The 230,686-nt window shown below is 64.7% G+C and carries 201 protein-coding genes (1 of these 201 cut by a window edge); 99 read left to right on the top strand and 102 right to left on the bottom strand.

What is annotated here, in order from left to right; all coding sequences use genetic code 11:
- The 8 genes from BO1_RS49720 to BO1_RS04960 all read left to right on the top strand — a co-directional run.
- Positions 1-12, top strand: the 3' portion of a protein-coding gene (locus BO1_RS49720) for a polysaccharide deacetylase family protein (protein WP_407669901.1). 960 nt of this gene lie to the left of the window's left edge; only the last 12 of its 972 coding nucleotides appear in the window; its start codon lies beyond the left edge, outside the window; its stop codon occupies positions 10-12.
- A 76-nt stretch (positions 13-88) separates the two neighbouring features.
- Complete coding sequence (locus BO1_RS04990; protein WP_028216618.1) at positions 89-1,312, top strand: beta-ketoacyl-[acyl-carrier-protein] synthase family protein; 1,224 nt, start codon at positions 89-91, stop codon at positions 1,310-1,312.
- A gap of 7 nt (positions 1,313-1,319) precedes the next feature.
- A complete protein-coding gene (locus BO1_RS04985) occupies positions 1,320-2,162 on the top strand; it encodes a beta-ketoacyl synthase chain length factor (RefSeq protein WP_028216617.1) in 843 nt (280 codons plus the stop codon).
- Positions 2,159-2,752, top strand: coding sequence for a hotdog family protein (locus BO1_RS49715; RefSeq protein ID WP_245643712.1), 594 nt, complete (start codon positions 2,159-2,161; stop codon positions 2,750-2,752). The genes BO1_RS04985 and BO1_RS49715 overlap by 4 nt, the downstream gene beginning before the upstream one ends.
- Positions 2,749-3,045 carry a hypothetical protein gene (locus tag BO1_RS04975; protein ID WP_028216616.1) on the top strand — a complete coding sequence of 99 codons (297 nt, stop codon included), beginning with the start codon at positions 2,749-2,751 and terminating at the stop codon, positions 3,043-3,045. Before BO1_RS49715 ends, BO1_RS04975 begins: the two co-directional genes overlap by 4 nt.
- 290 nt (positions 3,046-3,335) lie before the next feature.
- Entirely contained in the window at positions 3,336-3,938 is a 603-nt protein-coding gene (locus tag BO1_RS04970; protein ID WP_028216615.1) for a DUF2760 domain-containing protein, read from the top strand.
- Positions 3,935-5,788 carry an Hsp70 family protein gene (locus tag BO1_RS04965; protein ID WP_028216614.1) on the top strand — a complete coding sequence of 618 codons (1,854 nt, stop codon included), beginning with the start codon at positions 3,935-3,937 and terminating at the stop codon, positions 5,786-5,788. The genes BO1_RS04970 and BO1_RS04965 overlap by 4 nt, the downstream gene beginning before the upstream one ends.
- A 26-nt stretch (positions 5,789-5,814) precedes the next feature.
- On the top strand, positions 5,815-8,649 hold the full coding sequence (locus BO1_RS04960; RefSeq protein ID WP_028216613.1) for an Hsp70 family protein: 2,835 nt from the start codon (positions 5,815-5,817) through the stop codon (positions 8,647-8,649).
- A gap of 176 nt (positions 8,650-8,825) precedes the next feature.
- Here the strand turns inward: BO1_RS04960 and argG are convergent, their stop codons facing one another.
- Entirely contained in the window at positions 8,826-10,160 is a 1,335-nt protein-coding gene (gene argG, locus BO1_RS04955; protein ID WP_028216612.1) for an argininosuccinate synthase, read from the bottom strand.
- Positions 10,161-10,415: 255 nt separating this feature from the next.
- A complete protein-coding gene (locus BO1_RS04950) occupies positions 10,416-11,810 on the bottom strand; it encodes an MFS transporter (RefSeq protein WP_028216611.1) in 1,395 nt (464 codons plus the stop codon).
- A 503-nt stretch (positions 11,811-12,313) separates the two neighbouring features.
- On the opposite strand from BO1_RS04950, the gene BO1_RS49710 reads away from it, so the two are divergent.
- Positions 12,314-12,787 (top strand): hypothetical protein, encoded by a 474-nt coding sequence (locus tag BO1_RS49710; RefSeq protein WP_245643711.1) that lies wholly within the window; start codon positions 12,314-12,316, stop codon positions 12,785-12,787.
- A 21-nt stretch (positions 12,788-12,808) separates the two neighbouring features.
- On the opposite strand, the gene BO1_RS04940 is transcribed toward BO1_RS49710, so the two are convergent.
- Positions 12,809-13,618 (bottom strand): NAD(P)H-dependent oxidoreductase, encoded by an 810-nt coding sequence (locus BO1_RS04940; protein WP_028216610.1) that lies wholly within the window; start codon positions 13,616-13,618, stop codon positions 12,809-12,811.
- A 99-nt stretch (positions 13,619-13,717) separates the two neighbouring features.
- Here BO1_RS04940 and BO1_RS04935 point away from each other — a divergent pair, with 99 nt between their 5' ends.
- A complete protein-coding gene (locus BO1_RS04935) occupies positions 13,718-14,611 on the top strand; it encodes a LysR family transcriptional regulator (protein WP_028216609.1) in 894 nt (297 codons plus the stop codon).
- 45 nt (positions 14,612-14,656) lie between these two features.
- Here BO1_RS04935 and BO1_RS60125 read toward each other — a convergent pair whose 3' ends face one another.
- From BO1_RS60125 to BO1_RS04890, 9 genes are all read right to left on the bottom strand, one after another.
- Complete coding sequence (locus tag BO1_RS60125) at positions 14,657-15,112, bottom strand: PGDYG domain-containing protein (protein WP_028216608.1); 456 nt, start codon at positions 15,110-15,112, stop codon at positions 14,657-14,659.
- Entirely contained in the window at positions 15,109-17,082 is a 1,974-nt protein-coding gene (locus BO1_RS60120) for a hypothetical protein (RefSeq protein ID WP_028216607.1), read from the bottom strand. The genes BO1_RS60125 and BO1_RS60120 overlap by 4 nt, the downstream gene beginning before the upstream one ends.
- 99 nt (positions 17,083-17,181) lie before the next feature.
- Complete coding sequence (locus BO1_RS49705; RefSeq protein WP_043283792.1) at positions 17,182-17,880, bottom strand: S1 family peptidase; 699 nt, start codon at positions 17,878-17,880, stop codon at positions 17,182-17,184.
- 23 nt (positions 17,881-17,903) lie between these two features.
- A complete protein-coding gene (locus BO1_RS60115; protein ID WP_052409356.1) occupies positions 17,904-18,308 on the bottom strand; it encodes an RT0821/Lpp0805 family surface protein in 405 nt (134 codons plus the stop codon).
- A gap of 124 nt (positions 18,309-18,432) precedes the next feature.
- Positions 18,433-19,836, bottom strand: coding sequence for a toll/interleukin-1 receptor domain-containing protein (locus BO1_RS04910; RefSeq protein ID WP_028216605.1), 1,404 nt, complete (start codon positions 19,834-19,836; stop codon positions 18,433-18,435).
- Between the two features lie 803 nt (positions 19,837-20,639).
- Positions 20,640-21,044: a carboxymuconolactone decarboxylase family protein gene (locus BO1_RS49695; RefSeq protein ID WP_084687762.1), complete on the bottom strand. Its 405-nt coding sequence runs from the start codon at positions 21,042-21,044 to the stop codon at positions 20,640-20,642.
- Entirely contained in the window at positions 21,028-21,639 is a 612-nt protein-coding gene (locus BO1_RS57085; RefSeq protein WP_218002788.1) for a MerR family transcriptional regulator, read from the bottom strand. Before BO1_RS57085 ends, BO1_RS49695 begins: the two co-directional genes overlap by 17 nt.
- A 43-nt stretch (positions 21,640-21,682) precedes the next feature.
- Positions 21,683-23,146, bottom strand: a complete 1,464-nt coding sequence (locus tag BO1_RS04895; RefSeq protein WP_084687761.1) for an NAD(P)/FAD-dependent oxidoreductase — start codon at positions 23,144-23,146, stop codon at positions 21,683-21,685.
- Entirely contained in the window at positions 23,143-23,490 is a 348-nt protein-coding gene (locus tag BO1_RS04890; protein ID WP_028216602.1) for a cupin domain-containing protein, read from the bottom strand. The genes BO1_RS04895 and BO1_RS04890 overlap by 4 nt, the downstream gene beginning before the upstream one ends.
- A gap of 268 nt (positions 23,491-23,758) precedes the next feature.
- Between BO1_RS04890 and BO1_RS49690 the strand changes: the two genes are divergently transcribed.
- The 4 genes from BO1_RS49690 to BO1_RS04870 all read left to right on the top strand — a co-directional run bounded on the left by BO1_RS49690 (position 23,759) and on the right by BO1_RS04870 (position 29,140).
- On the top strand, positions 23,759-24,679 hold the full coding sequence (locus tag BO1_RS49690) for a helix-turn-helix transcriptional regulator (protein WP_043283786.1): 921 nt from the start codon (positions 23,759-23,761) through the stop codon (positions 24,677-24,679).
- A 125-nt stretch (positions 24,680-24,804) separates the two neighbouring features.
- Positions 24,805-26,526, top strand: coding sequence for an amidohydrolase (locus tag BO1_RS04880; protein WP_028216601.1), 1,722 nt, complete (start codon positions 24,805-24,807; stop codon positions 26,524-26,526).
- 111 nt (positions 26,527-26,637) lie between these two features.
- Entirely contained in the window at positions 26,638-27,828 is a 1,191-nt protein-coding gene (locus BO1_RS04875) for a serine hydrolase domain-containing protein (RefSeq protein ID WP_043283784.1), read from the top strand.
- A 178-nt stretch (positions 27,829-28,006) separates the two neighbouring features.
- Positions 28,007-29,140: a polyamine ABC transporter substrate-binding protein gene (locus tag BO1_RS04870; protein ID WP_043283782.1), complete on the top strand. Its 1,134-nt coding sequence runs from the start codon at positions 28,007-28,009 to the stop codon at positions 29,138-29,140.
- Positions 29,141-29,219: 79 nt separating this feature from the next.
- Here BO1_RS04870 and BO1_RS49685 read toward each other — a convergent pair whose 3' ends face one another.
- The 7 genes from BO1_RS49685 to BO1_RS04835 all read right to left on the bottom strand — a co-directional run bounded on the left by BO1_RS49685 (position 29,220) and on the right by BO1_RS04835 (position 39,293).
- Positions 29,220-30,128 (bottom strand): SWIM zinc finger family protein, encoded by a 909-nt coding sequence (locus tag BO1_RS49685; protein WP_043283818.1) that lies wholly within the window; start codon positions 30,126-30,128, stop codon positions 29,220-29,222.
- An 18-nt stretch (positions 30,129-30,146) separates the two neighbouring features.
- Positions 30,147-32,825: a DEAD/DEAH box helicase gene (locus BO1_RS04860; protein WP_028216598.1), complete on the bottom strand. Its 2,679-nt coding sequence runs from the start codon at positions 32,823-32,825 to the stop codon at positions 30,147-30,149.
- A gap of 451 nt (positions 32,826-33,276) precedes the next feature.
- Complete coding sequence (locus tag BO1_RS04855) at positions 33,277-34,845, bottom strand: DUF3138 family protein (protein WP_028216597.1); 1,569 nt, start codon at positions 34,843-34,845, stop codon at positions 33,277-33,279.
- Positions 34,846-34,900: 55 nt separating this feature from the next.
- Positions 34,901-35,809, bottom strand: coding sequence for an ABC transporter permease subunit (locus BO1_RS04850; RefSeq protein WP_028216596.1), 909 nt, complete (start codon positions 35,807-35,809; stop codon positions 34,901-34,903).
- Positions 35,806-36,780: an ABC transporter permease subunit gene (locus BO1_RS04845; RefSeq protein ID WP_028216595.1), complete on the bottom strand. Its 975-nt coding sequence runs from the start codon at positions 36,778-36,780 to the stop codon at positions 35,806-35,808. Before BO1_RS04845 ends, BO1_RS04850 begins: the two co-directional genes overlap by 4 nt.
- Positions 36,777-37,937, bottom strand: coding sequence for an ABC transporter ATP-binding protein (locus BO1_RS04840; RefSeq protein WP_028216594.1), 1,161 nt, complete (start codon positions 37,935-37,937; stop codon positions 36,777-36,779). The genes BO1_RS04845 and BO1_RS04840 overlap by 4 nt, the downstream gene beginning before the upstream one ends.
- Positions 37,938-38,372: 435 nt before the next feature.
- Positions 38,373-39,293, bottom strand: a complete 921-nt coding sequence (locus BO1_RS04835; RefSeq protein ID WP_028216593.1) for a LysR family transcriptional regulator — start codon at positions 39,291-39,293, stop codon at positions 38,373-38,375.
- 214 nt (positions 39,294-39,507) lie between these two features.
- Here BO1_RS04835 and BO1_RS04830 point away from each other — a divergent pair, with 214 nt between their 5' ends.
- Together BO1_RS04830 and BO1_RS49680 are read left to right on the top strand one after the other, a co-directional pair.
- Positions 39,508-40,593 (top strand): C45 family autoproteolytic acyltransferase/hydolase, encoded by a 1,086-nt coding sequence (locus BO1_RS04830; protein ID WP_028216592.1) that lies wholly within the window; start codon positions 39,508-39,510, stop codon positions 40,591-40,593.
- 62 nt (positions 40,594-40,655) lie between these two features.
- Positions 40,656-41,993: an MFS transporter gene (locus BO1_RS49680; RefSeq protein ID WP_043283780.1), complete on the top strand. Its 1,338-nt coding sequence runs from the start codon at positions 40,656-40,658 to the stop codon at positions 41,991-41,993.
- A 76-nt stretch (positions 41,994-42,069) separates the two neighbouring features.
- Here the strand turns inward: BO1_RS49680 and BO1_RS04820 are convergent, their stop codons facing one another.
- Positions 42,070-42,705, bottom strand: coding sequence for a histidine phosphatase family protein (locus BO1_RS04820; RefSeq protein ID WP_156992126.1), 636 nt, complete (start codon positions 42,703-42,705; stop codon positions 42,070-42,072).
- Positions 42,706-42,977: 272 nt separating this feature from the next.
- On the opposite strand from BO1_RS04820, the gene BO1_RS04810 reads away from it, so the two are divergent.
- From BO1_RS04810 to BO1_RS04800, 3 genes are all read left to right on the top strand, one after another.
- Positions 42,978-43,751 (top strand): hypothetical protein, encoded by a 774-nt coding sequence (locus BO1_RS04810; RefSeq protein WP_052409355.1) that lies wholly within the window; start codon positions 42,978-42,980, stop codon positions 43,749-43,751.
- Positions 43,752-43,783: 32 nt separating this feature from the next.
- The gene (chrA, locus tag BO1_RS04805; RefSeq protein ID WP_028216589.1) at positions 43,784-45,013 is read left to right on the top strand and encodes a chromate efflux transporter; all 1,230 of its coding nucleotides are present in this window, start codon (positions 43,784-43,786) and stop codon (positions 45,011-45,013) included.
- A gap of 240 nt (positions 45,014-45,253) precedes the next feature.
- Positions 45,254-46,402, top strand: a complete 1,149-nt coding sequence (locus BO1_RS04800) for a branched-chain amino acid ABC transporter substrate-binding protein (protein WP_028216588.1) — start codon at positions 45,254-45,256, stop codon at positions 46,400-46,402.
- A 100-nt stretch (positions 46,403-46,502) separates the two neighbouring features.
- On the opposite strand, the gene BO1_RS49675 is transcribed toward BO1_RS04800, so the two are convergent.
- Complete coding sequence (locus BO1_RS49675; RefSeq protein WP_043283814.1) at positions 46,503-46,706, bottom strand: hypothetical protein; 204 nt, start codon at positions 46,704-46,706, stop codon at positions 46,503-46,505.
- A gap of 488 nt (positions 46,707-47,194) precedes the next feature.
- Here BO1_RS49675 and BO1_RS49670 point away from each other — a divergent pair, with 488 nt between their 5' ends.
- Positions 47,195-48,865, top strand: a complete 1,671-nt coding sequence (locus BO1_RS49670) for a phospholipase C (protein ID WP_043283778.1) — start codon at positions 47,195-47,197, stop codon at positions 48,863-48,865.
- A 135-nt stretch (positions 48,866-49,000) separates the two neighbouring features.
- On the opposite strand, the gene BO1_RS04780 is transcribed toward BO1_RS49670, so the two are convergent.
- Positions 49,001-49,459, bottom strand: a complete 459-nt coding sequence (locus tag BO1_RS04780; RefSeq protein WP_028216587.1) for a hypothetical protein — start codon at positions 49,457-49,459, stop codon at positions 49,001-49,003.
- 83 nt (positions 49,460-49,542) lie between these two features.
- On the bottom strand, positions 49,543-50,988 hold the full coding sequence (locus BO1_RS04775; protein WP_028216586.1) for a DEAD/DEAH box helicase: 1,446 nt from the start codon (positions 50,986-50,988) through the stop codon (positions 49,543-49,545).
- A gap of 262 nt (positions 50,989-51,250) precedes the next feature.
- On the opposite strand from BO1_RS04775, the gene BO1_RS04770 reads away from it, so the two are divergent.
- Together BO1_RS04770 and BO1_RS04765 are read left to right on the top strand one after the other, a co-directional pair.
- Complete coding sequence (locus BO1_RS04770) at positions 51,251-51,568, top strand: DUF4148 domain-containing protein (protein ID WP_028216585.1); 318 nt, start codon at positions 51,251-51,253, stop codon at positions 51,566-51,568.
- A gap of 325 nt (positions 51,569-51,893) precedes the next feature.
- The gene (locus tag BO1_RS04765) at positions 51,894-52,154 is read left to right on the top strand and encodes a hypothetical protein (RefSeq protein WP_028216584.1); all 261 of its coding nucleotides are present in this window, start codon (positions 51,894-51,896) and stop codon (positions 52,152-52,154) included.
- Between the two features lie 77 nt (positions 52,155-52,231).
- Here BO1_RS04765 and shc read toward each other — a convergent pair whose 3' ends face one another.
- Entirely contained in the window at positions 52,232-54,307 is a 2,076-nt protein-coding gene (gene shc / locus BO1_RS04760; RefSeq protein ID WP_028216583.1) for a squalene--hopene cyclase, read from the bottom strand.
- A gap of 52 nt (positions 54,308-54,359) precedes the next feature.
- Between shc and BO1_RS49665 the strand changes: the two genes are divergently transcribed.
- Positions 54,360-55,121, top strand: coding sequence for a TetR/AcrR family transcriptional regulator (locus BO1_RS49665; RefSeq protein ID WP_028216582.1), 762 nt, complete (start codon positions 54,360-54,362; stop codon positions 55,119-55,121).
- A gap of 340 nt (positions 55,122-55,461) precedes the next feature.
- Here the strand turns inward: BO1_RS49665 and BO1_RS04750 are convergent, their stop codons facing one another.
- Entirely contained in the window at positions 55,462-57,018 is a 1,557-nt protein-coding gene (locus BO1_RS04750) for a long-chain-fatty-acid--CoA ligase (protein WP_028216581.1), read from the bottom strand.
- A 157-nt stretch (positions 57,019-57,175) separates the two neighbouring features.
- On the opposite strand from BO1_RS04750, the gene BO1_RS04745 reads away from it, so the two are divergent.
- Positions 57,176-58,189, top strand: coding sequence for an AraC family transcriptional regulator (locus BO1_RS04745; protein ID WP_028216580.1), 1,014 nt, complete (start codon positions 57,176-57,178; stop codon positions 58,187-58,189).
- A 43-nt stretch (positions 58,190-58,232) separates the two neighbouring features.
- On the opposite strand, the gene BO1_RS04740 is transcribed toward BO1_RS04745, so the two are convergent.
- Positions 58,233-58,844 (bottom strand): LysE family translocator, encoded by a 612-nt coding sequence (locus BO1_RS04740; RefSeq protein WP_028216579.1) that lies wholly within the window; start codon positions 58,842-58,844, stop codon positions 58,233-58,235.
- 267 nt (positions 58,845-59,111) lie between these two features.
- Here BO1_RS04740 and BO1_RS04735 point away from each other — a divergent pair, with 267 nt between their 5' ends.
- From BO1_RS04735 to BO1_RS04720, 4 genes are read left to right on the top strand one after another with little or no spacing between them, the layout of a single operon-like run.
- Positions 59,112-59,885 (top strand): DUF3348 domain-containing protein, encoded by a 774-nt coding sequence (locus BO1_RS04735; protein WP_028216578.1) that lies wholly within the window; start codon positions 59,112-59,114, stop codon positions 59,883-59,885.
- 20 nt (positions 59,886-59,905) lie between these two features.
- On the top strand, positions 59,906-62,911 hold the full coding sequence (locus BO1_RS04730) for a DUF802 domain-containing protein (RefSeq protein WP_028216577.1): 3,006 nt from the start codon (positions 59,906-59,908) through the stop codon (positions 62,909-62,911).
- Entirely contained in the window at positions 62,908-63,573 is a 666-nt protein-coding gene (locus BO1_RS04725) for an OmpA family protein (RefSeq protein ID WP_028216576.1), read from the top strand. The genes BO1_RS04730 and BO1_RS04725 overlap by 4 nt, the downstream gene beginning before the upstream one ends.
- Positions 63,566-64,360 (top strand): DUF2894 domain-containing protein, encoded by a 795-nt coding sequence (locus BO1_RS04720; protein ID WP_407669899.1) that lies wholly within the window; start codon positions 63,566-63,568, stop codon positions 64,358-64,360. The genes BO1_RS04725 and BO1_RS04720 overlap by 8 nt, the downstream gene beginning before the upstream one ends.
- 88 nt (positions 64,361-64,448) lie before the next feature.
- Here BO1_RS04720 and BO1_RS56195 read toward each other — a convergent pair whose 3' ends face one another.
- The 5 genes from BO1_RS56195 to BO1_RS04700 form a co-directional block, all read right to left on the bottom strand.
- On the bottom strand, positions 64,449-66,584 hold the full coding sequence (locus tag BO1_RS56195) for a putative bifunctional diguanylate cyclase/phosphodiesterase (RefSeq protein ID WP_407669902.1): 2,136 nt from the start codon (positions 66,582-66,584) through the stop codon (positions 64,449-64,451).
- A gap of 622 nt (positions 66,585-67,206) precedes the next feature.
- The gene (locus tag BO1_RS58825; RefSeq protein ID WP_156992122.1) at positions 67,207-67,587 is read right to left on the bottom strand and encodes a hypothetical protein; all 381 of its coding nucleotides are present in this window, start codon (positions 67,585-67,587) and stop codon (positions 67,207-67,209) included.
- 272 nt (positions 67,588-67,859) lie between these two features.
- On the bottom strand, positions 67,860-71,150 hold the full coding sequence (locus tag BO1_RS04710; protein ID WP_028216574.1) for an efflux RND transporter permease subunit: 3,291 nt from the start codon (positions 71,148-71,150) through the stop codon (positions 67,860-67,862).
- 323 nt (positions 71,151-71,473) lie between these two features.
- Positions 71,474-72,784, bottom strand: a complete 1,311-nt coding sequence (locus BO1_RS04705; protein WP_028216573.1) for an MFS transporter — start codon at positions 72,782-72,784, stop codon at positions 71,474-71,476.
- Positions 72,785-72,935: 151 nt separating this feature from the next.
- The gene (locus BO1_RS04700) at positions 72,936-74,018 is read right to left on the bottom strand and encodes a tartrate dehydrogenase (RefSeq protein ID WP_028216572.1); all 1,083 of its coding nucleotides are present in this window, start codon (positions 74,016-74,018) and stop codon (positions 72,936-72,938) included.
- A gap of 114 nt (positions 74,019-74,132) precedes the next feature.
- On the opposite strand from BO1_RS04700, the gene BO1_RS04695 reads away from it, so the two are divergent.
- The gene (locus BO1_RS04695) at positions 74,133-75,050 is read left to right on the top strand and encodes a LysR substrate-binding domain-containing protein (RefSeq protein WP_028216571.1); all 918 of its coding nucleotides are present in this window, start codon (positions 74,133-74,135) and stop codon (positions 75,048-75,050) included.
- Between the two features lie 160 nt (positions 75,051-75,210).
- On the top strand, positions 75,211-76,413 hold the full coding sequence (locus BO1_RS04690) for a linear amide C-N hydrolase (protein WP_245643709.1): 1,203 nt from the start codon (positions 75,211-75,213) through the stop codon (positions 76,411-76,413).
- Here the strand turns inward: BO1_RS04690 and BO1_RS04685 are convergent.
- The 9 genes from BO1_RS04685 to BO1_RS04645 form a co-directional block, all read right to left on the bottom strand.
- Positions 76,401-77,381, bottom strand: coding sequence for an AraC family transcriptional regulator (locus tag BO1_RS04685; RefSeq protein WP_028216569.1), 981 nt, complete (start codon positions 77,379-77,381; stop codon positions 76,401-76,403). The genes BO1_RS04690 and BO1_RS04685 overlap by 13 nt on opposite strands.
- A 54-nt stretch (positions 77,382-77,435) precedes the next feature.
- Positions 77,436-78,509 (bottom strand): porin, encoded by a 1,074-nt coding sequence (locus BO1_RS04680; RefSeq protein WP_028216568.1) that lies wholly within the window; start codon positions 78,507-78,509, stop codon positions 77,436-77,438.
- Positions 78,510-78,583: 74 nt separating this feature from the next.
- Entirely contained in the window at positions 78,584-78,925 is a 342-nt protein-coding gene (locus tag BO1_RS04675; protein WP_028216567.1) for a c-type cytochrome, read from the bottom strand.
- 38 nt (positions 78,926-78,963) lie between these two features.
- Entirely contained in the window at positions 78,964-81,243 is a 2,280-nt protein-coding gene (locus tag BO1_RS49655) for a xanthine dehydrogenase family protein molybdopterin-binding subunit (RefSeq protein WP_043283809.1), read from the bottom strand.
- Positions 81,244-81,247: 4 nt separating this feature from the next.
- Positions 81,248-81,691: a (2Fe-2S)-binding protein gene (locus BO1_RS04665; protein WP_028216566.1), complete on the bottom strand. Its 444-nt coding sequence runs from the start codon at positions 81,689-81,691 to the stop codon at positions 81,248-81,250.
- A gap of 312 nt (positions 81,692-82,003) precedes the next feature.
- Positions 82,004-82,945 carry a LysR family transcriptional regulator gene (locus BO1_RS49650; protein WP_043283776.1) on the bottom strand — a complete coding sequence of 314 codons (942 nt, stop codon included), beginning with the start codon at positions 82,943-82,945 and terminating at the stop codon, positions 82,004-82,006.
- Between the two features lie 115 nt (positions 82,946-83,060).
- Positions 83,061-84,170, bottom strand: coding sequence for an NAD(P)H-dependent flavin oxidoreductase (locus tag BO1_RS04655; RefSeq protein ID WP_028216565.1), 1,110 nt, complete (start codon positions 84,168-84,170; stop codon positions 83,061-83,063).
- 49 nt (positions 84,171-84,219) lie between these two features.
- Entirely contained in the window at positions 84,220-85,491 is a 1,272-nt protein-coding gene (locus tag BO1_RS04650; RefSeq protein WP_028216564.1) for an MFS transporter, read from the bottom strand.
- 127 nt (positions 85,492-85,618) lie between these two features.
- Positions 85,619-86,545: a LysR family transcriptional regulator gene (locus tag BO1_RS04645; protein ID WP_028216563.1), complete on the bottom strand. Its 927-nt coding sequence runs from the start codon at positions 86,543-86,545 to the stop codon at positions 85,619-85,621.
- A 274-nt stretch (positions 86,546-86,819) separates the two neighbouring features.
- Between BO1_RS04645 and BO1_RS04640 the strand changes: the two genes are divergently transcribed.
- A complete protein-coding gene (locus BO1_RS04640; protein ID WP_028216562.1) occupies positions 86,820-87,527 on the top strand; it encodes an SDR family NAD(P)-dependent oxidoreductase in 708 nt (235 codons plus the stop codon).
- 190 nt (positions 87,528-87,717) lie between these two features.
- On the opposite strand, the gene BO1_RS04635 is transcribed toward BO1_RS04640, so the two are convergent.
- Positions 87,718-88,947, bottom strand: a complete 1,230-nt coding sequence (locus BO1_RS04635; RefSeq protein ID WP_043283773.1) for an MFS transporter — start codon at positions 88,945-88,947, stop codon at positions 87,718-87,720.
- A 144-nt stretch (positions 88,948-89,091) separates the two neighbouring features.
- On the opposite strand from BO1_RS04635, the gene BO1_RS04630 reads away from it, so the two are divergent.
- Positions 89,092-89,991, top strand: a complete 900-nt coding sequence (locus BO1_RS04630) for a LysR family transcriptional regulator (protein ID WP_028216560.1) — start codon at positions 89,092-89,094, stop codon at positions 89,989-89,991.
- A gap of 25 nt (positions 89,992-90,016) precedes the next feature.
- Here the strand turns inward: BO1_RS04630 and BO1_RS04625 are convergent, their stop codons facing one another.
- The 5 genes from BO1_RS04625 to BO1_RS04605 all read right to left on the bottom strand — a co-directional run bounded on the left by BO1_RS04625 (position 90,017) and on the right by BO1_RS04605 (position 96,307).
- On the bottom strand, positions 90,017-91,540 hold the full coding sequence (locus BO1_RS04625) for an efflux transporter outer membrane subunit (RefSeq protein WP_028216559.1): 1,524 nt from the start codon (positions 91,538-91,540) through the stop codon (positions 90,017-90,019).
- Positions 91,537-92,631: an HlyD family secretion protein gene (locus tag BO1_RS04620; RefSeq protein ID WP_043283771.1), complete on the bottom strand. Its 1,095-nt coding sequence runs from the start codon at positions 92,629-92,631 to the stop codon at positions 91,537-91,539. Before BO1_RS04620 ends, BO1_RS04625 begins: the two co-directional genes overlap by 4 nt.
- A gap of 11 nt (positions 92,632-92,642) precedes the next feature.
- Positions 92,643-94,268: an MFS transporter gene (locus BO1_RS04615; protein WP_028216557.1), complete on the bottom strand. Its 1,626-nt coding sequence runs from the start codon at positions 94,266-94,268 to the stop codon at positions 92,643-92,645.
- 493 nt (positions 94,269-94,761) lie between these two features.
- Entirely contained in the window at positions 94,762-95,331 is a 570-nt protein-coding gene (gene mug / locus BO1_RS04610) for a G/U mismatch-specific DNA glycosylase (protein WP_043283769.1), read from the bottom strand.
- Between the two features lie 10 nt (positions 95,332-95,341).
- Positions 95,342-96,307 carry a GlxA family transcriptional regulator gene (locus tag BO1_RS04605; RefSeq protein WP_028216555.1) on the bottom strand — a complete coding sequence of 322 codons (966 nt, stop codon included), beginning with the start codon at positions 96,305-96,307 and terminating at the stop codon, positions 95,342-95,344.
- 444 nt (positions 96,308-96,751) lie between these two features.
- On the opposite strand from BO1_RS04605, the gene BO1_RS04600 reads away from it, so the two are divergent.
- The 4 genes from BO1_RS04600 (at position 96,752) to BO1_RS04585 (ending at position 100,996) form a co-directional block, all read left to right on the top strand.
- A complete protein-coding gene (locus tag BO1_RS04600; protein ID WP_043283767.1) occupies positions 96,752-99,655 on the top strand; it encodes a 2-oxoglutarate dehydrogenase E1 component in 2,904 nt (967 codons plus the stop codon).
- A 6-nt stretch (positions 99,656-99,661) separates the two neighbouring features.
- Positions 99,662-100,273, top strand: a complete 612-nt coding sequence (locus BO1_RS49645) for a GlxA family transcriptional regulator (RefSeq protein WP_043283765.1) — start codon at positions 99,662-99,664, stop codon at positions 100,271-100,273.
- On the top strand, positions 100,270-100,569 hold the full coding sequence (locus BO1_RS04590) for an ArsR/SmtB family transcription factor (protein ID WP_028216553.1): 300 nt from the start codon (positions 100,270-100,272) through the stop codon (positions 100,567-100,569). Before BO1_RS49645 ends, BO1_RS04590 begins: the two co-directional genes overlap by 4 nt.
- 196 nt (positions 100,570-100,765) lie before the next feature.
- Positions 100,766-100,996 carry a tautomerase family protein gene (locus BO1_RS04585; protein WP_028216552.1) on the top strand — a complete coding sequence of 77 codons (231 nt, stop codon included), beginning with the start codon at positions 100,766-100,768 and terminating at the stop codon, positions 100,994-100,996.
- Positions 100,997-101,000: 4 nt separating this feature from the next.
- Here the strand turns inward: BO1_RS04585 and BO1_RS49640 are convergent, their stop codons facing one another.
- Complete coding sequence (locus BO1_RS49640; protein ID WP_043283763.1) at positions 101,001-102,023, bottom strand: AraC family transcriptional regulator; 1,023 nt, start codon at positions 102,021-102,023, stop codon at positions 101,001-101,003.
- Positions 102,024-102,166: 143 nt separating this feature from the next.
- On the opposite strand from BO1_RS49640, the gene BO1_RS04575 reads away from it, so the two are divergent.
- The 4 genes from BO1_RS04575 to phaZ all read left to right on the top strand — a co-directional run bounded on the left by BO1_RS04575 (position 102,167) and on the right by phaZ (position 107,550).
- Complete coding sequence (locus BO1_RS04575; RefSeq protein WP_028216551.1) at positions 102,167-103,852, top strand: acyl-CoA synthetase; 1,686 nt, start codon at positions 102,167-102,169, stop codon at positions 103,850-103,852.
- Between the two features lie 13 nt (positions 103,853-103,865).
- Positions 103,866-104,633 (top strand): 3-hydroxyacyl-CoA dehydrogenase, encoded by a 768-nt coding sequence (locus BO1_RS04570; RefSeq protein ID WP_028216550.1) that lies wholly within the window; start codon positions 103,866-103,868, stop codon positions 104,631-104,633.
- A gap of 56 nt (positions 104,634-104,689) precedes the next feature.
- Positions 104,690-105,877: an acetyl-CoA C-acyltransferase gene (locus BO1_RS04565; protein WP_028216549.1), complete on the top strand. Its 1,188-nt coding sequence runs from the start codon at positions 104,690-104,692 to the stop codon at positions 105,875-105,877.
- Positions 105,878-106,239: 362 nt separating this feature from the next.
- A complete protein-coding gene (phaZ, locus tag BO1_RS49630; RefSeq protein WP_043283760.1) occupies positions 106,240-107,550 on the top strand; it encodes a polyhydroxyalkanoate depolymerase in 1,311 nt (436 codons plus the stop codon).
- A gap of 42 nt (positions 107,551-107,592) precedes the next feature.
- Here the strand turns inward: phaZ and BO1_RS04555 are convergent, their stop codons facing one another.
- The 7 genes from BO1_RS04555 to BO1_RS49615 form a co-directional block, all read right to left on the bottom strand.
- Positions 107,593-107,892 (bottom strand): GYD domain-containing protein, encoded by a 300-nt coding sequence (locus tag BO1_RS04555; RefSeq protein WP_028216548.1) that lies wholly within the window; start codon positions 107,890-107,892, stop codon positions 107,593-107,595.
- Positions 107,893-108,074: 182 nt separating this feature from the next.
- On the bottom strand, positions 108,075-108,458 hold the full coding sequence (locus tag BO1_RS04550; RefSeq protein ID WP_028216547.1) for a hypothetical protein: 384 nt from the start codon (positions 108,456-108,458) through the stop codon (positions 108,075-108,077).
- Between the two features lie 65 nt (positions 108,459-108,523).
- Positions 108,524-109,813, bottom strand: coding sequence for an MFS transporter (locus BO1_RS49625; RefSeq protein ID WP_043283758.1), 1,290 nt, complete (start codon positions 109,811-109,813; stop codon positions 108,524-108,526).
- A gap of 60 nt (positions 109,814-109,873) precedes the next feature.
- Entirely contained in the window at positions 109,874-110,971 is a 1,098-nt protein-coding gene (locus BO1_RS49620; protein ID WP_052409352.1) for an alginate lyase family protein, read from the bottom strand.
- A gap of 64 nt (positions 110,972-111,035) precedes the next feature.
- On the bottom strand, positions 111,036-111,878 hold the full coding sequence (locus BO1_RS04535) for an NAD-dependent epimerase/dehydratase family protein (RefSeq protein ID WP_043283757.1): 843 nt from the start codon (positions 111,876-111,878) through the stop codon (positions 111,036-111,038).
- A complete protein-coding gene (locus BO1_RS04530; RefSeq protein WP_028216545.1) occupies positions 111,875-112,663 on the bottom strand; it encodes an HpcH/HpaI aldolase family protein in 789 nt (262 codons plus the stop codon). The genes BO1_RS04535 and BO1_RS04530 overlap by 4 nt, the downstream gene beginning before the upstream one ends.
- Positions 112,664-112,729: 66 nt before the next feature.
- Positions 112,730-113,482, bottom strand: coding sequence for an SDR family NAD(P)-dependent oxidoreductase (locus BO1_RS49615; RefSeq protein WP_043283755.1), 753 nt, complete (start codon positions 113,480-113,482; stop codon positions 112,730-112,732).
- A gap of 266 nt (positions 113,483-113,748) precedes the next feature.
- Here BO1_RS49615 and BO1_RS04520 point away from each other — a divergent pair, with 266 nt between their 5' ends.
- The 9 genes from BO1_RS04520 to BO1_RS49600 all read left to right on the top strand — a co-directional run bounded on the left by BO1_RS04520 (position 113,749) and on the right by BO1_RS49600 (position 125,577).
- Positions 113,749-114,660 (top strand): aldose epimerase family protein, encoded by a 912-nt coding sequence (locus tag BO1_RS04520; RefSeq protein WP_028216544.1) that lies wholly within the window; start codon positions 113,749-113,751, stop codon positions 114,658-114,660.
- A 415-nt stretch (positions 114,661-115,075) separates the two neighbouring features.
- Positions 115,076-116,272 carry a porin gene (locus BO1_RS04515; protein ID WP_028216543.1) on the top strand — a complete coding sequence of 399 codons (1,197 nt, stop codon included), beginning with the start codon at positions 115,076-115,078 and terminating at the stop codon, positions 116,270-116,272.
- 108 nt (positions 116,273-116,380) lie between these two features.
- The gene (locus tag BO1_RS49610) at positions 116,381-117,223 is read left to right on the top strand and encodes a sugar phosphate isomerase/epimerase family protein (protein ID WP_043283754.1); all 843 of its coding nucleotides are present in this window, start codon (positions 116,381-116,383) and stop codon (positions 117,221-117,223) included.
- 247 nt (positions 117,224-117,470) lie between these two features.
- Positions 117,471-119,168 (top strand): sodium:solute symporter family transporter, encoded by a 1,698-nt coding sequence (locus BO1_RS49605; RefSeq protein WP_281179145.1) that lies wholly within the window; start codon positions 117,471-117,473, stop codon positions 119,166-119,168.
- Between the two features lie 67 nt (positions 119,169-119,235).
- Positions 119,236-120,642 (top strand): glucuronate isomerase, encoded by a 1,407-nt coding sequence (gene uxaC, locus BO1_RS04500; RefSeq protein WP_028216542.1) that lies wholly within the window; start codon positions 119,236-119,238, stop codon positions 120,640-120,642.
- 7 nt (positions 120,643-120,649) lie between these two features.
- Positions 120,650-122,047 carry an MFS transporter gene (locus BO1_RS04495; RefSeq protein WP_028216541.1) on the top strand — a complete coding sequence of 466 codons (1,398 nt, stop codon included), beginning with the start codon at positions 120,650-120,652 and terminating at the stop codon, positions 122,045-122,047.
- A 117-nt stretch (positions 122,048-122,164) separates the two neighbouring features.
- On the top strand, positions 122,165-123,043 hold the full coding sequence (locus BO1_RS04490) for a 2-hydroxy-3-oxopropionate reductase (RefSeq protein ID WP_028216540.1): 879 nt from the start codon (positions 122,165-122,167) through the stop codon (positions 123,041-123,043).
- 42 nt (positions 123,044-123,085) lie between these two features.
- Complete coding sequence (locus BO1_RS04485) at positions 123,086-124,363, top strand: enolase C-terminal domain-like protein (protein WP_028216539.1); 1,278 nt, start codon at positions 123,086-123,088, stop codon at positions 124,361-124,363.
- A 140-nt stretch (positions 124,364-124,503) separates the two neighbouring features.
- Positions 124,504-125,577, top strand: coding sequence for a LacI family DNA-binding transcriptional regulator (locus BO1_RS49600; RefSeq protein ID WP_084687760.1), 1,074 nt, complete (start codon positions 124,504-124,506; stop codon positions 125,575-125,577).
- A gap of 112 nt (positions 125,578-125,689) precedes the next feature.
- On the opposite strand, the gene BO1_RS04475 is transcribed toward BO1_RS49600, so the two are convergent.
- From BO1_RS04475 to BO1_RS04460, 4 genes are all read right to left on the bottom strand, one after another.
- Positions 125,690-127,132, bottom strand: coding sequence for an MFS transporter (locus BO1_RS04475; protein ID WP_028216538.1), 1,443 nt, complete (start codon positions 127,130-127,132; stop codon positions 125,690-125,692).
- 108 nt (positions 127,133-127,240) lie between these two features.
- Positions 127,241-128,083, bottom strand: coding sequence for a sugar phosphate isomerase/epimerase family protein (locus tag BO1_RS04470; protein WP_028216537.1), 843 nt, complete (start codon positions 128,081-128,083; stop codon positions 127,241-127,243).
- The gene (locus BO1_RS04465; RefSeq protein WP_028216536.1) at positions 128,083-129,246 is read right to left on the bottom strand and encodes a dihydrodipicolinate synthase family protein; all 1,164 of its coding nucleotides are present in this window, start codon (positions 129,244-129,246) and stop codon (positions 128,083-128,085) included. Before BO1_RS04465 ends, BO1_RS04470 begins: the two co-directional genes overlap by 1 nt.
- A gap of 2 nt (positions 129,247-129,248) precedes the next feature.
- Positions 129,249-130,400: a Gfo/Idh/MocA family protein gene (locus BO1_RS04460; protein WP_028216535.1), complete on the bottom strand. Its 1,152-nt coding sequence runs from the start codon at positions 130,398-130,400 to the stop codon at positions 129,249-129,251.
- A gap of 450 nt (positions 130,401-130,850) precedes the next feature.
- Between BO1_RS04460 and BO1_RS04455 the strand changes: the two genes are divergently transcribed.
- Positions 130,851-131,507 (top strand): TetR/AcrR family transcriptional regulator, encoded by a 657-nt coding sequence (locus BO1_RS04455; RefSeq protein WP_043283804.1) that lies wholly within the window; start codon positions 130,851-130,853, stop codon positions 131,505-131,507.
- On the opposite strand, the gene BO1_RS58820 is transcribed toward BO1_RS04455, so the two are convergent.
- Positions 131,504-131,650: a hypothetical protein gene (locus tag BO1_RS58820; RefSeq protein WP_156992118.1), complete on the bottom strand. Its 147-nt coding sequence runs from the start codon at positions 131,648-131,650 to the stop codon at positions 131,504-131,506. The two genes, BO1_RS04455 and BO1_RS58820, sit on opposite strands and share 4 nt — an antisense overlap.
- Positions 131,651-131,715: 65 nt before the next feature.
- Between BO1_RS58820 and BO1_RS04450 the strand changes: the two genes are divergently transcribed.
- Positions 131,716-132,045: a DUF4148 domain-containing protein gene (locus BO1_RS04450; RefSeq protein WP_052409358.1), complete on the top strand. Its 330-nt coding sequence runs from the start codon at positions 131,716-131,718 to the stop codon at positions 132,043-132,045.
- An 85-nt stretch (positions 132,046-132,130) separates the two neighbouring features.
- On the opposite strand, the gene BO1_RS04445 is transcribed toward BO1_RS04450, so the two are convergent.
- Complete coding sequence (locus tag BO1_RS04445; protein ID WP_028216532.1) at positions 132,131-133,045, bottom strand: helix-turn-helix transcriptional regulator; 915 nt, start codon at positions 133,043-133,045, stop codon at positions 132,131-132,133.
- A gap of 21 nt (positions 133,046-133,066) precedes the next feature.
- Here BO1_RS04445 and BO1_RS58815 point away from each other — a divergent pair, with 21 nt between their 5' ends.
- Positions 133,067-133,327: a hypothetical protein gene (locus BO1_RS58815; protein ID WP_156992116.1), complete on the top strand. Its 261-nt coding sequence runs from the start codon at positions 133,067-133,069 to the stop codon at positions 133,325-133,327.
- Between the two features lie 214 nt (positions 133,328-133,541).
- A complete protein-coding gene (locus tag BO1_RS04440; RefSeq protein WP_028216531.1) occupies positions 133,542-134,390 on the top strand; it encodes an ureidoglycolate lyase in 849 nt (282 codons plus the stop codon).
- Positions 134,391-134,538: 148 nt separating this feature from the next.
- Here the strand turns inward: BO1_RS04440 and BO1_RS04435 are convergent, their stop codons facing one another.
- The 3 genes from BO1_RS04435 to BO1_RS49590 are packed head-to-tail and all read right to left on the bottom strand — an operon-like array spanning position 134,539 to position 137,852.
- Entirely contained in the window at positions 134,539-135,528 is a 990-nt protein-coding gene (locus BO1_RS04435) for an NAD(P)H-dependent flavin oxidoreductase (protein WP_028216530.1), read from the bottom strand.
- 9 nt (positions 135,529-135,537) lie between these two features.
- Complete coding sequence (locus BO1_RS49595) at positions 135,538-136,194, bottom strand: 2-hydroxychromene-2-carboxylate isomerase (protein ID WP_052409351.1); 657 nt, start codon at positions 136,192-136,194, stop codon at positions 135,538-135,540.
- Between the two features lie 26 nt (positions 136,195-136,220).
- Entirely contained in the window at positions 136,221-137,852 is a 1,632-nt protein-coding gene (locus tag BO1_RS49590) for an AMP-binding protein (protein ID WP_043283750.1), read from the bottom strand.
- 399 nt (positions 137,853-138,251) lie between these two features.
- Between BO1_RS49590 and BO1_RS04420 the strand changes: the two genes are divergently transcribed.
- Complete coding sequence (locus tag BO1_RS04420; RefSeq protein ID WP_156992114.1) at positions 138,252-138,833, top strand: TetR/AcrR family transcriptional regulator; 582 nt, start codon at positions 138,252-138,254, stop codon at positions 138,831-138,833.
- Between the two features lie 109 nt (positions 138,834-138,942).
- Here the strand turns inward: BO1_RS04420 and BO1_RS04415 are convergent, their stop codons facing one another.
- The 5 genes from BO1_RS04415 to BO1_RS04395 all read right to left on the bottom strand — a co-directional run bounded on the left by BO1_RS04415 (position 138,943) and on the right by BO1_RS04395 (position 143,838).
- Positions 138,943-140,985, bottom strand: coding sequence for a family 2A encapsulin nanocompartment cargo protein cysteine desulfurase (locus BO1_RS04415; RefSeq protein WP_028216528.1), 2,043 nt, complete (start codon positions 140,983-140,985; stop codon positions 138,943-138,945).
- The gene (locus BO1_RS04410) at positions 140,960-141,892 is read right to left on the bottom strand and encodes a family 2A encapsulin nanocompartment shell protein (RefSeq protein WP_028216527.1); all 933 of its coding nucleotides are present in this window, start codon (positions 141,890-141,892) and stop codon (positions 140,960-140,962) included. Before BO1_RS04410 ends, BO1_RS04415 begins: the two co-directional genes overlap by 26 nt.
- Positions 141,893-142,077: 185 nt before the next feature.
- A complete protein-coding gene (locus BO1_RS49585) occupies positions 142,078-142,341 on the bottom strand; it encodes a helix-turn-helix domain-containing protein (RefSeq protein WP_043283748.1) in 264 nt (87 codons plus the stop codon).
- Positions 142,338-143,312: a serine O-acetyltransferase EpsC gene (gene epsC, locus BO1_RS04400; RefSeq protein WP_028216526.1), complete on the bottom strand. Its 975-nt coding sequence runs from the start codon at positions 143,310-143,312 to the stop codon at positions 142,338-142,340. Before epsC ends, BO1_RS49585 begins: the two co-directional genes overlap by 4 nt.
- Positions 143,313-143,370: 58 nt before the next feature.
- Positions 143,371-143,838: a rhodanese-like domain-containing protein gene (locus tag BO1_RS04395; protein WP_028216525.1), complete on the bottom strand. Its 468-nt coding sequence runs from the start codon at positions 143,836-143,838 to the stop codon at positions 143,371-143,373.
- Between the two features lie 335 nt (positions 143,839-144,173).
- Here BO1_RS04395 and BO1_RS04385 point away from each other — a divergent pair, with 335 nt between their 5' ends.
- From BO1_RS04385 to BO1_RS04375, 3 genes are read left to right on the top strand one after another with little or no spacing between them, the layout of a single operon-like run.
- Entirely contained in the window at positions 144,174-144,953 is a 780-nt protein-coding gene (locus tag BO1_RS04385; protein ID WP_028216524.1) for an amino acid ABC transporter substrate-binding protein, read from the top strand.
- A gap of 13 nt (positions 144,954-144,966) precedes the next feature.
- Positions 144,967-145,644, top strand: a complete 678-nt coding sequence (locus BO1_RS04380; RefSeq protein WP_028216523.1) for an amino acid ABC transporter permease — start codon at positions 144,967-144,969, stop codon at positions 145,642-145,644.
- Positions 145,644-146,402, top strand: a complete 759-nt coding sequence (locus tag BO1_RS04375; RefSeq protein WP_028216522.1) for an amino acid ABC transporter ATP-binding protein — start codon at positions 145,644-145,646, stop codon at positions 146,400-146,402. Before BO1_RS04380 ends, BO1_RS04375 begins: the two co-directional genes overlap by 1 nt.
- A 107-nt stretch (positions 146,403-146,509) precedes the next feature.
- On the opposite strand, the gene BO1_RS04370 is transcribed toward BO1_RS04375, so the two are convergent.
- The 4 genes from BO1_RS04370 to BO1_RS49580 form a co-directional block, all read right to left on the bottom strand.
- On the bottom strand, positions 146,510-147,802 hold the full coding sequence (locus BO1_RS04370) for a TRAP transporter large permease (protein WP_028216521.1): 1,293 nt from the start codon (positions 147,800-147,802) through the stop codon (positions 146,510-146,512).
- Entirely contained in the window at positions 147,799-148,359 is a 561-nt protein-coding gene (locus BO1_RS04365) for a TRAP transporter small permease (protein WP_028216520.1), read from the bottom strand. Before BO1_RS04365 ends, BO1_RS04370 begins: the two co-directional genes overlap by 4 nt.
- Complete coding sequence (gene dctP / locus BO1_RS57080) at positions 148,356-149,372, bottom strand: TRAP transporter substrate-binding protein DctP (protein ID WP_156992112.1); 1,017 nt, start codon at positions 149,370-149,372, stop codon at positions 148,356-148,358. The genes BO1_RS04365 and dctP overlap by 4 nt, the downstream gene beginning before the upstream one ends.
- An 82-nt stretch (positions 149,373-149,454) precedes the next feature.
- Positions 149,455-151,035, bottom strand: a complete 1,581-nt coding sequence (locus tag BO1_RS49580) for an alkaline phosphatase family protein (protein WP_043283746.1) — start codon at positions 151,033-151,035, stop codon at positions 149,455-149,457.
- Between the two features lie 101 nt (positions 151,036-151,136).
- Here BO1_RS49580 and BO1_RS56870 point away from each other — a divergent pair, with 101 nt between their 5' ends.
- Positions 151,137-151,946, top strand: a complete 810-nt coding sequence (locus BO1_RS56870) for an IclR family transcriptional regulator domain-containing protein (RefSeq protein WP_028216518.1) — start codon at positions 151,137-151,139, stop codon at positions 151,944-151,946.
- Between the two features lie 85 nt (positions 151,947-152,031).
- Here BO1_RS56870 and BO1_RS04345 read toward each other — a convergent pair whose 3' ends face one another.
- On the bottom strand, positions 152,032-152,931 hold the full coding sequence (locus BO1_RS04345) for a DMT family transporter (protein WP_028216517.1): 900 nt from the start codon (positions 152,929-152,931) through the stop codon (positions 152,032-152,034).
- Positions 152,932-153,103: 172 nt separating this feature from the next.
- Between BO1_RS04345 and BO1_RS49575 the strand changes: the two genes are divergently transcribed.
- Positions 153,104-154,042 carry a helix-turn-helix domain-containing protein gene (locus tag BO1_RS49575; protein ID WP_084687759.1) on the top strand — a complete coding sequence of 313 codons (939 nt, stop codon included), beginning with the start codon at positions 153,104-153,106 and terminating at the stop codon, positions 154,040-154,042.
- 19 nt (positions 154,043-154,061) lie between these two features.
- Here BO1_RS49575 and BO1_RS04335 read toward each other — a convergent pair whose 3' ends face one another.
- Together BO1_RS04335 and BO1_RS04330 are read right to left on the bottom strand one after the other, a co-directional pair.
- Positions 154,062-154,970 carry a SphA family protein gene (locus BO1_RS04335; protein WP_028216516.1) on the bottom strand — a complete coding sequence of 303 codons (909 nt, stop codon included), beginning with the start codon at positions 154,968-154,970 and terminating at the stop codon, positions 154,062-154,064.
- 328 nt (positions 154,971-155,298) lie between these two features.
- Positions 155,299-156,222, bottom strand: coding sequence for a LysR family transcriptional regulator (locus BO1_RS04330; protein WP_028216515.1), 924 nt, complete (start codon positions 156,220-156,222; stop codon positions 155,299-155,301).
- Positions 156,223-156,340: 118 nt separating this feature from the next.
- On the opposite strand from BO1_RS04330, the gene BO1_RS04325 reads away from it, so the two are divergent.
- The 6 genes from BO1_RS04325 to BO1_RS57075 all read left to right on the top strand — a co-directional run bounded on the left by BO1_RS04325 (position 156,341) and on the right by BO1_RS57075 (position 164,438).
- Entirely contained in the window at positions 156,341-157,225 is an 885-nt protein-coding gene (locus BO1_RS04325) for an intradiol ring-cleavage dioxygenase (RefSeq protein WP_028216514.1), read from the top strand.
- Between the two features lie 72 nt (positions 157,226-157,297).
- Positions 157,298-158,359 carry a maleylacetate reductase gene (locus BO1_RS04320; protein WP_028216513.1) on the top strand — a complete coding sequence of 354 codons (1,062 nt, stop codon included), beginning with the start codon at positions 157,298-157,300 and terminating at the stop codon, positions 158,357-158,359.
- A 79-nt stretch (positions 158,360-158,438) separates the two neighbouring features.
- On the top strand, positions 158,439-160,100 hold the full coding sequence (gene mhpA, locus BO1_RS04315; RefSeq protein ID WP_028216512.1) for a bifunctional 3-(3-hydroxy-phenyl)propionate/3-hydroxycinnamic acid hydroxylase MhpA: 1,662 nt from the start codon (positions 158,439-158,441) through the stop codon (positions 160,098-160,100).
- A gap of 14 nt (positions 160,101-160,114) precedes the next feature.
- The gene (locus BO1_RS04310) at positions 160,115-161,194 is read left to right on the top strand and encodes an alpha/beta hydrolase family protein (RefSeq protein ID WP_028216511.1); all 1,080 of its coding nucleotides are present in this window, start codon (positions 160,115-160,117) and stop codon (positions 161,192-161,194) included.
- A gap of 240 nt (positions 161,195-161,434) precedes the next feature.
- Complete coding sequence (locus BO1_RS04305) at positions 161,435-162,649, top strand: mechanosensitive ion channel family protein (protein ID WP_028216510.1); 1,215 nt, start codon at positions 161,435-161,437, stop codon at positions 162,647-162,649.
- 148 nt (positions 162,650-162,797) lie between these two features.
- Positions 162,798-164,438: an alpha/beta hydrolase gene (locus BO1_RS57075; protein WP_052409350.1), complete on the top strand. Its 1,641-nt coding sequence runs from the start codon at positions 162,798-162,800 to the stop codon at positions 164,436-164,438.
- Positions 164,439-164,450: 12 nt separating this feature from the next.
- Here the strand turns inward: BO1_RS57075 and BO1_RS04290 are convergent, their stop codons facing one another.
- Positions 164,451-165,230, bottom strand: coding sequence for a DUF169 domain-containing protein (locus tag BO1_RS04290; protein WP_218002786.1), 780 nt, complete (start codon positions 165,228-165,230; stop codon positions 164,451-164,453).
- 36 nt (positions 165,231-165,266) lie between these two features.
- The gene (locus BO1_RS04285; protein WP_028216508.1) at positions 165,267-166,319 is read right to left on the bottom strand and encodes an AraC family transcriptional regulator; all 1,053 of its coding nucleotides are present in this window, start codon (positions 166,317-166,319) and stop codon (positions 165,267-165,269) included.
- A gap of 199 nt (positions 166,320-166,518) precedes the next feature.
- Between BO1_RS04285 and BO1_RS04280 the strand changes: the two genes are divergently transcribed.
- The 4 genes from BO1_RS04280 to BO1_RS04265 are packed head-to-tail and all read left to right on the top strand — an operon-like array spanning position 166,519 to position 172,220.
- Positions 166,519-168,210 carry a GMC family oxidoreductase gene (locus BO1_RS04280; RefSeq protein ID WP_028216507.1) on the top strand — a complete coding sequence of 564 codons (1,692 nt, stop codon included), beginning with the start codon at positions 166,519-166,521 and terminating at the stop codon, positions 168,208-168,210.
- Entirely contained in the window at positions 168,197-170,734 is a 2,538-nt protein-coding gene (locus BO1_RS49565; protein WP_084687758.1) for a flavin-containing monooxygenase, read from the top strand. The genes BO1_RS04280 and BO1_RS49565 overlap by 14 nt, the downstream gene beginning before the upstream one ends.
- A complete protein-coding gene (locus BO1_RS49560) occupies positions 170,731-171,723 on the top strand; it encodes an alpha/beta hydrolase (protein WP_043283744.1) in 993 nt (330 codons plus the stop codon). Before BO1_RS49565 ends, BO1_RS49560 begins: the two co-directional genes overlap by 4 nt.
- Before the next feature lie 29 nt (positions 171,724-171,752).
- Positions 171,753-172,220, top strand: a complete 468-nt coding sequence (locus tag BO1_RS04265; RefSeq protein WP_028216506.1) for a YaiI/YqxD family protein — start codon at positions 171,753-171,755, stop codon at positions 172,218-172,220.
- A gap of 19 nt (positions 172,221-172,239) precedes the next feature.
- On the opposite strand, the gene infA is transcribed toward BO1_RS04265, so the two are convergent.
- The 7 genes from infA to BO1_RS04230 all read right to left on the bottom strand — a co-directional run bounded on the left by infA (position 172,240) and on the right by BO1_RS04230 (position 179,013).
- Positions 172,240-172,506, bottom strand: coding sequence for a translation initiation factor IF-1 (gene infA, locus BO1_RS04260; protein WP_028216505.1), 267 nt, complete (start codon positions 172,504-172,506; stop codon positions 172,240-172,242).
- Between the two features lie 448 nt (positions 172,507-172,954).
- Complete coding sequence (locus BO1_RS04255; protein ID WP_028216504.1) at positions 172,955-173,158, bottom strand: cold-shock protein; 204 nt, start codon at positions 173,156-173,158, stop codon at positions 172,955-172,957.
- Between the two features lie 296 nt (positions 173,159-173,454).
- On the bottom strand, positions 173,455-174,063 hold the full coding sequence (locus BO1_RS60945; RefSeq protein WP_245643705.1) for a hypothetical protein: 609 nt from the start codon (positions 174,061-174,063) through the stop codon (positions 173,455-173,457).
- Between the two features lie 282 nt (positions 174,064-174,345).
- Positions 174,346-175,077: an ABC transporter ATP-binding protein gene (locus BO1_RS04245; RefSeq protein ID WP_028216503.1), complete on the bottom strand. Its 732-nt coding sequence runs from the start codon at positions 175,075-175,077 to the stop codon at positions 174,346-174,348.
- Positions 175,065-176,891 (bottom strand): branched-chain amino acid ABC transporter ATP-binding protein/permease, encoded by a 1,827-nt coding sequence (locus BO1_RS04240; protein WP_052409348.1) that lies wholly within the window; start codon positions 176,889-176,891, stop codon positions 175,065-175,067. The genes BO1_RS04245 and BO1_RS04240 overlap by 13 nt, the downstream gene beginning before the upstream one ends.
- A 3-nt stretch (positions 176,892-176,894) precedes the next feature.
- Positions 176,895-177,794 (bottom strand): branched-chain amino acid ABC transporter permease, encoded by a 900-nt coding sequence (locus tag BO1_RS04235; RefSeq protein WP_028216501.1) that lies wholly within the window; start codon positions 177,792-177,794, stop codon positions 176,895-176,897.
- Between the two features lie 25 nt (positions 177,795-177,819).
- Positions 177,820-179,013 carry a branched-chain amino acid ABC transporter substrate-binding protein gene (locus BO1_RS04230; RefSeq protein WP_028216500.1) on the bottom strand — a complete coding sequence of 398 codons (1,194 nt, stop codon included), beginning with the start codon at positions 179,011-179,013 and terminating at the stop codon, positions 177,820-177,822.
- Positions 179,014-179,321: 308 nt separating this feature from the next.
- Between BO1_RS04230 and BO1_RS04225 the strand changes: the two genes are divergently transcribed.
- The 4 genes from BO1_RS04225 to BO1_RS04210 all read left to right on the top strand — a co-directional run bounded on the left by BO1_RS04225 (position 179,322) and on the right by BO1_RS04210 (position 183,000).
- On the top strand, positions 179,322-180,566 hold the full coding sequence (locus tag BO1_RS04225) for a D-amino acid dehydrogenase (protein ID WP_028216499.1): 1,245 nt from the start codon (positions 179,322-179,324) through the stop codon (positions 180,564-180,566).
- Positions 180,563-181,339: a maleate cis-trans isomerase family protein gene (locus BO1_RS04220; protein ID WP_028216498.1), complete on the top strand. Its 777-nt coding sequence runs from the start codon at positions 180,563-180,565 to the stop codon at positions 181,337-181,339. The genes BO1_RS04225 and BO1_RS04220 overlap by 4 nt, the downstream gene beginning before the upstream one ends.
- A 54-nt stretch (positions 181,340-181,393) precedes the next feature.
- Entirely contained in the window at positions 181,394-182,254 is an 861-nt protein-coding gene (locus BO1_RS04215; RefSeq protein ID WP_028216497.1) for an urea carboxylase-associated family protein, read from the top strand.
- A 194-nt stretch (positions 182,255-182,448) separates the two neighbouring features.
- Complete coding sequence (locus BO1_RS04210) at positions 182,449-183,000, top strand: SLOG cluster 4 domain-containing protein (RefSeq protein WP_043283741.1); 552 nt, start codon at positions 182,449-182,451, stop codon at positions 182,998-183,000.
- A gap of 86 nt (positions 183,001-183,086) precedes the next feature.
- Here the strand turns inward: BO1_RS04210 and BO1_RS04205 are convergent, their stop codons facing one another.
- Positions 183,087-184,310, bottom strand: a complete 1,224-nt coding sequence (locus BO1_RS04205; protein WP_028216495.1) for a Zn-dependent hydrolase — start codon at positions 184,308-184,310, stop codon at positions 183,087-183,089.
- A 138-nt stretch (positions 184,311-184,448) separates the two neighbouring features.
- Here BO1_RS04205 and BO1_RS04200 point away from each other — a divergent pair, with 138 nt between their 5' ends.
- Entirely contained in the window at positions 184,449-185,369 is a 921-nt protein-coding gene (locus BO1_RS04200; RefSeq protein WP_028216494.1) for a LysR family transcriptional regulator, read from the top strand.
- A 70-nt stretch (positions 185,370-185,439) separates the two neighbouring features.
- Complete coding sequence (locus BO1_RS49545) at positions 185,440-185,697, top strand: hypothetical protein (protein ID WP_043283739.1); 258 nt, start codon at positions 185,440-185,442, stop codon at positions 185,695-185,697.
- A 168-nt stretch (positions 185,698-185,865) separates the two neighbouring features.
- Here the strand turns inward: BO1_RS49545 and BO1_RS04190 are convergent, their stop codons facing one another.
- Positions 185,866-186,606, bottom strand: a complete 741-nt coding sequence (locus BO1_RS04190) for a 3-ketoacyl-ACP reductase (protein WP_028216493.1) — start codon at positions 186,604-186,606, stop codon at positions 185,866-185,868.
- A gap of 1,073 nt (positions 186,607-187,679) precedes the next feature.
- Between BO1_RS04190 and BO1_RS04185 the strand changes: the two genes are divergently transcribed.
- Together BO1_RS04185 and BO1_RS04180 are read left to right on the top strand one after the other, a co-directional pair.
- On the top strand, positions 187,680-188,465 hold the full coding sequence (locus BO1_RS04185) for an ABC transporter substrate-binding protein (protein WP_028216492.1): 786 nt from the start codon (positions 187,680-187,682) through the stop codon (positions 188,463-188,465).
- A gap of 23 nt (positions 188,466-188,488) precedes the next feature.
- Positions 188,489-189,340, top strand: a complete 852-nt coding sequence (locus tag BO1_RS04180) for a phytanoyl-CoA dioxygenase family protein (protein WP_028216491.1) — start codon at positions 188,489-188,491, stop codon at positions 189,338-189,340.
- A gap of 76 nt (positions 189,341-189,416) precedes the next feature.
- Here the strand turns inward: BO1_RS04180 and hutC are convergent, their stop codons facing one another.
- A complete protein-coding gene (gene hutC, locus BO1_RS04175) occupies positions 189,417-190,154 on the bottom strand; it encodes a histidine utilization repressor (RefSeq protein WP_028216490.1) in 738 nt (245 codons plus the stop codon).
- A gap of 152 nt (positions 190,155-190,306) precedes the next feature.
- On the bottom strand, positions 190,307-191,038 hold the full coding sequence (locus BO1_RS04170) for an oxygen-binding di-iron domain-containing protein (protein ID WP_028216489.1): 732 nt from the start codon (positions 191,036-191,038) through the stop codon (positions 190,307-190,309).
- 187 nt (positions 191,039-191,225) lie between these two features.
- Between BO1_RS04170 and BO1_RS04165 the strand changes: the two genes are divergently transcribed.
- From BO1_RS04165 to BO1_RS04150, 4 genes are all read left to right on the top strand, one after another.
- Positions 191,226-191,795, top strand: a complete 570-nt coding sequence (locus tag BO1_RS04165) for an RNA polymerase sigma factor (protein ID WP_028216488.1) — start codon at positions 191,226-191,228, stop codon at positions 191,793-191,795.
- 16 nt (positions 191,796-191,811) lie between these two features.
- The gene (locus BO1_RS04160; RefSeq protein ID WP_028216487.1) at positions 191,812-192,126 is read left to right on the top strand and encodes a hypothetical protein; all 315 of its coding nucleotides are present in this window, start codon (positions 191,812-191,814) and stop codon (positions 192,124-192,126) included.
- A gap of 52 nt (positions 192,127-192,178) precedes the next feature.
- The gene (locus tag BO1_RS04155) at positions 192,179-192,430 is read left to right on the top strand and encodes a hypothetical protein (protein ID WP_028216486.1); all 252 of its coding nucleotides are present in this window, start codon (positions 192,179-192,181) and stop codon (positions 192,428-192,430) included.
- Positions 192,431-192,497: 67 nt separating this feature from the next.
- Positions 192,498-194,309 carry an ABC transporter transmembrane domain-containing protein gene (locus tag BO1_RS04150; protein WP_028216485.1) on the top strand — a complete coding sequence of 604 codons (1,812 nt, stop codon included), beginning with the start codon at positions 192,498-192,500 and terminating at the stop codon, positions 194,307-194,309.
- A 75-nt stretch (positions 194,310-194,384) separates the two neighbouring features.
- Here BO1_RS04150 and BO1_RS04145 read toward each other — a convergent pair whose 3' ends face one another.
- From BO1_RS04145 to BO1_RS58810, 3 genes are read right to left on the bottom strand one after another with little or no spacing between them, the layout of a single operon-like run.
- A complete protein-coding gene (locus tag BO1_RS04145; protein ID WP_028216484.1) occupies positions 194,385-195,257 on the bottom strand; it encodes a nucleotidyl transferase AbiEii/AbiGii toxin family protein in 873 nt (290 codons plus the stop codon).
- Positions 195,245-196,324: a type IV toxin-antitoxin system AbiEi family antitoxin gene (locus BO1_RS04140; RefSeq protein ID WP_028216483.1), complete on the bottom strand. Its 1,080-nt coding sequence runs from the start codon at positions 196,322-196,324 to the stop codon at positions 195,245-195,247. Before BO1_RS04140 ends, BO1_RS04145 begins: the two co-directional genes overlap by 13 nt.
- Positions 196,293-196,451 (bottom strand): hypothetical protein, encoded by a 159-nt coding sequence (locus tag BO1_RS58810; RefSeq protein ID WP_156992110.1) that lies wholly within the window; start codon positions 196,449-196,451, stop codon positions 196,293-196,295. Before BO1_RS58810 ends, BO1_RS04140 begins: the two co-directional genes overlap by 32 nt.
- Before the next feature lie 54 nt (positions 196,452-196,505).
- Between BO1_RS58810 and BO1_RS04135 the strand changes: the two genes are divergently transcribed.
- On the top strand, positions 196,506-196,943 hold the full coding sequence (locus BO1_RS04135) for a cupin domain-containing protein (protein WP_028216482.1): 438 nt from the start codon (positions 196,506-196,508) through the stop codon (positions 196,941-196,943).
- A gap of 70 nt (positions 196,944-197,013) precedes the next feature.
- Here BO1_RS04135 and BO1_RS04130 read toward each other — a convergent pair whose 3' ends face one another.
- A complete protein-coding gene (locus BO1_RS04130; RefSeq protein ID WP_028216481.1) occupies positions 197,014-198,363 on the bottom strand; it encodes a polyhydroxyalkanoate depolymerase in 1,350 nt (449 codons plus the stop codon).
- 327 nt (positions 198,364-198,690) lie between these two features.
- Between BO1_RS04130 and BO1_RS04125 the strand changes: the two genes are divergently transcribed.
- Together BO1_RS04125 and BO1_RS04120 are read left to right on the top strand one after the other, a co-directional pair.
- Positions 198,691-199,350: a glutathione S-transferase family protein gene (locus BO1_RS04125; protein ID WP_028216480.1), complete on the top strand. Its 660-nt coding sequence runs from the start codon at positions 198,691-198,693 to the stop codon at positions 199,348-199,350.
- 187 nt (positions 199,351-199,537) lie between these two features.
- Positions 199,538-201,010, top strand: a complete 1,473-nt coding sequence (locus BO1_RS04120) for a circularly permuted type 2 ATP-grasp protein (protein WP_028216479.1) — start codon at positions 199,538-199,540, stop codon at positions 201,008-201,010.
- A 13-nt stretch (positions 201,011-201,023) separates the two neighbouring features.
- Here the strand turns inward: BO1_RS04120 and BO1_RS04115 are convergent, their stop codons facing one another.
- Positions 201,024-202,097, bottom strand: a complete 1,074-nt coding sequence (locus BO1_RS04115; RefSeq protein ID WP_028216478.1) for a zinc-binding metallopeptidase family protein — start codon at positions 202,095-202,097, stop codon at positions 201,024-201,026.
- A gap of 236 nt (positions 202,098-202,333) precedes the next feature.
- Here BO1_RS04115 and BO1_RS04110 point away from each other — a divergent pair, with 236 nt between their 5' ends.
- From BO1_RS04110 to BO1_RS04095, 4 genes are all read left to right on the top strand, one after another.
- Positions 202,334-205,837 carry a transglutaminase family protein gene (locus tag BO1_RS04110; protein ID WP_028216477.1) on the top strand — a complete coding sequence of 1,168 codons (3,504 nt, stop codon included), beginning with the start codon at positions 202,334-202,336 and terminating at the stop codon, positions 205,835-205,837.
- A gap of 77 nt (positions 205,838-205,914) precedes the next feature.
- Entirely contained in the window at positions 205,915-208,548 is a 2,634-nt protein-coding gene (locus tag BO1_RS04105; RefSeq protein WP_028216476.1) for a circularly permuted type 2 ATP-grasp protein, read from the top strand.
- Positions 208,545-209,438, top strand: coding sequence for a transglutaminase family protein (locus BO1_RS04100; protein WP_028216475.1), 894 nt, complete (start codon positions 208,545-208,547; stop codon positions 209,436-209,438). Before BO1_RS04105 ends, BO1_RS04100 begins: the two co-directional genes overlap by 4 nt.
- A complete protein-coding gene (locus BO1_RS04095; protein ID WP_245643704.1) occupies positions 209,428-210,471 on the top strand; it encodes an alpha/beta hydrolase family protein in 1,044 nt (347 codons plus the stop codon). The genes BO1_RS04100 and BO1_RS04095 overlap by 11 nt, the downstream gene beginning before the upstream one ends.
- A gap of 74 nt (positions 210,472-210,545) precedes the next feature.
- Here BO1_RS04095 and BO1_RS04090 read toward each other — a convergent pair whose 3' ends face one another.
- Together BO1_RS04090 and BO1_RS04085 are read right to left on the bottom strand one after the other, a co-directional pair.
- Positions 210,546-211,265 (bottom strand): DUF1223 domain-containing protein, encoded by a 720-nt coding sequence (locus tag BO1_RS04090; RefSeq protein ID WP_028216473.1) that lies wholly within the window; start codon positions 211,263-211,265, stop codon positions 210,546-210,548.
- A gap of 175 nt (positions 211,266-211,440) precedes the next feature.
- The gene (locus BO1_RS04085; protein WP_156992108.1) at positions 211,441-213,615 is read right to left on the bottom strand and encodes a carboxypeptidase-like regulatory domain-containing protein; all 2,175 of its coding nucleotides are present in this window, start codon (positions 213,613-213,615) and stop codon (positions 211,441-211,443) included.
- Between the two features lie 164 nt (positions 213,616-213,779).
- Between BO1_RS04085 and BO1_RS04080 the strand changes: the two genes are divergently transcribed.
- Positions 213,780-214,943 (top strand): helix-turn-helix transcriptional regulator, encoded by a 1,164-nt coding sequence (locus BO1_RS04080; RefSeq protein WP_028216471.1) that lies wholly within the window; start codon positions 213,780-213,782, stop codon positions 214,941-214,943.
- A gap of 30 nt (positions 214,944-214,973) precedes the next feature.
- Here BO1_RS04080 and BO1_RS04075 read toward each other — a convergent pair whose 3' ends face one another.
- The gene (locus tag BO1_RS04075) at positions 214,974-216,512 is read right to left on the bottom strand and encodes an amino acid permease (RefSeq protein ID WP_043283733.1); all 1,539 of its coding nucleotides are present in this window, start codon (positions 216,510-216,512) and stop codon (positions 214,974-214,976) included.
- A gap of 68 nt (positions 216,513-216,580) precedes the next feature.
- A complete protein-coding gene (locus tag BO1_RS04070; protein WP_043283732.1) occupies positions 216,581-217,360 on the bottom strand; it encodes an SDR family NAD(P)-dependent oxidoreductase in 780 nt (259 codons plus the stop codon).
- A 237-nt stretch (positions 217,361-217,597) separates the two neighbouring features.
- On the opposite strand from BO1_RS04070, the gene BO1_RS04065 reads away from it, so the two are divergent.
- Positions 217,598-218,581, top strand: a complete 984-nt coding sequence (locus BO1_RS04065; RefSeq protein WP_028216468.1) for a helix-turn-helix domain-containing protein — start codon at positions 217,598-217,600, stop codon at positions 218,579-218,581.
- 48 nt (positions 218,582-218,629) lie between these two features.
- Here BO1_RS04065 and BO1_RS04060 read toward each other — a convergent pair whose 3' ends face one another.
- Complete coding sequence (locus BO1_RS04060; protein ID WP_043283729.1) at positions 218,630-219,520, bottom strand: LysR substrate-binding domain-containing protein; 891 nt, start codon at positions 219,518-219,520, stop codon at positions 218,630-218,632.
- Positions 219,521-219,622: 102 nt separating this feature from the next.
- Here BO1_RS04060 and BO1_RS04055 point away from each other — a divergent pair, with 102 nt between their 5' ends.
- From BO1_RS04055 to BO1_RS04030, 6 genes are all read left to right on the top strand, one after another.
- Positions 219,623-220,213: a LysE family translocator gene (locus tag BO1_RS04055; protein ID WP_028216466.1), complete on the top strand. Its 591-nt coding sequence runs from the start codon at positions 219,623-219,625 to the stop codon at positions 220,211-220,213.
- Between the two features lie 2 nt (positions 220,214-220,215).
- Positions 220,216-220,599, top strand: a complete 384-nt coding sequence (locus BO1_RS04050; RefSeq protein WP_028216465.1) for a cupin domain-containing protein — start codon at positions 220,216-220,218, stop codon at positions 220,597-220,599.
- 170 nt (positions 220,600-220,769) lie between these two features.
- Entirely contained in the window at positions 220,770-221,675 is a 906-nt protein-coding gene (locus tag BO1_RS04045; RefSeq protein ID WP_028216464.1) for a LysR family transcriptional regulator, read from the top strand.
- Between the two features lie 118 nt (positions 221,676-221,793).
- Positions 221,794-222,471 (top strand): HAD-IA family hydrolase, encoded by a 678-nt coding sequence (locus tag BO1_RS04040; protein WP_028216463.1) that lies wholly within the window; start codon positions 221,794-221,796, stop codon positions 222,469-222,471.
- Positions 222,472-222,475: 4 nt separating this feature from the next.
- Positions 222,476-223,612 carry a DSD1 family PLP-dependent enzyme gene (locus BO1_RS04035; RefSeq protein WP_028216462.1) on the top strand — a complete coding sequence of 379 codons (1,137 nt, stop codon included), beginning with the start codon at positions 222,476-222,478 and terminating at the stop codon, positions 223,610-223,612.
- Positions 223,602-224,006, top strand: coding sequence for a RidA family protein (locus tag BO1_RS04030; RefSeq protein ID WP_028216461.1), 405 nt, complete (start codon positions 223,602-223,604; stop codon positions 224,004-224,006). Before BO1_RS04035 ends, BO1_RS04030 begins: the two co-directional genes overlap by 11 nt.
- Before the next feature lie 58 nt (positions 224,007-224,064).
- On the opposite strand, the gene BO1_RS04025 is transcribed toward BO1_RS04030, so the two are convergent.
- On the bottom strand, positions 224,065-225,726 hold the full coding sequence (locus BO1_RS04025) for an NRAMP family divalent metal transporter (protein ID WP_028216460.1): 1,662 nt from the start codon (positions 225,724-225,726) through the stop codon (positions 224,065-224,067).
- A gap of 102 nt (positions 225,727-225,828) precedes the next feature.
- Positions 225,829-225,978: a hypothetical protein gene (locus BO1_RS60105; protein ID WP_167338310.1), complete on the bottom strand. Its 150-nt coding sequence runs from the start codon at positions 225,976-225,978 to the stop codon at positions 225,829-225,831.
- A gap of 297 nt (positions 225,979-226,275) precedes the next feature.
- Here BO1_RS60105 and BO1_RS58805 point away from each other — a divergent pair, with 297 nt between their 5' ends.
- Positions 226,276-226,539, top strand: coding sequence for a hypothetical protein (locus BO1_RS58805; RefSeq protein WP_156992106.1), 264 nt, complete (start codon positions 226,276-226,278; stop codon positions 226,537-226,539).
- A gap of 209 nt (positions 226,540-226,748) precedes the next feature.
- Positions 226,749-226,937, top strand: a complete 189-nt coding sequence (locus BO1_RS04015; RefSeq protein ID WP_028216459.1) for a hypothetical protein — start codon at positions 226,749-226,751, stop codon at positions 226,935-226,937.
- A 52-nt stretch (positions 226,938-226,989) separates the two neighbouring features.
- Here BO1_RS04015 and BO1_RS04010 read toward each other — a convergent pair whose 3' ends face one another.
- Both BO1_RS04010 and BO1_RS04005 read right to left on the bottom strand, forming a co-directional pair.
- On the bottom strand, positions 226,990-227,994 hold the full coding sequence (locus tag BO1_RS04010; protein WP_052409347.1) for an AraC family transcriptional regulator: 1,005 nt from the start codon (positions 227,992-227,994) through the stop codon (positions 226,990-226,992).
- Between the two features lie 94 nt (positions 227,995-228,088).
- Positions 228,089-229,045: a LysR family transcriptional regulator gene (locus tag BO1_RS04005; RefSeq protein ID WP_028216457.1), complete on the bottom strand. Its 957-nt coding sequence runs from the start codon at positions 229,043-229,045 to the stop codon at positions 228,089-228,091.
- 101 nt (positions 229,046-229,146) lie between these two features.
- Between BO1_RS04005 and BO1_RS04000 the strand changes: the two genes are divergently transcribed.
- Entirely contained in the window at positions 229,147-230,568 is a 1,422-nt protein-coding gene (locus BO1_RS04000; RefSeq protein ID WP_028216456.1) for an aldehyde dehydrogenase family protein, read from the top strand.
- The last annotated feature ends 118 nt before the right edge of the window (positions 230,569-230,686 follow it).

The following is a 230,686-nucleotide window of genomic DNA, read 5'->3' as shown; positions in this document are numbered from 1 at the left end:
GATAAAATTTGATGAGGATCAATGCTCCGCGAGGCCCACGTTTGAGTTGCCCGCGCGGCGCGCACTTCAGTCACCGGATTCGACCTTCGTGAAACCTCTACTGCTCTCGCACTACACCGCCACCAGCTGCCTCGGGCGCGGGCTCGACGCGACGCTCGACGCGCTGCGCCGCCAGCGCGGCGGCCTCGCGCCGTGCGATTTCGAGCGCGCGGAGCTCGACACCTGGATCGGCGCGGTAGAGGGCGTCGAAGCCGAGCCCATGCGCGCCGATCTAGCCGATTACGCGTGCCGCAACAACCGTCTCGCGCAGCTCGGCCTCACGCAGGACGGCTTCGCCGCGCACGTCGAGCGGACCATCGCGCGGCATGGCGCGGACCGCGTGGGCGTGTTCGTCGGCACGAGCACGAGCGGCATCCTCGAAACCGAGGACGCCTACCGCCGGCGCGACCCGCAGACCGGCGCGCTGCCCGCGGGGTTCCATTACGCGGAAACCCACAACCCCTACTCCGTGGCCTCGTTCGTGCGCGCGTACTTCGCGCTGCGCGGCCCGGCCATGGCGATCTCCTCGGCGTGCTCGTCGGGCGCGAAGGTGTTCGGCTCCGCGCGCCGCATGATCGAGGCGGGGCTCATCGACGCCGCGGTCGTGGGCGGCGTCGATTCGCTGTGCCTCACGACGCTGTACGGCTTCAATTCGCTCGAACTGCTCTCGCGCAAGCCGTGCCGGCCGTTCGACGTGGCGCGCGACGGCATCTCGATCGGCGAGGCGGCGGCGTTCGCGCTCGTCGAGCGCTTGCCCGAGGCGCGCGAGACGGTCGATGAAAACGCCGTGCTGCTGCTCGGCGTGGGCGAATCGAGCGACGCGCATCACATGTCCTCGCCGCATCCCGAAGGGCTCGGCGCGCGCGCCGCCATCGAGCAGGCGCTCGCGATGGCGGGCATCGCGCCGGCCGGGATCGGCTACATCAACCTGCACGGCACCGCGACGCCGAGCAACGACGCCGCCGAGAGCCTCGCGGTGCGCGCCTTCTTCGAGGGCACGCCGTGCAGCTCGACCAAGGGCGCGACCGGCCACACGCTGGGCGCGGCGGGCGCGCTGGAGGCCGTGGTGTCCGCGCTCGCGCTGCGCCACCGCTTCGTGCCCGCGGGCGTGAACACGACGCAGCCCGATCCGGCGCTGGGCCTCGATTACGTGCTGCAAAGCCGCGATGCCGACTTGCACACCGTCCTCAGCAATTCGTTCGGCTTCGGCGGCACGAATTGCAGCCTGATTTTTGGCCGCGCGGACCCCGCGCTGCGCGAGCCGCGAGCGTGAACCCGCCATGAAATTGCGAGCCTCCATCGAAAGCATCGGCCTGATCGGGCCCGGCCTCGCCGGCTGGCCGCAGGCCGCCGAGGTCCTCGCGGGCCGCGCGCCGTGGACGCACGCGCGCACCGAGCTGCCGCCCGCTGCGGGCCTGCCGAACGCCGAGCGGCGCCGCGCCGCGCCGGTCGTGAAAACCGCGCTGGCCGTGGGCCACGCAGCCGTGGCCGCGAGCGGCCGCGACGGCGCGACGCTCGCCACCGTGTTCGCCGCGTCGGGCGGCGATGGCCAGAACTGCCACGCGATCTGCGAAATGCTCGCGGGCGACGACCGCCAGATCTCGCCCACGCGCTTTCACAACTCGGTGCACAACGCGGCGGCCGGCTATTGGAGCATCGCGTCGCGCTCGCGCGCCACGTCGAACGTGCTCTGCGCGCACGACGGCAGCTTCGCCGCGGGCCTGCTGGAGAGCCTGTGCCAGATCGCCGTGGATGGCGTGCCGAGCCTGCTGATCGCCTACGAGACCGACTATCCCGAGCCACTGCACACGGTGCGGCCGATCGCCGACGCGTTCGGCGTGGCGCTCGTGCTCGCGCCGGCAAGCGATGACGATGCCAACGCGCACGTGCCAGCAAACGCGCTGGCGTGCATCGAAGTGAAGCTCACCGACGCGCCGGTCACGACGCTCGCCTCCCCCGAGCTCGAAGCCCTGCGCGCCGGCAATCCCGCTGCGCGCGGACTGCCGCTGCTCGAAGCGATTGCGGCGGGGCGCGCGGCGAGCGTGGTGATCGACTATCTGCCCGAGACGCGCGTGCGCATCGACGTGACGCCAGCGGGCACGCACGCGGAGCGCTCGCGATGACGCAAGACGTTTTGCACGGCGCGCCGCCCGTGGCGTCACCCGACACGACGGCCGCGACGCCCTCGACACCCTCGGCGCCCCATGCCGCGCCGCTCGGGCGCGCGTGGATCGCCGCGCATATTCCGCACAGCGGCGCGATGTGCCTGCTCGACAGCGTGGACGCATGGGACGACACGCGCATCCGCTGCACGGCGAACAGCCACCGCGACGCTCATAATCCGTTGCGTTCGCAGGGCCGGCTGGCCTCGGTCTGCGGGATCGAGTACGCGGCACAGGCGATGGCCGTGCATGGCGCGCTCACCGGCATGCGCGACGGCGTGCCGGACCAGCCGCAAGCGGGCCGGCCGCGCGTGGGCTATCTCGCGAGCGTGCGCGGCGTCGAAGCGCACGTGGCGCGCCTCGATACGTTCGAGGCGCCGCTCACCGTGGAAGCCGAGCGCATGAGCGGCGACGGCAACACCGTCCTCTACGGCTTCACGCTTCGCTGCGGCGACGCGGTGCTGCTGACCGGGCGCGCCGCCGTGATGCTCGACGCGTCCGGCGCGCTCGCCAGGGCGACCGATAACAGTCTCAAGGGAGAACGAACATGAAAAAAACACGACAAATCGTGCTGGCCGCGCTGCTGCTCGGCATGATGAGCTCGGCCGCCTACGCCGACCTCCACGAAGTGAAAGAGGACATCAAGCGCGACTCGAAAGAGGCCGCGGTAAAAACCGGCCACGCCGCGCGCGACTTCGGCCACGCCACCGCGCATGCGGCGAAGACGGTCGGCCACGGCATCGCGAACGCCTCGCGCGAGGGCTGGGACGCCACCAAGCGCACCACGAAGCGCGTGTTCCACAAGGACGAAAGCAGCCGGGAAGCGGGAAAGACCGAGACGTGATGCCGTGACGGCACGCCTGACGCCCCGCCAGCGGCCTTCAAACCCGCCTCAAACCCGCTAATTCCCTCCCCCGAACGGCCAATTTTCCCGTCTTGCGCCCGCGACAAGGCAAAATACGGGTTTTGAGCCCGCGCCGGGCTCATGTTTTTCCTGCCGGCTGCCGCTCGCGGGGGCTCGAACGCGCTCCCCGCCGTCACACGCTGGACGTCCCCATGACGTACCGTAAGCGCCTCGACGCGAGGCCGGCTGGACCGCTCGCCCAGGCGAGCGAGCCCACTGGAGCTGTTTTGATGACCGAAACCAAGATTTCCTTCGCAGGCAGGCTCGCGCTTGCCTTCGGATCGTTCTTCGCGATCCTCGGCAACGCCGAGCTGGCCGCCGGCGTGCGCCGCCTGCGCAACGGCGAAACCATCGCACCCGCTGCCGCGCCGCGCACTCCTGCTCCGGCCGCCGCGCCCGTCGCCAAGCCCGCGCCCGCAGCCGCACCGGCCCCCGCGCCCGCCATCGAAGAAGCCAGCCCGCAGTCGGCGCTGCAACTGCTGGGCCTGCTCCAGCGCAACGCCCGCTTCGTCGATTTCGTCGAGGAAGACATCGCCAACTACGGCGACGCCGACATCGGCGCGGCCGCGCGCCTCGTGCACGAGGGCTGCCGCGCGACGCTGCGCGAGCACTTCACGATCCGCCCGGTGCGCACGGAGGCCGAAGGCAGCCGCGTGACCATCGCCGAAGGCTTCGACGCCACCGCCATCCGCCTGACCGGCAACGTGGTCGGCGCGGCGCCGTACAACGGCACGATCAGCCACCGCGGCTGGCGCGTCGACGACGTCAAACTACCCAAGCTCGTGAAATCGCACGACGCCAAGGTCCTCGCACCGGCAGAGGTGGAACTGTGAGCGAACCGCGTTATTCCATCGGCGTCGACCTCGGCACGACGCATTGCGCCCTGTCCTGGGTGGACCTCGCCGGCAGTGACGGCGAAAAAGCCACCCAGGGCGTGCTCCCCGTCACGCAATTGACCGCGCCCGGCGCGATCGAGTCGCCCGAGCTGCTGCCGTCGTTCCTCTACCTGCCCAACGCGGGCGAGCTGACGCCGGGCGACCTCACGCTGCCCTGGACCGCCACGCGCGGCTACGCCGTGGGCGAAATGGCGCGCAGCCGCGGCGCCGGCACGCCCATCCGCCTCGTGTCGAGCGCGAAGAGCTGGCTGTGCCATCCCGGTGTGGACCGCCGCGCCGCGATCCTGCCCAACGACGCGCCGCCCGAAGTCGCGCGCGTCTCGCCGCTCGAAAGCTCGATCCGCTACCTCACGCACCTGCGCGAGGCATGGGATCACACGCACCCCGACGCGCCGTTCGCCGATCAGGACGTAACTGTCACAATCCCGGCCTCGTTCGATCCGGCCGCGCGCGAGCTCACCGCCGAAGCCGCGCAGGCCGCCGGCTACACGCGCATGACGCTGCTGGAGGAACCCCAGGCCGCGCTCTATAGCTGGATCCAGAAGAGCGGTGGCGCATGGCGCAAGGAAGTCAAGGTCGGCGACATCATCCTCGTGGTGGATGTGGGCGGCGGCACGACCGACCTCTCGCTGATCGCGGTGGTCGAGCGCGAAGGCAACCTCGAGCTGCACCGCGTGGCCGTGGGCGAGCACATCCTGCTCGGCGGCGACAACATGGATCTCGCGCTCGCCCACGTGGTCGCGCGCAAGCTCGCGGCGCAGGGCACCCAGGCCGATCCGTGGCAGCTGCGCGCGCTCACCTATGCGTGCCGCTCGGCCAAGGAGACGCTGCTCTCCGACCCGAGCGTGGAGACCGTGCCGCTCGTCGTGCCGAGCCGCGGCTCGAAGCTGATCGGCGGCTCGATCCGCACCGAACTCACGCGCGCCGAACTCACGCAGATCATCCTCGAAGGCTTCTTCCCGCCAGTGGATGCGGCGGCGCGGCCCGTCACGCGCGCCCGCGCCGGCCTCACGCAGCTCGGCCTGCCCTACGCGCAGGACGCCGGCGTGACGCGCCACCTCGCGGCGTTCCTCGGCCGCCAGGTGGGCGCGCTCGCGGAACTCGAAGGCCTCGGCGCGCCCGTGGCGAGCGCCCAGGGCGCGAGCTTCCTGCATCCCACGGCAGTGCTGTTCAACGGCGGCGTGTTCAAGTCGTCGCTGCTTTCGGAGCGCGTGCTCGAGATCCTCAATGGCTGGCTCGCGGCCGAAGGCGCGCCGGCCGCACGCCTGCTGGGCGGCGCGGACCTCGACCTCGCGGTCGCGCGCGGCGCGGCGTACTACGGCTATGTGAAGCGCGGCAAGGGCGTGCGCATCCGCGGAGGCACGGCGCGCGCGTACTACGTGGCGATCGAATCGGCCATGCCCGCGGTGCCGGGCCTCGAGCCGCCGGTCTCGGCGCTCTGCGTCGCGCCCTTCGGCATGGAGGAAGGCACGGACGCGGCGCTGCCGCCGCAGGAGTTCGGCCTCGTGGTGGGCGAGCCGGTGCACTTCCGCTTCTTCGGCTCCTCGGTGCGCCGCCAGGACCAGGTGGGCACGTTGCTCGACTACTGGTCGGCGGAAGAGCTTCAGGAACTCGAAGAGATCCAGGCCACGCTGCCAAGCGAAGGCCGCACGCCTGGCGAAGTCGTGCCGGTCAAGCTGCACGCGCGCGTGACCGAAGCCGGGACGCTCGAGCTCGAGGCCGTGCCGAGCGGCAGCAACGAGCGCTGGAAGGTCGAATTCGACGTGCGCGGCGGCGCTAGCGCCTGAAGCGGCCCAACCGTCTCTTGAGCACGATGAAGCGATACGTCGTAGGCATAGACCTCGGAACGAGCAACACCGTCGTTGCCTACGCCGAAGCGGGCGCGGACGAGATCCGCGTCTTCGATATCGAGCAGCTCACCGCGCCCGGCGAGGTGAGCGCGCAGCCGCTCCTGCCCTCGTCGCGCTATCACCCGGCGCCGGGCGAGCTCGCGCCCGGCGCCGTGCAACTGCCCTGGCCCGCGGCCGCGGCGCCGGAAGGCGCGGCAGAAGCGGTTGCGCCTGTCGTCGGCCGCCTCGCACGCACGCTCGGCGCCCAGGTGCCGGGCCGGCTCGTCGCCAGTGCGAAGAGCTGGCTTTCGCATGCCTCGGTGGACCGGCTCGCGCCCATCCTGCCGTGGGGCGCGCCCGACGAAGTCGGCAAGGTCTCACCGGTGGACGCGAGCGCGAGCTATCTCGCGCACGTGCGCGCCGCGTGGAACCATCGCTTCCCGCACGCGCCGCTCGAAGAACAGGACGTAGTGCTCACCGTGCCCGCCTCGTTCGACGACGGCGCGCGCGCACTGACGCTCGAAGCGGCGCGGCGCGCGCGGCTGCCCACGCTGCGCCTGCTCGAAGAGCCGCAGGCCGCGTTCTACGACTGGCTGTTCCACCATCGCGGGACGCTGCAGGCCGAGCTCGCGCAGACGCGCCTCGTGCTCGTCTGCGACGTGGGCGGCGGCACCACCGACCTCACGCTCATCAAGGTGCAGGTCGAGAACGGCGAGCCGCAGCTGAGCCGCATCGGCGTGGGCAACCACCTGATGCTGGGCGGCGACAACATGGACCTCGCGCTCGCGCATCTGGCCGAAAGCCGGCTCGCGGGCGACAACGCGCGTCTCTCCGCCGCGAGCCTCTCGCAGCTCGTCGAGCGCTGCCGCGTCGCGAAGGAGCAATTGCTCGGCGACGCCGCGCCCGATGCGGTCGGCGTGACGCTGCTCGGCGCGGGCTCACGGCTGATCGGCGGCGCGCGCACGACCCAGCTCACGCGCGACGAGGCCGAGCGCATCGTCGTGGACGGCTTCTTTCCCGCAGGCGGCCCCGACGAACTGCCGCGCCGCTCGCGCGCGGCGATCGTCGAATTCGGCCTGCCCTATGCCGCCGACGCGGCGGTGACACGCCATATCGCGGCGTTCCTGCATCGCTTCGCCGCGCAGTCGCGCGAGGCGCTGGGCGTGGCGGACAGCGGGGCAACGCCTTTGCCCGTGCCCGACACGCTGCTGCTCAACGGCGGCGTGTTCCGCGCGCAAGCGCTGGCCGGCCGACTGCACGAGACGCTGAGCACGTGGCGCGAAGCGCCCCTCACCGTGCTGCAAAACGACCAACCCGACGTGGCGGTCGCGCGCGGCGCGGTCGCCTACGCGCTGGCGCGCTCGGGACGCGCGCCGCGCATCGGCGGCGGCTCGCCGCGCAGCTACTTCCTCGTGCTCGACGAGGAGACCGGCAAAAGCGCGGACGACGATGCAAGAACGCGCGGCGTCTGCCTGCTGCCGCGCGGCACCGAGGAAGGCCACGAAGTGCGCCTCGACGACCGCGTGTTCGCGTTGCGTCTCGGCCATCCCGTGCAATTCCACCTGGTCTCGACGGTCGCCGATACGGCGTGGCGGCCTGGCGAGATCGCCGAGATTTCGTCGGCGGACTTCGTGCGGCTGCCGCCGCTGTCCACCGTGGTGCAGCGCCAGAATGCCCAGGGCGTACAAGGTGCTCAGGGTGCTCGCGCGGAACAGGAACGGCCGGTGAAGCTCACGGCACAACTGACCGAAGTGGGCACACTGGAAGTCGGCTGCATCGCCACCGACGACGACGCGCAACGCTGGCTGCTCGAATTCCAGCTGCGCCGCGACGAAGCCTCAGGCACCGAGGCGAGCCAGGGCGCGCGCCACGCCGGGCTCGACGAGGCCATCGCCCTGATCGACCGCGTGTTCGGCCCGAAGTCGGCCAAGGTCGACCCCAAGGAAGTCAAGCGCCTGCGCGCGCAGCTCGAACACGGCCTCGGGCCGCGCCAGAACTGGGACGGCCCGCTGCTGCGCGAGCTGTTCGGCGCGCTGTGGGAGCGTGCGGGACGGCGCCGCCGCTCGCCCGATCACGAGCGCCTGTGGCTGAACCTCGCGGGCTTCTGCGTGCGGCCCGGCTTCGGCTATCCGCTCGACGAGTGGCGCGTCGAGCAGCTCTGGACCCTCTTCGACGACGGCATCCAGCACGTCAACGAAGGCCAGGTGTGGTCCGAGTGGTGGACGCTGTGGCGGCGCACGGCGGGCGGTCTCGACGACGCCGCGCAGGAGCAGGTGCTGGAAGCGATGCGCTGGCTCGAAGAAGCGGCGAGCTCGAAGAAGCACAAGCTGCCCTTCGATCCCGCGAAGCTCGGACATCAGGACATGGTGCGCCTCTACGCTTCGCTCGAACGGATCTCGGCCGAACGCAAGATCGAGATCGGCGAGCAGCTTTTGACGCGCCTGCAAAAGCCCGCGGAGAATCATCAGAGCTGGTGGGCCGTGGGCCGCATCGGCGCGCGCCTGCCCTTTTACGGCAGCGCGCACGGCGTCGTGGCGCCCGAGGTGGCCACACGCTGGCTCGACGCCATCCTCGCGCTCGACTGGAAGAAGGTCGAGCCGGCCATGTTCGCCGCCGCGCAGATCGCGCGCATGACCGGCGACCGCTCGCGCGATCTGGAGCCCGCCGTGCGGGAGACGGTCCTGCGGCGGCTCGAAGGCGCGAACGCTCCGCAGACGTGGATCGAGATGGTGCGCGAAGTCGTGACGCTCGATAGCGCCGATACGGGCCGCGTGTTCGGCGAGGCGCTGCCGGCGGGCTTGAAGCTGATGGCTGGCTGAACGCCCCACGCGCCCCACGCAAACGCCGTTCATGGCGATCGGCTGGACCGCGCGGAACGGCGCCGGATACAAAAATCCCCGCGCACCAGGCCGTTCATGGCGAACGGACGGTAACGCGGGGATGTTCGACTCGCGGATCGCGACGGCGCCAGGCGCCGTGCAGTCCATCAGCCGATTTACTCCTTGTCGCCCTTGATCTGCGGCAGCGCCGACGCCTCGCCCGGCGTGAGCAGGCCGACTTGCGCATAGACGCGCAGCTTGTCGCGCGTGTCGGTGATGTCGAGATTGCGCATCGTCAGCTGGCCGATACGGTCGCGCGGCGAGAACGTCGAAGCCACCTTCTCCATCGAGAGGCGTTCCGGCTGGTACGTCAGGTTCGGCGACTTCGTGCTCAGGATCGAGTAGTCGTTGCCGCGGCGCAGCTCGAGCGTCACTTCGCCCGTGATCGCGCGCGCGACCCAGCGCTGGGCCGTTTCGCGCAGCATGATCGCCTGCGGGTCGAACCAGCGGCCCTGGTACAGCAGACGGCCGAGGCGGCGGCCATTTTCGCGGTACTGCTCGATGGTGTCTTCGTTGTGGATGCCGGTGACGAGGCGCTCATAGGCGATGTACAGCAGCGCGAGGCCCGGGGCTTCGTAGATGCCGCGGCTCTTCGCCTCGATGATGCGGTTCTCGATCTGGTCGCTCATGCCCAGACCGTGGCGGCCGCCGATGCGGTTCGCCTCGAGCAGCAGCTCGACTGCGTCCGTGAAGGTCTTGCCGTTCAGCGCGACCGGCTGGCCTTCCTCGAAGCGGATCGTGACTTCCTCGCGCTCGACCTTGACGTCGTCGCGCCAGAACGCCACACCCATGATCGGGTTGACGATCTTGATGCCCGACTCGAGGCTTTCCAGATCCTTCGCCTCGTGCGTGGCGCCGAGCAGGTTCGAGTCCGTCGAGTAGGCCTTTTCCGCCGACATCTTGTACGCGAAGCCCGACTGGCGCATGAACTCCGACATTTCCGAGCGGCCACCGAGTTCGTCGATGAACAGCTGGTCGAGCCACGGCTTGTAGATCTTCAGATCCGGATTGACGAGCAGGCCGTAGCGGTAGAAGCGCTCGATGTCGTTGCCCTTGTAGGTCGAGCCGTCGCCCCAGATGTTGACGCCGTCTTCCTTCATCGCGGCGACGAGCATCGTGCCCGTCACGGCGCGCCCGAGCGGCGTGGTGTTGAAGTAGGTGACGCCACCCGTGGAGACATGGAACGCGCTGCTTTGCAGCGCCGCGATGCCTTCGGCCACGAGCTGCGCGCGGCAGTCGATCAGGCGGGCGCCTTCGGCGCCGTATTCCGTCGCGCGGCGCGGGATCGAATCGTAGTCGTCTTCGTCGGGCTGGCCGAGATTGGCGGTGTACGCGTACGGCACGGCGCCCTTCTTGCGCATCCAGTGCAGCGCGGCGCTGGTGTCGAGGCCGCCCGAGAACGCAATACCTACTTTTTGACCAACCGGAACACTTTCAAGAATCGTACTCATCGACAAAACCCGTTGAATGGAGGACATAGACCAGGCGCATAGTTTACCCGATGCGCAGGGGCTGGCCCCCTGGGTCCGACAGAAATCGTGTTGGGAAGCCGCTTTTTGAGCGTGTTTTGGGCAAATCAGGCCCGGCCTGGGTTGGCCCGGCGGCCGCCATCGCGCCCCAAATCCACGCGCTCGCAGCGCCTCCACACAAAACGGACGCCCCGGCCGGTCCCGAAGCGTCCGCAAACCTCAGCGGCCCCTTCCCGCTCAATTCCCCGCACTCACCTCCACGGTCTGCACGGCCGCATGCGCCACGGCGCCCTCCTGCGGCAGCGCCCAGCCGAGCCAGCGCGCACGATGCGCGAGCACCAGCATGAACGCCAGCGCCGCGAGCGCGCCGAACGTCGCAAAGCCCATCTGATAGCTGCCCGTGCTTTCTCGCGCGATGCCCATGATCACCGGCAGATAGAATCCGCCGATGCCGCCCGCCGCGCCCACGATGCCCGACATCAGGCCCGTGCGGCCGTGCCAGCGGCGCGGCACGAGCTGGAACGTCGCGCCGTTGCCGAGACCGAAGCACACATAGGTGAGCGCGAGCAGTGCGATGCCGGCGCCGAGCGGCGGCATCCACGCGGCGAACGCGAAATCGCACAGCGAGATGGCCGCGAGCAGCAGCACGAGCGCGCGCACGCCCGAGATACGGTCGGCGATCAGCCCGCCGATGGGGCGCACCATCGCGCCAGTGAGCGCGAGCAGCGACATGATCACGCCGGCCTCGAGCCTGGGCACCTGATAGAGCGAGACGAGCAGCGTGCTCACATACGACGACATGCCCACGAAGCCACCGAACGTGATGCTGTACACGAGCATGATGACCCAGGTGTCGCCTTCGGCGAGCACGCCGCGATAGTGGCGCGGCAGCACGGCGATCGCGAGCAGCGCGCCCATCACGGGCAGCAGCAGCACGCCGGTCTTGCCGGCGCCGAACACGCCCGCATGCACGGCGAGCACGAGCGCGATCAGACCCGCGAGCGTGACGAAGAACGCGCGCAGCGCCTGCGCCGCGCTGCCCGACTTCTGGCCGAGATCGCGGGCCCAGAAGCACACGGCCGTGGCGGCGAGACCGAGCAGCGGCAGCGCCGCGCCCGTGGCATGCATCCAGCCGTGGCTGTTGGCGAGCCCGGGAAACAGGAAGCCGTCGAGCACCGCGCCGATATTGCCGGCGGCAGCGAGCCCGAGCACGAGGCCCTGCACCTTCGGCGGATAGTTGCTGCCCGCCATCGGCAGCGCCACCGCGAAGCTCGCGCCGCCCACGCCCAGCAGCACGCCGAGCACGAGCAGCAGCGTATAGGACGGCGCACCCGGCATCAGCAGCAGCACGAGCGCGGGAATCGCCGAAAGCGCGATGCCCATCAGCGCGACCTTGCGGCCATCGCAGGCCTGGTAGAGGTTGCCGAGCGTCACGCGCAGAATGGCTGCGCCCAGCACCGGCACCGCGACGAGCAGGCCGAGCTCGGCCGGCGTCATCTTGATGTCCTTCTGGATGAACGGCGCGAGCGGGCCGAACATCACCCACACCGTGAAGCCGGTGTCGAAATACAGGAAACACGCGACCAGCGCGCGCCAGTTGCCACTCTTTAGCGAACTCAAAAGTCCTTTCACGAGGCTCTCTCCAGGTAATGAGTCTCGGCACGCCAACGGCGCCCCGGTTCCGTTATTTCGTAGTCCGATTCAAATGCGCAAATAAAAAAGCGTCCCGAAGCGCATCCGCATGAAGCTGTTCCGCTCCATGGGATGCCGCCTCGGGACGCCGTTGCCCCGCCTTGTTCGTCGCCATCGTCCCGCGCCTGCGTGACGAGCTGAAATCGCTGAGGCCGTCATTGGCCTCGCAGCTTATTTAGCAATACGTATGCCAGCGGCGGAGGAAAGTGAAATGTGATCGCCGCAGCGGCTTCTGCGACGGGCCGCCCACAGGCGGCAGCGTTTTCGTGACGGAGCATCCGGGACGCGCATCGAGTCACGCAACCCACCGTTGATGTGCGGTTCATGAAAGTTGCTGGTGCACTGCAGCGTAGCTGCGCACCAGAGCCGGGCGCGGGTGCCGCCCGCGCGGCGATCTATTATTGAATCGAGCGAAGTGCTCTGCCTCGTACTGGAGGCGCATCATGAGACCCGCTGGATGGATCTTGCTGGGCACGCTGGCCTTCGTCGCGTTCGCCGTGTGGTCGGAAAGCGTTGCAGCGAACACCGTGAGGCCCGCTGCGGCCTCGTCCTCGACTGCCACCCCGGTCGCGCAAGCGGCAGCCACGCCGATAATCGCCATCGTTTCCGGCACGTGGGGTGCCAATTGCGGTGCGCCACACGGCAATGCGACACGCGATCTCGCGCGGCACTGCAATGGCTTGCTCACCTGCGGGTACGTGCTCGGCGCGCACGCGCCGGGCTCCCCATCGACTCCCGCGTCGAAGGCGCCGCCCCCCGGGCGCACGATGACGTCCTTCGCGACGTGCCGTGTGGACTATCGCGCGCAATGGCGATGCGGCAACCACGAGTTTCACGACGCATCGCTCAGCGCAGGCGCGTCGCCCGGTGACACGCTCGTGCTGAGCTGCGCGCGCGAAAACGGGCCGGGGCACTGAAGCCCCCGCCCTCCACCACCATCACGCGTCCGATAGCGCCCCGGCCGTTACCGCCGGCTCGATATGCGCGGCAAAGCCGGTGCTGCCCGGCGCGATCTCGTCGCGCAACGTGAGCGCCGGAATCTCGTACGCCCCCGCATTCTGCGGACGAAACGCAATCGGCGCGGTGCTCCATAGCGTATCGAGCCGTTCGCCCAATGCCTCGCGCGTGGCCGCGAAGCGTGCTTCGTCCATGCGCCCGGTGCGATACACGAGGAACGGCGGCAGCACATCGAAGCCCGGGTAGTAGAGCACGCCGTGCTGGATCGGAAACAGGATGTCGTCGATCGGCCCATTGACGCCGCGCGCACTGTAATGCGACTCCCAGCCGCCCGTCGTCACGACCAGCATCGCGCGCTTGCCCGCGAGCGTGCCTTCGCCGTAGCGACTGCCCCAGCGCCGGTCGGAATGCTCGCCCACGCCATACCCAAACCCATAGGCATAGACGCGCTCTATCCAGCCCTTGAGGATCGCGGGCATGGAGAACCACCAGAGCGGAAACTGCAGGATGACCGCGTCGGCCCACCGCAGCTTGTCCTGCTCGCGCTCGATGTCCGCGGTTTGTGTGCCGCTCTCGAAAGCGTGCTTCGATTCGAGTGACGGATTGAACGGCGCGGCGGCGTCGCGTCCGGGCGCATCCTGCGCGTCCAGGACCGCCTTCCAGTTCATTGCGTAGAGGTCCGAAACCTGCACCGTATGGCCGGCCTGCGTGAGACGGTCGTGCGCGAAATCCTTGAGCGCCCCGTTGAGCGAGCGCGGCTCGGGATGGGCGTAGACGATGAGTACATTCATGCTGAAGCTCCGTGGGTTGAATCGATCGGGTGAATGGCTCTCAGCATAGGGATCCGTCTGCTATATTTGAAATGAATATCGGCAATAACAGGTATTACGATGCTTAATCTACGCCGCCTCGATCTCAATCTGCTGGTCACGCTCGACGTCCTGCTCGCCGAGCTCAACGTCACGCGCGCCGCCGTGCGCCTGAACTTCTCGCAGCCGGCGGTGAGCGTGCATCTGGCGAAGCTGCGTGAGCTGCTAGGCGACCCGCTCCTGCTGCCGGGCCCACGCGGCATGCGGCCTACGACGCGCGCGCAGGCGCTGCGCGAGCCCTTGCGCGAAGCGCTCGAAGCGTTGGAGCGCGCGGTGGCCCCGGCCAGCCCCTTCGATCCGGCCGCCGCGCAGCACACCTGGCGCATTGCCGCCACCGACTATGGCGAATCGACCGTCGTCCTGCCCATGCTGCGCGCCCTGCGCGCGGCGGCGCCGCATACGCGCCTGGCGATTGTCGAGCTCGTCCCGCCGCGCATCGCCAAAGCGACGGAACAAGGCGAGATCGACCTCGCGTTCCACATCACCAGCGACGCGCCCGAGGGCCTGCGCCAGCGCGTGCTGTTCAAGGAGCGGTATGTGCTCGCGGGGCGTACGGGCCATCCGCGGCTCAAGCGCCGCCCCAACGTGAAGCAGTTCTGCGAGCTCGAGCACGTGATCGTCTCGCCGGACGGCGGCGGCTTTCGCGGCGTGACCGACGAGACGCTCGCCGAGGCCGGGCTCGCGCGCCGCGTCGTGCTCTCCGTGCCGCATTTCCTTTTCGTGATGTCGGCGCTCGCGCAGTCCGACCTCGTGGCGATGCTGCCGTGGCGGCTCGTGCGCGACAACCCCGCGCTCAAGGTGGTCGACGCGCCGGTCGAGGTCCCGGGTTATGAGGTGTGCATGCTGTGGCACGAGCGCGTGCATCGCGACCCGGCTCACCAGTGGCTGCGCGAGCAGATTGCTGCGGTGGCCTGAGCAAACCGGCGCGCTTTCGCGCCGGCGAACACCCCCCGGTCCGCTTCACACCTGGCTGCCCGCAGCGCCGGTTGGCCCCGCATCGTCAACGGTTTCGTAGCTCTGCGCGAACACATCGGCATCGACAATCCCGTATCGGCCATCGCCATATTGCAGCAGCCAGTCGCCTGGCTGTCCTTCGAGCACATCGCCTTCGCCGCCGACCTGCACGCGCATCGCGGCTTTCAGGCGCAGCGCGTGCGCCATGGCGGGGCGCTTCCGGTATCGCCCGTCGCTCACACGTTCGTACGTTTGCTCAAAGCGGTCGCGGCTGATCGGCCACTGCTCTCCGAGCGCGCCGGTGACGATGGCGTCGCCCGCCCGATAGCGCACCGATCCTTCCAGCGTCGCACATGTTCCATCCTCGTCCGCAAAACGCACCGCAACGAGCACGGGGCGCGTCATCACGCGCAACGCATCGGGGTCGCGCGACAAGTCCGGTATTGACGACGGTTTGCTCACGCTGGAATCTCCGCGACCTGGTAACTGATCAGTTCTCGCCACCGGATGTTTTCTTGCGAGAGCAGCGACGCGACTTCTATCGCGTCGGTTCGCAGGCGTTCCATCGAGATCCAGTCGGCAGGCGCGATACTTTCCTTCGCGCCCACCACGACCGACTCCAGCACGGCAAGGCGTGCATACACGCTCGACGACTGCATGGCGACACGTCCAATCTCGAGCTTCGTCATCACGCCGTGCAACGCTGCCGCCAGCGCCGGGCATGACGCACTGATGAGCTCGAGCACGTGCGATTGGTCACCCTTCAAAATGAGTCTGAACGCCGTAGAAACGGCGGCAGCAATGAACAATATCGTCGCCGACTCGTGCATCACCTCGTGCAATCGCGTCGCGTCTTCGTAAGTGCGCTCGTGAAACTCGATTTGACCGTTGACTTCTCGATGCAAATCGGCAGCCAACTGGCGGCGGTCCGCCGATGCGAGTTCGTAACCGCAGTATGACGCCGGCAATCCGTCTGCACCAAGCGCTCGCTGCAGCAGCCAGAGTTCGGCATTGCGAAGCTGGTGCCCTCGATGCGACGAGGTCACGTGCCAGAACAAGGGCTCATGAAACGGTTGCGGAATCGCCAGGAAAGGCCGCAACATCCGCAGGCATCGAATCTGCTCCGCCACGAACCGGTGACCATGCCAGAGCCGGTGCCAACCGTTATGACGAGCCCGCCAAAGAACGAACATGATTGAAATAACAAGAGCGATTTCGACAATCGGCCCATTCGATTCCCCCCTGGAAAACAACATTCCCCATACGGAAGCGACAACCGCGGCAGCTGAAAAGCCGTATAGCTGCCAGATGCCGCTGCGATGCTTGCCTGCCGCGCAGGTTGCGCGCGCATCGCTCCATTCGAAACGCTCCTGGAGACCATCGAGCGCTGCCGGCTCGCTTTTGCCGGGCGCTTCGTCTGCGTGACCATCGCCGAGCACATCCTGCACGCGGACGGCATCCGCGCCGAACACCAGTTTGAGCAAGCTGTCGACCAGCGCGTGGCCATCCATGCGAAAGAGCGCCGACATGCATTCGTTGCTGAAGCCCGTGCGCGCCTCGAAAAATGCAGGGCCGCGCCGCTCGCTCGCATACCGGGCCAACATTTTCGTTTCGCGGTTGCGGCGAACCAGCGAATGATCGAGCGGATTCAGACGTCGGCGTAGCGACTCGATCAGAACACCGTTCTCCAGGTCCCAAGGTTTGAAGAGACTTCGCAGCAGTTCACCCTTCGGATCGGGCTGGTGCAGTTCATACAGGCAGAACGCGGAAACGAGATCGTCCGCAATCGTGTGCACGGCGCCCGCCATGTCGATCCACAATATCGGCAGGCCCGCCTCGACGGCTCGCCGAATCAGGCGCACGACACCGCCAGCGGTGCCGCGCGGGCCGCCCCCGTCCCAAACCGCAATCAGTACGTCTGCGTAACTCAGCGCCAACTCGTCGCGCATTGCGTAAGGTTCATCATCCGTCTGAAGTTTGCCTTGCGGACATCCCAGCGCGACCGAGCGCTGCGCGTACCGTTCGCCGCCCGCTTGCAAATAGTCGGGCACCACGAGGTCAACGGGGAGTCCCAGGCGCGCGGCCTCGGCGATGGCGTATTCGTCGACACCGTCCGCCTGACCTGTGACGAGGCGTATGGTTGGGCGACCGGGGCAATAGAGCCCCCCCGGAAAGAGTGCGTCGGCAGCATCCGGGGGCTGTTCGCGAATGTCGGAAAACTGGCGGAGCACGCGATCCAGCGAGCGAAATGCGGGCCCCTTCCCGAGGTCGTAGCCTGGATGCTGCTTGAGCCGATCCCAACGATGCCCAGCGACGAACAACGAGATCGCGCGCGGTAGACGGGGAAACCTTGTCCGATCATTCGGGAGGTTGTCGACCTGATGCCTGGGCGCCTGCGTCAGGTCTTGCTGCTCCGCTTCCAGAGTGTCCATGGCTTCCTCGCCTGCAAGACATCACGCTACTGTGGGTCACGACGCCTGAAGCGCATTCGCGGCCAGCCACAGAGACGCGCGTCAAAAGCAACGCATCCGCTATTTGACGCATTGAACCAACGCGGCAATCCCCTGAAGTTCCTTGTCTGGATCTTCGTTACTGGCACGCGCCATCGGCGTCTGCGAATTACGCAGCGCCCCGGCGAGAAATCGCGCCAGTTCGCTTGCACACACAGCGACGCCCATGCCCGGCCTCTTCACATAGCGTCCGATAACCATGCCGACGAGCGTGCCGCGTTCGTCGATCACCGGGCCGCCACTGTTTCCTTGATACAGCCTCGCCCGCAACACCAGAAGCCGACGTCCCTGCGAGCGCACTGTGCCGACCGCGCGAGCGCGCGTGATGACAGGATCGAGCGGCGTGGACGGCGTGAGCGCGAAGCCGATCGTGAAGACAGACGCCCCACTGGAAACGGGGCCGCCCCCGAGAACGGCAACCCGGCTGACGCTGCGATGTGTCGCGAGCAGCGCCACATCCAGACGCTCGTCTATCGACTCGAGTGAAGCAGCAATGCCCGAGGCGGCATCTGTCGGCCAGACTTCAATGCGCTCGCACCCGCGCACGACGTGGGCGCTCGTGAGCAACTCACCCGCATACGTGACAAAGAACCCCGTACCGCTACGCAACCAGGCGTCCGTACCCTCGCCCCTGCCAGGCGGAACCGAGGCCTCACCGTCTGACCAACACAAACCCGCCGCGACGGCCATGCAGAGCAATGCCGCGTAACCGCGCTTCATCACCGGCCCCTACGACAATGAACTCATTGTTCCGCCAACTGCCACTCGCCATTCGAATTGCGGCATGCACGCGCGTTTTGTTCATACGTTTTCCCTTCCTTCACGTATGTCTCGGTGAATTGCCGGCAAGTCTGCGCGCTCGCTGACGCGCTGTAGCCGTTGAGCGGCTTGATGCTGCCTGAATTACCCGTCTTCGCGTTGTGCCAATGTCGGGTCTGGTTGTTCTTTGAAGTCTGCAGCGCCTGTTGAAGCGCTTGCTCGCGCGCCTCGCGATCGCGCTCATCCATTTCATGACCGATCACGCCACCCAGCAGACCACCGATCAGACCGCCGGCCACAATCCCACCGGCGCTCCCGTGACTGAAAAGTCCGCCGAGCGTCGCACCCGTGCCGGCACCGATCAGTGAGCCCGCCGTCGCCTTGTTCATTCCGCTCGATCCGTCCTGTGCGCACCCGGCCAGGACAGAACCGGCCAATGCGGCACAAGCCAATGCCGACAGAGATGGATTCATTTCATTTCTCCCTCGATTCCCGATTGAATCCCCCGGCTGTCTATTGCGCCCAAATGCCGACGCGTGCTTGCCTTGCCTCCTCTTCGTCCGCTGTGTACGGATCCGAAGCGCCAGGTCTAGCCCGGGCCCAGCCAAGACGAACCGCGTGCGCGGCGATGTCTTTTCCATTTGCAAAGCACTGGTAGGCATCGCCGTGGGCAAAGCACTGAATCACGTTTCCTTCGCTTTCCAGATAGTGCTGCATCGCCTTTGCAGGGCGGCCGCTCATCCCGCGAATGCCGTACAGGTTCACGATCCTGCCGGATACCACCAGTCCTGCCGAATCGAGAATCTGATCCACGCTTCCTTGCAGGTCGGGCCCATGCGATTGAGGAGGAGCGACGCCGTCTCCTTGCGCAGTCGCCGGTGGCGCCGGTGGCGCCGGGGGCGCTTGGGGCGCTGGCGGCGTCGCTACGGGTATCGAAGCGGGAATCGAAGCGGCAATCGCCGACGGAGGCGGCCTTGGGCTTTCCTGACGAAGGAACACCGTCGCCAATGTGCCCGCAACGACGACCAGCCCTCCCGCTGATGCCGCCAGCACGCCAATTCGCTGCTTGCGCACCGGTGCGCCCGCCGGTTGGCCAGCCGGACTCAATGCCGACGCGATACCGGGCTGAGTGGCGGGGACTGTGGCGGCGGCCGCCGCTGCCGCGCTTGGGGCGATCGCATCAACCGGACCCGGCTGACTCGCTGCCTCGGCAGCCGCTCGCTGCCGGCGAGCGTCCTCGGCCGCCCTTTCTGCCGCTTCCCGCTGACGCGCCTCTTCCGCCGCCTTTGCTTGCGCCTCCCGCTTGCGTGCCTCCTCGGCCGCCTTTGCTTGCGCTTCGCGCTGGCGTGCTTCCTCGGCTGCTGCTCTTTGCTGTTCCCGACTGGCCTCCTCGGCTATGTGTTCGGCCTTCGACACCGCGACCGCCACCTTGAGAATGTTCTCTGCCAATCCATCGACCCATGTTCCGATCTCGGGCGAGCGCGGATCCGCGTGACGCAATGTCCGAAAATCGATCCATTGATGCCGGCGCAACGCTTCGAGTTCCAGCCCAAACACGGTTTCGTCGGCATCGATTTGATCGACACCCACGTAGAGAATCGGAAAGATCAGATCATCGCGGCCCAGATGATTCATGCGGCCGCGAAAAGAATGGAACTCCGCAAAGCAATGCTGACTTTTCAGGTATCGCGGAGTGACAATCGGTATGAAGAAAACGGTCTGGCTAATCGTTCTTTCAATCGATGCGGCCCAGTCCGCTCCCGGCGGAATGGCCTGGATGTCCTGCCAGATCGTGATATCGGCACCATACTGTAGCGCAATGGCTTTTCCCACGATCGAGCGAAGCTGGCTCAACTGCCCATCGCTGTGTGCGTCGTCGCTGCGAGCATAGCTCCAGAAACCCACCGGGCCAGACATCTGTGGATGCTCCGATGACGTACGGCGGACGCTTTCTTACCCAGGGATAAGTCGAATCAGATCAGCCGCAACTTGTTGTCAACTAAAACGACTTCGTATGCCTGACCGATTGCTTGCAGCTCGGCAGCCGCGTTGCAGAACACGCATTTGCAAGCTCGTATGCGTCAACGCCGGACGAATACCGCACCATAACCTGCCACAGCAATTTTGAAGATAGATTACAGGAGCGGAGGATGCTTTAAGTATTTTTCCGTACGTCTCATGCTTCTCGGGCGTGCGATTGCACCGGTTTGCGACCTCGCGAGAATCCGTCTGTTGATTGCGGCACGATATGGGGTGCCGCGCAACGACTAACAGAGGGGTAGCCATCGCTGTCTTCGAGTTCAGAATTGAACGACTTGCTGCATTGCCTTTTTAAACCCGTTATAGCCTGAATCGTTAGCGTCCGCCCCAACCACGTAGATCTCCACGCGATTGTTCAACCTTCGCCCCTCTGGCGTAATTTACGGCCCAATGGGATTGTGGTCGTTTTTCCCGCGGACGCGCTTGCGTTTAGCAACTCCAACCACGGTCGAAAACGCCGTGCGCAGCCAGGAGTTTGAAAACCTCTTTCGGCGAAGCGCAATTTAATTAGCCATCGAGAATTATTCTATTTTATTTAGTCGAATAGTACAGCAAGGAATCCGACTCTCGCGCCAGCTACAGCTGGCGCCCCAGATGGCCAATCTCTCAAGAATCACTTCGAGGTCTGCAAGTACGACGAGCAGGCGGCACGCCGCAAAGGCGCACCCAGGCGGTGCCGCTCAAGCCGCGCTCATCGCTTCGTCAGGCGCGCACGCCACCGGCTGCGCACCGTCCCCAGCACCCGCACGCCGCGCCTCGAACACCTCGCGCGCCGAAAACAAGCCATTCAGCGCCGCAGGAAAGCCCGCATAAACGGCCATCTGCATGATGGTCTCGACGATCTCCTCCTCGCTCAAGCCCACGTTCAGCCCGGCGGCGACGTGCACCTTGAGCTGCGGCTGCGCATGGCCGAGCGCCGTGAGCGCCGCAATGGCCGCGATCTCGCGCGAGCGCAGGTCGAGCCCAGGCCGCGCGTAGATATCGCCAAACGGAAACTCCAGCAAATAGCGGGCGAAGTCGGGCGCAATGTCCGCGAGCGCTGCGACGACGTGCTCGCCCGCGCTGCCGTCAATCGCCGCGAGCATGCGCTGGCCGCGCGCGAGCCGGCTTTCCTGTGCCGCGCCGTGCGCGAGCGCTTCGCTCTGTGGGTTGACCGGATTCTGCCGATTCGTGTGGTTCTGCATGTGTCTTGCCTCGCGAAGATGAGGGGGCGGTCGAATAGCCTTCGATCTTGGCGTCGAGAGCGAGAAGACACGATTGAAGCTCGGCAATATGCGCACGCACGGCTTCGCGGTGCGCCACCAGCAGCTCGCAGCGTTCGCCTTCGGTGGCGGCGCCTTGCGCGCGCAGCTGTGCGTAGCGCAACATGCCCTGGATCGGCATGCCGGTTTTCTTCAGGCGGCCGAGAAACGCGAGCCAGTCGAGAATCGACCGGTCGTAGGCACGCTGTCCGGACGCGTCGCGCAGCGCGAACGGAATCAGCCCGATGCGCTCGTAATAACGGATCGTATGGACGGAGAGCCCCGTCACGCTTGCCAGATCGCCAATCTTCATGTGCTTTCCCTCAACGACATGCACGATGGTGGGACTTCGAGTGCACTCCAGGTCAAGAGAAATTATCGCCTGGTTGGTCTTTTCGGTAATCGCGCGTGACGGCTCAGTCCAGTTGCGGATCGCCAAAGCGTGGATCGGCGAAGGCGGCCGGGCAAGGCCGCCGCTGTGGTCACATCGGAAAACCCATCGACTTGAGGCCGTTGATCCACGCGCGCTTCCAGCCGCCCTGGGCATCGGCGCCGTCGAAGGCGTGGAACGTGATCTTTGCGCCTATCCAACGAAACGGCTCGGGCGGGATATAGATCGGGCTTTGATTCGCGATGTCGAGCCCGCGCTCGGGGCTGTCGCGATCGAACAGGATGTTCAGGCCCATGAACGCGCCGAAGCGGCTCGCCGCCACGCCGAAGCCCGTATAGCCCGCAACGAACACGCCCTTGCCGCCGAGGTAGCGCCTGGCGAACACCGAGCCGCGCGAGCAATAGTCGATCGGGCCGCCCCACGCGTGCGAAAAACGCACGTCGGACAATTGCGGGAAGGTCTTGTAGAACGCCTGCGCGAGCCGATAGTACGTCTCGCGCTTCTCGTCCTGCGGCGGGTTCGAATCGCCGTCGAAGTGATAGCTCACGAGCCCGCCGAAAATGATGTTGTTCTTCTTGGTGAGGCGGAAGTAGTTGAGCTGGGTGCGCGTGTCGTAAATGCCCTGGCGGTTCTTCCAGCCAATGCGCGCGAGCTGCGCTTCGGTGAGCGGCTCGGTGGCGAGCACGTGGTCGCGCACCTGCATCACCCGGCGATTGATGTCGCGAATGCCGACTTTCGCCGTGCCGCTGCCGAACAGCACGCGCGGCGCGCGCACGCTACCCTTCGGTGTGCTCACGAAGACCGTGTCGCCTTCGTCCTTCACGCTCACGAGGGGCGTATGTTCGTAGAGCCGCACGCCCAGCGAGAGCGCCGCGCGCTTGAGCCCCCATGCGAGCTTGGCCGGATGCACGATGCCGCTGCGGTTGCGCGACCAGAGCGCGCCCGCGAACAGCGGCGAATTCAACTGCTCGCGTGTGGCCTGCTCGCCCAGCAGCACCACGTCGTGGCCGTGGCTGCGGTGGAGATCGCAATCGGCGCGCAGATGGGCGAGATGGTCCGGGTCGACGGCCACGGTCATTTCGCCATTCCATTCGATGTCCGCATCAATGCCATAGCGCTTGAGCGTGGCCTCGAAACCGTCCAGGTTGCGCTGACCGAACTGTTCCAGCTGGTCGATATCGTTCGGAAACACGCGCACCGCGTTGGGCAGGCCATGCATCACCGAAGTCGAGATGATGCCGCCCGCGCGCCCGGACGCGCCATGCGCCACGCGGTTCGCCTCGATCACCACGACATCGAGTTGCGGCATCAGCTCCTTGGCCTGCACGGCCGCCCACAGCCCGGTAAAGCCGCCGCCGACGATCAGCAGGTCGGCCTGCGTCGCGCCCACGAGCTCGCGCTCGGCAGGCGGCTGCGCCGGATCGTCGAGCCAATACGGCGAGAGCTTCGTGTGCGCGAGCGCCTCGTTCACGCGCAATCTGGCCGGCGCCCCGCCATGGCCAGCGTGCGCCTCTGCGGACGTCTGCGCGACCTTTGTCTCCAGCGCCTGGTTCATATCGCCTTCTCGAGCACGATGTAGAACTTCTTCGCGTCCTCGAGCGTTTCCCAGCGGCCCGCGAAGCCGGCCGGCAGCAGATAGCCCTGCCCCGCCTGGAACTCCTTGCGATTGCCCTCGACATCGGTCAGCGCAATGCGGCCCTCGGTCAGCCAGACGGCCTCGTCGGCGGCGGTTTCCGGAAAATCGACCGCGCCCACCTTGCCTTCCCACCAGCCGGCGGTGTACTTGCGGCTCTCGCCCGCCGCGGCGCGCCAGTCCATTTCGTCCATGCCGAATTCGAGTTTGGTGAATTCGCCCTCGCCTGCGCCCAGCAACACGATGTCCTTGATCAGCTTGCTCATCTGAATCTCACGAAACGATTGAAAGGAAAATCGCAACGTTAAAGATTCCGCTGTCTGCGGTATGCCCCTGCAATGGGGGGGCATGGCGAGTTTCCCGTTTCGCCATTGGCACAATGCCGCCGCGTCGCTATCGTCCCGTCATGCCGCGCGTTTGAACGCCGGGGCGCTTCTGTTATGCTTTTTTGCCGGGCAAACGCGCAGCGCGCCCGCACGAAAAAGCTTGCCAGGCACACGCAGAACCCCTACCCGTTCCCGATCAGGGTGCACCATGTTGCTCAACGTCGACCCCTTCAATCACCAAAGCCGCCATATCGACGTGCCCATCAAGGCGCTCGGCGACATCATCGAGTCGGTCGGCACACCGCATTTCGTTCACCGGCTCACGTCGTTCATGAACGGGATCATTCCGCTCGATGTCGTTCACGTGGAGCGCTCGCGCTTCGGCGGCGCCGCGCCGCTCGGCTATAGCTGCGAATGGCTCGGCAGCGGTGCCGTGGACGACGAGCAGGCCGAGCTCGATCACGTCATGGGGCTCTACTACGAGCGCTATCAGGCCGCCGACCCGCTGTTCGCCGCGATACGGGGCACGACCGGCACGCACCTCGTGGTGCGCGACATGAGCACCATTCCCGACGGCGAATTTCGCAAGCTCATCTTCGACGAACGGCAAATCGCCCACGAATGCGTACTCACGAAGGACGCGAGCCACGCGCAATACTCGCTCGCCATCGTGCGCCGCAAGCATTTGCCCGCTTTCTCGCTGAGCGAGCTGAGCCAGTTGCGCCATCTGGGCGACTTCCTGTTTCCGCTGCTCGAGCTGCATTCGTCGATGTCGGCCGCGAGAAAGGTCGCCAATACCGCCACCAGCACGGACCCGCTCGCGCTGTTCGACGCCCGCGTCGCGCACGAAGGCATCACGCTCTCCAAGCGTGAATACGAAAGCTGCAAGCAGCTGATCATCGGCCGGACCGTGCCCGAAACGGCGGCCATTCTTGGCGTGCGCCAGTCTTCCGCCGAGTCCTATATCCAGCGGGCGTTCGCCAAGCTCGGCGTGCGGACCAAGCGCGATCTGGCCAAATGGGCACTCGAATCGCCCGCTACGGTTGCGGCACCTGATCCGGCGCCCGCTTCATCGCCCGCGCCCCAGGCCGGCACGACACCGGCCGAGCCGCCGCCGGCCAGCGCGTAAATCCCCGGCGCCCGGCACCTCCGGGCGCAAAGCACGCTTGCCCCCTGCAAGGGGGGGCAGACCCGCCTCCAGGCGCTCACTATAGTGACCCGCGATCAGTCACAATTGCGCACCAAGAGGCAGCGATGAGCACACAGGAAACAGGCAACGCAGCAGCGGACGTGCTGTTCACGAACGCAAAAGTCTATACGGTCGATCCACACAAACCCTGGGCGCAGGCCGTCGCGGTGCAAGGCGAGCGCATCGTCTTCGTCGGCGACGAACGCGCGGCCCGAGCCTGGGCCGGCGAGAATACGCGCATCATCGATGCGGGCGGCCGGCTGATGCTGCCCGGCTTCGTCGAATCGCACTGGCACTTCGAAACGACGGCGGCGGCCTTTCAGGCCTTCGTGAACTACGAAGATCCTCAGAAGGTGCTTGGCGCGCTGCGCGCCTACGTCGAGGCGCATCCCGAAGAGAAGGCCATCACCGGCATGGGCTGGATCCAGGCAACGATTCCGCCCGAGCTGCTGTGCAAGGAAACGCTCGACGCCATTTGCCCCGATCGCCCGGTGTGTCTGCTCTCCACCGACTTCCACACGGCGTGGGCCAATTCGAAGGCGCTGGAGATCGCCGGCATCGACGCCTCCACGCCGCCCGTCCAGCCCGGCGCGAGCTGGTTCGAGAAGGACCCCGTCTCGGGCGAGCCGACTGGCGTGATCGTCGACGGCGCGGCCTACTCGCTGCTGCTCAAGCGGATCAGCGACGCCGGCTACCTGCCCAAGGGCATGGACTTGTACCTGCGCTCCTTCACGGTGTGGCAGGACAAGCTCGCGGCGGCCGGCATCACGACCGTGTTCGATGCGGGCTTCATGGACCCGAGCGGCGACCAGTCGCTGCTCTACGAAACGCTCCAGCACATGGAGCGGCGCGCGGACCTCAAGCTGCGTGTGGTCGGCAGCGTGGCGGTGGTGGGCGAGGTCGAAAAACCCGTGGAGATGCTGAGCGAGTTCCGCACGCGCTATGACTCGCCGCTCGTCAAGGCGCGCGCGCTCAAGCTGTTTCTCGACGGCACCGAGGCGAACCACACGGCGTGGCTGCTCGAGCCCTACGCCGATCGCGCGGACACCTGCGGCGCGCCCACCATGCCCGTAGGCGAATTCGACCAGCATTTGCTGGAGGCGGACAAAGCGGGCTTCAACGTAATGGTGCATTGCGTGGGCGACGCCGCCGTGCGCGCGGCGCTGGACGGCTTCGAGCGCGTGAACCGCACGAACCCGCAGCGCGACCGCCGTCACGTCATCACGCATGCGTTCCTCACGCACCCCGACGACATCCCGCGCTTTCGCGAGCTGGGCGTGATGGCCAATACGCAGCTCCAGTGGGGCGTAGTCGATCTGTACACCGAACTGCTGCGCGAGCATTACGGCACCGAGCGCTGGAGCAACATGTACAAGTTCCGCACCTTCATCGAGCAGGGCGTGACGGTGTCGATCGGCATGGACGGCCTCGCCTGCCAGTGCCGCTGCCAGCACCGCCCCGTCGAGCATATCGAGTCCGGCCATACGCGCCAGCTCGCGGGCGAACCCGACGCGCCGGCGCTGCCCGACATCAACGAGCGCCTGAGCGTTCCGCAGCTCATCGCCGCCTATACGATCAACGGAGCGTGGCAGCTCGGGCTGGAGCACGAGATCGGCTCGGTCACCGTGGGCAAGCGCGCCGACCTCATCGTCCTCGAAAGCAACCTCTTCGAGGTGAACAAGTACCAGATCGGCAAGATCGACATCGCGCTCACGATGATGAATGGCGGCGTCACGCATGCGGCCGGTTCGATGCGCACAGCGTTCGATCTCGAAGCGACGGTCTGAGCACGGTGGCGGCCGCCTCGCGCCGGCCGCCGCAGCTCGCTCTATAACCCGCTTCAAAGCTTGCCTGACCCATCGCATCCAGTCAGGATACCGAAACAAGGAACACCGATAATGTCACGCATCATGACCGGCGCGCCGGTCGCATCCGAACACCAGGTCACGCTCGAGAACTGGCGCACGAAGCCCTACAGCCAGTGGTCGTTTCGCAACGTGCGCCGCCTGCTGCCCACGGCGGCGATCGCACATGACCCGCGCGCGGCCACGCCGCTGCCGCAGCGCTGCGACGACCTGGGCACCCTCGCCTTCACGACGCCGGCCGGGGAGACCTCGAGCATCGACCGCATGCTCGCGATGTCCAACGCGGATGGCTTCCTCGTCATGAAACACGGCCAGATCGTGACGCAGTGGTACGGCCACGGCCTCACTCCGGAGACCCCGCACCTGGTGTTCTCGATCACCAAGTCGCTGGTTGGACTGCTGTGCGGCGTGCTGGCCGACCAGGGCGTGCTCGATGTCGACGCCCCGGTCGTCAACTATCTGCCCGAGCTGCGCGGCAGCGCCTACGATCATGGCGCAACGGTGCGCCACCTGCTCGACATGACCGCGAGCGTGACGTTCGCGGAAGACTATCTCGACACGCGCGGCGCCTTCCTGCGCTACCGCCGCGCGATGGGCTGGAACCCGCCCCTGCCCGACGACCCGGTGGACCTGCGCCGCTTCCTCACGGAACTACGCCCCGGCGAGCGCGCACACGGCGAGGTCTTTCACTACAACTCCCCGACGACGGACGTGCTCGGCTGGGTGATCGAACGCGCAGCGGCAAGACCGCTCGACGCGCTGCTCTCGCAGCACCTCTGGATGCCACTCGGCGCCCAGCACGAGGCCTGCATCACGCTCGACCGCCTGGGCGCCCCGCGCGCGGCGGCCGGACTCTGCGCGACGCTCGGCGACCTCGCGCGCTGCGCGGAGATGGTGCGTTGCCGCGGCGTCGCGAACGGCAAGCAGATCGTGCCGGGCTGGTGGATCGACGACATCATGAACAACGGCAGCCGCGAAGCGTGGCAGCGCTCGACATGGGCCGACTTCCTGCCGGGCGGATGCTACCGCAGCAAGTGGTATCTCACGGGCGCGGCGGGCGCGCCGTTCATCGCTATTGGCATTCATGGCCAGTGGATCTACGTCGATCCGCGCGCGGCCGTGGTGATCGTCAAGCTCTCGTCCCAGCATCTGCCCGTGGACGAGCCGATGGACGAGATCGTGCTCGCCGCGTTCAGGGCCATCGCACGCCATCTCGGCGGCTGAGCGAGGCGACAGGACAAGACATCACCGCGACACGCGAGAACCGGCACGGCATAGCGGCGTAGAGGCCTGAAGCAATCGCACGATGCCGTGCCGCCGGGGGGGCAGACCGGCTGCTTGCGCCCGGCTACATTGAAGCAATCGAAACGATACGTCCCGACGAGGACGGCACCACTCAACTATGGAGGAACGACAAGTGGCAAGGAGATTTTCAGGCACGGTAAAGGCGATTTGCGCGGCGCTGGCGCTCGCGGGCGCCGCATGGCAAACCATGCCCGCGGCACACGCCGACGATCAGGTGGTCAACGTCTACAACTGGGGCAACTCGATCGGCAAGGACACGATCGCGAACTTCGAGAAGGCGACGGGCATCAAGGTCGTTTATCAGGAGTTCGATTCGAACGACACGCTGCAGGCCAAGCTGCTCTCGGGCAACTCGGGCTACGACGTGGTGGTGCCGTCCGACATGTACTGGGCCCGCCAGGTGCAGGCCGGCATCTTCCAGAAGATCGACCATGCGAAAGTGCCGAACATGGCCGGCCTCGATCCGGACATCATGAAGATCGTGGCGCAGGAAGACCCGGGCAACCGGTATGGCGTGCCGTGGTCGTGGGGCACGGACGGCATCGGCGTGAACGTGGAGAAGGTCAAGGCGGCGCTCGGCAATGATGTCCAGCTCAATAGCTGGTCGCTGCTGTTCGATCCCAAGAATGCTCAGAAGCTCAAGAGCTGCGGGATTTCCGTGCTCGATTCGCCGGTTGATGCGTTCGGTATGGCGCTTGTCTATCTGAAGAAAGACCCCAACACCAACAATCCCGCCGATTACGAAGCCGCCTATCAGGTGCTCAAGGGCATCCGCCCGTACATCACGCAGTTCAACAGCACCAGCTATATCAACGATCTGGCGGGTGGTGACATTTGCATTGCGCTCGGCTGGTCGGGCGATGTGAACTCGGCTCGCGTCGCCGCGCTGGATGCGAAGAAGCCGTATCACATCAAGTACCTGATTCCCGATGTCGGCACGGCTATCTGGTTCGATATGATGGCGATTCCCAAGGATGCCCCGCATCCCGAGGCGGCCATGAAGTTCATCAACTTCGTGATCTCGGAGAAGGAGGCCGCGGCGCTGACCAACTATACGTCGTATCCGTCCACGGTTCCCGCCGCGAAGGCGCTGGTGCGGCCCGAGGTGATGGCAGACCCGGCCGTGTTCCCGCCGCCTGACGTCTATCGCAAGCTGTTCATCAGCACGCCCATGACCGCCGAGCTGACGCGCCTGCAGAACCGTCTCTGGGCGAAGCTCAAGACGGAGTGATCGTCTCTGTGAGCCGGCGGCGTGGCCGCCGGCTTGCTTTTCGCCTTGCAGGCATGAGATGCGCGAAACAGCAACAAGGTCAGGATGTTGCTTTCCGCGGCCTCGCGGATCGCTTGACCGGCAACTTCTCTTTTACCGGTTGATTGTCCGCCTCGGTCTTCACGGTCGCAGTTGGCTTGCGGGTTGTGGAGACCGCCGGCCTGGGCGCCTTCTTCGCCGTCACCTTACCTGTCGATGGCTTCTTGCGTCCGGCAGCAGGCTTCACCGGTGGCTCAGTTTCGGCCATCTCGAGACCAAACACATCGGCCACCAGCGCGTCGTCGAGTACTTTGCCGCGAGCCGGCCGTTTTCCCGGTTCTGGCAGGCTGGCACCGACCTGACTGACGAGATCATTGGCATCGACGCGGCGCAAGGCGAAAAGGAGTTCCGGCTGCTGATCGAGCCGTGCGCCGACGCCGTAGAGCACGGCGGCGACGTGCTTGCACATCGATGCCCAGTCCGGGCAACTGCACTTGAACCTGATTTCCTTCGGCGCCGGGAAAAGGCCGGTGCCGGGTTTGCAGATGCGCTCCATCACGGCGGTCGAGAGCTTGCCCTGCAGGAGTTCCACGATCGAATCGATCGACCCCGCGCAATCGGCGCCAATCGCCCGCCACCGCTTTTGCGGACACGCCGTCACGGTCACCGAGACCGTGTAGAGGTGCGAACCCATTACCTTTGCGCAGACTTCGCCTTGCGCAATCCGAAGGTCGATCACGGAACCGTTGCGCACATAGGTACGGCCGCGCGGCAGACGGTTGTCGTAGTCGCTGTAGCCCTCCAGATTGTTGCACCAGGCCTTGCCCCAAAAAGTCCTCGCGATGGCGCCACGATACGGTGCGATGGGTGACAGTTCAGCCCCCGCTTTCTTCGCCCTGGCGGCGGCCAGTTCAGCTTTCCTTTGGCGCTCGGCGACCGGGACATAGCGCTTCCATCCTCCGTAACTCATTACGCTTCCTCTCGACTATCAGACTTCTTGTGCGGCATGAACGTCGAGCTTCACGAGATCGAGCAATTCCTGGTCGCTCATCTCGGTGAGCAGGCGTTCCGCGCCGCCCTCCAGCACATCCTTCACCAATTGCTGCTTCGCTTCGATCAACTGGTCGATGCGGTCTTCGACCGTGCCACGACAGATAAACTTGTGCACCAGTACGTTCCTCCGCTGGCCGATGCGAAACGCGCGATCGGTCGCCTGATTTTCCACAGCCGGGTTCCACCAGCGGTCGAAGTGGATCACGTGCGAAGCGGCGGTGAGATTCAGCCCCGCCCCGCCGGCCTTGAGCGAAAGCACGAAGAAGGGTACCAGCTCATCTTGCTGGAACTGCTTGACCAGTTCGCGGCGCCTGGCAACCGGGGTGCCGCCATGGAGCACCAGGCCCTCGCGGCCAAAGATCGACCCCAGAAATGCCGCCAGCGGCTCTGTGGCCTCGCGAAACTGGGTGAATACCAGCACCTTTTCCTGTTTGGCGGCGATGACTTCGGCGAGCTGGCGCAGGCGGGCGAACTTGCCGCTGTCTTCCGGTTTCCACGCCGCGTCGCCCAGCCATTGCGATGAATGGTTGCAAATCTGCTTGAAGCGCATCAGGAAGCTCAGCACCACGCCCTTGCGGCCGATGCCTTCGGCATCCTCGAGCGCGGCGGACAGATCCTTCACCGCACGCTGGTAAAGCGCCGCCTGACTCGTGCTCAGCGGGCACCAGGCCTTGAGTTCGGTCTTGTCAGGAAGATCGTCGATTACCCGCTTGTCGGTCTTCAGGCGGCGCAGGATATAGGGCTGCACGAGCGTGCGCAGCGGGCCAAAATGTTCGGCCTTCGCCAGCCGCCTGGCAAAGCTGGCGAACACTTTGTCCGAACCCAGCAAACCGGGGTGGGTGAAGTCGAAAATGGACCACAGGTCGGACAGGCGGTTTTCCACGGGGGTTCCGGTCAGCGCGATGCGCGATTGCGCGTGGAGCTGCTTGACCTGTCGCGTTTGCCTCGCGCCCGGATTCTTGATCGCCTGTGCCTCATCGACAACGGCAACGCGCCATTGGATGGTCGCCAGTACCGGCTGGCGAAGCAACGAGCCAAAGCTGGTAATGACGAGATCGATGTCCGCAAGCCTCCCGGCGTCCAAGGCACGCAAATCGGCCGCCGGCGTGAACGATGGATGGGCGACCAGCAGTCGCAAGCCGGGGGCGAAGCGCTCGGCCTCCGCCGCCCAGTTGGCCAGCAGCGATGCGGGGGCGACGAGCAAGCTGGGACGCGCCTCGGCGCTTTCGCGCTTCAATACGAGCAGCAGCGAAAGTACCTGCATGGTCTTGCCGAGACCCATATCGTCCGCGAGGCACGCGCCCAGTCCGAGCCGGGTGAGCAGGTACAGCCACCGTACGCCGGCCTGTTGGTAAGGCCGCAGGCGGGCCTTGAGATCCGGTCCCGGGCTGATCTGCGCCAGGCCCTCCGGCTGACGCAACTCCTGCAGGATGTCGGCCAGCCACGGGCCTGCAACGAGCTGCGACCAGTCGCGCTCGGCGGGGTCGCCGGTCTCGTCGAGCGAAACACCCGCCAGCAGGCGCAGGGCCTCATTGAAGGGCAGCCCGGTTTTCGCCGCCTCTTGCATGGCCTCGAATCGCTTCAGGAGACGAGCGAGCTTTTTGTTGTCCACCTCGACCCAGCGACCGCGGATGAGTTGCAAGCCATCGGCGCCTTTGAGCAGATCCCTGACCTCGGAGGCGTTCAGACGTTCTCCGTCGAGCGACACCTCCATGTTGAAATCGAGCAGCGCCTCCTTGCCCAGAAGCGCGGGCGGGCGTGTACCGACGCTGGCTCTCACAACGGGACGTGCAGGACGGCCCGCCTGCCAGACGCTGGGCGTGCGTACGACAATGCCGGCGGCTTCGAGTTTGGGCAGGTCCGTGAGAAAGCGATGAGCGTCAACCGGTGTCCAGCGCAACGGATGGTATATCTCGCCGGTATCCACCATTTCGCGCAGCCAATCGCAGTGTTCAGCGGCGCGTTGCACCGGCAGCAGGAGCGACAGGAGCTGCGCACGGCTCCTCGCACCCGAATATTCAGCCAGGGCCTTCGACAGTGGCTGGTGTTGCGCTTTGCCAAGCGCTGACAGACGCGAGGTGTAAGTCGCAAGGAAGGCGAACGGCGACTCCGGGTCCTTGCGGTTCTCAGCAAGGTTGAAATGCACGCGGCCGACGAGATTCCAGGCCGGGTGGCGCGATTTGAGGAAATCCTGAAGCGAGACTTTTGCGCTCGCCAGTTCCCGCTGCAAGGCCGTATCGATCTCGTCCCACAGCCTCGCGAGCAGGTCTGGCGTGAGATACTCCCCGCCGGTCATCGGCGGTGCATCGGCAATCAGGGCATCGAAGTCCCCGGCAGCGGGCGTGACGACCGCGATCTCGCCGCCTTCGGGCGTGGCGCACAGGGCAGTGACATAGCGCGCGGCAAAATCCCGCCACCAGGCCCATGCCGGCGGCAAAATGCGGCCGATTTCCGCCGTTCCCAGATGCAGCAGCCCATGTCCTGCGCCGAGCGCAAAAGGCGGGCTTAGCCGCTCTTGTATTTCATCCGCCAAAACCGGCGCGGCATGCTCCGGTACCGCTAGCAGGTGACCACCAGGCGTCAGGCGTGGCGCGAGAATGTCGGAAGTAGTCAAGACCGCCCGTCTCCGGCGCACTGTTGCAGCAAGCGCTGAAACCGCATGTTTTCACGGCAAGCGGCTGCGAAATCAGCGAGCCCCATCGACCCGGTCGGAACCGGGCGAAGCGCCGTCTGAGCCTCGTCCGCTCCGACAGGGGTGCGGGCCAGGCGCGCGGGGTATGCCTGGCGGCCACGTTGCGTATGTCTTGTGAACTGTCTTTTCATCTACCGCCGGAAAACCTCATTGCTATGTATTGACTCACGGAAGCTCGCCCCCTCGGTTTTGTTACGGGTTGACCCACCGCCTCGGCGCTTCCCATCACGGCATTCCGGCCCCGCTTATCATTTCCTTTTACCATGGCCCGCCGCTGAATTACCGCATTGTACCGACCGCGCGGACTCCACTTGATGCGCCGATTGACTGTCCGAACGAACGGGGCCACCGCGGTACGCAGCGGCCCCACCTATCAGAACGAATAGATGAGCTGCGTGCCGAACAGATCGTTCGACTTGCTGTACGATCCATCGCTCCGCAGGAAAGTATCCTGCGTCGACCAGTCATGTCGATACTCGACCTTGACGGTAAGCTGCTGCGTCGCATAAAACAGCAAATCGAGCGTCACATCCTGACGCACCGCGCCCTTGCATTCGAAGCCATATCCACCGGCCGCCTTCGAAGCCGCGAGACAGCTCGCGCCAATACCGAATCCGTTGTACGGATCCATGCCATTGCCGTTGAGCACAATGCTGCTCGCGCCACCACCATTCTTCTGATTGGCAAGCACGTCATAACGCGCGGTCACGCCCATACGGCCGACATAAGGCAGCCGGAACTTGCGATTCGCCAGCAGCGAAAGACCATACCACTGCGCCTGGCCGCCGTTATAAGCCGCATGCTGCTGCTGTCCGTAGTCCACTTCCGCGTTGTACTGAATATCGGCGGTCGTATAGGTGAGATCCGCTTCCCCAAAGAAGAACGCCCCGAACGGACTGGACGCCTGACCGCCCACGCCATAGACGCCAGGCAACGTGTTGCCGTTCGCATCAAGACCCTGCATGAGCGACTGCCGGCCAATGTTGAACGAGCCGCCGATGTCAAGCGCGGTAGACCACGTGTAATCCACACGTGCCGTGAAAGTCGGCACGCGGTTGCTAGTGGTGACCGGATCGCCCAACGCATTGGTGCCGGTCTGCAACTGCGCGCCCGCCGTGCGGAACTGCTCGTTGCCAAGCATGAACTTCCAGATCCAGTTGCTACCCTCGCCCATGTAGTTCACCCCCACCCCAACGTAGCTGCCGGGATCGGAGAAGTCATAGAGCAGCCCGTGCGTAAGCGTCAGCATCAAGTTGGACTGCTGCACCTCATAGCCACCGAAGCTCGGCATCAAGCCCGCCGTGACGGACGTCGTCATCGAGAGCGGCACGGTGAAGAAGGCCGTGTTCAGGATGTTCGAGGTACTGCTGCCGTGCTCGTTCATCAGCTGCGTGATGCCGTTGCCGCGATTGGGCATCAGCGAGATTTCCGCCGATGGCGCCGTCGGGCCCACGCCGAACGTCTTCTTGATGTCGAGGTACAAGTCGCCGAACGAGCTGTTGAAGTACTGGTAAACGTTCTCGTGGTTCGCGAACAGGAACGACGAAGTCCCCAGGTCGCGGTTGTAGATATAGGTCGGGTCGAGATAGCCCGTCACCGAAAGGCCCGCGATCGGACCCGTCGTGGCCGCGTCGGTGAGCGTATCCACCTTCATCTGCTGATTGGCGAGCTGCTGCTTCATCTGGTCGACTTCGTCGTTGGTCAGATGGGCCGGCGCCTTGCCGTAGTCGGGCGAGGACGCGTCCACCGCCTGGGCCTGCGCGGCCGGAGCCGGAGCCGCCACGGGTTTCGCCGCGCCCTGCTGCTCGCGCAATGTCTTCACCTCGTTCTGCAGCGCGTGGAGCTGCGCCTGCAGCGCCTTGATCTGATCGCTCGTGGTGTCCGCTGCGGCGAGGCCAGGCAGCGCTCCCGCCACCATGAGGCAGACAAGCTTCTTTCTCATTCTACGTTCTCCTGATTGGTCGTATTGCAAAGCGTTTTATTTGCGTTTAAATCGTTCAGACACTGGCGGGATCGAGTGCCTTCTGCGTCTTTCTTCCGGTGCTTTGCGGGGCCACGCCAGCCGCTTCCGCCGGTGCGAAGGCCCGCTGGATCTCGGCAAGACGCCTGCGCTCGCGCGCCTGCAGCCAGAAGTTCACGCCCACCACGCCCGTCGTGACGAGGCAGATGAAGATCGTCGCCAGCGCATTCATCTCGGGGTTCAGGCCAAGGCGCACGCGCGAGTAGACGACGAGCGGCAGCGTAGTCGAGCCGGGCCCTGAGAGGAACGCCGAGAGGATCAGGTCGTCGATCGAGACCGTGAACGACAGCAGCCAGCCGGAGACGAGCGCTTGGGCGATGAGCGGCAGCGTAATCACGAAGAACACCTTGAAGGGCGTCGCGCCCAGGTCGAGCGCGGCTTCTTCGAGCGACTTGTTGAGTTCCTTCACGCGCGACTGCACGATGATCGCCACGTAGGAGACGCACAGCATCACGTGGCCGATCCAGATCGTCACGAGCCCGCGGCCATGCGGCCAGCCGAATACCTGCTCCATCGCCACGAACAGCAGCAGCATCGAGATCCCCATGATGACTTCGGGAATCACGAGCGGCGCGTTGATCATGGCCGTGAAGAGCGTGAAGCCCTTGAAGCGTCCCATGCGCGCGAGGACGTAGCCGGCCCACGTGCCGATCGCAACCGAGGCAAACGCCGTCATCAGCGCGATCTTCAGCGAGAGCCACGCGGCGTGCAGCAGCTCGGTGTCGTGAAAGACCGCCGTGTACCACTTGAGCGAGAAGCCCGACCACACGGTCACGAGCTTCGACTCATTGAACGAATAAACGACGAGGCTGACGATCGGGATATACAGGAACATGAAACCGAACGTGAGTACGGCGGTGGAAAGCGTGCGATTGGGCTTGATCATTTTCCGCCCTCCATTTCCTTGACCTGGTAGTACTGAAAGACCGCCATCGGCACGAGCAGCAGCAGGACCATCGCCACCGTGACCGCCGAGGCCATTGGCCAATCCATGTCGTTAAAGAACTCGTCCCACATGACGCGGCCGATCATGAGCGTGTCCGCGCCGCCGAGCAGCTCGGGAATCACGTATTCGCCCACCGCCGGGATGAACACGAGCAGGCTCCCCGCGATGATCCCGTTCTTCGAGAGCGGCAGCGTGATGCGCGTGAACGCGACCCAGGGCGACGCGCCCAGGTCATAGGCCGCTTCGAGCAGCGTGAGGTCCATCTTCACGAGGTGGGCATAGAGCGGCATCACCATGAACGGCAGGTACGAATAGACCATGCCGATATAGACGCCCGCGTCGCTGTGATAGAGGCGCAGCGGCGAGTGGATCATGCCAATGGCGATGAGCGCGTGATTGAGCAGGCCGTCGTCCTTGAGGATGCCGATCCACGCGTAGACGCGGATCAGGAACGAAGTCCAGAACGGCAGCATCACGCCCATCATGAGCAGGTTGCGCGTGGCGGGATTCGAGCGCGCGATGTAGTACGCGACCGGATAGCCAATCAGCAGGCACAGCAGCGTGGAGACGGCCGCCATCTTCAGCGAGCTCAGGTACGTCGAGAAATACAGGTCGTCCTGGAACAGAAATGCGTAGTGGCCGAGCTGCAGCGCCAGATGCACGACGCCGTCCTTCATGGCGATGAGGTTCGTGTACGGCGGCACGCCCATCATCTGGTCTGAAAAGCTGATCTTGAACACCAGCACGAACGGCAGCGCGAAGAACACGAAGAGCCACAGGAACGGCACGCCAATCACCGTCGTGCGGCCCGAGGGCACCAGTCGCGCCGCAAAGCGCCTGAACGCGCCAGGCGCGGCGGGATGCGTTGCCGTGCTGCCGGCGACGGCGGAGCGGGAGGCGATCTCGTTCATTGCGTCACCACCACGCCGCTGGCCGGCGACCACGATACGTACACCTCGTCGTTCCAGACCGGCGTGCCCTCTTCCATGAGGTACGCGCTCGACAGATTCGACACCACCGTCTTGCCGCCCGGCAGCCGCACGTGATAGAGCGAATAGCTGCCCATATAGGCGACGTCGGTCACGACTCCGCGTGCCCAGTTATAGGGCGCCGTGGGCCGCGCGTGCGAGACGCAGACGTGCTCGGGCCGCACCGAGATGCCCACCGGCATGCCGAGCGGGCCGGTAATGCCATGGCTCACGTAGAGCCGGTTCTCGAGCGCTTCGCTCCCGACGAAGACGTGATCGGGCTCGTCCTGCACCACGGTGCCCTCGAACAGGTTCGTAGAACCGATGAATTCCGCGGAGAAGCGGCTGTTCGGATACTCGTACACCTCGCCCGGCGTGCCGACCTGAACGATGCGCCGTTCGCTCATGACCGCGAGCCGGCTCGCCATCGTCATGGCCTCTTCCTGATCGTGCGTGACCATCACGCAGGTCACGTCCACCTTCTCGATGATGTTGACGAGCTCGAGCTGGGTCTTCTGGCGGATCTTCTTGTCGAGCGCCGACATCGGCTCGTCGAGCAGCAGCAGCTTCGGGCGCTTGACGAGCGAGCGCGCAAGCGCGACGCGCTGCTGCTGCCCGCCCGAGAGCTGATGCGGCTTGCGCTTCGCATAGCGGCCCATCTGCACGAGCTCGAGCGCATCGGCCACGCGCTCTTTGATCTCGTTCTTCGGCACGCCTTCCTGCTTGAGGCCGAACGCCACGTTCGACTCCACGCTCATGTGCGGAAAGAGCGCGTACGACTGGAACATCATGTTCACGGGCCGCCGATACGGCGGCAGCGTCGCGAGATCTTCGCCATCGACATAGATGCGCCCGGAGGTGGCCGTCTCGAAGCCGGCCAGCATGCGCAGCAGCGTGGACTTGCCGCAACCCGAGCTGCCGAGCAGCGCGAACAGTTCGTTCTTGGCGATGTCGAGGCTCACGTCGTTGACCGCGACGCTGTCGCCGAACTTCTTGACGACGTTCTCGATGCGCACGAAGCGCTCGTTGCCGCTGCGCGCCTGCGCAATGCCACGCGCAGGCTCGGCGGAGCGTGTTGAGGATGAAGGCGAAGCTTTCATGTTCCAGTGACCCGTATTACAAAATGCAGGCGTGACGGGGCCCAGGCGAGTCGCGCAAGGCGGCCCACCGGCGTCACGTCGTGTTCGGAAGAATCGATTGCCGCGCGCGCGGCGCGCAAAGGCCGTCGCATGCGCAGTCGTGCTGGCGAGAAGTGGCGGACGAAGCGCCGCAAGGCGAGCCCGCCCATCGCCGGTCGTGCGCGCCCTGCCCGGCGCGCGTGTCTCCTTGTGTTTTTCGCGTGGCCTGCGCGGCCAGCGTGCAGGGTTTCACACAGCGTTCATTTGCTTTGCATGACTAACGAGTGATGTTTACGCCGGGTTGCATCGATGTAACGGCCACTCGTCCAAACCGGCGACAACGTTAACTGTTCGATTTGCGGCGGTATGCCCCCCCTTCAGGGGGGCAGGTGCGATGAGGAGAGAAAACCGCTACGTTCAGGCGATGGCCTGCACGCCGATCCCGAGTCCGTCGAGGTGCCGGCGCAGGTGATCGATGAAGACGCGGACCTTGCGCGTGTTGCGCCGGTGCGGTTGGTAGAGCACGTAAACGGAGGGGCCGAGCGCCGTTTGCTCGCGCCAGTAGTCGGAGTCGAGTTCGACGAGCTCACCTCGCGCGATATGGGGCGCGGCGCTCCACTTCGGCAAGAATTGCAGGCCCTGTCCGTCGAGCAGGCAAGCGAGCAGGAAGTCGAAGTTGTCGCTCGTGAGGCGCGGCACCGGTTGCTTCAGACGAATGCGCTCGCCGCCGTGCTCCACCCACCAGAAGTTCCGGTTGAGCAGCGGATGATGAAGAATCAGCCAGTCGTGCGACTGATAGTTCTCCAGCGTCACGGACGCGCCCTTGCGCGCGATATAGGCCGGGCTCGCGCAGAGCATCAGGCAATTCTCGAGCAGGGGCTGCGCAATCAGGCCGGGCAGGTCGATCGGTCCATCGCGCAACGAGAGGTCGTAGGCCTCGTCGTTCATGCTGTCGTTCAGATCGACTTCCAGCCGCAGCTCGGGATGCTCGCGCAGGAAGCTGCAACATGCGCCGTTCAGGAATGCTGGCCCGAACGGCGGCAGCGCGACGATGCGCAAACTGCCGCGCAGCGCGTGCTGCAGATCGTCGACCGCCTCGGCGGCCAGCTGCAATTGCGAGAGCGCCTGACGCGCGCCCTCGAGGTAGAGCTGGCCCGCCTCGGTCAGCGTCATGCGGCGCGTGGTCCGCTCGAAGAGGCGCGCGCCCAGCTCGGCCTCCAACTGCATCACGCCCTTGGTGACGGCCGAGGGCGTCTTGCCCAGTTGCTCGGCCGCGCGGCTGAAGCCGCCGAAGTCGGCGGTCGCGACGAACATGGTGAGCGCGGTCATCTTGTCCATGGATCTGTTCCTGGCAGGCACAAAACTTGTGTCAAAACGGGCCACGATGCGCGTGGCGAACATCCGCTAATCTACGAAATCCGGCGGGAAAATGTGAAATGGCGAGTCTAACGGGCTTTCGTCATCCCACGCGCCGTCCCGCGAATTTGTGCCTCATGGGAAACGGCCAGCGTGTAAAACCTGGCCGGCGCAGCAAATACTGGGAGCAATCGACGTGAAAATTCATACCTTCGTGACCGAAACCGCGAATCCCGCGCTTCGCGGGCGACAGATCGGAGAGCGGTGGGCGCGGGAAATCCACGAAACGGCCACGCGCTACCTCGGCTTCTTCCCGCGTGTGGGGGCCCCCGCCGAGCAGGCGCGCGCCATCGGCGAGGCGTGCCAGAGCCGGCTGGAAGCCTGGTGCCCCGACCTCGCAGCCGAAGTCGCGGCAATGGCCGAAGGCGCGCGGCTGCCACTGTGGCAGCTCGCTTGCGTGAGCGCGCGCACGGAGATCCTCGCGACCAGGCCGCCGGCGCCCGAAGGCGAGTGCTCGACTGCCGTGCATGCGCCGCCGGGCCCGCGCGCGCCGCGCTCGATCCAGACCTGGGACTGGCACGAGGCGCTCGCGCCGCATGGCCTGATGCTTCAGCTCACGACCCGGCGTGGCATCACGGTGAAGCAGTTCACCGAATTCGGCATGCTGGGCAAGATCGGCGTAAACAGCGCAGGGCTCGGCCTGCATTTCAACATCCTCCACCACACGAGCGACAACGCTGCGGGCGGCGTGCCCGTGCATGCCATCGCGCGGCGGCTGCTCGAGGAGGCGGCCAGCGTCGACGAGGCCATCGATCTTGCGCGCTCCGCGCCATTGAGCGCATCGACGGTATTGAACGTGTTCGCGCGCGATGCCTCTCCGGCTTCGGGCCTGCGCGCCGCGAGCATCGAGTTGAGCCCGAGCGGCGTCGCGGTCGTGCCGCCGCGCGCGGATGGCTGGCTGCTGCACACGAACCATTTCCTCGACGGGGGACTCACCGTGGGCGAGCGCGCCCCGGAGACGTCCACCACCTGGGCGCGGCTCGACCATCTGAAGGCCGCCGTGGCCGGCATGACCGCCAGCGACCTGCGCAGCCGCGCCGAATCCATGTGCGGCAGCGCGGGCGCGAATGCGCCGGTCTGCGTGCGCCCGGACCCCAGCCGGCCCGATACGGAGCACTGGGAAACGCTCCTCACGATCGGCATCGATACCGAAGCCAGCGCGCTCGAATATGCCGCTGGCAATCCGCAGGTTCTCGTGAAAATGGGCAGCGCGCGCTTTTGATGCGTGCGGCGCGGGCCACGGAAGCCGCGCGCCCAGGCAGGAAAAAACAAGGAAAAAAGACAATGGCTGGAGACACATCGCGCGGCCTCTCCGCGAGGGCGGCGCTCAGGGCATTTTGCGTGTCCGGCATGGGCACGGCGCTCGAGTTCTACGATTTCGTGATCTACGGGATGGCCGCCGCACTGGTTTTCCCGCAAGTGTTCTTTCCCTCGCTCGACCGATTGACCGCGACGCTGGTCGCGTTCGGCGCGTTTGGCGCGGGCTTCCTCGCGCGTCCGCTCGGCGGCGTGCTGTTCGGCCACTTCGGCGACAAGGTCGGGCGCCAGAAGGTGCTCGTCACGACGCTGCTGCTCATGGGCGCCAGTTCGTTCCTGATCGGCTGCCTGCCCGGCTATGCGTCGATCGGCACGGCGGCGCCGGTCCTGCTGATCCTGTTGCGGCTGATCCAGGGCTTCGCGGCCGGCGGCGAATGGGGCGGCGCGGCGCTCTTCGGCATCGAGCACGCGCCCGCGGGCCGGCGCGGCCTGTGGGGCAGCTTCACGAGCATGGGGATCGGCGTGGGCGGGATCATCGGCGACATCGTGTTCGGCGCCGTGAGCGCGGGCGCGCACGGCGACCTCGCCGGTTTCGCGTGGCGCATTCCGTTCTGGCTCGGCGGACTGCTCGTGCTGGTCGGCCTCTATGCGCGCATGCAAAGCGGGGCCCATGCCGCCGCCAGCCACGCGCGTGACGCGAAGATGCCGCTGCTCGAAGCCATCCGCCAGCGCCCGCGCGAGCTGCTGCTGTGCACGGGCATCGCGTTCGGCTACATCACGATCGCCTATATCGGCAGCACCTTCTTCCTCGCCTATGCCACCGATATTGGCTACAGCAGCACCCAGGCGCTCGTCTTCGATCTCGCGCTCTCCGTTGCCATCGTGCTGTCCGCGCCTTTCTTCGGCCACCTCTCTGACAAGCTCGGACGGCGCACCGTCATGATCTGCGGCGCGGCGGTCATGACCGCCGGGATGTTCGCGTTCTTCGCGCTCGTGGGCATGAAAGGCGTGCCGCTCGCCTTTCTCGCCTACGTGCTCGTGGGCGCGTTCATGGGCATGACGCAAGGCCCCATTCCGGCCTTCCTCGGCGAACAGTTTCCGCAGGCGATGCGTTACTCGGGTATTTCCGCGAGCTACCAGATTGGCGCAGCGCTGGGCGGCGGCACCGCATCGAGCGCGGCCACCGCCATCCTGATCGCCACGCATCACAACGCGCTTGCCGTTGCGCTCTATGGCGCGCTGGCGCTCGCACTGGTGGCGCTCTGCTCGTATGCGCTGAAGGAGACGGCCACGCTGACCATGGCCGAGATCGACGAGCAAGCACCGGATCGGCTCGATTCAAAAATGGTTTGCAGTTCTGATTGAATCAGGCAATTCGATCCCGGACTGATGGGACGGCGGCCGACCCTGCCGATGGATGCGCGCGCAGCCGACTCGCGCCCTACTCGCACCCCTCGGGCCGCGCGTTCCAGCGCCGGACCGCGCGGTTCTCGCGGTCGAAGCCAAGCATGCTGATCGTTGCCGTATCCAGGTAGAGATGCGCGCCCAGCGCCGCCGAGTTGCCGATCCAGCATCCCGCGAGCACGCGCAGAAAATGGGCATGCGAGAAAACGGCAATGCGGCGGGCCGCCCCGCTGGATCCACTCTGCCCGAGCATCGCCAGCAGACTCTCGACCACGCCGCGAGCGCGCACCTCGATCTGCGAGAGGCTCTCGCCGTGCGGGATCAGCGAGTGCCAGACATTCCAGTCCGGCTCCGTCTTGCGGATGTCGGCCGTGGTGCGGCCCTCGTAGATGCCGTAATCCCATTCGTGCAGATCGCCCGACACGATCATCTCGTCGCCGAGGCCCGCCAGCCGGCAGGTCTCGATGGCGCGCGACATCGGGCTCGCGAGCACCGCGTTGAAGCGCTGCGCGGCGAGCGGTCTGGCGAGCGCACGCGCCTGATCGCGGCCATGCTCGGTGAGCGCGATATCGGTGCGCCCCGTGTGCTGGCCGCTGCGGCTCCACTCGGTTTCGCCGTGGCGAATCAGCCAGACTTCGCCGGACGCGGCGCTTGCTTTCATATCGACGGACATCGGGTCACTCCGGTAACGGGCTGCCGCCTCGCGACTTCCATCGCCAGGCGCAAGAACAAGTTCGCGGAGGTCATTCTAAGGCAGCGCTTCCGGCTCGAGGCGCTCAGCGACCGTTCACTTGCCGTTCTGCGGCGCCTCGATCATCTTCCAGCCATTGCCGGCCGGGTCGCGAAAGCCCGAAATTGCAGCGCGCGGGCCCGCTCGGGCGATCGAGTCTAGAATGGCGGCAAAAAACATGCATTCGACGGGGTGTCGCGCAATACGGAGACGACATGACAGCAAGCAATGCTTCGCAGTTGACCTCCCCCTCGGACTATATCGCCCACCATCTGCAGAACTTCTCCACGCCCCACGAGCCCATGACTGTCACCGGGCAGCATGCGGGGTTCTTCCTGTGGAATTTCGAGGCCCTCATCCTCGCGGCCGTCCTCTTTGCCGTGCTCGTGTGCTGCGCCGCACTCACCGACCGCCGGGCGCTCTTCAGGCTCGACCGGGGCATGAGCTTCGGCCGGCGCCTGTACGTCTGGTGGTCCTGCGCCTGGCGGCAATGGCTCGCGAACATGCTGTTCTTCATCGCTGGCGTGTTCGCCTTTCATTTCCTGATGGCGAAGGCCGGCCTGCCGCTCGCGCAGTGGACAGCCGATCTGGGCAGGCCGCGCCCGGCGGGTGCGTCGTCCACGTGGCTCGTGGCGCTCGAGGTCCTGTCGGGCATCGTGGCCAACCTGCTGCCCGTCATCGTGGCCCTCGTGCTGTACGCGCTGCTGAGCCTGCCGCTCGCGGGCTACATGGTGCGCGGCGGACTGGTTGCGCACGCAATGCCAGCGCCCGCGCGACTCGGCCTCTGGCACGCAACGCTGCTGGGCTGGACGACCTACGTGTGGTCCATTCCCGGCAGCCTCGCGATTGCCGACGTGGCAGCGCCGCTTCCCCATCATGTCTCTGCCGTGTGCCGGGCCCTGCTCGTCGTGCTCTGGAGCATGTATATCGTCCTGCCGCGCCAGTTGCGCAGGATGACGCGCCTCGCAACACCCGGCATCCGCAGCTAAGATCGAGAGCCTTCGAACCTTGCCCGTCTTCCATGCACACGGACATGTCATCGCCGCGCTCGTCCTCCACCGGCCGCACGCTTGAAGTGCTGCGGGTCTTTCTCAGGCTCGGGATGACGAGCTTTGGCGGCCCGATTGCGCATCTCGGCTACTTCCGCCGCGAGTTCGTCGAGCGCCGCCGCTGGCTCGACGACGAGGCCTTCACCGATCTGGTCGGGCTGTGCCAGTTCCTGCCGGGGCCCGCCAGCAGCCAGACGGGCTTTTCGATCGGCTTGCTGCGGGCCGGCTGGGCCGGCGGGCTCGCGGCCTGGTGTGGATTCACGCTGCCCTCGGTGTTCGCGATGCTGATCTTCGCGGCCATCGCACCGGATCTGGGCGGGCCGGCCGGCGCAGGCGTGGTGCATGGCCTGAAGCTCGTCGCGGTGGCCGTGGTGGCCCAGGCCGTCTGGGACATGGCGCGGCGTCTGTGCCCCGACCGTCGCCGCGCGGCCATCGCGCTCGCGTCCGTCGCCTTGCTCAGCCTGCTGACCACGGCATATGCACAACTCATCGCAATCGCCGCGGGCGCCCTGCTCGGCCTCGCGCTGTGCCGCACGAAAACCGCGGGCGACACGCGCGCCGTACCCGGGCATGCCGGTGAGTTTCCCGTGTCGCGCAAGGCGGGCATCGCCGCGTTGGTCGTCTTTTGCGTACTGCTGATCGGCCTTCCGCTGCCTGGCGCGGCCGCGCACGGCGTGCGCGTGTTCGAAGCGTTCTATCGGTCCGGCGCGCTCGTGTTCGGCGGCGGACACGTGGTGCTGCCCTTGCTCCAGCACGCGACAGTCGCAACCGGCTGGGTCGCGCCCAACGACTTCCTTGCCGGCTACGGCGCGGCACAGGCCGTGCCGGGGCCGCTCTTCACGTTTGCGGCTTTTCTCGGCTGGATGATGGCGACGCCCCCCAACCACTGGAGCGGCGCGCTGCTCGCGACCGTGGGGATCTTTCTGCCGGGCCTGCTGCTCGTGCTGGCCGCGCTGCCGTGGTGGCACGCGCTGCGCAGCCGGCCGGCCATGTCGGCGGCCCTTGCCGGCGTCAACGCCGCCGTCGTCGGCCTGCTGGCCTCTGCGCTCTACTCGCCGGTCTGGACGAGCGCGGTCCAGACGCAAGCCGATTTCGCCATCGCGTGCATCGGCTTCTTTCTGCTGGTGCGCTGGAAAGCGCCGCTACTCGTTGTGGTGGGTTTCTGCATCGCGGCCGGGGTCGCGCAAAGCCTGCTGCGCTAGACGTTTGCTATCAACCGCATGATCGAGCAAGGCCGAACCTGACCTCGCGCGCGGGCGGGCGTACTTGCCCTAATTGCTTCGATTCGGCCGACTATGCCGAAATGCGCATACGGAACGTCGCAAACGGTCAAGACGGATCGATATTGGCTTCATATAGTCGCTTCCTGCGATTGCCGCGGCGTTCCTCATTCGGAGCGGTTCGATCGATACCACGCCTACTTTGCCGACAAAGGAAACAACATGCGCTTTGCGAAGACTCTCACCCCTGTCGCAGTTGCAGTTGGAGCACTTCTCGCTGTTGCACCGCTCGCCTCCCACGCGGATACCGTTGTAAAAGTCGGTTTTGCCGCGCCGCTCACCGGCCCCAACGCCAATTACGGCAAGGATCTGGAGAACGGCGTCAAAATGGCCCTCGACGACGCCAAGGCGCAAGGCGTCAAGATCAACGGCCAGCCCGTCTCGTTCGAACTCGTGGCCGAAGACGATCAGGCCGACCCGCGCGTCGGCGTGCAAGTCGCGCAAAAGCTCGTGGATGAAGGCGTATCGATCGTCGTCGGCCACTTCAACTCGGGCACGACGATCCCCGCTTCCGAGCTCTACGAAAAGGCGAGCCTGCCCGACATCGATCCGGCCGCCACGAACCCGGTCATCAGCGGCCGCGGCTTCAAGAACATCTTCATGGTGATCTCGAGCGACGCGCAAAACGCGGGCACCGCGGGCGCCTACGCGGTCACGACCACGAAGGCCAAGCGCATCGCCGTCATCGACGACCGCACGGCATTCGGCCAGGGCGAAGCCGACGAGTTCGTGAAAGCGGTCAAGGCGCATGGAGGCGACATCGTCGATCGCGAGTACACGACGAACCAGGCGACGGACTTCAAGACCCAGCTCACGACCATCAAGAGCAAGAACCCCGATCTGATTTTCGTGGGCGCCCTCAACCCGCAGGCGGCCGGCATCATGAAGCAGATGAGCCAGCTCGGCATCAAGGCGCAGTACGTGGGCGGCGGCGGCGTGAAGGACGTCGACTTCATCAAGCTCGCGGGCGACGTGTCCGAAGGCGCGATGGCATGGGAGTACGGCCGTCCGCTCGACAGCACGCCGGTAGGCTCGAAGTTCGCCGAGCGCTTCAAGCAGAAGTTCGGCGACGACGTGCTCTCGTACGCGCCATTCGGCTATGACGCGGCATGGGCCGCCATCAAGGCAATGCAGGCCGCCAATTCGACGAAGCCCGACGACTACCGCGCGAAGCTGCAAGGCATCGCCTTTGACGGCATCACCGGCCATATCTCGTTCAACACGAATGGCTCGCTGAAGAACGGCTCGTCCACCGTCTATCAGGTGAAGAACGGCCAGTGGGTGACGGTGAAGACGGTAAGCGGACTCTGATCGCTCATGCAGGCCCGCCGCTTTCCGGCGGGCCGTGCAGCGTACTCGTCATCGTTGCCGACGCGGGGCAATTCCGTCGCTAGCGGAGCAACCTGCGCGATCACTGAGGTTGCGCGGGCAACAGACCATACCTGAACATGACCGCGCCAAGCCTGGCGCGATCGGCGCCGTCGCCGGCATTGGTGATTGCCGCGACGTCGGGGAAATACTGCGCCCCGATGCCGGGTGTCAGCACGACAAGCGCACGGGCCACCTCCTCGTGAGGATTGCTGAACTGATGGACCGATCCTTTGGGGGTGTGCATGCTGGTCGCGGATGCTCGGGTTGCAACATCCCGTGACGCTGCGGCGACACTCACCTGAGCTTCCAGAGCCCGAAGACGGCAATCAGCAAACCCAGCCCAAACACACCGCCAATCAACACGTACGTTTCCATTTCGTCTCCTGAATACTGTTGTGATGCTGTTTCTGCCGACCGCGTACAGGCGAAGCCAGGCGGGACGCGCATCAGCAGTCGCCGCATACTACCGCCTCCACCTTTCAGGGCCCATGCGTTGCGCGTGGCGTGCTGCGCACTCGACCGCCAGGAAGATTGCGCGGCATCTGATGACCGATCCATTCGGATGAAAATATTCCGTAAGGAATCTGACGCTCAGCATTCATGCGTCGATGCTCTAATCCCACTGCCGCGTGGCCCCCTCCAGTTGGCACAAGCACATGATGCGAATCTGATCATCGCGACGCCTCGGCTCCGCGGTTAATCCGGCAAAACGAATTTAACCAGGAGCCTGATATGCAATGGCGTCACGTAGCACTTGGATCGCTCACCGCCGCAGCATTCGCATCGACAGTTGCATGGAGTGCTGGCGACGACCAGGACAAGAATCATCCCGACGAAGTTCACACGGCCACGCCGATCAAGCATCTGGTCGTGATCTACGGCGAGAACGTCTCGTTCGATCATTACTTCGCCACCTATCCGCACGCGACCAACCCGTCAGGCGAGCCGGCATTCAACGCGCAGCCGGGCACGCCCGAGGTGAACGGCCTTTCGGGCACGCTGCTCACCAGCAACCCGAACTTGAATCCGGCCAACGGCGCGGGCGCGTCCAATCCCTTCCGTCTGGACCGCACGCAGGCCGCCACGGCCGACCAGAACCACGCGTACACGCCCGAGCAGGAGGCGTACGACGACGGCAAGGCCGACCTTTTCCCGAAGTACACGGGTAAGGGCACGAGCGGCGGGGCCGGCGCCTTCGGCACGACGGGCCAGGTGATGGGCTATTACGACGGCAACACGGTCACCGCGCTGTGGAACTATGCACAGCGCTTCGCGATGAGCGATAACGCCTATACCGCGACCTACGGGCCGTCGACGCCGGGTGCGCTCGAAGTGGTCTCCGGGCAAACCAACGGCATGACGGTTGTGCTGCCGTCGCCGCCGCCTTCGACGCCCGCCTCGTACTACGTGAACGACGGTCAGGGCGGGTTCACGTTGATCAACGACGTCGACCCGGGCAGCGACCTCTGCTCGAGCAAGACCAACACCTCAATGATGAGCGGCAAGAATATCGGCGACCTGCTGAACGCGCGCAACATTACGTGGGGCGGCTTCATGGGCGGCTTCAATCTCGCCACGAAGAACAGCAATGGCACGACCGGGTGCCTGCGCAGCACGGTGTCGCCGGTCGTCGGTGCAGCCACGGCCGACTATATTCCGCACCACAACTGGTTTCAGTACTACGCGTCGACGTCGAATCCGAACCATTTGCGCCCGAGCTCGATCGAGGCGATCGGGCACACGATGGAGCGGCATAGCCACACCCCCGACCCGGCCAATCACGAATACGATACCGACGACTTCTTCGACGCAGTGAGCGCAGGCAATTTCCCGGCGGTGAGCTTCCTGAAGGCCCCGGCCTACCAGGATGGTCACGCGGGCTATTCGGACCCGCTCGACGAGCAGGCTTTCGTCACGAAGGTCGTGAACTTCCTGCAGGAGCAGAAGGACTGGAACGACACCGCCGTTGTCGTGGCATGGGATGACTCCGACGGCTGGTACGACCACGCTTACGCGCAGCCGACCAGTGCTTCGTTCGACCCGGTTGCCGACCAGCTCAATGGTCCCGGAACCTGCGGCACCGGCTCGGCGCCCAATGGCCTGAACGGCAAGCCTGTGAATGGCCGCTGCGGTCCGGGCACGCGCATTCCGTTTGTCGTGATCTCGCCGTGGGCGAAGGAGAACTACGTCGACCACACGCTGATCGACCAGGCATCGGTGGTGCGCTTCATCGAAGACAACTGGCTTGATGGGAAGCGTCTGGGTGGCGGTTCGTTCGACGCGACGGCGGGCAGCATCATGGGCATGTTCGATTTCAACCGCCGCGGCGAAGGCCGCTATGAACACAAGCTGTTCCTCGACCCGCAGACGGGCCTGGTGCTCGACAAGGCCCCGAAGAGCTGACGCCCGCGCGCGACAGACCCTTGCGGCATGACTGACGTGCGCCCGCCCTGTTGCTGCTGCAGCAGGGCGGGCGCACGGCTTTATTCAAACGCGCGCGGGGTGGCGCAGGGAGTGGATCGGCGCGTCCCGGGTGCCTCAGTGCAGCGGTTCGATCTTGAAATCATCGACCGCCAGGCCAAGGTCCACGCCTTCGCCGGTGCCGCTCAACGTCATCGACGTCGTTCCCTTGGTCAGCACCTGGGCAGTACCGCCGTTCCCCGCCCCGGCCGAAGCGCCGGCCTGCGCATAGCTGCCGTACACCTCCTTGATGCTGTAGACATGGGTGATATCGCCGTGGCCGCTGACGCGGAATTTGCCGGCTGTCAGGCCGCCGCCGTGCACGCTGATCTTGACGGCGGCTTTTTGCCCGTTGCTGCAAGTGACGTTGCCGCGCCCTTCGGCATGCTGATAAATCGCCGACCATCCCGACATGCTGAAGGTCAGGCGGCATTTCACCGGCGCGCCGCCTGCCTGAGCCGGGGTGGCGCTCAAGGCCGCCAGGGCGCCCACGCACAGCAACGTGGCGGCGGTCGATACAAGAGTAGGCTTGCTCATGGGGACTCCACGCACATGAAGGGGGGCGTCCAGTGTAACTGCCATTCGCAGTTTGTCGGGTGAGCGACGCTCAAATCCACGGATCAGGGTTGGCGTTTGCCGCGGCCACCTGCGGGTCTGCCAGCCGGCTTGCGTGAACCCGCAACTGGCTTGCTGGCGGGTTTGCTGCGTGGCTTTTGCACGCTGAATGGGCTGCCGCTGATCAAGCTTGTGTCTTTACCCGTGGCCACAGCGTGCTGCGCCGTAGGCTTGCCTTTGTTTTCGCCACTTTGCGGGTGTGGCTTTTTGCTGGGCACCTGCACGGCGCCCGGTGCGGCTTGCGGCACTTTGGGCTTCTTGGGCTTTTTCGGCTTCTTGATGATCTGGCCCGTTGCGCTGGTTTCCGGCACGCGGTGTTCGGCTTCGAAACCCGGCTCCTCTTCACGGGGCAGCGTTTGCCGGATCAGCGCTTCAATCGCGGCCAGTTGCGGCGCTTCATCGGCACACACGAGGGATACCGCCACGCCACTGGCGCCCGCGCGGCCGGTACGGCCAATACGATGCACATAGTCTTGCGCCACGATCGGCAGATCGACGTTGATCACGAGCGGCAAGTCGTCGATATCGAGCCCGCGCGCAGCCACATCGGTGGCGACCAGCATCTGGACTTCGCCCGTCTTGAAGCGCTCCAGCGCGCGCAGACGCGCGGGTTGCGGTTTGTCGCCGTGGATGGTGTCGACCGCATAGCCCGCGTCATCCAGCATGGCCGCCAGGTAATCCACGCCGCTGCGGGTTTTGACGAACACCAGCGCGTGCTCCCACTTGTTCTCAGCCACAAGGTGCATGAAGAGCTCGGGCTTGTTCCGCTTATCCACCGTCACCACCCACTGCTTGATCTTGCTGGCCGTGGCATTGGGCGGGCTGACGCTGATATTGACCGGGCCGCGCAGAATGCTCGCCGCCATGGCGCGGATATCATCGGTAAACGTGGCGGAGAACAGCAAGGTCTGGCGCTGAGCGGGCAACGCGGCAAAAACGGCGTTGAGTTCGCGCGCAAAGCCCAGATCCAGCATGCGGTCCGCTTCGTCCAGCACCAGCGTCTGGACTTGATCGAACTGCACTGCGTTCTGGCGATTGAGATCCAGCAATCGGCCCGGCGTGGCGACGAGCACGTCCACGCCTTTGCGCAACTTCATCATCTGCGGGTTGATGCTCACACCGCCGTAGGCAGCCAGGAAGCGCAAGTCGAGGCCTTTGCCGTAAGCGACAAAGCTTTGCAGCACCTGTTCAGCCAGTTCGCGCGTGGGCACCAGCACCAGAACGCGCGCGCGGTTGCTGGACACCGCCGGCCCGTGTTGCACCAGCCGTTGCAACAGCGGCAGCGCGAAGCCCGCCGTTTTGCCCGTGCCGGTCTGCGCCCCAGCCATGACGTCCTTGCCGCCGAGCACAGCAGGAATCGCCTTGGCCTGCACCGGCGTAGGTGTCTGGTAATTGAGCTCCTGCACATTACGCAGCAAGGGATCGATCAGGCCAAGCGAGGCAAAAGACATGGGGCATATTCCTGGCTAAAACCGCAATTCTAGCGGTTGCCGCGCTGATTGCACCGCGCAGATCATGGGTGCTGGCGCGACACGACCCGTGGGCTTCTGCCGATCGAATCGCCAGTCCGATAATAGGGTAATCCCCGAGCCTCTTTTAGGACGCTTGCCGTATTCATGCGCATTGGGTCGGCGAATACAGTCATCAATGCCGGCGTGCCGCGTTGGTCATTTCAATGCACCACGTGCGTGCAACGCGCAAAAGGAGGTCATCGTGAAATCGGCAATCCTCGCAGTCACCGCCGCATCCGCCCTCGCCGTATCGCTCGCGGCATTCGCCCAGTCGGACACGCAGGCGCCTATCACACGCGCCCAGGTGCGCGCCGAACTCCAGCAACTCGAGCAGGCTGGCTACACCCCCTCGAGGGGCGAGGACGTCAACTACCCGCAAGACGTTCAGGCAGCAGAAGCGCGCGTGGCGGCCCACAACGGCTCAACCGGGTACGGCGGCGCAGTGAGCGGGTCATCGGCATCGGGTTCGCCTGCGACCGCATCCCCCTCTTCCCCCGAGAGTCAGATATACGATTACTGACCACCCCGCCAAAACGTGAAAGACGGGGTCCATCCGGTTGTGAGCGGCCCCGTCGCTGCGGTGATGATGCACTAGTCAGCGGTGCTCTCTGGCCCCGCGAGATGTCCCGTTAGCTGCGCGATAGCCTGGTCGACAACGCTTCCCCAATCCCCACTCGCACATGCAGGAGATGTAGCCTGCGACCCAATCGATGTTGAGCAAACGTGCATACGCCGACAACAATGAGTTGCTCTGCTTGCGCTCAATTCTGAGCCGTTGCCGTCCTACACTGTATCCAGTCGATCCGCAAAAGCATGCGCGCGGAACACTCCCTGGAGACAAGGTTATGAAACTCGCTCAGCTCATCGTTGCTGCATCTATTTTGGTCCCGGCTGTGTCTTCGTTTGCCCAATCGACGCCGGTGGCGGTTAATGAAGACGTAAGGTCGCAACTCGTTCAGGAAGAGACGACGTACCGATCTTTGGATTCCAGCGACAAGCAGCAGGCTTCAATCAACAACGCCAATCGGAATGGCGTGCGGAGCCGGCAGACAGCACAAATCGACTTGGGTCGTTACTCGCTATCCGTCGTCCGTCCTTCGTTTTGATGTTGCCGATGATTATCACGGATACCGCAAAAAAAACGCCACCCCGAAAGGTGGCGTTTTTCGCACGCGCATGACGCTCAAGCCAGCATAACCGCCTCGTCCGCCTTCACCGCGCTCACCCGCGCCCCATCCGCAGCGAGCCTGCGATAACGCGCCAAGGCCCAAAGCGGGAAATACGCCGTATACCCGTGATACTTCAGATAGTAGATACGCGGAAAACCCGGCGCATTATGCGAGCGATGCCACCAGAAGCCCTCGCCGTCCTGCACCGAAAGCAGATACGCAATCCCGCGCCGCACTGATTCCGACTCATGGTCGCCGAACGCCATCTGCGCGAGCAGCGCCCACGCCGTGAAGTTCGACGTGCTCTCGCCGCCGTTCGTGCCCGCGAGGCGCGGGTCGATGTAGCTGTCGTTGGTCTCGCCCCAGCCGCCGTCCGCGTGCTGGCGCGACCTGAGCCAGGCGAGCGCACGCGCGATATACGGCTGCGACGGGTCCTCGCCCGCCAGCGCGAGGCCCGCCAGCACGCTCCACGTACCGTAGATGTAGTTCGTGCCCCAGCGGCCCCACCAGCTTCCATCGGCCTGCTGTGTGGCCTTGATGTAGTCGATCGTGCGCGCAAGCGCGGCCTTGTCTTCCTCGCGGCCCGTCACGCCGAAGCACAGCAGCACACGGCCCGACACGTCCTCGGTGGGCGGATCGAGCAGCGCGCCGTGGTCCGCGAACGGAATCGCATTCAGATAGAGGCGATCGCAATCGGCATCGAACGCCGCGAAGCCGCCGTTGCGCGACTGCAGCCCGCGCATCCAGTCGAGCGCAAGCGTCACGCGCGCGGCATACGGGTCCGCGCCCGTGGCGCGCTTGATCGAGCGGCCCCGGCGATGCAGCATCGCGGCCACGACCGCGCTGTCGTCGATATCGGGGTAATAGGGGTTCGCATACTGGAACGCCCAGCCGCCCGGCGGCACATCGGGGCTCACGTTCTCGATCCAGTCGCCCTTGAGGTCGTCCACCTGGCGCGTCGCGAGCCAGTCGTAGGCGCGCGCGATCTTCTGCTGCAATTCCGCGTTGGGCGTCGACGCGACGCCCGGCGTAGCGACGCCCGACGTATCGACGCCCGACTGATCGGGCACCGCAACGGCCTGTTCGAGCGCCATCGTGCTCCACGCGGTGTCCCATACCGGCGACAGGCACGGCTGGCAGTACATGCTGCCGTCGGGGCGCTCGACGAGGAGCTTCTCCAGCGCATTCTCGCAATCGCGCCGCAGCGGATGGTTCTCGTGATAGCCGAGCACTTCCATCATCTGGTAGCTGTAGACGATGGGCGGGAAGATGCCGCCCATGCCGTCCTCGCCGTTCATGCGCTCCGCGCACCAGGCTTCCGCGTACTTCATCGCACGCGCGCGCAAGGCTTGCGGAATCAGCGGCTCGAGATGGCGAACCGTGCGGTCCAGCGCAAGAAAAAGCTTGCGCACGCCCTTGCCGCGCGGGAAATACTCGCGCTCCTCCTCCGCTGGCGTGACGAACAATTCGGCGATCGACACGTGGTGCGGATTGCGCGCCTGCGCCTTCAGCGAACAGAGCGCGAGCAGCGGCACCATGGTCGTGCGCGCCCAGTAGGCGACCTTGTACATCGAGATCGGCACCCACTTGGGGAACAGCACGAATTCGACGGGCATGAAGGGGGTCGCGCGCCACGGCACCTGGCCGAAGGTGGCCAGCAGGATGCGCGTGAAGACATTGGACTTCGCCGCCCCGCCGAGCTTCAGGATGGCTTCGCGCGCGCGCACCATATGCGGCGCGCTTTGCGCGTCGCCCGCCGCCTTGAGCGCGAAATAAGCCTTCACGCTCGCCGAGACGTCGGGTGCGCCGTCCACGTAGAGATCCCACGCGCCATGCGTTTCGAGGCGCTGGATCGCACGCAGATAGCGCGCCATTTTCTCCTGACGCACCGTGTCGATCTTGCCCATGAAATGCATCATGAGAATGTATTCGGCGGTGATCGTCGCGTCCGATTCGAGCTCGAAGCACCAGCTCCCGTCGGGCTGTTGCCGGCGCGCGAGCGCATCGCGCCCCCGGACGATGGCGGCGTCGAGCAGCGCCGCCTGTTGCACGTTGGTTGGCAGGTCGGATTTCTTCATGGCGCGAATAATACCATCCAGACGGAATGTTTTGCCTTGACGCCCGCAGTGGTAAGATCAAGCCATGAAGAAATCCCCCGTCAAAGCCTCAGCTGGCGCCGCAGGACATGCCCCAGGGGGCGCTGCGAATCCGGCGCGGCAGCCTGCATCCCACGTCGCGCAGGCGCCCGAAGAGGCCCAGCGGCCGGCCGCACGCAGCGCCACGCCCGCTCCGCATCCGGAGGCAAAATCTGCTGGGGCTCCCGGCACCCCCACTTCGGGCTCGCGCCGCAAGAAAGCGCCGGTGCAAGTGCGCGCCCAGCTGCTGCAAGCCGCCTCCGATATCGCCACCGACCACAGCGTGCAGGCGGTGACGCTCGACGCCGTCGCCGAACGCGCCGGCGTGACCAAGGGGGCGCTCCAGTATCACTTCGCCAACAAGCAAGGACTCCTTGACGCCCTCTTCGAGCAGACGCTCGAGCACTTCGAATCGCAGATCGAAGCGCGGATCGCGGCGGATCGCGAGGACCCGCACGGCGCCAATGCGCGCGCGTATCTGCACGCGACCATCGACGAAACGAACCCCGCCGCGAGCACCAACGTGCTGCGCGTGCTGGTGGCCGCGATGATGACCGACCCGGAGATACGCGAGCGTTATTCGGCGCCCATGCGCAAATGGACGCGCCCCGACCCGTTGCCGCTAGAACAGGCGGCACGGCTCATGATCTGCCGGCTCGCGGCCGACGGCCTGTGGATCTCGGATCTGCTCGGGTATCAGGACATGTCGGACGAAATGCGCGATGAGGTCGTGCGGCAGATCGAGCGGATGACGCATTTCAACAGATAAGATCCCGCTAAAGACCAACGTCTCACCTTTGACCTGACGTGCTGTTCAATCTGCACGCGGTGTTCGGTTGACTCCGACTGACGATTGCCCAACACGGCTAGCACGGCAAGAAGCCCCGCAATTCACGCGCCATAGCGGCCCGGATCACGCTGGAGCCGACCGTCTGAGCCAGTGACTCGGCTGAACCGACGCGATCCCGCTCTCGACGGTGCTTGCCGCACCGGCTGAAGCGTGGCCTGCAGCGCTTGCGACAACAGCTTTTATCTGTGCGCCACGTTCGAGCGCGTCCCAGGCCGGCAGCTTGAAGTGCGCGCGCAGCCGCGCGGCAAACTGGCAAATCTCACGCAATGCCGTGCTTCACGTCTTTCCAGTAGGGTTCGCGCAGCCTGGTCTTCAGCACCTTGCCTGCGCCCGAGATGGGCAGGTCATCGACGAAGGCCACGCTGACCGGGCATTTGTAACCCGCAATCAGCGTTTTGCAGTGTGCGATGAGTTCAGCGGCCGAGAGCGTCTGACCCGGCGCGAGCACCACCGCGGCGTGCACCGCTTCTCCCCATTGCGCATGCGGAATCGCGATCACCGCGCAGGCGGCCACTGCCCGGTGCTTCGAAATTGCATTCTCGACTTCGGCCGAATAGACGTTTTCTCCGCCGCTGACGATCATGTCTTTCACGCGGTCGGCGATGAAAAGATAGCCATCCTCATCAAGATATCCGCCGTCGCCGGTGTAGTACCAGCCATTGCGAATCGCTTCAGCCGTCTGCTCCGGTTTGTTCCAGTAGCCCTGCATCAGGGTATCGCCGCGCACGACGATCTCGCCTACGGTGCCACGGGGAACCTCCCGGCCATGCGCGTCCACGATCTTGAGTTCCACGCAGTTGCTCGTACGTCCCGCCGCGGTCAACTTCGCGGCAAGCGGCAGCATCCCGGGCCGGTAGTCAGGCGGGTTCACGGTCAGCGGCCCGATCTCGGTCATGCCATAGAGCTGCACGAGCCCGACGCCGGGCAAGACCTTCTGCGCGCGATCCAGTACGGGCTCCGAAATAGGCGAAGCGCCGTAAGCAATCGTCTTCAGGCTGCGCAGGTCATAGCCGCCGTGGATTGCCGGGTGATCGACTACCATCTGGATCATGGTCGGCACCAGCAGCGTGTTGGTTACGCGATGCGCTTCAATGGCCTTGAGCACGGCTTGCGGCTGAAAGCCGGGGATGATCGCATGCGTGTTGCCGACGATCCAGTGAGGCAGCGCTGCGCCGAAATCTGCCACATGGAACATCGGCGCGGCGTGCAGGTACGTGTCTCCGGTTTCGGCCAGCCCCATCGACAGCAGCGACAAGGCAGCGATTCCGCCACCGATATGGCTGCACATGACCCCCTTGGGAAACCCCGTCGTGCCGCCCGTGTAGAAAATGCCCATCAGGTCTTCGCCGCGCCGTGCCGCGTCGTCCACGGGTGCGGTTTCACGCACCAGCGTTTCGTAGTCGAGCATGCCGGCAGGCGCCTCGCCTTCTCCACAGTAAACGACCTGGCGCAGGCATGCCGCATCGCGCAGCAGTTGTCCCGCGGCGGCAACAAAAGCGTCGTCGACCAGCAGGATGGCGGTGCCCGAGTCTTCGAGGGCGTAGACCAGTTCAGGCACCGACCAGCGGGTATTGCACGGATTGAGCACGCCGCCGCCCCAGGGTACCGCCATTTGATATTCGAGGTAACGGTCCGAGTTCAGGGCCAGCATGGCCACCCGGTCTCCGTCTCCCATGCCAATGCGCTGGAGCGCCCCGGCAAGGCGCGCTACACGGTCCGCGAACTCACGAAAGGTGCGCTGGCGCGAACCAAAGCACACCGCGACCTTCTCGGGATGCTGCTGCAGCGCGCGATGCAGGTATTGGGTCAAGTACACGTCCGTCTCCACTCATGGGTTTTGTCTTTTAGCCGATGTTAGGCCAAAGGAGACACGCGCCACGAGAGCGAAACAGGTCAGATTCTTTGCGCAATACCGCATTTCATCACGACGGTCCGGATCGACAGGCCGGGCCGGATCGGCTCTAATATCCGCCATGCCGACCACGCCCCACACCCTGCCCATACTGCTTGCCCATCGAACGCTGGCGGGCGCGCGCGCACGTGGCGCCATGTCGGACGAAGCGATTTCCTTGCTGGTCAACGCAGCAGGAATCCCGCCGGTGCTGCTGGCGGAAAGCGGTGCGAGAATCACCGCCACGCAATATGCGGCGCTATACGCGCGGCTCATCGAGCAACTCGGTGATGAATGCATTGGCTTTCTTTCCCGCCCGCTGCAACGCGGCAGCTTTGCGTTGATCAGCCGCTCCATGCTGGGCGCGCCCTCGCTCGAGGTGGCACTACGGCGTGGGTCGCATACGTTCCGGCTGCTGCAGCATGATCTCGACATGCACTGCGTCAGGGACGGCGAACTAGCCGGATTTGCGCTCGAAGCCAGGCATTCGGAGACTGGCAGCGAGACCTTTCTGCTCGAGATGCTGGCAAGGGTGTTCTGGCAGATGCTGGCCTGGCTGAACCGGGGCCGGCTGCCGATCCGGCGTATCGACTTCAGCTTCGCGCAGCCTGCCTATGCCGCGTCGTATTCCGCAATATTCCCTGCGCCCCTGCAGTTCAATCAGCCCGTTACCGCGGTCTGGTTCGACGCCGCGGCCCTTCAGGCACCCGTGCGTCGTACCGAGGAAGAACTGCGGGCCGCTCTGCGACACGCTCCGGGCAACGTCATCCTGCCCCGGCCCGGGGAACACGCGTGCAGTGATCGCGTGAAGATCATTCTGAGGCAAAGCGAACCGGACTGGCTCGACCTGGATGCGGTTGCCAAATGCATCCACGTTTCTACGAGCACCTTGCAGCGGCGTCTTGCGCTGGAAGGGACGTCATTCCAGTCGTTGAAAGACGAATTGCGGCGCGATCTCGCCATCGAGCGATTGGCCACCAGCAAAGTGCCGGTCGCCCAATTGGCTGTCGAACTGGGTTTTGCGGATGCCACGGCATTTAACCGGGCGTTCAAGCTATGGACCGGAAGTACGCCAGGTTCGTATCGACGCCGTTAAAGCGAATGGTCAGTGATCCTGACGATGCACCGCCCCGACCTCGCTACCTCGCCGCAATCGTCACGGCCGCCCCGGCCATGGCGACTGCGCTGCTGCGGTTCGCGGCACGCACCATGCGGCGGCTCGTGAGCAGGCGCCGCGCGCGCGTGGCAAACAGTGCCCAGGCGAGATCGATGGCGATCAGCACCGCGAACATCGTGAGCACGAGCTCCGACCAGGCGAGCACGCCCACGCGCGAGAGATCGACCATCGTCGGCAGCAAGGCCATATAGAAGATCATGATCTTCGGATTGCCCAATGTAACGGCGATCCCGGCGATAAACATGCGCACCGGCGAGCGCTTGCCCGGCAGACTCTCCGCCTGCAACTCGGCGGGCGCAAACCACATCTTCCACGCGAGAAACATCAGATACGCGACGCCCAGAAACTTGAGCACGAGAAACCCGAGCGCAAAGGTATGCGCGAGCGCCGCGAGCCCCGCAACGGCGCAGGTCAGCCAGACCGCCTCGCCAATCCACATGGCGGCGAGAAAGGGCAGCACGTCGCGAAAGCCGCTGGTCAGCACGCGGGCCACCAACGCCGCGACGCTCGGCCCCGGCATGCCGGCCACCACCAAAAGTGCCAGCGCGAATGCGCTCAGACTGGAAAACGCCATGGGGATCTCCTGTTGCGCGGGCGGCGGCGCCCGCGCGGGAGACACAGTTTAACGCGCGGTTGATTGCGCCTGACGATTACCCAACACGGCGAGCACGGCAAGAAGCCCCGCAACCCTTGCGCCATAGCTGTCCGGGTCGCCCTGAATCGCCCGCCCAGCCGCCCACTCACCAGCACGCCCGGCCCTGATAAACCCTCGCCCCAGACGCAAAACCGCAAGCCACCCCGCGCCGCCGTGTAAACTGCTGGCTTTTTTGCCTCTTGTGGTATGGTCCATCCCCCGCAACGCACGTCCCTGAGCGGTCCGGCCCTCGTTCGCTTGCTGGCGCGTCTCGGCGAGACCGAGGTGCAAGCCTCGCCGCAGCCGCTCGCGGACCGGCTGAGCCAGTGGCTCGGCTGGACCGACGCGATCGCGCTCTCGACGGTGCTTGCCGCTCCGGCGCCAACGCCCGCCACGGCGGGCGGCGCGCGCGCGAACGGCGACGACGAGGCACAGCGGTGCCTGAGCCTGCGCTCCACGCTATCGAAGGCGATTGCGCTGGACGGCGTGCTCGCGCCCGCGAAAGCGCGCCGCCCAGGCGGCGGCTACGGTCACGCGCGCGCGTCGCAGCAGCCAGCGCCCCTGCCGGAAGCGCCCGATACGGACGCCGACTACGCGGTCTTTCGTCAGTGCTACATCGCGCTGCAGCAGAAGATGGAGACCGATATCGGCGACGTGCGCGGCCGCCTGCGCAGCCGGCTCGCGGCGGTGTCGCCCGCCATGGCGAAGCTCGCGACGCTCGACGCGGCCATGGAGCGCTCGCTGGCCGCACGCGAGCGCAGTCTGCTCGGCACGGTCCCCGGCCTGCTGGGCGCGCATTTCGAGCGTCTGCGCAAAGCGGCCCGTGAAGCAGCGGCCCGCGAAGCACAGGCTGCTGCAGATAGCACGTCCGGCGCCTGGCTCGACGTGTTCCGCAAAGATGTCCAGAGCGTTTTGCTCGCCGAACTGGATGTTCGGTTTCAACCGGTCGAAGGGCTGCTCGCAGCGCTTCGTGCCCGCTAGCGCCTGCTAACCCAAACGCTATGTCCAGACTTCGTATCGATCTCGTTGTTTTCCTCGCCGGTCTTGCAGCAGTGTGCTGGATCGCCGCCGGCTATGCCGGCTCGAATCCGCTCGCATTGGCCGTGACCATGCTGATCGGCGCCTGCTATGTGGCCGGCGCATTCGAGCTGTATCGCTACACCCAGGCCACCGCCACGCTCACGCGCGCCGTGGCCGCGACGCCCAAGCCCGCCGCTTCGCTCGGCGCGTGGCTCGACCACTTGCACCCGAGCCTGCGCAGCGCCGTGCGCGTGCGCATCGAAGGCGAGCGCGTCGCGCTGCCCGGCCCGTCGCTCACGCCCTATCTGGTCGGGCTGCTCGTGTTGCTCGGCATGCTGGGCACGCTGCTCGGCATGGTGACGACGCTGCGCGGCACCGGCGTGGCGCTCGACGGCGCCACCGATCTCGAGGGCATCCGCGCCGCGCTCGCCGGTCCGATCCGCGGGCTCGGCTTCGCGTTCGGCACCTCGATCGCGGGCGTGGCCAGCTCGGCGATGCTGGGCCTGCTTTCGGCGCTGTGCCGCCGCGAGCGTATCGAGGCCGCCCAGCGCCTCGACGCGCAGATCGGCACCACGCTGCGCCCGTTCTCGCATGCGCATCAGCGCGAGACGAGCTTCGCGCTGATGCAGCGCCAGGCCGACGCGATGCCCAAGCTGGTCGAGCGCCTCGAGGCGATGATGACGGCCATCGAGCGCCAGGGCGCCGCGCTCGGCGAGCGCCAGCTCGCGAGCCAGCAGGCCTTCCTCGGCAACGCCGAGGCGGCTTATGCGCGCCTCGCGTCGTCGGTGGGCGAATCGCTCAAGGCGAGCGCCGCCGAAAGCGCGCGCGCCGCCGGCGCGGCCTTCGCGCCGGTCGTGGAAGCGACGATGGCGGGCCTCGCGCGTGAAAGCGCGGCCTTGCACGGCACGCTCACGCAGGCCGTGGAGCGCCAGCTCGACGGCCTAGCCTCGGGTTTCGAAGCCAACACCGCGCGCGTGGCCGGGATATGGAACGAGGCCCTCGCGGACCAGCGCCGCTCGGGCGAGGCGCTCGCGCGCGACCTGCAAGGCGCGCTGGAGCGTTTCACCGCGACCTTCGAGGCACGCTCGGCCACGCTGGTTCAGGACGTCGACGCGCGTCTCGCGGCCTCGGCTTCCGGTGTTTCGCAGGCTTGGCAGGAAGCGCTCGCGCGCCAGGAGCGCGCCGGCGAAAAGCTCGCGGGCGACAACCAGCAGGCGCTCTCCTCGGCCGCCGCGACCTTCGAGCAGCATTCGGCGGCGCTGCTGCGCGCCGTGAGCGAGGCGCAGGCGAATCTGCAGGCGCAGCTCGTCGCGCGCGACGAGGCGCGTCTCGCGACGTGGGGCGAAACGCTCGGCGCGATGGGCAACACGCTGCGTGACGAATGGCGCACGACCAGCGCGCAGGCGGCCGAGCATCAGCAGACGGTTTGCGCGACGCTCGCGCAAACCGCCGAAACGATCGCCGCCCAGACCGAAACGCACGCGAACGGCATGCTCGCCGAGATCTCGCGCGCAGCCGTGGCGGCAACGGCTGCGTGGCAGACGGCAAGCACCGAGGCGGCCGAGCGTCAGCAGGCCGTGTGCGAAACGCTGGCCAAAACCGCGAGCGATATCGCCGCGCACGCCGGCACGCACACGAACAGCACGATCGCCGAGATCACGCGTGTGGCCGAAGCCTCATCGGCGGCATGGCAAGCGGCGAGCACCCAGGCTGCGGAACGCCAGCAGATCATTTGCGATGCGCTGGCGAAGACGGCGAACGATATTTCCGCGCAGACCGAGGCGCACGCAAGCGGCACCATCGCTGAAATCGCGCGCGCGGCAGAAGCCAATGCAGCGGCATGGCAAGTGGCAAGCAAGCAGGCTGCCGAACGTCAGCAGACGATTTGCGATGCGCTGACGAAGACCGCAAGCGACATCTCTGCGCAGACCGAAGCCCACGCCAGCGGCACCATCGCCGAAATCGCGCGCGCGGCAGAAGCCCATGCAGCGGCATGGCAAGCGGCAAGCACGCAGGCTGCCGAACGCCAGCAGACGATTTGCGATGCGCTGACGAAGACCGCAAGCGACATCTCTGCGCAGACCGCAGCGCATGCAAGCGGCACGATTGCGGAAATCGCGCGCGCGGCAGAAGCCAATGCAACGGCGTGGCAAGCGGCAAGCGCACAAGCTGCCGAACGTCAGCAGTTCATTTGCGATGCGCTCGCGAAAACCGCAAACGACATCGCCACGCAAACCGAAGCGCATGCAAGCGGCACCATCGCCGAAATCGCACGTGCCGCCGAAGCCAACGCAAGCGCCTGGCAAGCGGCAAGCACCCACGCGGCCGAACGCCACCAGGCAACCTGCGACGCGCTCGCGAAGACCGCAAACGACATCGCCGCGCAAACGGAAGCCCACGCCAACGGCACCATCGCCGAAATCGCGCGCCTCGTCGATGCCGCATCGGAAGCGCCGCGCGTGGCCGCGGAAGTGGTCGCCGAGCTGCGCCAGAAGCTCTCCGAGAGCATGGTCCAGGACACCGCGATGCTCGAGGAACGCAGTCGCCTGCTCTCCACCGTCACCACGCTGCTCGACGCCGTGAACCACGCGAGCACCGAACAGCGCACCGCCATCGATGCGCTCGTGCAGACCTCGGCGGGCCTCATGGAGCGCGTGGGGGCGCGCTTCGGCCAGCAGGTCGAAGCCGGCGCGCACACGCTCGAAGGCGCGGCGGCCCAGGTCACGGGCAGCGCCGTCGAAATGGCGAGCTTGGGCGATGCGTTCGGCACGGCCGTCCAGCACTTCGGCGAGTCGAACGACAAGCTCCTGACGCAGCTGCAGCGCATCGAAACCGCGCTCGACAAGTCGCTCGCGCGCAGCGACGACCAGCTCGCCTACTACGTCGCCCAGGCCAAGGAAGTGATCGACCTGAGCCTGCTTTCGCAGAAGCAGATCGTCGAGAACCTGCAGCGCTTCAGCGCTCGAGCAGGAGCTGAAGCCGCATGAACGACGAAATCGACGGCGGCGTAGAGCCCACCGCGCCGGTCTGGGCCGCGTTCGGCGACCTGATGGCGGCGCTGCTGGGCGCGTTCGTGCTGATCCTCGTCGGCGTGATCGGCATGCAGCTCGAAGCGTCCACGCGCCTCGCCAATGAGGTCAAGCAGCGGCAAATCGAAACGCAGCGCCGCAAGACACTCGAGCAGGCGCTGGCCGGGCCGCTCGCGGCCGGGCGCGTGACGCTCGTGAACGGGCGCATCGGCATCAGCGGCAATGTGCTGTTCGCGCTGAACTCCGACCAGCTCCAGCCGCAGGGGCGCGAGCTGCTCAAGAGCCTCGCGGGGCCGCTGACCGCGTATCTGCGCGACCGCGACCAGATCCTGATGGTGAGCGGTTTCGCCGACGACCAGCAGGTCCACGCAGGCAACCGCCGCTTCGCCGACAACTGGGAGCTTTCCGCCGAGCGTGCGCTCACCGTGACGCGCGCGTTCATCGATGCGGGTGTGCCGGCGCAGTCGGTGTTCGCGGCCGCGTTCGGCTCGGAGCAGCCCGTGAGCTCGAACGCCGACGAGACCGGCCGCGCGAAGAATCGCCGCGTGGAAATCGCGGCGGTGCCGCGGCCCGCGAGCAGCGCGCGTGCGCAAACCGGGGCGCAAGACGGCCATGAGTGACGGCGCAAGCAACGCGGCCGCGCAAGTGGCCAGCATCGATGAGGCGGATGCCGCGCAAAGCGGCGTAGCCTGCGAGGCCGCGAATGCAAGCGCGGATCAGAGTGAGAACGACAGCGGGAGCGAGACCCGCAGCGACAGCGAGCCCATCAGCGTGACCATGAGCGAGAGCGAGCACGAAGCCACCCGCGCCCGCGCCACGCTCGACGCCTGGCGCGCGCAAGGCGCCGACCGGCTCGATCCCGTGCGCTTCGCGCTGATCGACGCACTGGACCGGCGCGCGAGCGCGCATGCCGGAGCGGCGCGACGTGTGCTCGACGCGCGCATCGACACGTTGCTCGCCGACTACGCCGCCGGAATCGAGCACGCGACATCGAATCCGCAAACGCACACCGAAAGCGCATCACAGCAAAGCACAAGCACGCACGGCAGCCTCGCCGCGCACATCGGCAACGCGGCCCATCTCGCACGCAGCGGACCGCCTGAGGAACTCCTCGATTATTTCCGCGAAGTCTGGTCCAGGCTCAGCGCCGACCAGCAGGTGCAGCAATCGCTCGACCAGGTGCCGAAGAATGCGGGGCCGCTCAATTCGAGCAGCCTCGTGCACCGCGCGCTCCTGCTCATGCGCGAACTCTCGCCGGGGTATCTGCGCCAGTTCCTCGCGTATGCCGACGCGTTGTCGTGGCTCGAAGACCTGAACGCCGTCACTGCGCCGGCGCCAAAGGAAACGCCGCGCACGGGCGCGGCGAAGGAAGGCGCGAAGAAGGCAACGCGCAAGCGCTCGCGCTGAAAGGGTGGACCGGCTCACGCCGTATTTCCGGCGTCCTGGCCAGGACGCGTTGACGCCTCTGCGAATCCCACGAGTACGTGTAGCGCGCTTACGCGAGGGTGGTGCCGAGCTGGAGGGCTCGAGCCTGAGCTTGAGCGTGCGCATCGCCAGACGATGGGCACAGCCGATGCGCACGCACCCAGCGTGCGAAGTCGCGAGATGCGAGCGGCCGCGAGAACAGAAACCCTTGATACAGATGGCAGCCGTGCCTGTCCAGAAAGTCACGCTGGGCAGGCGTTTCCACGCCCTCGGCGGTCACGGTCAGTTTCAGGATCTTGCCGATGTGGATCAGCGATTGCGCCAGCGATTCCGCCATTTCGTCTTTGCCGATGCCCTGCACGAAGCTCTTGTCGATCTTGAGTTCCTTGACGGCGAACCGGTGGAGGTAGCTCAGGGACGAGTAGCCCGTGCCGAAATCGTCGATCGACAGTGCTATGCCAAGGCAATGGATGGCATCGAGCGACTTGCGAATGTCGTCGACCGATTCATCGAACAGGACCCGCTCGGTCATTTCGAGCGTCAGATCTGCAGCAACCAGACCGTGCGACTGAAGCGTCTCGGTGATGAAGCCTGGGTAATCTGGACGCTTGAAGTCGGCCGCGCAGACGTTCACCGACATGTTGGGTACGTCAAGGCCCTCGGCTCGCCACTCGGCAAGTTGCCTGCAGGCCTCGCCCATCACCCAGGCATCCATCTCCGCGATCAGACCGCTTTCCTCCGCGATGGCGATGAAGCGATCGGGCGCAATGCTGTTTTGCCCGTCGTCGTCCCAGCGCACGAGCGCTTCGACACCCCGAAGCACGCCTGTGGCGTCGACCTTGGGCTGGTAGGCGACACTCAGGGCGTTGCTTCGCAACGCACGCTGCAGCGCGATTTCCAGCTCGAGCTGTTCCTTCGCCTGACGCTCGAGCGCCGGAGCATAGAACCGCACCTGGTTGCGCCCCGCACTCTTGGCCTGGTACATCGCCAGATCGGCGTTGCGCAGCAGAATGTCGGTTTCTTCTCCGTCGTGCGGGGAGAGCGCGATGCCGATGCTGGCGCTGATCGTGATGCGGGTATCTTGCTTCGAGTTGATGAGGATGGGCTGGTACACGGCCTGCAGAATGCGCCCGGCGACATGGGTGGCTTTGAGCACGTCGCAATCTTGCAGAATGGCGAGAAACTCGTCTCCGCCAAGGCGGCCGATCACGTCCCCCGTCTGGATCTGATTCTGGAGGCGTCGTGCGATTTCGCTCAGGACCTCATCTCCGGCGGCATGGCCCTGGGTGTCGTTCACGCGTTTGAAACGATCCAGATCGATGAACAGTACCGCGAGCGTCGACGCATTGCGGTTGGCGTTCGTCAGAATCCGGAGGGCTTCTTTTTGAAGCTGTGCCCGGTTGGGCAGGCCCGTTAGCGAATCGAACCACGCAAGTCGCTTCAAACGGCGCTCCATGGCCAGTCTCTTGCGCAACTGTCTGCTGAACATCAGTGACAACAGAATGAGAAGCCCATCGAGAATGACGCTGACGATACCCAATGCCATCGCTCGCTTGCGCCATCCTGCGAAGATGTCGTCTGTCGCAAAACCCACGACGACGACGAGCGGATAGCTGCCGATCCGCCGAAAACTATACAGGCGCTCGATATGGTCGAGTACGGCGATATCGACGAAGGTTCCGTGAGCGGATTGCACGAGCGGCGGGAACGAGTGGCCGCCCGCGAGAGACTTGCCGATGTCGCCCGCGTGAAACGGCAGCCGCATGAGGACCGTTCCGTCCGTGTGCAGCAAGGTAATCGTGTCGTGACGGCCGAGGATCGAGTCTTCGAAAAGTTGCCGGAAATAGTCGAGCCGCAGCGTGCCGGCGACGATGCCCGTGAACTGGCCGTTCCGGTCCTCGAGCCGGCGGCTTAGCGCGATCTGCGGCAGCCTGGGGCCAGCGGTGTACGGCAGAAAGGGCGCGCTTATGTAGAGGCCGGCGTTCTTCTGCTGCCGCTGAATCCGGAAGTAATCGCGGTCGCTTACACTGAGCTTGCGTGGCTGAGTCGAACGCGAGTCGAGCACAAGCTTGCCTGTTGCGTCCGTCGCAAACAGCGCACCCAGTTCCTTCGCATTGGTGGCCGTACTGAACGCGACAAGCTGCCGGACTTCCGGGGGAAGCCCTGCGATTGCGGGAGTCTCGACACTTCGCGCGGCGTCGCACATCGCGAGCTGGTAGATGTCGAGATTGCGCTCGATCTCCTTTTGCAGCGAAATCGCGAGGTTCTGGGCGGCATCGCGTGCCTGCGCCATCGCGTCGAGCCTCATTTCGTAAAGCGAGGCGACCGTGACTCCTGTGGTTGCGAGCGTGATTCCGATTCCCGCGTAGATGAACAGCGCCGGCCTGGCAAAAAGTGAGCTTGCAAATCGAATCATGGTCTTCGGGAATGCCACGGAAAGCCGGGTGTAAGCGACAGAGCCAACTAGCGCTTCTTGGGCGATGCCTGAGTCGATATATCGACCGCGACACGCCAATCTTTACCCCGATCTCGAGCAATTGCGTTGGACGGCGCGGCGGCCCCTTATATTTCGAAAGAGGGTGCAATGCCACTTGGACGCGGTACAGAGAGCCGCTGGAATCGCCCCCCGTCACGCCACAGAGAATTTAGAAAGCATATCGAAATAATGACGCTTTGACTCAAGGCGTCGGCAGCTCGTGTCGAATTCGGCGTTCGCTACGCGAGACAGCATGCCGAGGGCGCCCGCAACGCGGGGTTTTTCGAACATTAATTCGCCGGCCACGGGTCGCTTCTAGAAGGCGAATAAAGCCATCCCGTGCGACGCCTGCCTATATGAAATGACGCATGCTCGAGCCAAGCGACGTGCTCGCAAAACTCCCCGCGCCATAGTGCAGTTCTCCTGCAACGGCATCGTGAACGGATGAATGCCATGCTGCGTCGCTGCCGGGGCCTGTGGCTGCATCAGGCGTCCGGGCGCCCTCTCCCGGACCGCGCGTTCTGCCCAACCGGACGCTGGCTTGCGCCGTTTCCCTGGGTGGCTGGTCGACGATCTCGGCCGGCGGGTCTTCCACACTCAATCGAACGCGTTCGCCCAGCCCGCTTTCCGGCGTCGCGGCCGAAGCGCCGGTGCCGACAGTGACGACCAGAAGAAGCGCTCGCAGGAACCGCAACACGGACCGGCGCGGGGAATCGACTTTTTCGGACTTCATACCATCCCATTCAATCAGTCGTCGGCATCGTGCGACCGGGCTATTGTACTTGTGCCGCAATGCAATCGAGCAAATAAAAGTTGTTGCGCGCAATATCGATTAATTGTCTTTCACTCTTCTTTCTTATTGGATCTTCAATCGACAGCGATGCGCCGTATTACGAAACGGGCGAATCGGCACTGGCGGGGACTGTGGGTTATGTTTGACGCGCTGCTGCGCCGAACGCGGCAGTCGCCAGCGCGATCATCGGCTCGAGCCTGTCGAGCAGCCGATCATGGATGCCACGGCAGACGTGCGGACCAGCGCGCCAGCCTCGCGCGCAAGCGGTCGAGGTAGAGGTAAATGATCGGTGTCGTATACAGCGTGAACACCTGCGACAGTACGAGGCCCCCCATCACCGTCACACCGAGCGGCTCACGCAGCGACGCGCCCTGGCCGATACCGATCGCCAGCGGGACGGCGCCGAGCACGGCAGCGGCCGTCGTCATCAGGATAGGACGCAGACGCACAACAGCCGCGTCGTGAATCGCTTCCCTCGCGCTGCGGCCGTGCTCGCGCTGCAACTGGATCGCGACGTCGACCATCATGATCCCGTTCTTCTTGACGATCCCGATCAGCAGGATGATGCCGATGAACGCGATCACCGAGAACGGCGTGCCGAAAATGAGCAGCGCCAGTGTCGCGCCGATGCCGGCCGATGGCAGCGTCGAGAGAATCGTGATCGGGTGGACCGTATTCTCGTAGAGAACGCCCAGCACGATATAGACGACCGCCAGGGCCGCAAGAATCAACAGCGGCACCGTGCCCATCGACTGGCGATAGCTCTGCGCCGCGCCGGCGAACGCGCCGTGAACCGAGGCGGGCACGCCCAATTGGCGCATAGCGTCGTCAATGGCCGCCGAAGCCTGACTCAACGCGCTGCCGGCCGGCAGATTGAACGATATCGTTCCCGCCACATACCCGCTTTGGTGGTTGACCTGCGTCGCCGTATGGCGGCTCGTGTAGGTCGCCAGCGCCGGCATCGGCACCATGGTTTCGGCCGTCGTACTGTCCGCGCTACCCGTCGAGCCGCCGCCCTTGCCGTTGGAGATGCTGTTGGTCGTTGAATTGGCCTCGGCATTCGCGTTCAGCAAGTTCGTTGCCGACGTGCTCACGCTCGCGCTCGTCACCGCCAGATACGACGCCACGCCAGCCACGGTGCCAGGCGGCATCTGCGACTGCTCGGTGCCGGTGGTGTTAGCGGCCGCGGCGCTCAGGTAGGTCCGGTTCAGCATCTGCGGATACTGCCAGTACTCCGGTGCGACCTCCATCACCACAAAATACTGGTTCAGCGGATTGTAGATCGTCGAAACCGTGCGCTGACCGAAGGCGTCATAGAGCACGCTGTCGATCTGATTCGGCTGGAATCCGTAGCGCATCGCCGTTGCCCGATTGATCGTCACGTAGGTCTCCAGGCCGTTTTGCTGGAGATCGGAGTTCACGTCCTGCAGCCGGTGGTCTTTTTGCAATGCCGTAACGAGACGGGGTGTCCACTTGAAGATCGCATCGGCATTGTCGCTCGTGAGCGTGTACTGGTACTCGGCCGAGGAGAGCCTGCCGCCAATGTGCAGATCCTGCTGCGCCTGGAGGAACAGTTTCGCCCCGGAGACCCTGTCGAGCTTCGGCCGCAGGCGATTGACGACCTGCACAGCCGGGATATGCCGCTCCCCGAGCGGCTTCAGCTCGATGAACACCGTTGCCTGGTTCAGCGCGCGACCGCCCGCGAAACCCGCGACGGACTGAACGGCTGGGTCTTTCTGCACGATCGCCTGCAACTGTGTGAGCTTCTTCACAACCGCCGGGAACGAAATGCTCTGGTCGGCGACGATCTGGCCCATCAGAATGCCGTTGTCCTGCTCGGGGAAGAATGTCGACGGCAGCAACCTGAACAGGAAAACGTTCCCGACGAGCAGACCGATCAGGGTCACGATCACGATGAACGGATGGTCGAGCGCGACACGCAGCGAACGCGAATAGAACGCCTTGAAGCGCTCGAACTGCCGTTCGATCGATTGCGACCACGGGTGCGCCGAATGCCCGGCGTTCTCGCGCAACAGCACGTATGCGCACATGGCAGGCGTCACCGTCAGAGACACCACGAGCGACATCAGGATCGCGATCGACAGCGTCACCGCGAACTCATGAAACAACAAGCCGACGATGCCCGGCATCAGGAGAATCGGCAAAAAGACCGCGATCAGCGACAGGCTCATCGAGACCACGGTGAAGCTCACCTCCTGGCTTCCTTTTATTGCCGCTTCGCGCGGGTCCATCCCGAGTTCGACGTGGCGGACCACGTTTTCGAGCACGACAACGGCGTCGTCGACCACGAACCCCGTGCCGATCGTAAGCGCCATCAGCGACAGGTTATCGATGCTGTAGCCCATCAGGTACATCGGGCCGAACGTGCCGATGATCGACAGCGGCAATGCGACAGCCGGCACGAGCGTCGCGCGCGGCGATCTCAGGAACACGAACACGACGCCAATCACGAGCAGGACCGCAATGAACAGGGTACGCTGCGTGTCCTCGACGGACGCCCTGACCGATTGCGAATGGTCGAGTGCGAAATGCACCTGCACGCCACTCGGCAACGTCGCCTCGACAACAGGCAACACCTTGTGGATCTGCGCGACCGTGTTGACGATGTTGCTGCCGGGCAGCGGGTAGACAATCGCAAGGACGGCCGTTTTGCCGTTGTAGAGCCCGGCGTTGCGAATGTTCTCGTTCGAATCGATGACGGACGCCACATCGCGCAGCATGACGGCCGCCCCATTGCGATACGCGATCACAATATCCCGGTACGGCGCGGCCTTCGAGATCTGATCGTTCGACACCACCACGTAGCGCTGGTCGTTGACGTCGATGTGTCCCTTCGCGCTGTCCGCATTCGCTGCGCTGATCGCGGCGCGCACATCTTCGAGACCGATCCCGTAGCTGTTCAGCTTGTTGGGATCGAGCTCGACCCGCACCGACGGCAGCGCGCCGCCACCCAGCGTGATTTCGCCGACGCCGCTGACCTGCGACAGTTGCTGCTGGAGCACCGAGTCGGCCGCATCGTAGAGCTGCGCCTTCGTCAGCGTATCCGACGTGAGCGCGAGCACCATGATCGGAGAATCCGCCGGGTTGTATTCACGATAGCTCGGATTGGAGCGCAACGTCGTGGGCAGGTCGGCACGGGCCGCCTGCATGGCAGCCTCGACATCGCGCGCGGCGCCGTTGATGTCGCGTCCGAGATCGAACTGAATGACGATCCTCGACATCCCCACCGAGTTGGTCGAGGTCAACTCGTTGACACCGGCAATCGTGCCGAGCCTCCGCTCAAGCGGCTCGGCCACGGTCGTCGCCATGATGTCGGGGCTCGCACCCGCCATCTGTGCCTGCACGACGATGACGGGATACGTGACGTTCGGCAGCGGCGCGACCGGCAGCTTGAAATACGCAAGCATCCCCGACAGGATCATCGCGATCGCCAGCAGTGTCGTGGCGACAGGGCGGTGAATGAAGACAGCTGGGATATTCATGTCGACCGCTCGCCCTCAGATCCGGGCAATTATTTCGGAAGCCACATCAAATGAAACAGTGTTCGCTTTCGCGTGTCGATCCCATTTCCGATACACAACGCCAGGATTTCGTGGGGACGAGCATCGGGCCCCTCCTTCACGATTGGCCGATAGCGTCGAGATTAGTCGTTCAGTCAGACGTCTGGGGAAGCGCTTTATGGCAATTCGTTACAACGGTAAGGATTGGCAGCCAAACGGCCGGACGCGCCGTTGCGCTTCGTCATGGTTGTAATCGCCGGTAAGACGCTCGTGGCGTTGCCTGCGAGGCCGCGCCGCGCACGCCTTCAGCGATGCGCCTGGACCAGCGACTCACGCTCGCCGCCGTGAGCCTTGCGCCCCAGCAGCAGCGTCACCACCGCGGATACCGCGAGCGTCCCCGCTACCACATACAGGCCCGCGCCATAGCCGCCGGTCGTGTGCTTGAGCCAGCCGATCGCCGAAGGCCCCACGAAGCCGCCCAAATTGCCGAGCGAGTTGATCATCGCGATCCCCGCGGCAGCGCCCGCGCCAGAAAGGAACGCACTCGGCATCGCCCACAGCGGCGCCTTGGCCGCGCTGATGCCCACATTGGCCAGCACGAGCGCGCCCACGATGGCAACCGTGCCGTTCGCGCCGGCCGCCAGCACGAACCCGGCGCATGCGAGCAGGCACGGCACCACCACGTGCCACGTGCGCTCCTGCGTGCGGTCCGAATGGCGCGCCCACACCACCATCGCCACCACTGCCGCCACGCTCGGAATACCCGTGAGCAGACCCGTCTGGAGCGGGCTGTAGCCGAACTGCCTGACGATCAGCGGCGCCCAGATGCCGAGCGTATAGAGACCCGCCGAAGTGCCGAAGTAGATCAGCGCCAGCGCAAGCACACGCGGATTGCACAGCGCCGCCAGCACCGCGCCCGTATGGCCGTGCTGTGCACTGCGCGCACTCGACTCTTCGTCGAGCTTCGCCGTGAGCCACGCCTTTTCGTCGCCGGCGAGCCATTTCGCCCTGGCCGGCGCGTCGGTCAGGAAGCGCAGCACCGCGAAGCCCAGCACGACCGCCGGAATCGCTTCGAGCAGGTAGAGCATCTGCCAGTCGGCGAGACCGAACATCGGCTTCATCTGCATGATCGCGCCTGAGAGCGGCGAGCCGATGGCCGTCGAGATGGGCGCGGCGGCCATGAACCACGCGGCGGCCACGGCGCGCTGGCGCGTGGGAAACCACTGGCTCAGATACAGGATGATGCCGGGAAAGAAGCCCGCTTCCGCCACGCCCAGCAAGAAGCGCAGCGCATAGAAACTCGCAGGACTGCTAACGAATGCAGAAGCCGCGCTCACGATGCCCCACGTGACCATCACGCGCGCGATCCAGACGCGCGCGCCCACGCGATGCAAGATCAGATTCGACGGCACTTCGAAAATGAAATAGCCGATAAAGAACAATCCGCCGCCCAGGCCGAACGCCGCCGACGAAAGGCCGATGGCCTTGTTCATCGACATCGCGGCAAAGCCGACGTTGACGCGGTCGAGAAAGCTCACGAAATACAGCAGCATCACGAACGGAATGATGCGCCACATGAGTTTCTTCGATACCCGGGTTTCGAGTTCGGGATGCATGTGTCTCCTCCTTGGAGACCGTGCCGCGCGCGAGGCGCGGGCCACGGTTTCAAAGCGGCGCGTGCGTGTGTCGTAGTGAATTCGTCTGTATATACACACGCGCCGCCGGGCAGCCAATCCAGCAGCCAATCAGGCAGCAATGGCCGATGGCTCAGGCCGCCACGGCCACCTTTTCGATCAGCGCGCACACGGCCTCGGTCACCTGCGCCGTGGTGGCCTTGCCGCCGAGGTCGCCGGTGTGCAACGCCGGGTCCGCCGTCACGCGCTCGATCGCGGCCATCACCTGCTGCGCGGCCGCCTGCTCGCCCAGATGCTCGAGCATCATCACGACCGACCAGAACGTGCCCACCGGATTCGCGAGGCCCTTGCCCATGATGTCGAACGCCGAGCCATGGATCGGCTCGAACATCGACGGATAGCGGCGCTCGGGGTCGATGTTGCCCGTGGGCGCGATGCCGAGGCTGCCCGCGAGCGCGGCGGCCAGGTCGCTCAGGATGTCCGCGTGCAGGTTGGTCGCGACGATGGTGTCGAGCGTGGCGGGCCGGTTCACCATGCGCGCGGTCGCGGCATCGACGAGTTCCTTGTCCCACTTCACGTCCGGGAATTCGGCGGCGATCTGGTTGGCGATCTCGTCCCACATCACCATCGCGTGACGCTGCGCGTTGCTCTTCGTGATGACGGTGAGCAGTTTGCGCGGACGCGACTGCGCCAGACGGAACGCGAAGCGCATGATGCGCTCGACGCCGGCGCGCGTGAGGATCGAGACGTCGGTGGCCGCCTCGATCGGGTGGCCCTGGTGCACGCGCCCGCCCACGCCCGCGTATTCGCCCTCGGAGTTCTCGCGCACGATCACCCAGTTCAGGTCATCCGGGCCGCAGCGCTTGAGCGGCGCGTCGATGCCGGGCAGGATGCGCGTCGGACGCACGTTCGCGTACTGGTCGAACCCCTGGCAGATCTTCAGGCGCAGGCCCCAGAGCGTGATGTGATCGGGCACGTCGGGGTCGCCCGCGGAGCCGAACAGGATCGCATCCTTGTCGCGGATCTGGTCGAGGCCGTCGGCGGGCATCATCACGCCGTTGGCGCGGTAGTAGTCGGCGCCCCAGTCGAAGTTCTCGAACTCGAAGGCGAACGAGCGGTTCGTGCGCGCGAGCGCCTCCAGCACGGCCTTGCCTGCCGGCACGACCTCCTTGCCGATGCCGTCGCCAGGAATGGTTGCGATGCGATAGGTCTTCATGGTGTCCGTCTCCACGTCCTTCGATTGAATGTGGGACCGACTTTACCGAACCTGAAGCGCCGCAACCGGTGCTAGACTCAAAGCATTCTTAACTTCAATTCACAAGTGCGGATCATGACGGACGCCGTGCATCCCGCCGATCTCTCGTTCTTCTCCACGCTTTCGGCGGCGGGCAGCCTGAGCGCGGCGGCGCGCGAGCTGGGCCTGACCGCCGCCGCCGTGAGCAAGCGGCTCACGCAGATGGAGCAGCGCGCGGGCGTGCCGCTCGTGAACCGCACCACGCGGCGCATGATGCTGACGCCCGAGGGCGAACTGTACCTCGAGCGCGCGCGGCGCATTCTCGACGAAATCGACGAGCTGGCCGAGCTGCTCGGCAGCGCGAAGAAGAGCCCCAAGGGCCTCCTGCGCGTGAACGCGACGCTTGGCTTCGGGCGCAGCCACGTGGGCCCGGCCATCTCGCGCTTCGTGGCGAAGCATCCGCAGGTCACGGTGCAGTTGCAGCTCTCGGTGGCGCCGCCGCCGCTCACCGACGACACCTTCGATGTCTGCATCCGCTTTGGCGAGCCGCCCGACACGCGCGTGGTGGCGCGCCGCCTCGCGGCCAACCGGCGCCTGCTCTGCGCGGCGCCCTCGTATCTCGCGCAGCACGGGCTGCCCGCGACGCCCCAGGAACTTGCGCGCCACAACTGCATCGGCATACGTCAGGGCGACGAGGCCTACGGCGTCTGGCGCCTCGCGTCGGGGCGCGGCACGACGCACAAGACCGAGGCGGTGCGCATCAACGGCAATCTCACCACCAACGACGGCGAGATCGCCGTGCGCTGGGCGCTGGAGGGACACGGCATCCTGATGCGCGCCGAATGGGACATCGCCGACTATCTGGCCGACGGCCGGCTCGTGCAAGTGCTGCCCGAGTACGAGACGCCCAACGCGGACATCTACGCCGTCTATCTGCAGCGTCATCAGATGTCCACGCGGATTCGCGCGTTCGTCGATTTCCTCGCGCTCGAGCTCAAGGCACGCAAGGCCTGAGCGGCCCGATACCGGGCACGGCGCGACGTCACGCGCGAAGCCATGCGTGAAGCGCGGCGCGTGCAGGCTTGCGTGGTCACGCACGACGCGGGCGCCGCCACTTCCGTGGCATGATCGGCGCTGCCCTGCCCGGCCAATCCCGCCTCTGGAGCGCGCAATCATGTCCCGCTTCACATTCCGCTTCGCGTCCCGCCTCATGTCCCGCTTTGCGCCCCGCCTCCGCTTTGCGTCCCGCTTCACGCCCCACTTCAAGCCAAAACTCGCACGCCCTCCGCGGCGCGCCGCCACCTCCGCCGCCGCGTCGATCCTCGCCGCGGGCGCGCTGCTCTGGGCCTGCATCGCGCCGGCCTGCACGCGCGCGCTCTACATGGGCGAGAACGGTCTCGTCATCACGGGCCGCTCGATGGACTGGTCCGAAGACATGCGCTCGAATCTCTGGGTCTTCCCCGCCGGCATCGATCGCGATGGCGAGGCCGGCCCTCATTCACCGCGCTGGCGCTCGAAATACGGCAGCGTGGTGGTCTCGGGCTACGACATCGGCAGCGTGGACGGCATGAACGAGCGCGGCCTCGTGGCCAATGCGCTCTACCTCGCGGAGACCGACTACGGCAAGCCCGGCTCGGGCCGCCCGCCCATGGCGATCAGCCTGTGGGCGCAATACGTGCTCGACAACTACGCGAGCGTAAGCGAGGCGATTGAGGCGCTCGGCAAGGAGCCGTTCCAGATCATCGCGCCGCCGCTGCCCGACGGCAAACCCGTCACGATCCATCTCTCGCTCTCCGATGCGAGCGGCGACTCCGCCATCCTCGAATATCTCGACGGCAAGCTCGTGATCCATCACGGCAAGGCCTACCGGATCATGACGAACTCGCCGATCTACAGCGAGCAGCTCGCGCTCGACGCGTACTGGAAGGGCATTGGCGGGCTGAGCTTCCTGCCGGGCACGAACCGCGCCGCCGACCGCTTCGTGCGCGCGTCGTTCCTGCTCGACGCCATTCCGAGGCGCGCCGATCCGAACTACATGGCCGGCGTGCCGATGCAGAACGGCGCGTTTCAGCAGGTCGCGAGCGTGATGAGCGTGATGCGTTCGGTGAGCGTGCCGCTTGGCATCCGCACGCCCGAGATGCCCAATCTGTCTTCCACGATCTGGCGCACGGTCTCGGATCAGACCAACCTCGTCTATTACTTCGATTCGGCTACGCGCCCCGATACGTTCTGGGTCTCGCTGCACAAGCTGAACCTGAAGCCCGGCGCACCGGTGATGAAACTCACGATCGACGCCGGCCAGATGTATTCCGGCGAAACCGCGGACAAGTTCGTGCCCACGCCCTCGTTCGAGTTCATGCCGGCTCACGCGCCATAGGGCACGCCAGGCGCGTAGGGCGCGTCGTGCGGATCGCGCATGCTGCGCGCGTACTGCTTGGGCGCCATGCCCGACCAGCGCCGGAACGCGCGAATGAACGCCTTCTCCGACGCATAGCCGACGCTCGTCGCAATCTCGATCAGGCGCCGCCGCGAATCGCGCAGCGCGCCGCTCGCGACATACATGCGATAGGCGGTGAGATGCCCGATCGGCGTTTCTTCGACGAGCTCGACGAAACGCGCGCTAAAGCGCGAGCGCGACATACCGGCCGTGGCCGCCAGCGATTCGACGGTCCAGTCGCGCTCCGGGTGGCGGTGCAATTGCGCGATCGCACGGCCGATCTGCGGATCCATCAGACCGCGCAGCCAACCCGTGTGGCTGATCGCCGAGGCGAGATGCGCGCGCAGCAACTGCACGAACAGCACGTCGGCGAGGCGCGCCGCCGCGACCGCCCAGCCCGGCTGGCACGCCATCGATTCGCGGATGAAAGCCATCAGCGTATCGGCTAGCCAGGGGCCGACGGCGGGATCGTTGGCGCGCACATGAATGAGCGGCGGCAGCACCGAGAACAGCGGATTGCGCACCGCCTCGCGGTAAAACACGATGCCCGTATAGAGGTCGCAGACCTCGCCGCCGCCACCCGCCGTGAGCCGCAAGGGCGTGTCGAAGCTCGGGCGGATGCCCTCGCGCGCGACGAGATCGTCGAAGGGCACCGGCGCGACACCGGGCGCCGAGGCGAGCACGTGCTCGTGGCCGTGCGGCAGCAGCACGAAGTCGCCCGCCTCGACGCGCAACGGCTCCATGCCCTCCACGATGATGGTGTACGGGCCGCCGAAGGCGGTCCTGAACGCCGCGCCCTCGACCGCCGGCTTCACGAACGCCCACGGCGCCGCGAGCGAGAAGTGGCCGGTCACCACGGCGTCGGCGCGCAGATCCGCCAGCGCGGCGCTCAACAGGTCTGTCGCCATCTGCTCCTCTCCGTTCCGTTTCGGGTGCTTTCTATCCGCACATGGCGTGCGGCGTCAAAAGCGCTGCTGGATGCCCATCATCGCGCCGAACTGGTTCGCGCCCGGCGTCACCGTGCCGGCCGCGGCCACGGCGTTCGCCGCGAGCGCGCTGTTCATCATGTAACCCAGCGAAGCATAAAGCGTCGTGCGCTTCGAGATGAAATAGTTTGCGCGCCCGACCAGCAGCGTCGAATCCGAATGATCGCGCAAGATGTAGCGCAACGCCTGCGCGTCGAGCGCGAACATGGGCGTCACGTAATACTCCGCGCCGAGAAAGAAGATGTCCGACTGGGCGTGTTCCGCCGCCGCGGTGTTGCGGCGTATCCAGCCGCCGCCCACCTTGGCCGCGCCGAACTTCACATAGGCGTCGACGATCGCGCGCTTGTCGGTGTCGGCGCTGCTCACGAGCGGCGCCGAGGCGCCCGGTCCGCCATACATCACGTCGTACGAGGCCGCCGCGCCGCCCCATGCGTTGTCGTAGGCGAGCATCATCGTGTACTGGCGGCAGGCCACGGCGTCGCCGGGAATCTGCCCCGCGCAGTTGGTTGCCGAAGGCCCGGCCGGACCCGCCGCATCGCGCCCGAAGCTATAGGTGCCGCCGACCGTCACGCCGTGGAATTTGCCGAGGTAGCCCACGGCGTTGTCGCTGCGCGCGTTCGGCAGATAGCTGTCGAAGCTCGCCATCGAATGAATCGAGGGGCCGATCACGTCCGCGTTGAACAGCACGTACATCGACATGTTCATCTGGCGGCCGAGTGTGAGCGTGCCGTAGTCGCTCGTCACGCCCAAATTCGCCTGGCGCCCGAACAGGCGGCCGCCGTAATTGAGCGCGCCGCTGTTGGGCGCGAAGCCGCTCTCCAGCACGAAGAAGGTCTTGTAGCCGCCGCCCAGATCCTCCTGGCCACGCAGGCCGAAGCGCGACGGCACCTCGCCCGTGAGCGAGGGCATGCCCACGAACGAGCCGCCCTTCGCCGCGTTGTTGTAGTACTCGATGCCCGTGTCGACGATGCCGTAGAGCGAGACGCTGCTTTGTCCCCACGCGAGCGCCGACGTGCCGGCGAGCAATACTGCCGCGATCCGCTTTTTCATGACGTGTCTCCGATATTGATCAGTAATGCTTATTGGTATGCGTGCATGCATGACCGCCCACGCGGCCGCTCGCGTCAGTCAGTCTTGTTGCCCGCAAGAATCCATTGCACGACGGCTTGCGCGTCGCCCGCGCTGATTGCGTTGGGCGGCATCGGCACGGCGCCCCAGGTGCCCGAACTGCCGTTCTGGATATGGGCAACGAGCGTGGCCGCAGCACCTGGCTTGCCCGCGTAGCGCGCGGCCACGTCACGCCAGGCCGGTCCCACGAGTTTCTTGTCCACCGCATGACAGCCGAAGCAGGCGTGCTGCGTGGCGATCTGGCGGGCGCGGGCCGCATCGACTGGGGGCTCGGCGCGCGCGCCAGCGGCAAACAACGCGCCCGCGAGCGCGATGATCAAATAAGGAATCCGTATCATGATCGACAGTCTTTTGTGGGGAAAATACGCTTTGACGCTCAGGCCAGCGCCTGTTCGATCGGCATGGACCGCAGGCGCGTGCCGTTCGCCTCGAACAACGCGGCGGCCACGGCGGGCGCAACGGGCGGCAGCACGACCTCGCCGCAGCCTTGCGGCGTGCGATCGCTTTCGACGATCTCGACTTCGATCTTCGGCATCTGCGAGAGGTACAGCAGCGGGTAGTCGGAGAAGTTTTCCTGCACCACCGCGCCGTCCTTGAAAGTGATTTCGCTCTTGAAAGTGTTGGTGAGCGCGAAGCCAATGCCGCCCTCCACCATCTCGCGTATCAGCATCGGATTGATCGCCTGGCCGCAGTCGATGCCGCACACGACGCGTTCGAGCTTCGCCTTGCCGTCCACCATGCGCAGCTCGGCCACGATCGCGACATAAGTCGTGAACGCGCCGCCGCGCCCCGTGTAGAGACAGTATGCGAGCCCTCGATACAGGCCCGGCGCGGGCCTGCGCGCCCAGTTCGCCCTGGCGGCCGTGCGCTCGAGCACGCGCAGCGCGAGCAGGTCGTCGCGCAGCAGCGTGCGCCGATACTCGAGCGGGTCGATGCGCGCGGCGTGCGCGAGCTCGTTCACGAAACTCTCGAGGAAGAAGATGCTGGACGTGCTCCCCACGCTGCGCATGAAACTCACGGGAATATGCTGGTCGACGCTCACCGAATCGACGAGCAAGTTCGGCACCGCATAGCCAAGGTCGTAGAGGCCGTCCAGCATGGTCTCGTCCCAGCCGTCCGCCTTTTCGAAGTAGTCGCGCTTGATCGACCAGTACAACGACTGCCCCACCACGCGCAAGTGCATCGCGCTCGGATAGCCGTCGGCGCCAAGCACGGCGCGCATGCGCGCCGAAACGCCGGGGCGGTAGAAGCCGTGGCGGATATCGTCCTCGCGCGAGCGGACCACCTTCACCGGGCGGCCCACGGCCTTCGAGGCAACGGCGGCGTGAATCACGAAATCGGGCACGTACTTGCGTCCGAAGCTTCCGCCGAGGAACGTTGTGTTAACAATCACTTTCTCGGGCGGCAGTTTGAAGATGGCGCCGAGCGTCCAGCGCACCTTGTCCTGGCCTTGAATCGGGCCCCACACTTCGATCTCGTGTTCGCGCACATGCACCGTCGCGTTCACGGGCTCCATCGTCGCGTGGACGATGTACGGCGTGTGGTAGTCGGCTTCGATCACCTTTGCGCCGGTGGGCGCGTCGTGCGTGCCCTGCGAGCCCGATCTGCTACCCGCGGCGGCTTCGAACTGCGCCGGCGCGTCGCCAATGCGCGTGGCCGCCACCGCATGTTCCGCCATCAGCGCGGCCTTGCGTTGGGCGAGAATCGCCGCGCTGTCCGCCGGCGGCCCGCTGTCTTGCCATTGCACGTCGAGCGCGTCGCACGCCTTCTTCGCCTGCCACCAGGTGTTCGCCACCACGATCACGGCGTCTTTTGCCGGCACCACCTCGACCACGCCGGGCAACGCCCGCACCGTGTCGCGGTTGCGCACGGCCACGGGCTTGCCGTTGAGCGTGGGCGCCATTTTCACGGCGCCCGCGAGCATGCCGGGCACCTTCACGTCAATGCCGAACACGGCGCTGCCGTTCACCTTCGCGGGCGCGTCGAGCTTGTGCAGCGGCTGGCCGATGAGCGTGCGCGCGGACTGCGCCTTCAGGCGCGGCTGCGGATCGAGCGGCAGTTGCGCCGCGTCCGCGAGCAGCTCGCCATATCCCAGCGAGCGCCCCGTTTGCAGATGGATCACGCGGCCGCTCTTTGTCGCGCACTGCGTGGGCCGCACGCCCATGCGCCGCGCGCCGGCCGCGAGAAACGCCTCGCGCGCCTGGGCGCCCGCGATGCGCAAACGCTGCTGGAACATGGTGACCGACATCGAGGCGCCCACGAATTGCTGCGGATGCTCGTTCGCCGCCGCAATGCGATAGGCGTCGCGCCCCGTGACGAATGCCACGCTCACGCGGCGCCAGTCGGCGTCCATCTCGTCGGCCAGCAATTGCGGCAGCCCGGTGTAGACACCCTGCCCCACTTCGGCCTGCGAGAGACCGATGATCGTGCGGCCATCGGGATCGACGCGGACCCAGTCGTTGATCTCGCGAAAGCGCGTGCCGTCCTCGGCGGCCTCCACGTAATCGCTGAAAGCGAGCGGCAGCACGAGGCTGCCCGCGATCGCAAGACCGGTCTTGAGGAAGGCGCGGCGGCTCTCGCGTTGCGGTGCGCGCGCGCTCGCGGCGTCTGCACCATGAGCACCCTGCGCGCCATACGCGCCATGGGCGTCGCGCATGCGCTCAGGCGTTCGCTGCGACATGGATGGCCTCGCGAATACGGTGATAGGTCGCGCAGCGGCACAGGTTCGTTACACCCTGGTCGATTTGCGCGTCGGTGGGGTGCGGGTGCTGCTCGAGCAGCGCGGCCACGGCCATCACCATGCCCGACTGGCAATAGCCGCATTGCGGCACGTCCTGCCGGATCCACGCCTGCTGCACCGGATGCGACGCATCGGGCGCGAGCCCTTCGATGGTGGTGATCGCGCGCCCAGCGACCGCCGAGACCGGCAGCACGCACGAGCGCGTGGCCTCGCCTTCGAGGTGCACGGTACAGGCGCCGCACGCGCCGATGCCGCAGCCGTACTTGGTGCCGCTCAGTCCCGCGGCTTCGCGGATCACCCACAGCAGCGGCGTGTCCGGATCGCCATCGAACTCGAATGGCTGGCCGTTCAGTGTGAATTGCATGCGCTTGTCTCCCCAGAAGTCGCCGTTTGCTGCCGCCTGGGAGGCGGTTGGCGATGAGTGAGATTCTTGGGGTGGACAAATTGTCCGGCAATGGCGCGACGGCCCAATAAAGTTGCCGACCGTCTCTTTCGATCAGCCTGAAGCGCGAAGCCCGAAAATTACAGGTTTCTCCCAATGCCCTTTAATATCGGGCCATTACACCTTTCTGTGCTGATGAATCGCCGTGCCGCCAGATTCAAATCCGGGCTGGCGTTTCATCCATGGAATATCGGCGGGACATTCGGCCACTTTCAATGGCAGCCACTGCTCGTGCTATCTGGGGTCGCGGCTGGCGGAAACCGCGACCGTCAACAACTGCTCCACCAGAAAGTCGACGAAAGCGCGCACGCGCGACGTCAGATAGCGCGCATGCGGGTAGAGCAGGATGAACGGCCGCGTGCGGCGCCCCGCATCGTGCAACACCTCAACGAGCCTGCCTTCGCGCAGGTCGTTCTCCACCACGAAGCGATAGGTCTGAAAGAGGCCCGCGCCGGCACGCGCGAGCGTGACGCCGGCGAGCGCGTCGCCGGATGTCCCGTAACTGCCGTTCGTCAGCACGTCGCCATCTTCTGACGATCCCTCGAAGGTCCATGCGAGATTGCGTCCACTGCTCGGCAGTTCGAACTGTATGCATTCGTGGGCCTGCAGGTCCGCCACGGTCTTTGGCACGCCCGCTCGCTTGAGGTAGCCAGGCGTCGCCACGACGACCAGCTCCGCATCCTCGAGCTTGCGCGCCACCAGGCTGGAGTCAGCCGGCGCGCGCCCGCGTATCGCGAGATCGAAACCCTCGTCGGCAAAGTCGATGTTGCGATTGCTCAGATGCGCCTCGACCTGGACCTGCGGATAGCGCTCGCGAAACGCGGGCAGCAGCGGCAGCACGCGATAGTGTCCATACGGAGTCGGCATGCTGATACGCAGCACGCCGGCGGGCGTGCTCTGCTCGCCCGTCACTTCGCGTTCGGCATCCACGAGCTGCGAGAGGGCCAGGCGGCATTGCTCGAAGTAGCGCCGCCCAGGATCGGTGAGCCGAATCTGGCGCGTCGTGCGCACGAAGAGCCGCACGCCGAGCCGCTCTTCGAGCCGCGCCACGGAACGGCTCACCGCGGCGGGCGTCACGCTCGCCGCGTTGGCCGCCAGCGTGAAGCTGCCCAGTTCCGCTGCGAGGCAGAACAGTTCAATGCTGCCGAGCAACAGATCGTCGAATTTGCGTTGCATGCTTGTGTGCCCGCGTTTTCCAGTCCCGCGCTTCTACTCTGCCCGCCACGGTTTCGCGAGGGTATGAAACATCGGCCCTCGTCTCAACCGCGCGGGCCGATGTTCACGTGCCCAGTCAGCCCCAGGCGGATGGCAGTGACTGCAATCGTTCGATGCTCTCTCGCGTCTCGCGCTCCAGTTGCGCCATCAGTTCCGCGGCGGGCAGCGAGCGCGCGAGCGGCGCAGCCTGCCCAGCCCATTGCGCGCCGTAGCCGAATTCGCCCGTGGCCTTCGCGGCCGCGTTCAGCGCCTTGCCCGCGTCGTAGGTGATCGGATAGGACGGCGTGCGCGGTGCCTGCGGGTCCTCGCCGAGCGTGGTGAAGCGATTGACGATGCTGCGCGCGGGGCGCCCCGAAATGGCCGCGGTGAACGTCGTATGGCGCGCCGCGTCGCTGAGCAGCGCGCGGCGATAGCCGTCGTCGATCGAAGTTTCGGGGCAGGCGACGAACGCCGTGCCCAGTTGCGCCGCCTGCGCGCCGAGCGCGAGCGCCGCCGCAATGCCCGCGCCATCCATGATGCCGCCAGCCGCGATCACGGGCACGTCGAATTCGCTCACCAGGAGGCGCGTGAGGGCGAACGTGCCAAGGCGCTCGTCGCGCGCAGCCGTGTCGAACACGCCGCGATGTCCGCCCGCCTCGACGCCCTGAGCGACGATGGCATCGACACCCGCTTCGACGGCCGCAGCCGCTTCTTCGATATTCGTTGCACTCGCAACCAAACGGATGCCCGCGTGCTTGAGGGCGGCGATCACCGCGTCGGGCGGCAAGCCGAAATGGAAGCTCACCACGGCTGGCTTCTCTTCCAGCAACATGGCCTGCATCGACTTGTCGACGACGAAGCTCGTGTAGATCTCCGAGAGCGACTGCGGCGGCGCCGCGCCGTATTGCCGGAAGACCGGCTCGAGCCAGTCGAGCCACGCGCGCTCGACGGCCGCGTCGGGCGTGGCCGGGCGATGGCAGAACACGTTGACGTTGAACGGTCTGACTGTGAGCTCGCGCGTCTGGTGGATCGCCTTGCGCGCGTTCTCCGCGTTCATCGCCGCCACGCCAAGCGAGCCAAGCCCGCCCGCGTTCGAAACGGCGGCGGCCAGCGCCGGCGTCGTGACGCCCGCCATGGGTGCCTGAACGATCGGTTTCTGTATGCCGAGTGCGCGCAGCAACGTCCGCTCGCCTGTTTGTGTGCTCATGTTGCTTTACCTCCGGATGCGTTCCAGTTTCCGTATGCCTGCCAGCGTATCAGGCCCGAGCGCGGCCGCGCGCCCACTGCGCCAGGCCCCCGCAGACGATCAGCAGCGCGCCGGTCACGAAGAACACCGCGTGCAGGCCGAAGTGCACGCCGATCACGCCGCCGATCACCGGCCCCACCACCTGGCCGCTGAATTGCGCCGACTGCAGATAGCCGAGCAGGGTGCCCGTTTTGCTTTCGTCTACTGATTGCCGCGCGAGCTTGCCGATGGACGGCAAGAGGCCCGCGAGCGTCATGCCCATCACCACGCGCAGCGCCGCGAGCTGCCACCAGTGCGTGACGAACGCTTGCGGCACCATCGCGAGCCCCGTGAGTACGAGACAGACAATGATCACGCGCCAGCTGCCGAAGCGGTCGGCCAGTGCGCCGAGGCGCGCTGCCGTGAGCATGCTGCCGAGCGCCGAGCACGCCATGACCACGCCCGCCACGCGTGCGAGGTGACCCGCGTTCACGCCCAGGCTGCCAATGTAGACCGTGATGATCGGCTCGATCGACATGTTGGCGAGCAGCACCATCATCGCGGTCACGAGCAGCGCCGCCACCACGGCGTAGTCGGGACGGCGCACGCTCGCCGCGGCCGCACCATGTGCATGGGCCCTTGCGTCGCTCGCCGGATGAAACTCCTCTTTCACCACGAAGATCGTCAGGAGCGCCGCCACTGCAATCATCGCACCGCCCGCGAAGAACGTGCCGCGGATGCCGATCCAGTCGGGCAGCACCCCGCCCACCAGCGGCCCGACCAGATTGCCGGCCAGCGCGCCCGTGGAAAGGATGCCGAGCGCCCAGCCCGCGCGCTCGCGCGGCGCCTGGGTGCCGACCATCACCGTGGATGCCGAGGCGTAGCCGCCCACCAGCCCGGCGATCAGCCGTAACGCGACGAGTTCGTACACGTTGTGCGCCACGCCGATCAACGACATCACCACGGCCATGCCAATCGCCGCGCGCACGAGCATGGGCTTGCGGCCAAAGCGGTCTGCCATGCGCCCCCACACCGGCGCGGTGAGCGCCGTGCCGAGGAAGGTCGCGCCGAACGCCACGCCCGACCACTGGATCACGGCCGACTGCGAGCTCACGCCGAGCTGTCGCACATAGAGCGGCAGGAACGGCAGCAGCATGCTGAGACTGACGAGCGTCGTAAACGAGCCGAACACGCAGACGATGAGATTGCGCCGCCAGTACTGGACGTTACGTTCAGCGTAGCTGCGTGGATGCGGCTCTGCGAAGGTGCGCGGCGCGGCCAGGCTCGAAACCCCTTGTTGCATGACTGACTCCCGTAGCGGGTGCTTTGCAGCACCCAATGAACATGGAGGCCAGTCTAGATTAGGTCACACCGCGAGAGAATCGACACGGCGCGGAAGTCATTCTTCCGCATGACGGTCGACTGAAGACTCAATCCGCATCCGTGATCCGCCGCGCCTGCTCGAAGTACTCGCGCAGCCGCGGCGCAGCGAAGTCGACGAAGCTGCGCACCTTGGGCACTGCAAGCCGCCCGTGCGGCGTCACGAGATTCACGGGCAGCGGCGCGTGCTCGTTGTCGCGCAAGACGATCCTGAGCGCCCCGGCCTTCACCTGCTCCGCCACGTGATAGGAAAAGAGCCGCGTGACGCCGTGCCCCGCCACGGCGGAGGCCAGCGCCGCGCGGATCGTATTGACGGTGAAGCGCGGCGAGAACTGCACGACCTGTGGCAGCGCCGTCTGCCGCGCCGCCGGAAAGCTCCACGAGTCGAGCCCGAAATGCGTCATCGAAACGATCGTGTGGCTGGCGAGATCGGCGGGCGCCTCGATAGCCGGATGCGTGGCGAGATACTCGGGAGACGCGACCACCACGCGCCTCACGTCGCCCACCGGTATGGCGACCAGCGTCGAGTCCTGCAGATGCGCGATGCGCAGCGCCACATCGATGCCCTCGTCGATGAGGCTCACGGGCCGGTCCAGCAGATGCAGGCGGATAGACACGTCTGGATGGCGCTCGAGAAACGTGTCGATCATCGGAAGCAGCACGTCTTCGCCCACGGCCACGGCCGCCGTCACGCCCAGCAGGCCGCGCGGCATGGAGCGCTCGTCGGTGGCGAGCAGGTCCGCCTCCTCGAGGTCGGCGAGAATGCGCCGGCACGCCAGCGCATAGCGCTCGCCCGCCTCGCTCAGCCGGATCGTGCGCGTGGTGCGGTACAGCAGCGGCGTGCCGGTGTGCTCCTCCAGAAACGCGATGGCCCGGCTCACCGCCGCGGGCGAGCGGCCGAGCCGGCGGCCTGCGCCCGCCAGACTCCCCTCGTCCAGCGTGGCGACGAATACCTTCATGGCGTCAATACGGTCCATTGCGTGTGTGCCTGTGCGGTCGCCTCAGTCTGTGAATGCCGCGTCGATCTTAGCGGAATTCGGCGATCGGGACGGCGCAGGTGCAGACCCCAGCCGGGCTTTCTTCATCTCTTTGCCACCTCGCATTTGCGCCGCCATTTGTTCTTGCGACGCAAGTCTCTTTGTCCATGGCGTGTGTTCGAATCCGAAACGGATGCGCCTACAGTCCTCGTCCATCGGATCCGTCGATTCGAACGGCCAGCAGGCCGGGTCATCCATCCTGTGAGATACACACATGAGCACTTCCAAAGTCATCATCGTCACCGGTGCGTCGCAAGGCATCGGCGCTGAAACCGTCAAAGCCTTCCGCGCGCAAGGCCATCGCGTCGTCGCCACGGCTCGTTCCATCACGCCGGCCGCCGAGGCCGACTATGTCGCCGTGGCCGGCGACATCGGCGACGCCGCAACCGCGCGCCGGGTGGTCAATGCCGCCATCGAGCATTTCGGGCGCGTCGATACGCTCGTCAACAACGCGGGTATTTTCATTGCGAAGCCTTTCACGCAGTACACGGCGGACGACTATGCAGCAATCCTGAACGTCAACCTGAACGGCTTCTTCCACATTACGCAGTACGCGATCGAAGCGATGCAGAAGCATGGCAGTGGGCATGTGGTCAGCATCACCACCACGCTCGCCGAACAGGCGAACAGCAACGTCCCTTCGGTGCTCGCCTCGCTCACCAAGGGCGGCCTGAACGCGGCGACGAAATCGCTCGCCATCGAGTATGCGCGCGCTGGCATCCGCGCCAACGCCGTTGCGCCGGGGGTGATCAAGTCGCCGATGCATCCTGCCGAAACGCATGCGACGCTTGCGGCGCTGCATCCCGTTGGGCGCATGGGCGAAATGAGCGACATCGTCAATGCGATTCTCTATCTCGACTCGGCATCGTTCGTGACGGGCGAGATCCTGCATGTGGACGGCGGCCAGAGCGCCGGTCACTAGGCCATTTAATCCACTGAAATCGGCCGCGCCCCCGAGACGGGGCCGCGGCCATTCGGTCGTTCAGCAGCAAATCATGCGCCGCGTTGAGCCGCGTTGATCCAGTCCCCAAGCCCCACATCGCCGCTCCCACTTCCGTAAACAGGCTAGCGGCCCGGATAAAGTCCTCCGGGCCGTCGAATCACATCACACCTTAATCCGCGCTAGACGGCACCCTCGCCGCACTATCCCGAGGCGTGCCGATCCAGTGAATGGCCAAAGCAACGATCCCGACTGCGACCCCGAACGCGACGATGCCCGTCCAGCCGAAGCGGCTCATCAGCCAGCCGCTGACCGTCGCGCCAACGGCGCCGCCCAAAAAGGTGGCGGTCATGTAGAGACTATTGATGCGGCCTTGCGCTTTGGGATCGACCGAAAAAGCGCGAGTCTGATTGGACACGAGACCGGACTGCACGCCGATATCGAGCACGATCACGCCCGCGATCAGCAGCGTGAGCGACGTGCCCGCGCCAGAGAGAAGCAGGTAGGCCAACGTAACGATGCCGATGCTTGCGCCGATGACCTTGCGGAAGCCCAGCCGATCGGTGGCATTGCCCCCGAGCGAGGCGGCGAACGCGCCAGCCGCGCCGATGATGCCAAAGCCGCCCGCCCAGCCGCTGCCGAGGTGCCAGGGCCCGCTCGCGAGCAGCGCGGCGAGATTGACCCAGAAGGCGTTGAAGCAGGCCCACAGCAACGCCTGAATCATCATCGATTCACGAATCGGACGATGGTCCCGAACGAGCGGCCACAGCGAAGCGAGCAGGCGTCCATACGAAAGGCTCGTGGAGGGCACCCCCTTCGGCAGGAGCGCGGCGGCCGCGATCCAGACTGGCACCATGAATGCGGCTTCCGCACCGTACACCGCGCGCCAGCCATATGCCGCGCCAATCACGCCGGCGACCGTGCGGCCCACGAGGATGCCCACCATGATGCCGCTCACGACCGTGCCGACATTGCGCCCTCGCTCACCCGGCGACGACATGACGGCCGCGAAGGGCACCAGCTGCTGCGGAACGCAGCTCACGATGCCAAGACCGAACGAAGCCGCGACAAGCCCCCAGATGCCGGGCGCCATTGCCGCCAGCGCGGCAAAGGCGAACGCGAGGGCGATTTGTGCGAGCACGAGCTTGCGCCGGTCGAAGCGGTCGCCAAGCGGCAACAGCAACGCCAGCCCGCTCGAAAAGCCGAGCAGCGCCGCCGCCGCGACGAGATCGACGCTCGTCACGTCGACCCGCAGATCCGCTGCAATCAGCGGCAGGATGGGCTGGGTGCAATAAATGTTGGTGATGACCGCTCCAGCGACGATCGCCATCATGACGATTTTGCCGCGCGACGCCAGTGCGGGCGTAGCTGGACTTTCGGGGGGGTTGGGTAAGCCGCGCAAAATAAGCTCCTCTTTGATTCGATTTCTCGGGTGCTGGCAGCGACATGCCGCGATGCCAGATTCAGGCTCCAACGGTACGCGCTTGCATTTACGAAGAGAATCCCTCACGATCAGGATTCAACCTTCCGGAATTTGAGAGGCTCCATGAATCGCCTGGACGCCATGGCGATCCTCGTTGTGGTTGCCGATGCGGGCAGTCTCTCGGCCGCCGCGCGCCGGCTCGACATGCCGCTCGCAACGGTCAGCCGGAAGGTCGGAGAACTGGAATCACATCTGAAAACGCGTCTGTTTCACCGCACGACGCGAAAGCTTGCATTGACGGATGCGGGAAGCGCGTACGTGGCGGCATGCCGGCGCATTCTGGAAGACATTGGCGAAGCCGAGCGCGCGGCAACCGGCGAGTACGCCGCGCCCAAAGGCGAGCTCGTGGTGACCGCGCCCATCGCTTTCGGCCGCTTGCACGTCGTGCCGGTGGTTGCGGAGTTTCTCGCGCACTATCCGGAGATCGACATCAATCTCCTGCTGACCGATCGCGTAGTCCATCTGATGGATGAACACGCGGACGTCGCGATCCGCATTGGCGAGTTGCCCGATAGCACGCTGGTCGCGACGCGGGTTGGAACGGTCCGCCGGGTCATCTGTGCCAGCCCCGCCTATCTGGCCACGCATGACGTGCCCACCCAGCCAGCCGATCTCGCCGGCCACGCGTGCATTACCTTCGAGGCCCTCGCGTCCATGCGCGCCTGGGCGTTCGGGTCCGGCAAGTCGGAGCAAAGCGTGCCGGTTCATCCGCGGCTCGCCGTCAATACGGCGGACGCCGCCATTAGCGCCGCGATCCTCGGCGTGGGGCTAATACGTGTGTTGTCCTATCAGGTTGCCGATGCCATCCGCGCCAACCAGCTTCGCATCGTGCTCGACGCTTTTGAATCGGCGCCCCTGCCCATCAGCATCGTGCATGCGGGACAAGCGCCCCTGCCGTTGAAGCTGCGCGCTTTCCTCGACTTCATGTCGCCGCGCCTCAGGGCTCGCATGTCCGCCGCTTGAGTTTGAAGGCGCTGGGACCCGCGCATTACCCGCCGTATGTCGACTCCCATCCCCCTCCCAACGCCTTGCAGAGCGTGATGAGATTCGCAGCCGCCGTAGCCTTGCTCTGCTCGAGATTGCTCTGGGCTTCGAGCAACTGCTTCTGCACGTTGAGCACGTCGAGATAGTCGAGCGCCCCGGCCTTGTAGCGCTCCCGCGCGACCGAGAGCGCACGCTCGTTCATGCTCACGGCTTGCGCCAGCCGGTCGCGGCGACGCTGTTCGGCGTCGTAGGTGACCAGGGCGTCGTCCACTTCCTGCCACGCGCGCAGCACCGTCTGCTTGTAGGCAATCGCGGCTTCCTGTTGTTGCGCCTCACGCAGTTGCAGCGTCCCCTTCAGGCGTCCGCCTTCGAATATGGGAAACGTAATGGAAGGCCCGACAACAAACTGCCCCGACGCCCAACTGGCCAGGCTCGAGAGTTGAAGACTCTGAAAGCCCGCGCTGCCATTGAGCATGATGCGCGGATAAAAATCGGCCTTCGCCACGCCGATCGACGCCGTCGCCGCGTGCAATTGCGCTTCCGCCTTGCGGATATCCGGGCGGCGCTGCACGAGCTCGGACGGAAAGCCGACCGGGACCTGCGCGGGCAGCACCGGCACTTCCCGCGCTTCGCCAAGCGTCTGCCGCAGCGCGCCGGGTTCCTCGCCGAGCAGCAGACCGATTGCGTTGATCGTCGTCTCGCAGTGCGACTCGAGCGTGGGAATCAGGCTGTCGATGTTCTCCACCTGCGCCGACGCATTCGCGACGTCGAGATCCGTCGTGACGCCTTCATGGGCGCGAACCTGCGTGAGCTTCAGGGCATCGTTGGCAATCTCGAGGTTTTGTCGCGCGATCTGCAGGAGTTCCTGCGTGTCGCGCAGTTCGACATAGTCCCGCGCCAGCTCCGCGCGCGCACTGAGCAATACCGCATTCCTGTCCTCGTACGAGGCATCGGAAAGCGCCGTCGCCGCCTCGACGCTGCGTCGCACGCGCCCCCAGATATCGATCTCCCATGACGCATCGAAGCCGGCCTGATACAGGTTGTACGCGGGCGAACCCGCCGAGCCCGGCAGCGGCGCCACGCCAAGCGGCGCGCCACCGGAAGCCGACTGCGACTGGCTTTGTGTCGGCGTGACGCCGAGCAGCGAGAGGATGCCGTTTTCACTACCGCGTTCGCGGTCATACGACGCGGCGCCGTCGAGTGTCGGAAGTTGCGCGGCGCCCGCCACGCGGCGCTCGGCCCGGCTCTGCCGCAAGCGCGCAGAGGCCGCCGCCACGTCCAGGTTCGCACCGGCCAGCCGGTTTTCCAGCCCGTCCAATATCGGGTCGTTGAAGAGCGTCCACCAGTCAGCAGCGAACGGGCCTTCCACGGCTTTGCTCGGCGCCTGCGCCGTCTGCGTCCGGTTGAAGACCTCCGGCGTGGGCGTCTGCGGGCGTTCGAAATCCGGCCCCACCGTGCAGCCCGTTATCGCAAGGCATGCAAGCACCGTGAGGATGATCGCGCAGATCGTGTTCTTGCTCGTATTCATGTTCTTTCCGCTCCCACGGCCTTCGCTTCTCCACTCCGGCCAACGCTCACTTGCGCTTCGACCGAGAGCCCAACACTCAATGCCGATGCGGCCGGTTGTCCGTGATCGATCGTGATCTTGACCGGCACGCGCTGCACGACCTTCGTAAAGTTGCCCGTGGCGTTGTCCGGCGCGATCGGCGCGAAACTCACGCCGGTCGCCGGCGCGAGGCTCTCGATGCGGCCTCGAATCACGACGCCGGGAAGGCTGTCGACCGTCACGCGCACGCTTTCACCCGGGCGCATATTCGTGATCTGGCTCTCCTGGAAGTTGGCGACGATATACGCATCCGCGAGCGGGACGATCGCCAGCACGGGAGCGCCGGGCGTCACGAATGCGCCCACCCGTGCAGACCGGCGTCCCACCTTGCCGTCGACCGGCGCGCGGATCTCCGTATAGGAGAGGTTGAGCTGCGCCTGCGCGAGCGCCGCTTCGGCGTGCTGGAGCGCACCAGCGGCCTTGTCGCGCTCGGTGCGCAAGACGTCCAGATTCTGCTCGGTGGCCATCAACGCCGCCTGGTCGTGCGACGCCTGCGCGAGTTGCTCGGCGAGCGCGCTGGATGCCTGTTGTTGCTCCTGTGCCGTCCCCGCCCCCGCCGCCGAAAGATTCTGGTAACGCGAGGCATTGGCCCGCGCAAAGCCAATCGACGCGTCGTCGGCCTGCAGGGTGGCGCGCGCCTGCTCGACCAGCGAAGGCTGGCGTGCGATCTGTGCATCGAAGTTCGCCACCGATGCCTTTGCCGCCGCCACCTCCGCCTCGGCGCTCATCAATGCGGCGCGAAAGTCACGGTCGTCGATACGGACCAGCAGCTGGCCCGCCTTCACGTCCTCGTTGTCGTTCGCCAATACCTCCGTGATCTGCCCCGCGACTCGCGGTGCGACGAGCGTGAAGTCCGCAGTGACATAAGCGTCGTTGGTCGATTCCGTATTGGCGCTCGAAAAAAGTCTCGTGCAGGCCCAGGCGACCAGGCCGAAGACGACAATGACGGCTGCAATACGAAGCCATTTCAGCGTGGACGGTGTGGCGATGGGGGCAGGTTGGGTCGATAACATGAAAACATTCCTCACTTCGAAGAGGGCGGCGTCGTGCTCCACGGCGGATAGATACGCACCGGCAGCACAGGGACCAGGAGAAGCAGAGCGATGGCAACGCATGCCAGCACGCGATAGAGATCGGCGGAAGTCAGTACGACGGCCTGCTCGTGAATGCGATGCGCGAGTTGAGCCAGACCGTCGGACGTGTCGAGGCCCGGGCTCGTCATCGGCGCGCGGTTTCCCAATTGGTCCACGAGCATGCTCGAATGGAAATGCTCGCGCGCGGTGCCCACACCCTCGATGAGACCCGTCGCAAGCGTTGCGGAGAAGGTCTTGAGCGTATTGAACATCGCCGATGCGAACGGGCCTTCCGTAGGCGGCAAACCGGTCGTGACACCCATGAGGATCGACATGATCACCAGAGGCTGCGCAACGATCTGCAGCGACTGCAGCACGTAGAAGTTGTCGCGAATCCACACGGACGTCATGAAGCTTCCCATGACGCACGTCGCGAACATCAGGGACAGCCCTGTCGCGATCACCCAGCGGTGATCGGCACGCCGCGTATTCAGGAACGCTGCCGTCAAAGGGAGCGTAATCAGCAACGGAACCGCAAGCAACAACGAGAGCGGCGCTGTCTGCAGCGGCCTGTAGCCGTGAACCCTGGCGAGAAACTGCCCGGGTATTGCCGCTACGCCCACCAGCAGTATCACGGTGCCGAGCAACGTCGAGAGTCCATGCGCGAAATTTCTGCGTGCCAGCAGCTGAAGCTTGAAAAACGGCACCGGCTGAAACCACTCGCTCGCGAGGAACACCACGAGCAGCAGCGCACCGCCGCCGAACATGACACGGATGAGCGCCGAATCGAACCAGTCGAGCCGGTCGCCTTGCAAAAGCCCGGTCACCAGCATGGCGAACGCGGGGAAGCCCGTAACGAACCCGATCCAGTTGAACGCGCGAAGCCGTTCGAGCTTGAGCGGATCGGCGGGAAGCCCCTGCTGAATCGCAATACAGCACAGCACGCCAAGCGGAATGATTTGCCAGAACGCCATGCGCCAGCTGACAAACTCCGTCCACAACGCGGCCAGCGGCGTGCCGAGCGCCGGCCCGAAGGTCGCCGTGAGCGCATAGCCGGCAAGCCCATACAGCTTGAACCTGGGCGGCAGATAGCGCAGCGCCACGATGATCAGCATCGGGGGCAGACAGCCACCCGCGACGCCCTGGAGCACGCGCAAGCTGTAGAGCGCCAGCAGATTCGGCGCAAACGGGCAAAGCAAGCCGAACAGCATCGTGGCGAGCACGGCGCCGATCGTGAACCGTTTCAGCGTAAACGTGATGCCGAACCACGGCGCAAACACCATCGTCGCGACGTTGGCGGCCTCGAAGAGCGCAGTCAGCCAGGTCCCGTCGTCATGTCCGATCAGGAACGCGCCCTGAATATCGGCCATCGCTGCGGCCGTGACCTGCTCGTTGAGGATGGCCAGCAATGAAGCGAACAACATGCCGGCCAGGCCCACCGCAATGCGAACGGTAAAGTCCGCGGGTGCGCTCGCAGCCCGAGCCGGCGCGGCTGCCTCGCCAACGGAGCTTTGATGCGGCAACTGCACGATCGTTGTCGCTTCCGTTTCAGTCGTCAAAGGGTTCGCAGTCGTCATGGGGATCGGTTGCCGTTGTTCAGTGAGGTATTGGAGCAGCGCGTAAAAAGCAAACGCACATTTAGTTAGCCATGCTTATTGATGATGATATTCCACGAAGGTGCGATTCAACCGCCTGCGTCCTCATCGAGACGATGAACATGCCGTTTGTTCGCCGCTAATCGTTGGTACTTGGTACGTGCTTTATTATCAGAGATGAGCCAGCTTGCTTGAAGTCTCCGCTGGTCTGCTTTTGGGCCATCCAGTGCGCGAATCTTGCCAGTCCGTCCGGTCATGATTTCGCCGTGCAGGTACGCTGCGTCCTGCCGCTTTCCTTCAGACCAATCAAGGGGCTACACGCGATGCCTGGGATCGCGCCGTATGGATTCAGGCGGGGTGCCAATCGCTATGGACACGGTTAACGCAGCTTTGCTAACGATAAAATATCGCCGGGCGCCGAACGGCTTTTACTTCTACTTTTACCCGGTGTTTGAGGGAGACTCGAATCAGGCAGTCAAGCTGCCGGGACACTCGAAGACTCAGCAGCGATACGAAGTTCGCGGTAGGCGCTCACCAATGCGTCGACGCTGAAAGAACGGTTCAGGCCGCTCGGATTCGGCAAGACCCATGCGCGCGCGCCCCCGAAAGGGTGGACTTGCAAACCCCATTGAATCTCGCGGTTGCCCGACATTTCGGATAGCGCCATCTTGCCGAGAAAGGCGACAAACCGCGGCGCGTAGTGTTGAATTTTCAGCTCGAACTGCGCCGCAGCGGCTTGAATTTCGGCGCTCGACAACTCGTCCGCGCGTGCCGTCGGGCGTGAAACAGCCGCGGTCAGACCATAGCCATGTTGCAGTAGTTGATGGCCGTTCTCAGGGCGAAACTCCTCCTGCGTAAAACCAGCGCGATGGAGAACTCGCCAGAACCGATTGCCTCTGCCAGCGAAATGATGCCCCGTGGACGCCGCACGCATGCCGGGATTGATTCCGCAAAAGAGTACCGATAACCCTGGCGCGATGATGTCGGGGAGGCATTGAACAGGATTGCCGAGCGACGCGGACGGCGCGCCCGGCAACGCCGTCATGGCTTCGTTGCTACGCACTGGCCTCCCCCCGGAATCGCAGACGATATTGTTGTGGCGTCACGTTCAGGCGCCGCGAAAACGTCGTGCGCATATGCGTCGCGCTGTGAAAGCCACAATTGAATGCGACCGTCTTGAGCGGCGCGTCCGTGTCCTCCAGCAGTTTCCTAGCCGTGTCGACGCGAACCTGCTCGACGAATACGGAGGGCGTCAACTTCGCATGCTTCGCGAATACGCGGGACAAGGTGCGCCGGCTCACAGCAGCCGCGCTCGCAAGCGCCTCTATCGAGAGCGTCTCGGTAATGTGCTCGCTCACGTATCGATACACCTTGCTGAGTATCGGGTCCTCGTCCTTGCCCGCGCCGATATAAGGGCTGTACTGAGATTGCCCGCCTTCGCGCTGGATATAGACCACCAGACGCTTCGCAACCCGAACCGCCAGTTCATGTCCCCAGTCTTCCGCAACCAGCGACAAACACAGATCGATACCGGCGGTCACGCCCGCCGACGTAAATAGCCGCCCGTCGCGAACGAAGATCCGGTCTGGCTGCACATTGGCGTGCGGGAATTCATTGGACAGGCGACTGGCATCGGACCAGTGCGTCGTCACTTCCTTGCCATCGAGAAGCCCCGCATGCGCGAGCACGAATGCACCGTTGCAAACGGAGCCAAAGCGGCTGGCGCGGCGTGCCTGATCTTGCAGCCACGCCACGAACTCATGCGACGGACGGGCATCGGGCAACTGCGGCCCGCCAGCTACCAGGAGCAGGTCCCATTGCACATCGCGATCGGCATAGCCAAGCGAAACCGCCAACTGCATGCCGTTCGAGCAGCTTACGGTGCCCGCCTCGCGACCCACGAGCGTCACCTCGTAGCGCTGATGCTCGGGGAGGAACGTATTCGCCTCGGCAAACACGTCGAGTGGGCCTGCAACATCGAGCGCCTGCACACCATCGAAAACAACAATGGCGACTTTCATGCCGTGACCTTCACCAGGGGTAGCCATGTTTCCTCGCACTGCCGGCGGACGCCTGATCGACACCAGACCACTCGACGCGCCGTGCTCCAGCGAAGACCGTGGCGCAGCTTACCGCAGCATCGATAGCCAATGCCGTCTGTCCCCGTAAAAAGTATTGTGCCTCCGTGTAACAAATCGCAGGGCAAACCCTGCATGGCGCGTGTCATGGGCACAACGGCGCGCGTGGCCCAAAACGTCCACTAATTGGCAGATTGCGGCACCACGCGCGCATTTCTCCCGCGCAGCCCCTTCACTAGACTGTGTTCACGCTTGCGGCTGGGGATAGAACCCGGACGCATCGGAAGATTTCCCGCTCAGGACGGCGACCGTGACGCGCGCCGGGTGCAGAGTGCACCGTGGGCGGACAGGCAGGCGTTATCGCCGTCATTCCACGTGTTGCGGCCGATGCCGGGCCGCGCACCGACCAGAGGCAAATTCATCATGTTGAAGGAACGTCAGACCTCTTTCCTGTTCGGGGGCAACGCCCCCTACATTGAAGAGCAATATGAACTCTACCTGGCTGACCCGGACGCGGTCACCAGTGAGTGGCGGGCGTGGTTCGATGCCCTGCGCGAAACGCCTGCCATCGATGGCAGCAATCGTGACGACGAGCCGCACACACCCGTCATTTCCAGCTTTGTCGAGCTTGCGAAACGACCGCCGCGCGCAGTCGTCGCGGGCAATGGCGGCCATGCGGGCGACGACCACGGCCTTGCACTGGCGAGAAAGCAGGTAGCGGTGCAATCGCTCATTGCCGCGTTCCGGACGATCGGCACGCGCGCGGCCGATCTCGATCCGCTGAGCTGGACTCCGCCGCGTGCCTTCGCCGAATTGGCGCCCGCCTACCATGGTTTGTCGGGCGCGGACATGGCGACGAAATTCAGCACTGCCGACACATTCCTTTTCGACGACGACGCGACACTGCAAGCGCTCGTCACGGCGCTCGAGCAAACCTACACAGGCACGCTCGGCGCCGAATTCATGCACCTTACCGATGCGGAGCAGCGGCGCTGGTGGCAAATGCGGCTCGAATCCACACGCGCAAAGCCATCGCTTCAGGACGCGGAAAAGCGCAGGATCCTGGAGCGCTTGAGCGCTGCGGAAGGCCTCGAGAAATACCTTCACGCACGCTATGTCGGGCAGAAGCGCTTCTCGCTCGAAGGCGCGGAATCGTTGATCGTGCTGCTCGACGAAATCGTCCGCTACGGCGCTTCGAAGAAGGTGCGCACAGTGGTGATGGGCATGGCACACCGCGGGCGCCTGAACGTCCTCGTGAACATCGTGGGCAAGCCACTGCGCGCACTGTTCGATGAATTCGACGGCAAGGATGCCGAAAGACTGCCGGAAGGCGACGTCAAATACCACAAGGGCTTTACGAGCTCGGTCGAGACCGCCGATGGGCCGGTCGAAGTGATGCTCGCGTTCAATCCATCCCATCTGGAAATCGTGAACCCGGTTGTGCAAGGCATGGCGCGCGCCAAAGGCGAACTGCTGGGTAGCGCAGACGGCGTCGAGGTTCTGCCGGTCGAGATTCACGGCGACGCGGCGATGAGCGGACAAGGTGTCGTGATGGAAACCTTGAGCCTCACCTACACGCGCGGGCACGGCACGGGCGGCACGGTTCACATCGTCGTCAACAATCAGATCGGGTTCACGACTTCCGATCCACGCGACACGCGTTCATCGTTCTATGCCACGGATGTCGCCAAGATGATCGAGGCGCCCATCCTGCACGTCAATGGCGACGACCCCGAAGCCGTCGCGATGGCCGTGCGCCTCGCCCTCGATTACCGCACCGCGTTCAAACGGAGCGTGGTCGTCGACCTCGTCTGCTTCCGCAAATATGGGCACCAGGAACAGGACACGCCGGGCATCACGCAGCCGCTGATGTACCGCTCGATCGCGAGCCATCCCGGCGTGCGGACGATCTACTCGCAGAAGCTGATTCAACAAGGCGTGTTGACACCGGAAGATGCGCAGCGCTACGTCAGCGCGCACCGCGACCTCCTCGAGCACGCGCAGCAAAGCGCCGGCTCGGATCCCTCCTCTGCACCCGCGGAGACAGACGAGCATGCCCTGCCGGCCGAGACCGCAAGCCCGGCGCCCTACCGCGCGCCTTTGGCCGAAACGCTGCGCGGCCTCGCGCATCAGATCTCGAACGTTCCGGAGGGTTTTGCGCTTCATCCGCTCGTCAAGAAAATGATCAACGGCCGCCAGGAAATGGCCGCTGGAAAACGGCCGCTCGATTGGGGCATGGGCGAACATCTGGCGTTCGCCTCGTTGCTCCAGGCAGGGGTCAGCGTTCGATTGAGCGGGCAGGATAGCGCGCGGGGGACATTCAATCATCGCCACGCCGTTTTGCACGATCAGACACGGGAGCGCCGCCCGGATGGCGTCTTTGTTCCGCTCGATCATTTGAGCGATGCGACGGGCAAAGCGACGGGCCAACCGCAAGGCCGGTTCAGCGTGACGAATAGCATCCTCTCCGAAGCGGCGGTGCTCGCTTTCGAGTACGGCTATACGACGGTGGATCGCCATGCCCTGGTGATCTGGGAAGCGCAGTTCGGCGACTTTGCAAACGGCGCGCAGGTGGTGATCGATCAGTTCATTGCGGCGGGCGCCGCAAAGTGGGGGCAACGCAGCGGCCTGACGCTGTTCCTCCCGCACGGGCAGGAAGGCGCGGGACCCGAGCACGCCTCGGCCAGGCTCGAACGCTATCTGCAACTGAGCGCGCAGGAGAACATGCGGGTCACCCAGCCGACTACGCCCGCCCAGCTATTCCATTTGCTACGGATGCAGGCGCTCGCGGCCGAGCGCCGCCCGCTTGTCGTCATGACGCCAAAGTCGCTGTTGCGGCACCCGGAAGCGGTGAGCACGTTCGACGAATTGAGCGAGGGCGAATTCCACGAAGTTCTGCCCGACACGCAGTTCGAAGCGTCGCGCGCGGCCAGCGTCGAGCGCGTCATCGTGACCACGGGCAAGGTGTACTTCGACTTGCTGGAGCGCCGTCGCATGAGCGCGGCCGACACGCCCATCATCCGTCTCGAGCAACTCTATCCGTTTCCCGCAAGACCGCTTGCCGCCGCACTCGCGCGCTATCCCAACCTGAAGACCGTCGTCTGGTGTCAGGAGGAGTCGCGCAACCAGGGGGCATGGAGCTTCGTCGAACCGCTGCTACGCGACAGTCTGCCGTCCAGCGCGAAGCTGCGCTACGCCGGGCCGGACGCCTCTGCGTCCACAGCGCCGGGCTACCATTCGGCGCATAGGGCGAGGCAAACCGCGCTGGTAGACCAGGCGTTCACGGAGTGACGGCGCATGCGTGTCGCGATGATGCTCTATGCAGGGTTCCAACTGCTCGAGGTGAGCGGTCCGATGGATGTGTTTCATGAAGCCAATCGTCTGTACGGCGGCGCGTTTTATGAACCGCATCTCGTGGGGACATCACCTGGGCCCGTGCTGGCTTCCAACGGCACCGCGGTGGCCACGACAGCATGCTTGTCCGAAACGAGCGCGCCGTTCGACATTGTCGTGGTGCCCGGGTCTCCGGTCGTGGCTTCGCCCGGCGACCATGGTGAACTCGCAGGCTGGCTGAGCGACACCGGACCCAGCGCGCGAAGGCTCGCCTGCATCTCCAACGGTGCCTTTCTGCTCGCGCGTGCCGGCCTTGCCGACCGTCGCTGGCTGAGCACCCATTGGCGCGACGCGCATCGCCTCGCGGCCGAACATCCGCTCGTGCACGTCGTGTCCATGCCTGGCTGCCTGAAGGACGGCAACCTCTACTCGTCGGGCGGAGCAAGTGCCGGCATCCCTCTGGCCCTGTCGCTCGTGCGGGAAGACCTTGGAGAAAGTCTTGTGGGAATGATCGCGAAAACGTTGCTGATGCAGCCGGATTCGCGCAATGGGCAAAGCGCGCGAGGAACGCCATGATCAACGCGAATCTGATTCACAAGGCACTCGCGAATCCGCTTCGGCGCGACATCCTGGCGTGGTTGAAGGCTCCAATGGTGGCCTTTCCTGAGGGCTATGTCGATCTTGGGCGCGGCGTGCCCGCGCAGGCAATACAGGCACGCAGCGGCCTCTCGCAGTCGACCGTATCGGCACACATTGCCGTACTGGTGGAGGCGGGACTTCTCGTTTCGACGCGAGTCGGCCAATGGATGTTTCTTTCTCGCAACGAAGAAGTGATACGTACGTTCTCCGAACAGATTTGCCTGCATTTATAGACGAATCGCGCGTGCCATGGCCGCGCGCCACTGCGCCCAACTTATTCCCGTGAGTCACAACTGTTTGTCCGCGTCTTGTATGCAAAGCGGGGCCACGGGTGCGTACATTAATCAAGCCACATCGCCGGCCATTGAAGCAGTGTGGAGCGCCGGTCACCGGCGCTCTTTCCCGTCACCATAATCGAGGATAAGCAACATGCCGATCGTCACAATTCAGGTCACACGCGAAGGTACACGGCCCGGAGCGGATTCCGTCACATCGGAAGAAAAGGCCCAGCTCATCAAGGGTGTGAGCCAACTATTGCTCGACGTACTGAACAAACCGTTGGAGGCCACCTTCGTGGTCATCGAAGAAGTGCCGACGGAAAACTGGGGATGGGGTGGCTTGCCTACCGACGTCTATCGGAAACAGAAGGGACTCAAGTAAGCAACTATTGCGGGAGACGGGCGCCGCGCGCAGGCCCTGCTTCGCGCAGATCGCGGCGAAACGCGCCCGGGCTCGCACCCGTCCATTTACGAAAGGCGCGATGAAACGCGCTCGGCTCCGTGAAGCCCAGCTCGATGGCAATCTCGGCCACGCTGAGGCTGCCCTCGCGCAGCAATGACTGGGCACGCGCGCTTCGCATCTCGTCCTTGATGGCGGCAAAGCTCTGTCCTTCGCTGCGCAGGCGGCGGCGCAACGTTGCCGGTGTCGTGCACAACTGCCGGGCCAGTGTGTCGAAGTCCGGCCAGCTTGCGGCGGGCACCGTCTTCAACTGGCTGCGGATTTTCGCCACCCATCCGGCGTCGTGACGATAGCGCACGAGCAAATTGCCGGGGGCCCCGCGCAGGAAGACCTTCAGCGCCTGTTCGGAGCGGATCGTGGGCAGATCGAGCCAGGCGGCATCGAAGGCGATGCGGCACTGCGGCTGGTCGAAATGAACCGGCACGCCAAAGAACTGCTGGTAATCGGCGCGCTGCTCGGGGCACGGGCAAGCGAAATCGACGCGTTGCAGCGCGATGCGCCGGCCCGTCAACCAGCAGGCCAGGCCCAGCACGATCAGCGAGTACGTCCGGTATGCGAAGGCCGGGTAAAAAGCCGACGCGCCAGTCAGCACGATCTGCGCCTGGCCGTCCGCGACGATCAGTTCGCCATTTGGCTCGTCCAGCACCACGCGCAGGAATCGCAGCGCACGGCGCAACGCCCTGGCGAGCGTGCCCGCGTGCAGCACCGCGTGACACAGCAGCGCGAAACTACCCTGCCGCATCGGGTGCGCGGACAAGCCGAAGAATTCGTCGTCGGTCGCTTTGGCGATCGCGAGCCAGAGCCGGCCGTATTCCTGCGCGGTCACGCCCTCGCGCACCTCGGCAGGCAGCCCCGCCGCCTGCAATACCGGCTCCGGCGCGAACCCTTGCCGGCGCAGGCAGGCCAGCGCGTCCTCCACAAAACCCGGCGAAATTGTCTGCCGCTCCACGTGAGCGCCTCCTCGTATGGCAAAACCAATCAAAATTCTAGAGTTCCTTTGTCATTGATTGCAATGTTTGAGCTGCCTACCATCGAGGACAAATCCGCCGCGCCCATTCGCATGCAGGCGGACATGCCAACGAGGAGACAGCCATGCCAGCCGGAGCCAACCCCCGGTCGATACCGGCTTACGAAGAGGCCGTAGCCAGGTTCCGCATCGAAACGGAAGCCGCCCATTTGCAAGGCGATCTCGAGCGCGGGCTGAACGCGTGCGTCGAATGCTGCGACCGCCATGCAGCCGACGATGCAACGGCGCTCGACTGGTTCGACGTCAACGGCCAGCATCACCGCTACAGCTTCGCGCAGATGCGCGCGCTTTCGGCGCGCGTCGCCCACCTGCTGGTCGCGCAAGGCGTGAAACCCGGCGACGTGGTGGCCGGCCTGCTGCCGCGCACGCCCGAGCTCGTCGCGACGATACTCGGCACTTGGCGCGCGGGAGCGGTCTATCAACCGCTGTTCACCGCGTTCGGACCCAAGGCGATCGAGCATCGGCTGCGCATGAGCGAGGCGAAGCTCGTCGTCACCAACAGCGCCAACCGCGGCAAGCTCGCCGAGGTCGCCGGCTGCCCGCCAGTGGCCACGGTGCGCGAGCCCGGCCAGCCGCTGGCCGAAGGCGACATCGACTGGCGCGCCGCGCTCGACGCGCAGTCCGAGGCGTTCGAGCCGGTCATGCGCCAGGGCACGGACCTGTTCATGATGATGTCCACGTCGGGCACGACGGGACTGCCCAAGGGCGTGCCGGTGCCGCTGCGGGCCTTGCTGGCGTTCGGCGCCTACATGCGCGACGCCGTCGATCTGCGCCCCGAAGACCGCTTCTGGAACATCGCCGATCCGGGCTGGGCCTATGGGCTCTACTACGCGATCACCGGGCCGCTGCTGCTCGGCCACGCCACCACGCTCTACGAAGGCAGCTTCAGCGTCGAAAGCACCTACGACCTGATCGAGCGCTTCGGCATCACCAGCCTCGCCGGCTCGCCCACCGCGTACCGGCTGCTGATGGCGGCCGGCAGCGACGCCGCCGCGCGCATCAAGGGCAAGCTGCGCGTCGTCAGCAGCGCGGGCGAGCCGCTGAATCCCGAGGTCGTGCGCTGGTTCGACGCGGCACTCGCCGCGCCGATCCGCGACCAGTACGGCCAGACCGAGCTCGGCATGGTGGTGAACAACCATCACGGCCTCGCGCATCCGGTCCAGCCCGGTTCCGCGGGCTTTGCCCTGCCCGGCTACCGCGTCGCCGTGCTCGACGACGCGGACCACGAACTCACCCCGAACCAGCCCGGCCAGCTCGCGATCGACATCGCCCGCTCGCCGCTGCTCTGGTTCACGGGCTACTGGCGTCAGGACACGCCAGCCATCGCGGGCGGCTACTACCGCACGGGCGACAACGTCGAACTGGAGCCCGACGGCAGCATCAGCTTCATCGGCCGCGCGGACGACGTCATCACGTCATCGGGTTACCGCATCGGCCCATTCGACGTGGAAAGCGCGCTGATCGAGCATCCGGCCGTGTGCGAGGCGGCGGTCGTGGGCGTGCCCGATCCCGAGCGCACCGAGATCGTCAAGGCTTTCGTGGTGCTCTCGCCAGCTCGCGAAGCCAGCCCCGCGCTGGCCGAGGAACTGTGCCAGCACGTCAAGCGGCGGCTCTCCGCGCACGCCTATCCGCGCGCGATCGAGTTCGTCGAGGCATTGCCAAAAACGCCGAGCGGCAAGATCCAGCGCTTCATGCTGCGCAAGATGGAAGCCGAAAAGGCGTCGAATAGAACGAATACATCGAATACTTGAACGGGTACAGCGAATGAATATCACCAATCGAGTCTTTGTCATCACCGGCGCCGGTTCGGGCCTCGGCGCCGCCGTGGCGCGCATGGTCGTGGCGCAGCAAGGCAAGGCCGTGCTGCTCGACGTCAACGCCGAAGCGGGCGCCGCGCTCGCGCGCGAGCTGGGCCCCTCGGCCCGCTTCCAGGCCGCCGACGTCACCAGCGAAACCGACGGGCAAGCCGCCATCGCCGCCGCGCTCGACGCGTTCGGGCGCATCGACGGCCTCGTCAACTGCGCGGGCGTCGCGCCCGGCGAGAAAGTGATCGGCCGCGAAGGACCGCATCGCCTCGCGAGCTTCGCGCGCGCGGTCTCGATCAACCTGATCGGCACCTTCAACATGATCCGGCTCGCAGCCGAAGCCATGCAGAAGCAGGACGCCGATGCCGAGGGCGAGCGCGGCGTGATCATCAACACCGCGTCTGTCGCCGCGTTCGATGGGCAGATCGGCCAGGCCGCGTACGCGGCTTCGAAGAGCGGCGTAGTCGGGCTCACGTTGCCGGTGGCGCGCGAGCTTGCGCGCTTCGGCATCCGCGTCGTGACCATCGCGCCGGGGATCTTCGCCACGCCGATGATGTCGGCGATGCCGCAGGACGTGCAGGATTCGCTCGGCAAGAGCGTGCCGTTTCCGTCGCGTCTCGGGCGGCCCGAGGAATTCGCGGCGCTGGTGCGTCATATCGCCGAGAACACGATGTTGAACGGCGAAGTGATTCGCCTCGATGGCGCGCTGCGCATGGCGCCGCGTTGAGCGCGCCGACGCAGGGAAAAACCGCGGAAACTGGGCAAACAGGAGGAACAGGAACCATGACGACATACGATCCGATAGTCATCGTTGGGGCGGCGCGCACGCCGATGGGCGGCTTTCAGGGCGACCTGGCCGCAGTGAGCGCGAGCGAACTGGGCGCCGTGTCGATTCGCGCCGCGCTCGAGCGCGCCGGCGTGGCGGCGGAGCAGATCGACGAGGTCCTCTTCGGCTGCGTGCTGCCGGCGGGCCAGGGTCAGGCGCCGGCGCGGCAAGCGGCGCTGAAGGCGGGGCTGCCGTTCCCGGCGGGCGCCACGACGATCAACAAGATGTGCGGCTCGGGCATGAAGGCCGCGATGCTGGCGCACGATCTGCTGCTCGCGGGCGCGGGCAACGTGATGGTCGCGGGCGGCATGGAGAGCATGACGCAGGCCCCGTATCTGCTGCCCAAGGCGCGCGGCGGCATGCGCATGGGTCACGGCCAGGTGCTCGACCACATGTTCCTCGACGGGCTCGAGGATGCCTATGACAAAGGCCGGCTGATGGGCACCTTCGCCGAGGATTGCGCGCAGGCATTCCAGTTCACGCGCGAGTCCCAGGACGCATTCGCGATCGCTTCGCTCACGCGCGCGCAACACGCGATTGCGAGCGGTGGCTTCAAGGACGAGATCGCGCCTGTCACCGTGCGCGCGGGCAAAACCGAAACGCTGGCCGCCATCGACGAACAGCCCGGCAAGGCCAGGCTCGACAAGATCGCGACGCTCAAGCCGGCGTTCCGCGAGGGCGGCACGGTCACGGCGGCGAATTCGTCGTCGATTTCGGACGGCGCGGCGGCGCTCGTGCTGATGCGCCGCTCGGAGGCCGAGCGGCGCGGCCTGAAGCCGATGGCCGTGATCGTCGGGCACGCGACCCATGCCGACAAGCCGAGCCTCTTTCCCACCGCCCCGATCGGCGCGATGCGCAAGCTCGCGGAGAAGACCGGCTGGACCCTGCGCGACGTCGACCTCTTCGAGATCAACGAAGCGTTCGCGGTGGTCGCGATGGCGGCCATGCGCGAGCTCGACCTGCCGCACGAGAAAGTCAACGTGAATGGCGGCGCATGCGCGCTCGGGCATCCGATCGGCGCTTCGGGCGCACGCATCATCGTGACGCTGATACACGCATTGCATGCGCGCGGGCTCAAACGCGGCATGGCGAGCCTCTGTATCGGCGGTGGCGAAGCCACTGCCCTCGCGATCGAAGCGGTTTGAGCGGGTTCGCATCACATGTGTCGTGATCGCCACGTTGCGATCCCAGAGCTTGTCGAGGAAGATCGGCGCGCTCGCGCCATGCACGCCGATGTTCGCAATCGTGCCGACCGGAGCCGCCTGCGGTATGACCAGGAATTACGGCGTGCTAGTCTGAACTCATTGCGACGCGCACAGCGTGGCCGAACGCGGCACGCTGTGCGACGGCGTGAATCAGGCGCCGGGGCTGCTTCGAAAAGGCGGACGTGTGAAACGCGCCCGCTCGCGAGGCCGTGCCCCGGGCGTGCGCGCACCATGCTTGCGCGCACGCGCTTTTCACCGGTGGCGCGGGCAGCCAACGCCGCACCTGTCCCTCGAGGTCCACGATGTGGTACGCCCTGGTCGAACAACAGCGTCAATGGCTGCGCGCGTGGCGCGCGGCGGCGCAGTACACGGGCCATGCTTGCGCGGCATGGCCCGCGTCAACGCTGGCCTGCGCCGCGGCGTCCTGCTACGCCGACCTGTACGAACCGCTGCTCGGCCTCGCGTCCGAGCCGCCGCCGTTCGCACTTGAGGCCATCGCGCTCGATGGGCGCCGCTGCAAAGTCGAGGAACGCGTTTTCGCGCATACGCCGTTCTGCGACCTGCGCCGCTTTTCCCGCCCCAACGCCACGCGCGCTGTGTTGCTGTGCACGCCGCTTGCCGGCCATGCGGCCGTGATGATGCGCGAGACGGTCGAGGCGCTGCTCGCCGACGGCGACGTCTATCTCACGGACTGGATCAACGCGCGCGAGGTGCCGCTCGACGCGGGGCGCTTTGGCCTCGACGAATATGTGGCGATGCTCGACGGCTTCATCGCTTCGCTCGCGCAGGACGGCCGGCCGCTGCACATCGTGGCCGTCTGCCAGTCCACGTTTCCCGCGCTCGGGGCGCTCGCGCTGCGCGCGCAGCGCTCGCTCGCGCCGCCCGCGAGCGTCACGCTGATCGGCGGCCCGCTCGATGCACGCGTCAATCCGAGCACGCTCGGTCTCGCCGCCGCAACGCATTCGCTCGACTGGTGCCGCCGCCATCTGATCGACACCGTGCCGCCCGGCTTCGCGGGGCATGGCCGGCGGGTGTTTCCGACCTGGCTGCAGCAGGCCGAGATCGCGATCGTCTACCCGCATCGCTACGTGTCGCTGATCGAGCGCTACGCGCAAGCGAACTCGCGCGGCGACGCCAACGCGCTCGCCGCTGCGCGCCGCGCATTGCTCGAGTACACCGCGCTGCTCGACATGCCCGGCGAGTACTTCCTCGACACCGTGGATATCGTGTTCCAGCGCGCCCTGCTCGCGAACGGCACTTGGCGCGTAGGGGCATTGAGCGGAGCAAGCGGCAGCGGCACGCTCGTCGAGCCGGCTGCGCTGCGCGATAGCGTGCTGCTGACCGTGGAAGGCACGCGCGATGCCGTCACCGGCGCCGGACAGACGCATGCGGCTCAGGAGATGTGCAGCGGCATCGCGGCGGAAGGACGGCAGCGCCTCGACGTGGACGACTGCGATCATTACGGCCTGTTTACGGGCGAGCGCTGGCGCGACGACGTGCATCCCGTGTTGCAGGCGACGTTCGCCCTGGGCGAAGCTGGCCGCACACGCAGTTCGAGCCGGTCACGCGGGGCGAGCGGGCGCGCCGCCCGCGCTCACGTTTCAAGTACGTAATCGCCCGGCGCCGCGCCGAGCCCCGCCTCCGGCTCGCACACCTCAGCTCATCGCCGCAATGATCGTGTGGAAGTCCTTGCGCGGGATCGCCGGCCAGACCTCGGAGTGGGACCGCCCCAAGGTTCGCATCAAGGCTGACACGCGCATCGCTGTCTGCAGGTCGGGAGCCGAAAATATATCGAGGAAATCGTATTGTCCGAGCATTGCATAGCTGTGCTTCCATTCGACGCCGGGGCACGCGCGCGCGATCCGCTCGAGCGCACGTTCCTCGTGGGCCTCCGCGTTCGCGGGAGACCGGAGCGCCTCCGGCGAAAGGCGTGTCATCAGAATGAACTCGGGCATGATCGTTTCTCGACAGGAAAGGGCCACAGATCGCCGCATGAGGCACAACCCACGGAAAGGAAGGCCGGTGCGGCGGCGCGCAAGTCAAGCGTAGGTGACGCAAATACGCGATTCAAGCGGCGCGTGACCTCGATCCACTGAGCCCCCTCATTCCCGCAAGGCATGGCGTGCGTCCGCCTTTGCTACACCGTCAAGCCCTGTGGCTTGCCTCCGCTCGATTTGATATACCGCTCTCCCGGCACATACTCGCGGAACACGCCGCATTGCCAGGGGCCGGCGTATCCGCTTTCGGCAATCGCCGCGCGAAGCGCGTCATGAATGACCTGCGCCATCGCCTCCTCCATCTCAGGCCGGCGCGCTACGGTGGTCCTCATCGTGGCGATCACGAACTGTTCGTCCGCGTCCCCCCCGGACAAGGCCGCGTCCAGCACCACGACGCGACTCCTGATCGCCGCAACCGGCGCGTAGCCCCGCTCGTGAAAGCGGTCGTGGATCGTGCGCAGCAAAGCGGGAAAATCGACTGCATTGGCCATGGCCTTCGTTGCCTCGAATACGATATGCGGCATGGCACCTCCTTGATTCGTTATCCTCTATATATCACGGGCCGCTCACCGGCTTTTCGGTCCGTGCCTCAGGCCCGCGCTTCCTCGCAGGCTGCCCCGGACGCAGCGGTGTTCGACGGCCTGACGAGTGTCCACAAGAGCGTCGCGCCAATCAGGTCGCCCAGCCCAAGCGCCACAAAGAACGGCGTGTAGCCTATCCGGCTCACGAACCAGCCCATGGTCATCGTGAAGCAGAAATTGCCGATCCCGGCCACTAACGAAGCGAGCCCCGTGACGGTGCCGACTTCGCGGCGGGGAAACAGGTCGGCCGACATCGAGATCACCGTAATCGACAGCGTCTGGTGCGCGAAGCCGCCGAGGCACAGCAGGGCGACCGCCGTCGCCGGATTGCTCACGAGCCCTACTCCAGTCATGCCGATCATCAGGACGGCAGCCATCGAGAAGACCATGCGCTTGCCGTTGACAATGGGAATGTCGAAGCGGCGCTTGAACCATGCCGAAAGCGGACCGCCGACCATGCACCCCAGATCGGCGGCGACGAAAGGCAGCCATGCCGTCAGCGCAATCGCCTTCAGGTCGAAGCCGCGCGCCTGGTAGAGGTAGAGCGGCATCCAGTAGACGAGCGTGCTCCACACCGGGTCGGCGAAGGAACGCGGCAGCGCGATGCCCCAGAAGTTGCGCTGCCGGAGTATCTCGAGCACCTTCGGCGCCGGTCCGTCGGCCATGCTCCGGCCCGGTTCCTGAGTGACGCCGATGTAGGCCGCCTCGGCCTGCGACAGTGCCTTGTGGCGGTTGGGATGGCGGTAGAGCGCGAGCCACAGGAGGGCCCACACGAGTCCGATGCAGCCCACGATCATGAACGCCGTCTGCCAGCTGTAGTGCAGGATCGACCAGGCGATCAGCGGCGGCGCGAGGATCGCGCCCGTCGAGGTGCCGAGATTGAAGACCCCGGCGGCCGTTCCGCGCTCGTGGGGCGGAAACCAGTAGGCCGCCGCCCGCATGCCGCCGGGAATGAAGGACGCCTCCACGAGGCCCAGCAGGCCGCGCAGCACGAACAGGCCAACCCAGCCCTGCACGAAGCCATGGGCCATGCAGATGAACGACCATGCCACCCCGCACAGCAGAAAACCCATCCGCAGGCCGATGCGGTCCATCAGGTAGCCCGTGAGAGGCGCGCCGATGGGGTACATCACGAGGAACGCCCCCGTAATCCAGCCATACTCGTGCGTGGAAATATGCAGGTGTTGCAGCACGGTCGGGGCGGCCACGCTCAACGAACTCCGCGCGAGGTAGTTGGTGATCGTGCCGAGCGTCAGCAGACCGATCATCCACCAGCGCAGCCCTCTTACCTTGATCATCACCTTGTCTCCTTGTGTGTCTGCTTTTTTGCGTAGTTATCGCTTCGATCTCATGCCGCCTCAGACAAAGAGCGCGCGAACCACGGGTTGCGGGTCGAGCGCGGCGGCAACGGGCGTGAAGTGCGGATCGAGACGAGCGGCAATCGCGTACAGGCCGGACGCCTCCTCGCGTTGCCACCCTCCCGAATAGCCCTCGACGTGCGCAGCCGCCCGCCGGGCGTCGAAGCGCACCGTGCTGTGCACGAACTCCTCGTGCGCCCGCTCGCCTTTCGCATAGGGTGCCAGCCAGCCCAGCGCGGCGGCAAGGCGCCCCTGAATCTGCGGCGCGCCATACCAGTCCTGCCCGTGCGCCGCCGCCATCGACGCCGCCAGCATCAGCGGTTCGAGGTCGTACACGACATAGTGGATCGCATCGCGCTGGCCAAAGTCATAGGTCAGGCCGCCCGCGTCGATGTTGCGCGCCACGTGGGCGAAAAAGGCTTCGCGCGCGGCCGAAATCAGCGCGGCATCTCCGGCGAGGAACGCGCCGGCCGTCGCGAGCTTGACGCGGTGGCTCTGCCAGTTGTTCAAGCCGGTGCTCGGGTCGCCCACGCGCCGCTCGCCCAGGTAGCCCCGCGCCATCTCGCAGCCAAGTGCGCGTGCCTTTTCGATCGTCGCAGCGGGCAGGCGTGAGCGCACGAAGTCGAAGCCGAATAGCAGATCGACGAGATCCGCCTCGTCGATCGGATTCGAAGACGATACGTAATGGGGTATCCATGCCTCGATATACGTTTCGGCCTTCGCCGCGTAGGCGTCTTCGCCCGTCACGCACCATGCGAGCCCCTGCAGCAAGGTCTGGCGCCAGTCCTCCTGGGCCTGCACGCTCGCGTCGCGGTCCTGCTCGTGCGGCAGCAGGCCCTGGGTGTGCACGACGGCGCGCGGATGCGGCACGCGCTCAATGCTGGCATCGGCTTGCGCCCTGAGCGCCGCAGCCAGCGGCGCCGGCACGCGGCGGCGAATCTGGGCGGCGCGTGCCGGCGACGAGAGCACGAAGCTCGCCTGCGCGCCCTGCGCGCGCGCACGGCCAGACGGTGCGAACGCGCCGCAGGCACACAACGCGGCGAGCGCCCCCAGGAAGCGGCGACGCGGCATCCGCTTTTCGGACTCGCGGGCCGTCATGGCGCACCTGCGAATTCGGGTTCGGGCAACCCCGTCGCGCCGGGACACCCGCTCGCGACGCCGCTCACGACCGGGGCTCCATCGGCCCCGCCAGCACGAACGGTCCGCCCTGGTAGCGCTGCGTCGGGTCGTCGAAGTCGGGGTCCGGCGCACCGGGTGGGAACTGCGGCTCGAACTCCAGCGAACTGTCCTGCGGCCGGAAACCCAGGAACGCCGCCTTCGTGTTGTCCACCCATTTGATCCGGTTATCCGACACGCCATACACGATCGCGTGCCCCACCCGGTTCGTGAACAGCGCGCAGCGCACCAGCTCGATGAAATCGCGGTAGCTCAGATACGTCACGAGCATGCGCGCATTCCTCGGTGCCTCGAACGACGAGCCGATGCGCAGGCACACCGTCTCCAGCCCGAAGCGGTCGAAGTAGTAGCGCGACAGCGCCTCGCCGAAGCATTTCGTCACGCCGTACAGGCAGTCGGGGCGCAGCGGCGCCTCCACGTCCAGCACCGAGGTCACCGGATGGAAACCCACCGCGTGATTGGAGCTGGCGTAGATCACGCGCCGCACGCCGTGATGCCGCGCGGCCGAGTAGAGGTTGTAGAGACCGCGGATGTTGCTCTCGAGCAGCGCGTCGAACGGCGCCTCCACCGAAATGCCGCCCAGGTGGATGACGGCATCCACGCCTTCGAGCAGCGCGTGCACCGCGGCGCGGTCCGCCAGATCGACCACGGCGGCTTCCTCGTGAGGCGCCAGCTCGCCCAGCGGCGCGATATCGCTCACGCGCACGACGTCGGCCCATGCGGCCAGTGCGCCGCGCAGCTGACGCCCGAGATTGCCTGCCGCCCCGGTCAGCAGCAGCCGTCGAAACGGCCGCACGGACGAAGCGGGCTTGCTGTTGATATCGCTCATGCTGATTCTTTGCGGGAGTGGGAAGAGTCGGAACGGCCCTGCTTCAGCGCAGACTCGCTGCCGCTGCGCAGGATGCCGATGTCGGTCGCCAGGGCGACGTAGTCGAAGCCGTCGCGCAGGTACGCCGCCGACAACAGCGGATCGGTCATCAGGATGCCGATCGGTTTGCCGCAGCGATGGGCCCGGCCGAGTGCGTCGACAATGGCCGCCTGCACATCGGGATGCCGAAAGTCGCCGAGATGACCGAGCGCGGCGGCAAGATCGGACGGCCCGATGAACAAGCCGTCCACGCCGTCCACGGCCGCGATCGCCTCCAGATTGGCCAGCGCCTGCGCGGTTTCCAGTTGCACGAGCAGACAGACCTCGTCGTTGGCGCCGTGCAGATAGTCCGAGTCGCGGCCATAACGGTTGGCGCGCGTCGCCGCCGACACGCCGCGTATGCCGGCCGGCGGATAACGCATCGCCGATGCCGCCCGCCGTGCTTCGTCCGGCGTGTTGACCATCGGCACCAGCAGCGTCTGGGCGCCGATGTCGAGCAGCCGCTTGATCAGGACCGGATCGTTCGTGGCGGGCCGCACGACCGCGCTCATGAGCGATTGCGCGGCGCTGCGCAACTGCTCCTGCACCATCGGCACTTCGTTGGCGGCATGCTCCGTGTCGATCATGATCCAGTCATAGTCCGACTGGGTCAGCACTTCCACGACGTTACCCGATGCGAGCATGCTCCAGATACCGAGCTGCTGACTGCGGGCAATCAACCGTCTCTTGAACAGGTTGCGCTGCATAACTGGCTCCCTTGCAGGATCAAAAATTGTGGCGGACGCCGAAGGCCTCGCGGGTTGCCGTCGGCCTCAGACTGCGGTGCGCAGTTGCGCAAGCAGACCGCCGTCGACGGGCAATACGTGTCCTGTGATGAACGATGCGCAGTCCGAGGCGAGGAACAGCACCGGACCCGCGGCTTCATCGGGTGTACCGTGCCGCGGCAGAGGCAAGCCGCGCGCAGCAGCCGGATCGACCGCCCTCGTATGCGAGTGCGGAATCTGTGCAGGGGCGATCGCGTTCACGCGGATCCCGTAGTGTCCGAAATCGGTCGCGAGGCATCGGGTAAGCGCATCGATACCGCCCTTGCTCACGTCGTAAATGGCATTGTTGCGATGCGCACGCTGGGCGCCGGGCGACGACACGTTTACGATCACGCCCTTGTGCTCGCGCGCCACCCAGCCCCGGATCGCGTCGAGGCTTAGCGCCCAGGTCGCGCGCAGGTTGACGTCGAGAATCCGGTCGAAGTCGTCCAGGCTCGTTTCGAGCGAAGGCGTCCTGGTCTGGGTCAGTCCGGCGTTGTTGATGAGGATGTCGAGTCCGCCGCGCTGCTCTGCACAGCGAACGATGTCCTGCCGGTGCACGGCATCGGCGAGGTCGCCTGCGACGGTCTCGCACCGCTCGCCCAGCTCCGCCGCCAACGCCTCCAGCGCGTCGGCGCGCCGGCCCGTTGCAATCACATGGGCGCCGGCACGATGAAAGGCTCGGGCGATCTCCACGCCAATGGCGCCGCTTGCGCCCGTCACCACCACGACCTTGTTGCCGAAATTAAATTGAGTCTGCATCGTTGTGCCAGTTGAGTTCGCGTAGGAGCTACACTGATTGGAAAACGTTTTTCATTGGCAACTTTAGGTACTTCGCGCACTAAAGTCAAACGTTTTCCTTCACACTCACTCCAGGGAATACCCGTAAAACGCGGCCGATTCTAGCCAAACGACGGGAAAAACAACGTTTACCTGGCCTCCGCTATTCACTATCATTGGAAACCGTTATCCTTTCACTCAGCCCAAGCGTGTGACTGAAGTTGATGACGAACCCGACCATTGCCTGAATGCGAAACTCCCTCCTGTCGCCGCACCACGATCGAGACGGCATCGTCACGCTCCGGCGCGGCAGCCTCGAAGCCCAACTGCACCCCGCGCTGGGCGCGCGGCTGGGCCGCCTGCGGCGGGCCGACGGCCCGCATGCGCCGTTCGATTACATCGTGCCGCTCGAAGCGCACGGCTTCGACCTGAATCGCTGGCAGCGGGCGGGTTGCTTTCCGATGCTGCCGTTCACGAACAAATTCCCGCGTAATACGCTCGCCTGGACGGACGCGAACGTGTGCGTCGGAGAACCGGACGGTCCCGCCTGGCTGCATGGCTGGGGCCTGCGCTCGGCATGGTCGGTCGAGCGCGTGTCGGACCACCATTGCACCCTCGCGCGTGCGTTTGCCGCGACGCGCGCCTGGCCGTGGACCTGGCGCGCGCATCTGGCCGTCGATCTCGACACCCTTGACGGCATCACGCTGACCCTCGTCGTGGTGAACGAGTCCGAACGCCCCATGCCACTGGGACTGGGCTTTCATCCGTACTTTCCGATCCACGGCGCGGCGCGTGCCACGGTGCAGGCAACGGCGATATGGCGGCCCGACGCCGCCAGCGACGGATTGCCGGCCCGGCACGAACCGCTCGATAGCCCGATTCACCTCGACCTGCAACGCAGCGCATTGCCCGGCGATACCTTCTCGTGGTTCTGCGAAACCGGCGCGGGCGCGCACGCCGTGATCGACTACCCCGAAGCCGGCCGCCGCATCACGCTGACGAGTCCACAGGCGAGCCAACTGGTCATGCATTTCCGGGCGGGCGAGGCGTATCTCTGCCTCGAACCGTGCACCCACCTCGCGGGCACCCTCGATCCGCTTCGCGATGCGGCCATGCCGCACACCCCGGTCGAATTCGCCATGCGCCTGCAGCTCGAATAAGGCCACCGCCCGGCTGCCGTAAAAAATGTTTTCTTGCATCGACTGGCAATCTTATGAAGTAAATCGTTTTTTAGACCCCTCCGCGGCCCCCGCCAGGCTGCTCCGCGCCACCGGCCAACCGCGCGTGCGCCGCGCCCATCCTGGCATCAACACCGTGTCCAGCACGGGTTTTCACTAACCACAAAAGCCAAGAAAACGATTGACTACCACGGACGATAAAACGATCATTGGAAAACGTTTTCCGCCAATGAAGCTGGGTTCCGCTCCAGCTCACGCGAGGCATACGACATCGAGTTGACCACCGGCTCGACGATGCCTTTAACGCGTGAGACGCCACCGCGAGCCATTCCGGGCGAATTCGTCGATAGCACGACCCGTCATTGATTCTTTTCCAACCTACTCAGGAAGAAGCTATATGAAGCTCAAGGCAATCAGGGGATGCCTGTTATGCACGGCAGGCCTTATTTCATCGGGTGCAATGGCTCAGTCAAGCGTCACACTCTATGGACTGCTTGATACCGGCATGGCTTATGTCAACAATCAAGGGGGCAAATCCAATCTGGAGATGGTGCAGGGCGTCAAGAATGGCAACCGGTGGGGATTGACGGGCAACGAAGACCTGGGCGGCGGCTATTCCACGATCTTTACCCTGGAGTCGGGCTTCAACAGCCTGACCGGTGCAGCAGGCGCCTCCAATTACATCTTCAATCGTCAGGCATTCGTCGGACTGAAGAACAGCCACTACGGCACCATCACCGTGGGCCGTCAATACACGCCGTGGTTCTACACGGTGGGCGCGCTGTCCGGCCTCGGAATCGGCACCCCGCTCACCGGCTGGACGGGGGCGCACCCAGGCGATATCGACGCCATGGATACCGGCCTGAGAATCAACAACTCCATCATGTATGAATCGCCCGACATGGCGGGGCTTTCGCTCAGGGCGATGTATGCGCTGGGGGGTATCGCCGGCAACGTCACTTCGGGCAGCGTGTTCAGTGCCGCCTTGATGTACAACCACGGCCCGTTTCAAGGCGCGATCGGTTTCAATGAGCTGAAAAATAGCGGCGTGAATATTACAAACAGCCCGACGCTAGGCAATTATTCGACCAGTGCAATCAACGGCGGATATCTGAGTGCAAATAGCGTCCGGATGTTTGGCGGCTCGGCTCGCTACAACCTCAACAAACTGATTCTTGGCGTGAGTGCGTCCAATGTCGCGTTCCTGCCGGGTGGCCAGTCATTGTTCAAGGACGAAGAGGTATTCAATACCGCAGCGGCGTTCGCGTCATACCAGACAGACTTCTGGGTTCTGGGCGCCGGCTTCGCCTACACGCATGCGAGCGAGGCAAACGGCATTAACGATTCCGCCACCTACAGGCAGTTTTCTATCGGCGAACTCTACTCCCTCTCGAAGCGCACGCGATTCTATGCCGTGCAGGCCTATCAGCTGGCTACCGGGAAGATCTTGTATGCGCCGCCGTCAAGCTCGGCCGTACCTGCAACGCCCATCATCGAAAATGCCGTGGCATCCGTCGGTGACGGCCAGAATGGCACGCCATCCAACGGACCCAAGCAGCTTGTGTTCGCGATTGGCATTCAACACACCTTTTAATACTCCGTCTTCCTCTTCAATTTTGGCGGGCCGTGCGGTACGCACGAGCGCAGGTGCGCGTGGCTACGCGCACCTGCGCTCATGCCTCAATGTTTTGGGAAACTCTTCATGGCAGAAACGGATTCGACCGGTCGCGAACCGGCGGCGCCCTTCAAGGGCAAACGGGCATTCTCGTCGCTCGGATGCGGGCACAACGAGCTACACGAGCTGGTGGCGCTTGCCGCGCGCCACAATATCCCGTGTGCCGAATTGCGCACGCTTGGTGGAACCGCGGACCTGCCTCGCTATCTCGCCGCAAGCTATGGCACTCCCGACCGGCTGGCCCGCTTCATGGCATCGGCGCCCTTGCGCGTCGTGAGCCTCGGCACTTCATTGCGCCTCGTCGGCAACACCGCGGAAAGCCGCAACGCCCTGCTGCAGTACGTCCCCTGGGCTGAGGCTTGCGGCGCGTCGACGCTACGTGTATTCGACGGCGGCACCACCGGCGATCGGGAAGAGATCGCGCAGGCGCGTGCGACGCTGGACTGGTGGCGCGAACGGCGCGACGGCGAAGGCTGGCAGGTCGATCTCGCGATCGAGACGCACGACGCTTTTGCCAACGAGGCACCGCTGCTGCGCCTCATTGAAGCCCTTCCCGATTGCCAGATCCTGTGGGATGCCCACCACACATGGCGCAAAGGGGGTGCCCACCCTGTCGATACCTGGCGGCTGATCCGCGAGCGGGTGCGCCACATTCACGTCAAGGACAGCGTCGGCGACCGGGAGGTCCCGGCCGGATATCGCTACGTTCTCCCAGGCGATGGCCAGTTTCCGATGCGCGAGCTCATGCAGGCGCTGTGCACGGACGGGTACGACGGCGTGCTGAGCCTCGAATGGGAACGCCATTGGCATCCGCAACTGCCGACTCTCGAAGAAGCGCTGAATGCAGCGCGACGACACGCGTGGTGGTAGGCGCCTCTGCTTGAAGCGCGTACTCGATAGTGGGTTTTCCGCACCGCATTGCCCAGTCGATCCGGGCGTGCGCGTCGATCACTAAAGGAAGCGGCCGGCATCGACGGCCATCCTTATAGATTATTCCGTAGGCGGACGCTTGTCGCTCCGGCCCACGGGCACGGAGACAATTCAAGTGAACTTCAATACAGCCGTAGTGGTGGGTTATTTTGTTTTGATCGGGATAATCAACTTTTCTTTCAGGCGCATGGCGTCCAAATCCAGCACAGACTACTTCCGCGGTGGTGGACGCATGCTCTGGTGGATGGTCGGAAGCTCGGCCTTCATGATCCAGTTTTCCGCATGGACGTTCACCGGGGCGGCCGGCGAGGCTTTCAGAAATGGCTTCCCCGCAGTTTATGTGTTCATCGGCAACGTGCTTGCGTTCCTGTTCGCCTGGGCGTTCTTCGCGAAGAAGTTTCGGCAGATGCGCGTCGATACCCCGACCGAAGCCGTACGCCGTCGTTTCGGCGAATCGTCGGAGCTGTTCTTCACATGGGCCATCATTCCGTTGTCGATCATTCAGGGCGGCGTGTGGCTCAATAGCTTGTCGGTCTTTTTCAGTGCCGTGATGGGCATCAAGCTGGGCACGACGCTGTGGATCACCGGACTCGCCGTCCTGTCCTTCTCGATGATCGGGGGCGCATGGGGCGTGGCGGCATCCGATTTCGTCCAGTCGATGGTGGTCGCCGTCATGTCCGTAGCCTGCGCGGCCGTTGCGCTGTTCAAGGTCGGCGGTGTCAGCGAAATCGTGCACAGGTTTCCGGGGAACTTCTTTTATGGCCCGGACACGCAATCTCCCATGTTGCTCACGGGCCTGTTTCTGTTTCTGATCGTCAAGCAGTTGCTGACCATCAACAACATGAAAGACTCGTATCGCTTTCTCGGGGCCAAGGATTCGTTCGACGCCAAGAAGGGCGCCCTGTTCGCATTCCTGCTGATGCTCGCGGGGGCAATGATCTGGATGATCCCGCCGTGGGCCTCGGCCATCCTCTTTCCGGACGCGGGTGTTGCCCACTCGGCACAACTCGGGAAAAAGGCCAGCGACGCGGTCTATCTGGTGTTCGCCGAGCGCGCGATGCCGCTGGGTACGGTGGGCTTGCTCATGGCGGGCCTCTTTTCCGCGACGATGGCGGCCGCCGATGGTGCGCTCAATCACAATGCCGGCATTTTCGTGCGGAGTTTCTATCAGCCGGTTATCCGTCGCGGCAAACAGGTCAGCGATCGCGAGGCACTCGTCGCGGGCAAGATCGTCAACGCGACCAATGGTCTGCTGATCATTCTCACCGCGCAGTTCTATTCGCAGCTCAACCAGATGAGCCTGTTCGATCTGATGATGCGCGTCAGCACGCTCGCACAGGTGCCGATCCTGGTGCCGCTGTTTCTCGGTGCGTTGATCCGCAAGGTGCCGGACTGGGCGTCCTGGGCCACGGTGGTATTCGGCCTCGTGGTGTCGTATTTCGTCAGCAATGTGGTGACGGCCCATGAGATCGCCGGCTATTTCCACATTGCACTGAGCGCCAGCGATCTGTCCAATGCGAATACGGTTCTGGCGATTGCCGCGCATGTATTCCTGACCGGCGGGTTCTTCTGTCTCACCATGCTGTTCTATCGGGAGCCGGAACCGAAGCGCCGCGAGCAACTGGACAGCTTCTACCACGATTTCGCGAAGGAAGTGGTGAGTGACGCATCGCAGTCGGAATTCGATCGCCTGCAGCGCCACAAGCTCGGCCGGATCACGCTGATGATGGGCGCGGGACTGTTCGCGATGCTGGCCATTCCGAATCCGCTGTGGGGGCGTCTGCTGTTCCTGTGCTGCGCACTGGCGATTCTTGCGCTGGGCGCACTGATGTGTCGCAGCGCGAATCCGGTGGCCGTGCCAGGCAACGAGCTGCAATCGTCCTGACACGACCTTGAACCCCATGCGCCAGCCGGCCAGTGTGCCGGCTGCGCTGAAACCGGGAGACTGACTGATGAACCCATTCATGGGTGACAACTTCCTCTTGTCCAGCGACTGCGCGCGCAAGCTTTACCACGAGTACGCCAGGCCGGAACCCATCTTTGACTATCACTGCCACCTGAGCGTCAAGGAGATTGCTGACGATCGCCGCTTCAACAACATCACCGAAATCTGGCTCAAGGGCGACCATTACAAATGGCGCGCGATGCGGGCACTGGGCAATGACGAGCGGTACATCACGGGTGACGCAAGCGATCGCGAGAAATTCGATGTCTGGGCCGACGATCTGCCGAGCTGCCTGGGCAACCCGCTTTATCACTGGTCGCATCTCGAGTTGCGCGCCGGATTCGGCATCGACGATCCCATCAGCGGCGGGACTGCTGACCGGATCTGGAATGAAACCAGCCGGCAATTGCGTCAGCCCGGGATGAGCGCGCGCGGGCTGCTGCGCAAGTTCAATGTCCGCCTGGTTGGCTCGACTGACGACCCGACCGATACGCTCGAGTTTCATGCGCAAATTGCGCGCGATCCGTCGATGGACGATATCGCGGTGCGTCCAAACTGGCGCGCCGACAACCTCGTCAAGATCGAGGCCGACGGCTTCGCTGCGTATATCGACAAGCTGGCGCGCGCCAGCGAGACCGCGATAGGCGATTTCCAGTCTCTGAAGGTGGCGCTGCTCAGGCGACTGGATCACTTTTGTGCGCATGGATGCATTGCCGCCGATCACGGTATCCCGGTGTTGCGCTTTGCGCCGCTCGCTTCCGGATCGGCACTCGATCAGATTGTCCAGAAGCGTCTGTCCGGCCAACGCCTGAGCGAAGAGGACATCGCGCAGTATGCGACTGCCATCCAGGTGTGGCTGGCGGGGCAATATGCCGAGCGGGGCTGGGCGATGCAGTTGCACATTGGTGCGCAACTCAACAACAACACGGCCATGCTGAACCAGATCGGCCCGAATGCCGGGTTCGATGCGATTCGCGATCGCCCTATATCTGAAGCCCTCGCCGGTCTCCTCGACGCGATGAACTCGAACAGCGGTCTGCCTAAGTTGGTTATCCATACCATCAATCCGAGCCAGAACGAGGTCGTCGCGACGTTATGCGCCTGCTTTCAGGGCGGCAACACGCGAGGCAAGATCCAGTTTGGGGCCGCCTGGTGGTTCAACGATCAGCTCGATGGCATGCGTCGCCAACTGACACAGCTTTCGCAGTTGGGAATACTTGGCACGTTTGTCGGGATGATCACCGATTCGCGCAGCCTGCTCTCGTACTCGCGTCACGAATACTTCCGGCGCCTGCTCTGCGATATGGTGGGCACCTGGATGGAAAATGGCGAGGTTCCGCAGGACTACGGCCTAGTTGGGGAGATGATTCGCAAGATTTGCTACCGCAACGCGGCTGAGTTTTTCTCGGTATAGCCGGCCGATGAACCCGCCCGAAAACGACTTCCGAATATCCGCGCTCGTCATATCGGTCGCGTTGTTCATGCAGAACATCGACGGGACGATCGTCACGATCGCCATCCCGTCGATCGCGCGAGATCTCGGCATCAGTGCAATTCATCTAAGCAGCGTGATCATCGCGTATCTCGTTGCGCTGACCGTGTTCACGCCGATAAGCGGATGGGTTGCAGACCGATTCGGCGCAAAACGCGTCTTTCTATGGGCGATCGTCACGTTCACGCTGGCATCTGCTGGCTGTGCATTGATCCGTGGCTTGCCTGAGCTGATCTCGTTCCGGATTCTCCAGGGGGCGGGAGGCGCGATGATGGTTCCAGTCGGGCGACTGATCCTGTTTCGCGGCATCGATCGCGAGAACATGCTGTCGGCGTCGACATGGTTGACGATGCCCGCCCTGCTCGGCCCCATCCTCGGGCCGCCATTGGGTGGCTTCTTGACCAGTGAGTGGTCGTGGCGCTGGACGTTCTGGATCAATCTGCCGATCGGAATCCTCGGCCTCGTTTGCGCATGGCGTTTTCTTCCAGAGACGCAATGCATGCCGTCGAAACGACTCGACTTGACAGGCAGCGTGCTGGTCGCTGCTGCGCTGGCCATATCCATGATCGGGTTCGATTCGGTTGACCGGGGTGCGACGCATCCGGTCATGCCCATTCTCGTGCTGTCGCTTGGTGCGGGCCTGTGCTGGCTCGCCTGGCGGCATTGCAGGCGCACGCCAGATCCTGCGGTGGATTTTTCCCTTCTGGATATTCCCACCTTCAAGGTCGCCTCGATCGCGGGGGGATGCTTTATCGCGGCGTCGGATGCGATGTTGTTTCTCGTTCCGCTCATGCTGCAAGTCGCGTTCGGATACAGCGTCCTGAGCAGCAGCATGATGACGTTTGCGAGCTCGATTGGATCGTTCTGCATGCGGCCGATGGCGGCCTTTGCACTCAGGCGCTATCCGGTGCGCAGTGTCCTGACAACGGCAAGCTGTGCGTTCGCGGTCGTGCTCAGCCTGTGCGCCCTGATGTCGAAGGACTGGTCGCGCGTGGGCATCTTCTTTCTGCTGCTGATGGGCGGCGTGTCGCGGTCGCTCAATTTCGCGACCACGGGCGCCATTGCCTTTGCCGATGTGCCTGAATCGAAGATGTCGGCTGCGACTTCGTTCCAGGGAACCTCGCAGAAGTTCATGAAGGCGTTCGGCGTGGCATCGGTCGCGGCAACCGTGCAGATCGTGTCGATGCTCCACGGCGATCCGCACCCGGATCAACGCGATATCGCCCTGGGTTTCGTCGCAACAGTGGTCATGGTCATGCTGACTTGCCCGATGTTCGCGCAGCTGTCGCGAGAGGACGGATCCGGTGTGACGAGCCAGATGGAATGAATTTACTTCGCGACGCCTTTGAACTATTATTTTGGAAAACGATTTCCTTCCCACATTGTCCGCAGCGCGCGACACCTCTGACACTCCCGGTCCACTCACTCACAGGAGCAGCCCAACATGGCAAACATCGGTTTCATCGGCCTCGGCATCATGGGCGCGCACATGGCGCGCAACCTCATCAAAGGCGGGCACACGCTGTTCGTGAATGGCGCGTATACGGTTCCCGACGATCTGCGCGCGAGCGCGACCGTCGTCGAGAGCTCGGCCGCGGTCGCGCGCGCCGCCGACGTGATCATCTCGATGGTCCCGGACACACCGGACGTCCGCAACGTGCTGTTCGCGGACGATGGCGTCGCGAAGGGCCTCACCGCCAACAAGCTCGTGATCGACATGAGTTCGATCTCGCCGCTCGACACGCAGGCATTCGCGAAGGACATCAACAAGCTCGGCTGCGACTACCTGGACGCACCGGTGTCCGGCGGTGAAGTCGGTGCGCGCGAGGCAACGCTGACGATCATGGTCGGCGGCCCGGAAAGCGCGTTCGAGCGCGCGAAGCCGCTGTTCGAGCTGATGGGCAAGAACATCACACTCATCGGCGACAACGGCGCGGGCCAGACCTGCAAGGTCGCGAACCAGATCATCGTCGCGTTGAATATCGAGGCGGTCGCGGAAGCGCTGCTGTTCGCGTCGCGCTCGGGCGCCGATCCGGAGCGCGTGCGCCGCGCGCTGATGGGCGGCTTTGCGGCATCGCGGATCCTCGAAGTGCACGGCGAGCGGATGACGAAACGCACCTTCGACCCGGGCTTTCGCATCGAGCTGCATCAGAAGGACCTGAATCTCGCGCTCGACGGCGCGCGCAAGCTCGGCCTCGCGCTGCCTCACACCGCGAGCGCACAGCAACTGTTCAGCGTCTGCGCCGCGCACGGCGGCAAGACGTGGGATCACTCGGGCCTCGTGCGCGCGCTCGAAATCATGTCGAACGCGACGCTCGCCTGACGCGACACGGCGCAATCAGGTTCTTTGACAAGGAAAAGTCCAATGAAAATCGCTCGGGTGCGCGTCACGCCGGTGGCGGTTTGCAACCCGCCACTGCTGAACAGCGGCGGGTTGCACAGTCCTTACACCGTCCGGTCGATCATCGAGGTCGAGGCAGACAACGGCCTCGTCGGTCTCGGCGAGACCTTTGCCGACCGGATGGTGCTCGACCGCCTGAATTCGGTCCAGGAAAGTCTGGTGGGATTGAGTCCGTTCGACGTCAACGCATTGAGGCGCATCACGCAGTCCGGCACTCCGCCCTCCGGTGCCGAGGCATTCCGCTTCATGCCGGGCTCGTGGAACGGAAACCCTACCGACGCGAAGATTTTTGGCGCGTTCGAAGCCGCTTTTCTCGACCTGCAGGCACGATGCCTGGGGATTCCGTTGTGCGAATTGCTGGGAGGAGCGGTACGCCAGCAGGTGCCCTTTTCCGCCTACCTGTTCTTCAAGTACAGCGCGCAGTACGTGCGCAATGTCGATCCGGAATACGCCGAATACGATCCATGGGGAGAAGTTCTGACTGTTGATCAGCTAGTTGGCGAAGCCCAACGGATGATCGACCTCTACGGGTTCCGCAGCATCAAGGTCAAGGCCGGCGTTCTCACGCCACAGGAAGACGTTGCCTGTATCAAGGCCCTGAGGAAGAGGTTCCCGGCTCACCCAATACGGCTGGACACGAACGCCGCCTGGTCGCAGGACACCGCCCGCCGCATGGCGGAACTGCTCGACGGCGATCTCGAGTACTACGAGGATCCGACACCCGGCCTTGGTGGAATGGCGGACCTGCACCTCGCGACCGGACTTCCCATGGCGACCAACATGGTCGTCACGGACTTCGACGAATTCCGCAGGAATCTCACGGTCAACGGCGTTCAAGTCATCCTCGGGGACCACCATTACTGGGGCGGGCTGAGAGCGACACAGCAACTGGCAAGCATGTGCGAGATGTTTGATATCGAACTCTCGATGCATTCGAACTGCCATCTGGGTATCAGCCTCATGACGATGACGCATGTCGCGGCAGCGATACCGAACCTGACTTATGCCTGCGACACGCATTATCCGTGGTTCACGGAGGACCTTCTGCAGGGTGGCCGCGTGCCGATCCGCGATGGCAGCGTCGCGGTCCGGAATCTGCCCGGGATTGGTGTCGATCTCGACCACAAGGCCCTCGCCGAGATGCACCAGCGGTACTTGCGGTGCGGATTGAGCGGACGAGACGATGCCGCGCAGATGCGCAAGTTCAAACCGGACTGGGAACGGAAGAAGCCGCGATTCTGACGGTTCGGGCGGTCGAAGGCCGCTCAGCGCCTCCTCCGGCGCTTCCCCGTCTCGCTCGCGGTCAATTCGCTCCCCGGTTTACGCACCACCCCGTTCCCTATATCATCGAAATCTGAAGGAAAACGCTACCCTCCTCGTCGATGCCGAAAACCCAGCCAACCATCCGCGATGTCGCCGCCGCCGCGGGTGTCGCCGTCTCCACAGTGTCGAAATACATCAACGGCACGCAGCGCTTTTCCGGATCTGTCGAAGCGAAGCTGAAGGCGGCGATCGACGCGCTCGGCTACCGGTCGAACCCCCTCGCCCGCTCGATGATCACCGGCAAGACGCGCACGATCGGCCTCGCGATCCTCGACATCCGCAATCCGCACTTCACGAACATCGTCAAGGGCGCGAACCGGGTCGCGCTGCAGCACGACTACACGCTGCTGCTCGTCGATACCGAGGAAAGCCAGGAACGCGAGCGGCCGCTGATCGAGGCGCTCGCGCAGCGCGTCGACGGGATGATCATCAGCTCGCGAATGCCGGACGACGCGGTTCAGTGGCTGCTCGAACTGAGCAAGCCGGTTGTGCTGTTTGGGCGTAGTCAGCAGTTTCCGATAGCGAGCGTCGGCACCGACGGCCATCTCGCCGCCTCCATGCTCGCCCGCCATCTCCTGAATCTCGGCCACCGGCGCATCGCGTATCTCGGCTTCGCCAAGTCGCGCTGGAACGACGAACGCAGGCGCGGCATCGTCGACTGCCTTCAGAAAGCCGGGCTGCAACTGGACGTCCACGACGCCGAAGCGCCGTCGGCCATAGCCGGCGAACGCGCGTGCTCAGCGATCCTGCTCGGCTCGTCGCAGCCTGATGCCGTCATCTGCTACAACGACCTGATCGCACTCGGCTTCATGAAGGAAGCGCGCGAACTCGGCTTTCGGCTGCCGCAAGATCTGTCGGTCGTCGGCTTCGACAACGTGTCGTACGCCGAATATGCGTCGCCCGCACTGACCACGGTGGATCTCCAGAGCGAGAAGATGGGCGAGCTCGCGATGACCAAGCTCATCGCGGCGCTCAACGGCAGCCACGACGACGCATACGCGATGCTGGAGCCACGGCTCGTGGTCCGGGAGTCGACGATGCGTCGGCCGGACACGTCGCAGCCGGCTGATGTGACGGAGATGACACCGAAGACGGCCGGCGGCCGTCGACGCACGGGCGGCCAGGGTGCCTGACACTCGAGCATAGCAATCCTTAACAGATAACTCGCCCAGCGGCTGCTGAGCGAGTCCAGCCATGCCAGGCGGCGGCCTGGCCCAACGGAACGGAACCCCTGACCACCGTTTTTTACGAGGCGATCTGCTCCAGACGCCGCCTGCTCGTCTCGATCATGCCCAACGCGACCAGGCCACCGACCGCGCACACGCTTGCGAACACGATGAACGCCGAGTCAAGCTCGCCCGCCTGAACGATCACGCCCATCAATGCGGGTGCTGCGGCAGAAGCGCCCCGCAACCATGAGGTAGCAAGCGCAGTAGCAATCGCACGCATCCGGGTGGGATAAATTTCCGGCGTGTAGAGATAAAGCAATGTGTTCGTAGAACCAATCACGGCGTATGCGGTGGAACAAAGGACGATCACGGTCCAGACGTTCGTCGATCCAGTCCACCACAGCACGGCGAGGATGATCCCCGCCACCACGAATGAGCCAACCGTCCATGACCTGCGTCCGACTCGGTCAATCGCAAACGCACAGACGAGGGTCGCGACGACCTGCAACACGTTTGTCAGCGACGCGGTTCGCAAGGCGTCAACCAACGGCATATGAAATACCGTGTGATACAACGACGGCAGCCAGTTGTTCAATCCATTTGCGACAAAATATGAGGTTGCCCAGAGGCCCCATACGATCAAGGTCCTGCTGCGGTACGTGGATGACAAGACTTCGCTCACCCGGGTCTTCTGCTTCGGACCAGGCATCGGCGCCGTCTGCGCGACAGCCGGAGCCGGACGCTGCATTGCAACCTGCTCCAGCGGTTTCCCCGTTCGAAGAGCGCTTGCCTCCGCCTGCTGGACGATGCTTTCGGCTTGCCCAAGGCAACCTTTATTGATGAGCCACCGCGGCGACTCGGGTAGCTTGAACACGAAACATGCAATCAGCAACGTAGGCAAAGCCCCGAATAGAAACAAAGCGTGCCAGCCAAGTGTGGGCACGAGCCACACGGCGAGTTGACCGGTGAGCATCAATCCGATCGGGAAGATCATCTCGTAGAGCATGAAGAATTTCCCGCGACGATGAGCCTGGGACAACTCATTGATATAGGCTGCCGCGACCGGTACCTCTCCGCCCACCCCTACGCCCTGAAGGAAGCGAAAGGCAAGCAGCGCCCAGTACCCGTTCGCGAAACCGCACGCGACTCCCATGACAGCCATCAGGGCGATCGCTGCGGTCGCACTCTTGACACGACCTTTCTTCTCAGCAACGGCACCGAAGAAGATCGCACCGATCAACTGCCCGATATAGCCTGCCGCGATCAAAACCCCGACGTCGGAGGCTTTGAGGTGCCATTGCCCGATGAGTACCGGAAGCGCATAAGCGAGAGATAACGCCGCGAAGGCGTCAAAGAAAGTGGCGCTTCCCATCACAATTCGCGCCTTCGCATGCCACCGGGTGAACGGCAGCCTTTCGAGCCGCGCGAGCAGATACGCTTCTTTCGCGCCCAGGTCCGTCGTTGCAGAAGCCGAGTGCGATTCTGCTCCTGATGTGGATGGCAGCTTGCCCGCAGTCATTTCGCCTTTCAAGTTGTGTCTCCTGCTGCATGGTCTGCGAATCTGGTTTGCGGCCGCCCTTCGACGACGCCAGCGTGCTCGAAGGGCGATCGCTCGGCTGAGCCCTCTTTAGCAGAACTCGAGGTGACGCGCCTTGCAGGTCGCCAAAACCTCATTCGGGTCTTTTTGCCACCAGTTTTCGGCGGAGAAGATCTCAACTTCGTGGAAACCTTCATAGCCGACTTCTTCTACCGCGTGGCGCCACTTGCGAAGGTCGATCACGCCATCCCCCATCATTCCGCGATCCAGCAGGAGATCCCTGGTCGGCACGAGCCAGTCGCAGATATGAAACGCAAGAAGTCGCGTCTTCCCTGCTCGCTTGATCTGAGCCTCCAGATCCGGATCCCACCAGGTGTGATAGAGATCGAGTGCAATCCCGAGCCCTTCACCCAGTTCGTCGCAAAGATCGTTCGCGTGCGCCATCGTGTTGACGCAAGCTCGATCTGCTGCGTACATTGGATGCAGCGGCTCAATTGCGAGGGGCATGCGTTGCCGACGGGCATACTCGAGAAGCTCACCAATGCCGTCTCGAACCTGGCTTCTCGCATCCTTCAAGTCTTTCGATCCTTCAGGCAGCCCCCCCACAACCAGAACAAGGCATTGGGAACCCAGCTCGAGCGCCTCATCGACGGCCCGGCGATTGTCGTCGCGTGCTTCGACCCTGCCGGCCTCGGTGTTCGCGGTAAACATGCCACCGCGACAGTACCCGGTAACAACGAGTTCGTTGGCACGGATGGCACGCGCGGCTTCCTTCAGACCGAGCGCCTTGACCTGGTCACGCCACGGCGAGATGCCGCGAATCTCGTGTCGCGCGCAGCCATCGATGATTTGAGCGAGATCCCATTGTTGCCGGACTGTCGCGGTATTGATCGAGAGCAGTTTGGGATCAGGATGGGTGCTTCCGGTTTTCATCACTCACCCCCCTGCACCGCCATGAAATGGCGCATCCGGGCCGCCGCCAGTTCGGGATCGTCGAACAGCGCAGCCTTGTCCGCGAGACGGAACAGTTCGCTGTAGTGAATCGCGTCCCGCGCGCTTTGCTGGCCACCGACCATCGTGAAATGGCTTTGATGGTTGTTCAGCCATGCAAGGAAGACGACCCCCGACTTATAGAAGCGCGTCGGTGCTGCGAAGATGTGACGCGAAAGCGGTACGGTCGGAGCCAGAATCGCGTTGAACTGCGCCGTGTCACCCTGGGCTAGTGCCTGCAACGCACTTGCCGCAGCGGGTGCGATCGCGTCGAAGATGCCCAGCAGGGCGTGCGAGTAACCGGCGTCATCGCCCTGAATCAGCTCGGGATAGTTGAAATCGTCGCCCGTGTACATCTTCACCGACGCGGGAAGCCGACGCCGCATGGAGATTTCTTTTTCCTTGTCGAGCAAGGAGATCTTGATGCCGTCGATCTTGTCGGCGTTTTGAGCAATAACCCGCAGACAGGTCTCCATGGCTTCATCGACGTCACTGGAACCCCAATAACCCGCCAGCGCCGGATCGAACATCTCTCCCAGCCAGTGGAGAATCACCGGCTCGCGCGCCTGGCCAAGAATTTTGCCGTAGACGTATTCATAGTCGTCCGCCGAACGGGCAACCGCCGCGAGCGCACGACTGGCCATCAAAATGAGACGCCCGCCCGCCGCTTCGATTGCCGAGACTTGCTCTTCGTACGCGTGCACGACATCGTCGATCGTCAATCCCGGCGAGACAGGAAGGTGATCCGTGCCGGCGCCCGAGGCGACTTGAGCGCCCGGGTAATCGCGGGCCAGCGTAACGGTGCGTTTGATCAGTTCGAGAGAGGTCGCCCAGTCCAGCCCCATACCCCGCTGAGCCGTGTCCATTGCCTCAGCCACACCGAGACCCAAGGTGAACAGACGTTCCCGATACTGCATCGTCGTGTCCCAATCGATCGCTGCGGTGAGCCAGGGATCATGACTCGTACGCGGATCGGCGACGACGTGCGCAGCAGAATAGGCAATGCGATTGAAGCGCGGAACGGCGGCCGGTGCCCAGCTTCGAACGCCCGTCAACTCGAACGACTCCCGTTCGCGTGTCTTCGTCAGCAAAGTAACGTGTGCCATCTTCAGGCCTCCAGCGGCGTCACGTCGACCCAGCGACGCTCACGCCAGCTCTTGAGACCGAGTTCGACCAACTGAACGCCCTTCGCGCCTTCGAGCAGGTTCCAGCGGAAATCGCCCTCGCCCCAGACGTGCTTCAGGAACAGTTCCCATTGAATCTTGAATGCATTGTCGTTTGCACTCGTTTCGGGAACGGCACTCCAGTCGGCCATGAAGTCGTGTGTATTGCGCAGGTCGGGATTCCAGACAGGCTTGGGCGTGTTGACCCGAGATTGGGTGTAGCAGTCAGTCAGGCCCGCAACAGCGGAGCCGTGTGTGCCGTCAACCTGGAAGGTGACCAGATCGTCACGACGAACGCGCACACACCACGAGCTGTTCATCTGCACGATGACGCCGTTCTCGAGCTCGAACGTCGCGTAGGCCGCATCGTCCGCGGTGGCCTCGTATGGGTTGCCCTTTTCATCCCAGCGCGCAGGAATGTGCGTCGCGCCCAGGCACGAGACGCTTTTCACTTTCCCGAATACGTTGTCGATGACATAGCGCCAGTGACAGAGCATGTCGAGGATGATGCCGCCGCCGTCTTCTTCGCGATAGTTCCACGAGGGACGTTGGGCAGGTTGAAGGTCGCCTTCGAAGACCCAGTAACCAAACTCACCGCGCACGGAGAGCATTTTCCCGAAGAACCCGGCTTCATTCAGCAGTTGGAGCTTTTTCAGCCCAGGCAGCCAGAGCTTGTCCTGGACGACCCCGTGCTTTACGCCAGCAGCTTGCGCCGCGCGATAGAGATCCATCGCTTCATCGAGATTGGTTGCAACCGGCTTTTCGCAGTAGATGTGCTTGCCGGCCTTTACCGCGCGCTTGAGTAGTTCGGGGCGAGCCTGCGTCGTCGCTGCGTCGAAGAAAATGGTGTCGTCCTTGTTGGCCAGCGCCGCATCCAGATCCGTCGTCCAGCGTTCGATCCCGTGCGCCTTCGCCAGCGCCGCGATTTTTTCTTCGTTACGACCCACCAGGATCGGATCGGGCATCAGACGCTCGCCGTTGCTCAGCGTCACGCCGCCTTGCTTGCGGATAGCGACGATGGAGCGAATCAAGTGTTGATTCATACCCATCCGACCGGTTACGCCGTGCATTACCAGTCCAATACGGTGAGTGGTCATTGCGACTCCTTGAAAGTGAATTTCTCTGTACGCGAGCGTGGCTGCCATCGCGGAAGTCCTGCATCGAGGGACAGCACTTCCGGTGCATGAATAATTCCACAAACGTCGCCTTAATTCACGTTATGGTTAACACCTATCGGCGATACATCGTGCTCAACCCCAGAAATTTTGGAATTTTATGGCGACTTCCCACACCTAAACACTCGCTTCCGCGCGTATGTTGTGGCTTAATGTCACCAAAACGGTAGTTATCAAGGTGGGCGGCGGCGCGCCTGATAGCGGGGCGTTTTAACCGGATCGTTACAAATTCCTCCGCCGGCGCCGTGGACTTCCGATCGTCCGTGGATGACCATGACGGACGGCGCCGAATGCTTCGGCGACGCGTCGATCCCTGAGTGCGAGGTGCGGCTCGGCCTTACAATTCATCTTTTCCAGCGAGACAAGACGACAATGATTGGCAGCGACGCTTTAGCGCCTTCGAAACTCGAAAAGGCCACACGGAACGCGGACCGCACCCGCATGCTCATCCTGGAGGCAGCAACCCAGGAGTTCGCCGAACTGGGTCTTGCTGGAGCGCGTGTCGAGAAGATTGCGGAAAAGGCGGGCACGAACAAACGCATGGTCTACTACTACTTCAACAGCAAGGACGATCTTTTCATTGCTGTCCTGGAGCGCAGCTATGCGTCGATTCGTGAAGCCGAAAAAGACCTGCATCTGGATGATCAAGCCCCAATAGATGCGATCCGTTCGCTGGTGGCCTTCACCTGGAATTACTTCCTGGAAAATCCAGAGTTCATCGGCCTGTTGAACACAGAAAACGCGCACGGCGGCATTCATGTGAAGAACTCCGACTCAAAGTCATTGAATATGCCTCTGGTCGATATGCTGGGCGGCGTTATACAGCGCGGCCAGCGAGATGGGATCTTTCGCGCGGGTGTCGACCCCGTTCAGCTTTATATTTCCATCGCGTCGCTGAGCTACTTCTACCTCTCCAACAAGCACACTCTGAGCACGATTTTTTCACGTGATCTAATGAGCACCAAGGCACGCGTCGAACGTCTGCATCACATGCTAGACGTGGTCCTCGGCTACCTTGTCATCAATTAGACGCTGTCAAGTTGACTGGCGTCGACTACGCGAATGGGAACGGCATTGGCATGCGGAATTGCCGGCTCTCGACGAAGCGCTGAATGCAGCGCGACGACACCCGTGGTGGTGAGCGAACCGGATAAAAAAAGCTTCATGAGCATGAATCGGTTTCATGCAGCACGACGGCGTAATCTCGAGAGCATCGAAAATCTGGAGTGTCGCCATCGTGAAGACCCTGCAACGCACCGCAATCCTGGCCCTTCTATCCGCCGTCGCGTGTCCCGCATTTGCATCGTCGCAACTGACTGCCGCGCAATGCCGGGATTACCCCTTCGTTCGATCGGCACAGCCACCGAGCCACCAGCAGCTGCAAAACGAACTGCGTGAACTCGAGTCGGTCGGCTATAGCCCGGCAAGCGGCGATGCCAACGATTACCCGTACGACCTGCAATCCGCGGAACATCGGCTGCAGGCAAAATACCAGCGAGATTGCGGGCTATCCGGAAGCGGAACGATTGCGGCCTCGACGGAGTCGAGTGGCAGCCTGCAGCAATGAGTGCTGCCCCCGAGGCGCGCAACGTTGGCAATTGCCAGGCCGCTTGCGCGCCGGATCGTTTCTTGACAAAAGGCTTGAATGAGCCTCAACCCTGTGACTGGCGAACCGAGGCCCGATAATCGCGAGGGCTTCGCCCGTAACGGACCTTGAAGCGACGCGTGAAGTACGCCTGATCGGGAAACCCGCAAAGATGCGCGATCTGCTCGATACGAGAGGTCGAGTGTGCAAGGAGTTCTATCGCATGCTCGAGGCGCCGCTGCGTCAATAGCTCGACGAAGGTCTTCCCGGTTTCCTTTTTCAGCAGATGCGCCAGATAGTTCGGCGACAGGTTGACGGCGTTCGCAGCGTCACCCAACGCGATTTTCTCCCCAAGGTTCGCGCGCAGAAAGCGCGACAGCCTTTGCAGGGCATCACGCTGACTGCCCAGCTGCCCCTGGCTCGACTGCAAGGAGAGAATTTGCGCCTCGTACTTTTTGCAGACCAGGCAAATCATCTGAATCAGCAGGCTGCGCATCAGCGCGAGCGAACAAAATCCGCGCCTCGCGTTCTCTTCGAACAAGCGTTCCAGCAGTGATTCGATCACGCCGAATTCGACTTCATCGAAGCAAAAATCCAGATACTCCTGATAGACGAAAGGCGCAAGCTCAGGAAACGTGAGCAGATCGACCTCCTCTAGATCGAGCGGATCGATAGCCAGATCGGGACGCAGGAACTGCTGGGAAAAGTTGATCATCACGAAGCGGCTTCCGGGCGGATGCGGCACCAGGTGGACGCGATAGGGCAGCACGAATCCCAGGTAGCCTCGCCGGAATGGGCGCACACTCCCCCCCACTGTCTGCTCGACTTCACCAGCGAGACCGACTTTGATCTGGAAATGCTCGTGTCGATGGGGATGGCTCAACAAGGGCGACCCCTCCTGGGTCCGGATATCGAATTCCAGGTGATCGGCACGCTCGGCCATCCCATAGGTTTTGACGTGCTTGAGCGAGAGAACGGACATGGCTGGAGCAGGAAGACCGGGATGATTGAATTTATCTCAGATCGAGCAACGGGTGCCAGCTGCCTGCGGAGGCGCAGTTCCCGCATCGCGAAGCTAACGGCTGCCGGCCGACCCCGGCCAATGCCACGCAGGCTGGCTCGCCCCGGCAAGACCGGGCAACAGCTGGCCGGATTCGAGCAAGGGAATATTCTCGGTGCTGCCCTTGGTAAAGACCGGCTCGAGCGCGCCGGGCCGCAGTTGAAAAGCGTCACGCCGCAAATTTATGCAAATTCGGCCAGGTAAAACAGGGCATGGATTGCGAATTTCTTGCATAAAACAGCGCTCTTGCGGACGCCCCGCCCGCCCATGGGCCTGCCTCGGGGCCTTCGGGCCGGCCGCGTTCCCTGCCGTGGGATTTGTCCAGGAAAAAGACAAGCCGAGCCCTGTCGCCGCCCCCGGCAAAAAATCAACAATAAATACGGGGTATCACCCAGGATATTCAACCAAGGAAAAGCCTATGAAGCTGTTGCGATATGGCCCGAAGGGACAGGAAAGACCCGGTATTCTCGATCAGCAGGGTTTGATTCGAGATCTCTCCGCTGAAATAACCGATATCGATGGCAGCGTGCTCGGAGCGACTGAGATCGCCCGGCTCGGCCAGCTCGAGCTGGCATCACTGCCCGTGGTCGAGGGTACGCCGCGCATCGGAGCTTGCGTCGGCCGGATCGGCAAATTTGTCTGCATCGGTTTGAACTACACGGACCATGCCGCCGAGTCGGGCGTCCCTGTACCGGCCGAACCCGTCATTTTCAACAAATGGACGAGTGCGATCTGCGGCCCGAACGACGGCATCGAAATTCCCCGGCAATCGAAAAAAACCGACTGGGAAGTCGAGTTGGGCGTGGTAATTGGACGGGAAGCGAAGTATGTCAGCGAGTCCGATGCCCTCGAGCACGTAGCCGGATATTGCGTAGTCAACGATGTGTCCGAACGGGAATGGCAGCTGGAGCGAGGCGTATCGTGGGACAAAGGCAAAGGCTTCGACTCCTTCGGCCCGATCGGCCCCTGGCTGGTGACCCGGGATGAGGTCCCCGATCCGCAAAATCTACAGCTGTGGCTCGAAGTCGACGGGCACCGATACCAAAACGGCAACACTGCACGCATGGTATTCAGCGTCGCGCGTCTCGTATCCTACGTCTCTCACTGCATGAGCCTGCAGCCCGGCGACATCATTTCTACGGGCACGCCGCCGGGCGTGGGATTAGGGGTCAAGCCGGAGCCGGTTTTTCTGCGACCGGGCCAGGTCGTGCGTCTGGGTATCGACGGACTCGGTGAACAAGTTCAGCGAACCTACGCCGCGCCCTGACGGTTGTGCAAGCGACGCTGGAACCACATCGATGTGGATGTTGTGGATCTCCAGCGTCTGCCTTCAGACCGTCTATTTGCACCCGATCCCTTTGGCTCGCGCGCGTTCCTCAACGATGCGGTGACGCCTCGACACAGCGCTGGTTCGGCTACTCGAGGTTCGTGGCATCGAGCATCGATTGGAGTCTAGCCCCGATCAGTGTCCTGGCCTCACCGACAATATCGTCGATGAGCGCCTTCACGGTGGGCACATCGTGAATCAAGCCGGCCACCATGCCGCAGCTCCACGCGCCGGAATCCAGCAAGCCATCACGCATGACTTTTGGATAAACACCGGCCACCTGGTCGATGATGTCATCGATACGAAGATCATTGCCCTTCTCACGCTCGATCTCCAGAAGACGTTCCACACCGGCATTGTTGAGCACGCGCTCGGTATTTCTCAGGCCGCGCATGATCAGCCGCGTGTCCAGCTCGGTTGCGTTAACGATCGCCCTTTTTACATTCTCATGAACCGGTGCTTCTTGCGTAGCAACAAACCGGGTGCCCATGCTGATGCCTTCAGAACCCAACGCAAGTGCCGCCACCAGACTGCGCCCGTTAGCCATGCCCCCCGAAGCAATCGTTGGAATCGCTAACGCTTCTGCAGCACGTGGCAGCAAAATCATATTCGGAATATCGTCCTCGCCTGGATGACCACCGCATTCGAAGCCATCCACGGTGACCGCATCACATCCTGTCTGCTGCGCCTTGAGGGCGTGCCGTATCGACGTGCACTTGTGAAACACCGTGATGCCCGCGTCTTTGAGGCTGGCCATGTAGGGCTCGGGATTGCGACCCGCCGTTTCGACGATGCGCACGCCACCCTGTTTGATCGCATCGATGTATTCAGGGTACGGCGGGGCCGAGAACGTCGGAAGGAACGTGAGGTTCACGCCAAACGGTCGATCGGTCATTTCCCTGCACCGTGCAATTTCCTTTGCAAGCAGCTCAGGCGTCTTTTGTGTCAGGGCGGTGATAATGCCCAAACCACCGGCGTTGGAAACCGCAGAGGCAAGTTCTGCGAGGCCGACGTAATGCATCCCTCCCTGTACGATGGGATATTGAATGCCGAAAAGCTCGGTGATACGTGTCTTCATACTGGCGCCTCATGTCCTTCGAGTTTCATTACCGTCAATCTTCGGGGTGAGCGGCGTGACCGCAGCCGGCACATACTGCGCCCCAGCGGCAAGGTACTGATCGAGTAGCCAGATGCGGTCGCCGCCCCAAAAGAGTTCGTTTCCTGCTGCGAATGATGGAGAACCAAACACGCCCCGGGAAACCGCAGCTCGGGTCGCCTCGCTGACAGCGCTACGTGATTCCTTCGATTCAATGGTTTCCCGGAACCGTTGCTTGTCTATGCCCACGGCCTTCCGGGCAACATCGAACAGAATATCCATGTCACCGAGGCGACGCCCCTCGGCCCAGCGTGCACGCAACAATGCTTTCGCCAGTACCGGTCGCTGTTCAAGCGGTTGCGTGTACATCAGCTGCTGAGCAGGTACGGGGTCAAACATGGAGAAGTCATCGGTAAGCGGCATTCCCAATACTTTTGCCATCCGCGTTGCGTCATGACGGGCATAAGGACCTTTGAGCGGCGTATCAAGCAACGGCTTCAGGCCCATGACCTTGACCACTGCAACGCCAAGCCGGAAGGGTAGCCAATGAAGTTTTTTACCGTGACGGTCTGCCAAAGCCTCAATCGCATTCGATGCGAGGTACGCGTAGGGCGAGACAAAATCAAAATAGAATTCGATCGAATCCATACTTTCGTTGGGAGAATTGAGCGAAATTACGGGGCGCCGTCCAGTGATTTGTCTGTACGGGTCTCTTTGAGGAATTGCTCACGTAGAACATATTTCTGCACTTTTCCCGATGCCGTCTGGGGAAACTGATCCACGAAGCGCCAGACCCTTGGCGTCTTGTATGACGCGAGACGCGTGCGACAAAAGCTTGTCAGTTCACTCTCTCCTGCGGCTTGCCCGGCTCTGAGCTGGACGAAGGCAGCAATGATTTCACCCCATTCGGGGTCGGGCAACCCGACCACGCAAGCCCCTGCAACGGCTGGATGGCCAAGCAAGACTTCTTCGACTTCGCGCGGATAGACGTTTTCGCCACCGCGAATAATCATCTCCTTCATTCTTCCCTGAATGGTGAGATAACCGTCGCTTGCCATCGAGCCCAAATCGCCGGTCCGGAGCCATCCGTCGCCGGTCAGCGCCTGTCGCGTTGCTTCCGCGTTATCGAAGTACCCCTGGGTTACGCAACTTCCGCGCGTCCAGATTTCACCCACCGTGCCGAACGGCACCGTTTCGCCACTTTGTGGATTGGCCACTTTGACTTCGACCTGTGGCATGGGCCGCCCGACCGTCAACGCCCAGCCCGATCGAGACTCGTTTTCGCGCGTATGAGTGATATAAGGCGAGGCTTCCGTTTGCCCGAATCCAATGCCTACCTTGATGCGAAGGGTATTCTCGATCCTCTGTACAAGCGCCGGCGGGACAGGCGCGCCGCCCAGCGTTGCGAGTCTCCATGAACTCAGGTCGAAGCTTGCCAGTTCCGGATGGTCGAGAATACGAACGATCATCGTTGGAACTGCGGATATCAATGTGCCGCGCTCCGCTTCAATCATCTCCAGCATCAATGCCGGATCGAAAGCCGGCGGAAGAACGTGAGTGCCTCCCGTCTGTAATGCCCCCAACGTCACGAGGCCGCACCCGGCGGTATGAAACAGGGGCATCGGGTTGACCCATACGTCGCCTTTTTGCGCACCGATCACTTGCGCATAGATTCGCCCGTTGTTGGCCAATCCCCGATGGGTTAGCAGCGCGCCTTTGGGAAAGCCTGTGGTGCCAGATGTGTATTGAATTTGGGCTGTAGCGCCAGGTTCCACGCGTGGCAACGTGACGAACTCCGACGAACCATTAACAAAATCTCCCCAACTCTCCAGCGAGATAATTTCCCGCAAGAGCGGCAATTCGGGTTTGACTTCCTCCACGACAGCCACGAGTTTTCTTCCGCGATACTCGGGTTCTACGATAATTCCGCAGGTCTGTGATTGCTTGAGAACGTACTTGAGCTCCGAAGCGAGATACGCCGGGTTCACAGTAACAAGCGTAATGCCCGCGAGTGCGGCACCGAGTTCGATCTGCACCCACTCCGGGCTGTTCGATGCCCACACCGCGACGTGCTCGCCCGGGCGAAAGCGGCTCAGCAGTGCGCCCGCCACTTTACGTGACTGCGTCAGCAACTCGCCGTAAGTCCAGCGACGCCTGTCGGTCCGGCTGACACCCTCAACCAGCGCGACTTCGTTTTCCCAGCGCGCTGCCGCATTCGTGAGCGCGTCCCCAATGCTGATTTCCAGGAAAGGCTCGCTTTGATCTGCGGGCCAGTACGCCAGGTTTTGTGAAGCGGCATGTTCCATATGACTGATGTCTCCGTCTATCTTTGCATCCAGCGAAAGCTTAATGTAATTTAACGCGATGCAGCATATCGCTCGCCAGACTGCAACTTGATTACGTCCCCATCATAGGCGGCGCACTTTTGTGCCTCTATTCGGATTTCGGCACCCCGAGTTCGGGCCGCCACGACGCCCTTATTCCTGGGCGCCGGCGTGACTTGCCTGGCATCTACTCGGATATCCCTCGCCCCGAAGTTTCAGGGCACGTACATACGGCTAGAATCGATAGCGCGCAGGTCACGCCTGGTGGTGGCTGTCGCGAACATCGTTGCCGAGGAGAGAGAGGTGCCAGTCAAAGGTCGGAAATTTGGCGCGAACGCACAGATCGCCGTGCGCCGCAGGCCAAGGCAAGGACGGTCCCAGATGACTGTCGACGCCATTCTCGAGGCCGCTCAACAGCTTTTGATAAGAGATGGATTCGATGCCACGAGCACGACTCGCATTGCCGAAGCAGCGGGGGTCAGTGTTGGTTCGCTGTATGAATACTTCACCAGCAAGGAAGCGCTCGTCGCGAAGTTGATCAAACGCCATTGCGACAACCTGCTTGACACGTACGCCAAAGCGTTCAAGGAGGTGGAAGGCAAGGGGATCGCGTCCTTGGTCGACGCGTGGATCGATACCAGTGTGGACGCGTATGCAAAAGATCTTGCCCTGCATCGCGTTCTTCTCGATCAGATGGGCAAGGTGAGCAAGACACAGCACCTGCGACGTGTTTCTCTCGCTATTGCAGAACTTCTCGAAAGCGCGCTTCGCCAATGCGGGGAGCCGATACCGAGACCGGATCTGCGGCTCGCGGCTTTTGTCATTGAGTCATCCGGGGAAGCCCTTTTACATCGGGCCATTCTTTACGGAGACGATCTTCTCAACGATGCGTTGCTACGCGAGTGGAAACTCATGACCCGCCTTTATCTTGCGACTGCGGACAGCTTGCCCTCGCAGACGTGACACTTCCGGGGCCCATCTCCCACCTCAGGTGCCAGGGCCATAGGGGCAATAGCCGCCCCCCGATCCCCCGGGCGAAGCCAACGCGGGGCGGCACCGCCCCGCGTTGACGTTACTGGCGCGGCGCCAGCCCGCGTACGACCGCCACCAGCGCATCGACTTCCGCGCAGGTGTTGTAGAACGCGAGCGAAGGCCGCACGGTCGCCTCGAGGCCGAAGCGCCGCAAGATCGGCTGCGCGCAGTGATGCCCGGCGCGCACGGCAATGCCTTCGCGGCTCAACGCCTGCCCCACCTCCTCGGTCGTGTAGCCCTTCAGCACGAACGAGAGCACGCTCGCCTTGTCGCGCGCCGTCCCGACGAGGCGCACGCCCGGCACCGGCGCCAGCACGCTCGTTGCATACGCAAGCAAGTCGTGCTCGTAGCGCGCGATGTTCTCGATGCCGATCCGGCTCACGTAGTCGAGCGCCGCACCCAGCCCCACGGCATCGGCGATATTGCCGGTGCCGGCTTCGAAGCGCGCGGGCGCCCCATGGAACACGGTCTTCTCGAACGTGACGTCCTGGATCATGTTGCCGCCGCCCTGCCACGGCGGCATGGCTTCGAGCAGATCACGCTTGCCGTATACGACGCCGATGCCGGTCGGCCCGTAGATCTTGTGGCCCGAGAACACGAAGAAGTCGGCGTCGAGCGCCTGCACGTCCACGCGCATGTGCGAGATCGACTGGGCGCCGTCAACGAGCGCTTTCGCGCCCGCCCGATGCGCAAGCTCCACGATCTCCTGCACCGGCACCACCGTGCCGAGCGCGTTCGATACCTGCGTCACCGAGACGATCTTCGTGCGGTCGTTGAGCAGCTTGCGATACTCGTCGAGCAGCACCTGGCCCGAGTCGTCGACGGGAATCACGCGCAGCTTCGCGCCCTTGAGCGCCGCGAGCTGCTGCCACGGCACGATGTTCGCGTGGTGCTCCAGATGCGAGACGACGATCTCGTCGCCCTCGCCGACGTTCTGCACGCCCCAAGACTTCGCGATCAGGTTGATCGCCTCGGTGGTGCCGCGCACGAACACGATCTCCTCGGGCGACGCCGCGCCGATGAAGCGCTGCACCGTCTTGCGCGCATGCTCGTAGGCGTCGGTTGCGCGCGCGGCCAGCGCATGCGCGGCGCGGTGAATGTTCGAGTTCTCGTGCGCATAGAAGTACGCGAGCCGGTCGATCACGGCCTGCGGCTTGTGCGTCGTGGCGGCGTTGTCGAACCAGACGAGCGGCTTGCCGTTCACGCGCTCCTGCAGGATCGGAAAGTCGCGGCGCACGGCGTTGACGTCGAAGGGCGGATGCGCGCCGCGCAGCGCCGCGGCCTCGCGCGCGCCCCCTGCGGAGGTGCGCGGCGCGGTGTCCGCGGTGTCGTTACGCCCAGCCAGAAAATAGCGCGCGGGACCATCGTGTGCGCCCTGCTCCGGCCGGTTGAGCGTAAGCAGTGCGCGCAGCGCGTCATCGCCTGGCAGTCCGAACGTCTCGGGCGCGGCGAGGCCATGCGCGGGCACCACGATCTCCTGCGCCTCGCGCTGCCAGCCGTGCCCCGCCGAATCCGTGAAATAGAACGGCGAGCGCGCGCCGGCCACGGATCCGGCGGCGGGTAGGGGTTCGGCGGGTTCGGCCGCCGCATAGGCCTGCGGCACGCCCAGCAGCGCGCCGCCCACGCGCGGCTCCAGCGCGGGCGCGATCGCCACCGCGTTGTCCGGCAGCCCGTTCGCCGCGGCGGCGTGCGGCGCCAGCGCGGGCGCGCGGTTGCCGAGCGCGAGCACATGCGTGGGCGCGCCAGGCGCGAGATTGGCCCCCGGCACCTTGCCTTGTGGCGGCGCGAGGCCCGGCACGCCGGTGCCCGTGCCGCCGGGCCCCGCGAGCGGCGAGCCTGCCGGCGCGGGATTGCTGAGCGAGGCCAGTATCGGCGCGGCCGCAGGCAATGCCGAAGGCACGCCGCCCACCGCGCCGCTGCCGGCCGCCACTTCGGGCGCGCCCGCGTTGCCCGGCAGCGTGCTGAAGAACTCGTTGGCAAGCCGCGCGAGCGTCGCCGGGTCCGGCAGTCCGCCAGGCAGCGGTGCGTGAGCGCCCGCTTGCGGCAGCGCCGCCGGATTAACGGTAGGTGTCAGGGTAGTCATGGTACTTGCCGATCTCCACGTCGTCGAGGACAGCCAGCGCATCCGGCGAATGGACGGCGAGCGAGCAATACAGCGAGATCAGATACGACGCGATCGCCTGATTGTTGATCCCCATGAAGCGCACCGAGAGACCCGGCCCCTGCTCGCCCGCCACGCCCGGCTGGTAGAGGCCCACCACGCCCTGGCGCTTGTCGCCCACGCGCAGCAGCAGGATCTTGGTCTTGCCGTCGGCGACCGGCACCTTGTCGGACGGAATCAGCGGAATGCCGCGCCACGTGATGAACTGCGAGCCGAACAGGCTGACCGTCGGCGGCGGCACGCCGCGGCGCGTGCATTCGCGGCCGAATGCGGCAATCGCGAGCGGATGCGTGAGGAAGAACGCGGGTTCCTTCCAGACCTTCGTGAGCAGCTCGTCGAGATCGTCGGGCGTGGGCGCGCCCGTGAGCGGGAAAATGCGCTGCTCTTCCTCGACGTTGGCCAGCAGGCCGTAGTCGGGATTGTTGATGAGCTGGCTTTCCTGCAACTCCTTGATCGTCTCGATCGTGAGGCGCAGCTGCTCCTTGATCTGGTCGTGCGGACTGCTGTAGAGGTCGGAGATGCGCGTATGGACGTCGAGCACCGTGCTCACCGCGTTGAGGAAGTACTCGCGCGGCTGCTCTTCGTAAGGCACGAACGTCGTGGGCAGCGTGCCTTCGTCTTCGCGCGCCGTGCAGGCGGCGCGCACTGCTTCGGGGTCCTTAACGCGGTTCAGACGATAGATGCCGGCCTCGACCGGCACCCATTGCAGCAGGTGGGTGAGCCAGCGCGGCGTGATCGTCGCAAGCTGCGGGACGGTCTTGGTGGCATTCGCCAGTTGCCGCGCGGCGTTATCGCCAAGCGCGGTCTGGCCGCTCAGAGTCGTGGACATGAATGAGGGCTCCGGTTACTTATAACGAAAACTGCATTGCTTATGAAGACAGCAGATTATGGGAAGCCCGTTTGCGCGGTTCAACCGGCTATAGGCGTCAAGCGACATCAAATGCAGTCGAACGGCATCGCGCGGCGCGCGCGCAATGCCATCCGGCTCGAAAACACATGAATGAATAGCGGCGCTCAGGGACGCAGCGGACTGCCCGGTAACGCCGCGGCGCTCGCAACGCCGATCGCCCCGCCCACGAGCAGCTCGCCGATGCTCACACCCAGTGCATGCGCGAGCTTTTCCACGGTGACGATGGAAGCGATGGCCGCGCCACGCTCGATTTCCCCGACATAGGTGCGATTCAGCCCGGCATGCTCGGCGAGCCGCTCCTGCGACCATGCGTGCGCCTCGCGCAAGCGCCTTACGGCGGCCCCGAAGTCGTGAACGATGGCGCTCATCGCGATGCACCCGCCGCAATCGCAAACGATGCCGGCGTGTCAGCCTCGACGGGCAGGCCCGCAAGCGGCGCACGCATTTCGTGGCGCGAGATGGCCTGGGTCACGTGCGCACCCGGCGGCACACTCTCGGTCAACCAGACGTTGCCGCCAATCACGGCGCCGCGGCCGAGCGTGACGCGCCCGAGTATCGTCGCGCCAGCATAGATGACCACCTCGTCCTCGACGATCGGGTGCCGCGCGAGGCCCTTCTCGAGATTGCCGGCGGCGTCGCGCGGAAAGCGCTTTGCGCCGAGCGTCACGGCCTGGTACACGCGAACCCGCTCGCCGATGATCGCGGTCTCTCCGATCACGACGCCCGTGCCGTGATCGATGAAGAACGCGCTGCCGATCTGCGCGCCCGGATGGATGTCGATGCCGGTGGCCGCGTGCGCGAGCTCCGAGATGATGCGCGCTAGCAGCGGCAGCCCCAGCAGATACAGCTCGTGTGCCAGCCGGTGATGCGTGATGGCGAGCACGCCGGGGTAGCAGAGCAGCACCTCGTCCACACTGCCGGCAGCGGGGTCGCCGTTGAATGCGGCCAGCACGTCAGTGTCGAGCAGCGCGCGGATGGCGGGCAAGCGCTGGGCGAAAGCGCGCACGGCAGCCAGCGCGCGCGCCTCGATCTCATCGGGGTCGCTCTCCACATGCCGCGCCTTGTAGCGCAGCTCGAGCCGCGCCTGTGCGAGCAAGGCGTGCAACGCCGCGTCGAGCGCGTGGCCCACATAGAAGTTCTCGCTCTCCTGGCGCAGATCCGGCGGCCCGAGCCGCATGGGAAACAGCACGCCCTTGAGCGTTTCGATGACCTCGGCCAGCGCTTCGCGCGCCGGCAGGTCGCGCCCGCCCGGCTCCAGCGCGCGGCGCTGCAATTCGCGCCATTGCTGTCGCACGCCCTGTAGCGCGTCGACGATCTCAGCCACATGAAATACAGTCACGCCAGTTCTCTCTTTGTTATTCGTATGAATGATCCGGCGCACGGGTGAGCAGGTCTTGCTAGTCCTGCACCCATGGCAAGCCGTGAAAACGCCAGCCGTTGCTCGAGCCGCGATGCCCCGTCTCGTCGAGGTCGCCTTCGAAACCTTCGGTGACGTTGAATACCTGCGTAAAGCCCGCCTTGGCGGCCGCCTCCGCGGCCTGCGCCGAGCGGTTGCCGCTGCGGCACAGCAGCACGAGCGCGGCGCCCTTGCCCGTCTTCGCCTCCAGCTCGCGAACAAAGCGCGGATTGCGCGTGAGGCTCGTTCCGGTCGCCCAGGCGACATGCAAGGTGCCCGGCACGTGGCCGACGAACTTGCGCTCCTCGCTGCTGCGCACATCCACGAGCACGGCCTCGCCCCCCTGGTGGAGCGCCCACGCCTGCTGCGGCGTCACGCTTCCCGCATACGGCAGCCCGGCCGCCTGTGCGTTGCCGCGTGCCGCTTCGAGTGCCGCGTGCAGCGGCTTTTCCTGCAGTTCCACTGTCATCAGTGTCTCCATATCGTGTTGGCGGCACGCATCCGAACCTTTTATGGGTTGCCGCCTTTAGCCATCACGATTGCACTATGCGAGCAAGGCGGCGCGCTTCCAACCAATTAAAAATGCTATCCAAATGAGCATCCGCGTCAGATGCAATGGCGTCAGCTCGAAAGCCATTGCGGATGAGCCGGGCTGGCGCTGTGCAGCCACAAAGATGCGTCGTGATATTCCGCCAGCGCATATGCATAGCGAATGTGGCTGTTTTGCGGCCGCGCGCGCGCCTCGTAGAATCGGTCACTCACTTTGACGCTGAAGCTGACCTCTCACATCAGAACATTTCAATCATGAAAGCCATCCGCTCCGTTCTCCTCGCCGCGCTCCTTTCGGTCGCCGCTACCGCACCGGCCCTCGCCGCCGACGACCTCGCACAAGTCAAGGCATCCGGCGTGTTTCGCGTCGGCACCGAAGGCACTTACGCGCCGTTCACCTACCACGATGCATCGGGCAAGCTGACGGGCTTCGATGTCGACATTGCCACGGCGATCGCGCAACGGCTCGGCGTGAAGCCACAGTTCATCGAGGGCAAGTGGGACGGCCTGATTGCCGGCCTCGACGTCAACCGCTACGACGCGGTCATCAACGAGGTGTCGATCACCGATGCACGCAAGGAGAAGTACGACTTCTCGACGCCCTACATCGCCACGCATGCCGTGCTGATCGTGCGCTCGGATAACACCACCATCCATTCGTTCGACGACCTGAAGGGGAAGAAGTCGGCCAATACGCTGACCAGCAACTTCGGCAAGCTCGCCGCGTCGCACGGCGCCGATGTCGTGCCAGTGCAGGGCTTCAACGAGTCGATCGATCTGCTGACCTCGGGCCGGGTGGACGCCACCGTCAACGACTCGCTCTCGTTCCTCGACTTCCAGAAGCACAAGCCCGACGCCAAGCTCAAAGTCGCGTTCACCGACACCTCGTCCGCGGACGATCAGTCGGGCGTGCTGATCCGCAAGGGCAACCCGGAGTTGCTCGCGGCCATCGACAAGGCGCTCGCGCAGATCAAGGCCGACGGCACCTATGCGCGCATTTCGCAGAAGTATTTCGGCAAAGACGTTTCGCAATAAGGCGGATTGAACGATGCCGGCATGGCTGCATTTGATGGCGCAATCGTTGTGGCCATTGCTTGAAGCGGGACTGGTCTTCACCGTCCCGCTCACCCTGGCTTCATTCGCAATCGGCATGGCGCTCGCGTTCGGCGCGGCGCTCGTGCGCCTGTTCGGGCCACGCTGGGCGGTCGCCGCCGTGCGTTTCTATATCTGGCTCTTTCGCGGCTCGCCGCTACTCGTGCAGTTGTTCGTGATCTTCTACGGACTGCCTAACATAGGCATCGTGCTCGATCCACTGACGGCGGCCATTATCGGCTTTTCGCTCAACGTAGGTGCCTATAACGCGGAAGTGATCCGCGGCGTGATCGAATCGATTCCGCGCGGGCAGTGGGAAGCCGCCTATTCAATGAACATGACGCGCGCGCAGGCGTTGCGCCGTGCGATCCTGCCGCAAGCCCTGCGCGTGGCCTTGCCGGCGCTGTCGAACTCGTTCATTGCGCTCGTGAAGGACACGTCGCTCGCGGCGGTGCTGACCGTGCCCGAAATCTTCCAGGCTGCGCAGCGCATTGCCGCTGTGACTTACGAGCCGCTGATTCTCTATACCGAGGCTGCACTGCTCTACCTCGTGTTCAGCTCCGTGCTCTCGCAGGCACAAGGGCGGCTCGAGGCGCGTTTTGGCCGCCATGCTTTGTTTTCTGCGGGGCGCTGATGATCCGTATCGAGAAACTCCATAAGTCGTTCGGCGAGCATCGGGTTCTCGCGGATATCGACCTCACGCTGAAATCCGGCAGCGTCACCGCGCTGATCGGTCCGTCCGGCAGCGGCAAGAGCACACTGCTACGCTGTATCAATCTGCTTGAAACGCCCGACGCTGGCGCGCTGAGCGTGGGCGACGCGCGTGTCGAGTTCGGCCGCGAACGCCAGCTCCCGCATGCCGAGATTGCTTCAGTGCGGCGGCATACGGGCATGGTGTTCCAGAACTTCCAGTTGTTTCCGCATCTGAGCGTGATCGAGAACGTGATGGAAGGACTCGTCACGGTGCTGAAATGGGACAAGGCGCGCGCCCGCGAGCGCGCAACCACGCTCCTGGCGAAAGTCGGCATCGCGCAGAAAGCGCATGCGTGGCCCTCCACGCTCTCGGGCGGTCAGCAGCAGCGCGTGGCGATTGCCCGCGCGCTCGCGCCCTCGCCTCAGGTGCTGCTCTGCGACGAGCCGACCTCGGCGCTCGATCCCGAGCTCTCCGCCGAAGTCGTCGACGTGCTGAGACAGCTCGCCGAGGAAGGCACGACCATGCTGATGGCGACGCATGACTTGCGGCTGGCCGCTTCGGTCGCGCACGACGCTGTCTTCCTCAAGGATGGCACGATCGTCGAGGCCGGCCCCTCGCAAGAGCTCTTTGCTCGCCCGCGCGATGCGCGCACGGCACGCTTCGTCTCCACGCTCACCCAGGCGCTGCCGACGTTCTGACTTTGTGTCGCGCGCCGGCATGGGCTCGTGTACGTCGCCGCGCTCGCATGGGCTGTCATGCGATTCCGGCATTCTCTTTGCACAAAGAGTCGCGACAAACCCCGGCTTCAACGCATGAGCTTGACCAGTTCCAGCGCGATACCCGGCACGAGAATCACCACGACGAGCGCAACGATATTCGCGCAAAGAAACGGCAGCGTACCCTTGAAAATGGTGCGAATCGACAGATCGGGCAACATGGTCTTCACCATGAACACGTTCATGCCCACGGGCGGATGAATCATGCCGATCTCCATCATCATCGCCACGTAGATGCCGAACCAGATCATGTCCGCGCCCAGCGGCTGTACGACCGCGGCAAATACGGGAATGGTGAGCAGCATCATCGCGAGCGCTTCCATGAGCGAGCCGAGCACGATATAGATGCAGGTGATGACGGCGATCACACCGAGCAGCGGCAAATGCAGCGCGTGTATCCAGGCAACCAGCGTGGCGGTGAGCCCCGAGAGCGTGATGAAGTTTGCGAACACCATGCCGCCAAAGGCAATCGCGAAGATCATCGCGGTCGTCTTGCCGGCCTCCACCAGCGAGTCGAACAGCAGCGTCCAGCTGAGCTTGCGGCGCAGGCCCGCGAACACGAGCGAGCCCGTCGCGCCCACGCTCGATGCCTCGGTCGCCGTGAAGACGCCGCCGTACAAGCCACCCACCACGATCAGGAACAGTGCGAGGACACCCCAGATCTTGCCGAGCTTGACGAAGCGCGTGCGCCAGTCCACGCGCTCGCCTCGTGGGCCTTTGGCCGGATCGCGGCGCACGGTCCACCAGATCGACAGCAGGAACAGCGCGCCCAGCAGGAGCCCGGGGCCGATGCCCGCGATGAAGAGCTTGCCGATATCCTGATCGGTCAGGACACCATAGATAAGCAGCGGAAAGCTCGGCGGAATCAGCGCGCCCAGCGTGCCGCCCGAACTCACACAGCCGGCGGCGAGACTGTCCGCGTAGCGGTGGCGGCGCATCGGCGGCATTGCGACCTTCGTCATGGTGGCGGCCGTGGCGATCGAACTGCCCGACATGGACGCAAAGCCCGCGCAGGCCAGCACCGTGGCGTGCGCGAGTCCGCCCTTGAAGTGGCCGATCCATGCGTTGGCCGCGTCGTAGAGCTCCTCGGCAAGATCCGCCTTGTAGATGAAGGTGCCCATCAGGATGAACATGGGCAGCACCGAGAGGTTCTCGTTGGCCGCGAGGTCGGCGATCGTCATGCCGGCCATGGCGAGCGCGGGTTCCCAGCCGCGGATCAGCGCGAAGCAGCCCACGCCGATGCTGAGCATCGCGAAGCCGAGCGGCACGCCCACGAACGCGAACAGCAAGACGGCGGCGAAGCCGGAAAGGGCGAGTGTCATGGCGATTCCTTGCGGCCGAGCGCGGCGAGATGGTCTAGCGTGAGCGCAAACAGCACCAGCAGCGTGACGCCGGAGAGCGCGCTCATGTAGTCACTGAGCGGCGCGAGCGGCCACTCGAGCACGGTCGTGGTGATGCGGTTGCGGGCGAGGTCGGCGCCGTCGCTGGCGAGCTGCCAGGCCATGATGCCGACTGCCGCGAGGCTCACGAGCAGCACGAACAGCTGTTGCAGCCAGCTGCCCATGCGCCCGAAGCGCCCTTGCAGCAGATTCACCGTAATGTGTTGCTGGCCCTGCGTGACGAGCGGAAACGCCGAGAATATGAGGATCGCCATGCCGAAGCGCACGATCTCGGATGCGCCGCGTATCGGCGCGGCGAACCAGTAACGCATGAACACATCGCAAAACGTGAGGCCCATGATCGCGAGCAGCACGAGCGCCACGACTGCGCCGAGCGCGCGCCGCAGCCAGCGTGAGGCAACGCGCTCGCGGCGGCCGCTCGCGCCATCGGCGAGCACTCCAGGCGGATGCAATGCCGCGGAAGGATTCGCGTGGCTCATCTTGCCTCCTGCTTTGCTTCGTCACGGTAGTAAGCGAGTGCTGCCGCGCCGTCCACATTCAGATGATCCGCCTGCGCAATCCATTGCGCGTCCATCGGCTGTGCCAGCACCCGCAGTGCCGCGACGAACGCGGGTGGTGGATCGATCAGCTTGAGTCCGTTCGCCACGGCGTGTTCGCGCGCCTGTTCGTTCGCCGCGTCGATCACGGCCATCCGGTGCGCGAACGCTTCGCCCGAGAGCGCCGTGATGGCCGCACGGTCCGCCGGCGCAATCGACGCCCACACCTGCTTGTTCACGAAGAGCGAGAAGCTTGGCGCGGTGATGCCGCCGGGTACGCTCGTCTCGAAGCGAGCATAGCGGACCACGTTGAAGCGCGCGGCATCCATCTCCGGAATGCCGGCGAAGCCGTCCACGGTGCCGCCTGCCACCAGCTCGCTCATTTTCGCGGCGGGCGTGGCGACCACGCCTGCGCCACCACGATCCATCAGCGTCGAGGCAACGCCTGGCAGTGCCCAGTATTTCACGCCGCGTATCGCCTGAAGCGACGTGACGGGCTGCTTGAGGCTGTAGATCTCGCCGGCCGGAAACACGACGAGCGCGAGCAGATGAACGTCGCGATACTGGCCGGCCTTTGCGAAGTACTTCTCGTTGGTGCGCCAGAGCGCGACCGACATGCCCTCGGAGGAAGCGGAGCCGAGCGGCAGGTGCGCGAGCTGCACGAGACTCGCCTTGTTCTGGATGAGGCCGTTGAAGATGTATGCGCCGTCCACGATGCGCTTGCGCACGACGTCCCACTGCTGCTGCGGCGAGCCGATGCTGGTGGGCGGAAACACGATCTTGACGCGCCCCTGCGTGGCGCGCTCGACGTCCTCGGCCCACGGCTTCATGACCTCGACGTTGAAGATATGCTGCGGCGGCAGAAAGGCGTTGACGACCAGCGTCGTGGCGGCGTGCGCCATGGCCGGTAACGCCATCGCCAGCGCCACGAGAGGGGCTGCGATGAGGCGGTACATGGTGTCTCCTGCTTATAAGAATTGATTGGCCGGCCTGAGCGCTGCGGGGGGCGCCGGCGCCCCTTCGTGCCGCGTTGCGCCGCTACCAGTCGCCTAGCACGATGCCGCCCTTCTCCGAGACCTCGGTCCAGCGCTCGACGAAGCGTGCGGGCGCCGTCTGCCGCAAGGTACGGTGGCGCAGCCAGTCGAACAGGCGTTCGTGCAGTTCGGCGCGCACGCTCGCATGCTGTGCGTCGCGGCCCAGGTCGTTCAACTCGTCGGGATCGGCCGCGAGATCGAACAGTTGTGGCGCGAAGCCATCGTAGTGAATGTATTTCCAGCGACCGTCGAACACCATGAAGCAACGGCAGCCGTCGAGACCGCGGCCAAGCAGCGTGCGCGTGCGCGAACGGAACGAGTAATCGAACTCGCTGAAAACGGCATCGCGCCACGGCACGTCACGCGCGCCATGCAGCAAGGGCTGCAAAGAGCGCCCCTCCACGATATGGTCGGGGACCGCCACGCCAGCCGCTTCGAGGAAGGTGGGCAGCAGGTCGATTGCCTCCACGAGCCGCCGCTCCACCGTGCCGCGCGTGGCATCGGCTTCAGGGCGCGGATCATGGATGATGAGCGGCACGCGCGAAGATGCATCGTGAAAGAGCTCCTTCTCGCCGAGCCAGTGGTCGCCCAGGTAGTCGCCGTGGTCGCTCGTGAACACGATCATCGTGTCCTGTTCGCGGCCAGTTTCGCGCAGGAACGCGAACAGGCGGCCGAGATGATCGTCGACCTGCTTCACGAGCCCCATGTAGGTGGGAATGACCGTCTCGCGCACTTCGTCGCGCGTGAAGCTCACGCTTTCGTCGTGCTTCATGAACGCGCCGAAGACCGGGTGCGGGCGCTCGCGTTCGTCGAGCGTCCGCACGGCGGGCTTGACGTCATCGGGACCATACATGTCGTTGTAGGGCGCCGGCGCCATGTACGGCCAATGTGGCTTGATCAGACTCAGATGCAGGCACCAGGGCGCGTCGCCCTGCTCACGGATGAAGGCCATCGCGCGGTCGATCATGTACGGCGTTTCCGAATGCGCCTCGCTGATGCGCGCGGGCTTTGCCGCGTGGCGCATCTTCCAGCCGCTCAGAATCTCCCCGTTCTCGCCTTCGGCCGAATTTGCGTAGTCATGCCAGGGATTATCGCCCTCATAGCCCTTGCTGCGCAGGTAATCGCAATACGGCGTTTCCACGCGGGCGCCGAAGAGGCCCGGATGGATGCCGTCGTCGCGATCGAACGGCTCGAAGCCGCACTGCTCCACCAGCACCGCGCCCGGCGACTCCGGGTTCATGCCGAGCCGCTGCATGCCCGCCTTGTCGGCGACCATGTGGGTCTTGCCCGCCAGCGCGACGCGCATGCCGCGCGTGCGCAGGTAATCGCCAAGCGTCAGTTCGCCAACGGGCAGTGGCACGAAGTTCCAGTACGCGCGGTGGCTCGCCACGTAGCGGCCCGTGTAGTACGACATGCGCGACGGCCCGCAAACGGGACTTTGCACGTACGCGCGCTCGAAGCGCACGCCACGCCGCGCGAGCGCATCGATATGGGGTGTTTGCAGCGTCGGGTGGCCATAGCAGGACAGATAGTCCCAACGCAACTGGTCGCACATGACGAACAAGATATTCTTGACTGTCTCCATCGCTTATCTCCTTTTGATGAAGGCAAGCGTAGAACAGCCCTGGAGCGCAACCCAGCGATTTCTGAGAAGATTTCACTCAGTGAAACGCACCGGATTCGGCCATGTGGTCCCCCAAAGTCAAGACCATCGACGCCCTCGAACGCGGCCTCGTCACGCTCAAGACCCTGCAAGAGCTTCAGGCGGCGAGCCTGCACGACCTGCATATGCACACAGGCATTCCGAAGGCCACCTTGCTGCGCATTCTTCTGACGTTAGAGCGCCAGGGGCTGATCTGGCAGCGGCTGGCCGATGGGCTCTTTCGCCCGAGCTACACGCTGCAGGCGCGCGCGCGCCGCCTCGATCGGGTGGACCATCTGATCGAATGCGCGGTCACGGAGCTGGACCAGTTGCAGAGCCGCATTCTCTGGCCATCGGACCTCGCCGTGCGGCGCGGCACGACAATGGCGCTGTGCGAGTCGAACCGCACGCGCTCGTACTTCGTCGTCAACCGCGACAAGCTCGGCTATGAGATCAACATGCTGCGCTCGGCTGTCGGGCGCGCGTATCTCGCGTTCTGCCCCGACGAGGAACGCGAGTCCTTGCTCGAAGCCCTGCGGCTGGGTCAGCGTCCCGGCGACGAGCGCGCGCACGATCGGCGCTACGTGCGGCAATTGCTCAATGAAACGCGCCGCCTCGGCTATGGTGCGCGCGAACGCAACTTTGGCGGCTCGTACGACCAGTCGCGCACGCAGTACAACGACGGTTTGTCCGCGCTCGCCGTGCCCATTGCGGCGCCCGATGGCTCGGTTGCCGGGTGCGTGAACATCGTATGGTTCGAGCGCCTCTTCAAAGTGGAGGAAATGGCCGCGCGCCATCTGGAGGATCTTCGCGCCGCCGCTGCCCGGATCGGGGCGCGCTTGTCGATCGATTGAACACAGCGTTCACGCGGTTCGCCACAGTACGTGACCATGACCATCGCGTGCTCGTACAAACGAAGCACTCAGCACGCGCGAATGCTCAGGCTGCAGACGCGCGGCGCACGAACACTCGCCGCGTGAGATCGAAAGCGACGAGATTGCCCGAGAGCACCAGCAACAGGCCCACCACAGTCAGCCACGACCAGCGGTAGCCCTCGAATACCGTCGATACCGCGAGCGCCACGATCGGGAACAAGACCGTGCAATAGGCGGCCCGCTCGGGACCGATGCGCCCAACCAGCATCAGATACGCCGTGAAGCCCACCACCGAGCCCGCCACCGCGAGCCAGGCCAGCGCCCCGAGGTAGCGCGCATCCATCTCGATCCTGAACGGCAGGCCGGCCAGCGCACTGCCGGCCAGCAGCACCGCCGTGCCGATCAGCATGGCCCAGCCATTCGTGACGAGCGGGTGCAGCCCCATCGATTGCATGCGGCTCGAGAGCAGATTACCGACCGAGAAACACTGGGTGCCGAGAAACGCCACGGCAAGCCCGACCCAGACGGTCTGATCGCCGATATGGCCGGCCATCTGCTGGAGGAACAGGCACACGATGCCGATGAGGCCCAGCACGGCCCCGCCCACCGCCGTGCCCTGCAGCGGCCGGCCCATGAAGAGACGCCCGTTGATCGAGTTGAGCAGCGGCGCGGTCGAGAACACCACGGCAACGAGCCCGCTCGGCACGATGTTCTCGGCGTAGTAAAAGCACAGGAAATTGAGGCAGAAAAGCGCCAGCCCCTGGGCCACGAGATAGCGCCATGCCGCCCGCGGCGGCCAGACGGGCCGGCGCATGAGGCCCAGCAGCGCGAACATCAGGAGCGCCGCGATCCCAAAGCGCCAGGCGATGGAAACGGGCGCAGGCACGACGCCGAGCTGCCACTTGATAGCAATCCAGGTGGTGCCCCAGATCAGCACGGTGAGCGCGTAAAGAAAGAGATTCATGGCTGGAGATGGCCGATAGTCGATGCTTCCACTATGGCGCGCGGCGGCGGCATCCACTTGTCCAGGATTGCGCATTTCTTGGCAGCGGCCCTCGCCGGTCGGGGCCAACGCGTATACTGTGACCACCCAGCCTCCCCTTTTCACCACCGCCCGTCTGCCCGCTCTCCGAACCATGGACGCCCTGGAGTCTCCCGCCGCGCTCGACCTCGCCAACACGCCGTTCGGGCTGCATTCGGTGTGCCGCACGCTGAGCGCCGCCAACGCGACGCTGGAGCGCTTTACCTGGCTTGGCGATCAGCTCGCGGCGGCCGTCTGGACACGCGAGACGCGCGAGGCCGAGACCGTCTACGATCAGCCGGGTCATCACACGCTCTCGTGCTATCTCGACGGCGGCTACCGCACGGAGCGGCAGAAGCTGCCGGGCATTTACGGCGCGCCAAGCCGGCTCTGCGCGCTACCCGGCGATCATGAATCGCGCTGGTGGGTGCGCGGGCACATGCATTTCATGCACCTCTATTTCCTGCCCGAGCACTTCACGCAGCGCGCCGTGCGCGAGCTCGACCAGGAACCGCGCGGGCTCACGCTGGCCGACCGCACGTATTTCGAGGACGAGCGCATCGCCGCGCTTTGCCAGACGCTCGCCAACGAAGACTGGGCCAATCCTGAAGGCCTGTTGCGCAGCAACGAGACCGCCCACGAAGTGCTGAGCCTGCTGCTGCGCAGCCAGGGCGTACGCCGCCCCGGTGCAGCCCTCAAGGGCGGCCTTTCGGTAGCCACGCGGCGGCGGTTGCGCGACTACATCGACGCCCATCTCGGCGAGCCCTTGACGCTGGGTGCGCTGGCCGAGGTCGCCTGCCTCTCCGAGTACCACCTCGCGCGCATGTTCCGCACGTCGTTCGGACTGCCGCCGCATGCGTGGATTGCCGCCCAGCGGCTCGAACGGGCGCGCATGCTGTTGCGCACCAGCGCCCTGCCGCTCGCCCACATTGCGGCGGCGTGCGGCTATGCGAATGCCAGCCACTTCAGCCATCGCTTTCGCGATGCGTTCGGCGCCGCGCCCAATACGTATCGGCAAGCGCTGCAAAACCGGGGCATGGCCATTCAAGCCTGAGACAGGCATGCTCCCCCGTCTACACCGGGAAGCTGAACTGAACCCAGAGCTTGTTGCCCTCCGGGCGATTGCGCACGGCGAATTCGCGCTGGTACTTGATGACGATCCCCGACGCCGGCCCCCACATATAGCGCAATTGCGGCCCGATCGCGACAGCCTGGCCGCGGAAGCCGTCGGCGCCAACCTTGACGCCGTTTTGCGTGTCGTCCGTGAACTGCTTGAGGAACGTGCCTTGCACGCCGAGCTGGAAGCGCGAGTTGACTGAATAGCCGATCAGGTAATCGAGCACCGCTACCGCACCCGAATGATATTGCGTCGCGTGGTTCGGCGAGTTCATTTCCAGCAACGTGGTCGTCGAGATTTCCCAATCGGGATGCGGAAACCACGTCACGCTCATATAAGGCAGGAACGCGTAAGTGTTCAGTCCGGTATTGGCAATCCGGTTGACTGAATAAGCGCCGCTCGGCACGGCGAACGATGGCGAAACGAACGCGAACAAGGTCTTCGACTGATTGGCGTAACCCAGCATCAGCGGCTCGAGAATCACGTCGCCGAGCGACGTCCGGTTGCCGGTGCCGCCCGGCGTGGAGAGATGCAGGTGCAGGAGCGGCACGATCGCGCTGCTCGATATCGTAAAGGGTCCTAAGGTCTCGCCCCACGTGTGCACGACCCGAGGCACTTCCGCCACGACGCTCAAATGGAAGCCAGGCACGGCGTTGCTGCCATTACCGCCGGCAAATTTGTTCGCCGAATAGTATTCCGAATAATTGAAGTACTGCGTATTGCCGGGCGGCGGCAGCAGTCCATTGAGCACGGTATTGACGCCAAAGGGGTAGCTGATCTGGCCGTTCTCGGTCGCTCGTGCCGGAACCGCGATTGCGCACGCGATCAAGCCCGCGCTGATCAAGCGCGTGAAGAAGGAAGTCATTGCGTCTCCAAGCCGTCTAGTCGTTGGTTCTGATAGATGTGACGGTCTGCCGATGTCCGGCGAACCCATTGCGTCGATGCGCGAGTGAGCGCGGTCGAGGCAGACGCAATGTAGAGCGAGCGCCGCCGGCGAAAAAGACCTGGTGGGAAGAAGAGTTCTTCGTGCGGAGGAGGAATCTGCTGCGACGCATTCCGGGTGGGGCTTACGTACGACTCAGATGTCGCCCGTGGCGGCGCGATGATGCAATTTGATTTGCATTCCGAATCTTATCGCGCGAGATGACTCATCCGATCAATGCACGATGCGCGGAATGCCCGCCTGCGCGCCGTTATGGCGCGATCTCACTCAATTTGCGCGGCAGCCCTAGCTGCTCGAAACGCTCGACCAGAAAGTCGGTGAACGCGCGGATCTTCGCCGGCTGATGTCGGCGGCACTGGTACGCGATATTGATGGTGAGCGCCGGCAGCAGCCACTCGGACAGAACGGGAACGAGCCTGCCCGCGACGATGTCGTCATGAATGATGTAGAGCGGCTGGATCAGGATGCCGAGGCCGCCGAGCGCGGCCGCGCGGATCACTTGCCCCTCGTTCGCGTCGAGCAGGCTCTTGATGGCAACCGATTCCGTCTGTTCCCCGCGCCGGAAATGGAGCATGTACGGATCGTTGGCGAGGTTGTACACGAGCAGATCGTGCTCGCAGAGCGCATCCGGCGTCGCGGGCGTGCCGCGCCTCGCCAGGTAGCCCGGTGACGCCGCCAGCACCCGCCGCGTCTCGGCGAGCTTGCGCACCGTGATGCTGGAATCCGCTTCGTACTCGCGGGTGCGGATCGCCACGTCGATGCCGGCCTCGATGAAATCGGGGTAGCGGTTCGCCGCAACGATCTGCACGTTGAGGTTCGGATAGCGCTTGTGAAATTCGGGCAGCGCGGGGGCAATATAAATCGACGCGAACGAGACCGAGGCCGTCACCCGCAGCGTGCCGGTCGGATTGACGGACGCTTCGTTGACGGCGGCGTCCGCCTCGGCCATCTCGCCCATGATGGCGACGCAACGCCGGTGATACTCGTGGCCGGCATCGGTCAGCCAAAGGCGCCGCGTGGTGCGCTCCACGAGCCGCGCGCTCAGGCGATCCTCCAGTGCATTCAGGCAGCGGCTAGCCGCGGCGCTGGACATGCCGAGGCGCTCGGCGGCCTTCGAGAGGCTGCCAAGCTCGGCCACCTGAATGAAAAACTCGATCTGGGTCCACTTGTCCATAAACTCGATTTCTCCGCTCAGCGGAGAACAAAACTTCAAAAACGCGTCTTTTTTCCGACGAAAGACGGAATTAATCTTACCGCAACCACCCACGAAACAACACCCGGAGACAACCGAAATGCGCAACCTCAACGAGGACACGATCACCCAGGCGGTCATCGCGTCGCTGGGCGGATGTGGCGACTCACGGCTGCGGACCGTAATGACGAGCCTCGTCCAGCACCTCCATTCGTTCGCCCGCGAGACCAAGCTGACCGAAGCCGAATGGCAGGCGGCGATCGCGTTCCTGACCGCCGTGGGCCATATCACCGACGACAAGCGCCAGGAGTTCATCCTGCTCTCGGACGTGCTGGGCCTTTCGACGCTGGTCACCGCGCAGAATCACGCGAAGCCGGTGGGCTGCACCGAGGCAACGGTATTCGGCCCTTTCTATGTAGAGGGAAGCCCCGAGTACGCGCAGTTCGACGACATCGCGAACGGTGCGCGCGGCGAGCCTTGTTTTGTCAGCGGATATGTGCGCGCGCTCGATGGCGAGGCCATCGCCAACGCCCAGCTCGAAGTCTGGCAAGCCGATGAAGACGGCCACTACGACGTGCAGTTGGCGCCCGAAGACGACGGCACCCACGCGCATCGCGCACGCGGCAAGCTGCGCACCGACGCCAACGGACGCTTCGCGTTCCGCTCGATACTCGCCGAGCCGTATCCGATTCCGCACGACGGTCCAGTCGGCGCGCTGCTGGACGCGCTCGGCCGGCATCCGTGGCGGCCCGCGCACCTGCATTTCATGATCGAGGCGCCGGGCTACGAAACGCTGATCACCCACGTGTTCCGCGACGGCGACCGCTATCTCGACTCCGATGCGGTATTCGGCGTACGTTCGACGCTGGTGGCAGAGTGGATCCAGCACCCCCCGGGCACGGCGCCCGATGGCTCGCAGATGGACGTGCCGTTTTACACGCTCGATTACGACTTCGTGCTGAACCCGAAGGGGCCGGGGAGATGAGCCGCCACATCGTCATGTGGAAGGTATCGGACAAGAAAGTCGTGGCGTAATGGAGAAGTGATGCAAGCCAGCATGGAATTCATTTACAAGGTGCGTCCCGCACGCGTGATCTTCGGGGCGGGCAGCCTGCGCCATCTCGAGCGCGAGGTCCTCGAGCTGGGCGCGAAGCGCGCGCTGGTGCTCAGTACACCGGAGCAACGCGCACTCGCGCAAACCATCGCCGGGCGCCTCGGGACCCGCGCCGCCGGGATCTACGATCGCGCCACGATGCACGTGCCGGTCGAGGTGGCACGCGACGCGCTCGCGTTCGCCAAAAGCTGCGGCGCCGATTGCGCGATTGCCGTGGGCGGCGGCTCCACAGTCGGGCTCGGCAAGGCGATCGCGCTCGAAAGCAGCCTGCCCATACTCGCGATCCCCACCACCTATGCCGGCAGCGAGATGACGCCGATCTACGGCATCACCGAAGCGGGCCTCAAGCGCACCGGCACCGACGCGCGAGTATTGCCGAAGACGGTGATCTACGATCCCGAGCTGACGCTCACACTGCCCGTCGATTTGTCGGTGACGAGCGGCATCAACGCCATCGCCCACGCGGCCGAGGGGCTCTACGCGAACGACGCCAACCCGGTAATGAGCCTGATCGCCGAAGAAGGCATACGCGCGCTCGCGCAGGGCCTGCCGGGTGTGCGGCGCGACGCGGCGGATCTCGCCGCGCGCAGCGACGCGCTGTATGGCGCCTGGCTGTGCGGCATGGTTCTCGGCAACGTTGGCATGGCGCTGCATCACAAGCTGTGCCACACGCTCGGCGGCAGCTTCAATCTCCCGCACGCGCAGACGCACACCGTCGTGCTGCCGCACGCGCTCGCCTGCAACGCCGCCCATGCACCCGATGCGATGCGCCGCATCGCCCGCGCAATCGGCACGGATGACGCCGCGCGCGGCCTCTACGAGCTCGCGCGCGAGAACGGCGCCCCGCTCGCGCTGAAGACACTCGGCATGAACGAAGCCGACCTCGACCGCGCCGCCGACATCGCCGCCGCGAATCCGTACTGGAACCCAAGGCCGATCGAGCGGCAGGCACTGCGCGCGCTGCTGCAGGACGCGTTCGACGGCGTGCCGCCTGCCACGCGTTGAAGAACCATTGAACGATTGAAATGCCGCCCTGCTGCAACAAGCAGGGCGAGAATAACCAGGATCAACCAGGAGACACAGCATGACGACCGAATTGAATCAGGGTGGCGAACACGCCGCGGAGCACTACGACGTTGCGGTGGTCGGCTATGGTCCGACCGGGCTCGTCGCGGCTTCGATGCTCGGCCGTGCCGGCTACCGGGTCGTGGTCATCGAGCGTTGGCCCACCCCGTACGGTCTTCCGCGCCTCACGCACATCGACGGCGAAACGGCCCGCATCGTGCAGGCGAGCAGTCACGTCGAGCAGGCGTTGCGCAACGCGAAGCCCGTGGATACCTATCACTATCGCGACGCCCAGGGCGATCTGCTGCTCGAACTGAACTGGACGGGCCGCGCCTGCGGCTACCCCGCCCACATCTCGATCTATCAGCCCGACATCGAAGACGCGATCGAAGCGCGTGCGAGCGGCTACAAGGGCGTCACGGTCCTGCGCGGCTGGGAAGTCGAAATGCTCAAGCAGGACGGCGACGGTGTCACGCTGTCCGCCCATCCGCGCCGGTGCGCGCAGGATGCGCAATGGACCGAAGCGCCGCGCACTTTTCACGTCCAGTACGCGATTGGCGCGGACGGCGCGAACAGTTTCGTGCGCCGCACGCTCGGCATCGAACGAAGCGATTTCGGCCATAACGAGCGCTGGCTGAACCTCGATTCGGAGAACAAGCGCGATCTGGGCGAAGCGTACTCGCGCACGACGATCTTCTGCGACCCGGCGCGCGCGTATATGCACATGCCGATCGGCACCAAGCGCACGCGCTTCGAATTGCGCGTGCTGCCCGATGAGGCAACGTCCGACTGGGAAGTGGAAGCCGCCGGCTGGCGCTGGCTCAAGGAGCGTTACGGCCTCGGCCCGGACGACCTGACGATGCTGCGCCACGTCGTCTACACCTTCGAAACCCGCATGGCCTCGCACTGGCGCGAGCAGCGCGTGCTGCTCGCGGGCGACGCCGCGCATACGATGATGCCGTATATGGGCCAGGGCGCCTGCTCGGGCATGCGCGACGGCATCAACCTCGCGTGGAAGCTCGATCTGGTCTTGAGCGGGCGCGCGTCGCCGGCCTTGCTGGACACCTACGACGCCGAACGCCGGCCGCACGTGAACGCGATCATGCAAATGTCGCTGTTCCTCGGCAAGGTCGTCAACGAAGACGATCCGCACAAGGTCGCCGAGCGCGATGCGGCCTTCCGCGCCGGCAAGGTGCCGCCCATGCCCCCGTTTCCGAAGCTCGAGCACGGTATCGTGCATTGCGAATCGGACGGCACGCTGCTGCCGTCAACCGGCGTCCCCGCACCGCAGGGGCGCGTGCGACGCGGCGCGGCCGAGGGCCGGCTCGACGACGTCGTCGGCTACGGGTTCCAGCTCGTCGCGCGCGAGCATCCAGCGCACCATCTCGACGCGCGCCAGCTCGCCTTCCTCGAGCAGCTCGGTTGCCGCTTCGCGGTGCTCTCGGACGATGCGGCCGCACGCGACGCCATCGTCGATCTCGACGGCGATCAGCGCGCGTTCATGGACGCGTATGGGATGCAGGCTTACATCAGTCGTCCTGACTTTCTCGTGTTCGGCTCGGTTGCCGAGCTGCGCGAGCTGGGCGCGCTCGTCGACGACCTGCGCGACAAGCTCCACTGGCGCGACGAAGCCGTAGCGGGCAAGGCGGCGGAAGGCGCGTCTGGTGCACGCATTTCGTGAGTGAGGAGCTTTCCATGACGATAGAACTGTCGCCTTTCACGCACGCGCTACAGCGGGCGATGCCGCTCACCCGGCTGCTCGACTGCGGCATGGACTACGCGGACGCCACGGCGCTGCACGCCCGCACATCGGCCGGCGAGGCGTGGGACGCCGCAGCCGAGGCGCTGGCCGACGCGCAATTCGCGCGGGCAGCGCAAGCCGGCGCCGCCGGGCATCTGAAGACGGCGGCCGATGCGCAGGCCATGGGCATCGCCGACCTGCTATTCGCCCAGATGGCGTTCAACGACGACGTCCCGCGCAAGCGCCAGCTCTACGCACGCCTGAGCGAGGCGGCGCAGCGTCTCGCCGGCTGGTCGGAGCAGCGCATCGAGCGCGTGGCCTTGCCGTTCGCCGGCGCGCACCTGATCGGCTGGCTCGTGCGCCCGGGCGCGAGCGCCGTGCGCGGCACGGTCATCGTCTTCGGCGGGCAGAGCGGCTGGGGCTTCGCCTACTGGCCGATCGCGCGCGCGCTCGCGGCACGCGGGATCGCCACGCTGCTCGCCGAGGGCCCAGGCCAGGGCGAGACCCGGCTCGAACAGCGGATCTTCGTCGACGTCGACGTGACCGCCGCGTACCGGCGCTTTGTCGATTACGTTGCGGACGACGCATCGCTCGGCCCGGTCGGCATCTGGGGAAACAGCATCGGCGGGTTGTGGGCCGCGTCCACCGCGGCGGCCGACCCGCGCGTCGCGGCCTGCTGCGTGAACGGCGCGCTCGCTGCGCCCTCGCTGCTGCCGTTCCGCACGTTTGTCGAGCAAGCCGCCGCCATGCTCGGCAACACCGACCCCGATGCGATCGCAGCGAATTTCGATCGTCTGCGATTCGTGCCGGAGCGCGAGCGCATCGCCTGCCCGCTGCTCGTGCTGCATGGCGGCGCGGATCCGCTCATTCGTCTGGAGGATCAGCAGCCGTTCCTCGATGCCGCCAGCTCCGGCGACGCCACGCTCGAGGTCTGGCCCGACGGCGAGCACACGATCTACAACCATAGCGCGGCGCGCACCGCGCTCGCATGCGACTGGTTCGTCGAGCGCCTTGCCAGACGCGCCCAAGCGTGACATGCGCGAAGAGCGTGGACGCGAAAAACCACCGTTGACGCCGCTACAATAGCGTTCGTGCGATGCGCTTGCCGACCGGTCCGGTTGCGCTCGCACGGGACGCCCTCCACGGGCGCACCCGCCGCGGCGCCGCGCTTCGTGGCGGCTACTGACGCCGCGCCCGCGCTGCTGCGCAAAGCCGATCCAATCGCCAGACCGGACATGCCCGTCGAGCCGGGGTGACCGGCACTGGAGGGATCGATGTTCGACAAGGCGCTGCGTTTCGAAGGCGGGCCGGACTGGCATCACTTCCACGTCTACACCGACAGCACGCTCGTTGCGGTTCTGCTCGTCGCCACCCTCCTGCTCGCGATACTGCTGGCGAGCACGATCTGCTACTTCGCCACGCGCGCGATCATGCTGACGATCGTCGGCCGTCTCGCGCGCCACGAACAACGCAAGTGGCTGCGCGCCGCCGAACGCCACAGGGTGTTCCACCGGCTCGCGCCGCTCGTGCCCGCGATCATCGTCTACGCGGCCGCGCCGCTGCTGACCGGCCTCACGTTTCCGCTCATTTCGGCGCTCGGGCATCCGCTGGCGCTGCTCGCAGCCTGCTACATGGTCTACACGCTCCTGCGCGCCGCGCTCGCGCTGCTCGACAGCGTGGGCGAGCGCTACAGCCACTTCCCCTCCGCCAGCGAGCGGCCGATCAAGAGCTTCTTGCAGATCGCCACCATCGTGCTCTATGTGATCGCGCTGATTGCGGTGATCTCGGTGCTGATGGAGCGCTCGCCCGCCTACTTCCTCACGGGCCTCAGCGCGATGACGGCGCTGCTGATCATCATCTTCCGCGACTCGCTGCTCGGCTTCGTCGCCAGCATTCAGCTCACCGTTTACGACATGGTGCGGGTAGGCGACTGGATCGAAGTGCCTGGCTTCATCGCCGACGGCACCGTGATCGACATCGCGCTGAATACGATCAAGGTGCAGAACTTCGACAACTCGATCGTCATGCTGCCCACCTACGTTCTGCTAACGAATAGCATGAAGAACTGGCGCGGCATGACCGAGTCGGGCAGCCGGCGCGTCAAGCACGCGATTCATTTCGATGCCGACACCGTGCGCTTTCCCGACGAAGCGCTGCTCGTGCGACTGCGCAACGAAATCCACCGGCCGCTCGAGGCATTTGCACCCGAGCACACACAGCGGCGCACGAATCTCGGCCTCTACCGGCTCTACCTGACTGCGCATTTGCGCGACCAGCCAGCGGTCCGCCGCGACATGCCGCTCGTGATCCGCCAGGTGCAGTCGCGCCAACCGGTAATCGCGCTGGAGATCTTTCTCTATCTGGATGAAACGCGCTGGGAGCCCTACGAAAACCTTCAATCGGACCTGCTCGATCATGCGTATGGCATCGCCCCGCTGTTCGGCTTGCGCTGCTGGCAGGAGCGGTGGCCGGGGTCCCGCCACGGATGAGCACTGAGCGCGCGTGCCGCTCACGCTTCGCCGTAGAATGTGTGCAAACGCACATTGATTCGCTTCCCCGCGAGATAAAAAACCCCCGAGACCAACGCTGCTTCGGTCAGCATCGGCCCTGAAATCCACTCGAACTTCACGCCATAAGATGGACCTCAATAACACCATCGACGAGACTGAACTGATCAGGCGGGTTGCCGCCCAATCGGATATTGCGGAACCGGCGGCCACAGCAGCCATGGCGTTTCTGACGCGTACCGTGCTGGAGGAAATCGCTCGTGGCAAGATCGTCGCGCTGGTCGGGATCGGGACGTTTGCTGCGCAATGGTTCCTGCTCAGGGAAGCAGGGACGCGCCCCGACGCGATCGTCGAATCGAGCGCCGGGGTATTTTTCATTCCCTCTCCTACGCTTGACGAGCACAACCCGCGATTCAGTCCGTATCTGCGGCCCATTGCCGTCTTGCGGGCACGCAGGGGGTTCGAACCTGCACCAGCGAAAGCGCAGTTGGTGATGCGGCTCTCATACGAGGCAAAGATGCCCCTGGAAGTCGCAAGGCGCGCATTGGACAGTGTCGTTGAGCAACTAAGGCAGGCACTTCTCGCGGGTGCCGATGTGCAATTTGGCGAACTCGGCGTGCTCTCGCGCCGGCCGCAACATCCGCAACATCCGTACGCAGATCTTCTGGAGATGGAGGACAGTGAGCCTGTTTCCCTGCTGGAATCCGAAGACAAGTTGCTGGGTTTTCAACAACACCAGTTTCTGGTTCCTGAGAATGAGGGAGGGAAAGAGGAACCCATGGAGATCGTCAAGATCTTCTTTGGCACGGATCGAAATCGCAACCCGAAAGCCAGGACGCCCGCTGATTACTTCGGCAATGACCGTGGCAAACAACTCAGATATGGCGTCTGCGAGGTCAGCATTCCGCATAACCACCGGGTGGGCAAGCTGGAATCGCCATTCATGTTGCGCAGTCTTTTGCAGGACCCGCAGAAGCACGTCGTCCTGATGAGTCTGAAAGAGCAGACTGCCGGTGAATTCGGTCTTGCCATTTCCAGGTGCCCGCACAAGGGTAAAACGCGCAGGGCCCTGATCTTCGTTCACGGCTTCAATACGACGTTCGAGGACGCAGCCCGCCGGGCAGCGCAAATCGCCTACGACGTGGAGTTCTCGGGCGTGCCATTCGTCTATAGCTGGCCATCGGGCGGCAAGGTGTTCAATTACGTCAGCGACGGGAGCGATGCCGAACAGGCCATCCACTACTTTCAAGCGTTCATCCTGACCGTCATGCAAAATGGCGGCTTCGACGAGGTTGTCATCCTTGCGCATAGCATGGGCAACCGGGTACTGGCCGGGGCGATAACGTTGATGATGGCGGCTGGCCAGAACCAGGCATTGCAGCAGATGACGGAAGTGGTGTTTGCCGCCCCGGATATCGATACCGATGTGTTCAAGAATCAGATCGCCCCGTCTTTGGCAGCCCTTGGCATCTCGACTACGCTCTATGCTTCGTCAAATGACAAAGCCTTGAAGTTGTCAAAAAAGGCGAACGGCGCCCCCCGGGCCGGAGATGCCGGCCGCGCGCTTCTGGTTCTCAATGGCGTCGAGACCGTTGATGCCAGCGCCGTCGAAACCAGCCTGTTCGGGCTGAACCATTCTTACATCGGCAGCGCAGTCCGTTTGACCGGGGACTTGCACGACTTGATTGAAAATCGCTTCCGCGCGGCGGTTCGCTATGGACTGAGGACCATAAACGTCAAGCTGGGCACGTACTGGTGCTTCAAGACCTGATTCGCCCTTATCCTATTTCTTTGCGTAGCTCACCTCCATGCCGGCCCGAACGTCCTGCTGGATCCCGTACTGCGCAAACGGATACCGCAGGCCGTTCTTCGCCAGCGCCTCCATGCCCGCGGTGGCTTTTGCCAGCATCGCGGGGGGAAGCGCCATCAGCATCTCGTCGTCGAGCACGCCACCATACCGGCGCTCCGCAAAGCAGGGAATCGAAAGGCTCGGCTGACCGGTCTTCAGCGCCCTGCCCCAGGAATCCGCACAGGACGATTCTCCCACCACGCCCCAGTCGAAACGCTTGTATCCCGACCATTGCAAGCCGTTGATGAAGTACATCATGGCGCCGGGCGTTGCATAGAACAGCGCGATGGTCGGGTCGATACGGCCGGCCGCGAGCGGCGACACCACCAGCGCCTCGTACTTTCCGTCCGGCACGCAGTCCATGGCCGCTTGATGGGCGCGGGAATCTTCGAGCGTGGCGTACCAGACGCCCGCCATTTGCTGGCCCGAGCGCCATTCGTCATCCTTGGCGTTGCCGAGACCCACGACCGACCGGCATTGCGATCCGACCAGATCTTCGGCCGTTACGCCGATCGTGAAACCGAGGCGAGCGGCTTGCCCGACGATCTGGTCGAGCGTGTGGATCGCCTTCGGGCGGCGAATCCGATGAATCGCCTCCATGTCCTCGCGCCGCTCGCACAGCATCATCCCGAACGGCAGGCTGCGCAGCTTGAGCAGGCGTTCGAGGTCTGCTGCCATTTTGCCAAGATCGTCTTTCATCGAAGTCGTCTCCATGAATCTATTCGGTATCCTGCATAAATCATTTCCGCCCTACTGCTGCGTCTCTTTGCGCCCCTGCGCCATGCCTGCGCGATAAATCTGCGGCGCCACCCCATGCCATCGCTTGAACGCCTGCGAGAAACTCGACAAGTCGCTGTAACCGAGCCGGTCCGCAATCTCCGTGAGCGTCAACTGCGCGTCGCTCAATAGCGTTTCGGCCAATGCGACGCGCGATTCGTCGAGCAGGGTCCGGAACGTCGTGCCCTCTTCCTGCAGCCTGCGCTTGAGCGTCCGCGCGCTCGTGTTCATCATCCGCGCCATCTCGTCGAGCGAAAGCGGCGCGGCGCCCCACGCCGCGTTCAGGTAATGGCGAATCATGGCCGATGTGCCCACGCGCGCGCGCCGCGCCTCCACCAACTGCTTGCACATCTGCTCGCACATGGCCGCGGTGGTGGCGTTGGCCTGCGGCAGCTTGAAGTCGAGCCACGCGCGCTCGAATGTGAGGCAATTCGAGCGCGCCCCGTAAACCGGCTCGACACCGAGCAGATGCTGAACGTCGAGCCACGCCTCAGGCCTCTCGCGCGGCTTGCTCGCTTGCAGCGTGAAGCTCGTCAGCGCGAAATCCGTTGCCCCAACCTCGCGCAGCAATACGGCTGCCGCCGCCATGTCGCGTTCCACGCAGTAGCGGCTCAGCACGTCCGGCAACTCCGGCGCGCCGAAATTCAGCATGCAGCAATTGCCGGTCTCCCGGTACGTGATCACGCTGAACGCATGGGTGAGCGGCAGGAAACGCAAGGCCAGCGCGAGCGCATCGCGCCCCGTGGCGCTCGCAATCAGGCCGTAGCCCCACACGCCGTAGGTCGAGAAGTGATAGCGCCCGCCAAGCTCGAGGCCGAGTCCCGGCGGATAGCCGAGCAGCCGCAGCAGGTTGTCGTAGAGCCGCAGTTCCTGGGCCGCCGTCACCTCCGTGTTCGGATCGTCGATCTGCGCGGCCGACAAGCCCGTGCCCGCGAGCAGCTTCGCTTGCGGCAGGCCGCGCTCGTCGCCGAAATCGACCAGCAGCCGGGCGCTGGCTGGACTCCGGGTGAAATCCCAGAAGCTCATGCGGAGAAACCCTCAATCCGTCGGTTTGGCCCAAATACTAAAACAATTGTCCCGTCCCAGCATTGGTGTTTTCCCATGCAGCACGCACTATCGGTGCCAGTCAGTCGTCGTTCGAACGACTCCATCGAAAGCACGGAGGAGACCTATGCCAATGAGCCCCAACGCGTCGCCTGAACCCCGAACTTCCTGAGGCGATTCCATGAGCCAAGTTTTCGACTACATCGTCGTGGGTGGCGGCTCGGGCGGCTGCGTGATCGCGGGGCGCCTGAGCGAAGACCCGAACCTCACGGTCTGCGTGCTCGAGGCCGGCGGTCGCGGCGACGGCACGCTCGTCAACACGCCAACGGGCGCGGTGGCGATGATGCCAACCCGCATCAACAACTGGGCGTTCGACACCGTGCCGCAAGCGGGACTGGGCGGACGCACGGGCTACCAGCCGCGCGGCAAGACGCTCGGCGGCTCGTCGGCGATCAACGCGATGGTCTACATCCGCGGCCACCGCACCGACTACGACGGCTGGGCCGCGCTCGGCAACGAAGGCTGGGCATGGGACGACGTGCTGCCGTACTTCAGGCTCAGTGAGCATAACGAACGATTCGACGACGCCTGGCATGGACGCGACGGTCCGCTGTGGGTCAGCGACCTGCGCACCGGCAATCCGTTTCACGCGCGCTACCGCGAAGCGGCCATTCAGGCGGGCCTGCCGCTGACCGACGATTTCAACGGTGCCCAGCAGGAAGGCATCGGCATCTATCAGGTCACGCAGAAGCACGGCGAACGCTGGAGCGCCGCGCGCGCGTATCTGCTGCCGCATCTTGGCCGGCGCGAGAATCTCACCGTCGAGACACACGCACAAGTGCTGCGCATCGTGTTCGACGGCACACGCGCGGTGGGCGTGGAGGTGAGGCAGCACGGCGAGGTCCGCACGCTGCGCGCAAGGCGCGAAGTCGTGCTCGCAGCGGGTGCGCTGCAGACGCCGCAACTGCTCATGCTCTCGGGCCTCGGTCCGGCACGCGAGCTCGAACGCCTCGGCATCCATGTGCGGCTCGATCTGCCCGGCGTCGGCCGCAATTTGCAGGACCACCCCGACTTCATCTTCGGCTACCGCACGCGCAGCACCGACACCATGGGCGTTTCGCTGCGCGGTGGATTGCGCATGTTGCTCGAACTCGCGCGCTTTCGCCGCGAACGGCGCGGCATGCTGACGTCGAACTTCGCGGAGGGCGGCGGCTTCCTGAAGACGCGTCCCGAACTCGACGCGCCGGACATCCAGCTGCATTTCGTCGTCGCGCTCGTGGACGATCACGCGCGCCGCTTCCACCCCGGTCATGGGCTGTCGTGCCACGTGTGCCTGCTGCGCCCGCGCAGCCGCGGCTCCGTCACGCTGCGCAGCGCCAATCCGCTCGACGCGCCGCGCATCGATCCAGCCTTCTTCGCCGATGCGCGCGATCTCGAAGACATGGTCGCCGGCTTCAAGCTCACGCGCCGCCTGATGCAGGCACCCGCGCTCGCGCGGTGGATCACGCGCGACATGTTCACGGCGCACGTGAACACCGACGACCAGATCCGCGACGTGCTGCGCCAACGCACCGACACCGTCTATCACCCGGTGGGCACATGCCGGATGGGACACGACGCGCTCGCCGTCGTCGATCCGCAACTGCGCGTGCGCGGCATGCAGGGACTGCGCATCGTCGATGCCTCCGTCATGCCGACGCTGATCGGCGGCAACACCAACGCGCCGACGATCATGATCGCCGAGAAGGCGGTCGATCTGATACGCGGCGTCAGCCGCGTGGCCGCGCAACCGCATAACGATGCGCAAGCCGAACCGCACGCCATCGACGCACCACAAGCACGCACTGTAGAGGCTCGCCATGCAATCGCCTGAATCGACCACCCTCGAAGCGAGCGCCAGGCCGCTGAGCGCCATCGTCATCGGTGCGGGCTTTGCCGGCATCGGCATGGGCATCGCGCTCAAGCGCGCCGGCATCGAAGACTTCGTGATTCTGGAGCGCTCGCATGACGTTGGCGGCGTTTGGCGCGACAACAGCTATCCCGGCGCCGCGTGCGACGTCCCCTCGCATCTTTATTCGTTTTCCTTCGAACCGAACCCCGAGTGGTCGCGAACGTTCGCGCGGCAAGCGGAGATTTACGCGTACCTGCGCCATTGCGCGTCCAAGTATGGACTGGCGCCGCATCTGCGCTTTCACGCGGAAGTCGCGCATGCGCGCTACGACGAGCCTCACGCGTTATGGCGCGTGACATTGACGGACGGCTCGACGCTGAGCGCGCAATGGCTGATCAGCGGCACGGGCCAGTTGAGCCGGCCGGCATTGCCGAAGCTGCCCGGCATGGAGACGTTCCGCGGCCGCGCGTTCCATTCGGCCCACTGGGATCACAAGTATCCGCTCGCCGGCAAGCGCGTCGCGGTGGTCGGAACCGGCGCGTCCGCGATCCAGTTCGTGCCCGCGATCGCCGATACCGTGCAGTCGCTAACGGTATTCCAGCGCTCGCCCGCGTATCTGATGCCGCGCCCCGACCGCGCCTACCGGCCGTGGCAACGCGCACTGTTCCGCGCATTGCCGTGGACGATGAAGCTCCATCGCGCGGCGATCTACGTGCGCTACGAATCGCGCGCGGTCGCGCTCACGCGCCTGAGTGGAATCATGAAATTCGCGGTGGGCCGCCCGTTCCGCAAGCTGCTCGCGCAACAGGTGCCCGACGCGGCGCTGCGCGAGCGGCTCACGCCCGACTACCCGATCGGCTGCAAGCGCATCCTGCTGTCGAGCGACTATCTGGCCGCACTGAGCAAGCACAACGTCGAACTCGTCACGCAAGGCATCCGGCGCGTGACCGAACACGGTATCGAAACCGTGGACGGCACGCATCACGCAGTGGACGCGATCGTCTACGGGACCGGATTTGCGGCGACCGAGTTTCTCTCGCCGATGCGCATCACGGGACGCAACGGCCTCGACCTGAACGATGCATGGCGCCGCGGCGCGCAGGCCTGGCTCGGGCTCGCAGTGCCTGGCTTTCCTGACTTCTTCACGCTCTATGGCCCGAACACGAACCTCGGCCACAACTCGATCGTCTATATGCTCGAAAGTCAGATCGCGCATGTCATGCGCTGCGTGCGCGCGATGCGGCGCGCCGGCGCGAGCGCGATCGACGTCGATCCGCGGCGCTACCGGCGCTTCAACGAGCGCGTCCAGCAACGCCTCGCGGGCTCGGTATGGAGCGGCTGCAAGAGCTGGTATGTGGATGCGTCCGGGCACAACAGCACCAACTGGCCGGGCTTCACGCTCACCTACCGCTGGCTCACGCGCTTTTCCGGGCTCGCCGCCTACCGGCTGAGCACCGTGATGCCGGGCGCTGCCGGGCAGGCGGGCGGGGTCACGATCGCCGAGCCCGCCGGCGCACTGGAAGCGCTCAATGCGGCCTTCCTGCGCGGCTTCCTGCGGGTCGGCTTCCGCTCGCTGATCGGGCCGCCGTTCGGCGCCGGCGTGCAGCGGCGCGTCGTCGGGCTCATGTCGCCGCTGATGCCCGGCGTGGGCGGCGTGATCCGCTATCGCAGGCCGGCGGGCGGCGTCCCCACCGAAGTCGTCGCGCCCAGACGCGGCGACACCGGCGGCGCGATCCTCTACCTGCACGGCGGCGCGTTCTGCCTCGGCGGCCCCGGCACGCACCGCAGCGTGACGACGCGGCTTGCCCGCGAATCGGGCATGGAGGTGTGGGTGCCCGACTACCGGCTCGCGCCCGAACACCCCTACCCGGCGGCGCTCGACGACGCGCTGGCCGCGTATGCGGCGTTGCGCGCGCAAGGCCATGCGCCGGAGCGCATCGTCGTGGCCGGCGATTCGGCGGGCGGCGCGCTTGCGTTGAGCCTCGCGATCGCGCTGCGCGATCGCGGCGAACGCATGCCGGCCGCGCTCATGCTGATCTCGCCGGTCACCGACGCGACGCTCGGCGGCGCCACGCTCGCGACGCGTGCCAGCGCCGATCCGATGATCCGGCGCGGCTGGCTGGAGCAAGGCCTGCGCTGGTATCACGGCGCCAACCCCGCCGCCTCGCACGGACCGCTCGACACCGATCTGCGCGGCCTGCCACCCATGTTGATCCAGGTGGGCGATCAGGAAGTACTGCTATCCGATTCGTTGCGGCTGACCGAGCACGCGAACGCGTGCGGCGTGCGCTGCACGCTCGAAGTCCACACCGGGCGATGGCACGTGTTCCAGTTGCAGGCGTTCTACTTGCGCTCGGCGCGAGCCGCGTTGCGCACGCTCGCGGAATTTGCGGCGCAACGCGCGGGCGTTGCCTGGGGTGTCGTCGATCAACGCCACTCGTCCCACGACCACGCCACCGGCGCGCCCATGCTCACCCCCTTTGCACCGAAGAGAGATTTCGAATGACGACCTACGCGCAGCAAGAAAGCTGGAGACAGATTCAAAGCTTTCTCCCTGTCGAGTTTCAGTTAAAGCCGGCTCAGGTGCCGCAAGAAGAATGGTGGTCATGGAACGGTCACCGCGTCCATCTCGATTGCTATCGCAATGCGCGTGCGCCGCTGAAGGTGATTCTTTTCCACGGGGTGGGGACGAACGGCCGGCAAATGTCGACGATACTCGGCGCGCCGCTTGCCCGCCGAGGCTTCGAAACCATCGCAATCGACATGCCGGAATACGGCCTGACCCAGGTACGCCGCGGCCGGCCCATCCGCTACGACGACTGGGTGCAGGCCGGCAGCGACCTCATCGATGCGGAACTGGCGCGCGACAACCGCCCCATCGTGCTCTACGGATTGAGCGCGGGCGGCATGGAGACGTATCACGTCGCGGCGAAGAACGGCAAGGTCAAGGGCATCGTCGGCATGACGTTTCTCGATCAACGGATCCAGCAGGTGCGTGACGAGACGGCGTACAACCGCTTCATGAGCCGCGTGGGGGGCCCGCTCGCGGCGCTCACCGCGCGCACGCCGCTCGCGGGGCTGCGCATGCCGATGGCGGCGGCGAGCAAGATGCACACGCTCGTGAACAACCCGGCCGCGCTGAAGGCCTGCATGGCGGACAAGACCTCGGCGGGAAAGTGGGTGACCATGCGTTTTCTGGCCAGCTACACGGGCTATCGGCCGCTCGTCGAGCCCGAGGATTTCGATGTGTGTCCTGTCTTGCTCACGCAGCCCGCGCAGGATCGCTGGACGCCCTTGCATCTGAGCCAGTTGTTCCTGCGGCGAATCCAGCGTGTGCCCGTCAAGGTGACGATGCTGGAAAACGCGGGACACTACCCGCTCGAGCAGCCCGGTCTACAGCAGATGGTGACGGCGATCCATGACTTTTGCGTCGAGGTGGCGCCCGGTGGCGTCACGCCGGGCCACAGCAAGACCCGCGCGAACCTTGGTATATGATCGCGTTTTAATGTGCTGGAATTGCCTTCATGCAAGTGCTGGTCGACGCCGACGCCTGTCCTGCCGTCATCAAGGACATCTTGTTTCGGGCCGCCAAGCGCGCCGAAATCACGGTGACGCTGGTGGCCAATCAATATTTGCGCACGCCGCCGTCACCCTTTATCAAGTCGATCCAGGTGCCGGCCGGCTTCGACGCGGCCGATGCCCGCGTCGTCGAGCTCGTTGCCTCAGGCGATCTGGTGATCACTGCGGACATACCGCTTGCCGCGGCAGTACTGGAGCGGGGCGCGCATGCGCTCGATCCGCGTGGCAACTGGTTCACGCGTGAAAATATCCAGGAGCGTCTGACGATGCGCGACGTCATGGATCAACTGCGCAATGCGGGCATTGAGACCGGTGGCCCGGCGCCTTTCAGCGCCCGCGACAGCAAGGCGTTTGCGGGCCAACTCGACCGGTTCCTCGCACGGCACAAAACGCCGCCTCGCGGGACCGATTGAGTTTGGGCTCGCGGCGCGCTTAACGGCGGCGCATAGCCGGGCGCGGCTGCCCGGTGGGCGCACGCTCGTCTTTGTGGCGGAAGTTGATGCGCCCTTTCGTCAGATCGTAGACCGACAGTTCCAGCGTGACCCGGTCGCCGGCAAGAATGCGAATGTGATTCTTGCGCATGCGGCCCGAGGCATACGCGTTCACGATCACGCCATTTTCGAGCGTGACGCGGTATTTGCTGTCCGGCAGCACTTCGTCGACGACTCCGTCTAGTTCCAGCAGTTCTTCTTTTGCCAAATCGATGCCTCCAGAGAGCGTAGTGTCGCGTCAAATGCAAAACGTCGGCGAGCATCGCCGATTACTGCATCGCTTACGCGTATGGTGATGTTGAGAGTTGTCCGGCGCATTACAGACAGACGCCGGAGAAGGATCTGTGCGAACCTGGACCAGCAAGCAACGGCGTTCAGGGCGTCGAAACCCGGCGATCCGCCAGGGCTGCAGACTTCCCGAAGATTGCGCTAGAGCGACGCTGTCGATGAGCACATCGGATTCGCTGCCAGTTGGCGGGAACCTGATATCGAACAGCAAGCGCGAAGACTGGGCGAGCTATAGACACCACACCTTCAAGCTGCAGGCGCGGCGGGAACAGGAAAGCAAGAAAAGATCGCTGGCATGCGTGGCAAACGAGCGCCACGCAAGGCGAGAGAATCGCGCCGCCCCAACGGGCCGGCGCGATCCGATAGCGTTACTGCGGCGTGATGTTCGAAGCCTGCAGACCCTTCGGGCCGCGCTTCGTTTCGTAGCTGACCTTCTGGCCTTCAGCAAGCGTCTTGAAGCCCGTGCCACGCACTTCCGAGAAGTGTGCGAACAGGTCGTCGCCACCCTTGTCCGGCGTAATGAAGCCAAAGCCCTTGGTATCGTTGAACCACTTGACAGTACCGGTTTCCACTCGTAATTCCTTAAACAGACGAATAAAGTTGCACGCCCTTATGAAAAGGGCGACTAAAAGATCAAAAAGAGGAGAGGTCAACTAGAGCCGCGGATAGCGGCAAAGGATGAGCAATCGAGCATTTTGGAGACTTTGGTGCACGAAGGTACGCGGTAGTCAGCGCCGCGTCAAGCGGTTTCTTGCACAAGAACGAAACGGCAAGCCAGCTGCGGGGCCGATTGAACGGCCCCGGCAACGATTGAACGAGCCTCCTGGCGCGAAGCCTTCGGCTCGCTTTCCAGACTCGCATCCGTCGCTCAACTGTCAGGTGGGCGCGCCGGCACCTTCTGCCAGCCGCTGGAGCAAGACCGGACGTAGGGATAATAGCCACGCGAACTCGCGCAGTAGTACCAGAAGGCGAGTTGCGGTGCGCCGCCGCCCTGGTCATCCATATCGGCGACACCCGCCTGTCCCTGATCCTGCCCCTGCTCGACATATTCGGCCGGTTGCAGCAGATCGCCGGATACGTACGGGTAGTAGACGCTGGCGTAGTACGGCGGGTAGTAATACGGATAGAACGGATAGCCGTAGACGAAGCCCGGACCGAAGTAAAAGCCGACGCTCACCGACCCGCAGCAGCCATACCAGCCGTGATAGTAGCCGCCATGGTAGTAGCCACCGTGGTAATAGCTGCCGTGATACCAGCCGCTGCCGTGATATCCGCCGTTCCACCCGCCGCCGCTCCAGCTGCTGCCGTGGTTCACGCCGCCGTAGCCCCCACCGCTCCAGTTGCTGCCGTGGCTCCCGCCACCCCAGCCGCCACCGCCGCTGTGATACCAGCCGCCGCCTCTACCGGCGCTAGCCGCGGCGCTCATGGACAGCGCCACCAGTACGAACAGCAGCCGGCACAATCCGCGCCTTGTCATGATGTTCACCTCGATCGCTCGCGCATCGTCCGGCACGACACCGTGTCCGCGTCCGCCGGCTCCGGACCAGCCACCGCCTCAGCGGCGTTAGTCTCATAGACCAGTTTAGGCGTCGGGACGGTATTTTTCCTGTATGACGAGGGCCCACGCGCACACACGCCGCGCGCTGGTCAGACCTCGATTGAACATGCCTCGCCTGACCGTTAGTTGCAACAGTCGCCGGCCGGATTGCACGAGATACGGGCTTTGGCCCGCCCCCGGCCAAAGCCAGCACGCACAGACTTACCCCGCCGCGGTCGCACTCCCGCCGAGATACGCGGCACGCACGCGGCTGTCCTGCGCCAGTTCCCGGGACGCGCCCGCGAGCGCCACGCTGCCGCTCTCCAGCACGTAGGCCCGGTGCGCGATGCGCAGCGCCTGCCGGACGTTCTGCTCGACGAGGAGCACTGCCGTGCCTTCGGTGCAGATGTCCGCGATCATGCCGAAGATGGCGCGCACGAGCTTCGGCGCGAGCCCCATCGACGGCTCGTCGAGCAGCACGAGCCGCGGCTTGAGCATCAGCGCGCGCGCGATGGCCAGCATCTGCTGCTCGCCGCCGCTGAGCGTTCCGGCCAGTTGTGCCCGGCGCTCGCCGAGGCGCGGGAAGGTCTCATAGAGGGCCGCGATCCGGCGCTCGAGTGCGGCGACGTCGCGCCGCATCAGATAGCCACCGAGCCGCAGGTTCTCCTCGACCGTCAGCACGCCGAACATCCTGCGCCCCTCGGGCACGTGTCCAATGCCGAGCGCGACGATCCGATGGGCCGGCAGTCCGGTCAGCGCTTGTCCGTCGAGCGCGATATGCCCGCCGCGTGGGCGCAGCAGCCCCGAGATGGTCCTGAGCGTGGTGGTCTTGCCCGCGCCGTTGGCGCCGAGCAACGCCACGATCTCGCCCGGCCCGACGTCGAGCGAAATACCGTGCAGCACTTCGATGTTGCCGTAACTCACGCGCAGATCGCGGACCTCTAGGAGCCCCACAGCGATTCCTCCCCATCGGCGGCATTGCTGGCGTCGTCTTCCTCGGCCGTGCCCAGATAAGCATCGATCACGCGCGCATCGCTCTGGATCTGCGCGGGCGGCCCTTCGGCGATCATGACGCCATGATCCATCACGATGATCCGGTCCGATACGCCCATCACGAGCGTCATATCGTGCTCGATCAGCAGGACCGTCACGCCCAGCGCGCGAATACGCCGGATCAGCTCCATCAGCGCCTGCTTCTCGGTCGGATTCATCCCGGCGGCCGGCTCGTCCAGCAGGATGAGGCGCGGGTTGCTGGCGAGCGCGCGGGCGATCTCCAGCCGGCGCTGGTCGCCGTACGGCAGATCGGCCGCGTATTCGCTCGCCCGCCCGCCCAGTCCGACCATGTCGAGCCAGCTCATGCCTTGCGCCTCATGCTCGGCCGCTTCGGCGCGTGCGGAGGGCGTACCGGCCAGCTCGGCAAGCAGTGGCGTGTGCAGCCGGTGATCCATGCCCGTCAACACGTTCTCGAACGCGCTCATATGCCCGAACAGACGAATGCCCTGAAACGTGCGGGCGATGCCGCGATGCACGTTGCGGTGCGGCGCGCCGCCACCGAGGGGGCTGCCGCCCCAGAGCATGCGCCCGCCGCTTGCGCGGATCACCCCCGTGAGGCAATTGAATACCGTGGTCTTGCCCGCGCCGTTCGGGCCGATCAGCGCGAGAATCTCGCCGCTGCGCACCACGAAGCTGATGCCGCCGATCGCCATCACGCCGCCGAAGCGGCAAGTGAGGTCGCTCACCTCGAGCAGCGTCTCGCCCGCTGCGGCGGCTGAAGGCGGCACGGGGGCTGCAGGCGCCCCGGCCGGCGGCACGGCTGAAAGATCCGCCCGTGGCAGGGCGCGTCTCGCGCGCACGGGCCACAAGCCTTGCGGGCGCAGCAGCATCAGCACCACGAGCGCCACGGCGAATCCGAAGATGCGCCAGAGGTTCAGAAAGCGCAGCATCTCCGGCACGCCGGCCACGATGATCGCGCCCAGAATCACGCCCGGAATGCTGCCGCGCCCGCCGAGCACGACCACGATGAGGATCGTTACGGACTGCAGATAAGTGAAGCCGGTGGGATCGATGGTGCCAAAGCGCGCGGCAAAGAGGCTCCCCGCGATCCCGCCGATCAGCGCGCCCATCACATAAGCCAGCAGCTTCACGCGCAGCGTGGCAACGCCAACCGCCTCGGCGGCGGCTTCGTCCTCGCGGATGCTCGTCCACGCGCGCCCGAGGCGCGAGCGGCCCAGCCGCACGGCGAACAGCAGCACGACGATCAGGAACGCCATGCCGAGCTCGTAGACCGCGCGCGGCGAGCTGATCTCATAGCCGAACAAGCCCGGGCTGGCAATGCCGTAGATGCCGTTCGGCCCGCCGGTAATCTCGAGGTTGGTCGCGACGATGCGGGTGATTTCGCCAAAGCCCAGCGTGACGATCGCCAGATAGTCGCTGCGCAGACGCAAGGTCGGATAGCCGATGACAATCCCCGATACGCCCGCGAAGCCGAGACTGAACGGCAACGTCTCCCAGAACGAGAAACCGAGCAGCGTTTCGAGCAGCGCCGTCGTATACGCGCCGATGGCGAAGAAGGCCGCATAGCCGAGATCGAGCAGTCCCGCGTAGCCCACCACGATATTGAGCCCGAGCCCGAGGATCGAGTACGTGACGATGGTGAGCGCCACGTCGATCAGGTAGTTGCTGGAGAACGCGGGCAGCGCGATGGCCACGGCCAGCAGCGCGACAGTGGCAAGCGTGGGCCACGCGGGCATCGAAGCCGTTGCGCGCATGGGCTACATCCTCTCCACGACGCGTTCGCCGAACAGGCCCGTGGGTTTGATCACCAGCACGGCGATCAGGACGCCGAACACGAACACGTCGGTCCAGCGCGAGGACACATAGCCCGCGCCGAACGCCTCGAGCAGCCCGATCAGGAAGCCGCCCGCCATGGCGCCCGGAATATTGCCGACGCCACCGAGCACCGCCGCCGTGAACGCACGCAGACCGAGCACGAAGCCCATGAAAAAGTTGATCTGCGTGTAGTACAGGCCCTCCATCACGCCAGCCACCGCGGCGAGCACCGATCCAATGAAGAAGGTGAGATGGATCATCCGCTCGACATCGATGCCCATCAGGCGCGCGGCGTCCTGGTCGATGGCGAGCGCGCGCATCGCCGTGCCCAAAAACGTATGGTGTACGAAGAAGTAGAGCGCGAGCATCAGCGAAAAACTGGCGGCCACGATGCCGATCTGCGCAAACGTAATGCGCACGTCGTGCAGATTCAAGCCCGCCTGGGTCAACAGGTGCGGATAGGTCCTGAAGCCGGCGCCATACATCAGCAGCACGGCATTTTCGAGCAGCAGCGAAACGCCCAGCGCCGTGATGAGGATCGACAGACGCGGCGCGCGCAGCAAGGGCTGATAAGCCACCCGCGCGATGACGACGCCGAGCCCGCCGGTGGCCGCCATCGACGCCGAGAAGGCGGCCAGCAGCGCAAGCGCGAGCGGCAGATGCGCGCTCGCGAGCGTCGCGAGCGAGGTCCAGCCGATGAACGCGCCGACCATGAACAGGTCGCCATGCGCAAAGTTGATGAGGCGGATGATGCCGTACACCATTGTGTAGCCGAGGGCCACGAGCGCGTAGAACGAGCCGATCGTCAGCCCTTCGACGACGAACTGGAAAAAGGCGTTCATGGCCGCAACGGAGGCGTTGCCGCGCTCACTTCATGGCGACCCACTTGCCCGATGCATCCTGCCGCTGGTAGGCAGCGAACTCATCGTTGCGCACGATGATCGTGATGTAGACGGCCACGCTCCGGTCGCCCTTCGGATTGAACCCGATGGTCCCGGTCACGCCCGGATAGTTCTTGATCTTGTGCAACGCGGCGATGATCGCGGCGGGGCTCGCCGACTTCGCATCAGCGATGGCTTTCGCGGTCACGCCCACGGCATCGTATTCATAGACCGAATACGGACCGGGGCCATGGCCATAGGCCTTCGTGTAGTCGTCCACGAAGCCGTGCGCGCCCGAAAGGAATTGCGCGAGCGGCGAAGTGGTGATGATCATGCCGTCGGCCGCCGGGCCCGCGGTTTTCATGAGCGTCGGGTCATTGGTGCCGTCGCCGCCCATCAGGGTCATCTTCAGCCCCAGTTGCCGTGCCTCCTTCACGATCAGTCCGGCTTCGGAGAAGTAGCCGGTGTAGTAGATCACGTCAGGGTTCAGCGACGCGACCTTGGTGAGCGTCGGCGAATAGTCCATCTGGCCCGGCGTAATGGAGTCGGCGTACACGACATCGACGCCGTCTTTCTTGAGCGCCTCGACCGTGTTCTCCGCGAGCCCCTTCGCATAGGTGGTGTTGTCGTCGATCACGGCGGCGCGCTTCGCGTGCAGCGAGTTCTTGATGAAGCTTGCCGCGAACGGGCCCTGCTCGTCATCGCGCCCGATGGTCCGGAACACGTTGTCGTAACCCATTTCCGTGAGCTTCGGGTTCGTCGACGCGTCCAGCACATACGGAATGCCCGCGCGATGAAACGTCGTCAACTCGGGCAGCGCGGCGCTCGAGCAGTACCCGCCCGCCACGGCAGCCACGCCCGCGTCCACGAGCTTCTGCGCGGCCTGAACGGCCGTTTGCGCGTCGCAGGCATCGTCCTCGGGCACGAGCTCGATCTGCTTGCCGAGCACGCCGCCGGCCGCGTTGATCTTCGCGGCAGCGAGCTTGGCGCCATCGACGATATCGGTGCCGGCATTGGCATTGCTTCCCGAGAGGGGCACCGGCACGCCAATCTTGATGGTCTGGCCATGCGCCGCACCCGCGGAGAACGCAGCGAACGCCGCGAGTCCAAGGATCGCCGAGCCGAAGGTCTGCCGCAAAACGCGGGTGGCACCGGGCCGGCCATTGTTCTGAATATTCATGTTCGTGACTCCTGTCGACCGCACGTGGCGCCTCAGGCCCCGGACGGTCCCATGCAACGCTGACTGTGTTTGCGGCCGGCCCTGCGCGACGCGCACAAGCCAGTGGTCAGTTAGCGCAACGTAATGATTCGTGACGCGCCGGGCGCCGCGCATCGCGTGTGTGGATAGAGCGTCGTGGTGAGGCGCGAGGACGCCCTCTTCATGATAGGTCTCGAAGACCGCCTGGCCGGTATAGGGTATGCGCGAATAAAGCCCACGCAACCGCGCCGGCAAGCCTATATTTCGTGCAGGATGGCAGGGGAGCGCGCATGGAGACCATCGTGCTGGGTGCAGGCATTGCAGGGGTCACGACGGCGTACTGGCTCGCCCAGGACGGCCGCGCCGTGACCGTGGTCGATCGCCGCGAAGGTGTTGCGCTCGAAACCAGCTTCGCCAACGCCGGGCTCGTCGCGCCGGGCCACTCTTACACCTGGGCTTCGCCGCGCGCGCCCGCAATCCTGCTCAAATCGCTGTACAGCGGGGGCCAGGCGCTGCAACTGCGGCTGAGCGCCGACCCGCACATGTGGGCGTGGTGCGCCCGGTTCCTGCGCAACTGCACCGCCGCCCGCTCGCGCGAGAACACGGCGCGCAAGGTCCGCCTGTGCCGTTACGCGCAGGAGCAGTTGCAGCAATTGACCGCGAAGGAGCAACTGCAATACGACCGGATCAGCCGCGGCCTCCTCTATCTCTATCGCGATGCAGCGTCGTTCGCGCGTGGCTGCTCGCACATGTCGATCCTCACGGAAAACGGCTTGCAGCTCGAAACGCTGGACGCGGCTCAGGTGCTCGCGCGCGAGCCGGCGCTCGAGCATGCGCGCGACAAGATCGCTGGCGCAATCTATTGCCCCACCGACGAAAGCGGCGACGCACGCCAGTTCACCCGCGAGCTGCAAAAGGTCTGCGAGCGAATGGGTGTGAGGTTCGTGTTCGATGCCCCCATCAGCCGCATCGAAGCGTCGGGCGACCGGATCACGGGTGTGCGTACGCCGCAAGGGCTGATCGAAGGGGACGACTTCGTGCTCGCGCTCGGCGCGTATTCGCCCGTTCTCGCGCGTCCGCTCGGGTACCGGCTGGCGATCTACCCCGTCAAGGGCTATTCGGCCACGTTTCCGGCCGGGCCCGAACACCGTCCCCCGCAAATCGGCGGCGTGGACGAGAACCATCTCGTCGCGTGGGCGCGCTTTGGCGCGCGCCTGCGCTTTACGGCGACGGCCGAGTTCGCGGGCTACGACACGCACCACGCGCCCGCGGACTTCGCGCCGATGCTGCGCGCGGCGCGCGAGCTCTTTCCCGACGGCGCCGACTACACGAAGCCGAGCTACTGGGCGGGGCTGCGCCCGATGACGCCCGAGGGCACGCCCTTGATCGGCCGCACGCGCCACCGTAACCTGTTCCTGAACACGGGACATGGCCACATGGGCTGGACGATGTCTTGCGGCACCGCACAACTGCTTGCCGACATCATGGCGGGACGCACGACCGAGATCGATCTGGCAGGGATGACGATCACATGAGCACACCCCCACTACCGCACGACGCCTACACGAAGCTCGATTTCGCGCTCGACGCGGGCATCGCGCAGCGCGCGGCGATCGGCCTTGTCGTGCTGGCGACCGACCACACCATCGAGCACGAATGGCGCCAACTGCTGCGGCAGCCCGGCGTCGCCTTCTACGAGTGCCGGCTCGCGAACTCGCCCGATATCACGCCGGCGCGGCTCGCCGAGATCGAGTCGCGCATCGCGCCGGCGGCCGCCCTGCTGCTGCCCGGCGAGCCGCTCGACGTGGTGGCGTTCGGCTGCACTTCAGCCTCGATGGTGATCGGCGAGGAGCGCGTGTTCGCGCGCATCCGCGAGGCGCGTCCCGGCATTGCCTGCACGACGCCGATCACGGCCGCGGTGGCGGCGCTCGAGGCGCTGCAAGCATCGCGCATTGCGCTGCTGACGCCCTATATCCGCTCGATCAACGAATTCATGCGCGACTATATTGAAGCGCGCGGCATCGCCGTGACCCGTATCGCGTCGTTCGAACTCCCGGACGACAACGCGGTCGCCCGCATCGACGCCCCATCGCTCTGCATGGCCATCGAGCAGCTTGCCCGCGTGCCAGCTGTGGACGCGGTATTCGTCTCCTGCACGAGCCTGCGTGTCGCGAGCCTCGTGCCGCAGCTCGAAGCGGCGAGCGGCAAGCCCGTGCTATCGAGCAACTACGCGATGGCGTGGCACGCATTGCGTCTTGCCGGCGTGGGCGATAGCGAGCCGCAACTCGGGCGATTGTTTGCGATGTAGCCCGGGATCGCCCTTTCATTTCCCTCTCTTCGAGTTACCCGGGAGAACCGCGTCATGTCGAACTATCCCGCTGCTTACCAGGTCACCAAAGGCTCAGTCCTGAACGTCGACAAGTCCTTTTATTCCGCGATCGCACAGCGCCACGACGCGCGGCAACGGATCGAGTCGTACGTCGTGCCGATCCGCAGCGGCTTCGCGTGGACCGTGCCGGCCGGCCACGTGTTCCGCATCGTCACGCTGGAAGGCCCGCAGGTCGCCGACTTCAACATGTGGCACCGGCACAATCCACGCGAGCGCATGTGGGCGTCGCGCACGCGCCAGTTGCAGGCCGCGCACGTGACGACGTTCGATCGCATCTGGTCGACGCTGCCGTACTTGCGTCCGATGGTCACGATCACCGACGACACCCTCGCCGGCTACGGCGTCGACGGCGACGGCGGCCGCGTGCACGATCTCCTCGGCACGCGCTGCGACCCGTACGTGAACAAGCTGCTGACCGGCGAGGATTTTCATTTCCATTGCCACTCGAACCTTGTTCGCGCGATCGCGCCGTACGGGCTCACCGAATTCGACGTGCACGACGTGCTCAACGTGTTCCAGTGCACGGGCCTGAACGACGACGACAAGTACTTCATGAAGGCCTGCCCCGCGAAGCCCGGCGACTATCTCGAGTTCTTCGCCGAGATCGACCTGCTGTGCGCGATGTCCACGTGTCCCGGCGGCGACCTCTCGGTGCCGATGTGGGGCCCCGATGCGCGCGACCCGATCGACGTCTGCCGGCCGCTCGGTGTCGAGGTGTACAGGCTTGACCCGAGCCTGCTCACAGGCTGGTCGCCGCCGCCCGTCGCGCCGTACAAAGGCCAGCACGGGATGCAGCCGCCGCAGGCTGACTGGCAGCACGGCAAGAAGGGTTGATCAAGCCTCTGGCAAAGTTCAATGCCACGTTGATATATAATCAGGAATACGAATGATTTAGACGTATCTACGCCCTGCCATTCGACATTACCCGCTGAATCGTCGAAAATCGGTGCAACGCGTTGGCTCGGAGCAGCGATCAAGCTGCCCGGTATCGCGTCCCGCGTTCGCGTGAATCAGAGGAGGAGCACTCGGTGGCAATCGTTGGAGTAATGGGTTCGGGCAAGGTCGAATGGGAAGCCCTTTCGACGCCGCTTGGGAAATGGATCGCGGAACAAGGTTTCGATTTGCTGACTGGAGCGGGGCTTGGCGTCATGCTGTCGACTGCGCGCGCGTTCTCGACTACGCACGGCCGCAAGGGGCGATCCATCGGAATCATGCCCAGCGAGGCGCATCCTGTGCGCGGTTTCGCGCCTCTCCAGGGTTATCCCAATCCGTATATCGACTTGCCGATCCTCACGCCACTGCCGCGCAAGCTGGCCGAGGCGCCAGACGACGCGTTGAACCGGAATTACGTGAACGTGCTCACGAGCGACGTGGTCGTGGCGCTGCCCGGGAACCAGGGAACCCTCGACGAAATCCGGCTGGCAACGCGCTTTGCAAAGCCGCTGATTTGCATCGGCCCGATCGACGCCTTCGAGGGCGTGCCGCCGGGCACGCGTATCGTCTCCGCGCTCGAGGACGTCTATCAGTTCGTGCTGGCAACAATAGGCCCGGTCGACGAAGCGGCGCCACGCCAATCCTGAGCCTCGGGCCAGGGAGACCGCCGCGCTGGCCGGCCGCCGGCTAGCGCAGCGCCCATGCCGCGCCGGCCGCTGCACGGCCCACAGCGCTACCGCGCGCAATCGGCCAGCAGATTCGCCAGCACCGACGCGCCCTGCGCGAGGTGCACGGGGTCGGCGTCTTCGGCCTCGTTGTGGCTGAGTCCAGCCTTGCACGGCACAAACACCATCGCGGTCGGCGCGACGTACGAGAGGTTCACGGCGTCGTGGCCCGCGCCGCTGCACATCTCCAGGTACGGATAGCCGGCGGCGGCCGTCGCCTCCCGCACGCGCGCGACGCACTGTGCATCGAACACCACCGGCTCGTACTCGGCCACCGTCTGCACCTCTACGCTCGCGCCCCGCAGCGCGGTGCGCTGCAGACAGATCGCCTCGATGTCGGCGACGAGCCGTTGCAGCGCCGGCCGCGAAGGATGGCGCACGTCGACGCTGAACCGGACCTTGCCGGGTATCGTGCTCGGCGAGTTCGGCTGGCACGCGATATGACCGACGGTGACACGCGCATCGGCATCGAAGGCGTGGCCGTGCTCCACGATCGCGGCGATCATCGCGGCCGCCGCGCCCATCGCGTCCTTGCGCACGCTCATCGGCGTCGTGCCCGCATGCGATTCGAAGCCGGTCACCGTGACATCGAGTTCGTAGATGCCCTGCACACCGGTCACGACACCGATCGGCAGGCCGGCATGCTCCAGCACCGGGCCTTGCTCGATGTGCGCCTCGAAATAGGCTTTCGGCATCTGCCGCTCGCGCTCGGGGCCGGCAAAGCCGCTGCGCTCGAGCTCCTGCCCGAGCAGCACGCCCGTGTGCATGCACGGCCGCTCGCGAGCGTAGTCGAGATCGAGTTTGCCGGCATACACCGCGGAGCCCATCATGCCGGGCGTAAAGCGCGAGCCCTCTTCATTGGTCCATGCCACGACCTCGAGCGGATGGCGCGTGGCGATGCCGGCCCCATTGATCGTACGAATGGCCTCGAGGCCGGCGAGCACACCGTAGACGCCGTCGAAGCGGCCGCCGAGCGGCTGCGTGTCGAGATGGCTGCCGCACATCACGGCTGGCGCGCCGGGCTGCGTGCCTGGCCGGCGCGCGAACACGTTGCCGATCGGATCGATGCGGATTTCGCAGCCGGCCTCCTCGCACCAGCGGATGAACAGGCGCCGGCCCTGCACGTCCTCGTCGGTCAACGCGAGCCGGCAACTGCCGCCGTGCGCGGTCGCTCCTATCGTGGCCATCTCCATCAGCGAATCCCAGAGCCGTTGCTGATTAACGAAGATCATCGTGGTCGCTCCTGAAAAGTACCGAGCATAGCTACCCGGCACGATAAGGAAAATTCAAAAGTTTTTTGCGCATGATAAATTTCGCTTTTCACGTAGCGTTCCCCTCACGATCCCGCCCTCCTGCACCGCCAGCAGTTCATGAAACTCAAGCAGCTCCACGCCTTTCTCGCTGTCGCCGAGCACCGCACCATTCGCGGGGCGGCGAGAGCGCTCGGCGTCACGCAGCCGGCGGTCAGCAGCATCGTGCGCGAGCTCGAGCTCGACCTGGGTGCGCCGCTCGTCACACGCAGCGTCAAGGGCATTGCACTGACCGAGTACGGCAGTGCGTTTGCCATTCGTGCGCGGCTGATCGTCGAGGAGATGCAGCGCACGCGCGACGAGATCGAGCAATTGCGACTGGGCACGACCGGTTCGGTGTCGCTTGCGGTCAGCCCGACCGTTGCGATGACGATCCTGCCTCGCGCGTTCGATGCCTTCACGCGCAGCCTGCCCGGCGCGACCGTGAGCTTCGACGACGCGCTGAGCGCAACCGATCTCGCCCGGCTGCGTGACGGCACGCTCGATTTCATCGTCACGCATCGGCTGCCGGACGCGCTGCCGGACACCGGCGAATTTTCGAGCATCCCGTTGTTCCGCACGGTGTTCGTGGTCGTGGCGAGAGACCGGCACCGGCTGGCGCGCGCGCGCTCGCTGCGCGAGCTAGGCGACGCCCAATGGTGCGTGCCGCAATACGGAGAAGACGGCAAGGATCTGATCCGCTCGATCTTCGTTCCGCTGGGGATCGATGTGCCGAAGCGGGTGATCCATTGCCCGTCGTTTGCCGCAACGCTCGGGCTCGTGTCGCAGACCGACGTGCTCGGCGTGTTCGCCCGTCCGCTCGTCGACGTCGAGCACAGGCCGCGCGGGATCATCGCGTTGAATCTCGTCGAGCCGCTGCCGCAATTGACGGTCGCCATTGTGATGCGGCGGCATGCGTTGCTGACGCCGGCCGCGCTGCGTTTCATCGAATGCCTGAAAGCGGCGTCGGCCATCGTCGCGGGCAAGGGCGATGGTCAATGAGGAAAGTCGCGGCGGAGCACGCCGGAAATTTGAATCGCAAGAACCTTCAATACAAGGAAAAGGAGCACGAATGAAGCTTTCGAAATGCCTGTTGCTGATGGCGCTGGCGCTGTCCGCCACGGGTTACGCGCAAACCTCGCAAACGTATCACTTCGGCGAAGGCCAGTCCGGTTTTGGCGAAGGCCAGAGCACGCCGCAACGCGAGCATGCGAGTTCTACGCCGCCCCATACGGCAGCGAAGCCCAAATCGAAACCGAAGCACAAGCCGCAGCATCGGCGCCATACGCAGGGCCGTTCGCCGCTTCAGGACTCGTATTCGCGGCCTTGAACGAAAGACCATGAAACTGGCGCATCGCCGGAATCGCAGCCGTGATCCGCGCGTGCGATATCGAGCGCATTGCGATGCCTGGCCGAAAATGAAAAATCCCTGCGCGGCGTAATCCGCCAGGCAGGGATCTTGCCGGGCGCGAGCCCAGCTGCACGCGAAGACTGCGACTCAGCTCATGTGAAGTCCGCCGTTAAGCGAAAAATCAGCGCCTGTCGAAAATCCCGCTTCGGCCGAAGCCAGCCATGCGCATATCGAGGCGATCTCGTGCGGTTCGCCGAGACGCCGCACCGGAATGCTGGCGACGATTTTCTCCAGCACTTCGGGTTTCACGGCACGCACCATATCTGTGCCAATGTATCCAGGCGAAACGGTATTGACCGTTACACCCTTCGTAGCAACCTCCTGGGCTAGCGCCATCGTAAAGCCGTGAATACCGGCTTTGGCTGTCGAATAATTCGTCTGACCAAACTGGCCTTTCTGGCCGTTGACCGACGAAATGTTGATGATGCGCCCCCATCCGCGATTGACCATACCGTCAATCACCTGCTTGGTCACGTTGAAGAGACTGGTGAGATTGGTGTCGATCACGGCGACCCATTCTTCATGGGTCATCTTGCGAAATACGACGTCTCGCGTAATGCCAGCATTGTTGACGAGCACGTCAACTTCACCGACCTCCGACTTTACCTTTTCGAAAGCCTTGGCGGTAGATTCCCAATCGGCGACATTACCCTCAGAAGCGACAAAATTGAAACCAAGCGCCTTTTGATCCTCGATCCATTTTGCGCGGCGTGGTGAATTCGGGCCGCAACCGGCGACGACCGTAAAGCCGTCACTGTGCAGCCGCTGGCAGATTGCGGTTCCAATGCCACCCATTCCACCAGTTACATAGGCAATGCGCTGTGCCATAACTCCTCCAAACATTTCTGGGTTGTATAACGAACGGCTTCTACGGGAGGATAAAAGCTAGTTTGCATCAGCATACGATGCAACTGCGATGGGCACTATCCCTTATGGAAATACCGGGCTGCGCGCGCGCATAAATAGCGCTTTGTCTTTTTCCGCAACAGCGAACGCCGCCGTGACGGTGATTTGTCGGCGCTCACATAAACAGGCGAGAAAATGCATGGTGAATATTTCTTGCGCTCGAGCGGTCACACGAAATGACCGCTCGGTTCCGCCAGAAAATCATTGGTTCGCCAATGAATTGAGGGGCGGAAACAGACGGCAAGACGATCGTCAGCGTCATTCCTTTCGCGTCTTGGGCTGCGGGATCTGCCGGGGCGGCTCGGATCCGCGCGGCGTTGGCTCTCTCGTGCATGCGTCCGGGGGCATGACATTGGGCACGTCGTCGCGGCAGCACGCATAAACCGGAAACCCGTATGCATTCGTGCCGATGATGGTCGTTGGCCCGTGCAGCGGACAGACCGCTTTCATGGCGCCTCCCAAAATTTGCAAAAACACGTCCTATGTTACGCGCAGAATGGCGGCGTGACACCACTTGCACCGCCGTCAACGCGAGCCAGACCAACGCATCGAATATCGATCGATCTGGATAGCACTACTGCGTAATTCTGCAAATTCTGCGGTATTGATTCGATTCCCCGGCTCGGGAAGTTGTATAGACATATAAAGGCCACTCCTTATCGGGGTAAACCCTTCATCCCGGCCCGTACACGTCTGCCAGGGCAAATACCTAAGCCATCGCTTATCGAATCATTTTCAAGACAATTTCTCCTAATTCAAGTCATTTCTCGCCGATCATGGCGACTTCCCTAGCGCCCGAGCGCTCGCTCCCCGGCTCCTCCCGTGCTCATCGCACCGTTCTCGCTTGCACGCGTTAATCGAGGTGGTCTAGACTGCATCACAGTTTCATCAAGAACGTGAAGCCACTCGCACAACAAAGGCACCAATTACCGCAGTTCATCCAGTCGGCCGGGCGGATCTTGCCCGTCGCGCCGACCCACTCAGGGGAACAAGTCATGAACCGGATCGTCAAGTTTCTCGTAGTCTCGCTTGCCGCAGCACCGCTCGTTTCGTTTGCTGAGGATGCCTCAACGATCCGCTGGGGCGTCGACCCCACCTATCCGCCGTTCGAGGCAAAGCAGCCGGATGGTTCGATCACCGGATTCGACATCGACCTGCGCAACGCGATCTGCGCGCAGCTCCACGCGAAATGCGTGTGGGTCGAGCAGGGTTTCGACGGCATGATTCCCGCGCTGCATGCGAAGAAGTTTGACGTGATCATGTCGGCCATGACCGCCACCGACGAACGTCTGAAGCAGATCGATTTCTCGAACAAGCTCTATTCGTCGCCGGGCGCGCTAGTCGCGCCGGTGGGGTCCGGGCTGCAGCCGACCGTTGCGTCGCTGGTCGGCAAGCGTATCGGCATCGACCAGGGCACGACCCAGGAAGCCTACGCAAAGGCCGAATGGGCACCGAAGGGCGTCACGATCGTGACGTATCAGAACCAGGATCAGGTCTACGCCGACCTCGTCAACGGCCGCCTCGACGCCACCTTCCAGGACAAGACGCAGGCCGGCTACGCGTTCCTGGACACGCCGCGCGGCAAGGGTTACGCATTCGCCGGCGGCGACGTCACCGATCCGCGCATCACCGGCCATGGCGTCGCAATGGGGCTGCGCAAAGGCGATACCGACTTGAAGAATCGCCTGAACGGCGCGATCGCCGCGATTCGCGCGAACGGCACCTACCAGAAGATTGCGGCGAAATATTTCGACTTCGACATTTACGGCGCAACGCAATGAATTCAATCACCGGAAAGGCAACTATGACCATGAATATTCGTGAACGTGTCGAGAAGGCGGTCACGCCCGAGCTGATCAACGCGTTCCGCACGGAAGGCGCCGTGTGCATCAAGGGCATTTTCTCGGCGGACGAAATCGAGGCGCTCAAGGCCGGCATCGACAGCAATCTCTCTCACCCGAGCGCGCGCTCGAAGGTTGCGAGCCGGCCCGAAGATCCGGGCTGGTTCTTCGAGGACTTCTGCAACTGGGAGCACAACGCCGCGTACCGCGAGTTCATTGCGCGCTCGCCCGCGCCTTCGGTCGCGGCCGCGCTGATGGGCGTCGATACGGTCCGCCTGCATCACGACCACCTTCTCGTGAAGGAGCCGGGCACGCAGCAGCGCACGCCATGGCATCAGGACCAGCCCTACTACAACATCGAGGGCGACGACAACGTCAGCATGTGGATTCCAGTCGACCCGGTCCCGCTCGAATCGACGCTCGAATTCGTCGCGGGTTCACATCGCGGCCCGTGGCTGATGCCGCGCACGTTCATGGACAAGGAAGCGAAGTGGTTCCCCGAAGGCAGCCTCGCCGATCTTCCGGACATCGAAGCCAATCGCGATGCCTTCCCGATCCGCCATTGGGCGCTGGAGCCGGGCGACATGGTGTGCTTCCGCATGTTGACGCTGCACGCGTCGGGCGGCACGCGCAATCGGCGGCGCGCGTTCTCGATCCGCTTCGTCGGCGACGACATCCGCCATGCGCCGCGCCGCTGGAAAACGTCGCCCGATTTCCCCGGGCTCGCCGAAGCGTTGCCGGAGGGCGCGCCGCTCGAGCATCCGCTGTTTCCGGTGCTGTGGTCGAAAAGCGATGGGCAGGTGAACGCACTCTGAAACGCAGCGCAACCGGCGGGCGGCGGACCGATGGGCCGCCGCCCGTTTTTCTTGCCGGCGGCAAAGCCGCTACGAATCAGATTTGATGACGCGTTGCGCCGGGCTTGAAGCGCGAGCCGAGCCGGTAGCGGTTGCCGGGGTGCACGAAGCGCACGAACGTGACGGGCAGCCCGTTGGTCCAGGTCCGGCGCGTGAGCGTCAGGCACGGTTCGTCGGCGCGCATGTCGAGCAGTTTCGCCTGCTCGGCAGTCGGCATCGTCGCGTCGACGACATGCTCGATCTCGAGCTCGTAATGCGAAACATTGTTGTACAGATACTCGGACGGGGGCTCGGCCTGGAAGTCCTGGTCGATGAAATTCGGCGCGGCGGCCGGATTCACATAGCGTTCCTCGAGCTGAATCGGCCGGCCGTTCTCCTCATGCACGCAAACCACGTGGAACACAGGAGCGTTGAGCGCCAGCCCAAACGCAGCGGCGACCTCGGACGACGCGAGCCCGCGCGTCTGGCTGATGACGTGGCAGCGATATTGATGCCCGCGCGCGTGGATTTCGTCCCGCACGTGCGCGATCATCAACAGATTCGATTGCGGCTTTTCCTCGGCAACGAAGGTCCCGACACCCAGGATGCGCTGCAGTGCGCCTTCGTCGGTCAACTCGCGCAGCGCCCGATTCACGGTCATCCGTGCGACGCCAAGCTCGGCGGCGAGATCGAGTTCGGAGGGAATGCGCTCCCCAATCTTCCAGTCGCCGGTTTGAATGCGCTTGCGAACGAGGGCCTTGATCTGCTGAAACGGCGCGTCGACCTTTTTGATCATCGAGGGTCCTGCCAGGCGGGCGGCGAAAAGGGAGATTCTAGCGCCTGCGCGCTCGCCAACAAAATGGCCAGCATCGTCTCGGCGATGCTGGCCAGGCCGCAAAGTCTTCGAACATTCGCATATCGACGACATTGGCGGGCGTTGCGAATCGCCTAAGCGCCCGAGAGCGCTCCAGCAAGCTCGCGCAGCAGCTTCGCGCCATCTCCGCGCCATGCACTGCCGTGCATGCATGCGAGCGTGGAAGGCGCGGTGGCAATCAACTTATCGAGCAGCGCTCCGGCATGCCGGGTTTGCGAGTAGTAGTCCATCGCGTGGCGGAATGCCTCGCTGGGGCCCAGAATGTCCGACTCCGTTAGCGCCGGCAGGTCCGCTCCAGGTTGGGTAAGAAGATCGCCGCACAGCAATGTGCGGGTGCGCTCGTCAAAAATGACTCCGCATTCCCAGGCGTGCGGAAGGTGCGGCGTATCGATCCAGCGTATACTATGCGATCCTAACGAAATAGTTTCGCCGTCGGCGAGTGCCCTGGGCGCCCTGTCCGCGAGGTCCTCGATCGATACGAGGGCGGCCACCGCGCCGCACAGCGGCGAAGACTGCGGTGCGGCCGCCAGCCATTCGTTGAGCGAGCCGCACTCATCGGCCTCGACATGAGAAAAGGCGATATAGCGCAGCTTCTCGATCGGCAATACGCTTGCGGCCGCTTCACGCACCAGCGGGAACATCCTGCGCGGGCCCGTGTGGAACAGCAGCGGCTGATCGTCGAGAATGAGGTACTGGTTAAACGAGAAGCCCTGCGCGCCCGCAATCTGAACGGGTGTGTTGATGCGATAGATCCCGTCCGCCACCTCGTGAACGTTCGTTCCCGCTTGCCGATTCGTAACGGTCATGGAGCACTCCAAGCCATACGTAAGGAAGACACCCATTAAACATTGCACAGGTTCGGGCGTCAACGGCCGTGCCAACGCTGCGGCGCGGCATACGATACTTACGAACACCTTCCGCCCCGCCATGAAATAAGCGCGCTTTGCAGCGCGCGCGACACAATATTTTCCTTCCCGGATCGTCAACACCGGTATGGAACCGCCGCACACCCCAAAACCGCTGACCGAGCAGGACCGCGAAATCGCCGACGCCGTCGCCCGCGAGCGCCCGAGGCTGCGCAATTTCATCCGCCGCCGGGTCATCGATCAAGACGAAGCCGACGACATTCTCCAGGACGTTTTCGAGGAGCTGGTCGAGGCATGGCGGCTGCCAGAGCCCATCGAGCAGGTTGGCGCATGGCTGTTTCGTGTCGCGAGAAACCGCATCGTCGACCGCTTCCGCAAGAAGAAGGAAACGCCGCTGCCCGATGCTGCGCAAGAGGACGACGAATACCGGCTCGATCTCGCACTGCCCTCTGCCGATGCCGGGCCCGAGGCCGCCTACGCTCGCGCGGCGCTGCTCGACACGCTGCGTGCCGCGCTCGACGAACTGCCCGCAAACCAGCGTGAGGTCTTTATCGCCCATGAACTGGATGGGCGCAGCTTCAAGGAAATGGCAGCCGCGAGCGGCGTTGGCGTCAACACGCTGCTGGCGCGCAAGCGATATGCGGTGCTGCATCTGCGTGAGCGCCTGCGCTCGTCATACGACGGCCTGGAAATTTGAACCGAAGGAGAACTGAATGATGTTTCGCCGCAAATTCTTTGCCAAAGCCCTGCTGATCTTGGTGAGCATCGCGCTACTGGGCTGGATCGTCATGGGGCTATGGAACTGGATCCTCCCGGCTCTCATTGTCAATGCCCATGCGATCGACTATCCGCGTGCGATCGGTCTGTTGGTGCTCTGCCGCATCCTGTTCGGCGGCTTCCGCGGGCATGGCGGCTGCCACAGGCGCAGGCACTGGCAGCGGTGGCAAGCCATGACGCAGCAGGAGCGCGAGCAGTTCCGCAATGGCTCGACGTCGGCTTCACGCCAGAGCGGGGGAAGCGGCATATGACGCGAAACGCCACCGCCGCCCGCAAACCGCCGTTGCACATGGAGCCGGAACAATGAACATGCTGAGCCCGCATGAACTGGCCACGCTGATGCTGGTCCATAGCGCACCCGATCAGATCGACATGGCGCGCTTCGAACTCGACACCTTGCTGGATTGCCAGCTCATTTCACTGGAGCCGCGCTCGGGTGCCTGGCGCCGCCCGGTGCTGACGCCCGCCGGCGCCCATCTGCTGGAAGCCGCCGCGCGTCATGAAGGTAAGCGATCGCGCGATGGCGTACCGTCGGAGGACGATAATCTGCTCTAGCGCCTGACACCCCCGCCCATACGCGGACTGAGATAATCCTCCTTCTTCGATTCGCCCGGAACGCCCCATGCCCGATGCCGCCGCCCGCTCGTCACGCGTCGCCCCACTCTTCGCCCTTCTTCCCTTCCTGCGCCCCTATGCGGGGCGCTGGGCGCTCGCTTTCCTCGCGCTCGTGACCTCGGCAAGCGCGACACTCGCGCTGCCGGTGGCGTTCAAATACCTGATCGACCGCGGCTTCGCCAGCGGCGAGCGCACGCACATCGACCGCTATTTCATCGCGCTATTCGTCGTTTCGCTGATCCTCGCCGGCGCCACGGCGCTGCGCTTCTACTGGGTTTCTTGGCTCGGCGAGCGGGTGACGGCCGATTTGCGGCGCGCCGTCTATGACCATGTGATGCAGATGAGCCCGCAGTTCTTCGAGACCACGCAGACAGGCGAGGTGCTCTCCCGAATCACCACCGACACGACGCTGATCCAGACCGTGGTCGGCACGAGCCTGTCGCTCGGCTTGCGCAATGCGCTGCTGATGGTGGGCGGCGTGGCGATGCTGGTCACCACGAGCCCGGTGCTGTCCGGCTACATCATCGCGACGCTGGTGGTGGTGGTCGCGCCCATCGTCATCTTCGGACGGCGCGTGCGGCGGCTTTCGCGCGCGAGCCAGGACAAGGTCGCGAACGCAAGCGCGCTCGCCGGCGAAGTGCTCAACGCGATGCCTACCGTGCAGTCGTACACGCAGGAGGTCTTCGAGACGCGGCGCTTCGGCGGCGCTGTGGAAGCGGCCTTTGAGACCGCGCTCACGCGAATCCGCGCACGCGCCGCGTTGACGGCCGTGGTGATCGTGTTCGTGTTCGCCGCCATCGTGTTCGTGCTCTGGCTCGGCGCGCAGGCGGTGCTGGCCGGCCACATGACGGCGGGCCAACTGTCCCAGTTCATTCTCTATGCGGTATTTACGGCGGGCGCCGTGGGCGCCGTGGCGGAGGTGTGGGGCGATTTGCAGCGCGCCGCCGGCGCCACCGAGCGGATATTGCAACTGCTGGCCGCGCGCTCGCCCGTGGCCGAGGCTCGGACGACCGTGCCGCTGCCCGCTCGTGGCGAGGGCATCCGCTTTGAAAATGTGAGCTTCTCGTATCCGTCGCGGCCTGGCATCGCCACGCTCTCGGGGTTTTCGCTGGACGTGCGCCCGGGGGAGCATGTCGCGCTGGTCGGGCCGTCCGGCGCAGGCAAGACCACGCTGTTTCAGCTGCTGCTGCGCTTTTACGATCCGCAGTCCGGCAACATCCTGATCAATGGTGTGCCGACGCGGGACGTCTCGTTCGCGGCGTTGCGTCAGGCGATTGGCGTCGTGCTGCAGGAGTCGGTGATCTTCTCGGGCAGCGTACTCGATAACATCCGCTACGGCCTGCCCGACGCCACCCTCGCACAAGTGCAACGCGCCGCCGAAATGGCCGCTGCGGCCGGCTTTATCGAGGCTTTGCCGGAAGGCTACGACACGTTTCTGGGTGAACGCGGCGTGCGGCTTTCGGGCGGGCAGCGTCAGCGCATTGCAATCGCGCGCGCGATTCTCAAGGATCCGCCCATCCTGCTGCTCGACGAGGCCACCAGTGCGCTCGACGCGGCGAGCGAGCGGCTCGTGCAAACGGCGCTGGACAATGCCGCGCAGAACCGCACTACCCTCGTCATCGCGCATCGCCTTGCAACCGTGCAACAAGCCGACCGCATTGTCGTGCTGGACCAGGGCCGCATTGTTGCGCAAGGCCGGCATGCGGAGCTGCTGCAGAGTTCGCCGCTTTATGCCCAGCTCGCGGCGCTGCAGTTTGGCGGGCTGCCCGCGACGGCGGCGGCAGACGAGGCAATGCGCGATAACGTCGGCTCTCAGTGAGGCGATCGTGGGTGCGTTCGGCACGCCCTGGTGAACGCGGACGGGCGTTGGCGAGAATCTGCCAACCCGTCGCACTCACTCCCTGAGCCCCAAAGCGCGCAGCCACGCGTCGACTTGCCCGAAAGCGTCCAGTTGCCATTGCTCCGGACTGCGTTCGCCCAGGACTTGGGTATCCTCGACGAAATGGCGCACGCAGGTCGGACCAAATCCCTCGACTGCATCGAATTTGCTCGCGATGTATCCATAGCCAGCGGCGCCACTGGCGACCTCGAGTAGCGGCCGGCACGCCTCGGCCAGCGCTTGCGGTCCGCCGGGATAATTCCGGATGCAGTAATAGATGTCGTAGGCGTCCTTCTGCTTGTAGCGCCCCTGAATGGCATGGCCCTTCATGGCCAGCAAGGCTGGGATCGAACAGACGGCCACTTCCACGCGGTTCGTCCCGCCATTGGGCATGGGGCCGCTGATCGCAACCATCTGGTAAAAGCGGACAGCGAGATCGGCACCGTCCGCGCGCTGCACGGCAAACTCGCTGACGAGAGGCGGCATGTTCCTGACGATTTCCGCATCTCTCGGCATCAGGAAGTCGATGATCACATCAATGGGCGCGCCGCCATCATCGGTCTTGATCTGGCGTACGAGCTGGAAGCGCCGGAGCGCTTTGCTCTGCGCATAACCATGCCCCAGCAGTGCCTCGACCAGGGTGGCGTACTCACCCTCTCCGAGCGCATCGGTGTCCAGACCGAGATCCACGTCCAGTGTTCCGACATGACGCATGTCCTCGTTGTTGCCCAGCAGCAGCCAGGGCACGGCCCCGCCTACGACGGCGAACTTCCCCTTGAAACTCCCAAGAATCTGTCCGATCTCGATCAGGACGGTCTTGACCGCGGCAGTCGTTCGGTCGTCGTAGTCGCTGGCGTATTGCGCCTCGCCTGGGGTCATGTTGGCCATTGCAGTCTTTCGTCCCGGAGATGATCGGCAGCCTCCCGTCCTCGCTCTCCGGCATTGGAGAGGTCCAGGTAAGTTTGAACGGGGCTGGTACAAACGACACCGGGCGCGGGTTCCACCGAATCGAGGAACAGGCCCGGATCGTCGAGCAGGGTCACGACTACGTTCTCACCCTTGCTGGCCGGAGACAGCTTCAGGGCATCGCAGAGGCGATCGAGACCGGACTCGTCGGCATAGAAATACTGGGTACCGGTGCGCCCGTACGGCGCCAGCCATTGGGCCGCGGAAAAGGAAGCAAGCGCCGTCAGCCAGGTCCTGGCTGAATCCGGCGCCGATGCGCGCACGGCGTCCTCGAGCAACTTGCCATGCAAGGTCGTGTAGAAGGATTGGCGCTTTCCGGGTGGGGGTTCATAGGCGTCGCGCCAGGCATCCAGCAATGCGTTGGGATCCGAAAGCAATACCCCAGCGCTGGACAATGTGGCCCATTCCCTGTCCAACAGGGCCGCGCGCACATTGCTCACATGTCCAAGGCTGACCTGCGCTGCCTCGGCCAGGTCGACAACGCGCCATGCGCGCTCAGGGTCCCGCAGCATCCGGCGCAGCACCTGTGCGGATTTGGGCTTGAACAACGAGCGCAGCTCACGCCGCTCCGTAGCAGGCTTGCTCGCCACCTGGCGCGAGATGAAGAGGGTGCCAAACGCCAGTCGAGCATTGCCTTCGAGGTCGACGAAAGCAACGTCGTACTCGCGGCACAACGACTGGGCCTCGGCAGAGAGATACGGCGCGATGAACACAGGCGTGACGGGCTCGGCCTGACGCTCAACGTATTCGCGCAGCTGCAGCAGCGCCGGGCGCACATGCCGGGGCTGGCCGCTGGATTTCACCTCGGCAACCAAAGTGTGCCGGTGGCCAAAGAGATCAATGTGAGCAATCAAGCCGACCGGGCGGTTGCCTTCTTGCGCGACGTTTTGCACCTCGAGGGACTCGATGGCTGGCACCTCCTCCAGGAGGCCGCGGAGCGCGTCGGCGGCTTGCTGCTCAATTTTCACTGAATTCGGCATTTTCATCATCTGCTGAAAATAGCATTTCTGATGAAATAGTCAAGCCGATTTCACTGAATTTAGCCGTTTCAGCGATCGCTGAAATAGACAAAAATAGTGAAAATTTGACGACCGAGGCGATTTCACGCTGGAACACATCCTGCTTGCCAAGCCAGATGCCCCTTCAACCTTTGCGCTCGGGAGACCTGTCATGCAAACCGGACTCGCCACTGGCTTTTCGCACGTCAAGCCGCAGGACACGGCATTCAAGGGCGGTGGGCTGCGCGACTTCTTCGTCTATTGCGATCTGGGGATCGCCGAGGCCACGCACGGCAAGGTGCTCGCGCAGCTTGTCAGGGCAAATCTTGCGCCGGAGTTGGGCACGGGCTGGCACCGGCATGAGGCGGATTTCCATATCGTCTTCATGCTCAAGGGCTGGGCGCGCTTCATGTACGGCGAGACGGAAACCCTCGTCGAGGCGGGCGACTGCGTGCATCAGGCGCCGGGCATCGCCCATTATCTTTTCGACTACTCGCCTGACATGGAATACCTCGAAATCGTGAGCCCCGCCGATTTCAAGTCGATCGACGTGGAAGCGCCGTGCGCCGTGCCGGCGCCTACGTCCTGGCAAGCGAGCCCCATGGCGTGACGCAGGCGCCAGAGCAGGCGCGCCGTTGGCGCCGCCTTGCGCACCCGCGCCGCGCAAGCCGGGCGCTCGCCTATTTGGGATGCGTTGCGGCGGCGCGGCTGATCGCCGTTGCCGCATGCGCCTCGGCTTCGAGCAGCGCGTGCAAGGTCACCTGATCGCCGCGCACGGCCTCCGGCGCCGCGGTACGCCGCGCGCGCGGCTCATGGTCGTGGATGGTCGAGCGCACCAGCGGATAAATCTGCGAGTCCCAGCGGTGGCCATTGAAGACGCCGTAATGGCCCACGCCCGTCTGCACATGATGCGTTTTCATATAGGGGCGCAGCCCCGAGCACAGGTCATGGGCGGCAACCGTCTGGCCAACCGAGCAAATATCGTCCTTCTCGCCTTCGATGGTGAGCAGCGCGGTGTGGCGGATCGCGTGCGGCTCCACGAGGCGCTCGCCCACCTTGAGCTTGCCCAGCGGCAGCTCGTATTGCTGAAACACCGTTCGGACCGTTTCCAGATAGAACTCCGCGGTAAGATCGGACGTGGCGAAGTACTCGCGATAGAACGTGTTGAGCGCATCGGCTTTGGTGGGATCGCCCTTCGAGCGCTCGTGGCGCATCTCCGCGAACGAGGCGACATGCCGCTCGAGGTTCATCGACATGAACGCACCGAGCTGCACGAAGCCCGGATACACGCGGCGCTGCGCGCCGGGAAATCCGCCCGGCACCGCGCTGATGAGATTGCGCTCGAACCATTCGATCGGCTGACTGTTGGCGAGATCGTTGACCTTGGTGGGATTGACCCGGCAATCGATCGGCCCCGCCATCAGCGTCATGCTCGCGGGCTGCGCGGGCTCGTTGTCGGCGGCCATCAGCGAAACGGCCGCGAGCGCCGCAACGGTCGGCTGGCAGATCGCCACCAGATGCGCGTCGGGGCCAATGCGCCGAATGAACGACATGATGTGCTCGACGTATTCCTCGAAGCCGAAGCGGCCCGCCGCCAAGGGCACGTCGCGCGGGTTGTGCCAGTCGGTGATATAGACGTCGTGATCGGCGAGCATGGTGCGCACGGTGCCGCGCAGCAGCGTCGCGAAGTGTCCCGACATGGGCGCGATGAGCAGCACGCGCGGCTGCGGCGTAGTAAGGTCCTTGCGAAAGTGGAGCAGTGAGGCAAAGGGCGTGCGCTTGACGACGTCTTCGGTCACCGACGTGCGCACGCCGTCCACCTCCACGAAGTCGATGCCGAACGGCGGCCGCGCGTGAGAGAGCCCGGCAAGCTCGATCTGCTCCCACCAGGCATCGAGATAGCGCGCGTCGAATCCGCCCGCGAGTGCGGGCCACGTCGAGACCGCCACGCGGGAGAAAGACGCGGCGCAACGCCAGAGCTTCATCAGGTCCGCGAGCGCCTGGTAGGTGGAATAGGCAAGCAGGTTCATGGGTCCAGCTCCCGACTCTCTTGAACGCGAAGTGTCACAGGCAATACGTATGCCAGAGCCGTCCACTGGCACATTGCTTGCACGTTTCAGGCAGGGCGCCGCATACGCGCGAGCACTCACGACAGCCCATCGCGGCGCGTTATGGCAGCATGGCGCGAGCGCTTCGCGCAAAGCTTTGCCTCTGCCGTCCCGCATGCTGCAAAACGGTGCAGCCCGCGGCGCGAGCGGTGCATGTGGCCGCCATGCGCGCGTTCGGTGCACGGGGCACTGCGCATCGCGTCCTGAGCATCGCAACGCTTCCGTGTCCTTACCGTTCTGGAGCTCCTCATGAGTCAGACGAATACGACCTTGACGATCAGCAGCCGAAACTATTCGTCGTGGTCCATGCGCGGCTGGCTGCTTGCCAGACTCGCCGGACTCGAATTCGACACGGTGACGGTGCCGCTCGACGACGCGGCCACGCGCGCCGAGCTGCTGCTGCTCTCGCCTTCGATTCTCGTGCCCTGCCTGCGCCACGAAGGTATCGTAGTCTGGGACACGCTTGCAATCTGTGAATACCTCAATGAGATCCGGCCGCAGGCGCAGCTGTTGCCCGCGGAACGCACGGCGCGCGCGCACTGCCGCTCGGTCTGCGGGGAAATGCATTCGGGTTTCAGCGCTTTGCGCTCCGCACTGCCCATGAACCTGCGCGGCCACTTTCCGAACTTTCGCGTCTGGTCGCGTGCGCAGGACGACATCGAGCGCATCGTGACCATCTGGCGCGAATGTCTGCAGAAGTATGGCGGCCCCTGGCTCTTCGGCGAGATCGGCGCGGCCGACGCGATGTATGCGCCCGTCGTCACGCGCCTGCTCACCTATGATGTGCCAATCGACCCCGACATCGGCGACTATTGCATGCGCGTGCTCAAGCAGCCTTTTGTCGCCGAATGGATCGCGGCGGCCCAGTCGGAAACCGACGACATCGACGAGCTCGACATGGAGTTCTGAGCGCCACAGCGCTTCGCATCGCGCCGCCGGGGCCATGAATGGCGCGTTGGCCTGAACACCGGCATGGAAGTTGCATTACCGCGTGCAGCCCGATCACCGGCGTAGCGGCCGTTGCCGCACGCGGTGCCCGCGCAAGCTTGCCCATATCGAAGAACAACGCCAGGAAGCAGCGAACGGAACAACGGATATGACGCAAACATTCTTCAATGAGATGTTCGAGTACGGGGAATTCGACGTTCGGGGCGTGGCAGCCGCGGCGTTCGCGCAGGCCGGCGAGCCGCGCGCCCACTACCGCGAGTTCTTCGCGTGGATGCGCGGCCAGAGCGAGCAGCAGATGCTCAACAAGCGCGCCGAAGCCGACGCGATCTTCCGGCGCGTGGGCATCACCTTCGCCGTTTATGGCGAGAAGGATGAAACGGGCGTGGGCACCGAGCGCACGATTCCCTTCGACGTGATCCCGCGCATCTTCCAGCGGCAGGAGTGGAACACGCTGGAGCGCGGCTTGCGCCAGCGCGTCAGCGCGCTCAACCGCTTCATCCACGACATCTATCACGAGCAGGAGATCGTCAAGCGCGGCATCGTGCCCGCCGACCAGATCCTGCGCAACGCGCAGTACCGCCCCGAAATGCACGGTGTGAACGTCGCGCACGACATCTATGCGCATATCGCCGGCATCGACATCGTGCGCGCCGGCGAGGGGGAGTTCTACGTGCTGGAGGACAACCTGCGCGTGCCCTCCGGCGTCTCGTACATGCTGGAAAACCGCAAGATGATGATGCGGCTCTTTCCCGATCTGTTCGTGCGCAATCGCATTGCGCCGGTCGCCCACTACCCCGACCTGCTGCTCGACACGCTGCGCGCCGCGGCGCCCGCCGGCGCCGACGACCCGACGGTCGTGCTGCTCACGCCGGGCATGTACAACTCGGCCTATTTCGAGCACGCGTTCCTGGCCCAGCAAATGGGCATCGAGCTCGTGGAAGGCCAGGACCTGTTCGTCGAAAACGATTACCTCTACATGCGCACGACACAGGGCCCGCAACGCGTGGACGTGATCTACCGGCGCGTGGACGACGACTTTCTCGATCCGCTCGCCTTCCGCCCAGACTCGGCGCTCGGCGCGGCGGGCCTCATCAACGTCTACCGCAAGGGCAACGTCACGCTGTGCAACGCGGTGGGCACGGGCGTGGCCGACGACAAGTCGATCTACCCCTATGTGCCCGACATGGTGCGCTTCTATCTGGGCGAGGAACCGCTGCTCAACAACGTGCCCACGTGGATGTGCCGCAAGCCCGACGATCTGCAATACGTGCTCGACCATCTGCCCGATCTGGTCGTGAAGGAAACGCATGGCGCGGGCGGCTACGGCATGCTGATCGGCCCCGCTGCCACGCGCGCCGAGATCGAGGCGTTTCGCGCGGCACTCGTCGCGAACCCGGACAAGTACATCGCGCAGCCCACGCTCTCGCTCTCCACCTGCCCGACCTGGGTGGAAACGGGCGTCGCGCCGCGCCACATCGACCTGCGCCCGTTCGTGCTCACGGGCAAGGAAGTGCGCATGGTGCCGGGCGGGCTTACGCGGGTCGCGCTGCGCGAGGGCTCGCTCGTCGTCAATTCCTCGCAGGGCGGCGGCACGAAGGACACCTGGGTGCTGGAGCGCTGAGCCGGCGGCCCCTTCACGGCCGCGAAGACGAAGCCGAGATCACGCGATGAACGAAGCGCAACTTGTCGATGACGGGCGAAGCCAGCGCGAACGGATAGCCGTCGGGCATGCCGAGGCTGCGGTTCAGGCTGTTGAGCACGTAGGTGAGCGGGAACCAGCGCGCCATCAGGCTTTCGAAGCTCGCCTCGTCCACCGGTGTCTGGTCGACCAGCATGGGCTCGTCGGGGCTGTCGGGCAGCAGCGCGAGGCCGCAGGCCATGGCCGTGTCGAGCGTGTCGACGATATGCAGGTAGTGCGCCCATGTCTCGGCCCAGTCCTCCCACGGATGCACCGACGCATACGCGCTCACGTGCTGCCCGGCCCAGTCGGGCGCGGGGCCATCGGCGTAGTGCGCGGCGAGCGCCGCCGCGTAGTCGGCGCGCTCGTCGCCGAAGCGGCGGCGAAACGGTTCGAGCCAACGCCCCGGCGGATCGGGCGCGATGAGGCGGTCGAAATAGTAATGGCCGACCTCGTGGCGCAAATGCCCCAGCAAGGTGCGATACGGCTCGTGCAGCGAAACGCGCGTGTGCTCGCGATGCGCGTCGTCGGCCTCGGCGATATTCATCGTGATGAGGCCATGATCGTGGCCCGTCATGATGCGCTCGCCATCGCCCGTCTCTTCGAGAAACTCGAATTGCAGCCCGTTCTCAGGGTCTTCGGCGCGCGTGACGAGCGGCAGGCCGAGCGCGCCGAGCGTGTAAAGCAAGCGCCGCTTGGCCGTTTCGAGGCGATACCAGTAAAGGCGGTTCTCGGGCCGCGCGAGATCGGGGATCGTGCGCGTGAACTGGCAGGCTCGGCACAGCGTATCCGCGCTATCGGCCGGAATCATGCCGTTGCAGACGTTTTCGACCGCGTAGTTGTGGCACTGGCGATAGAGCGCGCCCTGCGCCTGCGCATTGAGGCTGCGCCAGCGGCCCTCGCCGGCGTCCTCGAACGCGTGCATCTCGCCTGCCTGCGGCACGTAGCCGAGGCGCGCCTCACAACGCTCGCAGCGCTCGTTTTCGAAAAACACCAGGTGATTGCAGTGATCGCAGTGAAAGGTCTTCATTGCCGCATTCCTGTGATGGCCACACGGGCCGCACAGCCTCGCGCAGCACGCCGCATGCCTCGTACGCGCGGGGCCGCCGATTCCGCAACCGATTCCGCCGCCGCTGTCACCGCCGCTATCACCGCCGCTATCACCGAGTTTGTCACCGCAGTTGTCACATCCGGCACTCACGCCGTCCGCATCATACGCACGCGGCGCCACGCGCCGTTCCATCCACGTCGATCGAGGAGTCGGGTGTGTCCATCCGTGTCGCGTTAAACCATGTCACGCAGTATCGCTATGACCGCCTCGTGCGCCTCGCGCCGCACGTGGTGCGCCTGCGCCCGGCGCCGCACTGCCGCACGCCCATCCTCTCGTACTCGATGCGCGTGGAGCCCGCCGGTCATTTCGTCAACTGGCAGCAAGACCCGTTCGCCAACTATCAGGCGCGGCTCGCGTTTCCCGAGCCCACGCGCGAGTTCCGCGTCACGATCGATCTGGTCGCGGAAATGGCGGTCTACAACCCGTTCGACTTCTTTCTCGAGCCGAGCGCCGAGCGTTTTCCGTTCACCTATGCGCCCGAACTGGCCGCCGAGCTCGCTCCGTATCTGGCGCGCAGCGAGCCGACGCCGCGCTTCGCCGCGTTCGTCGAGTCGATCGACCGCACGCCGCGCGTGACCATCGATTTCCTCGTCGATCTGAACCAGCGCCTGCAACGCGAGATTGGCTACCTGATCCGCATGGAGCCAGGCGTGCAAACGCCTGAGGAAACGCTGGAAAAAGCCTCTGGCTCATGCCGCGACACGGGCTGGCTGCTCGTGCAGACGCTACGCCAGCTCGGCCTTGCCGCGCGCTTCGTCTCGGGCTACCTGCTGCAGCTCACGCCCGACGTCAAGGCGATCGACGGCCCGCGCGGCGCCGAGGCCGATTTCACCGACCTGCACGCCTGGTGCGAGGTCTACCTGCCGGGTGCGGGCTGGATCGGGCTCGATCCGACCTCGGGGCTGCTCGCGGGCGAAGGCCATATTCCGGTGGCCTGCACGCCGGAGCCCGGCAGCGCCGCGCCGATCTCGGGCGCGCTCGACGAATGCGAAGTGGAGTTCTCGCATTCGATGTCGATTTCGCGCGTGCTGGAAACGCCGCGCGTGACGAAGCCCTACACCGAGGCGCAATGGGCCGACATGCACGCGGTGGGCGTCCAGGTTGACGCGGCGCTCGCCGGCCAGGACGTGCGGCTCACGATGGGCGGCGAGCCGACCTTCGTCGCCGCGGGCGACCGCGACGCGCCCGAATGGAACACCGATGCGCTCGGCCCGACCAAGCGCCGCTACGCCATTGCGCTGATGGACAAGCTGCGCGCGCATTATGGCGCGCTGGGCTTTCTGCATATCGGCCAGGGCAAATGGTATCCGGGCGAGCAGTTGCCGCGCTGGGCGCTCTCGCTCTACTGGCGTGCCGACGGCGAGCCGTGCTGGCGCGATCCCACCCTGTTCGCCGACGAGCGCTCGCCCGCTCACCACACGGCCGAGGACGCGCGGCGCTTCATCGAGCGCCTCGCTGCGAAGCTCACGGTCGATCCGCAGCATGTGCAGCCTGCCTACGAGGACACCTGGTATTACCTGTGGCGCGAGCGCCGGCTGCCCGTGAACGTCGATCCGTTCGACTCGCGCCTCGAAGACGAGCTCGAGCGCATGCGGCTGCGCCGCCTGTTCGACGCGGGTCTCGACGCCGTGACGGGCTACGTCCTGCCGCTCGCGTGCGAACGCCCCGAGGCACCCGATGCGGCGCACGCCGCCCCGTCCCAGCCCGCCTTGCAGGGCCCGCGCTGGGTGAGCGGCCCGTGGTTCTTCCGCGACGATCGCCTGTACCTGATTCCCGGCGACTCGCCGATGGGCTACCGGCTGCCGCTCGATTCGCTGCCGTGGGTGGCGGAGGGCGACTACCCGTGGCAGCACACGCGCGATCCGTTTGCCGCGCCGGTGCCGCTGCGCAGCGCCGCGGAGCTGCGCATGCAGTACGAGAGCGGGTTTGACGCCGCCGCGCGATCTCAGCACGGGGAAGGCGCGCGCCCGGCTGGATACGCCGAAGGCGCGGGAAGCGCCAGAAGCGGCAACGCGGCCGACGCCAACCGCTACCCCGAACGCGGAGAATCCGCCGCCTGGACCCACCGCACGGCGCTGTGCGTCGAAGTGCGCGACCCCGCGCGCGCCGCCGGGCCCAAAGCCGAAGCCGCAACCTATGGCCGCGCGCAGGGCCAGCTGCACGTCTTCATGCCGCCGCTCGTCGAGCTCGACGATTACCTCGAGCTGCTCGCCGCCGCCGAAGCCACCGCCGCCGAGCTCGCGCTGCCTGTGGTGATCGAGGGCTACCCGCCGCCGCGCGACCCGCGCCTGAAAATGCTCCAGGTCACGCCCGACCCCGGCGTGATCGAGGTGAATATCCACCCGTCGTCGAACTGGGACGAACTGGTCGAGCGCACCGAATTCCTCTACCAGTCCGCGCACGAAACCGCGCTCTCCACCGAGAAGTTCATGCTCGACGGGCGCCACACCGGCACGGGCGGCGGCAATCACTTCGTGCTCGGCGGCGCCACGCCCGCCGACAGCCCGTTCCTGCGCCGCCCCGACCTGCTCGCGAGCCTGCTCGCCTACTGGCACAACCATCCGTCGCTTTCGTACCTGTTTTCGGGCCTGTTCATCGGCCCGACGAGCCAGGCGCCGCGCGTGGACGAGGCGCGCAACGATCAGGTCTACGAACTGGAAATCGCCTTTGCGGAAATCCAGCGCCAGGTCGACCTGCTGCATGGCTACGCCGAGGCCGCCAGCGGCGGCGAGCGCGTGCCACCCTGGCTCATCGACCGCGCGCTGCGCAACATCCTCATCGACGTGACCGGCAACACGCACCGCGCCGAGTTCTGCATCGACAAGCTCTACTCGCCCGACGGCCCGACCGGCCGCCTGGGCCTGCTGGAGCTGCGCGGCTTCGAAATGCCGCCGCACGCGCGCATGAGTCTCGCGCAGCAACTGCTGCTGCGCGCACTCGTCGCGCGCTTCTGGCAGACGCCGTACACACAGCGGCTCACGCGCTGGGGCACCGAACTGCACGACCGCTTCATGCTCTCGACCTTCGTGCAGATGGATTTCGACGACGTGCTCGCCGAAACGGCCGCGGCGGGCTTCGCGCTCGATCCCGCCTGGTTCGCCCCGCACTTCGCGTTCCGCTTCCCGCTGGTGGGCGAGCTGCAGACGAGCGGCATCGCGCTCGCGGTGCGCCACGCGCTCGAACCGTGGCACGTGATGGGCGAGGAAGGCGGGGCCGGCACCACGGTGCGCTATGTCGATTCGTCGGTGGAGCGGCTCGAAGTGCGCGTGCTCGGCATCAACGAGAACCGCCATATCGTCAGCGTAAACGGCCGCGCGCTGCCGCTGCAGCCCACCGGGCGCGTGAGCGAGAGCGTGGCGGGCGTGCGTTTTCGCGCGTGGCAGCAGGCGTCCGCGCTGCATCCGACCATCGGCGTGCACGCGCCGCTCACGATCGATATCGTCGATAGCTGGAGCGGCCGCGCGATCGGCGGATGCCAGTATCATGTTGCGCACCCGGGCGGCCGCCATTATCAGACGTTTCCGGTCAACGCCTACGAGGCCGAAAGCCGGCGGCGCGCGCGCTTCTTCACCACCGGGCACACCCCCGGTCCGGTGGAAGTGGCGCCCGCCGGGCGCAGCCTCGAATTTCCGTTCACACTGGACCTGCGCCGCGGCTGATTCCGGCCGATAATCCGTCAACAGCCCCAACCGAAGGCGCGCCTCGCGTACGCGACGCGCCGCCACGACCCACGATCTTGCCGACTCAATCGACCCTGCCGTTCGACTCCGCCGCCAGCGACGCGCTGGCCCTCGAGCCGCTGCGCACGCTGCCGGTGCGCGCCGGACACTGGGACGAACTGCGCACGGCAGATGGCGAGCTGCGCGAGCCATGGCGGCAGTTTTTCGGGCTGCTCGGCGAACCTGGCGTGGCGGGCTTCGACGCCGCCGCGGCATCGGTCGCGCGCCAGGTGCGGGAAAACGACATCACCTACAACGTCTACGCGGACCGCGGCGGCCCTCGCCCGTGGGCGCTCGACGTGCTGCCGCTCATCATCGGGGAAAGCGAATGGGCGCAGATCGAGCGGGGCGTGGCGCAGCGCGCGCGCCTGCTCAACGAGATCGTCGCCGATATCTACGGGCCGCAGACGCTGCTCGCGCGCGGCCTGCTGCCGCCCGCGCTGGTGTTCGGCCATCCCGGCTATCTGCGCCCCGTGAAAGGCTTCGTGCCGCCCAACCGCCAGTACCTGCAGATCGTCGCCCTCGACCTCGCGCGCTCGCCCGAGGGCCAGTGGACCGTCGTTTCGCACCGCACGGAAGCGCCTTCGGGGCTCGGCTATCTGCTCGAAAACCGGCTCATCGTCTCGAGCCTCTTCGCCGAGCCGTTTCGCACCATGCGGGTACACCGCGTCGCCCCCACCTATTCGCAGCTCATCGCCACGCTCGCCGCTGCCGCGCGCGCGATCATGAGCGCGGACGAGCGCGGGGTGAGCGGCGCGTCCCCGCATATCGTGCTGCTCACGCCGGGGCCTTTCAGCGAGACCTATTTCGAGCACGTGTTCCTCGCGCGCTACCTCGGCCTCACGCTCGTCGAGGGCAAGGACCTCACGGTGCGCGAGGACATGCTGTACCTGAAAACGCTGGGCGGACTCGAGCGCGTCCACGCCGTGCTGCGCCGCCTCGACGACACCTTCTGCGACCCGGTCGAACTGCGCGCCGACTCGACCATCGGCGTGCCAGGGCTGCTGCAGGTCATGCGAGCCGGCAACGTCATGGTCTCGAACGTGCCCGGCGCGGGATTCGTCGAATCACCCGCGCTGCACGGCTTCATGCCCGGCATTGCGCAGGCGCTGCTCGGCGAGCCGCTGGCGTTACCCGGCGTCGCCACCTGGTGGTGCGGCGAAGACGCGGCCTGCCAAGACGCGCTCGCGCACATTCCCGAGGCCCTGCTCGTGCCGACCTGGCCCGGCGGCGCGCGCGCAGCGTCCGCGCCGCCGGGGCTTGCCGCCGGCGTGCAGAAGCTCGCCGACTGGTGCGAGCGGATCGGGCAACTGCCCGACGCCTTCACGGTCCAGCAGCCGCTGCGCTACAGCTACACGCCGCGCTACGAAAACGGCGCCGGCATGCTCGGCACGCGGCCCGCTGTGCTGCGTGTCTACGCCATCGCCGATCAGGAATGCGGCTGGCGCGTGCTGCCCGGCGGCTTTACGCGGCTGGCCGCAGAACATCAGGAATCCGTATCGATGCAGGTGGGCGGCAGCAGCGTCGATACCTGGGTGCTGTCGAGCCAACCGGGCTCGACCTTCACGCTCCTGCCCAGCCCGATCAAGCCCGGCGACCTGCGCCGCGAACGTCGCCGCGTCCCGAGCCGCGCCGCAGAGAACCTGTTCTGGGCGGGACGTTACGGCGAGCGCGCCGAAAACGGCGTGCGCCTGTGCCGGCTGATTCTCGGCTCGCTCGAAGGCAGCGACGCCGAAGAGCTGTTCGGCACCTTCGTCGAACTGGCTGCCGCGCATGGCCTCGTGCCATCCACGAGCAGCGAGGCACGGCGCGGCCTCGACGGCTTCGAGCGCGCCCTCGTGGCCAATTTGCACGAACATGCGGGCGCAACGGGAATCGGGCGGACCCTCGCGAGCCAGGCCTACGCCTGCGGTGAAATTCGCGGCCGGCTTTCGAGCGACCATTGGCGCACCGTGCTGGCCTCGCGCAACGACTTCCGCGACGCGCTGGAGGCGCTTTCTCTCGTGCCGGCGCCGGCGCGGCGCGGCGCCGCCATCGAATTCAGGCGCCCCACGCCATACGACCGCATGGCGCTGATGGGCGCGCTCGACGCGCTCGCCACGCAGCTGAGCGCCATCAGCGGCTGCCAGGGCGACCGCATGACACGCGACCAGGCGTGGCGCCTGCTGTTCGCGGGACGCCATATCGAACGCGTGTCCGCGCTGGCCACGATGCTGCGTATCGCCGCGCACGAGCGCACGCTCGCGACGCCCGCGGGCTTCGACGTGCTACTGCAACTGTTCGACAGCACTCTCACCTATCGCTCGCTGTATCCGGGGCGCCTCGAGGTGCCTGCCCTGCTCGATGTGATCGTGACCGACCCGACCAATCCACGCGGCCTCTATGGCGTCTACGCGCGGCTGCGTGCGCGGCTCGACGAGATCGCCGAGGCCGCGGGCGGACCGAAGCGCGAGCCGTTCGCCTCGCAACTCGCGCCCGTCGAGGCGCTGCCCACGCTGGAGACACTGTGCGAGCCCGGCGAAGACGGCCGCTACCCCGCGCTGACCGCACTGTGCGACAGCTTCTCCGAGCGCATGGCCGCCACCTCGAACGAGATCAGCGCGCGCTGGTTCAGCCACGCCGCGCCGCTTGCCGCGCAGGTCTGGTCATGAGCGGTACGCGCCTCACGGTCACGCACCGCACGACCTATCGCTATTCGACGCTGGTCGAGACCGCGCAGCATCTCGCGACGATCCGCCCGCTCGCGCTGCCATGGCAGCGCGTGCTCGCGCACCGCGAACACATCGAGCCCGCGCCGTCGTATCAGACGAGCCGCCACGATGCCTTCGGCAACGAGGTCCTCTACTTCTCGTTCGACGCGCCGCACGACTACCTGCAGATGACGAGCGAGACGAGCGTGCTGCTCGCGCCGCGCTACGCTTCGTTCGATATCGCCGCGACGCCGGCCTGGGAAGACGTCACGCGCATGCTGCGCTACACGGTGGGCGGCGACTTTCATGCGGAGTCCGAATTCTGCTTCGCCTCGCCGAACATCGCCTTGCTGCCCGCATTGCGCGCCTACGCGCTGGAGAGCTTCGCGCCCGGCACGCCCGTTCTGGCGGGCGCGATCGATTTGATGCATCGCATCCACGCCGATTTCGCTTACCGTCCCTCGGCAACGGCGTTCGACACGCCCGCCGCGCGCGCATTCGAACTGCGCCACGGCGTGTGCCAGGACTTCGCCCAGGTGATGATCGGCTGCCTGCGCTCGATCGGGCTCGCCGCGCGCTATGTGAGCGGCTATCTGCGCAACGATCCGCCCGAGGGCGCGCTGCCGATGATCGGCGCGGACGCCTCGCATGCGTGGGTATCGCTCTATGTGCCTTCGGAGACTGCTGCCGGCTGGTTCGATCTCGATCCGACCAACGATGTGCTTGCCGATCAAGGCCATGCCACACTCGCCATCGGCCGCGATTACAGCGACGTGTCGCTGCTTCGCGGCGTGATACTGGGTGGCGGCGCGCATCAGGTGCATGTGGCGGTCAAAGTGAATGCGGATTGATTCCGGGCGACGCGAAGAAAGAAAAAGCAAGGAGATGACTGTGAGGTTGGTGGCCGTAATCGCCACGCTTTTTGCCCTGCTTGTCACGCCGGCCCTCGCAGCCGATGTCGGTTTCGAGGAGGTCAAGATCGCGAATGGCGAGGGGCCGCCGCTCACGGCCGGAATCTGGTATCCCGCCCACGCTGCGGCGACGCCGCACGCCTTGGGCGCTTTCAGTCAGACTGTGGCGCCGGGCGCGCCGATCGCGGGCCAGCGTCTGCCGCTGGTTGTCATCTCGCATGGCGGCGGTGGCTGGTACGGCGGCCACTACGATACGGCGCTCGCCCTGGCGCACGCGGGCTTTGTGGCAGCGGCAGTCAGTCACGACGGCGACACTTTCGGCGACCAGAGCCACGTCCTGGAACTGTGGCGCCGCCCTGCCCAGCTTCACCGGCTGGTGGACTACATGCTCGGCGAGTGGCATGGGCACGGGCGGATTGATGCGGCCCGCGTCGGTGCGTTCGGCTTTTCCAACGGCGGCTTTACCGTACTCGTGGCTGCAGGCGGGACCCCGGATCTTTCGAAGATCGCCCCGTATTGCGAGGCCCACCCCGAGCACGACCTGTGCGAGGACCTGAAGCAGGCGGGCGTCGATCCTCGTTTCGGCGCGGACGTTGCCGCGAGCGTCTGGGTCCACGACCCGCGCATCAAGGCCGTAGTGGTCGCCGCGCCCGCGTTCGGCTTCGCCTTCGGCAGCACCGGGCTAAGCAGCGTGCACGTCCCGATCCAGCTCTGGCGAGCCGCCGACGATCGTCACCAGCCCGATCCCTATTATGACGAAGCGGTGCGTGCCAACCTGCCCCGGGCGCCTGAGTATCACGTCGTCGCCCACGCCGGCCATTACGACTTCCTGCCACCCTGCGACGTCCGCCTGTCGCGAAAGAGGCCGGAAATCTGCAACAGCCTGCCGGACTTCGACCGCGCCGCGTTCCATGAGCAATTCAACGCCGCTGTCGTGCAGTTTTTCCAGGCAACGCTGCATTCGAACCGATGAGCCGTGCGCAATCCATTGAGCGAAGCGCATGCGCAGTCGCGACGTTGACTTCATTCGCGTGCAACCCCCGTCGCTCAGTGCACAGGCCCTTCACTCGCATCCGCAACGCGTGCGGCGCCGACAATGGCGCCATCATCGGCTTCGAGCAGGACCGCCAGATGTTCGCCGACGCCAGCGTCGGCATGCAACGTCAGCGCTGTGCCGGACCACTGGCCGATGGTTGCCAGGCTGCGCACGACATTCGATTCCGTGAGCGTATGCCCCGCGTTCTCGCCGCGCCCGATTGGCGTGACGTGACGCGCGTCGTAGCTGACCAGCAGCACGCGCGCGCTTCCGCTGCCCGGGCCGATGGACACCGAAACGCTGCCGCCTTCGCGGGTGGCGCTAACGGTAGCAGCCGTCACGCCCATGGACTTCGCATGATCGATGGCGGCACTGGCCGCAGTGCGATTCGAGCCCACCATCTCGGCTTTGCCGTCGACCACCATCTCGGGCGTATACGCGAAGTCGCGAAACCGCTGGGCGTACTGCGCCTGACGCGCATCGGCGGCATCGAACGAAAACGGATCTTTCCAGCCGAGCTGGTTCCAGTAGGTGACGTGAAACGCCAGCGGCAGCACATCGGTGCGCGTGTCGCTCAGCTCGGACAGAAAGCGGTCGGCCGGCGGGCACGACGAACAGCCCTCCGATGTAAACAATTCGACAACGACCGGACGCGGCGCGGCGGCGTACGCATGTGAGGCGAGCAGCGCCGCAGCGCCGGCGCAAAGGGCAGCAAGAGAACGGGCCAGCATGTCGTGACTCCAGTTGACGACGTTCTCGTTAATTCGCTCGCGGGCGCTGGCCGGTTACAGTTGAAGCGCTTCGGGATAGAAAGTGCACGGGACAAGGTGTTTGCCAGCGCGATGCCACGTGTCACCACTGAACCAGGCGCCAATCATGACGCCCGTTCAGCGATACGGCTGCTCGTCAGGAGGCGTTTGGCGCAGTGGCCGAGCTGCGATAAGTTGCATTCAGGTAAAACAGGACCCCCTGAGCATTCTTGCTCCTCAACTGCACGATTCGATACGCTGCATCGGATGCGTTGTTGATCGCGAGGAAAGCGTTGGCAACCGCGCTTCCGCCGCAAGTTCCGGTTCCGGACGCCGTCAACGTCACAGCGGTCGCCCCAGGCGTTACCGGCACGGTTTGCTGATAGCCGCAGCCATTCTGATCTTCCGTCTGCACGCTGACGCCGGTCATGGTCAGTTGAGTCAGGTTGGCGGCCACCGCCGGGGGCGGCGTGAAATCCACGCTGACCGAGGTTTGCGCGGCAGCCTGTGAGCCGCCAGCCGACAGGAAGTGGGTGACCACATCGCTGCCCAAGGTCGGCCACGATCCTTGCGCGTAGGTATTCAACGCTAGCGTGGCGTCCGCGAATCGGTTCGGATTCGTGACGCTATACGTGCCAATCGCACTGCCGCTCGCGTTGTACAGCGTAAATTCATAAACGGCAGTCGGCGGGAGAGAAGCGACGTCCAGCTGGCTGGTGGCCCAGAAACCCCGCGTTGGCGGGGTGAATGTCGCGCCGGATTGCGTCGCCCAGTCCCATCGGTATTCGCTCGTGTTGCTGCCGGTGGTGGGCGTGCCGCTCGGTTGCGACGACGGTTGCTTGCTTGCGATAGACAGGTAATTCGTGCCAGTGACGGTCGAGGGCTCGAGCCACAGTCCGGCTGCCGGCAGGCCAGGCCCGGTGACTTGCGCATAAGCGATCGGACTGCTGCTGTTCCAGGCAATATTGAGCGTGACGCCCGCGTCGAAGAAGCTCGTGTCGTTGCTGCCGTTGCTGTTGGCGAACTGGTCGTAAAAGTCCCGATACGTCGTGCGCGTCGACACTGACAGGTTGTAAGGAAGCTGATTGCCGATGATGTCCCACGTGCCGGACGGGGTCTGCTGCACCGTCGTATAGAGCGTGTATTGTCCGGAGCTGCCGTTAGCGCTGGACAAGCCATAAGGAACGCCGATCAGCGCGGTGGTTCCCGCAGCGTTCGCCGATACGACAAACGGCACCGAACCGCTGAGGTTGAGGTTCGACGAAGCCAGATCGGGATCGTACTGGGTGATGTTTTTGAAGCCGTTGTCCTCATAGCTGGCATCGATCAAGCCGCTGCTGCATGCCGATCCCGTTCCGCCCGCTGCGCCGCACGTTTTCAGCGCGGCAGGCAGCGTGCCGAGGTACGTTTCCAGCGAATTGAGGTTGGTGATGGCACTGGCGCTGACCGCCGGCGCGACCGGTGTGTTAGCCGGCGTCGATGCGCTATTGAGCGTCAGATAGGCAGCGCTCTGTGAAGCGGCACTACTGGGCGTCTTGTAGACGAGATAGGTCGCCGCGCCTTCGGGCACGATCGTCACGATGTCGATCAGCGCATCTGCACCGGTATGGTTCGCCGTGAACGTGGTGCCAATGGGGTCGTAATTCGCCGGCAACCCGACTGCGCCAAGCAGGTTCGACAGATAGGTGTCGAGCGTCGTCGTTGCGCCCTGCACGCTCGCTTTCGTCACGCCGCTGCTCAATGTCGTTGCGGCGCCAGCCGTCACAAAATCCATCGGGTTGCCGTCCGGTGTCAGCAGCGCGGTCAATGCCGTGGTCAACGTCGTGACATTGGCGGTCGCACTTGCGCCTGCTGCTGGCAGGCTGGCGAGCACGGCGATCATCGTGTTGGCCTGGCCGCTCGGATCCGCGGCAACCACAGCAATCGGGGCAGTCAGTCCGCTCGTGACGAGCGTGTAATTGCCATTGCCGTCGGCGGTGGCCGTGGCGGTTTTGCCGTTGACATCGGTGGCCGTGATGGCGGCGTTCGCGACCGGATTCCCGCTGGCGACGGTCCCCTGAATCTGGGGCGCCGCGACCGGCGGCGTCGAGGAATTACCGCCGCCGCCACACGCCGTCAAAAACGACAGCGCAATCGCGCTGGCAATCAACGTGGGCTTCAAGTCGATATGCCGCGCTCTGATCTTTTCATTGTTCATCGTTGCATCCCCGTAGGACTTCGAATTGGGCGAACCCAAAAGTCTCTTCGTTAGCGATATGTCAGGTTTATTACTGTTTAATTTCGTGTGAGGCAGGACGTTTTGCGAGATGGTCTCCCCGGTCCGCAGCCTCACGAGAGAGGCTATTCGGAGCGCAATGGACGGGCAATACCGCAATTGAAGTATGGTGTTTTCGCACTTGATAAATGAGGCATTGTCTGTACGTCTATCGTTCGTGAACCCGGCGTGCGAAGATGCCATTCGACAGCAAACCGCATTGAACAAGAAGAGGTTTTCGGATGGATCTGTCGAATGAGCGCTACGAAGAAATGATTCATTTGCTTTATGAAGCCGTTGCCGAACCGTCTGGCTGGCCTGCCCTCTTTACGGCGCTCGGCGAGGCTATCGACGCGAACGTCATCCATATGCTCGCCCTCGACAAAAAGCATGGATCGCTTTCATACAGCGATGGCTTCAATCTCCCCGTTGAAGGCGAACTGGCTTATATCCAGAAATACGGCAGCATCGATCCTCGATTAGCCTTAATGCTGCAAAGGAAACCAGGAGACTGGATTCATTGCCACGAAGTGTTTAATGAAGAGTTTGTCTCGCGCGATCCGTTCTACCAGGACTTTCTGATTCCCATTGGCCGGCGCTATGTCTCGGGATGCAAGCTGGTGGACGACGAGAACGTCTGCGTGATTTTTTCGGTGCTTCGGGGCGTTGGAGAAAATCCTTTAGGCGTGCCGGAAGTCCGCTTTCTCGACAAGCTCCTTCCGCACCTGACTCGCGCCGTGCGCATGCAGATCCAGAACTACACGTTCTCTACCAAGGCCCTCGTAGGCCATGCACTGGTCAACAAGCTCAGGCAACCCGTGATGCTTTTGACGACCGACAGTAGCGTGGTCCTGGCCAACGAAGCCGCAACACGCTTGCTCACCGCTACGTCGCTCGCCAGCATCGCCGAGGGAAAGCTGCGCCTGCCGGCCGAATATCAGGCGCAGTTTCTGGATGAGTGCGCGCGGCTGGAGGGGCTTGCACGCGGTGAGGTCGAGACGCCGGAAGAGGTCTCGACATATCGATCGATTGCGATGACTACCCGCAGCAGAGATGGCCACGCCGTTGAATCGCTCTACGCATTCTTCACGTTGCTGGTGCCGCCCAAAGTCAGTGGTGCCTTCGGCTTGCGGCCCCTCGTCCTGTTGCTGTTCTATCACCCCGACTCGGCACTGCCCGTGGACTCCGAGCTGCTCAGTGCGGCATTCAATCTGACGCCCGCCGAAATCCGCGTTTGCCGCTTGCTCGGTGAAGGGCTTTCGCCCAAGGAGATCGCTTTTCGGCTCGGCACTCAGTATGAAACCGTGCGCAAGCAGTTGCAGTCCATTTATCGCAAGACGAATACGGATCGCCAATCTGAACTGATGCGCCTGATGCTTCATCTCCCGCTGAACGCATTTGTTTGAACCCGGCCTCACGCCGGGTTCGCCGTCTTCTCAGCTCTCGCCGAGCTGTCCTTCGATGCCGGCCAGCTCGCGCTCGCGCGCGGCCGTTGGCTTGCCGATCGGCGGCCCGCCGAAGCTCTTGCGCACGCCGGCGCCGTACCAGATCGCCAGCAGCACGGCGAGCAAGCCCACGATCACGTAGACCACTTTCTGGTTCGGCGGCTGGATGCCCACATAGGCGAGCACCAGTGCGCCGAACACGGCCGCCACCGCGAACGGTTTGGACAGCAGACCAAGCTGGAACGGCCCCTTTTCGGTCCAGCTGCGCCCTTCGGCGAAGATGCCGGCCGCAGTCGGCATCGCGTACGAAATGAACAGGAACACCGCGCTGCCCGCGCTCAGCACGGAGAACGCGTCGCCGTAGAGCGTGACCGCAATCGCGAGCACCGCCGAGACCCAGATCGCGAAGCCCGGTGTGCGATGCGTGGCGTTGACCTTGCGCAGCCACTTCGACCCTGGCAGGCCGCCGTCGCGTGCGAACGCGTACATCATCCGCGAAGTGGACGTCACGGCCGCGAGGCCGCACACGTAATTAATGAAGAACATCAGCAATTCGATCACGATGCGCAGCGGCGCGGGAATGGGCGCGAGGATCGCTTCGAAGAAGCCGGTGCCCAGCTTCACCCCGGCGGTGAGGTCCGGCATCACGAGCACGAACGCGCAGACCATCACATAGCCGAAGGTCGTCGACCAGAACACCGAGCCGATGATGCCGCGCGGCACGTTGCGCGCCGCCTGATGGGTCTCCTCCGACGTGTGCGCCGACGCATCGAATCCTGTAATCGTGTAAGCCGTGAGCAGGAGGCCGGACAGGAATGCCATCGCCATCGTCTGCTTCGGCCACTGGCCGCCGTCGACGCCGGTGAAATTGGTAAACGTGTAGAGCCGCGACAGATCGACTTTGACCGGCGAGTACACGAGCAGCGCCACAACCAGGACGACGGTGACCACGAAGATCAGATAGCCCGACAAGTCGGTGATCCGGCTCGTGATGCGGATGCCGCGATGATTGAGGAACGCTTGCGACGCCGTGATCACCGCGAGGAAGATGGTCTGATCCCACCAGCCGAGCGAATCGGGCTTCACGCCGAACATCGGCGCGATCAGCGTGCGGAAGAACGGATCCCAGGTGCCGTAGTTGATCGCCGCGACGACGAATACGAGACCGAGCAGATTGAACCACGCAGTGAGCCAGCCCCAGGTCTTGCCACCGAGTATCGAGCTCCAGTGATAAAGGCCGCCCGCCGTGGGAAAGGAGGACGCGATCTGCGCCATCGCCGCGGCAACGACGAGCGCGAACAGCGACCCGAGCGGCCAGCCGATGCCGATCGATGCGCCGCCCGCCGCGGAGAGGCCCAATTGGAACGACGTAATGCCGCCCGACAGGATGCAGATCAGCGAGAACGACACGGCGAAATTGGAGAATGCTCCCATGCGGCGTGAGAGTTCCTGCGCATAGCCCATCTTGTGTAGCAGTGTGACGTCGCTGTCGATGGGCTCCCGCGACGGCGCGGCCGAGTCGATGTCCATGAGACGATCCTTTTTCAGAGTAGTGGCATTGCGGAAATAGCGCGTGACGGCTCGACGGGAGACGGAGCTCACGCAGCCGTGAAGCAGTTGTCGACGTATAGATGTGCGCCGTTCACGAAGCTGGCGTCGTCGCTCGCGAGAAAGAGCGCGGCCTTCGCCACTTCATCGGGCTGGCACAGGCGTCCTTGCTGCACCGACAAGGCCGCCTCGCTCGCCTCGAAGCCATGCTTCGCGAGCGCGGCAATTTCGCGCCGGCCGTGCGGCGTATCGATGAATCCCGGGCACACCGCGTTGCAGCGAATCCCGCGATCGCGGTATTCGACAGCGATCGCGCGCGCGAACATCGCGCATGCGCCTTTCGTCGTGCAGTACAGCACCTCGAGCGGCGTCGCCGCGACCGACGAGATCGACGCCGTACACACGATCGAGCCGCCGCCCGCTTCGAGCATGCAGGGCAGCACCGCGCGCGTCATCATGAACATGCTCTTGACGTTCACGTTCATCAGCCAGTCGTAGTCGTCGTCGGTGGTCTCGACGAAGGGCTTCACGACGATGCTGCCCGCATGATTGAAGAGCACGTCGATACGGCCGAAGCGCGCGACAATGGCCGCCACGGCGGCATCGACCGCGTCACGCTTGGAGACGTCGGCCGCGAACAGCTCGGCCTCGCCGCCCGCTGCGCGGATCCGGTGGACCACCTCTTCGCCCGCATCCGTGTTGATGTCGACCACGGCAACCCGCGCGCCTTCGCGCGCGAACAGCAGCGAGGCCGCACCGCCTGCGCCTGTCGCGCCACCTGAAACGATTGCGATCTTGCCTTCCAGCTTGCCTGCCGCCGATTTGCTCATGCGTCACCTCGTGTGTGTTTCCGATGTGCCTAAGCTAGGGCGTGCCGGTGGCGTCGACTATCCAAAATCGGCAAAAAATATAAAAATCCCGTAAACGCCCTTCCCTGACGAATTCATTACGCACCGGACCATCCGGCGTTTTTTGACGAAACCGCGTCACACCACGGTCACAATTTATTTCGCTTACACTGCACGGCACGCGGCTTTTGGGGCGCGCAACCTGAACCGGAGGACGCCATGCAGCCGCACTTTCAGACCCGCGCCGCCGTCGAAATCCGCCGCTGCAGAAACATCGACGAGCAGGCGATGCTGCTCGATGCCTGGAATCAAAGCTATTGCCAGATTTCGCGGGGCGCGTTCGACGGCTCGGTCAGCTCGATCGCCGCGGGCGGTGTGCGCGTGCTGGTCGAACGGCTGAACCGCACCGTGTATCAGCGCGGCCATGTCGCGCAGTCGAAGCTCGCCATCGGCATCCCGTTCCAGCTCGAAGGCCATGCGCTGCTGTGCGGACAGACGAGCCACCGCGACGGTGTGCACGTGTTCTCCGGCGACAGCGGCTTCGAATTTCTTTCGCCCGACAAGCACGTGATCGTCAATCTCGAGATCGACCCTCAAGCGGTCACGAGCAGCCTGGTCCGTTCGCAACTGGACGAATTGGCGCCGTTCATCGGCACGAGGCCCGGCGTGCTGAACGTCGATCCCGGCAGGCTGGACGAGCTGCGTGCTGTGCTCAGACAGATGCTCGATACGGTGGCGGCAACGCCCACGCTGCTCGACGACCCCGGTGTGGTGGCGGCGTTCGAGAAGTCGGCGATCTTCGGGGTGGCGGAAGTGCTGCAGGGCATGCCCAACGGCGAAGCGCAGGGCACGCCCGACGCGCGCACCGTACGTCACTGGCAGCTCGTGCGCACCGTGCGCGAGCTCGTTGAAGCGTCACCCGATTGTCCGCTGTCCGTTGCCGAGCTTTGCGCGCGTTTGCGCGCAAGCCGGCGCACGCTGCAATACGCATTCGAAGACACGCTTGGGGTGAATCCGTCGGCGTACGTCCGCGCGGTGCGCCTCGATCACGTGCGCCGCGAATTGCGCGACGCTTCATCGGTGAGCGAGGCTGCCACGCGCTGGGGCTTCTGGCACTTTGGCAATTTTTCGAACGAGTACCGCGAGCAGTTCGGCGAGTTGCCATCGGAAACGTTCCGGCGTGCGAAGCATCGCAGCTTTTGAGCGTACCGGTTCCGCGCGCTAGCTACCGCATTCCATCAAACCCCTGCGTCACGCGTTGATCACGAGACGGGCGTGTGGGATCGCTGCGTTGTTCGACATCGATTCGCGTATGCAGCGCGCAAATTCCAGCGCCGCCGGCTGCGCCGTCGAGGGCAATCGCAGGCAGATCGCAAACGGCGGCAATGCTGGCAAGCCGGCCGCGTGCGGCGTGATCGTTTCGAGGTCGGGGGGCACCGTCGAGACGAGCCAGGCCGTGATCGCGAGGCCCGCGCGCACCGTTGCGGCGGTCGCCTCGATGTTGCCGCTCTCGAACACCGTGCGCCACGCAATGTCCTCGTCCGCCAGCGCGCCGAGCACCACCGGACGGAACGTGCAACGTTCGTCCACCATCGAGAGCGGCAACGGCCGCTTGCGCCACGCATCGCTGCCGCGACCCGTCACCCAGACCAATGGCTCGATGCGGATCACTTCGCCTTCGGCTTCGCTTGCGACGAATTCGACCAGCGCCACGTCCACGCGTCCACCCTTCACCGCTTCGCTGAGTTCCGGCGAAGTCGCGCACACGAGCGATATTTCCACGCGCGGATGCGCATCGGCGAATGCCTTCATCGCGGGCGCGAGCGGTGTCACGAGATCGTAGGGCACGCCCACGCGCAGGCTGCCGTGCAGCGACTGAGCGGTCATGTCGCCCCAGATTTCGTCGTTCAGCCGCAGCATCTGCCGCGCCTTGACGAGCAGCTGCTCGCCGTGGCGCGACAGTTCCAGCTTGCGCGCCTTGCGCACGAACAGCGGGCAGTCCAGACGATCTTCAAGGCGCTTGATCTGCTGGCTCGCGGCACCTTGTGTCATGTGCAGCAGATTCGCGGCGACCGTCACGCTGCCGCTCTCCGCGACCGCGACAAAGGTGCGGAGCAGATCGAGGTCGAGATTTCGGCTCATTGACACATTAAGCGGCGTAATGAATTGCATCAATATTATTGCCTTTTCTGATGCAGAGGCAATCCGTACAGTGAAAGGTCACCCTCATTCGGACCTGTACCGATGCACTCGACTCTGCCACTTTTTCTGTTCGTCGCTGTCGCGACCGTCACGCCGGGGGGCGCCACCATGCTCGCAACCGCGTCAGGCGGGCGCTTCGGCTTTGCGCGCTCGATTCCGCTGATGCTCGGCATCGCGCTCGCACTCGCGTCGCTCGCTGCCATTGCGGCGCTGGGGCTCGGCAGGCTGCTGCTTGCAATGCCCATCCTGCAGACGACCGTCAAGGCCCTCGGCTCCGCGTATCTGCTTTGGCTCGCCTGGCGCATTGCGCGTAGCGGTCCGCCGAACGCCGGCAACGGCCCCGCGCGGCCAGTCACACTCGTGAGCGGTTTCCTGCTCCTGTGGCTCAATCCGAAGAGCTGGGCGATGACGGTGGGCGCCGCGGCATCCTTCGCCTTGCTCGCGAGCAGTCCGAACCGGCTCGCGCTGCTGCTCGGCAGCGCGTTTGGTCTGGCCGCATGCATCTCGCTCGCGCTGTGGTGCGCGCTCGGCATGCTGCTCGCACGGCTTTTGCGCACGCCGCGCCATTGGCGCATCCTCAATCTTGTGATGGGTGCGCTGCTCGCCGCCTCCATCATTCCGACCTGGAGGTAATCGTGTCAGCCCATCCTTTTGCCGAATCGTTCGACCTCGAAGCCGCGTTCGGCGACGTGGTGGAATACTGGTCGCCGAAAGTCGTCGCGCAGGTCAACGATCAATACGTGAAGATCGCGAAAGTGCGCGGACAGCTCGTGTGGCACGACCATGCACAGGAGGACGAACTGTTCTTTGTCGTGCGCGGCCATCTGAAGATCGAATACGAAGGCGGACGCGTCGTCGAACTCCCTGCGGGCTCGATGCACGTGGTGCCACGGGGCACGTTGCACAATCCGGTTGCTGAAAACGAATGCTGGGTCGTGCTGATCGAGCCCGTGCAGACGAAGCACACGGGCGACGTCGAGTCGCCGTTGACGAAGACGATCGAGGAACAGTTGCGTTGATCACGCCGAGTTCCTCTTGGGCGATCGATACATGCTCACCAGATCCTTGCGCGGCGCCAACTGAACGTCGAGAATCGGGCTGTCCGTGACGCCGGGCGGCCGTTTTTTGCTACGGCCCTCCCGCTGCGTATCCACGGTGACGACACCGATGCAGTACCGACGATATCGACATGAACGATTCCAATGACATTCGCTTCCTGCTGACCATACAAGAAGCAGGCAGCCTCGTTGCAGCAGCGAGAAGGCTTGGGCTTTCGCCGCCCGCGGTCACGCAGCGACTGCAGCAGATCGAAAAGCGGCTCGATACCCGCCTCGTCGACCGCACGGCCCGCCGCCTGCGATTCACCGAAGAGGGCCTGCTGCTGTGCCAACGTGGCGCGCATCTGGTGCAACAGTTCGACACGCTGTTCGAGGATTTGCGAACCCGCCGGGGCGGTCTCGTCGGCACCGTGAGGGTGCGTGCGCCACTCGGTTTCGGGCGGCGCTATCTGGCTTCCGTCGTTTCCGGCTTTCAGCATGACCATCCCGACGTCGACATCGAACTCACTCTCACCGATCAACCCTTGACCGAATCGGCCGACCGCTATGACGTCGTGGTGCATATCGGCGAACTGCCTGCGTCGAATTTGATTGGCTATGCGATTGCGCCCAATGCACGCTTCGTCTGTGCCTCCCCGGCCTTGCTGAAGCGCTTTCCGAACCTGGCAACCCCCGACGATCTTGCGCGTCTGCCCTGTATCGTGCTGCGCGAGAACAACGAAGACGCATCGCTTTGGCAGTTCCGCAAGGGCCGTACGGCGCGCAGTGTCCGGGTGTCTTCGAAGTTGAGCTGTAACGATGGCGAGGTGATTCGCCGCTGGGCGTGTGAGGGCCGCGGCGTCATTCTCCGCTCGGAATGGGACGTCGCGGAAGATATCGCGAAGGGCAATCTCGTGCGGCTGCTTCCGGCGTGGAAGGCCAGCGACGCCGATGTGATCGCGCTCACCAACAATCGCGCCGGATTGCCCGCCCGCACCCGGCAATTCATGCACTATCTGCAGGCGCAGTTCCGGCCGCAGCCGCCGTGGAGACGCTAAACGGCGCCTCGCTGGACATTCAGTTTCTACGAATGAATGATTTTGTTCGACTGAATCTTCGGCGACTGATCGAGTTCTATGCTCAATGCCATGAACGAACCGCCAGGAGGCCGCGCTCATGAGCCAACCATCCGTATCGAACGTCTACCCGAAGGCGGTCCTCTTCGATCTCCTGACCGCGCTGCTCGACTCATGGACACTCTGGAATCGTGCCGCGGGCTCGGAGCAAGCGGGCCGTGCGTGGCGCGCCGAGTACCTGCGTCTGACCTACGGGTGCGGGCGATATGTCGCTTACGAACAACTGGTCAGGCAGTCCGCTAGCCACGTGGGCTTGCCCGCATCCGCCGCACTCGCGCTTGAAGCCGGGTGGCTTCAACTGACCCCGTGGAGCGGTGCGGTCGAGGTATTGCAGCACCTTCAATCGCATTGCAAGCTCGCCATCGTGACCAACTGCTCGATACGGCTTGGCCGCCAGGCGGCCGGCATCGTTCCCGTCAAATGGGACGCCGTGGTCACCGCCGAAGAAGCCGGCGCATACAAGCCGGACCCTGCCCCCTATCGCCTCGCGCTCGACAGGCTTGGTGTGTCGCCGTCGGAGTCCGCTTTCGTCGCCGGATCGAGCTACGACATGTTCGGCACCGCTGCGGTGGGCTTGCGGACTTATTGGCACAACAGGGTCGGCCTGTCATTGGCGGAAGGTGCGCCGCGTCCTGAAATCGAAGCGCCCACGCTGGAAGCGCTGGTGCCCTGGTGCAGCCGTTTTGGCGACTCGGCGCACGACAACCTGCCGGCCTGAAATCATGAAACTCGATGAACTCGATACCCCGGCGGCCCTGGTCGATGTCCCGCGAATGAGCCGGAATATTGCGCGCATGCAGTCGCGCATGAACGCTCTCGGCGTGAGGTTCCGCCCGCACGTGAAAACGACCAAATGTCTGGAAGTCGTGCGCGCGCAATTGGCGGCCGGCGCGAGCGGCATCACGGTATCCACGCTGAAAGAAGCCGAAGCGTTCTTTGCGGCGGGCGTGACGGATATTCTTTATGCGGTCAGTATCGTGCCATCGAAGCTTCCAAGAGCGGCCGCGCTAAGGCAACGAGGCTGCGATCTGAAGCTGGTCGTCGATAACGCACGCGCAGCCGAAGAAGTCGCGAAGTTTTGCGCCGAGCAGCGGGACACCTTCGAAGTGTGGATCGAGGTGGACACGGATGGGCATCGCTCCGGGATCGCACCGGAACACGATGCGTTGCTCGAGGTCGGGCGCATGCTGCACGACGGCGGCGTCAAGCTAGGTGGCGTGATGACCCATGCGGGATCCAGCTACGAGCTTCATACGCCTGACGCGCTGTCTGCGCTCGCCGAGCAGGAACGCGCAGGCTGCGTTCGCGCGGCGCAACGGCTGCGTGACGCGGGTTACCCTTGCGATGTGGTGAGCGTGGGTTCGACGCCCACCGCGTTATCGGCCGCGAAGCTGGATGGCGTGTCCGAAGTACGCGCGGGCGTCTATGTATTCTTCGATCTCGTGATGCACAATGTCGGCGTATGCGCGACCGATGACATCGCTTTGAGCGTGCTCACCACGGTCATCGGGCATCAGCCGGAAAAGAACTGGGTGATTGTGGACGCGGGCTGGATGGCAATGAGCCGCGACCGCGGAACCTCGAAACAGACGCAAGATTGTGGATATGGTCTGCCGTGCAGGCTCGATGGCACGCTCTTGACCGACTGGGTTTTGAGCGGCGCCAACCAGGAGCACGGTATTTTGTCGCCCGTGGGTGAAACCCGGGAGACAGAGGATCTCGCGACACGCTTTCCGATCGGAACGAAACTGCGTATCCTGCCCAATCATGCCTGCGCGACGGGTGCACAGTTCCCGGAGTATCACGCGCTATCCGCAGACGGCGAAACTACCCTATGGAGCCGCTTTCATGGCTGGTAACGAATCGGGCACGCGATTGCCGCGCCTGGAAAACCCCTCGAATCTCGCGACCCCAGGCGGGCACTATAGTCACGTGGCGATCGCAAACGGCCTGGTATTCGTTTCCGGCCAGTTGCCGATCGACGCGCAGGGCCGAAAGCTGACGGACGCGTCGTTCGAAGTGCAAGCCGGTCAGGTGCTGGCGAATCTGCAGGCGGCGCTGGAAGGTGCAGGCAGCAGCATCGCGCAACTGGTGCAGGTTCGCGTCTATCTCGCCGATATCGAGCATTGGCCGAGCTTCAACCCGATCTACGCGAGCTGGGCGGGCGATGCGCGGCCGGCACGCGCGATCGTGCCGACCGGGCCGCTCCACTTCGGCTTCAAGATCGAGATCGAAGCGACGGCAATGCTGTGAGCCAGGCTGGGCGCATGAAAAAGGGCAGACCTGCGCTGCCCTTTTCGCTCAGTTTTCCTTAGTGAATGGCCATCTGCACGACCTTCACGATGACGAGCCCCACCGCGACGACGAGATAGCCGCGCAGTACGCCCATCCACACGCGCGTCGACAGCGTCAGATGCTGCGGCGCCGGCAGGTCTTCGAGCGGCGGCATGCGCCACGTGTTGCGCAGCGCGTTGCGGGCTGCCTTGTTCAGCGCCGACATGTCATTGGCGGCCGCCGTGCCGCGCGCCTTGCGCGAGAGCTCCACCGCGGCATAGACCGCCACGGCAACGCCGCAACCGCCCACGAGAATCTCGACGATCGTCGCGCCGCTGATATCGGGCCACACGGTGGCGGCAGTCAGGATGATCGACAGGACAACGAGGACGGCAATGACGGCACCCGTGAACACGTTCAGCTTCTTCGAGTTCACCCACGGACCCAGCACAGCCTTGTCGTTGCACAGCAGCAGCAGGAACACGGTTGCGCTCGGCAGCAGCACGCCGGCGAGCGTCTGCACGGCTTCGGTCAGGAGGCCGAGCGGGCTGCCCGGCATCAGCACGAGGGCGGCAGCCAGCGCGATGATGCCGAAGTACACGAGATAGAAGCCCTTCGCATCGAGCACGCTACGGTGCAGCGAGTGCTTGACGTTGAACACGTCACCAATCGCGTAGGCCGTCGAGAGCGAAACGGCAGCGGCGCCAATGATCGATGCATCGAGCAGCGCCACGGCGAAGATCGTCGCCGACGTCTCGCCAACATACTTGTGCAGACCCGCGATCACGCCACCCGCATCGGTGAAGTTGCCGAACTCGGGACGGCCTGCGAACAGCGCGGCGCAGAAGGCCATCATCGCCACGGCGCCAATGATCACGAAGGCGATGCCAATCCAGAGGTCGGCCTTCTCGTATTTCATGAAGCGCGGCGTGATGCGCTTGTCGATCACGTAGCTCTGCTGGAAGAACAGCTGCCACGGTGCGACGGTCGTGCCGACGATGCCAATCACGAGCAGCATCACATCGGAGAGCTTCGAATCCTTCGGCCAGTTCGGCACGAAGAAGTCGCGCGCGATCACGTGGACCGGCGGGTGGATCGAAACGAGCACAGGAATCAGCAGCAGGCTCAGCAGGCACAGGACGATCGCGAAGCGTTCGAAGCGGCGGAAGTTGCCGGTACTGACCGCGGCCATCGTCAGGACTGCGGCGATACAAACGCCGAGAACCTTCGAAACGCCGAGGAAGTCGAGCGCAAACGTAATGCCGATGAATTCGGTGACGATCGTGAGCGCATTGAGCAGGAACAGGTCGATGACGCTGAAGGCGCCCCAGAACTTGCCGAAGCGTTCGAAGATGAGGCGGGCATGGCCAACGCCGGTCACGGCGCCGAGCCGAAGCACCATTTCCTGATTCACGTAGAGCACCGGGATCAGGAGGGCGAGCGTCCAGAGCAGCGTCGTGCCGTAATTCTGGCCGGCCTGCGTATAGGTGCCGAAAGCGCCGGCGTCGTTATCGCCAACCATGACGATGAGGCCGGGACCGAGGATCGCGAGCAGCGTGCGCAGGCGCGCCATCCAGTTGTTGCGCGGGGCGGTGTCGTGGTGGGCGATCGTGCCGAAGGCACCCTGGATATCGCCGACGTGGGCGTCATCGAGCACGGCGGTGCGGCGCGACCCGATATTTGCAGGGGTAGCAGACATAATTTTTCCTTATGGGTGATGCTTGAAGGTGCAGCTTGAGAAGCGCGTGCCCCGTTGCCGCCCGCGTGCAAATGTGCGAGCGTGCGGCAACGCCAGGCAGTGTCAGCGAGCGAGCTTGTGCAGCACCATCCGGATGGCGGCCACCACGCGGGCCGAAGCATGCGGACGGGCGTCGAGCGCGAGCAGGCCGTTGTAGTGCGGGCGAGCTTCCTCGACGTGCGGGAGTTGCGAAACGAGCAGAGCGAAGCGCATGGGGATTCCTCCAGGAGCTTGAAACGGGGTGCCTTCCACCAGGCCTGCCTTCGTTTCAGTTCACACGGGCCAAGGTGCTCGGGCGTGTGGGAGGAACGTGTGCAGCGTGGGTGTCAGGCGAAGCGAATGGCGTTCAGCGAGAACGCGTGGCGTGTCGTACAAGAACAAGGCTCAGGGTCGGGCATCGTGTGCTCCTTTGTCGTTAGCGTCCGATCAGCGTTTGACGGACGTGTTCAACCGCACGCCGGACCGGCGCGCCAACGGGCGCGCGCGAAACCGGCGTGAACAAGCGGCGCGATGAGCCAACGGCTCGACGCGTCAGGTCGTCTGGACGAATGCGCGAAACCACGCACGCGTCAGGGACGGCGGTCAATCAAAGCGATGCGCGAAGGAGGAACTGCGGAATTTACTGCGGCGCGCACCGTCTGCCTGCTGGCAGGACGGCGGCTAAGGAAGAAACAAAGCGGGCGTCGGGCCGGTCAGGCAGAAAAACTTTTCGAAGATCGACTACTGCAACTGTCCAAGGCATATGCCCCTTTCGTGAAAACAGGCGAATTCTAGTGATGATTAGCAAGCCGAGTCAACGAGAATCTCGGAGATTTTTCTTTCAAATACTTTACTTAAAATGGCTACGAATCCCTTGTCGTCCCTGTGTCGTATTCGGGCAATGACGGGGGGGCGCGCAGAAAAGCCTGGCACCTGTCGCCCGGCTTTCCTTTGACGCGCGACGGACTAGACTGGAAGTGCTCCAGCCAACCATGGAGGCAGACATGACGACCGTCTACGTCGTGAAGACCGGTGCCCAATTCCTCTGCACCGCCGAGGACGGAGACATTGGCATGGCACCGGCGATTGAAGAGGCCACGTCGTTTCTTTCGTATGAGGAAGCGCAAAAAGTGGCGAACCAGCACGCCGATCCCGGCTACGAAATCGTGGTCTTCGAACTCGTCCGACACTGATCCGGCCAGGCCCGGCTAGCGCCGGCGTCATCCGGAACCGTATAAGGCGTGCTTAAAGCCGCATGTCCTGTGGCGCGAGACCATAAGCACGCCGAAATGCCCGCGTGAAATCCGAAGCACTCCTGAAGCCGTGCGCATAGGCGATGTCCTGCACCGAGACGCCGGGCCACGCGACGAGTTCGGCGGCGGCGGCGCGCAGGCGCGCATGCCGGATATAGGTTCCGAGCCCTCCATCGTGCTGAAAGAGACGATAGACCGTCGGGCGCGAGAGGCCCAGCGACGCCACGACGCGATCGGGGGAAAGATGATCGTCGTGCAGGTGCGCATGCACGTAGCGGCGCGCCTGGTCGAACGCCATGGCCCGCGCAAGCGCAATCTTGCTGCCCTTGAGCCCAGCCTGCTCGCCGAACGCGTCCGCGATCAGCAGCACGATCTCGCGCAGGTCGCGGTAGGCCTGCGCGGGCGCCATGAGCTTGATGTGGGCGGCGAACGCCTGGACGCGGCCCGCGAGATACCGCACGACGGGCAGGCGTGGCGAAAGCGAGCGCCCATGCAGCGCCGAGGGGTCCGGAAACACGTCGCTGAGCAGCGCGCCTGGCAGAAAAATCGTGACGTGCCGGCAGGGCTTGCGCTTGAACTGCACGGGCTGGTCGAGATCGATGGCGAAGATGCCGCCTTCGAGCGCCATCGCCCGTTTGCCCGGATACACCAGTTCGCAGCCAGGCGCGCTGTCAAAGAAGATGTGAAAGACGATGCTGCGCGCGTTATCCCGGGAAATCCGCGCGATGGTACGGTCTTGCGTGATGCGATCGGTATAGCAGTCGGCAAACAGGAATTCGCCCACGGCGTATCGGTCGATCGAGGCGCGAAACGGCTGCCCGCGCTCGTCGCGCGTCGTCAGGAGGTCGACCACGCCAATCATGCGCTCGCACCATGCCTCGAGTTGCCGCGGGATGGGCAGCGCGAAAACGTCGAAATGCTGATGCGCGATTTCGAGCCGCTGAGCCGCGTCGAGGAAGACCGGCAGATCCAGATAGTGCGTCTTGACGGCGGGCATGGTGAGGAGTCGGTCGATTGAGTGGAGCCGCGGGAAGGGCTTGCTGCGAAATAGTATGCACGATCCACAAATTGGGCGAACGGCGGCGCAGGCGTCAGCGCCGCGTGCCGCGCGCCGGCTGCACGCGGCGTTTGCGTTTGCCCGCTGCGCGCGCGCTGTTCGCGTCGGCATATTCGCGAATCATTTCAATCAATGCGCGCAGCCCGGCCGGAATATGACGCCGGCCCGGATAGTAGAGGCAGAGTCCGTCGAACGACGGCGTCCAGTCTTCAAGCACCCGCACCAGCGTGCCGGCCTCCAGATCTTCCCTGACATCCCATTCACTCAGATACGCGAGACCGAGGCCCGCGCGCGCCGCGGCCAGCATCAGGCTGGCGTCGTTCAGCGTGATCGCACCGCTGCCGTCGACGCGCACCGTCTCACCGTGCCGTTCGAACTCCCACTGGTAGATCGAGCCGCTTGGCATGCGGCTGCGGATGCACTGATGGGCGGTGAGATCCGCAGGCGTGCGCGGTGGCGCGTGCCGTTCTAAATATGTTGGACTGCAAACGATGGCAAAGCGCTGCCGGTCGCCGAACGGCACGGCAATCATGTCCTGCGGCACGGTTTCCATCAGGCGGATTCCCGCATCGAATCCTTCGACCACGATGTCGATCAGGCGCCCCTCGGTGACGATATCGACCTTCATCTCGGGATAGCGCTGCAGATACGCGATGAAGACCGGCATCGCCTGACGCGCCGCGCCCACCGAGGTGTTGATGCGCAAGGTGCCCGATGGCGTGTCGCGGAAACTGCCGGCCTGATCGAGCGCGGCGTGGATGGTCGAGAGCGCGGGCGCGACCGTGCTCACGAACTGGGCCCCCGCCTCCGAGAGCGACACGCTGCGGGTCGTTCGATTGAAGAGCCGCACGCCGATGCGCGCCTCGAGTGTGCCAACCGCATGACTGAGCGCGGACTTCGACACGCTCAACTCGTTTGCCGCGGCGCGGAAGCTGCGATGACGCGCGACGGCCAGAACGGCCTCCAGCTCGGCCAGGCCCGATGTCTTCATTGTCCGGAATCCTTGAACAGGTCGTCCTCGATTGTACGGCTAGTCAGTTCAATGGTGGAGGTCTATCTTTCGTATCGATACACCACGTTTTGGGACAGACCATGCAGAACATCGACCAGATCTACATCGACGGCGCCTTTGTCACGCCGCACGGCACCGAAAGCTTCGAGCTTGTCAATCCGTCGACCGAGCAGGTGATTGGGCGCGTGCGCCTTGCGGACGAGCGCGACGCACGCGACGCCATCGCGGCGGCGCGGCGGGCGTTTCCGGCCTTCTCGCGCACCACGAAAGCCGAGCGAGTCGAGATGCTGATGCGTATGCACGCAGCCGTGGTCGCGAGAGAGGACGCGCTTTTCGAAGCCATCGTCGAGGAATACGGCGCACCTGTATCGCGCGGCCGCTGGATGGCGAGCCACGCGAGCGACGTGCTGCTGCAAACGGCGCAGACGCTCGAGCACTATGAATTCGTGCGCCGCGCCGGCTCGGCCGAGGTGGTGATGCAGCCGCTCGGCGTGGCCGGGCTGATTACGCCCTGGAACAGCAACGCGGGCTTCATCTGCGGCAAGCTTGCGGCGGCGCTCGCTGCGGGCTGCACGGCCGTGATCAAGCCCAGCGAGATGAGCGCGATGCAGACGCGCGTGATCACTGAGGCATTGCATGAAGCGGGGCTCCCGGCGGGGGTGTTCAACATCGTCACGGGACGCGGCGATACGGTGGGCGCGGAAATCAGTTCGCATTCCGATGTTGCCAAGATCTCGTTCACGGGATCGACGGCCGTTGGCAAGACGATTCTGCGCACGGCCGCGGAAACGCTCAAGCGCGTGACGCTCGAACTGGGGGGCAAGTCCCCGATGGTCGTGCTCGACGACGCCAACTTCGACGAAGCCGTCACGCTCGCGCTTCAGGCGGGCTTCATGAATAGCGGGCAGGCCTGTATCGCCGGCACGCGGATCCTGGTGCCACAGGCGCGGCTCGAGGAATTCGAGGAAAAGATCGTCGCCGCGGTGGCGAATATTCAGTCCGGCAACCCGCGCGATCCGCACACGAGTATCGGGCCGATGGTGAGCCAGAAACAATGGGAGCGCGTGCAGCGCTATATTCGCATCGGCATCGACGAAGGCGCACGTCTGATTGCGGGTGGCGAGGGGCGTCCGCACGGCGTCGACGCAGGCTGGTTCGTGCGCCCGACTGTCTTCAGCGATGTCCGCAACGATATGACCATTGCGCGTGAGGAGATCTTTGGCCCTGTGCTGTCGATTATCGCTTATCGCGATGAGGAGGACGCAATCGCGATTGCTAACGACACGCCCTACGGGCTGCAGGCTTATGTTGCATCATCCAATGCCGGGCGCGCGAATGCGGTGGCATCACGGCTTGATGCGGGACGCGTGCTGGTCAATACGCTCGCGCACGAGCCGGCGGCGCCGTTTGGCGGGTTCAAGCAATCGGGTATTGGGCGCGAATACGGGACGTTTGGGATTGAGGCGTTTCTTGAGCCGAAGTCGTTGTTGGGCATCGTGTGAGGTGTGCTTGGCGCCTTTTTGCGGCGCTGCCAGGTGTGGTAGCCGCCGGGGCGCATGATTGGCGGGGCGCCTTACGGCGTTGGCCTTAACTTGTTTTCGCGGCGGGCCGCAGGCGTTG

This window comes from Paraburkholderia oxyphila NBRC 105797, assembly GCF_000685075.1.
Taxonomy (GTDB): Bacteria; Pseudomonadota; Gammaproteobacteria; order Burkholderiales; family Burkholderiaceae; genus Paraburkholderia; species Paraburkholderia oxyphila.
The sequence above is the reverse complement of the archived record's forward strand: the minus strand, read 5'-3'. Positions and strand labels throughout refer to the sequence as shown.

Bases quoted from the DNA above. Each gene is read 5' to 3' on its own strand.
- BO1_RS04985 (WP_028216617.1), top strand. From the start codon at position 1,320: ATGAAATTGCGAGCCTCCATCGAAAGCATCGGCCTGATCGGGCCCGGC.
- BO1_RS49715 (WP_245643712.1), top strand. From the start codon at position 2,159: ATGACGCAAGACGTTTTGCACGGCGCGCCGCCCGTGGCGTCACCCGAC.
- BO1_RS04975 (WP_028216616.1), top strand. From the start codon at position 2,749: ATGAAAAAAACACGACAAATCGTGCTGGCCGCGCTGCTGCTCGGCATG.
- BO1_RS04970 (WP_028216615.1), top strand. From the start codon at position 3,336: ATGACCGAAACCAAGATTTCCTTCGCAGGCAGGCTCGCGCTTGCCTTC.
- BO1_RS04960 (WP_028216613.1), top strand. From the start codon at position 5,815: ATGAAGCGATACGTCGTAGGCATAGACCTCGGAACGAGCAACACCGTC.
- argG (WP_028216612.1), bottom strand. From the start codon at position 10,160: ATGAGTACGATTCTTGAAAGTGTTCCGGTTGGTCAAAAAGTAGGTATT.
- BO1_RS49710 (WP_245643711.1), top strand. From the start codon at position 12,314: ATGAGACCCGCTGGATGGATCTTGCTGGGCACGCTGGCCTTCGTCGCG.
- BO1_RS04940 (WP_028216610.1), bottom strand. From the start codon at position 13,618: ATGAATGTACTCATCGTCTACGCCCATCCCGAGCCGCGCTCGCTCAAC.
- BO1_RS04935 (WP_028216609.1), top strand. From the start codon at position 13,718: ATGCTTAATCTACGCCGCCTCGATCTCAATCTGCTGGTCACGCTCGAC.
- BO1_RS60120 (WP_028216607.1), bottom strand. From the start codon at position 17,082: ATGGACACTCTGGAAGCGGAGCAGCAAGACCTGACGCAGGCGCCCAGG.
- BO1_RS49705 (WP_043283792.1), bottom strand. From the start codon at position 17,880: ATGAAGCGCGGTTACGCGGCATTGCTCTGCATGGCCGTCGCGGCGGGT.
- BO1_RS60115 (WP_052409356.1), bottom strand. From the start codon at position 18,308: ATGAACAAGGCGACGGCGGGCTCACTGATCGGTGCCGGCACGGGTGCG.
- BO1_RS04910 (WP_028216605.1), bottom strand. From the start codon at position 19,836: ATGTCTGGCCCGGTGGGTTTCTGGAGCTATGCTCGCAGCGACGACGCA.
- BO1_RS49695 (WP_084687762.1), bottom strand. From the start codon at position 21,044: ATGCTCGCGGCGATTGACGGCAGCGCGGGCGAGCACGTCGTCGCAGCG.
- BO1_RS04895 (WP_084687761.1), bottom strand. From the start codon at position 23,146: ATGAACCAGGCGCTGGAGACAAAGGTCGCGCAGACGTCCGCAGAGGCG.
- BO1_RS04890 (WP_028216602.1), bottom strand. From the start codon at position 23,490: ATGAGCAAGCTGATCAAGGACATCGTGTTGCTGGGCGCAGGCGAGGGC.
- BO1_RS49690 (WP_043283786.1), top strand. From the start codon at position 23,759: ATGTTGCTCAACGTCGACCCCTTCAATCACCAAAGCCGCCATATCGAC.
- BO1_RS04880 (WP_028216601.1), top strand. From the start codon at position 24,805: ATGAGCACACAGGAAACAGGCAACGCAGCAGCGGACGTGCTGTTCACG.
- BO1_RS04875 (WP_043283784.1), top strand. From the start codon at position 26,638: ATGTCACGCATCATGACCGGCGCGCCGGTCGCATCCGAACACCAGGTC.
- BO1_RS04870 (WP_043283782.1), top strand. From the start codon at position 28,007: ATGGAGGAACGACAAGTGGCAAGGAGATTTTCAGGCACGGTAAAGGCG.
- BO1_RS49685 (WP_043283818.1), bottom strand. From the start codon at position 30,128: ATGAGTTACGGAGGATGGAAGCGCTATGTCCCGGTCGCCGAGCGCCAA.
- BO1_RS04855 (WP_028216597.1), bottom strand. From the start codon at position 34,845: ATGAGAAAGAAGCTTGTCTGCCTCATGGTGGCGGGAGCGCTGCCTGGC.
- BO1_RS04850 (WP_028216596.1), bottom strand. From the start codon at position 35,809: ATGATCAAGCCCAATCGCACGCTTTCCACCGCCGTACTCACGTTCGGT.
- BO1_RS04845 (WP_028216595.1), bottom strand. From the start codon at position 36,780: ATGAACGAGATCGCCTCCCGCTCCGCCGTCGCCGGCAGCACGGCAACG.
- BO1_RS04840 (WP_028216594.1), bottom strand. From the start codon at position 37,937: ATGAAAGCTTCGCCTTCATCCTCAACACGCTCCGCCGAGCCTGCGCGT.
- BO1_RS04835 (WP_028216593.1), bottom strand. From the start codon at position 39,293: ATGGACAAGATGACCGCGCTCACCATGTTCGTCGCGACCGCCGACTTC.
- BO1_RS49680 (WP_043283780.1), top strand. From the start codon at position 40,656: ATGGCTGGAGACACATCGCGCGGCCTCTCCGCGAGGGCGGCGCTCAGG.
- BO1_RS04820 (WP_156992126.1), bottom strand. From the start codon at position 42,705: ATGTCCGTCGATATGAAAGCAAGCGCCGCGTCCGGCGAAGTCTGGCTG.
- BO1_RS04810 (WP_052409355.1), top strand. From the start codon at position 42,978: ATGACAGCAAGCAATGCTTCGCAGTTGACCTCCCCCTCGGACTATATC.
- chrA (WP_028216589.1), top strand. From the start codon at position 43,784: ATGCACACGGACATGTCATCGCCGCGCTCGTCCTCCACCGGCCGCACG.
- BO1_RS04800 (WP_028216588.1), top strand. From the start codon at position 45,254: ATGCGCTTTGCGAAGACTCTCACCCCTGTCGCAGTTGCAGTTGGAGCA.
- BO1_RS49675 (WP_043283814.1), bottom strand. From the start codon at position 46,706: ATGCACACCCCCAAAGGATCGGTCCATCAGTTCAGCAATCCTCACGAG.
- BO1_RS49670 (WP_043283778.1), top strand. From the start codon at position 47,195: ATGCAATGGCGTCACGTAGCACTTGGATCGCTCACCGCCGCAGCATTC.
- BO1_RS04780 (WP_028216587.1), bottom strand. From the start codon at position 49,459: ATGAGCAAGCCTACTCTTGTATCGACCGCCGCCACGTTGCTGTGCGTG.
- BO1_RS04775 (WP_028216586.1), bottom strand. From the start codon at position 50,988: ATGTCTTTTGCCTCGCTTGGCCTGATCGATCCCTTGCTGCGTAATGTG.
- BO1_RS04765 (WP_028216584.1), top strand. From the start codon at position 51,894: ATGAAACTCGCTCAGCTCATCGTTGCTGCATCTATTTTGGTCCCGGCT.
- BO1_RS49665 (WP_028216582.1), top strand. From the start codon at position 54,360: ATGAAGAAATCCCCCGTCAAAGCCTCAGCTGGCGCCGCAGGACATGCC.
- BO1_RS04745 (WP_028216580.1), top strand. From the start codon at position 57,176: ATGCCGACCACGCCCCACACCCTGCCCATACTGCTTGCCCATCGAACG.
- BO1_RS04740 (WP_028216579.1), bottom strand. From the start codon at position 58,844: ATGGCGTTTTCCAGTCTGAGCGCATTCGCGCTGGCACTTTTGGTGGTG.
- BO1_RS04735 (WP_028216578.1), top strand. From the start codon at position 59,112: ATGGTCCATCCCCCGCAACGCACGTCCCTGAGCGGTCCGGCCCTCGTT.
- BO1_RS04730 (WP_028216577.1), top strand. From the start codon at position 59,906: ATGTCCAGACTTCGTATCGATCTCGTTGTTTTCCTCGCCGGTCTTGCA.
- BO1_RS04725 (WP_028216576.1), top strand. From the start codon at position 62,908: ATGAACGACGAAATCGACGGCGGCGTAGAGCCCACCGCGCCGGTCTGG.
- BO1_RS04720 (WP_407669899.1), top strand. From the start codon at position 63,566: ATGAGTGACGGCGCAAGCAACGCGGCCGCGCAAGTGGCCAGCATCGAT.
- BO1_RS56195 (WP_407669902.1), bottom strand. From the start codon at position 66,584: ATGTGCGACGCCGCGCGAAGTGTCGAGACTCCCGCAATCGCAGGGCTT.
- BO1_RS58825 (WP_156992122.1), bottom strand. From the start codon at position 67,587: ATGAAGTCCGAAAAAGTCGATTCCCCGCGCCGGTCCGTGTTGCGGTTC.
- BO1_RS04710 (WP_028216574.1), bottom strand. From the start codon at position 71,150: ATGAATATCCCAGCTGTCTTCATTCACCGCCCTGTCGCCACGACACTG.
- BO1_RS04705 (WP_028216573.1), bottom strand. From the start codon at position 72,784: ATGCATCCCGAACTCGAAACCCGGGTATCGAAGAAACTCATGTGGCGC.
- BO1_RS04700 (WP_028216572.1), bottom strand. From the start codon at position 74,018: ATGAAGACCTATCGCATCGCAACCATTCCTGGCGACGGCATCGGCAAG.
- BO1_RS04695 (WP_028216571.1), top strand. From the start codon at position 74,133: ATGACGGACGCCGTGCATCCCGCCGATCTCTCGTTCTTCTCCACGCTT.
- BO1_RS04690 (WP_245643709.1), top strand. From the start codon at position 75,211: ATGTCCCGCTTCACATTCCGCTTCGCGTCCCGCCTCATGTCCCGCTTT.
- BO1_RS04685 (WP_028216569.1), bottom strand. From the start codon at position 77,381: ATGGCGACAGACCTGTTGAGCGCCGCGCTGGCGGATCTGCGCGCCGAC.
- BO1_RS04680 (WP_028216568.1), bottom strand. From the start codon at position 78,509: ATGAAAAAGCGGATCGCGGCAGTATTGCTCGCCGGCACGTCGGCGCTC.
- BO1_RS04675 (WP_028216567.1), bottom strand. From the start codon at position 78,925: ATGATACGGATTCCTTATTTGATCATCGCGCTCGCGGGCGCGTTGTTT.
- BO1_RS49655 (WP_043283809.1), bottom strand. From the start codon at position 81,243: ATGCGCGACGCCCATGGCGCGTATGGCGCGCAGGGTGCTCATGGTGCA.
- BO1_RS04665 (WP_028216566.1), bottom strand. From the start codon at position 81,691: ATGCAATTCACACTGAACGGCCAGCCATTCGAGTTCGATGGCGATCCG.
- BO1_RS49650 (WP_043283776.1), bottom strand. From the start codon at position 82,945: ATGCAACGCAAATTCGACGATCTGTTGCTCGGCAGCATTGAACTGTTC.
- BO1_RS04655 (WP_028216565.1), bottom strand. From the start codon at position 84,170: ATGAGCACACAAACAGGCGAGCGGACGTTGCTGCGCGCACTCGGCATA.
- BO1_RS04650 (WP_028216564.1), bottom strand. From the start codon at position 85,491: ATGCAACAAGGGGTTTCGAGCCTGGCCGCGCCGCGCACCTTCGCAGAG.
- BO1_RS04645 (WP_028216563.1), bottom strand. From the start codon at position 86,545: ATGGACCGTATTGACGCCATGAAGGTATTCGTCGCCACGCTGGACGAG.
- BO1_RS04640 (WP_028216562.1), top strand. From the start codon at position 86,820: ATGAGCACTTCCAAAGTCATCATCGTCACCGGTGCGTCGCAAGGCATC.
- BO1_RS04630 (WP_028216560.1), top strand. From the start codon at position 89,092: ATGAATCGCCTGGACGCCATGGCGATCCTCGTTGTGGTTGCCGATGCG.
- BO1_RS04625 (WP_028216559.1), bottom strand. From the start codon at position 91,540: ATGAATACGAGCAAGAACACGATCTGCGCGATCATCCTCACGGTGCTT.
- BO1_RS04620 (WP_043283771.1), bottom strand. From the start codon at position 92,631: ATGTTATCGACCCAACCTGCCCCCATCGCCACACCGTCCACGCTGAAA.
- BO1_RS04615 (WP_028216557.1), bottom strand. From the start codon at position 94,268: ATGACGACTGCGAACCCTTTGACGACTGAAACGGAAGCGACAACGATC.
- mug (WP_043283769.1), bottom strand. From the start codon at position 95,331: ATGACGGCGTTGCCGGGCGCGCCGTCCGCGTCGCTCGGCAATCCTGTT.
- BO1_RS04605 (WP_028216555.1), bottom strand. From the start codon at position 96,307: ATGAAAGTCGCCATTGTTGTTTTCGATGGTGTGCAGGCGCTCGATGTT.
- BO1_RS04600 (WP_043283767.1), top strand. From the start codon at position 96,752: ATGCCGGGCCGCGCACCGACCAGAGGCAAATTCATCATGTTGAAGGAA.
- BO1_RS49645 (WP_043283765.1), top strand. From the start codon at position 99,662: ATGCGTGTCGCGATGATGCTCTATGCAGGGTTCCAACTGCTCGAGGTG.
- BO1_RS04590 (WP_028216553.1), top strand. From the start codon at position 100,270: ATGATCAACGCGAATCTGATTCACAAGGCACTCGCGAATCCGCTTCGG.
- BO1_RS04585 (WP_028216552.1), top strand. From the start codon at position 100,766: ATGCCGATCGTCACAATTCAGGTCACACGCGAAGGTACACGGCCCGGA.
- BO1_RS04575 (WP_028216551.1), top strand. From the start codon at position 102,167: ATGCCAGCCGGAGCCAACCCCCGGTCGATACCGGCTTACGAAGAGGCC.
- BO1_RS04570 (WP_028216550.1), top strand. From the start codon at position 103,866: ATGAATATCACCAATCGAGTCTTTGTCATCACCGGCGCCGGTTCGGGC.
- BO1_RS04565 (WP_028216549.1), top strand. From the start codon at position 104,690: ATGACGACATACGATCCGATAGTCATCGTTGGGGCGGCGCGCACGCCG.
- phaZ (WP_043283760.1), top strand. From the start codon at position 106,240: ATGTGGTACGCCCTGGTCGAACAACAGCGTCAATGGCTGCGCGCGTGG.
- BO1_RS04555 (WP_028216548.1), bottom strand. From the start codon at position 107,892: ATGCCCGAGTTCATTCTGATGACACGCCTTTCGCCGGAGGCGCTCCGG.
- BO1_RS04550 (WP_028216547.1), bottom strand. From the start codon at position 108,458: ATGCCGCATATCGTATTCGAGGCAACGAAGGCCATGGCCAATGCAGTC.
- BO1_RS49625 (WP_043283758.1), bottom strand. From the start codon at position 109,813: ATGATCAAGGTAAGAGGGCTGCGCTGGTGGATGATCGGTCTGCTGACG.
- BO1_RS49620 (WP_052409352.1), bottom strand. From the start codon at position 110,971: ATGACGGCCCGCGAGTCCGAAAAGCGGATGCCGCGTCGCCGCTTCCTG.
- BO1_RS04535 (WP_043283757.1), bottom strand. From the start codon at position 111,878: ATGAGCGATATCAACAGCAAGCCCGCTTCGTCCGTGCGGCCGTTTCGA.
- BO1_RS04530 (WP_028216545.1), bottom strand. From the start codon at position 112,663: ATGCAGCGCAACCTGTTCAAGAGACGGTTGATTGCCCGCAGTCAGCAG.
- BO1_RS49615 (WP_043283755.1), bottom strand. From the start codon at position 113,482: ATGCAGACTCAATTTAATTTCGGCAACAAGGTCGTGGTGGTGACGGGC.
- BO1_RS04520 (WP_028216544.1), top strand. From the start codon at position 113,749: ATGCGAAACTCCCTCCTGTCGCCGCACCACGATCGAGACGGCATCGTC.
- BO1_RS04515 (WP_028216543.1), top strand. From the start codon at position 115,076: ATGAAGCTCAAGGCAATCAGGGGATGCCTGTTATGCACGGCAGGCCTT.
- BO1_RS49610 (WP_043283754.1), top strand. From the start codon at position 116,381: ATGGCAGAAACGGATTCGACCGGTCGCGAACCGGCGGCGCCCTTCAAG.
- BO1_RS49605 (WP_281179145.1), top strand. From the start codon at position 117,471: ATGGCGTCCAAATCCAGCACAGACTACTTCCGCGGTGGTGGACGCATG.
- uxaC (WP_028216542.1), top strand. From the start codon at position 119,236: ATGAACCCATTCATGGGTGACAACTTCCTCTTGTCCAGCGACTGCGCG.
- BO1_RS04495 (WP_028216541.1), top strand. From the start codon at position 120,650: ATGAACCCGCCCGAAAACGACTTCCGAATATCCGCGCTCGTCATATCG.
- BO1_RS04490 (WP_028216540.1), top strand. From the start codon at position 122,165: ATGGCAAACATCGGTTTCATCGGCCTCGGCATCATGGGCGCGCACATG.
- BO1_RS04485 (WP_028216539.1), top strand. From the start codon at position 123,086: ATGAAAATCGCTCGGGTGCGCGTCACGCCGGTGGCGGTTTGCAACCCG.
- BO1_RS49600 (WP_084687760.1), top strand. From the start codon at position 124,504: ATGCCGAAAACCCAGCCAACCATCCGCGATGTCGCCGCCGCCGCGGGT.
- BO1_RS04475 (WP_028216538.1), bottom strand. From the start codon at position 127,132: ATGACTGCGGGCAAGCTGCCATCCACATCAGGAGCAGAATCGCACTCG.
- BO1_RS04470 (WP_028216537.1), bottom strand. From the start codon at position 128,083: ATGAAAACCGGAAGCACCCATCCTGATCCCAAACTGCTCTCGATCAAT.
- BO1_RS04465 (WP_028216536.1), bottom strand. From the start codon at position 129,246: ATGGCACACGTTACTTTGCTGACGAAGACACGCGAACGGGAGTCGTTC.
- BO1_RS04460 (WP_028216535.1), bottom strand. From the start codon at position 130,400: ATGACCACTCACCGTATTGGACTGGTAATGCACGGCGTAACCGGTCGG.
- BO1_RS04455 (WP_043283804.1), top strand. From the start codon at position 130,851: ATGATTGGCAGCGACGCTTTAGCGCCTTCGAAACTCGAAAAGGCCACA.
- BO1_RS58820 (WP_156992118.1), bottom strand. From the start codon at position 131,650: ATGCTCATGAAGCTTTTTTTATCCGGTTCGCTCACCACCACGGGTGTC.
- BO1_RS04445 (WP_028216532.1), bottom strand. From the start codon at position 133,045: ATGTCCGTTCTCTCGCTCAAGCACGTCAAAACCTATGGGATGGCCGAG.
- BO1_RS58815 (WP_156992116.1), top strand. From the start codon at position 133,067: ATGATTGAATTTATCTCAGATCGAGCAACGGGTGCCAGCTGCCTGCGG.
- BO1_RS04440 (WP_028216531.1), top strand. From the start codon at position 133,542: ATGAAGCTGTTGCGATATGGCCCGAAGGGACAGGAAAGACCCGGTATT.
- BO1_RS04435 (WP_028216530.1), bottom strand. From the start codon at position 135,528: ATGAAGACACGTATCACCGAGCTTTTCGGCATTCAATATCCCATCGTA.
- BO1_RS49595 (WP_052409351.1), bottom strand. From the start codon at position 136,194: ATGGATTCGATCGAATTCTATTTTGATTTTGTCTCGCCCTACGCGTAC.
- BO1_RS49590 (WP_043283750.1), bottom strand. From the start codon at position 137,852: ATGGAACATGCCGCTTCACAAAACCTGGCGTACTGGCCCGCAGATCAA.
- BO1_RS04420 (WP_156992114.1), top strand. From the start codon at position 138,252: ATGACTGTCGACGCCATTCTCGAGGCCGCTCAACAGCTTTTGATAAGA.
- BO1_RS04415 (WP_028216528.1), bottom strand. From the start codon at position 140,985: ATGACTACCCTGACACCTACCGTTAATCCGGCGGCGCTGCCGCAAGCG.
- BO1_RS04410 (WP_028216527.1), bottom strand. From the start codon at position 141,892: ATGTCCACGACTCTGAGCGGCCAGACCGCGCTTGGCGATAACGCCGCG.
- BO1_RS49585 (WP_043283748.1), bottom strand. From the start codon at position 142,341: ATGAGCGCCATCGTTCACGACTTCGGGGCCGCCGTAAGGCGCTTGCGC.
- BO1_RS04395 (WP_028216525.1), bottom strand. From the start codon at position 143,838: ATGACAGTGGAACTGCAGGAAAAGCCGCTGCACGCGGCACTCGAAGCG.
- BO1_RS04385 (WP_028216524.1), top strand. From the start codon at position 144,174: ATGAAAGCCATCCGCTCCGTTCTCCTCGCCGCGCTCCTTTCGGTCGCC.
- BO1_RS04380 (WP_028216523.1), top strand. From the start codon at position 144,967: ATGCCGGCATGGCTGCATTTGATGGCGCAATCGTTGTGGCCATTGCTT.
- BO1_RS04375 (WP_028216522.1), top strand. From the start codon at position 145,644: ATGATCCGTATCGAGAAACTCCATAAGTCGTTCGGCGAGCATCGGGTT.
- BO1_RS04370 (WP_028216521.1), bottom strand. From the start codon at position 147,802: ATGACACTCGCCCTTTCCGGCTTCGCCGCCGTCTTGCTGTTCGCGTTC.
- BO1_RS04365 (WP_028216520.1), bottom strand. From the start codon at position 148,359: ATGAGCCACGCGAATCCTTCCGCGGCATTGCATCCGCCTGGAGTGCTC.
- dctP (WP_156992112.1), bottom strand. From the start codon at position 149,372: ATGTACCGCCTCATCGCAGCCCCTCTCGTGGCGCTGGCGATGGCGTTA.
- BO1_RS49580 (WP_043283746.1), bottom strand. From the start codon at position 151,035: ATGGAGACAGTCAAGAATATCTTGTTCGTCATGTGCGACCAGTTGCGT.
- BO1_RS56870 (WP_028216518.1), top strand. From the start codon at position 151,137: ATGTGGTCCCCCAAAGTCAAGACCATCGACGCCCTCGAACGCGGCCTC.
- BO1_RS04345 (WP_028216517.1), bottom strand. From the start codon at position 152,931: ATGAATCTCTTTCTTTACGCGCTCACCGTGCTGATCTGGGGCACCACC.
- BO1_RS49575 (WP_084687759.1), top strand. From the start codon at position 153,104: ATGGACGCCCTGGAGTCTCCCGCCGCGCTCGACCTCGCCAACACGCCG.
- BO1_RS04335 (WP_028216516.1), bottom strand. From the start codon at position 154,970: ATGACTTCCTTCTTCACGCGCTTGATCAGCGCGGGCTTGATCGCGTGC.
- BO1_RS04330 (WP_028216515.1), bottom strand. From the start codon at position 156,222: ATGGACAAGTGGACCCAGATCGAGTTTTTCATTCAGGTGGCCGAGCTT.
- BO1_RS04325 (WP_028216514.1), top strand. From the start codon at position 156,341: ATGCGCAACCTCAACGAGGACACGATCACCCAGGCGGTCATCGCGTCG.
- BO1_RS04320 (WP_028216513.1), top strand. From the start codon at position 157,298: ATGGAATTCATTTACAAGGTGCGTCCCGCACGCGTGATCTTCGGGGCG.
- mhpA (WP_028216512.1), top strand. From the start codon at position 158,439: ATGACGACCGAATTGAATCAGGGTGGCGAACACGCCGCGGAGCACTAC.
- BO1_RS04310 (WP_028216511.1), top strand. From the start codon at position 160,115: ATGACGATAGAACTGTCGCCTTTCACGCACGCGCTACAGCGGGCGATG.
- BO1_RS04305 (WP_028216510.1), top strand. From the start codon at position 161,435: ATGTTCGACAAGGCGCTGCGTTTCGAAGGCGGGCCGGACTGGCATCAC.
- BO1_RS57075 (WP_052409350.1), top strand. From the start codon at position 162,798: ATGGACCTCAATAACACCATCGACGAGACTGAACTGATCAGGCGGGTT.
- BO1_RS04290 (WP_218002786.1), bottom strand. From the start codon at position 165,230: ATGGAGACGACTTCGATGAAAGACGATCTTGGCAAAATGGCAGCAGAC.
- BO1_RS04285 (WP_028216508.1), bottom strand. From the start codon at position 166,319: ATGAGCTTCTGGGATTTCACCCGGAGTCCAGCCAGCGCCCGGCTGCTG.
- BO1_RS04280 (WP_028216507.1), top strand. From the start codon at position 166,519: ATGAGCCAAGTTTTCGACTACATCGTCGTGGGTGGCGGCTCGGGCGGC.
- BO1_RS49565 (WP_084687758.1), top strand. From the start codon at position 168,197: ATGCAATCGCCTGAATCGACCACCCTCGAAGCGAGCGCCAGGCCGCTG.
- BO1_RS49560 (WP_043283744.1), top strand. From the start codon at position 170,731: ATGACGACCTACGCGCAGCAAGAAAGCTGGAGACAGATTCAAAGCTTT.
- BO1_RS04265 (WP_028216506.1), top strand. From the start codon at position 171,753: ATGCAAGTGCTGGTCGACGCCGACGCCTGTCCTGCCGTCATCAAGGAC.
- BO1_RS60945 (WP_245643705.1), bottom strand. From the start codon at position 174,063: ATGACAAGGCGCGGATTGTGCCGGCTGCTGTTCGTACTGGTGGCGCTG.
- BO1_RS04240 (WP_052409348.1), bottom strand. From the start codon at position 176,891: ATGCGCGCAACGGCTTCGATGCCCGCGTGGCCCACGCTTGCCACTGTC.
- BO1_RS04235 (WP_028216501.1), bottom strand. From the start codon at position 177,794: ATGAACGCCTTTTTCCAGTTCGTCGTCGAAGGGCTGACGATCGGCTCG.
- BO1_RS04230 (WP_028216500.1), bottom strand. From the start codon at position 179,013: ATGAATATTCAGAACAATGGCCGGCCCGGTGCCACCCGCGTTTTGCGG.
- BO1_RS04225 (WP_028216499.1), top strand. From the start codon at position 179,322: ATGGAGACCATCGTGCTGGGTGCAGGCATTGCAGGGGTCACGACGGCG.
- BO1_RS04220 (WP_028216498.1), top strand. From the start codon at position 180,563: ATGAGCACACCCCCACTACCGCACGACGCCTACACGAAGCTCGATTTC.
- BO1_RS04215 (WP_028216497.1), top strand. From the start codon at position 181,394: ATGTCGAACTATCCCGCTGCTTACCAGGTCACCAAAGGCTCAGTCCTG.
- BO1_RS04205 (WP_028216495.1), bottom strand. From the start codon at position 184,310: ATGATCTTCGTTAATCAGCAACGGCTCTGGGATTCGCTGATGGAGATG.
- BO1_RS04200 (WP_028216494.1), top strand. From the start codon at position 184,449: ATGAAACTCAAGCAGCTCCACGCCTTTCTCGCTGTCGCCGAGCACCGC.
- BO1_RS49545 (WP_043283739.1), top strand. From the start codon at position 185,440: ATGAAGCTTTCGAAATGCCTGTTGCTGATGGCGCTGGCGCTGTCCGCC.
- BO1_RS04190 (WP_028216493.1), bottom strand. From the start codon at position 186,606: ATGGCACAGCGCATTGCCTATGTAACTGGTGGAATGGGTGGCATTGGA.
- BO1_RS04185 (WP_028216492.1), top strand. From the start codon at position 187,680: ATGAACCGGATCGTCAAGTTTCTCGTAGTCTCGCTTGCCGCAGCACCG.
- BO1_RS04180 (WP_028216491.1), top strand. From the start codon at position 188,489: ATGACCATGAATATTCGTGAACGTGTCGAGAAGGCGGTCACGCCCGAG.
- hutC (WP_028216490.1), bottom strand. From the start codon at position 190,154: ATGATCAAAAAGGTCGACGCGCCGTTTCAGCAGATCAAGGCCCTCGTT.
- BO1_RS04170 (WP_028216489.1), bottom strand. From the start codon at position 191,038: ATGACCGTTACGAATCGGCAAGCGGGAACGAACGTTCACGAGGTGGCG.
- BO1_RS04165 (WP_028216488.1), top strand. From the start codon at position 191,226: ATGGAACCGCCGCACACCCCAAAACCGCTGACCGAGCAGGACCGCGAA.
- BO1_RS04160 (WP_028216487.1), top strand. From the start codon at position 191,812: ATGATGTTTCGCCGCAAATTCTTTGCCAAAGCCCTGCTGATCTTGGTG.
- BO1_RS04155 (WP_028216486.1), top strand. From the start codon at position 192,179: ATGAACATGCTGAGCCCGCATGAACTGGCCACGCTGATGCTGGTCCAT.
- BO1_RS04150 (WP_028216485.1), top strand. From the start codon at position 192,498: ATGCCCGATGCCGCCGCCCGCTCGTCACGCGTCGCCCCACTCTTCGCC.
- BO1_RS04145 (WP_028216484.1), bottom strand. From the start codon at position 195,257: ATGGCCAACATGACCCCAGGCGAGGCGCAATACGCCAGCGACTACGAC.
- BO1_RS04140 (WP_028216483.1), bottom strand. From the start codon at position 196,324: ATGATGAAAATGCCGAATTCAGTGAAAATTGAGCAGCAAGCCGCCGAC.
- BO1_RS04135 (WP_028216482.1), top strand. From the start codon at position 196,506: ATGCAAACCGGACTCGCCACTGGCTTTTCGCACGTCAAGCCGCAGGAC.
- BO1_RS04130 (WP_028216481.1), bottom strand. From the start codon at position 198,363: ATGAACCTGCTTGCCTATTCCACCTACCAGGCGCTCGCGGACCTGATG.
- BO1_RS04125 (WP_028216480.1), top strand. From the start codon at position 198,691: ATGAGTCAGACGAATACGACCTTGACGATCAGCAGCCGAAACTATTCG.
- BO1_RS04120 (WP_028216479.1), top strand. From the start codon at position 199,538: ATGACGCAAACATTCTTCAATGAGATGTTCGAGTACGGGGAATTCGAC.
- BO1_RS04115 (WP_028216478.1), bottom strand. From the start codon at position 202,097: ATGAAGACCTTTCACTGCGATCACTGCAATCACCTGGTGTTTTTCGAA.
- BO1_RS04100 (WP_028216475.1), top strand. From the start codon at position 208,545: ATGAGCGGTACGCGCCTCACGGTCACGCACCGCACGACCTATCGCTAT.
- BO1_RS04095 (WP_245643704.1), top strand. From the start codon at position 209,428: ATGCGGATTGATTCCGGGCGACGCGAAGAAAGAAAAAGCAAGGAGATG.
- BO1_RS04090 (WP_028216473.1), bottom strand. From the start codon at position 211,265: ATGCTGGCCCGTTCTCTTGCTGCCCTTTGCGCCGGCGCTGCGGCGCTG.
- BO1_RS04080 (WP_028216471.1), top strand. From the start codon at position 213,780: ATGGATCTGTCGAATGAGCGCTACGAAGAAATGATTCATTTGCTTTAT.
- BO1_RS04075 (WP_043283733.1), bottom strand. From the start codon at position 216,512: ATGGACATCGACTCGGCCGCGCCGTCGCGGGAGCCCATCGACAGCGAC.
- BO1_RS04070 (WP_043283732.1), bottom strand. From the start codon at position 217,360: ATGAGCAAATCGGCGGCAGGCAAGCTGGAAGGCAAGATCGCAATCGTT.
- BO1_RS04065 (WP_028216468.1), top strand. From the start codon at position 217,598: ATGCAGCCGCACTTTCAGACCCGCGCCGCCGTCGAAATCCGCCGCTGC.
- BO1_RS04060 (WP_043283729.1), bottom strand. From the start codon at position 219,520: ATGAGCCGAAATCTCGACCTCGATCTGCTCCGCACCTTTGTCGCGGTC.
- BO1_RS04055 (WP_028216466.1), top strand. From the start codon at position 219,623: ATGCACTCGACTCTGCCACTTTTTCTGTTCGTCGCTGTCGCGACCGTC.
- BO1_RS04045 (WP_028216464.1), top strand. From the start codon at position 220,770: ATGAACGATTCCAATGACATTCGCTTCCTGCTGACCATACAAGAAGCA.
- BO1_RS04040 (WP_028216463.1), top strand. From the start codon at position 221,794: ATGAGCCAACCATCCGTATCGAACGTCTACCCGAAGGCGGTCCTCTTC.
- BO1_RS04035 (WP_028216462.1), top strand. From the start codon at position 222,476: ATGAAACTCGATGAACTCGATACCCCGGCGGCCCTGGTCGATGTCCCG.
- BO1_RS04030 (WP_028216461.1), top strand. From the start codon at position 223,602: ATGGCTGGTAACGAATCGGGCACGCGATTGCCGCGCCTGGAAAACCCC.
- BO1_RS04025 (WP_028216460.1), bottom strand. From the start codon at position 225,726: ATGTCTGCTACCCCTGCAAATATCGGGTCGCGCCGCACCGCCGTGCTC.
- BO1_RS60105 (WP_167338310.1), bottom strand. From the start codon at position 225,978: ATGCGCTTCGCTCTGCTCGTTTCGCAACTCCCGCACGTCGAGGAAGCT.
- BO1_RS58805 (WP_156992106.1), top strand. From the start codon at position 226,276: ATGAGCCAACGGCTCGACGCGTCAGGTCGTCTGGACGAATGCGCGAAA.
- BO1_RS04015 (WP_028216459.1), top strand. From the start codon at position 226,749: ATGACGACCGTCTACGTCGTGAAGACCGGTGCCCAATTCCTCTGCACC.
- BO1_RS04010 (WP_052409347.1), bottom strand. From the start codon at position 227,994: ATGCCCGCCGTCAAGACGCACTATCTGGATCTGCCGGTCTTCCTCGAC.
- BO1_RS04005 (WP_028216457.1), bottom strand. From the start codon at position 229,045: ATGAAGACATCGGGCCTGGCCGAGCTGGAGGCCGTTCTGGCCGTCGCG.
- BO1_RS04000 (WP_028216456.1), top strand. From the start codon at position 229,147: ATGCAGAACATCGACCAGATCTACATCGACGGCGCCTTTGTCACGCCG.